Annotated in this window: 166 protein-coding genes, 1 tRNA gene, 2 pseudogenes and 1 riboswitch; of the genes and pseudogenes, 73 read left to right on the top strand and 96 right to left on the bottom strand. The window is 62.4% G+C overall.

Annotated features, from left to right (window positions below):
* The 10 genes and pseudogenes from NKH83_RS23495 to NKH83_RS23455 form a co-directional block, all read left to right on the top strand.
* A partial coding sequence (locus tag NKH83_RS23495) for a TOBE domain-containing protein (protein ID WP_352807782.1) occupies positions 1 to 174 on the top strand: 174 nt, incomplete at its 5' end.
* A 352-nt stretch (positions 175 to 526) separates the two neighbouring features.
* Positions 527 to 863, top strand: a pseudogene (locus tag NKH83_RS31695) (cyclic nucleotide-binding domain-containing protein); the annotation flags it as partial.
* 155 nt (positions 864 to 1,018) lie between these two features.
* The gene (locus NKH83_RS23490) at positions 1,019 to 2,563 is read left to right on the top strand and encodes a Fic family protein (protein ID WP_352807761.1); all 1,545 of its coding nucleotides are present in this window, start codon (positions 1,019 to 1,021) and stop codon (positions 2,561 to 2,563) included.
* A 167-nt stretch (positions 2,564 to 2,730) separates the two neighbouring features.
* A riboswitch (TPP riboswitch) is annotated at positions 2,731 to 2,847 on the top strand.
* Positions 2,848 to 2,950: 103 nt separating this feature from the next.
* On the top strand, positions 2,951 to 4,786 hold the full coding sequence (thiC, locus tag NKH83_RS23485) for a phosphomethylpyrimidine synthase ThiC (RefSeq protein WP_352807759.1): 1,836 nt from the start codon (positions 2,951 to 2,953) through the stop codon (positions 4,784 to 4,786).
* Positions 4,783 to 5,784 (top strand): glycine oxidase ThiO, encoded by a 1,002-nt coding sequence (gene thiO / locus NKH83_RS23480; protein WP_352807758.1) that lies wholly within the window; start codon positions 4,783 to 4,785, stop codon positions 5,782 to 5,784. Before thiC ends, thiO begins: the two co-directional genes overlap by 4 nt.
* Positions 5,753 to 5,950, top strand: coding sequence for a sulfur carrier protein ThiS (gene thiS, locus NKH83_RS23475; RefSeq protein ID WP_254818579.1), 198 nt, complete (start codon positions 5,753 to 5,755; stop codon positions 5,948 to 5,950). The genes thiO and thiS overlap by 32 nt, the downstream gene beginning before the upstream one ends.
* Before the next feature lie 3 nt (positions 5,951 to 5,953).
* Positions 5,954 to 6,727, top strand: coding sequence for a thiazole synthase (locus NKH83_RS23470; protein ID WP_352807756.1), 774 nt, complete (start codon positions 5,954 to 5,956; stop codon positions 6,725 to 6,727).
* Entirely contained in the window at positions 6,724 to 7,329 is a 606-nt protein-coding gene (locus NKH83_RS23465) for a thiamine phosphate synthase (protein WP_352807753.1), read from the top strand. The genes NKH83_RS23470 and NKH83_RS23465 overlap by 4 nt, the downstream gene beginning before the upstream one ends.
* Entirely contained in the window at positions 7,320 to 8,081 is a 762-nt protein-coding gene (locus tag NKH83_RS23460; RefSeq protein WP_352807751.1) for a hydroxymethylpyrimidine/phosphomethylpyrimidine kinase, read from the top strand. Before NKH83_RS23465 ends, NKH83_RS23460 begins: the two co-directional genes overlap by 10 nt.
* Before the next feature lie 506 nt (positions 8,082 to 8,587).
* Positions 8,588 to 9,610: a LacI family DNA-binding transcriptional regulator gene (locus NKH83_RS23455; protein ID WP_352807749.1), complete on the top strand. Its 1,023-nt coding sequence runs from the start codon at positions 8,588 to 8,590 to the stop codon at positions 9,608 to 9,610.
* Here NKH83_RS23455 and NKH83_RS23450 read toward each other — a convergent pair.
* A complete protein-coding gene (locus NKH83_RS23450; RefSeq protein ID WP_352807747.1) occupies positions 9,598 to 10,593 on the bottom strand; it encodes an alpha/beta hydrolase in 996 nt (331 codons plus the stop codon). The two genes, NKH83_RS23455 and NKH83_RS23450, sit on opposite strands and share 13 nt — an antisense overlap.
* Before the next feature lie 14 nt (positions 10,594 to 10,607).
* Complete coding sequence (locus tag NKH83_RS23445; RefSeq protein ID WP_352807745.1) at positions 10,608 to 11,756, bottom strand: Gfo/Idh/MocA family protein; 1,149 nt, start codon at positions 11,754 to 11,756, stop codon at positions 10,608 to 10,610.
* A gap of 178 nt (positions 11,757 to 11,934) precedes the next feature.
* Here NKH83_RS23445 and NKH83_RS23440 point away from each other — a divergent pair, with 178 nt between their 5' ends.
* The 14 genes and pseudogenes from NKH83_RS23440 (at position 11,935) to NKH83_RS23375 (ending at position 24,395) form a co-directional block, all read left to right on the top strand.
* Positions 11,935 to 12,735, top strand: coding sequence for a beta/alpha barrel domain-containing protein (locus NKH83_RS23440; protein WP_352807781.1), 801 nt, complete (start codon positions 11,935 to 11,937; stop codon positions 12,733 to 12,735).
* A gap of 3 nt (positions 12,736 to 12,738) precedes the next feature.
* On the top strand, positions 12,739 to 13,689 hold the full coding sequence (locus tag NKH83_RS23435; protein ID WP_352807743.1) for a PfkB family carbohydrate kinase: 951 nt from the start codon (positions 12,739 to 12,741) through the stop codon (positions 13,687 to 13,689).
* Positions 13,690 to 13,778: 89 nt separating this feature from the next.
* The gene (locus NKH83_RS23430; RefSeq protein ID WP_352807741.1) at positions 13,779 to 14,924 is read left to right on the top strand and encodes an ABC transporter ATP-binding protein; all 1,146 of its coding nucleotides are present in this window, start codon (positions 13,779 to 13,781) and stop codon (positions 14,922 to 14,924) included.
* Positions 14,925 to 15,044: 120 nt separating this feature from the next.
* Entirely contained in the window at positions 15,045 to 16,292 is a 1,248-nt protein-coding gene (locus tag NKH83_RS23425) for an ABC transporter substrate-binding protein (protein ID WP_254818570.1), read from the top strand.
* A 137-nt stretch (positions 16,293 to 16,429) separates the two neighbouring features.
* A complete protein-coding gene (locus tag NKH83_RS23420) occupies positions 16,430 to 17,326 on the top strand; it encodes a carbohydrate ABC transporter permease (RefSeq protein ID WP_254818569.1) in 897 nt (298 codons plus the stop codon).
* Positions 17,327 to 17,331: 5 nt separating this feature from the next.
* Entirely contained in the window at positions 17,332 to 18,174 is an 843-nt protein-coding gene (locus NKH83_RS23415; protein WP_254818568.1) for a carbohydrate ABC transporter permease, read from the top strand.
* A 187-nt stretch (positions 18,175 to 18,361) separates the two neighbouring features.
* Positions 18,362 to 19,183 (top strand): sugar phosphate isomerase/epimerase family protein, encoded by an 822-nt coding sequence (locus tag NKH83_RS23410; protein WP_352807738.1) that lies wholly within the window; start codon positions 18,362 to 18,364, stop codon positions 19,181 to 19,183.
* Between the two features lie 4 nt (positions 19,184 to 19,187).
* The gene (locus NKH83_RS23405; protein WP_352807736.1) at positions 19,188 to 20,264 is read left to right on the top strand and encodes a Gfo/Idh/MocA family protein; all 1,077 of its coding nucleotides are present in this window, start codon (positions 19,188 to 19,190) and stop codon (positions 20,262 to 20,264) included.
* Positions 20,264 to 21,082, top strand: a complete 819-nt coding sequence (locus tag NKH83_RS23400) for a sugar phosphate isomerase/epimerase family protein (RefSeq protein ID WP_254818565.1) — start codon at positions 20,264 to 20,266, stop codon at positions 21,080 to 21,082. The genes NKH83_RS23405 and NKH83_RS23400 overlap by 1 nt, the downstream gene beginning before the upstream one ends.
* Entirely contained in the window at positions 21,082 to 21,909 is an 828-nt protein-coding gene (locus NKH83_RS23395; RefSeq protein WP_352807734.1) for an alpha/beta fold hydrolase, read from the top strand. The genes NKH83_RS23400 and NKH83_RS23395 overlap by 1 nt, the downstream gene beginning before the upstream one ends.
* A complete protein-coding gene (locus tag NKH83_RS23390; protein WP_254818563.1) occupies positions 21,906 to 22,628 on the top strand; it encodes a ribulose-phosphate 3-epimerase in 723 nt (240 codons plus the stop codon). The genes NKH83_RS23395 and NKH83_RS23390 overlap by 4 nt, the downstream gene beginning before the upstream one ends.
* Positions 22,628 to 23,647 carry an ROK family protein gene (locus NKH83_RS23385; protein WP_352807732.1) on the top strand — a complete coding sequence of 340 codons (1,020 nt, stop codon included), beginning with the start codon at positions 22,628 to 22,630 and terminating at the stop codon, positions 23,645 to 23,647. The genes NKH83_RS23390 and NKH83_RS23385 overlap by 1 nt, the downstream gene beginning before the upstream one ends.
* 7 nt (positions 23,648 to 23,654) lie before the next feature.
* Positions 23,655 to 23,790, top strand: a pseudogene (locus NKH83_RS23380) (ATP-binding cassette domain-containing protein); the annotation flags it as partial.
* Between the two features lie 437 nt (positions 23,791 to 24,227).
* Positions 24,228 to 24,395, top strand: a complete 168-nt coding sequence (locus NKH83_RS23375; RefSeq protein ID WP_352807730.1) for a hypothetical protein — start codon at positions 24,228 to 24,230, stop codon at positions 24,393 to 24,395.
* Positions 24,396 to 24,578: 183 nt separating this feature from the next.
* Here the strand turns inward: NKH83_RS23375 and NKH83_RS23370 are convergent.
* From NKH83_RS23370 to NKH83_RS23360, 3 genes are all read right to left on the bottom strand, one after another.
* Positions 24,579 to 24,675: transfer RNA gene (locus NKH83_RS23370), tRNA-Pro, on the bottom strand.
* An 82-nt stretch (positions 24,676 to 24,757) separates the two neighbouring features.
* The gene (locus NKH83_RS23365; RefSeq protein WP_352807728.1) at positions 24,758 to 25,726 is read right to left on the bottom strand and encodes a tyrosine-type recombinase/integrase; all 969 of its coding nucleotides are present in this window, start codon (positions 25,724 to 25,726) and stop codon (positions 24,758 to 24,760) included.
* Complete coding sequence (locus NKH83_RS23360) at positions 25,723 to 26,136, bottom strand: excisionase (protein WP_352480741.1); 414 nt, start codon at positions 26,134 to 26,136, stop codon at positions 25,723 to 25,725. The genes NKH83_RS23365 and NKH83_RS23360 overlap by 4 nt, the downstream gene beginning before the upstream one ends.
* A 514-nt stretch (positions 26,137 to 26,650) precedes the next feature.
* Between NKH83_RS23360 and NKH83_RS23355 the strand changes: the two genes are divergently transcribed.
* The 6 genes from NKH83_RS23355 (at position 26,651) to NKH83_RS23330 (ending at position 38,053) form a co-directional block, all read left to right on the top strand.
* Positions 26,651 to 27,592: an ArdC family protein gene (locus NKH83_RS23355; RefSeq protein ID WP_352807725.1), complete on the top strand. Its 942-nt coding sequence runs from the start codon at positions 26,651 to 26,653 to the stop codon at positions 27,590 to 27,592.
* 235 nt (positions 27,593 to 27,827) lie between these two features.
* Entirely contained in the window at positions 27,828 to 29,948 is a 2,121-nt protein-coding gene (locus NKH83_RS23350) for a ParB/RepB/Spo0J family partition protein (RefSeq protein WP_352807724.1), read from the top strand.
* A gap of 347 nt (positions 29,949 to 30,295) precedes the next feature.
* Entirely contained in the window at positions 30,296 to 34,654 is a 4,359-nt protein-coding gene (locus tag NKH83_RS23345; protein WP_352807723.1) for a strawberry notch-like NTP hydrolase domain-containing protein, read from the top strand.
* Positions 34,654 to 35,700, top strand: coding sequence for a DUF7146 domain-containing protein (locus NKH83_RS23340; protein ID WP_254818556.1), 1,047 nt, complete (start codon positions 34,654 to 34,656; stop codon positions 35,698 to 35,700). Before NKH83_RS23345 ends, NKH83_RS23340 begins: the two co-directional genes overlap by 1 nt.
* Before the next feature lie 312 nt (positions 35,701 to 36,012).
* Positions 36,013 to 36,948, top strand: a complete 936-nt coding sequence (locus NKH83_RS23335) for a DUF2493 domain-containing protein (RefSeq protein WP_352804560.1) — start codon at positions 36,013 to 36,015, stop codon at positions 36,946 to 36,948.
* A 775-nt stretch (positions 36,949 to 37,723) separates the two neighbouring features.
* Positions 37,724 to 38,053: a DUF736 domain-containing protein gene (locus NKH83_RS23330; protein WP_254818670.1), complete on the top strand. Its 330-nt coding sequence runs from the start codon at positions 37,724 to 37,726 to the stop codon at positions 38,051 to 38,053.
* A gap of 194 nt (positions 38,054 to 38,247) precedes the next feature.
* Here the strand turns inward: NKH83_RS23330 and NKH83_RS23325 are convergent, their stop codons facing one another.
* The gene (locus NKH83_RS23325; RefSeq protein WP_023674290.1) at positions 38,248 to 38,463 is read right to left on the bottom strand and encodes a helix-turn-helix domain-containing protein; all 216 of its coding nucleotides are present in this window, start codon (positions 38,461 to 38,463) and stop codon (positions 38,248 to 38,250) included.
* A 126-nt stretch (positions 38,464 to 38,589) separates the two neighbouring features.
* Between NKH83_RS23325 and NKH83_RS23320 the strand changes: the two genes are divergently transcribed.
* The 10 genes from NKH83_RS23320 to NKH83_RS23275 all read left to right on the top strand — a co-directional run bounded on the left by NKH83_RS23320 (position 38,590) and on the right by NKH83_RS23275 (position 44,609).
* Positions 38,590 to 38,868 carry a DNA -binding domain-containing protein gene (locus NKH83_RS23320; protein ID WP_254818554.1) on the top strand — a complete coding sequence of 93 codons (279 nt, stop codon included), beginning with the start codon at positions 38,590 to 38,592 and terminating at the stop codon, positions 38,866 to 38,868.
* 167 nt (positions 38,869 to 39,035) lie between these two features.
* The gene (locus NKH83_RS23315) at positions 39,036 to 39,221 is read left to right on the top strand and encodes a transcriptional regulator domain-containing protein (RefSeq protein WP_352476789.1); all 186 of its coding nucleotides are present in this window, start codon (positions 39,036 to 39,038) and stop codon (positions 39,219 to 39,221) included.
* A gap of 46 nt (positions 39,222 to 39,267) precedes the next feature.
* Positions 39,268 to 39,792, top strand: a complete 525-nt coding sequence (locus NKH83_RS23310; protein WP_352476762.1) for a DUF2285 domain-containing protein — start codon at positions 39,268 to 39,270, stop codon at positions 39,790 to 39,792.
* Positions 39,793 to 39,906: 114 nt separating this feature from the next.
* The gene (locus NKH83_RS23305) at positions 39,907 to 40,197 is read left to right on the top strand and encodes a helix-turn-helix transcriptional regulator (protein WP_254818552.1); all 291 of its coding nucleotides are present in this window, start codon (positions 39,907 to 39,909) and stop codon (positions 40,195 to 40,197) included.
* 16 nt (positions 40,198 to 40,213) lie between these two features.
* Positions 40,214 to 40,645: a replication initiator protein A gene (locus NKH83_RS23300; protein WP_352476761.1), complete on the top strand. Its 432-nt coding sequence runs from the start codon at positions 40,214 to 40,216 to the stop codon at positions 40,643 to 40,645.
* Positions 40,642 to 41,202, top strand: coding sequence for a S26 family signal peptidase (locus NKH83_RS23295; protein ID WP_352476760.1), 561 nt, complete (start codon positions 40,642 to 40,644; stop codon positions 41,200 to 41,202). Before NKH83_RS23300 ends, NKH83_RS23295 begins: the two co-directional genes overlap by 4 nt.
* A 45-nt stretch (positions 41,203 to 41,247) precedes the next feature.
* Positions 41,248 to 41,574: a DUF736 domain-containing protein gene (locus tag NKH83_RS23290; RefSeq protein WP_352476759.1), complete on the top strand. Its 327-nt coding sequence runs from the start codon at positions 41,248 to 41,250 to the stop codon at positions 41,572 to 41,574.
* A gap of 4 nt (positions 41,575 to 41,578) precedes the next feature.
* On the top strand, positions 41,579 to 42,622 hold the full coding sequence (locus tag NKH83_RS23285; protein WP_352807718.1) for a lytic transglycosylase domain-containing protein: 1,044 nt from the start codon (positions 41,579 to 41,581) through the stop codon (positions 42,620 to 42,622).
* Positions 42,619 to 42,870 carry a hypothetical protein gene (locus NKH83_RS23280; RefSeq protein WP_254818547.1) on the top strand — a complete coding sequence of 84 codons (252 nt, stop codon included), beginning with the start codon at positions 42,619 to 42,621 and terminating at the stop codon, positions 42,868 to 42,870. The genes NKH83_RS23285 and NKH83_RS23280 overlap by 4 nt, the downstream gene beginning before the upstream one ends.
* Positions 42,867 to 44,609, top strand: coding sequence for a relaxase/mobilization nuclease domain-containing protein (locus NKH83_RS23275; protein WP_352807716.1), 1,743 nt, complete (start codon positions 42,867 to 42,869; stop codon positions 44,607 to 44,609). Before NKH83_RS23280 ends, NKH83_RS23275 begins: the two co-directional genes overlap by 4 nt.
* Before the next feature lie 127 nt (positions 44,610 to 44,736).
* Here the strand turns inward: NKH83_RS23275 and NKH83_RS23270 are convergent, their stop codons facing one another.
* From NKH83_RS23270 to NKH83_RS23225, 10 genes are all read right to left on the bottom strand, one after another.
* Positions 44,737 to 45,774: an L-idonate 5-dehydrogenase gene (locus NKH83_RS23270; protein WP_502895607.1), complete on the bottom strand. Its 1,038-nt coding sequence runs from the start codon at positions 45,772 to 45,774 to the stop codon at positions 44,737 to 44,739.
* A gap of 8 nt (positions 45,775 to 45,782) precedes the next feature.
* Positions 45,783 to 47,189: a TRAP transporter large permease gene (locus NKH83_RS23265; protein ID WP_254818544.1), complete on the bottom strand. Its 1,407-nt coding sequence runs from the start codon at positions 47,187 to 47,189 to the stop codon at positions 45,783 to 45,785.
* A 3-nt stretch (positions 47,190 to 47,192) separates the two neighbouring features.
* The gene (locus NKH83_RS23260; protein WP_254818543.1) at positions 47,193 to 47,765 is read right to left on the bottom strand and encodes a TRAP transporter small permease; all 573 of its coding nucleotides are present in this window, start codon (positions 47,763 to 47,765) and stop codon (positions 47,193 to 47,195) included.
* 142 nt (positions 47,766 to 47,907) lie between these two features.
* The gene (locus NKH83_RS23255) at positions 47,908 to 48,882 is read right to left on the bottom strand and encodes a sialic acid TRAP transporter substrate-binding protein SiaP (protein ID WP_502894239.1); all 975 of its coding nucleotides are present in this window, start codon (positions 48,880 to 48,882) and stop codon (positions 47,908 to 47,910) included.
* 51 nt (positions 48,883 to 48,933) lie between these two features.
* Positions 48,934 to 49,653: a FadR/GntR family transcriptional regulator gene (locus tag NKH83_RS23250; RefSeq protein WP_254818542.1), complete on the bottom strand. Its 720-nt coding sequence runs from the start codon at positions 49,651 to 49,653 to the stop codon at positions 48,934 to 48,936.
* Between the two features lie 194 nt (positions 49,654 to 49,847).
* On the bottom strand, positions 49,848 to 50,753 hold the full coding sequence (locus NKH83_RS23245; protein ID WP_352807713.1) for a DMT family transporter: 906 nt from the start codon (positions 50,751 to 50,753) through the stop codon (positions 49,848 to 49,850).
* Between the two features lie 87 nt (positions 50,754 to 50,840).
* Positions 50,841 to 53,441 carry a TRAP transporter permease gene (locus NKH83_RS23240; RefSeq protein ID WP_352807711.1) on the bottom strand — a complete coding sequence of 867 codons (2,601 nt, stop codon included), beginning with the start codon at positions 53,439 to 53,441 and terminating at the stop codon, positions 50,841 to 50,843.
* 56 nt (positions 53,442 to 53,497) lie between these two features.
* Positions 53,498 to 54,451, bottom strand: a complete 954-nt coding sequence (locus NKH83_RS23235; protein ID WP_352807778.1) for a TAXI family TRAP transporter solute-binding subunit — start codon at positions 54,449 to 54,451, stop codon at positions 53,498 to 53,500.
* A gap of 94 nt (positions 54,452 to 54,545) precedes the next feature.
* Positions 54,546 to 55,877: an aspartate aminotransferase family protein gene (locus tag NKH83_RS23230; RefSeq protein WP_352807709.1), complete on the bottom strand. Its 1,332-nt coding sequence runs from the start codon at positions 55,875 to 55,877 to the stop codon at positions 54,546 to 54,548.
* Positions 55,874 to 56,779: a MurR/RpiR family transcriptional regulator gene (locus NKH83_RS23225; protein WP_352508688.1), complete on the bottom strand. Its 906-nt coding sequence runs from the start codon at positions 56,777 to 56,779 to the stop codon at positions 55,874 to 55,876. The genes NKH83_RS23230 and NKH83_RS23225 overlap by 4 nt, the downstream gene beginning before the upstream one ends.
* A 95-nt stretch (positions 56,780 to 56,874) precedes the next feature.
* Between NKH83_RS23225 and NKH83_RS23220 the strand changes: the two genes are divergently transcribed.
* Both NKH83_RS23220 and NKH83_RS23215 read left to right on the top strand, forming a co-directional pair.
* Positions 56,875 to 57,723 (top strand): beta-keto acid cleavage family enzyme, encoded by an 849-nt coding sequence (locus NKH83_RS23220; protein ID WP_352807707.1) that lies wholly within the window; start codon positions 56,875 to 56,877, stop codon positions 57,721 to 57,723.
* A gap of 167 nt (positions 57,724 to 57,890) precedes the next feature.
* Complete coding sequence (locus NKH83_RS23215) at positions 57,891 to 58,283, top strand: GFA family protein (RefSeq protein ID WP_352508686.1); 393 nt, start codon at positions 57,891 to 57,893, stop codon at positions 58,281 to 58,283.
* A 31-nt stretch (positions 58,284 to 58,314) separates the two neighbouring features.
* Here NKH83_RS23215 and NKH83_RS23210 read toward each other — a convergent pair whose 3' ends face one another.
* A complete protein-coding gene (locus NKH83_RS23210; protein ID WP_352807776.1) occupies positions 58,315 to 59,823 on the bottom strand; it encodes a winged helix-turn-helix domain-containing tetratricopeptide repeat protein in 1,509 nt (502 codons plus the stop codon).
* A 155-nt stretch (positions 59,824 to 59,978) separates the two neighbouring features.
* On the opposite strand from NKH83_RS23210, the gene NKH83_RS23205 reads away from it, so the two are divergent.
* Positions 59,979 to 60,221, top strand: coding sequence for a DUF1127 domain-containing protein (locus tag NKH83_RS23205; protein WP_254818534.1), 243 nt, complete (start codon positions 59,979 to 59,981; stop codon positions 60,219 to 60,221).
* Positions 60,222 to 60,303: 82 nt separating this feature from the next.
* Here NKH83_RS23205 and NKH83_RS23200 read toward each other — a convergent pair whose 3' ends face one another.
* Both NKH83_RS23200 and NKH83_RS23195 read right to left on the bottom strand, forming a co-directional pair.
* The gene (locus NKH83_RS23200; protein WP_352807704.1) at positions 60,304 to 60,513 is read right to left on the bottom strand and encodes a hypothetical protein; all 210 of its coding nucleotides are present in this window, start codon (positions 60,511 to 60,513) and stop codon (positions 60,304 to 60,306) included.
* A 146-nt stretch (positions 60,514 to 60,659) separates the two neighbouring features.
* On the bottom strand, positions 60,660 to 61,022 hold the full coding sequence (locus NKH83_RS23195) for a VOC family protein (protein ID WP_352807702.1): 363 nt from the start codon (positions 61,020 to 61,022) through the stop codon (positions 60,660 to 60,662).
* Positions 61,023 to 61,283: 261 nt separating this feature from the next.
* On the opposite strand from NKH83_RS23195, the gene NKH83_RS23190 reads away from it, so the two are divergent.
* Positions 61,284 to 62,054, top strand: a complete 771-nt coding sequence (locus NKH83_RS23190; RefSeq protein WP_352807700.1) for a helix-turn-helix domain-containing protein — start codon at positions 61,284 to 61,286, stop codon at positions 62,052 to 62,054.
* 107 nt (positions 62,055 to 62,161) lie between these two features.
* Here the strand turns inward: NKH83_RS23190 and NKH83_RS23185 are convergent, their stop codons facing one another.
* Genes NKH83_RS23185 through ehuB form a run of 5 tightly spaced genes read right to left on the bottom strand, consistent with a single transcriptional unit; the run spans position 62,162 to position 65,971 of the window.
* Positions 62,162 to 62,890, bottom strand: coding sequence for a GntR family transcriptional regulator (locus tag NKH83_RS23185; RefSeq protein ID WP_254818531.1), 729 nt, complete (start codon positions 62,888 to 62,890; stop codon positions 62,162 to 62,164).
* On the bottom strand, positions 62,887 to 63,666 hold the full coding sequence (gene ehuA / locus NKH83_RS23180; protein ID WP_302895675.1) for an ectoine/hydroxyectoine ABC transporter ATP-binding protein EhuA: 780 nt from the start codon (positions 63,664 to 63,666) through the stop codon (positions 62,887 to 62,889). The genes NKH83_RS23185 and ehuA overlap by 4 nt, the downstream gene beginning before the upstream one ends.
* Positions 63,663 to 64,322, bottom strand: a complete 660-nt coding sequence (ehuD, locus tag NKH83_RS23175) for an ectoine/hydroxyectoine ABC transporter permease subunit EhuD (RefSeq protein WP_352688823.1) — start codon at positions 64,320 to 64,322, stop codon at positions 63,663 to 63,665. The genes ehuA and ehuD overlap by 4 nt, the downstream gene beginning before the upstream one ends.
* Entirely contained in the window at positions 64,319 to 65,047 is a 729-nt protein-coding gene (ehuC, locus tag NKH83_RS23170; RefSeq protein WP_352476742.1) for an ectoine/hydroxyectoine ABC transporter permease subunit EhuC, read from the bottom strand. Before ehuC ends, ehuD begins: the two co-directional genes overlap by 4 nt.
* A 54-nt stretch (positions 65,048 to 65,101) precedes the next feature.
* Positions 65,102 to 65,971 (bottom strand): ectoine/hydroxyectoine ABC transporter substrate-binding protein EhuB, encoded by an 870-nt coding sequence (gene ehuB / locus NKH83_RS23165; protein ID WP_352807697.1) that lies wholly within the window; start codon positions 65,969 to 65,971, stop codon positions 65,102 to 65,104.
* A gap of 235 nt (positions 65,972 to 66,206) precedes the next feature.
* On the opposite strand from ehuB, the gene NKH83_RS23160 reads away from it, so the two are divergent.
* The 6 genes from NKH83_RS23160 to NKH83_RS23135 all read left to right on the top strand — a co-directional run bounded on the left by NKH83_RS23160 (position 66,207) and on the right by NKH83_RS23135 (position 73,649).
* The gene (locus NKH83_RS23160; RefSeq protein ID WP_502895610.1) at positions 66,207 to 67,403 is read left to right on the top strand and encodes a M24 family metallopeptidase; all 1,197 of its coding nucleotides are present in this window, start codon (positions 66,207 to 66,209) and stop codon (positions 67,401 to 67,403) included.
* 74 nt (positions 67,404 to 67,477) lie between these two features.
* Positions 67,478 to 68,626 carry a M24 family metallopeptidase gene (locus NKH83_RS23155; protein ID WP_352807693.1) on the top strand — a complete coding sequence of 383 codons (1,149 nt, stop codon included), beginning with the start codon at positions 67,478 to 67,480 and terminating at the stop codon, positions 68,624 to 68,626.
* Between the two features lie 9 nt (positions 68,627 to 68,635).
* Positions 68,636 to 69,892, top strand: coding sequence for a sarcosine oxidase subunit beta family protein (locus tag NKH83_RS23150; RefSeq protein WP_352807691.1), 1,257 nt, complete (start codon positions 68,636 to 68,638; stop codon positions 69,890 to 69,892).
* Positions 69,893 to 69,905: 13 nt separating this feature from the next.
* The gene (locus NKH83_RS23145) at positions 69,906 to 70,202 is read left to right on the top strand and encodes a sarcosine oxidase subunit delta (RefSeq protein WP_502895606.1); all 297 of its coding nucleotides are present in this window, start codon (positions 69,906 to 69,908) and stop codon (positions 70,200 to 70,202) included.
* Entirely contained in the window at positions 70,199 to 73,153 is a 2,955-nt protein-coding gene (locus tag NKH83_RS23140) for a sarcosine oxidase subunit alpha family protein (RefSeq protein ID WP_352807690.1), read from the top strand. The genes NKH83_RS23145 and NKH83_RS23140 overlap by 4 nt, the downstream gene beginning before the upstream one ends.
* Positions 73,146 to 73,649, top strand: coding sequence for a sarcosine oxidase subunit gamma family protein (locus tag NKH83_RS23135; RefSeq protein ID WP_352807688.1), 504 nt, complete (start codon positions 73,146 to 73,148; stop codon positions 73,647 to 73,649). Before NKH83_RS23140 ends, NKH83_RS23135 begins: the two co-directional genes overlap by 8 nt.
* A gap of 44 nt (positions 73,650 to 73,693) precedes the next feature.
* Here the strand turns inward: NKH83_RS23135 and NKH83_RS23130 are convergent, their stop codons facing one another.
* From NKH83_RS23130 to NKH83_RS23095, 8 genes are all read right to left on the bottom strand, one after another.
* Positions 73,694 to 74,569 carry an aldose 1-epimerase gene (locus NKH83_RS23130; RefSeq protein WP_352807686.1) on the bottom strand — a complete coding sequence of 292 codons (876 nt, stop codon included), beginning with the start codon at positions 74,567 to 74,569 and terminating at the stop codon, positions 73,694 to 73,696.
* A gap of 5 nt (positions 74,570 to 74,574) precedes the next feature.
* Positions 74,575 to 75,375: a FadR/GntR family transcriptional regulator gene (locus tag NKH83_RS23125; RefSeq protein WP_352807684.1), complete on the bottom strand. Its 801-nt coding sequence runs from the start codon at positions 75,373 to 75,375 to the stop codon at positions 74,575 to 74,577.
* Positions 75,376 to 75,377: 2 nt separating this feature from the next.
* A complete protein-coding gene (locus NKH83_RS23120) occupies positions 75,378 to 76,379 on the bottom strand; it encodes an ABC transporter permease (protein WP_254818520.1) in 1,002 nt (333 codons plus the stop codon).
* Positions 76,376 to 77,896: a sugar ABC transporter ATP-binding protein gene (locus tag NKH83_RS23115; RefSeq protein ID WP_352807681.1), complete on the bottom strand. Its 1,521-nt coding sequence runs from the start codon at positions 77,894 to 77,896 to the stop codon at positions 76,376 to 76,378. Before NKH83_RS23115 ends, NKH83_RS23120 begins: the two co-directional genes overlap by 4 nt.
* Positions 77,897 to 77,990: 94 nt before the next feature.
* On the bottom strand, positions 77,991 to 78,974 hold the full coding sequence (locus tag NKH83_RS23110) for a substrate-binding domain-containing protein (protein WP_352508672.1): 984 nt from the start codon (positions 78,972 to 78,974) through the stop codon (positions 77,991 to 77,993).
* Between the two features lie 32 nt (positions 78,975 to 79,006).
* A complete protein-coding gene (locus NKH83_RS23105) occupies positions 79,007 to 79,783 on the bottom strand; it encodes an SDR family oxidoreductase (RefSeq protein ID WP_352807679.1) in 777 nt (258 codons plus the stop codon).
* Positions 79,784 to 79,788: 5 nt separating this feature from the next.
* The gene (gene dgoD, locus NKH83_RS23100) at positions 79,789 to 80,961 is read right to left on the bottom strand and encodes a galactonate dehydratase (protein ID WP_352505161.1); all 1,173 of its coding nucleotides are present in this window, start codon (positions 80,959 to 80,961) and stop codon (positions 79,789 to 79,791) included.
* Positions 80,962 to 81,557: 596 nt separating this feature from the next.
* Positions 81,558 to 82,142 (bottom strand): glutathione binding-like protein, encoded by a 585-nt coding sequence (locus NKH83_RS23095; protein ID WP_352807677.1) that lies wholly within the window; start codon positions 82,140 to 82,142, stop codon positions 81,558 to 81,560.
* A gap of 437 nt (positions 82,143 to 82,579) precedes the next feature.
* On the opposite strand from NKH83_RS23095, the gene petA reads away from it, so the two are divergent.
* Genes petA through NKH83_RS23080 form a run of 3 tightly spaced genes read left to right on the top strand, consistent with a single transcriptional unit; the run spans position 82,580 to position 85,908 of the window.
* The gene (gene petA, locus NKH83_RS23090; protein WP_352807676.1) at positions 82,580 to 83,056 is read left to right on the top strand and encodes a ubiquinol-cytochrome c reductase iron-sulfur subunit; all 477 of its coding nucleotides are present in this window, start codon (positions 82,580 to 82,582) and stop codon (positions 83,054 to 83,056) included.
* Between the two features lie 15 nt (positions 83,057 to 83,071).
* On the top strand, positions 83,072 to 84,367 hold the full coding sequence (locus NKH83_RS23085; RefSeq protein WP_352807675.1) for a cytochrome b: 1,296 nt from the start codon (positions 83,072 to 83,074) through the stop codon (positions 84,365 to 84,367).
* A 23-nt stretch (positions 84,368 to 84,390) separates the two neighbouring features.
* Positions 84,391 to 85,908 (top strand): mechanosensitive ion channel family protein, encoded by a 1,518-nt coding sequence (locus NKH83_RS23080; RefSeq protein ID WP_352807673.1) that lies wholly within the window; start codon positions 84,391 to 84,393, stop codon positions 85,906 to 85,908.
* A gap of 276 nt (positions 85,909 to 86,184) precedes the next feature.
* On the opposite strand, the gene NKH83_RS23075 is transcribed toward NKH83_RS23080, so the two are convergent.
* The 24 genes from NKH83_RS23075 to bglB all read right to left on the bottom strand — a co-directional run bounded on the left by NKH83_RS23075 (position 86,185) and on the right by bglB (position 112,460).
* Positions 86,185 to 86,616 (bottom strand): DUF1810 domain-containing protein, encoded by a 432-nt coding sequence (locus NKH83_RS23075; protein ID WP_352807671.1) that lies wholly within the window; start codon positions 86,614 to 86,616, stop codon positions 86,185 to 86,187.
* A gap of 42 nt (positions 86,617 to 86,658) precedes the next feature.
* A complete protein-coding gene (locus tag NKH83_RS23070) occupies positions 86,659 to 86,940 on the bottom strand; it encodes a GNAT family N-acetyltransferase (RefSeq protein ID WP_352449832.1) in 282 nt (93 codons plus the stop codon).
* 54 nt (positions 86,941 to 86,994) lie between these two features.
* Positions 86,995 to 87,729 carry a sensor histidine kinase gene (locus NKH83_RS23065; RefSeq protein ID WP_352807670.1) on the bottom strand — a complete coding sequence of 245 codons (735 nt, stop codon included), beginning with the start codon at positions 87,727 to 87,729 and terminating at the stop codon, positions 86,995 to 86,997.
* 127 nt (positions 87,730 to 87,856) lie between these two features.
* Positions 87,857 to 88,294, bottom strand: coding sequence for a CBS domain-containing protein (locus tag NKH83_RS23060; RefSeq protein ID WP_352455793.1), 438 nt, complete (start codon positions 88,292 to 88,294; stop codon positions 87,857 to 87,859).
* Positions 88,295 to 88,431: 137 nt separating this feature from the next.
* A complete protein-coding gene (locus NKH83_RS23055) occupies positions 88,432 to 88,953 on the bottom strand; it encodes a carboxymuconolactone decarboxylase family protein (RefSeq protein WP_352807668.1) in 522 nt (173 codons plus the stop codon).
* 290 nt (positions 88,954 to 89,243) lie between these two features.
* Positions 89,244 to 89,867: an HD domain-containing protein gene (locus NKH83_RS23050; protein WP_352807667.1), complete on the bottom strand. Its 624-nt coding sequence runs from the start codon at positions 89,865 to 89,867 to the stop codon at positions 89,244 to 89,246.
* 51 nt (positions 89,868 to 89,918) lie between these two features.
* Positions 89,919 to 90,320, bottom strand: coding sequence for a cupin domain-containing protein (locus tag NKH83_RS23045; protein WP_352646006.1), 402 nt, complete (start codon positions 90,318 to 90,320; stop codon positions 89,919 to 89,921).
* Between the two features lie 42 nt (positions 90,321 to 90,362).
* Positions 90,363 to 91,121, bottom strand: a complete 759-nt coding sequence (locus NKH83_RS23040; protein WP_254818504.1) for an SDR family oxidoreductase — start codon at positions 91,119 to 91,121, stop codon at positions 90,363 to 90,365.
* A gap of 65 nt (positions 91,122 to 91,186) precedes the next feature.
* Positions 91,187 to 91,978 (bottom strand): alpha/beta fold hydrolase, encoded by a 792-nt coding sequence (locus NKH83_RS23035; protein ID WP_352807666.1) that lies wholly within the window; start codon positions 91,976 to 91,978, stop codon positions 91,187 to 91,189.
* 462 nt (positions 91,979 to 92,440) lie between these two features.
* On the bottom strand, positions 92,441 to 93,190 hold the full coding sequence (locus tag NKH83_RS23030; protein WP_352807665.1) for a glucose 1-dehydrogenase: 750 nt from the start codon (positions 93,188 to 93,190) through the stop codon (positions 92,441 to 92,443).
* 174 nt (positions 93,191 to 93,364) lie between these two features.
* The gene (locus NKH83_RS23025) at positions 93,365 to 93,655 is read right to left on the bottom strand and encodes a hypothetical protein (protein ID WP_352807663.1); all 291 of its coding nucleotides are present in this window, start codon (positions 93,653 to 93,655) and stop codon (positions 93,365 to 93,367) included.
* 50 nt (positions 93,656 to 93,705) lie between these two features.
* Positions 93,706 to 94,527 (bottom strand): alpha/beta fold hydrolase, encoded by an 822-nt coding sequence (locus tag NKH83_RS23020; RefSeq protein WP_352807661.1) that lies wholly within the window; start codon positions 94,525 to 94,527, stop codon positions 93,706 to 93,708.
* A gap of 727 nt (positions 94,528 to 95,254) precedes the next feature.
* The gene (locus NKH83_RS23015; protein WP_352807772.1) at positions 95,255 to 95,938 is read right to left on the bottom strand and encodes a response regulator transcription factor; all 684 of its coding nucleotides are present in this window, start codon (positions 95,936 to 95,938) and stop codon (positions 95,255 to 95,257) included.
* Positions 95,928 to 96,317, bottom strand: a complete 390-nt coding sequence (locus NKH83_RS23010; protein WP_352807659.1) for a response regulator — start codon at positions 96,315 to 96,317, stop codon at positions 95,928 to 95,930. The genes NKH83_RS23015 and NKH83_RS23010 overlap by 11 nt, the downstream gene beginning before the upstream one ends.
* Positions 96,318 to 96,319: 2 nt before the next feature.
* A complete protein-coding gene (locus NKH83_RS23005; RefSeq protein ID WP_352476711.1) occupies positions 96,320 to 96,961 on the bottom strand; it encodes a response regulator transcription factor in 642 nt (213 codons plus the stop codon).
* On the bottom strand, positions 96,958 to 99,822 hold the full coding sequence (locus NKH83_RS23000; protein WP_502895609.1) for a sensor histidine kinase: 2,865 nt from the start codon (positions 99,820 to 99,822) through the stop codon (positions 96,958 to 96,960). The genes NKH83_RS23005 and NKH83_RS23000 overlap by 4 nt, the downstream gene beginning before the upstream one ends.
* A gap of 365 nt (positions 99,823 to 100,187) precedes the next feature.
* Positions 100,188 to 103,316: a PAS domain-containing protein gene (locus tag NKH83_RS22995; RefSeq protein ID WP_352807656.1), complete on the bottom strand. Its 3,129-nt coding sequence runs from the start codon at positions 103,314 to 103,316 to the stop codon at positions 100,188 to 100,190.
* A gap of 177 nt (positions 103,317 to 103,493) precedes the next feature.
* Entirely contained in the window at positions 103,494 to 104,582 is a 1,089-nt protein-coding gene (locus NKH83_RS22990; RefSeq protein WP_352807655.1) for an ABC transporter ATP-binding protein, read from the bottom strand.
* 7 nt (positions 104,583 to 104,589) lie between these two features.
* Positions 104,590 to 105,642: a carbohydrate ABC transporter permease gene (locus NKH83_RS22985; RefSeq protein WP_352807653.1), complete on the bottom strand. Its 1,053-nt coding sequence runs from the start codon at positions 105,640 to 105,642 to the stop codon at positions 104,590 to 104,592.
* On the bottom strand, positions 105,639 to 106,661 hold the full coding sequence (locus tag NKH83_RS22980; protein WP_502895605.1) for a carbohydrate ABC transporter permease: 1,023 nt from the start codon (positions 106,659 to 106,661) through the stop codon (positions 105,639 to 105,641). The genes NKH83_RS22985 and NKH83_RS22980 overlap by 4 nt, the downstream gene beginning before the upstream one ends.
* Positions 106,658 to 107,926: an ABC transporter substrate-binding protein gene (locus NKH83_RS22975; RefSeq protein WP_352807651.1), complete on the bottom strand. Its 1,269-nt coding sequence runs from the start codon at positions 107,924 to 107,926 to the stop codon at positions 106,658 to 106,660. The genes NKH83_RS22980 and NKH83_RS22975 overlap by 4 nt, the downstream gene beginning before the upstream one ends.
* An 87-nt stretch (positions 107,927 to 108,013) precedes the next feature.
* Positions 108,014 to 110,533 (bottom strand): hypothetical protein, encoded by a 2,520-nt coding sequence (locus NKH83_RS22970; RefSeq protein WP_352807649.1) that lies wholly within the window; start codon positions 110,531 to 110,533, stop codon positions 108,014 to 108,016.
* Positions 110,530 to 111,363, bottom strand: a complete 834-nt coding sequence (kduI, locus tag NKH83_RS22965) for a 5-dehydro-4-deoxy-D-glucuronate isomerase (protein ID WP_352807647.1) — start codon at positions 111,361 to 111,363, stop codon at positions 110,530 to 110,532. Before kduI ends, NKH83_RS22970 begins: the two co-directional genes overlap by 4 nt.
* Positions 111,360 to 112,460: a beta-galactosidase BglB gene (gene bglB / locus NKH83_RS22960; RefSeq protein WP_352807645.1), complete on the bottom strand. Its 1,101-nt coding sequence runs from the start codon at positions 112,458 to 112,460 to the stop codon at positions 111,360 to 111,362. The genes kduI and bglB overlap by 4 nt, the downstream gene beginning before the upstream one ends.
* Positions 112,461 to 112,571: 111 nt before the next feature.
* Here bglB and NKH83_RS22955 point away from each other — a divergent pair, with 111 nt between their 5' ends.
* On the top strand, positions 112,572 to 113,639 hold the full coding sequence (locus NKH83_RS22955) for a LacI family DNA-binding transcriptional regulator (RefSeq protein WP_352807644.1): 1,068 nt from the start codon (positions 112,572 to 112,574) through the stop codon (positions 113,637 to 113,639).
* Here NKH83_RS22955 and NKH83_RS22950 read toward each other — a convergent pair.
* Together NKH83_RS22950 and NKH83_RS22945 are read right to left on the bottom strand one after the other, a co-directional pair.
* The gene (locus NKH83_RS22950; RefSeq protein WP_352645985.1) at positions 113,624 to 114,106 is read right to left on the bottom strand and encodes a flavin reductase family protein; all 483 of its coding nucleotides are present in this window, start codon (positions 114,104 to 114,106) and stop codon (positions 113,624 to 113,626) included. The two genes, NKH83_RS22955 and NKH83_RS22950, sit on opposite strands and share 16 nt — an antisense overlap.
* Positions 114,106 to 115,263 (bottom strand): LLM class flavin-dependent oxidoreductase, encoded by a 1,158-nt coding sequence (locus NKH83_RS22945; protein WP_352804427.1) that lies wholly within the window; start codon positions 115,261 to 115,263, stop codon positions 114,106 to 114,108. The genes NKH83_RS22950 and NKH83_RS22945 overlap by 1 nt, the downstream gene beginning before the upstream one ends.
* Before the next feature lie 227 nt (positions 115,264 to 115,490).
* On the opposite strand from NKH83_RS22945, the gene NKH83_RS22940 reads away from it, so the two are divergent.
* Both NKH83_RS22940 and NKH83_RS22935 read left to right on the top strand, forming a co-directional pair.
* Positions 115,491 to 116,147 carry a GntR family transcriptional regulator gene (locus NKH83_RS22940; protein ID WP_352807642.1) on the top strand — a complete coding sequence of 219 codons (657 nt, stop codon included), beginning with the start codon at positions 115,491 to 115,493 and terminating at the stop codon, positions 116,145 to 116,147.
* Positions 116,148 to 116,207: 60 nt separating this feature from the next.
* Positions 116,208 to 117,281, top strand: a complete 1,074-nt coding sequence (locus NKH83_RS22935) for a Gfo/Idh/MocA family protein (protein WP_502895608.1) — start codon at positions 116,208 to 116,210, stop codon at positions 117,279 to 117,281.
* A gap of 30 nt (positions 117,282 to 117,311) precedes the next feature.
* On the opposite strand, the gene NKH83_RS22930 is transcribed toward NKH83_RS22935, so the two are convergent.
* The 13 genes from NKH83_RS22930 to NKH83_RS22870 all read right to left on the bottom strand — a co-directional run bounded on the left by NKH83_RS22930 (position 117,312) and on the right by NKH83_RS22870 (position 131,286).
* Positions 117,312 to 118,370, bottom strand: a complete 1,059-nt coding sequence (locus NKH83_RS22930) for an ABC transporter ATP-binding protein (protein WP_352807638.1) — start codon at positions 118,368 to 118,370, stop codon at positions 117,312 to 117,314.
* 39 nt (positions 118,371 to 118,409) lie between these two features.
* Entirely contained in the window at positions 118,410 to 119,231 is an 822-nt protein-coding gene (locus NKH83_RS22925) for a carbohydrate ABC transporter permease (protein WP_352807636.1), read from the bottom strand.
* Positions 119,232 to 120,134: a carbohydrate ABC transporter permease gene (locus NKH83_RS22920; protein WP_352807766.1), complete on the bottom strand. Its 903-nt coding sequence runs from the start codon at positions 120,132 to 120,134 to the stop codon at positions 119,232 to 119,234.
* 35 nt (positions 120,135 to 120,169) lie between these two features.
* Positions 120,170 to 121,507 carry an extracellular solute-binding protein gene (locus NKH83_RS22915; protein WP_352807634.1) on the bottom strand — a complete coding sequence of 446 codons (1,338 nt, stop codon included), beginning with the start codon at positions 121,505 to 121,507 and terminating at the stop codon, positions 120,170 to 120,172.
* 63 nt (positions 121,508 to 121,570) lie between these two features.
* Positions 121,571 to 122,230 (bottom strand): GntR family transcriptional regulator, encoded by a 660-nt coding sequence (locus NKH83_RS22910; RefSeq protein WP_352505190.1) that lies wholly within the window; start codon positions 122,228 to 122,230, stop codon positions 121,571 to 121,573.
* A gap of 39 nt (positions 122,231 to 122,269) precedes the next feature.
* On the bottom strand, positions 122,270 to 123,154 hold the full coding sequence (locus tag NKH83_RS22905) for a dihydrodipicolinate synthase family protein (protein ID WP_352807632.1): 885 nt from the start codon (positions 123,152 to 123,154) through the stop codon (positions 122,270 to 122,272).
* Between the two features lie 202 nt (positions 123,155 to 123,356).
* Positions 123,357 to 125,153, bottom strand: a complete 1,797-nt coding sequence (locus NKH83_RS22900; RefSeq protein WP_352807630.1) for an ABC transporter ATP-binding protein — start codon at positions 125,151 to 125,153, stop codon at positions 123,357 to 123,359.
* On the bottom strand, positions 125,150 to 126,094 hold the full coding sequence (locus tag NKH83_RS22895) for an acetamidase/formamidase family protein (protein ID WP_352476695.1): 945 nt from the start codon (positions 126,092 to 126,094) through the stop codon (positions 125,150 to 125,152). The genes NKH83_RS22900 and NKH83_RS22895 overlap by 4 nt, the downstream gene beginning before the upstream one ends.
* Complete coding sequence (locus tag NKH83_RS22890; protein ID WP_352807628.1) at positions 126,084 to 127,727, bottom strand: ABC transporter substrate-binding protein; 1,644 nt, start codon at positions 127,725 to 127,727, stop codon at positions 126,084 to 126,086. Before NKH83_RS22890 ends, NKH83_RS22895 begins: the two co-directional genes overlap by 11 nt.
* Positions 127,728 to 127,756: 29 nt before the next feature.
* Positions 127,757 to 128,677: an ABC transporter permease gene (locus tag NKH83_RS22885; RefSeq protein WP_352476693.1), complete on the bottom strand. Its 921-nt coding sequence runs from the start codon at positions 128,675 to 128,677 to the stop codon at positions 127,757 to 127,759.
* The gene (locus tag NKH83_RS22880; protein WP_352807764.1) at positions 128,674 to 129,540 is read right to left on the bottom strand and encodes an ABC transporter permease; all 867 of its coding nucleotides are present in this window, start codon (positions 129,538 to 129,540) and stop codon (positions 128,674 to 128,676) included. Before NKH83_RS22880 ends, NKH83_RS22885 begins: the two co-directional genes overlap by 4 nt.
* Before the next feature lie 19 nt (positions 129,541 to 129,559).
* Positions 129,560 to 130,162, bottom strand: a complete 603-nt coding sequence (locus tag NKH83_RS22875; protein WP_352476692.1) for an ANTAR domain-containing response regulator — start codon at positions 130,160 to 130,162, stop codon at positions 129,560 to 129,562.
* Positions 130,159 to 131,286, bottom strand: coding sequence for a transporter substrate-binding protein (locus NKH83_RS22870; protein ID WP_352807626.1), 1,128 nt, complete (start codon positions 131,284 to 131,286; stop codon positions 130,159 to 130,161). Before NKH83_RS22870 ends, NKH83_RS22875 begins: the two co-directional genes overlap by 4 nt.
* 511 nt (positions 131,287 to 131,797) lie before the next feature.
* Here NKH83_RS22870 and NKH83_RS22865 point away from each other — a divergent pair.
* Positions 131,798 to 132,913, top strand: coding sequence for a hypothetical protein (locus NKH83_RS22865; RefSeq protein WP_352807624.1), 1,116 nt, complete (start codon positions 131,798 to 131,800; stop codon positions 132,911 to 132,913).
* 47 nt (positions 132,914 to 132,960) lie between these two features.
* Here NKH83_RS22865 and nadE read toward each other — a convergent pair whose 3' ends face one another.
* The 8 genes from nadE to NKH83_RS22825 form a co-directional block, all read right to left on the bottom strand.
* Positions 132,961 to 133,968: an NAD(+) synthase gene (nadE, locus tag NKH83_RS22860; RefSeq protein WP_352807622.1), complete on the bottom strand. Its 1,008-nt coding sequence runs from the start codon at positions 133,966 to 133,968 to the stop codon at positions 132,961 to 132,963.
* The gene (locus NKH83_RS22855) at positions 133,965 to 135,512 is read right to left on the bottom strand and encodes a class I adenylate-forming enzyme family protein (protein WP_352807620.1); all 1,548 of its coding nucleotides are present in this window, start codon (positions 135,510 to 135,512) and stop codon (positions 133,965 to 133,967) included. The genes nadE and NKH83_RS22855 overlap by 4 nt, the downstream gene beginning before the upstream one ends.
* 22 nt (positions 135,513 to 135,534) lie before the next feature.
* Positions 135,535 to 135,798, bottom strand: coding sequence for an acyl carrier protein (locus NKH83_RS22850; protein ID WP_254818658.1), 264 nt, complete (start codon positions 135,796 to 135,798; stop codon positions 135,535 to 135,537).
* A gap of 19 nt (positions 135,799 to 135,817) precedes the next feature.
* On the bottom strand, positions 135,818 to 137,755 hold the full coding sequence (gene asnB / locus NKH83_RS22845; protein ID WP_352807619.1) for an asparagine synthase (glutamine-hydrolyzing): 1,938 nt from the start codon (positions 137,753 to 137,755) through the stop codon (positions 135,818 to 135,820).
* A 184-nt stretch (positions 137,756 to 137,939) separates the two neighbouring features.
* The gene (locus NKH83_RS22840) at positions 137,940 to 138,911 is read right to left on the bottom strand and encodes an NAD-dependent epimerase/dehydratase family protein (RefSeq protein WP_352807617.1); all 972 of its coding nucleotides are present in this window, start codon (positions 138,909 to 138,911) and stop codon (positions 137,940 to 137,942) included.
* A 109-nt stretch (positions 138,912 to 139,020) separates the two neighbouring features.
* Complete coding sequence (gene smc / locus NKH83_RS22835; protein WP_352807615.1) at positions 139,021 to 142,479, bottom strand: chromosome segregation protein SMC; 3,459 nt, start codon at positions 142,477 to 142,479, stop codon at positions 139,021 to 139,023.
* Between the two features lie 117 nt (positions 142,480 to 142,596).
* Positions 142,597 to 143,325, bottom strand: coding sequence for a DsbA family protein (locus NKH83_RS22830; protein WP_352688951.1), 729 nt, complete (start codon positions 143,323 to 143,325; stop codon positions 142,597 to 142,599).
* Positions 143,326 to 143,454: 129 nt separating this feature from the next.
* On the bottom strand, positions 143,455 to 143,955 hold the full coding sequence (locus NKH83_RS22825) for a DUF721 domain-containing protein (protein ID WP_352807613.1): 501 nt from the start codon (positions 143,953 to 143,955) through the stop codon (positions 143,455 to 143,457).
* 49 nt (positions 143,956 to 144,004) lie between these two features.
* Here NKH83_RS22825 and mutY point away from each other — a divergent pair, with 49 nt between their 5' ends.
* Entirely contained in the window at positions 144,005 to 145,117 is a 1,113-nt protein-coding gene (gene mutY / locus NKH83_RS22820; protein ID WP_352807611.1) for an A/G-specific adenine glycosylase, read from the top strand.
* Positions 145,118 to 145,128: 11 nt separating this feature from the next.
* Entirely contained in the window at positions 145,129 to 145,740 is a 612-nt protein-coding gene (locus tag NKH83_RS22815; RefSeq protein ID WP_352645940.1) for an HAD family hydrolase, read from the top strand.
* Between the two features lie 62 nt (positions 145,741 to 145,802).
* Here the strand turns inward: NKH83_RS22815 and NKH83_RS22810 are convergent, their stop codons facing one another.
* The gene (locus tag NKH83_RS22810) at positions 145,803 to 146,936 is read right to left on the bottom strand and encodes a site-specific DNA-methyltransferase (RefSeq protein WP_352807609.1); all 1,134 of its coding nucleotides are present in this window, start codon (positions 146,934 to 146,936) and stop codon (positions 145,803 to 145,805) included.
* A gap of 181 nt (positions 146,937 to 147,117) precedes the next feature.
* Here NKH83_RS22810 and NKH83_RS22805 point away from each other — a divergent pair, with 181 nt between their 5' ends.
* Positions 147,118 to 147,807, top strand: coding sequence for an HAD family hydrolase (locus tag NKH83_RS22805; RefSeq protein ID WP_254818468.1), 690 nt, complete (start codon positions 147,118 to 147,120; stop codon positions 147,805 to 147,807).
* A gap of 37 nt (positions 147,808 to 147,844) precedes the next feature.
* Here the strand turns inward: NKH83_RS22805 and NKH83_RS22800 are convergent, their stop codons facing one another.
* The gene (locus NKH83_RS22800) at positions 147,845 to 148,543 is read right to left on the bottom strand and encodes a hypothetical protein (protein WP_352701597.1); all 699 of its coding nucleotides are present in this window, start codon (positions 148,541 to 148,543) and stop codon (positions 147,845 to 147,847) included.
* Positions 148,544 to 148,671: 128 nt separating this feature from the next.
* Between NKH83_RS22800 and thrC the strand changes: the two genes are divergently transcribed.
* From thrC to NKH83_RS22780, 4 genes are read left to right on the top strand one after another with little or no spacing between them, the layout of a single operon-like run.
* Entirely contained in the window at positions 148,672 to 150,069 is a 1,398-nt protein-coding gene (gene thrC / locus NKH83_RS22795; protein ID WP_352807607.1) for a threonine synthase, read from the top strand.
* A gap of 14 nt (positions 150,070 to 150,083) precedes the next feature.
* On the top strand, positions 150,084 to 151,376 hold the full coding sequence (locus NKH83_RS22790) for a M16 family metallopeptidase (RefSeq protein WP_352807605.1): 1,293 nt from the start codon (positions 150,084 to 150,086) through the stop codon (positions 151,374 to 151,376).
* 15 nt (positions 151,377 to 151,391) lie between these two features.
* The gene (locus tag NKH83_RS22785) at positions 151,392 to 151,988 is read left to right on the top strand and encodes a GNAT family N-acetyltransferase (RefSeq protein ID WP_352807603.1); all 597 of its coding nucleotides are present in this window, start codon (positions 151,392 to 151,394) and stop codon (positions 151,986 to 151,988) included.
* Between the two features lie 3 nt (positions 151,989 to 151,991).
* Positions 151,992 to 154,880, top strand: a complete 2,889-nt coding sequence (locus NKH83_RS22780) for an EAL domain-containing protein (protein WP_352807601.1) — start codon at positions 151,992 to 151,994, stop codon at positions 154,878 to 154,880.
* 25 nt (positions 154,881 to 154,905) lie between these two features.
* Here NKH83_RS22780 and NKH83_RS22775 read toward each other — a convergent pair whose 3' ends face one another.
* Entirely contained in the window at positions 154,906 to 155,514 is a 609-nt protein-coding gene (locus NKH83_RS22775) for a YqgE/AlgH family protein (protein ID WP_254818656.1), read from the bottom strand.
* A 147-nt stretch (positions 155,515 to 155,661) separates the two neighbouring features.
* Between NKH83_RS22775 and NKH83_RS22770 the strand changes: the two genes are divergently transcribed.
* From NKH83_RS22770 to NKH83_RS22760, 3 genes are all read left to right on the top strand, one after another.
* The gene (locus NKH83_RS22770) at positions 155,662 to 156,468 is read left to right on the top strand and encodes a protein-disulfide reductase DsbD domain-containing protein (RefSeq protein WP_352807599.1); all 807 of its coding nucleotides are present in this window, start codon (positions 155,662 to 155,664) and stop codon (positions 156,466 to 156,468) included.
* An 82-nt stretch (positions 156,469 to 156,550) separates the two neighbouring features.
* Positions 156,551 to 157,051 (top strand): peroxiredoxin, encoded by a 501-nt coding sequence (locus tag NKH83_RS22765; RefSeq protein WP_352688974.1) that lies wholly within the window; start codon positions 156,551 to 156,553, stop codon positions 157,049 to 157,051.
* A gap of 147 nt (positions 157,052 to 157,198) precedes the next feature.
* The gene (locus tag NKH83_RS22760) at positions 157,199 to 157,678 is read left to right on the top strand and encodes a DUF2938 domain-containing protein (protein WP_352807598.1); all 480 of its coding nucleotides are present in this window, start codon (positions 157,199 to 157,201) and stop codon (positions 157,676 to 157,678) included.
* 18 nt (positions 157,679 to 157,696) lie between these two features.
* Here NKH83_RS22760 and rnhA read toward each other — a convergent pair whose 3' ends face one another.
* From rnhA to coxB, 11 genes are all read right to left on the bottom strand, one after another.
* Positions 157,697 to 158,236, bottom strand: coding sequence for a ribonuclease HI (rnhA, locus tag NKH83_RS22755; protein WP_352476676.1), 540 nt, complete (start codon positions 158,234 to 158,236; stop codon positions 157,697 to 157,699).
* A complete protein-coding gene (locus NKH83_RS22750; RefSeq protein WP_352807596.1) occupies positions 158,233 to 159,195 on the bottom strand; it encodes a homoserine kinase in 963 nt (320 codons plus the stop codon). The genes rnhA and NKH83_RS22750 overlap by 4 nt, the downstream gene beginning before the upstream one ends.
* Positions 159,196 to 159,200: 5 nt before the next feature.
* Positions 159,201 to 160,205: a 4-hydroxy-3-methylbut-2-enyl diphosphate reductase gene (ispH, locus tag NKH83_RS22745; RefSeq protein WP_352807594.1), complete on the bottom strand. Its 1,005-nt coding sequence runs from the start codon at positions 160,203 to 160,205 to the stop codon at positions 159,201 to 159,203.
* A gap of 107 nt (positions 160,206 to 160,312) precedes the next feature.
* Positions 160,313 to 161,068: an SURF1 family protein gene (locus tag NKH83_RS22740; RefSeq protein WP_352807592.1), complete on the bottom strand. Its 756-nt coding sequence runs from the start codon at positions 161,066 to 161,068 to the stop codon at positions 160,313 to 160,315.
* Positions 161,065 to 161,451: a DUF983 domain-containing protein gene (locus NKH83_RS22735; protein ID WP_254818456.1), complete on the bottom strand. Its 387-nt coding sequence runs from the start codon at positions 161,449 to 161,451 to the stop codon at positions 161,065 to 161,067. The genes NKH83_RS22740 and NKH83_RS22735 overlap by 4 nt, the downstream gene beginning before the upstream one ends.
* An 82-nt stretch (positions 161,452 to 161,533) precedes the next feature.
* Complete coding sequence (locus NKH83_RS22730) at positions 161,534 to 162,415, bottom strand: cytochrome c oxidase subunit 3 (RefSeq protein WP_254818455.1); 882 nt, start codon at positions 162,413 to 162,415, stop codon at positions 161,534 to 161,536.
* A gap of 1 nt (position 162,416) precedes the next feature.
* Positions 162,417 to 163,049: a cytochrome c oxidase assembly protein gene (locus NKH83_RS22725; protein ID WP_352476673.1), complete on the bottom strand. Its 633-nt coding sequence runs from the start codon at positions 163,047 to 163,049 to the stop codon at positions 162,417 to 162,419.
* Between the two features lie 7 nt (positions 163,050 to 163,056).
* On the bottom strand, positions 163,057 to 163,224 hold the full coding sequence (locus NKH83_RS22720; protein WP_502895604.1) for a cytochrome c oxidase system small membrane protein: 168 nt from the start codon (positions 163,222 to 163,224) through the stop codon (positions 163,057 to 163,059).
* A complete protein-coding gene (locus NKH83_RS22715; protein ID WP_352807589.1) occupies positions 163,221 to 164,165 on the bottom strand; it encodes a heme o synthase in 945 nt (314 codons plus the stop codon). Before NKH83_RS22715 ends, NKH83_RS22720 begins: the two co-directional genes overlap by 4 nt.
* Positions 164,166 to 164,241: 76 nt before the next feature.
* Entirely contained in the window at positions 164,242 to 165,894 is a 1,653-nt protein-coding gene (gene ctaD / locus NKH83_RS22710) for a cytochrome c oxidase subunit I (RefSeq protein WP_352476671.1), read from the bottom strand.
* A gap of 38 nt (positions 165,895 to 165,932) precedes the next feature.
* Positions 165,933 to 166,811, bottom strand: coding sequence for a cytochrome c oxidase subunit II (gene coxB / locus NKH83_RS22705; RefSeq protein WP_254818655.1), 879 nt, complete (start codon positions 166,809 to 166,811; stop codon positions 165,933 to 165,935).
* A 371-nt stretch (positions 166,812 to 167,182) separates the two neighbouring features.
* Between coxB and NKH83_RS22700 the strand changes: the two genes are divergently transcribed.
* The 5 genes from NKH83_RS22700 to NKH83_RS22680 all read left to right on the top strand — a co-directional run bounded on the left by NKH83_RS22700 (position 167,183) and on the right by NKH83_RS22680 (position 170,437).
* A complete protein-coding gene (locus NKH83_RS22700; RefSeq protein WP_254818452.1) occupies positions 167,183 to 167,707 on the top strand; it encodes an invasion associated locus B family protein in 525 nt (174 codons plus the stop codon).
* Positions 167,708 to 167,717: 10 nt separating this feature from the next.
* Positions 167,718 to 168,209 (top strand): GNAT family N-acetyltransferase, encoded by a 492-nt coding sequence (locus NKH83_RS22695; protein WP_352807587.1) that lies wholly within the window; start codon positions 167,718 to 167,720, stop codon positions 168,207 to 168,209.
* A gap of 82 nt (positions 168,210 to 168,291) precedes the next feature.
* Positions 168,292 to 169,704 (top strand): metalloprotease TldD, encoded by a 1,413-nt coding sequence (tldD, locus tag NKH83_RS22690; protein ID WP_352807585.1) that lies wholly within the window; start codon positions 168,292 to 168,294, stop codon positions 169,702 to 169,704.
* Positions 169,705 to 169,785: 81 nt separating this feature from the next.
* Positions 169,786 to 170,061, top strand: a complete 276-nt coding sequence (locus NKH83_RS22685) for an AbrB/MazE/SpoVT family DNA-binding domain-containing protein (RefSeq protein ID WP_352807584.1) — start codon at positions 169,786 to 169,788, stop codon at positions 170,059 to 170,061.
* Positions 170,048 to 170,437, top strand: coding sequence for a type II toxin-antitoxin system VapC family toxin (locus NKH83_RS22680; protein WP_254818448.1), 390 nt, complete (start codon positions 170,048 to 170,050; stop codon positions 170,435 to 170,437). Before NKH83_RS22685 ends, NKH83_RS22680 begins: the two co-directional genes overlap by 14 nt.
* 39 nt (positions 170,438 to 170,476) lie before the next feature.
* On the opposite strand, the gene NKH83_RS22675 is transcribed toward NKH83_RS22680, so the two are convergent.
* The 3 genes from NKH83_RS22675 to NKH83_RS22665 form a co-directional block, all read right to left on the bottom strand.
* Positions 170,477 to 170,824: a DUF2384 domain-containing protein gene (locus tag NKH83_RS22675; protein WP_352807763.1), complete on the bottom strand. Its 348-nt coding sequence runs from the start codon at positions 170,822 to 170,824 to the stop codon at positions 170,477 to 170,479.
* Between the two features lie 65 nt (positions 170,825 to 170,889).
* Positions 170,890 to 172,131, bottom strand: coding sequence for a class I SAM-dependent RNA methyltransferase (locus NKH83_RS22670; protein WP_352807582.1), 1,242 nt, complete (start codon positions 172,129 to 172,131; stop codon positions 170,890 to 170,892).
* Positions 172,128 to 172,907, bottom strand: a complete 780-nt coding sequence (locus tag NKH83_RS22665) for a TlyA family RNA methyltransferase (RefSeq protein WP_352807580.1) — start codon at positions 172,905 to 172,907, stop codon at positions 172,128 to 172,130. Before NKH83_RS22665 ends, NKH83_RS22670 begins: the two co-directional genes overlap by 4 nt.
* Positions 172,908 to 173,081: 174 nt before the next feature.
* Between NKH83_RS22665 and NKH83_RS22660 the strand changes: the two genes are divergently transcribed.
* A complete protein-coding gene (locus NKH83_RS22660; protein ID WP_352807762.1) occupies positions 173,082 to 173,483 on the top strand; it encodes a GFA family protein in 402 nt (133 codons plus the stop codon).
* Positions 173,484 to 173,564 lie beyond the last annotated feature (81 nt).

Genomic DNA, 173,564 nt, shown 5'->3' with positions numbered 1-173,564 from the left:
GGGGAAGTGTCGAAACGCATCTTTGCCGGCAATAGCAGCACCTACTTCGTCGAACGTGGCGGACAGATGCTGAAAGTCATCGTGCTGAACACCGGTGCCGTCAGGCTGCCGGAAGGTCAGGATGTCGTGCTGCGTTGGTCGCCGGAAAGCACGGTCTCGATCGTGTCGGGGTAGCAGGCCAAAGATGCACCACTGACCGACTCAGATGGGGAGTGTGGATGGCATGGCGTTTGTGATGGCAAAGATTGCAGCATTCCTGGTTGAGGTCGGCGCCTCAATTTCCCTGAGCGACAGGATCGGTCGGTGTATTTGGATGGTGTCAATCCGGCGCCCTCTTCTCTCCCGGATCGTGCATGGTACCCCGAAAACCGTTCTGCATTGCTCCCAACGGCCTGACGATCCTGTGCAGCACTGGGCCAGACCGCTAGCGCCTCTGCGCTAGGTAATTTCCCGTAGGGACATAACCGAATTTCGCGGCCTGCGGATTCGCGCGATTGCTGTGTCAGGACCAACCGGGAAAACAGCCATGCACGCCCAATCGACCTCCAGAATCTCGCTGCCGTCACACTCTTTGCAGTCGAGCCTGCCTGCAGCATTCGATCCGACACCGCTACAGCCGGTCAGCTTCTTTCCCTCCGGTTCGGAATCTATGCCCAAGGTGAAAAAGCCGGAGCCTTCCTCTCAGGTCGAGTATGGCGGCGTCCGTATTTACCGCCTGCTTGCAGACGGTCGCAGGCAGATAAGCGCCTCCATCTGGCGGGAGAGACATTCGGCTTCGAAGCCGACACCACCATCATTTCTTCGCCGAAGCCATCAATGCCACGGGTGTGCGCGTCTTCCGCTTTGCCACTGGTGCAAATATCGGCCGGTGGCGGAATTGTTACTTTGTCGACTTCAGCAATGTGTTAGAATCGTTTTTCGGAAAAAGTGGCCTTGTGGCATCAATTTTCATGGAATAGGATCATTTTTCATAGTTTTGGCGGAACTGACCAAAATTCGATAGAAGGATTCGCTTTTCATGCCTCCGGCGCAACAGCACCAATTTTCAGGTCCTGTTACTGTTTTTCAGGAAATCCGCCTTCCTGAAAGGGCCACCCCGGCCGGCTACAGCGCCCTCATAGGAGCCTACAGGCTCGCCGTGCCCTTGCCCCGCACGTTGTTCGCTACTGGCGAGCATCATCGCATTACCGAACGGGATGGCTGGCGGATCATGACTCCCCGCCATGCCCCAAATCCTACCCTCGAAGGTCACCTGACCTTCGCGCTCAAGTACGAGGGACTGGACCTTGCCGTCCTCAAGCGGCTGTTCCAAGTGACCGGTCCCGCGCCGATCGAGGCGCTGGTCCGTGAAAGTCGGACCGGCAGTTATGCCCGCCGCATCTGGTTTTTATATGAATGGCTAAGGGGCGCGCGCATCGATCTGCCGGACGCGGATGCCGGAAGATACGTTCCGGTTGTCGATCCTGAGCTGCAGTGGCCCGGACGCGAGAAGACCGCTTCGCGCTACCGTGTAAGGGACAATCTCCCCGGCACGCGTGAGTTCTGCCCTCTGGTGTTCCGCACCAAGATTCTCGAAAAATTCATCGGCCTTGAACTATCGAGGCGCGCTGAGGCAATCGTAGCGGACGTGCCGCGCGACGTCCTTGCTCGGACCGCCGCATTTCTTTTGCTCAAAGACTCGCGATCAAGTTACGCGATCGAGGGCGAGCGGCCGCCGCAAGATCGCATCCAACGCTGGGGCCGCGCGATCGGCGAAGCCGGCCGCCGGCCGATAGATCGCGATGAGCTGCTGCGTCTGCAAAGAATTGTACTCGGCGACGCCCGTTTCGTCAGACTGGGCTTCCGAAAAGAAGGAGGATTCGTCGGTGAGCATGACCGAGACAACCGCATGCCCCTGCCCGATCACATCAGCGCTCGGCCCGAGGACCTGCCGCAGCTAATTGATGGAATGGTGGCCTTCGATCAAGGCGCGGCGCAAAACCTTGATGCAGTTATAGCCGCCGCAATTCTCGCCTTCGGCTTTGTCTACATCCACCCGTTCGAGGACGGAAACGGCCGCATTCACCGCTACCTAATCCACCACGTCCTTGCCATGCACGGTTTCAATCCACCGGGAGTGGTCTTTCCCGTCTCAGCGGCGATCCAGGACAAGATCAACGAGTACAGGGGCGTGCTCGAGAGCTATTCGCAACGCCTTCTGCCGTTGGTTGAATGGGAACCGACGCCCGAATTCAACGTCCGGGTTCTGAATGACACCGGTGATTTCTACCGTTTCTTCGATGCAACCCCACACGCCGAATTCCTCTATGCCTGCGTTCAGCGGACGATCGAACGGGACCTTCCGGAGGAAACCGCTTTTTTGCAGCGCTATGACCAATTTCGGCGGCAGGTGGACGCCTCTATCGACATGCCCGAGCGGCTGACGGACCTGCTCTTCCGTTTCCTTCACCAGAATGGTGGCCGTCTGTCCAATCGCGCACGCGAAAAGGAATTCGCCGCGCTGACCAATGAGGAGGCAGGGAGAATCGAGGCCATCTACGCGCAAACCTTTGGTGGCAAGTGAAGGCGTAACCTTCACAAGGATCTTCAGGCCAACGGTTGCGATCCTTATCCCGGCCTTCGTCAGCAACTCTTGGTTTGTGGAGTTTTTTCCGCACCGTCTGACCGACCGCCGATCACGGCCTCGGCCCAAATGCGCTTGACAAATCGACGCCGGCCCGTTCAACCTGAGGCATTCACCAGGGGGGTCCCGGCAAGGGGCTGAGATACTGCTGGCTTTCGCGGCGCAGTGACCCGTTGAACCTGATCCAGTTCATACTGGCGTAGGGACGGTGCAAGCGCTTTGCGGGAGTTTACGCCCCAGGTCCTGTTTCGGCAGGTCAACCAAAGCGTCTTTTCATCCTTCCGGCACAGAACTGGGTCTCCAATGCATGAGCAAAGGAGCCTCAAGATGAATGCCCTCACCCCAGCCGTCTCAACGGGACCGCTGCCTGCCTCACGGAAAATCCACAAGCGCGGCACCATCCACCCACAGATCAGGGTGCCGATGCGCGAAATCTCCGTCCATCCGACGGCCGGCGAGCCGCCCGTCACCGTCTACGATCCGTCCGGCCCTTATACCGACCCGGCTGTCGAAACCAGCATCGAAAAAGGCCTAGCCCGACTTCGCCACGAATGGATTTTGGCGCGCGGTGATGTCGAGGCCTGTGACGGGCGCCATGTCCGGCCGGAGGACAACGGGTTCGCTACGGGCGAACGCCTGACGCCAGAATTTCCCATTCGCAACCGGCCACTCAGGGCCAGGGCCGGCAAGGCGGTGACACAGCTTGCCTATGCGCGCGCCGGCATCATCACGCCCGAAATGGAGTTCGTCGCCATCCGCGAGAACCTTGGTCGTGAGATCCTGCATGGCAAGCTTGAGCGTGACGGCGAGGCTTTCGGCGCGACGCTGCCCGATTTCGTGACGCCGGAATTCGTCCGAGAGGAGGTGGCGCGCGGACGCGCAATCATTCCCGCCAACATCAACCATCCCGAGAGCGAGCCGATGATCATCGGTCGCAATTTCCTGGTCAAGATCAACGCCAATATCGGTAACTCCGCCGTCACCTCGTCCATGGCCGAAGAGGTCGAAAAGATGGTGTGGGCGATCCGCTGGGGCGCCGATACGGTGATGGACCTGTCGACCGGCCGCAACATCCACAACATCCGCGACTGGATCGTGCGCAACTCGCCGGTGCCGATCGGCACGGTGCCGCTCTACCAGGCGCTCGAGAAGGTTGGCGGCATTGCCGAGGATCTGACCTGGGAGGTCTACCGCGACACGCTGATCGAGCAGGCCGAACAGGGCGTCGACTATTTCACCATCCATGCGGGCGTGCGGCTGCACTACATCCCGCTGACCGTTGACCGGGTCACTGGCATCGTCTCGCGCGGTGGCTCGATCATGGCCAAATGGTGCCTGCACCATCACCGGGAAAGCTTCCTCTACGAACATTTCGCCGAGATCTGCGACATTTGCCGCGGCTATGACGTGTCCTTTTCGCTGGGCGACGGCCTTCGTCCCGGCTCGATCGCCGACGCCAATGACGCAGCACAATTCGCCGAACTGGAAACGCTCGGCGAGTTGACAAAGATCGCCTGGGCCAAGGATTGCCAGGTCATGATCGAGGGGCCGGGCCATGTTCCCATGCACAAGATCAAGGAGAACATGGACAAGCAGCTCGAAGTCTGCGGCGAGGCGCCCTTCTATACGCTTGGGCCGCTGACGACCGACATCGCACCGGGCTACGACCACATCACCTCAGGCATCGGCGCGGCGATGATCGGTTGGTTCGGCACCGCCATGCTCTGCTACGTCACGCCCAAGGAGCATCTCGGCCTTCCCGATCGCAACGACGTCAAGATCGGCGTGATCACCTACAAGATAGCCGCCCATGCCGCCGACCTGGCAAAAGGTCATCCGGCGGCGAAAGTCAGGGATGATGCCCTTTCCCGCGCGCGCTTCGAATTCCGCTGGGAGGACCAGTTCAACCTGTCGCTCGATCCCGAAACCGCGCGGTCCTTCCACGATCAGACCTTGCCCAAAGAGGCGCACAAGCTGGCGCATTTCTGCTCGATGTGCGGGCCGAAATTCTGCTCGATGCGTATCTCCCACGACATCCGCGCCGAGGCGCAGAAGGAGGGCATGGCGGCGATGGCGGCGAAATACCGCGAGGGCGGCGATCTCTACATACCGGCTGACGAGACCCGCGCACCGGCCATGCCACAGGCGCGTGCGCCATCATGAGGGTGCTGGTCAAAGGGGCCGGCGTTGCCGGCCTCACCGCCGCCTTCGAGCTCGCCGCACGCGGCGCGGCGACCACCGTTGCCGAGACAAGGCCTGCCATCGAGGGCAATGCGTCGTGGTTCGCCGGTGGTATGCTCGCGCCATGGTGCGAGGGTGAAAGCGCCGAGCAGCCGGTGCTGGATCTCGGACGCGATGCTGCCGACTGGTGGGATGCGGTGCTACCGGGTCAGGTGATACGTGCCGGAACGTTGGTCGTGGCCGCGCTGCGTGATACTGGCGAGCTCGACCGGTTCGCCAGCCGCACGTCGGGATATCGGCGGGTCGCCGAAGACGAAATTTCACTCCTGGAACCCGACCTCGCCGGCCGCTTCTGGCGCGGATTGCTCTTCCCCGATGAGGCTCATCTCGACCCGCGCCAGGCGATGGTAGCACTTCACGACAAGCTCGCGGCCATGGGCGTCGAATTCCGCTTCGGCGCCGACGCCCAGCCTGTTTCCGGTTTCGATCGTCAGATCGACTGCACTGGAATCGCAGCGGCCGATGACAGGCTGCGCGGCGTTCGCGGCGAAATGCTGATCCTGCGCACGCCTGATATCTCGCTGTCGCGCCCGGTCAGGCTGCTGCATCCGCGCTTTCCGCTGTATGCGGTGCCGCGTGCCGACACGCAGTTCATGATCGGCGCGACTATGGTTGAAAGCCAGTCCTCCGGACCGGTGACGGCGCGTTCGATGATGGAACTGCTCAGTGCCGCCTATGCCCTCCACCCGGCTTTTGGCGAGGCCGGGATCGTTGAAACAGGTGTCGGCATCCGTCCAGCCTTTCCCGACAATCTGCCGCGCGTGGAGGCACTTGGAACTGCCGTCGCGATCAATGGACTCTATCGCCATGGTTTTCTTCTCGCCCCTGCCACGGCGCGCCAGGCTGCCGACCTCGTTTTTCAATCAAAACGGACCAAGGAACTTGCTCATGAAACTGATGGTCAACGGCGAAGCGCATGAGGTTGCCGCCGCCACGCTGGCCGAACTGCTTGCCGCGCTCGACTATGAGGGCGATTGGCTGGCAACGGCGGTCAACAGCGACCTCGTGCACAAAGCCAAGCGGGCGGAATTCCAGTTGAGCGACGGCGACCGGATCGAAATCCTCTCGCCCATGCAAGGCGGTTAGACCATGTTAGAGCTTTATGGAACCGAGCTTCCGTCGCGCCTGCTTCTCGGTACCGCTCAATATCCTTCGCCGGCCATCCTTGCCGAGGCCGTCAAGGCGTCGGGAACCTCGGTGGTGACCGTCTCGCTGCGCCGCGAGATGGCAGGCGGCAGGGCTGGCGAAAAATTCTGGTCACTGATCCGCTCGCTCGGCGTCAGAATCCTGCCCAACACTGCTGGCTGTCACTCCGTCAAGGAAGCGGTCACGACCGCGAAAATGGCGCGCGAGGTCTTCGGCACCAGCTGGATCAAGCTCGAAGTGATCGGCAATCACGACACGCTGCAGCCGGACGTGTTCGGCCTAGTCAAAGCCGCGCGCATCCTGTGCGAGGACGGTTTTGATGTATTCCCTTATACCACCGATGACCTTGTCGTCGCCGAGCGGCTGCTGGAGGCGGGCTGCAAGGTCTTGATGCCATGGTGCGCGCCGATCGGTTCGGCGCTGGGGCCGGTCAACATCACAGCGCTGCGCTCGATGCGCGGACATTTCCCTGGCGTCCCACTGATTGTGGATGCGGGGCTGGGACGACCTTCGCACGCGGCCACCGTCATGGAACTCGGCTTTGACGCCGTCCTCCTGAACACAGCGGTCGCCAGGGCGGCCGATCCGGTCGGCATGGCGCGTGGGTTCGGCAAGGCGGTCGACGCCGGCCGTGAGGCTTTCAGTTCGGGAATGCTCGAACCGCGCGACGTCGCCGTGCCATCGACACCGACGATCGGCAGAGCAGTTTTTTCATGAAGCTCGATCCCTTCTACCTGATCGTCGACAGCGCTGCCTGGATCGAACGGCTAGTGCCACTCGGCGTCAGGCTGGTGCAGCTGCGCATCAAGGATAGGGACGAGGTCACGCTGCGCTCGGAAATCCGCCGCGCGAACGACGTCTGCGCGGTCCATGGTTGCCAACTGATTGTCAACGACTATTGGCGACTCGCCATTGAGGAAGGCTGCGACTTCGTACATCTCGGCCAAGAGGATTTGGCTGCGGCTGACCTGCTGGCGATTAAGTACGCCGGATTGAAGCTCGGGTTTTCGACCCACGATCATACCGAACTGGAAACGGCGCTAGCGGCCGAGCCGGACTATGTGGCCCTGGGGCCTATTTATCCCACTAGCCTCAAGAAGATGAAATGGGCGCCGCAAGGGCTCGAGCGGATCAGCAAATGGAAGCATCGGGTAGCGCCGATCCCATTGGTCGCCATCGGCGGCCTCAACCCCGACCGGCTCGACAGTGTCTTTGAGGCTGGTGCGGACAGCGCGGCCGTGGTGACCGACATCACGCTCAACGCCAATCCCGAAACGCGCACGCGAGAATGGATCGAAAGGACAGAGAAATGGCGCTGAGGCGAGAACCGCATGTGCTCGTCGTTAGTGGTTCGGACTCCAGCGGGGGCGCCGGAATAGGACGCGATATCGAGACGATCTCCTCCCTTGGTGTGCGCACCTGCCTGGCTGTCACCGCGCTGACGGTGCAAACGCACGAAACCGTCATGGCAGTCCATCCTTCTCAGCCCGATCTCGTGGCCGATCAGATGCGCGCTGCGCTGCAGGCCAACAATGTGACGGCCATCAAGATCGGCATGCTCGCAACCGCTGAGATCGTGGCTGGCGTTGCCGCCGTGCTGCGCGAAAATCCGCAGGTGCCGGCAGTGCTCGACCCGGTTCTGGTCTCCACTTCAGGTCGAGCGCTACTCGAAACGGACGCCATCGCCGCCATGAAACGTGATCTGATGCCGTTTTGCCGTCTGGTCACACCCAATCTTTTCGAGCTGGCGCTCCTTGTTGGCGCTGAACCGGCGGCGAACGAGAGCGATGCGGTGAGACAGGGACGGAAATTGCTGGCCGCCGGCGCGCAGGCCCTGCTGATCAAGGGCGGCCACGCGGCGGGACTCCGATCGACCGATATTCTGTTGCACTTTGATCAAGAACCAATCCGCTTTGACACACCGCGACTTGCCGTATCGATGCGCGGGACGGGCTGCATGCTGGCCAGCGCGATTGCGGCGCATGTGGCGAACGCGAGCCCACTCGAAAACAGCGTGCGCAAAGGCAAGCTGTTTGTGTTCGAGCAGCTTCAGAAGAAGGCAGCCGAATGACCGCGGCATCTCCCGGCCCAGTCAAGCTTAAGTCCGCGTCGCTCGCCGCGAGATTCTCGACGATACGGCTGCCGCTCACGTCCTTCGATCATGCGCACGCGCGGTTCGCTGTCGAGAGTGACGCCAGACTCCTCCGGGGCGAGTAAGTTCGTTCGCTGGCGCAGATCAATAGTGCCAATATAGAAAACAATCGTCGCACATGACGGTCGCACCTCGATACGGCTTGATCTGAGCGACGGTCGAGGGCGCTCAAAGCCCCGAGGCCTCGTTTCCGGCCTAAACTCCAATCCACCGCGCCGCTCGCGCGTGCAACGTCCCCGATGTAAATACGGCTCGGTATTTTTCACGTCAATTAATAAATTTACGCATGCAATAATTTTTGTCCACGCGTTGATAATTTACAAAGCGTCCTGTAAAATTTCGACTTGCAGTCGCGCGCCGGCTCACCGTAGGAATCATCGGGGACAACGCATGGACCAGGCCGAAATCCATGCTGCGAGGTTTGAATGGCGATGACGCACAAGACGATGGAGGATTTCGCCCGTTCGTGCGGCGTGTCCCGGCCCACGCTCTCCAAGTATTTCGACGATCCGACCAGCGTCAAGCCGGCGACGCGCAAGCGCATCGAGGAAGCGCTGCGCTCGTCCGATTACCAGCCTAATCTGTTTGCGCGGAACCTCAACCGCAAGCGCACGCGCAGCATTGGCATTGTCGTGCCGACTGTGACCGATCCGTTCTATTCGGAGATGGTCAGCCGCATCGAGCTTCGGCTGCGCGACGAAGGCTACTGGCCGATCGTGATCTCCTCGCACGGCTCGACCGAACTCGAAGTCGAGGCGACGCGGACCATCCTGTCGCTCAAGGTCTCGGGCGCGCTCGTCGCGCCGCTCGGGCGGCGCTCCGACCATCGGACGCTCGAGAAGCTGACGCAGGCGATCCCGATCGTCTATTTCGACACTTACCTCGAGGGCAACACGCCCTTCGTCGGCAACAACAACACGCAGAGCGTCGCGACCATCGTCGACTATCTCTGCCGATCGGGCGACGCGCCGGTTTATTTCGACATCCCGCACGTCAACCACAATTCACCCGAACGGCTGAGCAGCTATGTCGCCTCGATGAAGCGGCTCGGGCATGAGCCCATCGTGATCGGCAACACCAAGGACTACACTTGGGATTTCGAGCGCATCGGCTACGAGCAGACCGAAAGAATGCTTAGCAATGGCGACCTGCCGGGCAAGACCATCCTGTGCAACAATGACCGTCTGGCCTTCGGCCTGATGGCCGCAGCCTTTGCCCGGGGACTCAAGATCGGCCGCAAGCCCGACTGCGACATGCGCGTCGCCGCGCATGACGACCATCCGCTTAGCCGCTACGCATGCCCCGGCCTCACCACCATGGCACAGGACTTCGCGTCGATGGCCGGCCGCAGCGTCGAGACGCTGCTTGCCCTGCTCAATGAAGCCGAGACGGCGGTCGCGCCCAAGGTCAAACTCGACGCGAGGCTAGTGATGCGTCAGTCGGCTTGATCTTTCGTGAAAGCGCGAACGAAGCCTTGCCATGCGGCAACCGCCGCCTCGACCGCCTGCCGTGATGCCGGCCCGTGACGGCCCATCGAGACGAAGCCGTGGATCTGGCCCGGCCAGCGCCTGAGCACGACCGGCACACCGGCGTCCTGTAGGCGCCCGGCATAGGCTTCGCCTTCGTCGGCGAGGATGTCATGACCGGCGATGGCGATGAAGGCGGGCGCCACTCCCACAAGGCTTTCGGCTTTGAGCGGCGAGACGCGCCAATCGCCGACATCGGCGGCGTCGCGGACATAGTGGTCGCGGAACCAGGCCATGGTCGTGGCGGTCAGGCCAAAACCTTCGGCAAAACGACGATAGCTGTCCGCCGTCTGCCCGGCATCGGTGTTGGGGTAGAGCAGCAGTTGCGCCGTCAGCGGATGTTTGTCCCCACGCGCAATGAGGCTGAGCACAGTGGCCAAATTGCCGCCGGCGCTGTCGCCTGCGACGGCGATGCGTTTCGGGTTGATGCCCAGATCGGCGGCATGATCCTGCATGAAGGACAGCACGGCGCGGCAGTCTTCCACCGCAGCCGGAAATTTGTGCTCCGGCGCCAGCCGGTAATCGGGCGACACGACGACGCAAGCCGCGATGCTGGCGAACCAGCGGCAGATCTCGTCGTGCGATTCGAGACTGCCTATTACCCAGCCGCCGCCATGCAGATAGAGCAGCGCCGGAGCATCCGCATCAGGCGCGCCCTGCCCGCGATAGATCCTCAGCGTCAGCGGCCCACCGGGTCCGGCGATTGTGCGCTCGGTGACTGAACCCACCGGCTCGCGGCCGCCTTGTAGATCGGGAAGACCGTCTACATAGGCACGGCGCGCCTGTTCCGGCGTGCCAGCCTCGAAGGGCGGCGTGTTAGCCCGGCGGCCGAGATCGAGAACATGTCGCGCCTGCCGGTCGAGCGCGGACGGGAACGGCGTTGCCATCAGTGGCGATGTCGTCATCGGCGGACCTCCCGTCAGGCCAGCAGGCTCGCCGCTTCGTCCTCGCCGAGTAGCGGCGGCTGGTCGACCGTGCCGTTGACGGCAACCGAGCCGCGGCTTTCGCCCGAGGCCAGGATGGCTTCCATGATCTCAAGTACATGCAGCGCCAATTCACCGGACGCGCGGGGCTTGCGTCCCTCGACCAACGCTCGCGCCAGATCGGCGACGCCGAGCATGCGGTAGTTGGCACGGTCGGGCGCCGCATAGGGCCAGTTGCGCGCGCCGTAGAGTTGGCTCTCACTCTCGTGATCTTTCCAGTCGGCGCCGCGCGCCGAGAGCGAAACGGTGCCGCCGAAGGTGTCGGGATCGGGCAGCCGCAGCGAGCCCTCGGTGCCGTGCAGTTCGATCGGATGGTTGGAGTGTTTGAAGACGTCCCAGGAGGCGCCGAAGGTGACCGTGGCGCCGGAGCGGAATTCGAGCAACGACACGATGTTGGTCGGTGTGCCGACCTTGAAGGTGGTGTTCTTGTAAGGCCCGTCGGCGGTGATCAGACGCTCCTCCTGGCCGCGCGTCGCCATCGCCATGACGCGGGCGACCGGGCCCAGCAGGTTGACCAGCATGGTCAGATAGTAAGGACCCATGTCGAAGACCGGGCCACCGCCAGGCTGGTAGTAGAATTGCGGGTTGGGATGCCAGTGCTCCATGCCGCGCCCCATCATGAAAGCGGTGCCGGTCACGGCGCGGCCGATCGCGCCCTCATCTATCAGCCGGCGCGCCCGCCGTCCGGCGGCGCCGAGGAAGGTGTCGGGGGCCGACCCGAGCAGCAGCCCGCGCTTTGCCGCCTCGGCCACCAGCCGGCGGCCATCGGCGACGGACGTCGCCAGCGGCTTTTCGGTGAAGACGTGCTTGCCCGCTGAAAGCGCCGAAAGCGAAATGTCCAAATGCGCCGCCGGTATCGTCAAATTGAGGACAAGGTCGATGTCCGGATCGGCCAGCAGCGCGTCGACCCCGAGCGCGCGGATGCCATATTCCTTGGCACGGAGCGCCGCCATGTCGGCTGAAATGTCGGCACAGGCGCGCAACTCGACCCCGCCGAACAGGCCCGCATTGCGCAGATAGGTCATCGAGATGTTGCCGCATCCGATGATGCCGATGCCGAGCTTTGTCTTTGATGTCCCGTGCATTTCAGATCTACCTCCCCAAGCGGTCATGGCTGGCTGCACCCTTGCGCCAGCAATGGATCACAGTCGAAAGCCGCTATACAACATTTTAATTCTTGACGCGCGTAAAATTTTTATAGAGCATACGAAAACGCTGGCGCAGCAGGATTTTGAAAACAACCGATTGGGGAATTTTGAACTCATGAGCCTAGGAACCAAGGTGCGTCTTGCGCGCCTCTTCTCGCATCCATCGGGGAACCTTTTTGGCGGCGCGGTCGACCACTTCGTCGGCTACGGCGACGTGCGCAAAGGCGGCCTTGCCGACCTGCCGGGTGCGCTTGCCCGCGTCATGGCGGGCAAACCCGACTACGTCAGCATCCAGCCTGGTACCGCGCGCCATCTGTGGCCGCAATATGCGGGCAAGGCTTCCCTGGTGATTCAGGCGGGCTGCTTCACTCCGGACGATCGCATCAGCGAGTTGATAGCAACGCCCGAGGATGCGGTGCGCGCGGGGGCCGATGCGTTGGCCGTGGCCATGCCGGTGCGCGGCGCGACCGAGGGCAAATACATACGCTGGCTGACCGATTCGGTGAATGCAGCGGCCCGCTACGGCATGCCTGTGGTGGCGCATATCTACCCTCGCGATTTCACCGACGGGGCAACGATAGTCTTCACCCCCGACGAGATCGCCTACGCGGCGCGCATCGGCTACGAGTCCGGCGTCGACGTGATCAAGATCGGCTACACGGGCGATTTCGAGTCGTTCCGAGAGACCGTCCGGACCTGCCCGGTGCCGGTTGTGATCGCGGGTGGTCCGAAAACCGATACGCTGCTCGGCGCGCTTAAGCAGACGGCGGACGCCATCCGTGCCGGCGCACGCGGTGCCGTGGTAGGCCGCAATCTCTGGGGACATGGCGATCCGGAGAAGGCTGCGCTTGCCTTTCGGAGCGTCATCCATGACGGCCTTTCGGCGCAAGACGCCCTGGCGAAGGCGGGTGCCTGAACGATGCCCACCGTCCCTTCAATCCTCGGCTTCGGCGCTATTGCGATCGACGACATCGTCTATGTCGATCAGCCGTTGTCGGCGGGCAAGGGGAAGGTTCTGCATAGTACCCGGTCTTTCGGGGGAAATGTCGCGACGGCGCTAGCCGCCGTCGCGCGGCTCGGCGGAAGCGCCGGGTTCGTCGGATGGCTGGGCAGCGCCGCTGACGACGCCGTGCTGCGCGATCTCGTTGCGAGCGGTGTTGAAACCGAATTCGCGCCGCGCCACCCGGACGCGCGCCCGGTGCGCTCGCGCATTACCGTCGGCTCGGACGGGGAACGGTTCATCGCGTATGACGACGACGCGATGCTGGGCACCGCGTCGGACTTCCCGGACGAGGTCCTCAGCCGCGCGACTGTCCTGATCGTCGATAGCTACGCGACCCGGTCGCTGGATGTCGTGGCTCGGGCTGGCGATCTCGGCCTTGCGATCCTCGGCGATATCGAATGGAGCTGCGGCCCAGCCACGGAGCGGCTGATCGCGCTCTGCGACCATCTCATTCTTCCCCTCGGCTTTGGGCGGACTGCCACAGGGCGCCGATCGCCCGCCGAGATGCTCGATGCATTGTGGTCGCCGTCGCGGTCCGCCGTGGTTCTGACCGATGGCGGCAGGGGCGTGTACTATCGCGGGCGTGAAGAGACAGGTCTCTGGCATCTGCCTCCGCACCGGGTTGTGGTCGTCGACTCGACCGGCGCGGGTGACTGCTTTCATGGCGCCTACGCCCATGCGTTGATGCGCGGAGCCGACACCGCAGGCCGGGTGGCATTCGCGGCCGCGGCGGCGGCCCTCTCGATAGCGGGACGTGGCGGGCGCCAGGCGCTTCCGACCGACGACCAGGTCACGGAACTCCTGGCATCGACGAACGCGCCGTCAGCAGTCGAACTAAAAAATGCGTATGTCGATACTGGAACGTAGCCTGAAACTATCCGAGGAAACATTTCGCCGGTGAACATAGGCCGAAGAAATTATAAGAATCACTGGCTTATGCTTGTGGAGGGAGGAAGATGGCAGAAGTCATTCTTGAGAATATCTGCAAAACCTACGGAAACAATTTTCGCGCAATCGACCAATTGAACCTATCGGTCGAGGACGGCGAGTTCTTGATTCTCGTCGGGCCGTCCGGCTGCGGCAAATCCACCGCGTTGCGAATGATCGCGGGATTGGAGGACATCACCAGCGGCAGCCTTCGGATCGGCGGAGTCGATGTCGTCGACATGCCGCCCAAGGACCGCGACATCGCGATGGTCTTCCAGAGCTACGCGCTCTACCCGCACATGACGGTGTTCGAAAACATCGCCTTTTCGATGCGGCTGGCAGGCAAGCCGAAGGCCGAGCGCAAGAAGCGCGTCGACGAGATCGCCAAAACCCTTCAGTTGACGTCTTTGCTGGACAGCAAACCCGCGAACCTGTCAGGCGGACAGCGTCAACGGGTTGCCATGGGCCGCGCCATGGTGCGCGAGCCGGCCGCCTTTCTCATGGACGAACCGCTTTCCAACCTGGATGCAAAACTGCGCGTGCAAATGCGTGCCGAAATCACCAGCCTGCAAAAGCAACTCGGCGTCACGACCATATACGTGACCCACGACCAAATCGAAGCGATGACGATGGGCGACAGGGTCGCGGTGTTGAAAGGTGGCGTGCTGCAGCAGGTCGACACACCCAAGAGACTCTATGAATCGCCGGTGAACGCCTTCGTTGCCGGCTTCATCGGCTCTCCTTCGATGAACCTTTTCGAAGCGACCCTGAAGGGCAGCGAGCTCGTTTTTCGCGACTTCGCCATCCGGCTGCAGGATGCAGCCTTCGTACGCAGGCCGGGCTTGCGGTCCTATGCGGGGCGCAAGATCGTGTTCGGGATACGACCGGAGGATCTTTATGACAGCAGCCTCGAATCCGGCCGCAAGTATCAGACTATACCCGCAAAGGTGACTTCGATCGAAGAGCTCGGCTCTGAACATATCGTCCACCTGAACATCGACGCGGTCCGGGTGGACTCCGGCGATCCGGACGCGGTGGACGATTTTGGCGTGGCATCGAACGCGGTGGCGAGATTCGAGCCGGCCAGCGTCCTCCACTCCGGCTCGGAGATCCGGTTGGCCCTGGATGATTCCAAGTTCCATTTCTTCGATCCCGAGACGCATCTGGTGATCTGAAGATCTGCGGCAGACCGCAGGCGGGAGCGAGGCGCCTGCGAAAGATACTCGCAAGAAGTTTTCTGAATAAACCAGATGATCGACCGCATTGTGCGGTCGATCTTGAAGAAGGAGGAGAAAATGATGTTTCGGATACAACCCGCGATGCTGAAGGTAGCCGCGGCCGCATGGTTGCTTGGCGCAACCAGCGCCATGGCGGACACGACGCTAGAATTCACCCAGTGGTGGGAGCCCGAATTGCCGGCCGGCTCGCTCAGGGCAATCATGAATGACTTCGAGGCTGCAAACCCCGGAATCAAGGTGACGCTGGTCAGCGGCCCCTATGCGACCACGCGAGACCAGATCTCGGTTGGTGCTGCAACTGGAACGCTTAGCGACGTCGTCGGTCTCGACGGCGCCTGGGTGAACAATCTGAACGCGCAGAATGCGCTGGCCGACATGAACCCGATGATGGATGCGAGCGGGTTCGACAAGACCCAGGTCGCGGATATCATCAAGGTGGACGGTAAGGCGGTGATGTTTCCCGTGGCTTCGTTCGTCTATCCGGTTTTCGTGAATTTGGACCTCGCCGCCCAGGCAGGCGTGACCAAGCTGCCGTCGACCCGCGCGGAGTTTCTCGAAGCCGCCAAGAAGATGACCCATGCCGACAATAACCAGTATGGCTGGGTGCTACCCCTGTCGCTGCAAACGCCGTCCGGTGTCCAGAACGACATGATGTCGTGGGTCTGGGCATCGGGTCAATCGATGATGGCGGACGGCAAGCCGGCTCTCGAGGGCAAGCCGGTGGTGGATATGCTCACCTTCGTCAAATCGCTGAACGACGCCGGCGTCATCTCGCCCGGCATCGCCACCAAGACCGAACAGGAAAAGGTCGAGGAATTCGTCAACGATCGGGTCGGGATGATGATCGACTCGCTTGCGCACGTGAACCTCATTCGCAAACGCAATCCCAAACTGAACTTCGATCTCATCCCGGTCCCGGTCGTGGAGAACTACAACGGCAAGCGCGGCCTTCCCTACGCCTCCTGGGGCATAGGCATCTCTGCCGCCTCGAAACATCAGGAGGAAGCCTGGAAGCTCGTCCAATATCTGATGGGTGAAAAGGTGAACGCCAAGCTCGTGTCGCTGGCAAACGCCTTCCCCGGCAACGTCAACGCCAAGCCCGATTTCGTGACCTCCGACAAGGCTTTCGGCAAGGCTTTCGAAATCTTCAAGACCGGTTATCTTGCCAATGAGTTCACAGGCCTGCCGGTGGCGGAAGACCTGATGACCCAGTTCGACGTGGAGGCCCAGAAGATGCTCACCGGCGAGCAGTCTCCGGAACAAGCCGCGGCCAACGCTCAAAAGGGCTGGATGGCGAAATTCTGATCGGCCTGTTTCCTCGTTTTCGATCCTCGACCGGAGGCCTGACTTCGGGCAGGCCTCCCGGCAACAACGGATCGGCAATGTGAGACGGACCTGTTTCCGAAGCCCCTTCTCTTGAAGGCGTATCCCAAGGTTGTCATATGACCCGGCAGAAGCGCTCTCGCCATAGACTGAAACGAGCGGTCGCACCCTATCTCTACCTGTCGCCCTCGCTCCTCATAATCGGCCTGCTGATGCTGCTGCCGATGGTGACGGTGATTGGCTATTCGTTCCAGAACAGCGCAGTGCTGCGTCGCGACCCGTCCTTTGCCGGACTGAAACACTACCAGGCGATCTTTAACGATCCCGTGTTCTGGGCTTCGCTGTGGCATACGCTCTACTTCACATGCATGAGTGTGGTTTTCCACATGACCATCGGCATGATCTTCGCGCTCATGCTGAACAGCGACCGCATCAATCCCACGCTGCGCAATATCCTGCGCGTGCTCTACATTCTGCCCTGGCTGTTCACCGCGGTGATTATCGCCGTGATCTGGCGCCTGCTGCTCGAGCCGAATGGTGTCGTTAACAGCGTTCTCATGCAGATGGGCATCATCGGTTCCAAAGTCGAGTGGTTTTCCTCGCCTGAGACCGCGCTGCACGCCGTCACCTTCGCCAATATCTGGGCGGGCTATCCGCTCTTCATGGTCAGCCTGCTCGCGGGTTTGCAGGGCATTCCCAAGGATTTCTACGAGGCCGCCGATATCGACGGGGCGAAGGCCTACCAGAAGCTGATCTTCATCACCATCCCGCAGCTGATGCCGATCATCATCAGCATCTCGCTGCTGGATTTCATCTGGACGATGCAGGTCTTTCCATTGATCTGGATAACGACGGGCGGCGGTCCGATCTACTCGACCGAGGTCCTCAGCACCTACACGTACAAGCTGGCGTTTTCGAGCTACAACCTGTCGCAGGCGTCCGCAAGCGCCGTGGTCATCCTGCTGATCTCTCTCGGCCTGACGCTGTTCTACATCCGCTATCAAAAGGCTCGGTAGTCACCATGAGGAAAAGGCACTCGCCGAAAGACAGGCTGATCACCGTCGCGCTCCATGTCGCGCTTGCCGCAGGGCTCTTTTTCGCGGCCTTCCCGATCTACTGGATGCTGAGCAGCTCGTTCAAGTCGAATACCGAAATCTTTGCCCTGCCACCAACCGTCCTGCCGAAGGCCTTCACGCTGGAAGCGTATGCGGCCATCCTTGGCGACCCGGTAAAGCTGCGCTTCTTCTTCAACAGCTACTTCGTGGCCGGAGCGGTGACAGTGTTGACGGTGCTGATCGCCTTGCTGGCGGCCTATGGGTTCAGCCGTTTCAATTTCCGCGGCAAGGGCAGCCTCAACACGCTCATCATCAGCACGCAGACGATCCCGCCGATCACGCTTTTGATCCCCTTCTTCGGGCTTGTCGTCTCGTATGGCATCTTCGACACCTACGTCGCACTGATCCTGACTTACCTGGTGTTTACGCTGCCCTACGCGATCCTGCTGATGACGGGATATCTGAACACCTTGCCCCGCGATCTCGATGAAGCGGTGGCTGTCGACGGCGGCAGCAGCTGGACGGCACTCTGGCGGGTGATCGTCCCGATTTCACTGCCTGGTATCGTGGCGACGTCGGTCTACACCTTCCTGTTGTGCTGGAACGAATTTCTGTTTGCGCTGACGCTGACGAAGTCAGCGTCCATGCGCACCGTCCCGATCGGCATCCAGCTGTTGATGGGGCAGCACGCCTTCGAATGGAACCAGATGATGGCGATGAGCGTGCTCGGCTCGCTACCGCTCTTGCTCATCTACCTCGTTGCCCAGAGATTCTTCCTCGCCGGCATGACCGCGGGCTCGGTCAAGTAGCATGTCCCTCCCACGGAGAACTGATGGAGTAGGCCGCGCATCGAAATCGATGGATTGGACCTTCTCTGCTGACAGCCGATAATGCCGCGGCCTCGGGCGTCGTCACAGCGCCGCTGATCGTGCCGATGCTGTTCTTACAGCGCCACATCATCGAAGGCCTACGCAGGTAGAATCAAGGAATGAAAGGATGAACGTGAAAGACCTCAAAGTCGGCTGCCAGACCTTCACCTGGGAAATGCTCGGAGACCGCTTTGCCGGCGGCCCCGACGACCTGCTCAAAGCGATCGCCGATGGCGGCTATGCCGGTATCGAGATCACCGACACGATGATCGGCCGCTATGCCGGCAAGCCGGCGGAGTTCGCTGCGGCGCTGAAGAGATCCGGCCTGACGCTGGTCTCCTTCGCCTTCGGTTCGGACAGCGGCTTCACACTCAAGGAGAAGATCGGCGCCGACCTCGAGACCGCCAAGCGCTGGATCGATTTCGCCGCCGCCTTTCCGGGCGCGATGGTGTCCATGGGCTCGGCCACCGTCGTGTCGGACGGTCCGCGCGACGACAAGTTCGCCATTGCGGCCGAGGTCTACAACAAGGCTGGTGAACTCGGCCGCGAGGCCGGCGTCCAGGTCGCGGTGCATCCGAGCTCGCACCACAACACGCTGCTCTACGATCGCGTCGATTACGACCGCATCTTCGGGCTGCTCGATGCCTCGCTGGTCGGCTGGGTGCCGGACACCGGCCACATCCTGCGCGGCCACAGGGACATGGCCGACACGCTCACCACCTATCGCAATCGCATCTGCTACGTGCACCTTAAGGATGTCGATGCGAGCGGCACCTGGGCGATGCTCGGCAAGGGCGTCTGCGACACGGCGAAGGTGATCGAGATCGCCAGTGCGGCACCCAACTTCAATGGCTGGCTGGTGCTGGAGGAAGAGTCCGAGACCGCCGCCGCCGATCCGGCCGGCGCGGTCAAGACCAACCGCCAGACCATGCGCGGCTACGGAGCCTGAGACGATGATCCACAAGAAAGACCGTCGCCTTCGTGTCGGTGTGCTCGGCTGCGGGCCGATCGCGCAGTTCGCGCATCTGGCGTCCTGCGTGAAGGCGAGCAATGCCGATCTCTACGCGATCTGCGACGCAGCACCCGATCTGCTCGCGCGTATGGGCGCGACCTACGAGGCGCAGAAGATGTATGGCGACTATGACGCGATGCTCGCCGACCCTGCGCTGGAAGCGGTGATCGTCGCCACCTCCGACGCCTATCACGTGCCGATGTCGATCAAGGCTCTGGAAGCCGGCAAGCACGTGCTGTGTGAAAAGCCGATCGGCGTCTCGGTCGAGGAAGGTGAAAAGCTGGCCGATGCGGTCAGGCGTTCCGGCAAGGTGCTGCAGGTCGGGCATATGAAGCGCTTCGATCCGGCGCTCGAGGCAGCGCGCGATTTCGTACGCGACGAGATGGGCGAGATCCTCGCGCTGAAGGCCTGGTACTGTGACTCAACCCATCGCTATACCAACACCGACGCGGTGCAGCCGCTGCCCGTCACCAGCAAGCTGGCGCGCAAGCCGGCCGGCAACCCGAAGGCGGATCCCAGACAGTATTTCATGCTGGCGCATGGCTCGCACCTCGTCGATACGGCGCGCTTCCTGTGCGGCGAGATCACCGCCGTGCGCGCCCGCCTCAACGAGAAATTCGGCGCTTATTGCTGGTTCGTCGAAACGGAGTTCGCCAATGGCGCGCTCGGCCATCTCGACCTCACCGTCGCCGTGCGCATGGACTGGCACGAGGGTTTTCAGCTCTATGGCGAGAACGGCTCGGTGGTCGCGAAGACCTTCAATCCTTGGTACTTCCGGGCGAGTGAAGTCGACATTTTCCACGAGAAGGACGCCACCTCGCGAAAGCCGCTCGGCGCTGACGGCCATTTCTTTCGCCGCCAGCTCGAAGGCCTCGCTGAGACGGTGCTCGACGGCAAGCCGATGCGCGGCGCCAATGTCGACGACGGGCTCGCATCAATCCGCGCCATGGTGGCGATCGCGCGCTCGGTCGAAAGCGGCGAACGCGTCGAGGTCGCCAGCGTGACTGGAGCGGTTTGATGCAGATCGGGGTGTTCGCCAAGACCTTCCCGGGCAGCGAGCCTGCCGGCGTGCTGGCGTCTGTCCGTGACGCAGGTTTTGCGGTCACCCAATTCAATCTCGCCTGCGCCGGCCTGCCGTCGATGCCGGATGATGTTCCCGCAGCGGCGATCCGGGCAATCGATGCCGCAGTCGACAGCTCCGGCGTCGGTCTCGTGGCGCTGTCCGGCACCTACAACATGGCGCATCCGGACAAGCAGGTACGCGACGATGGCTTGCGCCGGCTGGCGGTGGTTATCGAAGCCGCCGCAAGGCTTTACACGCCACTCGTCACGCTCTGCACCGGAACGCGCAATCGTGACGACCAATGGGCGCACCATCCGGACAATGCCGATCCCTCGGCATGGACCGACATGGCGGTCGAGATGGAAAAGGCGCTCGAACTCGCCGAGCGTTACGGTGTCGATCTTGGCATCGAGCCTGAACAGGCCAACATCGTCACCTCCGCCCGTGACGCGATGCGGCTCATCGCCGAGATGGGTTCGAAGCGGCTGCGCATCGTGCTCGATCCGGCAAACCTGTTCGAACAGGCGGATGCCGCGCAGGCGCGCGCCATGGTTGCGGCTGCAGTCGAGCGCACGGCGAGCCATGTCGCCATGGCCCATGCCAAGGACCGTTTCGCCGACGGCCGCTTCGCCACCGCCGGGCAAGGCGTCGTCGACTTCGCCGACTTCATCGCCCGGCTGAAGGCAACAGGTTTCGATGGGCCGTTGGTGACGCATGGGCTTTCGGCCGGGGAAGCGCCCGGCGTCGCCCGTTTCCTCAAGGGGCTGCTGTGATGGCGCGCCCGACGATCCTGCTCCGCGATGGCGCCGCGCTTCGGGTTTCCGATACGGGCGACGGGCTGGCGGTCGTCTTCCAGCACGGGCTGGGTGGCGGCGAGGCGCAGGTTGCGCAGACCTTCCCCGCCGGCTTTCGTCGCATCACGCTGGAATGCCGCGGCCATGGCGGCTCCGGCATTGGCGAGCGACGGCCATTTTCGTTCGAGATGTTCGCCGACGATGTGCTCGCGGCCGCCGACCAGGCCGGCCTCGACCGCTTCGTTGCCGGCGGCGTCTCGATGGGTGCCGCGATCGCGCTCCGCCTCGCCTGCCGCCATCCCGACCGCGTCGCCGCGCTGGTGCTGGTGCGGCCGGCGTGGACGTTCACGGCAGCACCGGTGAACATGCAGCCTATAACCGAGGTCGCCGAACTCATCCTCGACCGTGGCGCCGACAGGGCGCGGAGTATCTTCGCGCAATCCGAGACGGCGACGCGGCTTTGCCGCGAGGCGCCCGAGAACCTGTCCTCGCTGTTCGGCTATTTCGACCGATCGGACGCCCACACCTTTGCGCAGGTGCTCGCCAACATCGCCGCCGACGGGCCCGGGGTTTCCGAGCGCGACGCCGCCGCCCTGCGCATCCCGACGCTGGCCATTGGCAACGCCAGCGACGCGGTCCACCCGCTGTCGGCCGCCTATACGCTCGCCGCAGTCATCCCCAATGGGATCTTCGCCGAGATCACCCCCAAGGCGCTCGACAGCGCCAGGCATTTCACCGAATTAGACGCCGAGATCTCGGCCTTCCTTCACGCCCACTCGAACGTCCGGAGCCTCGTTCCGTCATGATCAGCAAATCTCTCTCAGGCCCCGCCGCGATAGCCGCTCTGCCGCGCAACCGGCTGCTCGGCGAATTCTCGCTGTGGTCGGCCGACCTCGCCAATATGGAGCGCGACCTGAAGCGCATCGAGGCCCATGCCGATCTACATCACATCGACGTCGCCGACGCCCGCTTCACCCCCGGCTTCCTGTTCTTCCCGGATCTGGTGGCGCGCATCGCCAAGCTGACGGCGAAGCCGATCCATGTGCATCTGATGGTCGAGGCCGAAATCGTCGAGGCGCAGACGCGGCAGTTCATCGAGGCCGGCGCCGACCTCATCACCATCCATGCCGAGAATGGCGAGGCGGGCTTGCGCGCCGTCAAGCTGGCGCATGAGCTCGGCGCCGAGGCCGGCGTCGTGCTCAGGCTGGAGACGCCGGTCGCGGCAATCGTGCCTTTCCTGCCCGAGGTCACCTTCGTCACGCTTCTCGGCACCTCGATCGGCGTCAAGGGCCAGAGCCTGTCCGAGCAGGCCTGCCCCCGTCTCATCGAGGCGCGCGCACTGATCAGGAAAGCCGGCCGCGAGGCCGACATCGTGCTCGCCGCCGATGGCGGCATCCGCCATGAGACGGTGCCGCTGCTGCGCGCCGCCGGCGCCGATACCGTGGTGCTGGGCTCGCTCGCCTTCGGTGACCCTGACCTTGCGCAACGCATCGCCTGGCTGCACGGGCTGAAAGCAGCCGCCTGATGAGCACGCTTGCGCTTGCCTTCGATCTCGGCGGCACGGAGCTGCGCGGCGCGCTGGTCGAGCGCGGTGGCGACGTCGTCGCCCGCGTCTCGGCGCCGACGCTTGCCGGCGCAGGATCGAAGGCGGTGATCGGCCAAATCATCACGCTAGCGGACACGTTGCTCAAGGAGCACCCACAAGCGAAAGTCACCGGTATCGGCATGTGTGCGCCCGGTCCGCTCGACCCCAAGGCGGGCATCGTCATCGGGCCGCCGACACTGGCCGGCTGGCACAATGTGCCACTGATCGACATCCTCAGCCGGCAGTTCGGCCTACCGGTGCGGCTGGAGAACGACGCCAATGCGGCGGCGCTTGGCGAATGGCGCTTCGGCGCGGGCCGCGGCACCGGATCGCTGGTATTCGTGACCGTGTCGACCGGCATTGGCGGCGGCGTCATCGCCGACGGCCACGTCTATCACGGCAGACGCGGGCTGGCGGCCGAGATCGGCCACATGACCATCACCGGCGAAGGCGACCGCTGCTTCTGCGGCGCCGTCGGCTGCTTCGAGGCGGTCGCCTCCGGTACGGCGCTCGGACGCCGGGCGACACGGCTGACCGTGCCGGGCGACGGCTCGCTGCTCCGGCGGCTTTCCGCCAATGGCGACGTTTCGGCGCGACACGTCGTCGAGGCCGCGCGGGCGGGTGATGTGGCGGCTCGCGGACTGATCGAGGCCGAGGCGCAGTGGCTGGGCATCGGCTTCACCAACCTCCTGCATCTCTACTCGCCCGACCTGATCGTCATGGGCGGCGGCCTTTCCAATGGCTTCGACCTCTTGGCACCGACCATCAGGGCGACCATCGAGCAGCGCGCCATGCAAGCCTATCGCGACGTGCCGATCGTTCCGGCCGAACTTGGCGATCGGGCGGGCCTGGTCGGCGCGGCGAGCCTGATCCTATGGGCGGGCGAGCCCGGCACGGCGTTGGCGATGGTGCAGAACGACGAGACGACGACCGGCGCCAGGGAGGCAAGCCAAGACTGAGCTCAAGCTGCGCGGCGCGCGCAAATCCTATGGAGCCGCCGAGATCATCAAGGGTATCGGACCTCGACCTCCAGGACCGCGAAGTCGTCGTCTTCGTCGGCCCGTCCGGCTGCGGCAAGTCCACGCTGCTGCGCATGATCGCCATCGGGACTAGGCAGCGTCGTGATGTTCGACCAGCGCTTTCGGATTATCGAACAGTACTTCCGTTGGAACCCCGCCGAAGCGAAGGAAGGCTCCTTCCATCCACCTTGGTCACGAGCTCCTGCTAAACGGCACCCCTTGACGAGAGCGGTCAATCCCGCGTCTCGGCCGCGGCGGCGCTATGCTGACGCTCCTTTAGGCCGCCCCATTGAACCGGACTCGGGATCACGAACTGCCTCCGTTAATGAATGAACGCTGTCCGTCTTACGGACATTTCATCGTCACCCCGGTCTGCTCAAGCGATACAGGCCATCGCCTGTCATTCAAGGGATTATCGGCTTCGAAAAACAGTGAAGCTTCATCCGTCCTTGCATCCGCTTCGCTCAGGCTCAGCACACGTCAGCAGGTTCTTCACAATCTACGCAAAGAGCGAGGGCGTGTGGCTCAAGCCGGCTTGGCTCGAGGGCCGGAAGTGATCGCGGTGTTCGAGACCGAGCTGACGCGAAGCCCAGTCGGCTATGTTGCCAATGACGCGGAGCTGGCGCTGGACGCCAGATCCCACGGCGACGGCGCTTATCGCGATGTTCTCTGCCTCATGCACCACTGAGCTGCGCTACCCGGCGTCCCTATCGACGCGACGGGCAGCAAAACATCATATGGAGCAGGCCCGCTACATAGCAGGGCAGTTGATCCCCTCGATCGCGCTGTGCCCACTCCCGGCGATCTCGTCGAGCGTGCCGGACGCGAGTGCTCGCAGGTCTTTACCCATCGTGCCGAAGAATGAGCGGGGTGCGAGTGGCAGGATTTAAACTTGCGACCCCATCGTCCCGAACGATGTGCGCTACCAGGCAAAGCCGCAGGTTTCTGGGCTCTTTCGTCACGCTCGCTCCGCAATGATTGCATTTCCTTTCGGGCTTTGTGTGGGGAACCTGTGGTGCCACCGCGCCGACTTCACGTTTTCATCGTCACCTATCCCGAGAGAGGTTTTCGTCGCCTTGGCGCAACGTGCTTCTTCGCGATCTTCTCGGCGGCGTCTGCCTGGAAGTCGGGATGATGGTGGCCATAAGTATCGATCAGAACATCCACGGTGATGCCGAGAAAGCCCGCCGCCTGCCACATGTCGGCGCCGGCCCGCATCAGCCAGGTCGCAGCGGTGTGGCGAAGCGTGTGCGAAGTGACGTCGGGACCGAGGCCGGCTGCGTCGCGAGCTCTCCTGAAGCTCTTCTTGACCGACCCCACCGGCTTTCCATTCCACTCCACCACAAAGTCTTGCGATATCTTACGACCAGTATTTGCGCTCTTGCCGCGCGCCTTGGTCCTGATATCGAGATCTGTGCACGCCCAGCGGCGGAGATGCGCCAAAAGCCTGTCGGGCAAGCGCACAGGCGGCTGGCGTTTTTTGGTCTTCTTTGCGCTAGCGGCGCGGCGGTAAAAGACGCCGCGGTCGAGGTCCACATAACCATGCCCTTTGGTTGGACGGATGGCGGCACCGCAGACTGCGGCAGAGCGCGTTCCTGTATAAAGCGCGACAAGCATGAAGCGGGCGAGGTGTCGTCCGGTACGCCGGTCGCTCTCCCGGCCCTTCCATTTCTGCTTCATACGCCACGCGGCCCAGATGAGGGCGGCCGCCTCGCTGCGCGTCAACCAGCGCTCGCGCGCACCGGCCTTGTCAGGCAGGACAATCGTCGGTGCGGCAGTCGTGTGGCCTTCCCTGCGGTAGTAGTTGATGGCCGCACGAAGATCCTCGAGTTGGCGGCGCGCAGCGGCTTCGGTGGGACAGAACGCGACGTAGTCGCGGCAAAGCTTGCCATTGATAGCGGCGAGCGTCTTTTCACCGAAGAAATCGAGGATCTTGTCCAGCCGAGCCGCCGTCTCTTCCGGCGCGGCATGCTTCGGTGCAACCTCTCTCAGGTAAACGCTGACGACATCGGCTATCAAGACATCTTCGGCACCGCGCGCTCGGTGGTACTTGCTGGCGATGTAGGTCGCGAGCGCCTTTTCAGCTTCAGGTCCTGGACGGCCTTTTTCGCTGCTGCCAGCGCTGATGAACGTTGTTCGATCGCGGATAAACCATCCAGCTTTGTTTCGGAGCGTTCCGTCTTTCTTCCGGCTTTCGTCCCGCCAGACGATGCGTGGCCCTTTCGACGTCCGCGGCATAGTTCCCTCATTTTGGCGATCGCCAGCAAGGTGACGTACTCCTTTCCGGCGATTAGCTCCGTTTCAAGTCGACCGGCGTTACGTTCCTTGCGCAGGCCCGCAGCGCCCAACGAGCCATCGGGAAAGGCAATTCGTGCTGCAATCTCGACGCGCAGAGGCGTGGTCTCGTCGAATTGGTCGGGAACTTTCAAACGGAGCCCTCAGCCAATCTCTATGATCCGATCGTTTGGCCTGAAAACAGACCGATCGCGGGTCTCATTGAGCGCACGTTTCTATCTCGCCATTTCAGATGCTCTGCCGCGCGATCTTTCTTTAAATATGCTGCTGCGAAAAGCTCCAACGGCAGCGGCTGCGGCAAAGATGCTCCTTTGACCTGCTAATCGGAACGATTGCCCTGACGCGCACTCCACGAGCCTTGTGGCTAGCTCCCCACTTCCGTGGCCGGTGAAACGGCTCTTCAGCTATCCGTGCTGCTTCGTTTCTATGGGCTAACTGCCGGGTCTCCTGGGCCTACTGCCGCGCGCCCCGGTTAGGGGGTTCTGCTGATCACCTCACGCTGCGGTTTCGGACGGTGCCTCCCACCTCGGAGTTGGTCGGCAACCGAAGTCTTCCTGCCAGTCCATCAGAGTTAGAGGACCGCGCTTGGCGCACTGACGGGTTGAAGGCTGGGAGAGAGGCTCCCAGCGCCCGGCGCGGAGACTCGCAATGACCAAGCATCGGCACCAAGCTGCCCCGACCCGGGCCAGCCTATATGACGACATCACCAACAAGATAATCGGTGAGCTGGAGGACGGTCGCCTGCCCTGGGTTCAGCCATGGGGAACGGCGGCTGCGAAGGCGCCGCTCGCCATGCCGAAGAACGCCGCCACCGAACGGCAATACTCTGGAATCAATATCCTGATCCTCTGGGGTTCGGTTATCGAGCAGGGCTTTTCCGGACAGAGCTGGCTGACCTTCCGCCAGGCGCTCGCGCTTGGGGGCAGCGTCCGCAAGGGTGAGCATGGAACGACGGTGGTCTACGCCGATCGGTTCGTGCCCGATGACGAAAAAAAACGTGCCCACGAAACCGGCGAGCAAGCCCGATCGATTCCATTCCTCAAACGCTTTACGGTGTTCAACGCCGCGCAATGCGACGGGCTGCCCCACGATGGTGCGATGGCCACGCAACCGCCCCTGCCCGGCCTGATCGAGCCAAAGGTCGAGACACTGATCAAGCAGACGGGGATCGATTTCCGGGTTGATGGCAGCCGCGCCTTCTACGCTCCGGCCCACGATTATGTGCGGGTCCCGCCACCCCAAGCCTACTTCGAGCCGATCAACTGGCACCGGACCGCCCTGCATGAACTCGGGCACGCCACTGGTCATGCCTCACGCCTCAACCGGGATTTGTCCGGTTCCTTCGGCACCAAGAAGTATGCCTTCGAAGAGCTGGTTGCCGAGATAAGTGCAGCTTTCTGCTGCGCCTCGCTGGGCATCACGCCGACCGTGCGTCACGCCGACTATATCGGCTCGTGGCTGGAGGTGCTGCGCGAGGATAACCGTGCGATCGTTCGCGCGTCCTCTCTGGCGAGCAGGGCTGCGGATTATCTCTTGGGGTTCTTGCCCGACAAAGTCGCCGCTGACGACGATCGGCGGGAGGCAGCGTAATAGCCGCCCGCTTTCAGTTCGGCGTCTTGCCGCGGATGCGTTCGTGATCGAAGTCTGCCTCGATGCCGGACCCGCTGCGGCGAAGTCGTTGCCGAGCGCCAGGGCCGACCTCCTGCTCCGCGACAAATGTCGCGTGGCTGCCGAGCACATCAGAGGGAGAGGAGTGACGGAATTCTCATGACGGGTTTGGAGGTCGAGAGGGAGGCTCTCGGCCGCCCGTCGCGGAGTACATCCGATGGCTACTGCCGTTCAGAAGATCACCCTGTCGTCCTCGCGCGACATTCCCTTCAACAAGCTGGTGCTCTCCCAGTCCAATGTCCGGCGCGTCAAGGTCGGCATCTCGATCGAGGATCTGGCGGCCTCGATCGCCCGACGCGGCTTGATCCAGAGCCTCAGCGTTTTACCCGTCGTCGACAGCGACGGTAACGAGACTGGCATGTTTGAGGTACCTGCCGGAGGCCGGCGCTTCCGCGCGCTTGAGCTGCTGGTGAAGCAAAAGCGCCTCGCCAAGACCGCCCTCGTGCCCTGTGTCGTGCGCGCTCGTCACAGTGCGATCGTTGCCGAGGAGGTGTCGCTCGCCGAGAACATTGAGCGAGCGCCGCTGCACCCGCTCGATCAGTTTCGCGCCTTCCAGGACATGCGCCAAAAAGGCATGAGCGAGGAGGAGATTGCCGCAGCCTTCTTCGTGCCGGTCAACGTCGTTAAGCAACGGCTTAGGCTGGCTTCTGTCTCGCCAGTGCTGCTCGATGTGTATGCCGATGACGGCATGACACTGGAGCAACTCATGGCTTTCACGGTCTCCGAAGACCGCGCCCGCCAGGAGCAGGTCTGGGAGGCGATCAGGGATGCCTGGTCGAAAGAGCCCTATCAAATCCGGCGCATGCTGACCGAAACGACGGTGCGTGCCTCCGACAAGCGCGCCGTCTTCGTGGGGACCGACGCCTATGAGGCCGCGGGTGGTATCGTGATGCACGACCTGTTCCAGTCGGATGACGGCGGCTGGCTGCAGGATGCAGCGCTGCTGGACCGCCTGGTTACCGAGAAGCTCAAGGCGGCTGCCCAGGAAGTTGCAGCCGAGGGTTGGAAGTGGGTCGAGGTCGCTGTCAGCTTCCCCTACGACGCAACGCGTGGGCTGTATCAGCTGCAGAGTAACCCGCTCGATCTCTCGTCCGAGGAGCAGGCTACCATCGATGCCCTCAACGCCGAGCATGCCAAGCTTGAAACCGAATATGAGGGTGCTGACGAGCTGCCCGATGACGTCGATCAGCGACTCGGTGAAATCGAGACCGCGCTCGCCAATTTCGACAAGCGCCCAAAGCAGTTCGATCCGGCCGACATCGCCATCGCCGGCGCGTTCGTCAGCATCGACGCCGATGGCTTGCTCTCGGTCGACCGCGGGTTTCTCCGGCCTGAGGACGTGCCGCCGATGTCATTTGACGGCGCGAACGAATCAAAAAGGGACGGCGGATCCGGGGCTGCCGACGGCTCGTCGGTGCACCGTGCCGTTGTCACCATTGGCGGGCAGGCAGTCGAGTCCGAGCAAGACGAGGACGATGCGGTCAAGCCCCTGCCGGACCGACTGGTGACAGAGTTGACCGCACACCGGACGCTGGCGTTGCGCGATGCCGTTGCCGGCAACCCTCACGTCGCCATGACAGCGCTCTTGCACAAGCTGGTCACTGACACGTTCCAGCACCGCACCACGACGGGGTGCCTTGAGGCCTCGATCCGCCACGTCTTCTTCCCTGTGCAGCCAGGTGACCTGAAGGACAGCCCCTCGGCGAAATCGGTGGCTGAACGCCATGAGGCCTGGAAATCGGACCTGCCGACCGAGGACAATGCACTTTGGGACTGGATCGCCTCACTTGATGAGACCAGCCGCGAGGCGTTGCTCGCCCATTGCGTCAGCTACGGCCTGAACGCGCTCCACGAGAAAGGCGACCGCTATGGCGGCGCTATCTCGGCACACGGCGTTCGGCAGCGGATCGCGCAAGCTGATCGACTGGCACGCGCGGTCGGTCTCGATATGGTTGACGCCGGCTGGACACCGACAGTCGAAAACTATCTCGGCCGCATCACCAAGTCTCGCATTCTCGAGGCAGTGCGAGAGGGGAAGGGCGAACAGGCCGCGCAGCTGATCGAGCACCTGAAAAAGGAAGATATGGCGAAGGAAGCCGAACGCTTGCTGACCGGTAGTGGCTGGCTGCCCGAGCCGCTGCGCCTGGTCGACCTCGACGGCAGTGCTGGCGCTGATAGCAGCGCCGGCGCCGACGGCTATGGGGACGAGCTTCCCGAATTCCTCTCAGACGACGATGTGCGGGTTGAAGACAGCGTACCGCACAAGGCCGCTGAATAGATCGCCTCGCGCGGAGGGGCTTCGGCCGCGCCGCGCCCTTTCCTACCCCTACCGGATCACACTGGCAAAGCCAATTGGCCGCTTCTGCCGCGTCCTTCTCGCTCGGCGGCTGCTGCCCGCAGTCCCCACAGCGTGCCAAGGTGTCGCCCCGGGGCTGCCAACCGCGTTGCCGCTGTCGTCGTTGGACTGACGGCGGGTAGCGGCGCAGCGCCTGGATCGAAGAAGGATCGTTATCGGCAGGACCGCAGTCCAGAGGGGAGAGGCCGCCAGGGCGGATTTGAGCCGGATTGGTCGAGAGAGAGGGCCGCCCGGTTCATTCCCGTTCCGCTCTCCTTGAGGTTTTCTCCATGCTTGATGCTTCTTCGAAGACTGCCGCTCCGGCAGTACCGCTTCCGCTTGTCTCATCCCCCGCGGTCGAACCAGCTGCCGCCATCCACCGCGCGGCGCAGTTCCTTCTACCCGATCTCCAACGCGGTCAGCGCCTCGACGCCCCGAACCTTCGCTTGGCCATGGAAGCTGCCTTCGGTGCCTCCGACGCATCCGGAGCATGGGACTGGAAATCAGCCTATGAGGCTTGCGAAGTCGCGACGGTGCTGTTCCTGCGCAAATTCGGAAAGTCGCTTTTCCGCAAAGCCGGTTCTCCGGCCGCCGCACTTCCGATGCTGGGCAAGATCGCCGGCCTGTTCCCAACTCACACGCGCCGCTCCGAAGAGACCGAAGCGCTTCAGCAGTTCAGCACCCCCATTCCGCTCGGTCTGGCGGCCGTGACTGCTGCGGCAATCACCCCTGCCGATCGCGTGCTGGAGCCCTCCGCCGGCACCGGGTTACTTGCTATTCTGGCCGAGATCAGCGGCGGCACACTGCTGCTCAACGAACTGGCCGAGGCCCGCGCCGGGCTTCTCTCGTTGCTCTTTCCGGCCATCCCCGTCACCCGCTTCAACGCAGCGCATATCGATAATCATCTCGATCCAGGCATAGTGCCGAACGTCGTGCTGATGAACCCGCCATTCTCGGTGCTTGCTAATGTCAGCGGCCGCATGCCCGACGCTGCCTACCGCCACGTCGCCTCTGCGCTGGCCCGGCTCGCCGAGGGTGGGCGGCTTGTCGCAATCACTGGGGCAAATTTTTCCCCAGAGCTGCCCATCTGGCGCGGGTCCTTCGTCAGGCTCCAGGAGCGCGGTCGCGTTGTGTTCACCGCCGCGATCGACGGCGCCATCTATGCCAGGCATGGCACCACCGTCGAGACCCGGCTGACCGTCATCGACAAACTGCCGGCCGACAATCCAGGCACCTTTCCAGCATCAGCCGGCACGGCGCCCGATGTCGCCACCCTGATCGCCTGGATTGGCGAACATGTTCCCGCGCGGCCGCCGGTCAGCGCTTCGGTCTTTGCGCCCGCCGTCAAGGCACTGGGGCCCACAGCGCGCATCGTGCGCGGTGATCTCGCCAGATCCGCAGGTTCCACTCCGGTGCGCAGCCTTGCCACGCCGGAAGGCAACGAGCTTGCTTACGAGACATTGGACTGGACGCCTGCCGAAAGTAGGCACATCACCGATGGCATCTATGAGGAGTACGGGTTGCAGGCGATCCGTATTCCGGGCGCCCATCCGCATCCGACCAAGCTGGTCCAATCGGCGGCAATGGCATCCGTTGCTCCGCCGAAGCCGAGCTACCGGCCGATTCTTCCTGCCAAGGTTGTCAGCGACGGCCTCTTGTCCGACGCGCAGCTAGAAACAGTCATCTATGCCGGCGAGGCCCATTCGGAGTTCCTCGCCGGTTCCTGGACGGTGGACGACACCTTCGACCTTGTCTCTGCCGCGCGCGACGATGCCGCGCACGCCGTGCGATTCCGCCGGGGCTTCATGCTCGGCGACGGGACGGGCGCCGGCAAGGGCCGCCAGTCCGCAGGCATCATCCTGGACAGTTGGATGCAGGGCCGCCGCAAGGCGGTGTGGATCTCCAAATCCGACAAGCTGATCGAAGACGCCCAGCGCGACTGGTCTGCTCTCAGCATGGAGCGCCTGCTGGTCACGCCGCTGTCGCGGTTCCCGCAGGGCAAGGCCATCCGCCTCGATCAAGGGGTCCTTTTCACCACCTACGCAACGCTGCGCTCCGACGAACGCGGTGAGAAGATGTCGCGCGTGCGGCAGATCGTCGAATGGTTGGGCACCGACTTCGACGGAGTGATCATTTTCGACGAGAGCCACGCTATGCAGAACGCGGCAGGCGGCAAGGGAGAGCGCGGCGACGTCGCCGCCTCACAGCAGGGACGCGCCGGGCTCCGCCTCCAAAACGCCCTGCCGAACGCCCGCGTCGTCTATGCCTCGGCGACGGGAGCAACCACCGTCCACAACCTCGCCTACGCGCAGCGTTTGGGCCTGTGGGGTGGCGACGATTTGCCCTTCGCGACCAGGGCCGAATTTGTCGAGACGATCGAGGCTGGCGGCGTTGCCGCCATGGAAGTGCTGGCCCGAGACCTTCGCGCACTCGGTCTCTATACGGCCCGATCGCTCTCTTACGACGGTGTCGAATACGAGCTGGTCGAGCACCAGCTTACCCCCGAGCAGACCCGCATTTACGACGCCTACGCCGGAGCGTTTAGTGTCATTCATAATAATCTCGACGCCGCGATGCGGGCCGCCAACATCACAGGCGAGACCGGCACACTAAACCGTCAGGCAAAGTCGGCTGCACGTTCGGCTTTCGAGAGCACGAAACAGCGCTTCTTCGGCCATTTGCTCACCGGCATGAAGACGCCGACCCTGATACGCTCGATCGAGCGCGATCTGCATCAAGGCCATGCCGCCGTCATCCAGATCGTCTCGACCGGCGAGGCACTGATGGAACGGCGCCTCGCTGAAATTCCAACCGAGGAATGGAACGACGTTCGCGTCGACATCACGCCGCGCGAATATGTCCTCTCGTATCTGCAGCATTCGTTCCCGGTGCAACTCTATGAGCCGTTCACCGACAGCGAAGGCAATTTGTCGTCACGTCCGGTCTATCGCGACGGCCAGCCCGTGGAGAGCCGCGAAGCGGTCGCCCGCCGCGATCGCCTCATCGAGCAACTCGCTTCACTGGCCCCCGTCCCGGGGGCTCTCGATCAGATCGTACAGCGCTTCGGTACCGACCTCGTAGCGGAAGTGACAGGCCGGTCGCGCCGCATCGTGCGCAAGACCAGCACTCGAGGCATCGATCGCCTTATCGTCGAAAACCGCGCCGGATCGGCCAATCTCGCCGAGGCACAGGCATTCATGGATGACTGCAAGCGCATATTGGTGTTTTCCGACGCTGGTGGCACTGGCCGCAGCTATCACGCTGATCTCACTGCGAAGAACCGCCGCCTTCGAGTTCACTATCTGCTCGAGCCGGGCTGGAGGGCCGATGCCGCCATCCAGGGTTTGGGGCGCACCAACCGCACGAACCAGGCGCAGCCGCCGCTGTTCCGGCCGGTTGCAACCGATGTGAAGGCTGAGAAGCGCTTTCTCTCGACGATAGCCCGGCGCCTCGACACATTGGGCGCCATTACTCGCGGCCAGCGCCAGACCGGCGGACAGGGCCTATTTCGCCCTGAGGACAATCTGGAGTCGCACTATGCCCGCGACGCGCTGCGGCAGCTTTACCTGCTGCTGGTTCGCGGCAAGGTGGACGGCTGCTCACTCCAGATGTTCGAGGAGGCGACCGGCCTCACGCTGACGGATTCCACCGGCATCAAGGACGAGCTGCCGCCGATCACGACCTTCCTCAATCGGCTGCTGGCGCTCACCATCGCGCTTCAAACCGTCCTGTTTACGGCCTTCGAGCAATTGCTAAATGCGAAAATCGAGGGCGCCATCGCCTCCGGCGCCTACGACATCGGCTTGGAAACACTGCGTACGGAGAGCTTCGTCGTCACCGAGCGACGCGTCATCCATGTCCATGCCGCCACCGGTGCGGAAACGCGACTGCTGACCATCGCCCAGCGCAAGCGCAATCGACCCGTTTCACTTGCCGATGCCCTTGCCCAGCTTCACGATCCCCGCGCGAAGCTCCTGGTCAACAACCGATCCGGCCGCGCCGCCGTACAGGTACCAGCGCCCGCGCTGATGCTGGACAACGGCGAGATCGAATGGCGCGTCCGGCTGATCCGGCCGATGGAGCACCATCAGGCCTCATTGAAGATGATGGCGGAGAGCCACTGGGTTGAGGCTGAGCAGGCTGCATTCGCTGACGCCTGGAGTGTCGAGACGGCTGACGTGCCCGAATTCACGGACAGCACTATCCATGTCGTTGCCGGCATGCTGCTGCCGATCTGGAAGCGTCTGCCCAGGGAATTCTCACGTGTGTACCGGCTCCAGACTGACGATGGCGAGCGCATCATCGGTCGTCAGGTCCCGCCAGCATGGATCGCGGGCGCACTGCCAACAAGCTCGCCTTCGATCACAGCCAGTGATGCTTTCGTTGCGCTTCTGGGCGGTCGAACGATCCTCGATCTCGCCGATGGTCTGCAGCTTCGGCGCAGCCGCCTCATGGGCGTCAGCCGAATCGAGCTGACGGGCTTCAATGACACAATGCGTGACCGTCTTTCGGCTTACGGCCTCTTCCGAGAGATCATCTCCTGGAAGCTGCGCATGTTCGTGCCCGCCGACTCATCTGGACCCGCAATTCTGGGCAAGTTGCTGAAGGCTTATCCAGTCCAGCGCATCGACACGCGGGAGGACGCGTGATGGCCCGCCACGGTGCGTCAGAACTGGCGCACCGCCTCGGCCAGCAGGCTGAGGCGGTTTGTCGCTATTATCTTTCGAACGGGCATCGTGAGGGCCGCTACTGGCTTGTCGGCGATGTGCAAAACACGCCGGGCCGCTCAATGTTCGTGCGTCTCGTCGGGTCAGCGAACGGAAAAGGAGCCGCCGGCAAGTGGGCCGATGCGGCGACTGGCGAGCATGGCGACCTTCTAGACGTCATCCGCGAAAGCCGCGGCTTCAGCAACTTCAAGGACGTCGCGAATGAAGCAATGACGTTTCTCGGCTTGCCGCATCCCGAACCAGAGCAGACGTCTCCCCCTTCGAAATCGGTAGACACGCCATCCGGATCATCGGGAGCAGCGCGTCGGCTGTTTGCGATGTCGCAGCCGATTGCGGGTACAGTCGTAGAGGCGTATCTGCGCAACCGCAGTATTACCGCTTTGCACGGGACCGAAAGCCTGCGTTTTCACCCGCACTGCTACTACCGGCCCGACGAACACGCGCCGACCGAGACCTGGCCGGCGATGATCGCTTCCGTCACCGATCTCGACGGCCATTTGACTGGCGCACATCGCACCTGGCTTGATCCTTCCGGCAGGGGCAAGGCACCGGTCGGTACGCCGAAGCGCGCGATGGGCGATCTTCTTGGTCACGCGGTTCGCTTTGGCCTGCCGGGCGACGTCATGGCGGGCGGCGAAGGCATCGAGACCGTCTTGTCGCTTCGGTGCATCCTGCCCGATATGGCTATGGCAGCGGCACTCTCGGCAGCCCATCTCGCTGCCATGCTGTTCCCCCTCACGCTGAGACGGCTCTACATCGTGCGCGATGCCGATCCAGCCGGCGACGGCGCACGTGACACCTTGATCAAAAGAGCGAATGCTGCCGGGATTGAGGCGATTGTGCTCTCGCCGACACTTGGAGACTTCAACGAAGATCTCTGTACGCTTGGCGTGGATGATCTTCGAGCACGCGCGCGTGTCCAGCTCGCGCCGCAGGACATCGCCCGTTTCATGGCAGTGGCGGGATAATTTGGAACGAACAACCTGTCCGCTGTCGCTTGCATCGCTCGGATGCCCCCGAAGTCGGAGAGAACCGCGCCTGCGGGCCTTCGAGAGGGCGATCGGCCAGCAAACGAGCCAGACCCGCAATGTCTTCGGCCGACTATTTTCCGGCGCGCTCCCAAGGGAGCGCTTTCCATCGCGAAGCAAAATAGCCGGCCTTCCCCCTCCTCCGCTGACACTCCGGCCCTTCGCTTCGCTGCGGGTGCAGGTCCGTCCCGTCCGCCGGCTTCCGTCGCCATGAAGGCCGCGAGGGTCGCGGTCCAACCGGCGGAGCATCCAATGAGCGAGCATAACGACTACGAACCACAGCACTCGTCTTCACCCATCGACCAAGTCCTCACCGAACTCCAGCTCTATGGCTACCGGCCCTTCGCAGATGAGCCTGATCCTCGACCGCTTCCAGAGGGCCACTGCGTCGCCGGCGCGATCGCCGACATCTTCGACGCCCTCATCGTGGCACTGCAAGACACTCGCCTCGAGCCCGATCTCGACGATCTTCTATGGTCGACCGTCAACATCTTTCACCGCGCCGCAGATCGGATCGAGCGCGAGCTCGACCACAACGAGCAGGCGCAACGCCGCAGCCAGTGTGAGCAGGACGGCAGCGAAGTGAAATCCGTCGAGCTGGAACGCCTGACGGCCGAAGGGCAGACGCTGATCGAACGCCAAAGCGCCTTCGAACTGATGCGTGATCAGGCCGCGGAGCACTATGAGCGCCACACCGGATCCAGTTGGCGACCGCGCAGCGGATCGATGGTCAACCACCGCAACCTGACCTCTGCGCTGATCGACAGCCGCGACTTTCTCAGCGCCAAGAAACGTGCCTCGCAGGAAGTCCTTCTGCCACCTGGCCCGAAAATCGCCTTCACCGCTGGGCTCGACTTCAATGACCACCAGCTTATCTGGGCCAAGCTCGACCAGGTCCACGCCCGGCATCCCGACATGGTCTTGATGCACGGGAAATCGCCGAAGGGTGGCGAAAAAATCGCCTCCTGTTGGGCAGATCATCGCAAGGTACCCCAAATCGGCTTTGCCCCTGATTGGACAAGGCATGCCAAAGCCGCTCCGTTCAAGCGCAATGACGCAATGCTGGAGTTGCTGCCGATAGGCGTCATCGTCTTTCCCGGGACCGGAATTCAGGACAATCTTGCTGACAAGGCAAAAAAGCTCGGCATCCCAGTCCTCGACTTCCGCCCCAAGGGAGGCGGCGCGTAAGCGCTGCCCGCCCTACCATTTGTCGATTGTACAATACGGTCGGGCGGCGCGGCGCCGCCCGTCTTATGCGATACTCAAGTCCGCGCCCTGGCAAAGGCGCGCGACGCCGTCACGCTTGCCGTCAACGTTTCAGCTGCGTCGCAGCTGGCATCACAGCTGCGAATAACGACGCCTGTTCAACCTAACAGGGGCCGGATCTGGCCGAACTCATCGAACACCGGCGTGGGCAGGATGCTTGTTCTTGAGCGGCCGTCGCATTGTTAGCGTTGTCGCTGACACGGCATCGCGCGACGCACAGTTCGAATCCACCACGGCGTGCCGTCTCGTTCCAGAGATAGCGGATATCCGGTGATGCACGTCAGCCGTGACTTGAACCCTGTCTTAAGCGCGGTGCTGACAACAGCTTGCGACTCGCAATGCCTGTACAGAGGAGCATCGACGCCGCTGATCGTCGTAGCCGGGATTTCGCCAGCGACGGTATCGCCAGGTTCTCCGTTGATGTCTCTATCTGGTGGCCGCTCCAAACGGCCTCTTTAATGGGCTGATCCGGCCGAAGGTCGGCTGCGCCTCGATCGCCTAAGCCGCAATGGCGCCGATCGACTTTCTTCCCCTGCCGGCTGCGCCGTCATTCCTCGCCAAACAACAAAGTCGCCTGGCTGCCATCCTCCGCTGGCGCTGCGGTCGCAAGCGATGCGGCGTCGATCGCCTCCGGCCCGCCGATCGCCATCGAGGCCGCAATGGTGCGGGCTCGAAACAGAGTTCAAGGAGAAAACTCATGGCGATAATCGGAACCTTCAAGAGGGCCGGCAACAACGAGTTCACCGGCGAAATCGTGACCCTCTCGCTCCAGACCAAGAACGTCCGGGTTGTGCCCGAGACCAACCGCTCTGGCGACAGCGCCCCCAGCCACCGTGTCTTCGTCGGGCAGGTCGAGATCGGCGCCGCATGGTCCAAGCGCTCCAATGACGGCCGCGACTATCTCGGCATGAAGCTGGACGATCCGAGCTTCACTGCTCCGATCTACGCCAACCTCTTCAACGATGAGGAAGGCGAAGGCTTCAGCCTCATCTGGTCCCGCCCCAACGGGCGCCGCGACGCCGAGTAAGGCCCCGACCAAGGCTCCGCCCGGACGAACAGGGCGGGGCCGCTCTCCTTTTACCCGACAAGTTGAGCGCAGTCGCTGCGCAACGAGCTCCGTCGGTCTGTGGGGCGACTACCGGTCGTGTTCGCGACTGGAGACTTCATTCCTGCATGTTGCCTCGCCGATCATCGAAAATTCGCGGTGCTTCCCGCGTCAACTCACGGTGCCGATTTTCTGATCAACTCGCATGGGTCCACATTCAGCGCAGTGGCGATCCTGCCAAGAACACTGATGCTGGCCGAGACCCGAGCGCGCTCGATCGATCCCACGTAACGCATGCTCAGTCCAGAGCGGGCGGCCAGTTCCTCCTGCGTCACGTTCTGGTCATGGCGCAGACGACGCATGTTGGCCGCCATGATCTCCTTGAGGTTCATGACGGATTAGGGATCAGAAAGGGAACTATCGTTCTAGGAATGATCGTTCCTATTCGCTATGATTGGTGCTCGATCTGCAGGACGGCTCCTTCGAGATCGCGATCGAAATATGAACGGTCAAATACCATGCCTAAACCGCTGCTCGATCCTGATGTCGCCGACATTGCGCCGGATGCACCGGTCCTGACCGGCTATGACGAGGAGCGTCTGCTCACCTATATTCGCCTGCTTGACGCGGCAGCCGAAGATGCCGATTGGCGAGAGGTGGCCAGGATCGTCTTGCATATAGACCCGGAGCAGGAGCCGGAACGAGCGTTCCGGTCCTGGGAGACCCATCTTGCCCGCGCGCGATGGATGACGACCAGCGGCTACCGATATCTTCTCGCCGGCGGCGCTCCGCACTGACGCGACCGGCGCTCCACTTGGCTGAATCGGCATAATGTTTTGCCGACTCTCCAACTATCCAACTTCCTTATCCCCCTGAATGTTGACGCCGACGCCTCACATCCGGGTACGCGGCGAGGACAGGAACAGTGCAAGGCGATTGGACCGATCCGGCGGCGTATGCACATATGTGCAGCTACCAGGCCACGGAGTTCGCTGCCGAGTATCTGATCCGGAATGACGAATTCGTGGCAGAGTGCAGCCAGCTTGCATCGCAACCCGCTGGTTCTGGAGAACCTGCCGGTCAGCCCGATCTCGCCGCCCGTTGGGGCGCGCGATTTCAAAACTGCCGCTGCCGGAGTTCCGAAAGCTGACAATATCATCTGGACGGAACAGGCCTCGCCGCGCGTGCTCCGGGTCATGCGGGTATCTGCATCCGATCAGACAGTTCGACCTTCCAGCCTTGGCGGAGCCAGCGTTTGGCCGCAGGACGAAGGCCTTCACATTATTTGGTCTACCTTAATTGGGAAAAGTCATCTCGTCGCTAACGACCGCGCCGGTGAATTCAACGCTATCCTTCTGCCGCTCGACGCTGCATTCGAGACGCGGCTCGATGCAGCGCGCCGGTTCTGGCGCGCACTGAACGGCCGGGCAGCCGGTCCATCCTACGGCGCACTGCCGCAACAGACCAAGACCAGGCATATCCTCAATTTACGCGCACATGATGGTCACCGCACGGGTGCAACCTATCGTCAGCTCGCGGAGGTGCTGTTCTCGCAAGAGTCGATTGTGCCGCGAGATTGGCGTGATCATCATCTCCGCCACAAGGTCCGAGCTATCTTACGCCGTGCAGCTTTTTTAGTCGCCGGCGGCTATCGCGATCTTCTCTTCTACCCCCACAACCGCAGCGAAAAGTCCGGCCGCCGAAGTCCTTCTTCGGGGTAGCAAAAACGCACCCCCCAATCTTTGCCCTCCCTCGCCTTTCCTCATTTCGATCATGGTCCACTTCGCGCGTCCCGGCAGGCCAGGACGACAGCAGAACCGAATGGAGATCGAGCGATGTCGAAGGGTCCCGCGGACGCGCCCCAAAAGTATTTGCGCACGAAGGAGGCAGCAAACATCGTCGGGCTCTGCGCCCGCACACTCGAAAAGCACCGGACCTACGGCACCGGCCCAAAATACCGAAAGGTCGGCGGGCGCGTTCTCTACGACATCAACGACCTGCACGCTTGGATAGATCTGGGCGCACGCACCTCCACCAGCGATGCCAACGCGACCTATGTTCCGCCGGCAAAACCCCATGCAGCCCGCGCGCCCGCCTATGTCGGCAGGCGCGACCGCAGCTCCTGATCTGTGGCGCACCGAAATGCAGTATCGCGAGACCGTTCAGCAGCAATTTGCGCTGCCTCATGTCCCCTCATCCGGCTTCCCTCCACCCGGCACGCAGGACGTTGTGGCGTGGCAACTCGTCTTGTTGGTGAAATCCCGCCACCTGAGACCGATCCATTCTCATGCGGGCGAAGAATCGACCTGCGTTGAGGCGGCAAGTGTGCACGGCATAGCAGCGATTTGGAACGCTGCCATCCTGGTCTGGGCTGCGTCGCAAACCATCCACGCGCAAGCCAGGAGATTGCAACTGCGGCGCGTGGTAGCGGCGAAACAGCAGCAAACCCTGACGTTCATGTCGCCGCGTAATCGGCGCCATGTCCACAGCCGGATAGCCCCACGCGAGCAGCCGAGCCGATACACGGCCCAGCGTCGTAAAACTTGCCTGCTGCGCCCCGGGATCGAGTCATGAGCAAGCGCACAAAGATCATCGCCACGATGATTGGCGGCGCAGTGCTCGCGGCGGCGCCGGCATGGATTAGCCCTCCGCCGCTGTCCATCTGGAACGCATCGGCGAGCATCCCCGTCGGGCTCTATCGCGTCCAGCCGGCCGACAAAATCGGTATTGCCGATATCGCCGTCATCATGCCGCCCGAGCCATTGGCGGCCTTCATGGCAAGACGCGGGTATCTGCCGAAAAATGTGCCGCTCCTGAAGCGTATTTTAGCACTGGGGGGCGCAACCGTCTGTCGCCAAGGCACAACGATCATCGTCAACGGCAAGACGTATGGACATGCGCGCGAGCGTGACAGTCGCGGTCGACCCCTGCCCATCTGGCAGGGCTGCCGCGACATTGCCGAGGCGGACGTCTTCCTTATGAACCCGGGTGCGGCCGACAGTTTTGACAGCCGCTATTTCGGCCCGCTCCCGCTCTCATCAATCGTTGGCCGCGCGGTTCCCGTCTGGACCACGGAGCCCACCACTCCGGTGCTGGAGGTCACCAACGATCCCCTTTCTAGCGAGCCGTGACGGCTCGGCTGAACGCGCACTAACACTCATGAAAGGAGCACTGCAATGACCCAGATCGGAACCTTCACGCGCAATGATGACGGCTTCTTCGGCAATCTCTCCACGCTAACAATCGAGGCGAAGATTGCCATTCTGCCTGCCGAGAAATCAAAAACCGAAAACGCGCCCGACTATCTGATCTATTGCGAAGGGATGGCGGTCGGTGCGGCTTGGGACCGCGCCGGAGACAAGGCGGGGGATTACCTCTCCGTCTCAATTGACGACCCGTCCTTTACGCAGCCGATCCGCGCCAAGCTGTTCCGGTCCGATGCAGAGAACAGCGTCTGGAGCCTGCACTGGAACCGATCCTCGAAGCGCGACGGGCGAGGCTGAACAGATGCTTCTGGAGCCCTTCGACGAATCTTTCTCGCCAACCCTTTTGATCCATTGCGTGCCGGTCAAACCCTTCGACCCGATCGCCCGCGACACAGCCCAGAGGGGGCCGGACACTTGCCTGTGGCTCCGGACACCGATCTCATCACAGTTTTGGCAAAGCCGGTTCGATCGGCGAGCCCCTGCCGTTAACGGAAGCGAACACCGTCGCAGGCTGGCGGTGCATCGGTTCTGCGGTCTGCGGGATGCAGTCCACAGAGGCATGACGACGTTTGCCGCATGTGTCATGCTCGGCTTCGTGGCGCCCGAAACTGGTGCAGCGGCTTCCTCTGGTGAACGGCCGGCGCACTCCGAGTCGACGATCTTGTCGGCTGGCCCGTGGTCGCGGCATATCCGGGAAGCGTCAAAACGCTTCGCGATTCCAGAGCGGTTGCTGCGCGGCGTCATGCATGTTGAGAGCGTCGGCGATGTTCGTGCGCTTTCAAGCAAGGGCGCAATGGGCTTGATGCAGATCATGCCGGCGACGTGGGAAGAACTGCGCATCAAATACCGTCTCGGTGACGATCCCTATCGACCGCGTGACAACATTCTTGCAGGTGCAGCATATCTTCGCGAAATGCTCGACAGCTTCGGGCGCAGCGGTTTTCTTGCCGCTTACAATGCCGGTCCTGGTCGGTACACGGAACATCTCTCGACCGGCCGTCCGCTCCCACGCGAGACGGTCGACTACGTTAGGAAACTCGCGCCGCTGCTCGATAGTGCAGTTCTCAGTCCGCGGCGCCCGCGGCAAAGAAGGGGCAGAGCCAGCTCACTCCGTGCAACGATCTTTGCGCATCCCCATGACATTCGGAACGCCGCTGTATCGGATGGCAATGGTTATGCCGAGACGATCTTTGCGGCGATTCATTCGTCAGCGATGCAGTCGCCAATGGGCCATCCTGTTGCGGACCTGACCGCGATCGAGCCACGGCGGAGTGAAACCGATTTCCAATCGAACCACGCTGTTTCCGGCCTATTCGCTCAGCCCTCTTTAGCCATATCGCGATGATCGCCACGTTCCTCCTCAATTCCATTCCGGCCTGTTCCGTCGCGGAAATTGCGGCGGAAGGGTTGGCCGCAGATGAGGACAGAGAGAGTGGCAGGATAAAGGGCCGCGAGGTGCGGCTCGGTTCGGCCGATTGTTTTCCTTACAATTTTCGACTCATTTCGCGATGTGCTGCCACAATCAGCGATGTGCGCTATCCCCATTTTTTCAGTCTTTCAATGGAAACCGCACCTCGTGGCCGCCTAGCATGAAGCGTGACGATACCTTTCGCGTCCGCCCCGGTCGTATCCGCTCCCGCGCCGGCCAGCGCGCACGACCCTTCATCTTCCAGGCTCTTGCGGCCACACAGCGCGCCGGCGGTCACCTTACGTGCGAGGGTCGGATCACCTCCCCGCGAGCTTCAACGTTTGGCCGCGGCAGGTCAGCGAGCATCCGCGCCAGTCGCCTCATCTCTGACCGCTCACGCGGCGCCGTCGTCAAGACCCGTGTGGTGCGGCAGTTCAGAGGGTCTGCGCCACTCGCCACCCATCTCAAATATCTTCGCCGCGAAGGTGTTACACGTGATGGTGAGAAGGCCAGGATGTTCGGCCCTGAGACCAAAGAGGCAGATCATGACGCCTTCTGCGATCGCTGCAAGGACGATCGGCATCACTTCCGTTTCATCGTTTCACCGGACGACGCAATGGAGCTCGGCGACCTCAAGAACTTCACTCGTGACCTGATGGTCGACATCGAGCGCGACCTCGGCACGAGGCTCGACTGGATAGCCGTCGATCACTGGAACACCAAACATCCGCACGTTCATATCCTCGTTCGCGGCGTTGCCGACGATGGCGAGAGTCTTGTCATCTCGCGCGACTACATCCGCCAAGGCATGCGCGATCGGGCGAGCGACATTCTCACCCAGACGCTTGGGCTCCGCACCGACCCCGACATCCGCCAGGCCATCGAGCACCAAGTCGACAATGAGCGCTGGACGCAGCTCGATCGCCAGCTTGTTCGTGACGCCGACCGTCATGGTATCATTGATCTCGCGCCACACCCTGATCGCCATCCCGACCAGTTCCTTGGGCTCAAAGTCGGCCGGCTGCGGCAACTGGAATGCCTGGGTCTCGCGAACGAGATCCGTCCCGGCCAATGGATGGTGGTCGAAGAGGCCGAGGCCACTTTGCGCGCCCTCGGTGAACGCGGCGACATCATCAAGCGCATGCACCGCAGTCTCACCGTGCATGGGCTAGAAAAGGGGACAGTCGACTACGTGCTGGCCGCCGAAAAAATTGATGCGCCCGTGATCGGCCGACTGCTCGAACGCGGCCTTGATGACGAACGGCGCGGCGCGGCCTATGCCATCGTCGATGGCATCGATGGACGCACGCACCACATTCGCTTCCATGATCCTGATGCGGCAGGAGATTCCGACCCGGGCTCGGTCGTGGAGTTGTGTCGCGATGCGAGTGCAAATGGCGGTGGCCGGGTCACGCTCGCCGTCCGCTCCGACCTCTCAATCGAACAGCAGGTCCATGCTTCCGGCGCGACTTGGCTCGATCGCCAACTCGTTGCACGCGAGCCCGCCGAATTCGGTGACGGCGGCTTTGGCAAGGACGTAAGACAGGCACTGCAAGATCGGGTAGATCACCTTGTCAGCCGCGATCTGGCCAGGCGCGAGGGACAGCGCGTCATTCTTGCCCGCAAACTGATCGATACACTACACGATCATGAGGTGGAATCGCTTGGTGCCCGCATCGCCGCCGAGACGGGCCTGTCATTCACGAAGGCTGCCAACGGCAATCATGTGGCTGGGATTTACCGGCTGCGTTTCTTGCTGGCTTCAGGCCGGCTCGCAATGATCGATAATGGACTCGAATTCAAGCTGGTGCCCTGGTCGCCGTCGCTCGAAAAGCGATTGGGCAATCAAGTTACCGGGGTCGTGTGTTCAGATACGGGGGGCGTGGATTGGAGCCTGGGAAAGAAGCGCGGCATCGGCTTATGATGGTTACACGCGTATGCTCTATCCTGATGCTGGGAAGCCGGCACGGTCCGTCGCACATCCTCTGTTTGTACCTGCACGGTGAAGCGCCAATGGGCTCGTAAAAAACAGGGACGTTGCGAATCCTCAATCAGTCCGCGGTCAGCACGACCTTGACACTTTGAGCGCGGTCGGCGCCAAGTCGGAAGGCATCGGGGGCGGAGGAAAGCGTGCGCTCCGCCGTCACCAGCTTCAGGACGTCCACCTCCCGCGACACAATGAGGTCGACTGCGCGAGCGAACTCGCTGCCGAAGCGGAAGGTGCCTTTGAGGTCGATCTCTTTGGCCATCACCGCATTGGCGGGCAGCGGGATCTGGCCACCGGGAAGATTGCCGACCTGGACCACCGTGCCGCCGCGCCGGACGCTGGCGATTGCCGCGGCAAGGCCTGCGGCAGTGCCTGAAATCTCGAACGCCACATCAAGCGAACCGCCGGCCGCGAGCGACTGGATCTCGGCGTCCCCGCTGGCAAGGTCGATCGTCCTGTCGGCGCCCAACCTGCGGGCGAAGGCGAGCGGCGCGGCGGCGATATCGACGACGGTCAGTTCAGCGCAGCCGGCAAGCCTGGCCGCGAGCATGGTCAAGAGGCCAATGGGACCGGCACCGAACAGGACGACGTTGCGGCCCCTGATGTCGCCGGCCCGCGCAACGGCGTGCAGGCTGACCGCCAGCGGTTCGGCAAGTGCGGCCGCCTGGTAGGCCACATCAGATGGAACCTTGAAACATTGCGCGGGCGTGACGTCGAACAGACTGGCGAAGCCGCCCTGCATATGCGGCGTCTTCGACGCCGAGCCCATGAAGTAGATGTTTTCGCAGAGATTGGCGCGGCCTTCCAGGCATCGCGCGCAATGCCCGCACCAGCGTGACGGATTGACCGCGACGTGGTCGCCGACGCCCAGGCCGGGTGCCGCGCCGTTGATCTCGACGATTTCGCCGGAGATTTCATGGCCGAGGACAAGCGGCGAGGTCACAACGAAGTCGCCGGTGCGGGCATGGCGGAAATAATGCAGGTCGGAGCCGCAGATGCCCCCGGCCCCGAAGCGCACACGCACCATGCCTGGTGCCAGCGGTTCGAGCGGATGCTCCACGACGCGCAGGTCCTGCGGGCCGAACAGCGTTGCGGCGATCACCTGGCCACTCACCGGATCAAGCCCATCTCGGTCGGCAGCCAAAGCGTGATGGCGGGTATGAAGGTGATCAGAAGCAGCGCCACGATAAGCGGCACCAGCCACGGCAGGATCGCCATGGTGGTGCGCTCGACCGAGAGCTTGGCGACGCGTGACAGCACGAACAGCACCATGCCGAGCGGCGGGTGCAAAAGCCCGATCATCAGATTGAGCGTCATAATCAGCCCGAAATGCACCGGGTTGATGCCGTAGACGGCAGCGACCGGCAGCAGGATCGGCACCAGAATCGTGATCGCGGCGATCGTATCGAGGAAGCAGCCGACCACCAGCATCAGGATGTTGACCAGGATCAGGAAGACCCACTTGTTTTCGGTGAGCGCGAAAATGAAGTTCGAAAACAGCTGTGCCGCCTGGCTGACGGTAAGCAGCCAGGCGAAGATCGATGCGGCGGTAACGATGAACAGTACGGAGGCGGTCGTCTCGATCGTGTCGAAGCTGGCCTTGGCAAGCAAACGCAGCGTCATCGTGCGGTAGCGCACCAGCCCGAGGAAAAGCGACCAGATCACAGCCGCCATTGCCGCCTCGGTCGGCGTGAACCAGCCCATCGTCATGCCGCCGATCAGGATGACCGGCGTCATCAGCGCCATGACCGCGGAGAAATCGAAATACCAGTCCGCGGCGATCAGCAGCAGCAGCGCGATGCCGACCGCGACGTTGATCGACAGGCCAAGCTGCACAAGCACGTAACAGCCAATCGGAAAGGCAGCCACCACCAGCACCTCGCCCGCTGCTTCGGCGAGCCGCCGAAGCTCGAAAGGCGTGTCGGAGCCCCAGCCGCGATTGTAGGCAAAGATGGCAACCGTAATCATCATCAGCATGGTCATGACCACGCCGGGCAGGATGCCGGCCATGAACAGCGCACCGATCGAGACATTGGCCATCATGCCGTAGATGACGAAGGGCAGCGAGGGCGGAAAGATCGGCCCGAGAGTGGCGGAAGCGGCGGTGACGCCAACCGCGGCGTCGATCGGATAGCCGTGGTCCTTCATCGCCTTGATCTCGATGGTGCCGATACCGGCGGCGTCGGCGAGCGCGGTACCCGACATGCCGGAAAAGATCACCGATCCGATGATGTTGACCTGCGCCAGGCCGCCTTTCATCCAGCCGACCAGGGCAAGGGCGAAGGAATAGATGCGCCCGGTGACGCCGGCGATGTTCATGAGGTTGCCGGCCAGGATGAAGAAGGGCACGGCGAGCAGCGGGAAGCTCTCGACCCCGGCGATCATGCGCTGGGCCGCGATGATGTCGGGCGCGACGCCGTAGATGACGAGGTAAAGGATCGAGGCGGCCGCCATCGAAACGGCGACCGGCACGCCGATGAGCATCAGGACAAGAAAGCCCCCGACCAGAAGCAGCATCGCTCAGACCCCCGCCGTCTCGAACGCACCAGGACGCTCGAGCACCGAATAGCCGCGCCGGTAATTGCCGATAAAGACCTGGATCGAGCGCAGAAGCATCAGCACGAAGCCGGCCAATACGGCGTAGAAGAACCAGCGCCGCGGCAGGTTGACGGTGACCATGCGCTCATGCGCCACGATCGTGACGTAGCGCCACATCAGCCAGGATCCGTAGGCGAAGAATGCGATGCGGATGATATCGACGGCAAGCGCCAGCCAGCGGCCGACACGCTCCGGCAGATAGTGGTAAAGCACGTCGACGTGGATATGGCGCGAAAGGCGCACGCACATGGCGGCGCCGAGAAAGACAACGACGACGAGCGCGTTGATGGCGATCTCCTCGGTCCACGCAAAGCTGTTGTTCAGCGCATAACGGGTGAAGAACTGCAGGAAGACACAGACGACCATGCCCCAGAACACGGCAAGCGTGACCCAGTCCTCGATGCCGTGGTCCGACAGGTCGACGCGCATCGGCACCTCCTCGAAGGCGTGCGCAATCTCTTCGACGGTGATCTCGGTGTGGTGTTCCTCGGCCATTGGCGCGCACTCCCGAAGCTGGTGGATCGTCAAGGATTGGAAGGCCGTCCGGCGCAATTTGAGCCCGGACGGATAGGCAGGTTAAAGCGGCGAATCCGATTGCCGCTTTAACCTCTTGATTGAGCATCCAGTTTCCGATGCTCTACTTGATAGCGCGGATCGCTTCCCAATCGGCCTTGTTGTACCCGAACTCCTCGAAGGTGACCTTCTCCAACACATTCTTCTCGAAGTCGGCACGGTCGACATCCGTTACGGTGATGCCGCGGTCCTTGAATACCTGCACCAGTTCCTTTTCGCGGGCGACGATCTTCGCAGTGGCGCGGGCGGCAGCCTCCTGCATCACCTCGGTAAAGATCTTCTTGTCCTCGTCGGACAGCGAGGCCCAGCGCGACGCCGATATGATGGTGTTGAGATGATCGACGATGTGGCCAGTTAGCACGATGTTCTTCTGCACCTCGTAGAATTTCTTCGCCTCGATGGTGGTCAGCGGGTTCTCCTGGGCCTCGACCGTGCCGTTCTGCAGAGCCAGATAGACCTCGGCGAAGGCAATCGGCGCCGTGTTGGCCCCGCAGGCACGCGGCATGGCCAGATAGGCCGGCACGTCGGGAACGCGCATCTTCAAGCCCTGCATGTCGGAGCACTTGGCGATCGGCCGGTTCGAGGTGGTCTGCCGCGTCCCGTAATAGGTGGTGGCGACGATGTGATTGCCGGTCTTGTCCTCATAGCCCTTGGTCAGGGCCTTGTAGACGTCGCTCTTGGTGTATTTCAGCAGATGGTCGGCATCGCGGAAAGTGTACGGGAAATAGGTGACGCCGATCGGTGGATATTCGCGCGCCGCGAAGCTCGATCCGGAAATGATGATATCGACGGTGCCGAGCATCAGGCCCTGGTTGATGTCGGCTTCCTTGCCAAGCTGCGAGGCCGGATAGACGTCGATGGCGTAGCGGCCCTGGGTGCGCTTCTTGATTTCGTCGGCAGCCCACACGGATTCGGTGTGGAAGGGCTCCGTCGTCTCGTAGACATGTGCCCATTTCAGGACCGTTTCCGCCGAGGCCGACGCCATGGGTATGGCAATTGCGGCGATCGCACCGAGCAGAACTGCGTATTTTCTCAGCATCTAATTCCTCCCTGGTTGAACTTGACGGCCGGATCTCCCCCAGGCCAACTGCTATTCCGCAACCTCCTTGGCTGCGGCTCTCTCATCGAAATTGCGTGAGAATCTGATTTGCGACTGGCGCAGATGCTGCTGCATGGCGGCCTTGGCCCGCTCGGGGTCGCGCGCGGCAATTGCATCGCGCACGGCACGATGTTCCCTTGCCGCGACCTGCCAGGAATCGCTGGTCTCGAAATAGATCGACAGGCGTTCGAAGTACGGGTTCATGCGCTGGTCGAAAAGCTCGCCGATGAAGCGCACCAGCACCGCGTTCTCGAGAATGCCGGCGACCGCGGTATGGAATTCCCGGTCGAGCGCAATGGTCATCTTGTTGGGGTGACGCATGGCCTCCATCCGGCGCAGCACGTCGTCGAGCCGTTCGATATCTGCAGGCCGGACATGGAGGGCCGCTTCGGCGGCGATCGCGCCTTCGACGAATTCGCGCGCACGCAACAGCTCGAACGGGCCTTCCTCGACTTCGGGTTCGGAGGCGGCGGCGCTCGGCGGATCGGTGACGTAGATACCCGAGCCGACGCGGATGCGTATGCGGCCTTCGACCTCCAACGCTATCAGCGCTTCACGGACCGTCGGGCGGGAAATTCCGAGTTGGTCGGCCAGATCCCGCTCGGTCGGCAGACGGTCGCCGACGGAAAACTCGCCGGCATCGATCAGCTGCCTGAGCTGATCGGCGACCTGTCGGTATAGCCGGCGAGGTTCAACAGCCTGGATCGGCATGCGCGTCTAATTCCCCTCCCCGGCCGCCCTGGTACATTGGTCTGACCCATTGACCGCAGCCTAAACTGACGACCAAGAGAGTCAAGCTGGATAAACAGACAGAAGAAGAAGGCGCCCTGCCCCATCTATCCGGTGCACCTATGTCGCGGGGGCCCGCGCAGCGGAAGGCGGCGCATTGCGAAGTATTGCATGCGTCAGCGTCGTCCTCCTCGAGTGACCAGGATGTTTCCGGCGGCGACGAGGACGAGCCCGATGATCGCGTACGCAGTCCAGGCATAGCCTTCCAGCGCCGTGGAGATCAAAAGCGCAAAGACGGGAAATATGACGGTCGCATAGCCGGCGCGGGCGCCGCCAATGCGTCCGAGCAGCGTCAGGTAGGCGGCGAAGGCCACGACCGTCGATATGACGGCGAGGAAGACCAGCGAGCCGATATAAGAGGCGGTCGTCGCGAACACGAACGGCTCACCTAGCAGGAAGGCCAGGAACGCCGACCAGCAAGTGCCATAAAGCATGCCCCAGGCGCTCGTTGAAACGAGCGGCAGTCCGCGGCGCTGGTTTGCGACGGAGACGAGATTGCCGGCGCAGAAGCTCAGGGTGCCGCAGAGGCACAGAAGAAGGCCCACCAACGTCCCGCCTGAAAGCCCCTTCGCGGCAATTTCGGGGAAGAACATCAGCGCTATGCCGGCGAAGCCGATGACGCCGCCGGCGAGAATGCGCGGCGCCGGGCGCTCGCCGATGACCAAGGCACCGAGCAGCATGTTGATGACCGAGGCGAGCGAGAAGACGACCGAGAGCAAGCCGCTGACGAGATAGCCGGCGCCATAATAGAAAAACAGGAAGTTTGACGAGAAGATGAGGATGCCAAGCACAGCAAAGCGCAGATGATCGGTGATCGGGAAGCGGAGCCGCCGACCGGAGAAACCCGCCCAGGCAAACATCAGCAGCGTGGCGATGGCGAAGCGCCAGACCAGATTGACCTCGTTCGACACGCCACTGCCGACCTGAAGTTCGATCGCGAACCACGATGCGCTCCAGGCAATGACCGTTAGTGCGTAAAGCCCGTAGTCGACGGGTTCGAAGGGGCGGTCGCGCGTCGTCATGCGCATTTCCGCATTAGCCGGTTCCGCGGCGCCGTTTGGTTCTCTTGTTACTGACATGCTGGCGAGCCTCTTCCGCTCACAAGACGCTTACGGGCCGACTGTCCGCCTTCGCCGCTTCTGAACCCAGAAGACGAGACCGAGCAACAGCAGGGCTGGAATCGCGAACCAATAGCGCGACGGCCGCTCCGCGGGCACTAGCACCTGGTTGATTTCGTCGCCGGGCTGCAGGCCGAATTTGGCCGCCTGGCTGCCCAGTCGCACGACGCCGACCGTCACGCTGTCGCCGAGCGCGCTGACGTCCAGCCCCACAGCCTTCAGGCGTTCGGCCGATGAATTTGCGGGCCCGAGTTGTAGCCGAACCAGCTTCGATATCTCATCGCCGTTGAGGTTCAGTGTCGTCAGGCGCAGGCGAACCGCTCCGCCTTCGGCTGTCTCGTCGACGATACGGCTGAGTTCGGAGGCAGGCACTGCCCGATAAGGTTCGCTCACCTGATCGAGCAACAATCCCGGTCTGAACAAGATGAAACAGGCCAGAAGCAACGCAATCGTCTCGTACCAGCGGTTGCGCACGAGCATCCAATTCTGCGTCGCTGCTACAAACGAGACCATGGCCAGCGTCGATGTCACGACCATCGCAACGAAGTCGAACGGCCCTTCGAGATCTATCATCAGCAGCCCGGTGTTGAAGATGAAGATGAACGGCAAGAGGCCGGTACGGATCTCGTACTTGAAACCCTGAATCCCGGTCTTCACCGGATCGGCGCCTGAAATTGCGGCAGCAGCATAAGCCGCCAGCCCCACCGGCGGCGTCACGTCCGCCATCAGCCCGAAATAGAAAACGAACATGTGGACGGCGACCAGCGGCACGGCAAGATCGTTCTGCGCCGCCAAATCGACGATGACCGGCGCCATCAAGGTGGCGACGACGACATAGCTCGCGGTGGTCGGCATGCCCATGCCGAGAATGATGCAGATCACCGCGGTGAACAAAAGCATGACGATGAAGCTGCCGCCCGAGATGAATTCGACGAGCTCGGTCATCACCAGCCCGATGCCGGTGAGCAGAACCGTGCCGACGATGATGCCCGCCGTCGCAGTGGCAATGCCGACCGTCGTCATGTTGCGCGCAGCGGCGGACAGGCCGCCGACCAGATCGTCGAAACCGTGAAGCCAATGCCGTGCCAGCGCTCGGTCCTTGCGGAAAAAGGCGGTGAGCGGCCGTTGCGTGACGATCAGCGCCATCAGGGCGACAACGCCCCAGAATGCCGAGAGGCCCGGCGACAGCTCCTCCACCATCAGGCACCAGATCAGCAGGATCACCGGAAGCAGAAAATGCAATCCGGTGCGCGCCGTCTCGCCGAAGTGCGGAATCCTGACGATCTCGCCCTCCAGATCCTCGAGCGGCAGGTCGGGATAGCGCGCCCGGTAGGCGACAAGGCCGATGTAAACCGCGATCAGTGCGGCAGTGATCATCCAGGTCGCGGCCGCGCCGAAAACGATCTTCGTCCAGCCAATGCCGTAATAGACAAGCCCTGCGAGGACGATGAAGCCGCATATGCCCATCAGCCCGCGCAGCGCACCCTGAAATGCGGAGTGCGTGCGGCGTGACGGCAGGCCCTTCATCCCTGTCTTCATCGCCTCGATATCGACGATGTAGAACAACGAGCCGTAGGTCAGCAGCGCCGGATAGAAGGCGTGCTTGACCACCTCGGCATAGGAGATGCCGACATATTCCGCGATCAGGAACGCGGCGGCGCCCATCACCGGAGGCATCAGCTGACCATTGACGCCGGCCGCGCATTCGATGGCACCCGCCTTCACCGCAGAATATCCGACCCGCCGCATCAGCGGGATGGTGAAGGTTCCGGTGGTCACGACATTGGCGATCGAAGAGCCGGAAATCATGCCGGTCAGGCCGGAAGCCACGACACCGGCCTTGGCCGGACCGCCGCGGTATTTGCCGAGCAGCGAGAAGGCAAGCTGGATGAAAAAGCCGCCGGCGCCGGCGCGCTCCAGCAATGTTCCGAACAAAACGAACATGAAGACGACATTGGTGGACACACCGAGGGCGACACCGAACACCCCCTCGGACGTCAGCCACATCTGCGAGGCTGCGCGCGATAACGTCGCGCCCTTGTGGCCGAGCAGGCCAGGAAGGTGAGGCCCGGCGAAAATATAGATCAGCATGATCGCCGCGATGACAGTGATGGCAGGCCCGACGGCGCGACGGGCGGCCTCGAGCAGGATGAGGACGCCGGCGATCGATACGACCAGGTCAGCTGTGGTGGGAAGACCCGGCCGGTGGGCGATATCGCTATAAAAGACCAGCAGATAGAGGGCGGACGCCGCCCCGGCGATGCCTAGCACCCAGTCGGGTAGCGGCACCCGGCTGCGCGATGAGGTCTTGAAGGCCGGAAACGTCAGCATCGCCAGAAACAAGGCGAAGGCCAGATGGATGGAGCGGGCGATGCCGTCGCTGACAACGCCGAAATTGAGCATGAACGGAAGGGGCGAGGCATACCAGAGCTGGAACAGCGACCATGCAAGCGATACGCCGAGGATCAGCTTCTCGGTGCGGCCGGTCGGCTTGCGCCCACCGGTGTCGGCTTCCGCGACGATCTCGCTGAGCTTGTCGATGTCGATAACGGGTTGGTCAGGCGCTGCCGCCCGCTGGCTTTGATCTGTCATCGTTCCCCACATTTATTTGCGATGCGAGGCGCCCTTGGCGCCTCGCATTGAAGGCCTCAGAGCCAGCCCTTCTCCTTGTAATAGCGCTCCGCGCCCGGATGCATTGGCGCCGACAGACCGGTCTTGATCATCTCCTTGGAATCGAGATTGGCGAAAGCCGGATGCAGTTTCTTGAAGTCGTCGAAATTTTCGAAGACCGACTTCACCAGTTCGTAGACCACCTCATCGGGCGTGCTGGCATTCGTCACCACGGTGGCGCGGACGCCGAATGTCTTCACGTCGTCCGGGTTGTTGGCGTACATGCCACCCTTGATGGTGGCGACTGAATAGTACGGATGAGCTGCCAACAGCGCGTCCACTGCCGGACCGGTCAGCGGGATGAGTTTGGCGCCGCAGGCCGTGGTCGGATCCTGGATCGCGGCGGAAGGATGACCAACGCCGTAGAAGAAACCGTCGATCTTGTTGTCGCACAGCGCGCTGCCCTGCTCATCCGCCTTCAGCTCCGCGGCAGGCGAGAAATCGCCGAGCGTCCAGCCCATCTGCTTCAGCAACTCCTCCATCGACGAGCGGGTGCCTGACCCGGGGTTGCCGACGTTGAAGCGTTTGCCTTTGAAGTCCTCGAATTTGGTGACGCCGGCGTCCGGCCGCGCCAGCACGGTAAACGGCTCGGGATGGACGGAGAACACGGCCCGCAGATCCTTGAACGGCTTGCCGTCGAAATTTCCGGTCCCCTCATAGGCCTGGTACTGGACGTCCGATTGGGTCAAGCCGAAATCGAGGTCGCCGGTCTGGATGGAGTTGACGTTGAAGACCGAACCGCCGGTCGACTCGGTTGAGCATCGGATGCCGGTTTTCTGCCGGTCCTTGTTCATCAGCCGGCAAATGGCGCCGCCGACGGCATAGTAGACGCCGGTGACCCCGCCGGTGCCGACCGTGACGAAGCGCTGCTCGGCTCTGACGGACGGCAGCGCCAGCAGCATGCAAGCCGCCGCGCCGATCAGGGTTTTCATCGAACTGTACATGGTTGCTACCTCTCTGGTGGGTGTCCCGGCCCATCGCCGATGACGCGTTGGAACTGGTTTGAGGCGGTCCGCGTCGTGCGGGTCAGGCCACTGAAGCGATCGCAGCGTCGATCGCCTCACCGAGCCGTTCGACGATCCGATCGATATCCTGTCTGGAAATGATGAAAGGCGGCGCCACAAGCACATGAACGCCCCGCACACCGTCAATCGTCCCGGCCATCGGATAAATCATCAGGCCGCGGGCCATTGCTTCGCGCTTGATGCGAGCGTTGAGTTCAAATCTCTGGTCGAACGGTTCCTTGCTGGCGCGATCGACCACCAGCTCGATTCCCCTGAACAGACCTCGTCCGCGAATGTTGCCGACGTGATCGTGATTATCAAAGCGCTGGTGCAGGCGTTCGTCGAGCTGCGCGCCCATTGCGCTGACGTTGTCGAGCAGGCGGTCGCGCCGGATGACCTCCTGCACGGCAAGGCCGGCCGCCGCCGCCATTGGATGCCCCATATAGGTATGTCCATGCTGGAAGAAGCCCGAGCCCTGGGCAAAGGCGTCGAAGATATGCCGGCCAAGCAGCACCGCGCCGATCGGCTGGTAGCCTCCGCCGAGCCCCTTGGCGATGGTCAGCAGGTCGGGAGCGATGCCGTCCTGCTCGCACGCATGCAGCGTGCCGGTACGGCCCATGCCGCACATCACTTCGTCGAGAATGAGCAGCACGCCGTAGCGGTCGCAGATCGCGCGAATGTGCTTGAAATAATCGGCGACCGACGGCACGGCGCCGAGCGTGGCACCCACCACCGGCTCGGCGACAAAGGCGATGACCTCGTCCGGGCCGAGTTCAAGGATCTTGTCTTCGAGCTGCCGAGCGGCGCGCGCCGCATAGGCTTCGTCGCTTTCGCCATGCTTTTGATAGCGATAGGCGTAACAGGGGTCGATATGGTGGGTCTCGATCAGCAACGGCCTGAACTGGGCGCGCCGCCATTCGTTGCCGCCGGTGGCGAGAGCGCCGAGCGTATTGCCGTGATAGCTCTGCCGGCGTGCGATGAGATGGCGCCGTTGCGGCTCCCCTTTCTCGACGAAATATTGCCTGGCCATCTTGAGCGCGGCCTCGACCGCCTCCGAGCCGCCGCTGACCAGATAGACGTGGTCCAACCCTTTCGGCGCGTCCTCGACCAGCCGATCCGCCAAGCGCTCCGCCACCTCGGTGGTGAAGAAGCTGGTGTGTGCGTAGGCGATGCGGTCAAGCTGGGCGTGCAGCGCGGCGATCACGTCGGGATGACCGTGGCCGAGGCAGGACACCGCGGCGCCGCCCGACGCGTCGATATAGGACTTGCCCTCGGCATCGAACAGTTCGATGCCTTGGCCGCGAGCGGCGACCGGCAGCGTCGAGTGGATGGTTCGATGAAGAATGTGTGTCATCGACGGTCCCTCATGGGCATTTTCTTCGGCGGACGCTGGTTCAGATGGGTCTTGAGGGCGGCGCCCTGCTCATCGAAACGTCGCAGCGACTCAACAGCGCCCTCGCCTGCCTGCCCTGCGACAAGAGCACCCAGGACCTCAGCAACGATGAAAGCTGGCGTCATGGTGTGGAAAAAGGACGGGCTGCCGGTCGGCACGACGACCAGGTGATCGGCAAGCAGCGCCAAGGGCGCTACCCCGCTGTCGGTGATCGCAATGACCGGTACGCCGCGGCCGGCAGCGTACTCGACAAGCTCGATGGTGAAGCGCGTGTAGGGCAGGACGCTGGCGGCGATCAGCACGTCGTCCCTGGTCGCATGGGCCAGAGCGTCGCCATCGGTTCCGCCGATGCCGTGCAGCAGCACCGATTTCTCGCCGATCAGCGACAGGATGTAATGCAGATGCCAGGCCACTGCGTGGCTCGAGCGCAGGCCGAGGCAATAGACGCGCCTTGCCGCACTGAGCGCCCTGGCCGTTTCGACCAGACGGTCGATCGACCTGCGTTCGGCGAGATGGGCAAGCTGGCTGGAAATCGAATCCAGAATATCGGCCGCCAGCGCGTGGTCGCCCTTGAGCTTTTGGCTGGCGACCTGAAGGCCCGCCTTGCCGGCGAAACCGATTTCGCCGTCCCGGATCGCGGCGGCGTAGATATCGCGTACCGCCTCGTAGCCATCAAGGCCGAGATGCTGGGCCAGCCGCGTCATCGTCGCCGGCTGCACTCCTGCGTGCCGGGCCTGCTCGCGCATGGACAACAGCGCGACATCATACGGCTTATCAAGGACATAGCGCGCGGCGGACCGAAGCTGCGCCGACATGCCGTCGAAGGCAGTGACGATCTGTCCAGCAAGCTCTTCCTGGTCCATGGATATTGCTAGCTCGCCAGACCAGCGATTGCAACGTCTGTTTCAGTGTGATCAAAGATGATTCATATGAATCTTGTCGCTTACAGAACGTTCCCATGAAGCCGGCCCATGGTGTCGACGGCATCGCCATAGCCGTCGCCCCGAACGGGGGACGTCGCAGCAAGGCCGACCATCCGGCGATTCCGCTGACACCAGCCGAACTTGCGAGGACGGCCGCGGAATGCGCCGATGCCGGTGCGGCTATGATCCACGTTCATGTCCGCGACCGAAGCGGCAATCATCTGCTCGACGCCGACGCCTACCGCCAGGCGATCGCCGCCATCCGCGGTGCTGCCGGCGACCGCTTGGTAATCCAGATCACCTCCGAAGCACTCGGTATCTATTCGCCGGCCCAACAGATGGCCGTCGTACAAGATGTGAAGCCGCAAGCTGTCTCCCTGGCGCTTCGCGAAATCGTTCCTGATGCCGGATCGGAACTCGCCTTCGTGCGCTTCATGGCCTGGCTGCACACCGAGGGGGTTGCGCCACAGATCATCCTCTATTCGCCCGAGGAGGCCGTCAGGCTTTCGGACATGCAGCAACGCGGACTGACCCCTTGGGCAAGCATACCGGTTCTCTACGTGCTGGGCCGCTACACGCCGGGACAGACGTCCGTTCCTGCCGATCTCTTGCCATTCCTCGCGGCGAACATGCCGCGCTTCGACCATTGGAGCGTCTGCGCCTTCGGCCGCAACGAAGCGGCGTGCGTGACCGCCGCCGCGTTGCTTGGCGGCCATGTCCGGGTCGGCTTCGAAAACAATCTTTTCCTTCCGAACGGCAGCATGGCCTCGTCCAACGCCGAGGCGGTAGCGACGGTCGCACGCATACTCGCCGACTGCGGCGTCAAGCTCGCCTCGGCCGCCGAGTTGGCGGCTCAATGGAACGCGCCGTTTCGTTCCATATGACAAACCAAAGCCTATTTTCGGCGGCAAGCTCGCGCAAGGCATAGAGAGGCGGCTGCAATGTCGTCGCCACCGAAGAACGACGTGTCCCCGCCCGCGGCGCGCCGATTGCAACAACAGTGCCGGTCGTTGTAACCATTGCGGCCGCTTGATTTTGGAGGAGACGCAGCATGGACCGATTCACCGGCGGTTGCCTGTGTGGCAACGTCCGAATTGTCGCGTCGGGGCGCCCATACCGGGTCGGTCTTTGTCACTGTCTCGACTGCCGCAAGCATCATGGAGCCCTTTTTCACGCTTCCGCGATATTTCCCGAAGATGCGGTGACGATCGACGGCGAAACACGCGACTATGCCGGGCGGTTTTTCTGTCCCCGCTGCGGCTCGACCGTTTTCGCCCGCACCGCCGACGAAGTCGAAGTGAACCTCGGATCCCTGGACGCGCCTGACCAACTGATGCCAACTTACGAAAGCTGGATCATCCGTCGCGAGTCCTGGTTGCCGCCGTTTCCGCTCACGAGACGATACGAGCGCGATCGTGACGCCACGGGTCGCTTTGAGGAATAGGTCGCACGAACCGTGCGACGGCGCCGGCGCGTCACTCCGGAAGGCCGGCCTTACGGAAGCCGTCAACGAAATGCTCAAGCGTCGCAGCGTCGCGGAATGGCTCCGTCGCCGCCCAGTGGCGGGTTGTGAAATGCGGGTTGCCGACGAGAAACAGTTCGACCTCTGCGCGCGCCTCGTCGAGCCGGCCGAGTTGGGCAAGGCTTGCCGCCAGGAAACGGCGTGAGCTTGTACGATAGGTCTCGTCCCTGCGCAGTGTCTCGACAGCGGCTTCGTATTCGCCGGCTGCATATTGCGCCTGGCCGAGCGCGAGATAATACCAACTTGCCGGGAACGGATTCAGCCGGAACGCCTTGCGAATGTGCTCAAGACCCTCCTCGACCCGTCCGGCCAGGACCACGATGTCGGACAATGCCGCCCAGGCATCGGCCTCGTTCGGGTCGAGCTCGATCGCCTTGGCGAATTCCGCATCCTCCTCGGCGAAGCTGCGCTCGTAGGCAAGCAGGTAAGCCAAAACCCAGCGGCAGCCGGCATCGTTGGGGTCGATCGCCACGGCTTTGCGCGCCAGTTCCAAAGCAGCGCTACGGGATGTTTCGGTTGGTCCGCCGGAATGCACCCATCCCATCCAGTGGTTCATGGCAAGCCAGCGATAGGCCTCGGCATATTCCGGATCGAGCGAAACCGCGCGGGTGAGCATCAGATGCGCTTCCTGCGCCGTCTGCGGCGAATCATCCATCAGCTTGCGCGCCCGCACGCAGAGATCGTAGGCCTCGAGATTTTGGGGCCGATTGCGCGGCGGCGGTGCGCGCAGCTGGCCGAGTAACGCCGCGACGATCTTGCCGGTGACCTCGTCCTGAACGGCAAAAATATCTTCCAGGCTGCGATCGAAGCGTTCCGCCCATAGATGATCGCCACTCACCGCGTCGACCAGATGTGCGTTGATGCGCACGTGCCCCGCGGAGCGCCTTGCGCTACCCTCCAGCAGGTAGCGCACACCAAGGTCCTGTGCGATCCCGCGCACGTCCATCGCCTTTCCTTTGTAAGCAAACGCCGAGTTGCGTGCGATGACGAACAGGCCGGAGACCCTCGACAAGTCGGTGATCAGGTCTTCGGTCAACCCGTCCGCGAAGGATTCCTGCTCGGGATCGTTGCTGACATTGACGAAGGGCAGCACGGCTATCGATGGTTTGTCGGGCAGCGGCAAAGGTTTTCGCTTCGCGACGCCGAGCTGTTTGACGGCGCTCGTGAAGCGGTAGCCGACGCGCGGAACCGTGGCGATCCATTCACCGCCGTCGGCGGCCGGGCCAAGCAGCTTCCGCAGCAGCGCGATCTGGACGGTTAGGTTGCCTTCCTCGACGGCTGTACCCGGCCACGCCGCGTCCATCAACTCAGTCTTTTCAAGGATTTCGCCGGACCGTCCGACGAGCGCCGCAAGCAGCTTTAGCCCGCGGTAGCTAACGGCAACGGGGACATCGTTCCGAATAAGCGTTCCCGCACCCGGATCAAGCACGAACGGACCAAAGGCAAAGCGCGATCCCTGCATACGGCGCATCTATAGCCCGTTTGGAAGTTTTGAGAACTATTTGGGAGAGCTTAATTACGGCGCGGTTCGTATCCTGCAGAATTCAGCCTCTTTCAGGTCGAGGGCCCCACACTCGCAAAATCGTATGGGCCCCCTCAAACCATATGGAGGTTGCCATGAACGATATTCCCACCTTTGCCTCGGCCCCGCTTGAGGCAACGCGGCCGGCGGAAGCATCGCCTCGGCGCTACAGCCTGGCGACGCTGCGAAGCATTATCGCGGCCTGGCGCGAGCCGACACGCTTTCGCTGGGATCTCAAGCGATTGGCGGAGACCAATCCCCATCTGATCGACGATATCGGTCTGACGAGACGACAGGCCGAGGAAGAGATCGCCAAGCTGCCCTTCTGGCAGCGATAGGCGAATGCTGTCAAGATGCCGGATCGCCAACGACCAGCGGCTGGCGGCAGACGAAGACGAAGCCGCCGCCCCGAAATGATGATCACAGGCTAGTGGTCGCGGCGACAATCAACCCGCCCAAGACGGCAACATTGGTGAAGCCGGTACGAAGCGCTTCGCGTTCATCGCCGCTGTAGGCCAGAAGTTGAGCGCCATGAAACGACGCCGCAATGGTGGATACGGCCAACGCCGCGGCGGGAAAGGGTCCACCCAAGGCCGTTGCGAGGCAAAGGCCGCCTGCAATCTCCAGCACCGGTCCGGCCGCGAGAAGAGGCTTGGGAGCAGGAAGCCCCGCGCGGCCAGGGACGCTGCAATCGCCCGGAATCTGAGGACATGCTCGGCGCCCGCCCATCTCAAGACGCCGCCGAGCAAAACCAACCCGAGGTGGGAGGAACGCGATCATTCATTGCTGCCATCTTCGGTGTAAACCGCTAGCTCGTAACCGTCCGGGTCCGCGAAATGAAAGCGCCGGCCGCCGGGGAAGCCATAAATCGGCCTGACGATCTTGCCCCCCGCTTCCTCGATACGCTTGACCGTTCCCGGCAGATCATCGGCATAGAGAATGACGAGCGGGCCTCCTCCGGACCTCGCTGGGCCAGCAGCAAAGCCACCTGACAAGCGCCCGTCGTTGAACTCGCAATATTGCGGGCCGTAGTCGGTGAAGGTCCAGCCAAACGCCTTTCCGTAGAAGTCGCGTGACCGCTGAATGTCTTTCACGTTGAATTCGACATAGTCGATCCGTTGGTCGTTTTTGTTGCTCATGACGCATACCTCTCATGTGATGTACGACGCCGAAAGATAAGCACGCATCTCGCTTGCCTTATTGAACAGAACGGCCATTGACGTATGAGCCGCACACTGGCGATGCACGTCGCATCGCCCCCCACCTGCACTCTTCGTTCCGGCCGGAAGAAAACAACCGATTCTTGCAACCGTTCTCAATTGGAAGACGTTGTCTCGAGCGACGGCCGGGCGCAGCCGCTGCGCCGTAGGTTCACCGCCGCTAATCCGAAGGGGAGCGAGATGAGCGATCCCGTCCCAGCGCAGGCAACGGGTTCATTTCAGCAACGTCCAGCGTCGGCGCGGCTTCGCGGGAGCTTTGCTTCGGTGTGGGTGCATCGAATGGACCCGGCGGGCTCACCGCTAATCGTCATCATGCCCGACACGACGATCGATTTGCAATGGATCGGAGGCAGCTTCCGAATTGCCGGCCCTGACAAGGAACCGCAGACCGAGGTTCTAGCGGCGGACGAGGTCGTGATCGGCTTGCGCTTCCATCCTGCCGCGGCGGCGGCATGGCTCGGCGTGCCGCAAATCGAGCTGGTCGGCAAGAGGCTGTCGCTCGACGATTTGTGGGGGGCGCGAGCCCGCCGCCTCGCCAGCCGCGTGCGCCCCAGCGACAGTCTCGAGGATCTGGCCTGCTCGCTCCAACAGGTCGTCGCCGAGGAGATGCCCGCGACCGCGACCGACGTTCCCATGCAGGCGGCATATCGTTTGATCGAGCGCGGGCCGCCACCCGACGCGCCGCTCGTCCCTTGGTTGATGCGCGCGCTCGAGATGAGCGAAAGGACGTTGCGCCGGCGCTTCGACACGAGCTTCGGCTATGGCCCCAAGACGCTTGACCGTATCCTCCGCTACCAGCGCTTTCTGCGGCTTTCGAGCCGCTCCAGCAGCTCCACCGCCATGCTGGCGGCCGAAGCGGGCTATTCCGACCAGGCGCATCTTGTCCGCGAGAGCCGCCGCCTGACGGGAAGCACCCCGCGACAGATTCATCATCTGCTGCACTGCCAGTGAATTCTCGGCGCGTTCTTCGACCAGAGGAGACTGCTATGAAACCGCACATTCGGTTTTGACTATCGCTGTCGCCGACCTTGGCGGCCAGCACAACCCCGAGGGGCTGACTATGTTGCTCCATCCAGATTGGCCTCGCCTGCATGACGCATCATGCGGCGAAAGCTCATTGAGATATGCGCCCGCCTTATGTGCCCTATGGACTCCCAGTCACCGATCTCGGCGGCGGCAAGGACCTCTTCCATTTCGCGGCGGAACGCGGTGAACTCCTCGACAAGGCCCAATTGCGGCATCATCTTCAGGACGACGCGCGCGACCTGAAAATACAGGCGCTCGCTGATCTCGCGCAGCGGCTGGTTGCCGGTCATCGCCGTGAGCTCGTAGAAAAAATCCATGTTGAGGCGCAGGAAAGCGCGCTGGTCGGGATTGAGTATATCGGCATCGCAACGCGCGATGAGCGCCCGTATCCGGTCGAGATCGTCCGCCGTGCGCGGGATCGGCGAAAGCTTGCCGACGAGGAGCGCCAGCTCCAGGCGCAAATGATAGACCTGCTGCAATTCCTCGATATCGACATCGGTGACGATCGTGCCGACGCCGTGGACGGATTGAACCAGACCCTCGGATTCGAGACGCGCCAGGACACGCCGGACCGGCGTGCGGCTGATCTCGAATTCCTGGGCAAGTTCTTCCTCGGACAGATGGCTTCCCGGCGCATAATCGAGCAGGCAGATGCGGTCGCGCAGTATCCGGTAAATGCGTTCAAATCGCTCCCGGGCCGAGAGCGGACGTGGCGGCGCGGCGGTCACGGCTGTGGGCGTGGCATCTGTCTCAAGCGTCATCCAGCCTCCAGGACAGCGTGCAGGAACTGCCGTGTCCGCTCGTTCTTGGGGGTGCCGAACAACTCGCCTGGCGGCCCTTGCTCGCAGATCTTGCCCGCGTGGAAAAAGCAGACACGGTCGGAGAATTCCTTGGCAAATCCCATCTGGTGGGTGACCATCAGCATGGTGAGGTCATGCTCCCTACCAAGTTTTCGGATGACTTCAAGCACTTCGCCGACGAGTTCGGGGTCCAGGGCCGAGGTCACCTCGTCGAACAGCATGATCTTGGGCCGCATGGCGCAAGCGCGTGCGATGGCGACACGCTGCTGCTGACCACCCGAGAGCTGCGAGGGATAGTGGTCCTTCTTATCCGATAAGCCGACCATGTCGAGCAGTTCGGCGGCACGCGCCTCCGCATCGGCCCGCTTCATGCCGAGCACGGTTATCGGTGCCTCGATGCAGTTCTGCATCGCCGTCATGTGCGGGAACAGGTTGAACGACTGGAACACCATGCCGATCTTGGCGCGGATCTTGCGGATGTGGGCGAGATCGGCGGGAACAAGTTTGCCGTTCCTCTCCATATGGGTCAGCGGCTCGCCTTCAACCCAGATGACACCGTCATTGATCGTCTCCAGCGTCATCAGCATGCGCAGCACCGTCGTCTTGCCGGAGCCGGACGGGCCGATGATGGAGACCTTTTCGCCGCGTGCTATTTCCAGATTAAGCCCGTCGAGAACGGTTAACGTGCCGTAGCGTTTCGATACATTGTCGAAGCGAACCATCGGTTGTTCCGTCATCGCATGGTCCTCCGGTTGAGCAGGCCTTCGAGGGAGCGAATGAGCGCAGCAGAAACCAGGCTCATGGCAAGGAAGAACAGACCGACCAGCGTCATCGGCTCGGTGTAGCGGAAGGTTTCGGAGCCAATGATCTTGGCCGTCTGCATCAGCTCCAGCACGGCGATTGCGGACAGCAATGGCGTCTCCTTGAACAAGGCAACCAGATAGTTGCCGAGCGCCGGAACGATCGGCGGAATCGCCTGCGGAATGATGATGTCGCGGAACGTTGTCCAGGCCGAAAGATTAAGTGCGATCGAGGCTTCCCACTGGCCGCGAGGGATGTTGTCGAAACCGGCGCGATAGACCTCGGAGCAATAGGCGGCATAGTGGATGCCGATGGCCAGCACCCCGGCGGTGAAGGCGTCGAGCACGACACCGAATTTCGGAAAGACGAAATAGAGAAAGAATATCTGGATAAGCAGCGGGGTCGAACGGATCAGTTCGACCAGCACCGAAATTGTCCAGCCGGTCCACGGCACGGCGATACGGACGACGGCCAGCACCAGGCCAAACGAGGCGGCAAGTGCAAAGCCGATCAGCGTCGCCTCGATGGAAACGATGGCCGCGCGGGCGAGCACCGGCAGGATTTCAAAAGCAAATGCCCAGTCCCAGATCATGCTGCCTTCCCTCGCGCCAGTCCGATCGATGCCCGCCTTTCGAGAAGCCGCATGCCGATGGTGAGAACCAGCGACATTGCCAGGTACATCAAAAGGACAAGTGTGAAGATCGGAATGGTCTTGAACGTATTCTGGTTCATTTGCTGCGCCTTGAAGGCGAGGTCGGAAAGCGTGATCAGCGACACCAGCGCTGTCGATTTCAGAAGCTCGATGAACAGGTTGCCCCAGGGCGGGATCATCGCCACAAAGGCCTGCGGCAGGATGATCCGGCGCAACATCTGTGGCCGGCTCATGTTCAATGCCGTACATGCCTCCCACTGGCCGCGAGCGACCGAAAGGATCGCACCACGCACGACCTCCGACCCGTAGGCACCGACGTTCAGGCCGAGTGCCAGGACTGCCACCACGAAAGCGTTGATCGTGACGCCGAATTGCGGCAGCACGAAAAACAGCCAGAACAATTGTACCAATGCCGACGTTCCGCGGAAGATCTCGACATAGACCGTGGCCAGCCATCTGAGCGGCGTCGGGCCATACATCCGTGCAAGTGCTGCAAGCACGCCCATGACGATTGCGAGCAGGCTGCCGAGGACGGCGATCTCGATTGTCAGGACCGCGCCTTGCAGCAGCCCCGGCATGAACACTCGATAGCTTTCCTGTGTTGCCAAGGCGCCGATCACGACGAGCGCGATGACCAGCATGGCAACGAGCGTACGGATACCCATGCGATTCCCCCGGAGAAAAAGGGCGGCGCTTTCGCGCCGCCAGCAGTTGGGAACCTACTTGCCCGCGCAAAGCTCCGCGGTGGTCTTGTTGGGGAGGTAGTCCTTGCCGAAGCCGAGCGGCTCGACCAGCGCAATATGCTCCGGCGAACCGATGAACTTCTTCAGCTCGGCGTTGAACGCCTGCTGCAGGTCGGTGTCCTCCTTGCGGAAGCCGAAGCCGCCATGACCTTTCACCGATTTGCCGGCAACCTCGCCGAAGGGCTTGGTCGATTCGACGCCGTCGGCTTTCTTGGCCATATCGGCGATCGAAAGAGCGGTCAGCGCAGCAGCGTCGGCGCGGCCCGACTGGACGGCCGCGACCAGGCTGGACTGGTCAGGCAAGGAGACAATCTGCCCACTGGCAACGCCCGCTTCCTTGGCGAAGCCGCCTTCGACGGCGCCGGCCATCACGGCAAGCTTGAGATCCGGATTGTCCTTGATGCTGGAAAAATCCTTGATGCCTTTCGGATTGCCTTTTGCCACCAGCATAGCCTCGCCGATGCCGTAGGACGGCTCGGAATAGTTGATCTCGGCGCAGCGCTTCGGAGTGATGAACATGCCGGCGGCGATGATGTCGAAGCGGCCGGCCTTGAGACCTGGAATGAGCGAGCCGAATTCGGTCAAAACACCGTCGACCTGCGGTATGCCCATCTTGGCGAGCACCGCCTTGGCGACTTCCGGCGCCTCGCCCGTCAGCTTGCCGTCAGGCGTGGCGTAACCGAACGGCGCCTCGTTGGCGAAACCGACGCGGATGTAGCCGTCCTTCTTGGCCCGTTCGAGGGTGGTTTCCGCGTGAGCGGATAGCGACGTCAATGACGTCGCGGCGAGCGCGATGCAGGCAGCCGCTTTCACGACCATGCGGCGCGATATCGATGATTTGAGCATGCTTTTCTCCCATTGGACAACTGTGGATGGTTCCCAGGGCGCGGCCTTCTTCGAGGTCGACGCCTGCTTGATAAGACGTATACAACTGCCCTGGACATTTCGCAAGCAGAGATATAGAAACCATGAAAATTCGGCGATAATTCGTAGTTAGCCAACAAATTGACGTCGAGTTGTGCACAATTTGGCCTGTTTGCCCATGTTGATCAAAGGGCAAGCGGCGTACCTGGAAGGCAGGATTTCGGTGGCGACTGCGAACGGGTTCGGGACATTCACGCAAGCGGAGTATGGGCAGCGCCTCGCCGGCGTGAAGACACGCATGCAAAAAGCCGGCTTCGATCTCATCGTCTGTCAGGATCCAGCCAACATGTGCTGGCTGACCGGCTATGACGGATGGTCGTTCTATGTTCCGCAGTGCGTCCTCGTCCATCTGGAGGAGGATCGGCCGATCTGGTTCGGCAGGGCGCAGGATGCCAAGAGCGCGCGCCTGACAACCGGCCTGCCGGAGACAAACATCGTGCCGTTCTCGGAGCGGCTGGTGCAGCAGCCCGTCGAACACCCCTATGACGAACTCGCCCAACTGATCCGGTCGCGCGGCTGGGGAAAGGCCCGTATCGGCGTCGAGATGGACGCGCATTATTACACTGCGCGCTGCCACGCCCACCTTGTCGAGGGACTGCCCGACGCGCACTTCGCCAACAACCACGATCTCGTCAACTGGGCGCGGCTGGTCAAATCCGAAGCCGAGCTGGTGCTGATCCGCGAGGCGGGTGCGATCTGCACGCATGCGATGAACCGCGCCATCGAGAAAATGCGGCCCGGCGTGCCGCAAAACCATGTCATTGCGGAAATCTATCACGCACAGATCATGGGCGTGCCCGAAGCGGGCGGCGACTATGCCGCGATCTGTCCGCTTATGCCCGTTGGCGAGGGCACCAGCACGCCGCATCTGACGTGGTCCGACGCGCCGCTGCCGGACAGCGGCCTCGCCATTCTGGAGATCGCCGGCGTGCGCCGCCGCTACCATGCGGCGCTGACCCGGACGGTACATTTCGGCAAGCCGCCGCAAGCCATCCTCGACATGGCCAAGGCGATCGTCGAGGGCGTCGACGCTGGCCTCGAGAAGGCGCGCCCCGGCAACACCGCCGAACAGGTGGAAGCCGCCTGGCAGGCAGTCCTGCGACGGAACGGGCTGAAGAAAGACAGCCGCGTCGGCTATCCGGTCGGGCTCGCATACCCGCCCGATTGGGGTGAACGCACCGCAAGCCTTCGTCCGGGCGATACTACCGAGATGCAGCCTGGGATGTGCTTCCATTTCATGGCCGGCGTCTGGCTCGACGATTTCGGAATCGCCATCTCGGAATCGTTCGTCGTCACGGAACGCGGCGGCGAACGCCTCTGCGATGTGGCGCGCGAACTCATCGTCATCGACTGACATGGGGGCCGGGAAACCGGCTGCCGAAAAGACTATGCCCGCCAGCAAGCCGGCAACAAGCATGAGGACGCCCGATGGATCGCAATCCTTTTTCCGAAGCCGAAATCGCAGGCCGCCTGGCAAAGGTCCGCGCTGCACTGATTGAGCGTGAGCTCGACGCGGCAGTGTTTGCCTCGCCGGAGAACGTCTTCTATCTCACCGGGCTTGATCACTGGGGGTATTTTGCCCCTCACCTGCTGATTGTCCCGCTCCGGGGAAAACCTGTCCTGGTCACCCGCTTGATGGAGAAGGTGACGATCGAGAAGCAGGTGAAGGCAGCGGAATTCCGTGGCCATTCCGACAGCGAAACGGCGGCCGACCTTGCCGCGCGGGTGCTGGCAGAGCTCGGCCTATCCGGCAAGCGGATCGGCCTCGAATACTGGACAGCCGGCCTTAGCCATGGACTTGCCGTGGCACTCCAGATGAAAGCCGATGCAAAGTGGAGCGATGCCTCCGGTCTGATCGACAAAATGCGGCGGGTGAAAAGCGCCGAAGAACAGGCGCTGATGCGGCGGGCCGCCAAGGTGACGGACGCCGCCGCCGGTGCCGCGATCGCGGCGATCTCCGATGGCGCTTCCGAACAGGAGGTCGCCGCCCAATGTGTTGCGGCAATGATCCGCGCCGGCGGTCATGCGCCGGGCTTCGGACCGTTCATCCGCCCGGCCGCGCGCCTGGGTGAAGAGCACACGACCTGGGGCGACGGCATCTACCGCAAGGGCGAGCCCGTCTTTGTCGAACTGTCCGGGTGCATCTCGCGCTACCACGCCCCGCTCGGCCGGCTCGTTCGCATAGGCCACATCAGCGATGAAGACGCCACAATGGCGGAGGTGACCGCCAAGGCGTTCAACGCGGTCGTCGAGGCGCTGCGGCCGGGCGCCAAGGCGCGCGATGTCTACGCCGCCTGGCAGGCCGTCGCCGACGAGGCCGGTCTTTCCCACTATCGCCGCCATCACTGCGGTTACCTTGTCGGCGCCGGCCAGCCGCCGTCATGGACCGGCGGCAATTCGGTGACCGGCTTGCGACACGATTCCGACCTCGAGATCGAAACCGGGATGAGCTTCCACATCCTGTCGTGGCTGATGGGCACTGGTCGCGGCAATGACTTCGTCTCCAACACGGTGCTGTTGACCGATGCGGGCGCCGAAGTGCTTACCCGCACGCCGGCCGGCCCGATCATTCGATAGGCTGCACACATGGCGCGCTACTCGGCATTTTCGGTTTTCCGCAACGCGCTGTCAGGCCAGAAGAACTGGCAGCGCGCCTGGCGGGCAGCGGAGCCAAAATCGTCCTATGACGTGATCGTTATTGGCGGCGGCGGACACGGCCTCGCCACCGCCTTCTACCTCGCCGAGAACCACGGCATCCGTGACGTTGCGGTGCTCGAAAAGGGTTATGTCGGCGGCGGCAATGTCGGCCGCAACACCACCGTCATCCGCTCCAACTACCTGCTCGACGGCAACACCCAGTTCTACGAATTCTCGATGAAGCTTTGGGAGGACATGTCTCAAGCGCTGAATTTCAACGTGATGTTCTCCCAGCGCGGTCAACTCGTCACGGCGCATTCGGCCGATCAGCTCGACGGTTTCAGCCACCGCGCCAACGTCATGCGGCTGAACGGCATCGACGCCGACATCCTCGACCGCGAAGACGTGCGCCGGCTGGTGCCCTATCTCGATTTTTCCGACACCGCCCGCTTCCCGATCCATGGCGCGATCTTTCAGGGCCGCGCGGGCACGGCACGCCACGACGCCGTCGCCTGGGGCTATGCGCGTGCCGCCGACAGCCATGGCGTGGACATCATCCAGAACTGCGAGGTGACAGGCTTTGTCCGTGACGGCGACAGGATCGTCGGCGTCGAAACGACGAAAGGCCGGATTGGCGCCGGCAAGGTCGGCCTCGCGGTCGCTGGCCACACGTCCGTGCTCGGCGCCAAGGCTGGGCTTGAACTGCCGATCGAAAGCCATGTGCTTCAAGCTTTCGTCACCGAGCCGCTGAAGCCGCTGGTAGATCACGTCGTGGCCTATGGCGCCGACCATTTCTACGTCAGCCAGTCCGACAAGGGCGGATTGGTCTTCGGCGGCAATCTCGACGGCTACAATTCATACGCCCAGCGCGGCAATCTCGGCGTCGTGCGCGAAGTGGCGGAGGCAGCGATTGCGCTGATGCCATGCATTTCGCGGGTCCGCCTGCTTCGACATTGGGGCGGCGTCATGGACATGACCCCCGATGCTAGCCCGATCATCTGCCCGACGCCGATCGAGGGTCTCTATCTCAACGGCGGCTGGTGCTATGGCGGCTTCAAGGCGACGCCGGCTTCCGGCTGGTGCTTCGCCCACACGATTGCCACCGGCAAGCCGCATCCCTTGGTCGCGGCCTACGGGCTCGATCGTTTCCGCACCGGCCAGACGCTCGACGAGGCCGGCGCCGGCCCTTCAGCCTGGCTGCAATAGGAGGCGGGACAAAATGCTGCGCATCGAATGCCCCTGCTGCGGCCCGCGTGACCATGACGAGTTCCGCTATGGCGGCGATGCCTCGGTCAAGCGTCCGGCCCATGACGATCCCGATCCGGAGGCCTGGTACCGTTATGTCTATGTCAGGACAAACCCGGCCGGCCCGCACCGTGAATTCTGGCAGCACGTGACCGGTTGCCGGCAATGGCTGGTGGTCGAACGCGACACCCGCAACCATGCCATCGCAGCCGTCGGCTTCGCCAGAAAATTGCGGGCCAGGAAATCAACTCTCAGGAAGTCACCGGAATGAGTTCAAACCGCAAACGGCTGTCGGTGGGTGCCCGCATCATTCGCGAGCAGCCGGTCGAGTTTACCTTCGACGGCCGCAAGCTGGCTGGATATCGCGGCGACACGCTTGCCTCCGCCCTGCTCGCCAATGGCGTCACGCTGGTCGGGCGCAGCTTCAAATATCATCGCCCGCGCGGCATTTTTTCCGCCGGCCCCGAAGAGCCGAATGCGCTGGTTACGCTCGGGACCGCCGGGAGGCGCGAGCCGAACCTGCCGGCGACCACACTGGAACTCGCCGACGGTATGGTCGTGGAGAGTCAGAACCGCTGGCCATCGCTTGCCTTCGACATGCAAAGCGTCAACGGACTGTTGGCACTGTTTCTGTCCGCCGGCTTCTACTACAAGACCTTCATGGGCCCGACGCGCCGCGCCTGGATGTTCTACGAGCACTTTATCCGCAAGGCTGCCGGTCTGGGCAGAGCCGGCACCGGCGCGGATCCCGACCACTACGAGGTTCGTCATGCCTTCGCCGATGTCGCCATCGTCGGCGGCGGCCCGGCGGGATTGTCGGCGGCGCGGGCGGCCGCCGCGGCCGGCGCGCGGGTCGCGCTGATCGAGCAGGATTTCCTGCTTGGCGGCCAGCTTCTGGCGCAACCGTCCGACAGCGCAGCGGCCGCATGGCTGCGGCAGGCCGAGGCCGAGTTGGAGGGCTTCGAAACCATCAGGGTGATGAAGCGGACGACCGCTTTCGGCAGCTATGATGGCAATGTCCTGGGACTGGTCGAACAGCGCGATCCAACCAATCCGCAGCCGAATGGCGAGACACGGCAGACGGTCACCATGCTGCGCGCCCGCTCGATCGTTTTCGCCACCGGCGCCATCGAGCGGCCGATGGTGTTCTCGAACAACGACCGGCCCGGCGTCATGCTTGCCTCGGCCGCCCGGACCTATCTCAACCGTTTCGCCGTCCTGCTGGGCAAGAAAATCGTCGTCGCCACCACCAATGACGGTGCCTGGCGCACCGCCTTCGACTATGCCGCAGCCGGCGCGGAGGTGACGGTTGCCGATCTGCGCCCCGTCCCGCCCGCAGCACTTGCCGCAGAAGCCGCACGGCTCGGCGTGGTGGTGCGGGCCGCAACGCGCATCGTCGACCTGCATGGCGGCCATGCGATCAGGCGCGTAACGCTCAATGGTCCGGAGGGACAATCTTCGGCCGCCTGCGACCTGGTCTGCATCTCCGGCGGCTGGTCGCCAACCGTGCATCTCACCTCACACCTCGGTGTCAAACCTGTGTATCGCGACGACATTGACGGCTTCGTGCCGGGCGTCCTTTCAGCCAGCCAGTTCGGCGCCGGCGCGATGATAGGAGCCTACGCGACCGCCGCTGCCGTCGAGGACGGCCATCGCGCCGGCATCGAAGCGGCAGCCTCCTGCGGCAAGTCGGCGCCAGTGTCCGCTCCATCGAAACTCGATCTCGGTGAGACCGGCTCGAGCGTCCTTCGCGAAGCCCTGCCCGCTGGACGTGGAAAAGCCTTCGTCGATTTCCAGATGGACGTGACGACCGGGGATATCGAGCTCGCCCATCGCGAGGGCTATGAATCGGTCGAGCACCTGAAACGCTACACCACGCTCGGCATGGGCACCGACCAGGGCAAGACCAGCAATTTTCCCGCACTTGCCGCGATGGCAGCGCTGCGCAACGCAACGATTCCTGAGACCGGCACCACGACCTTCCGCCCGCCCTATACGCCGGTTGCCATCGGGGCGCTTGCCGGGCGCGCCATCGGCCATCGTTTCAAGCCGATCCGCCGCACGCCGATGCACGATTGGCACATGGCGAACGGCGCCGAGATGCTCGAGGTCGGGCTCTGGATGAGGCCCTATTTCTACCGGCAGTCGGGACGTGACGTGAACGACGCCTATGTCGCCGAAATGCGGAATGTGCGCCAGGCCGCGGGGCTGATGGACATCTCCACGCTCGGCAAGATCGATGTCCAGGGCCCGGATGCGGCAATCTTCCTCGACCGCGTCTACGCCAACGGCTTTGCCAAACTGGCGGTAGGCCGCGCCCGCTACGGCATCATGCTGCGCGACGACGGTATCGTCTTCGACGACGGCACCACGACGCGGCTGGCGGAAAACCGGTTCTTCATGACGACCTCGACCGCCAGGGCCGCCGATGTGCTGTCGCGTCTCGAATTCCTGCTCGACACGGCCTGGCCGGATTTGCGTGTCGCCGTCACCTCGGTCAGCGATGAATGGGCGGCAATGTCGGTTGCCGGGCCTAACAGCCGTGCAATCCTCGGTGCCGCTTTTCCTGCCCTTGACGTTTCCGATGGGGCACTTCCGCACATGGGACTACTCGAAAGCGAGTGGGAGGGCCGTGGGCTCCGCATCTTGCGTCTCAGTTATTCCGGCGAGCGCGCTTACGAAATCTATGTCGGCGCCACTGCCGGTGAACAGCTCTGGAGCCGTCTGCTCGAAGCCGGCAGACTGCTCGAGCTGAAGCCCTACGGCGTCGAGGCGCTTGGCGCGCTGCGGGTCGAAAAGGGCCATGTCGCCGGACCGGAGATCGACGGGCGCACGACGCTCGACGATCTCGGCCTCGGCCGCATGGCGGGCAAGCGCAGCGGCTTCGTCGGCGACGTCCTGCGACGGCGCCCTGCCCTCCAGGCCCCCAACCGACAGCGCCTGGTCGGACTGGAATGCATTGAGGACGGAAAACGCCTGCGCGGCGGCGCCATCCTGTTCCTGCCGGATGAGAAACCCTATGGCCATGGGCGCGGTCGCGTCACCTCCGTCACTTTCAGCCCCGAACGCGGCCATTATGTCGGGCTGGCCCTGCTTGCCGGTGATGTCGCGGCAGAAGGAAGCGAGGTCGTAGCAGTTTATCCGATGAAGGCCGAAACGGTTCGCGCCCGCGTTGTCTCGCCGGTATTCGTCGATCCACAGGGAGAGCGGCTGCATGGCTAGCTTGACCTCTTCTCGGGATTTCAGCCTGTCCGTGGCAGATTGTCCGCTTATCCAGATCGAGGGCTGGGACGCCACATTGACGCAATTCGAAAAGAGCGTCTCGGCGCCGCTGGGCAAGAAACTTCCCGCTTCGGTCGGAGAGACGGTTCGCCACAAGGGGCTTCTAATCATCCGCGTTGCACCTCGCCGCCTCTGGCTGGCTCTCGACGAAGGCACGCAAGCGCCTGCGCTTGCCGTCGACCCCGATCTCGGCTGTTCCGTTCCCCTCGGGGAAGGTCGTGTTCGTTTGAAAATGGCCGGCCCTGGTATCGCAAGGCTTCTGTCCGGCTGCATTGCCGTCGACTGGCACGCGCCGGCCGCCGCTCCGGGCCGCGCCGTGCTGACATCCTTCCATCACGTGTCCGTGCTCTTCCTGCGCACCGGCGAGACCGCGTGTGAACTTATCGTGCCGCGAAGTTTTGCCCGCAGCCTCTCGGATTGGATCGCCGACGGCTAGCCCTGGCCGAGATCCGCCAATTCGAGGGCGCAGCTAAGGTCCGCCTAACTGACGGCAAAGCTGCAACAGGCTGCCAGGCCCTCGCCAGGCCCAAGCACCGACAGTCCATTCCATTTGTCGATCGAACCACGATTGTGAGCATCGACAGCATGACTGACCGGTTCAAAACAGAAGAAGTCGCTCTCGTCCGATGGCGAATAGACCAGGTAGAAATTCAAGGGCGATGAAGCTTCAATCCGCAGGCTGCAACTGTGCTCCGGCCACGATATGGTGGCGACGCCGCTCCAACCGGCAAACAGATTGTTTATCCATCCACTCGGCAATACGACTGGGGCGCCGAAATTCCAATCGGGATGGGTTTTGACATCCACAAATCGTTCGGGGAGATGGTTGGGCAGTTCGAGACAAACCTGCGAGGCCGGCGCATGAAGCGCGGTTCGTGCCGTTCTCGGGAACCATGGATGGATGCCAAGCCCGAACGGCAATCTGATCGATGCCTGATTGACGATGCGAAGCTTCAACTCGAGCCCCTGTCCGAACAGCGCGTAGCTCACCTCGGCGCGATATCGGTATGGGCCGGGCCCGTTGCTGATGAGGGACAGCTTCGCGTTGTCTTGCGCCACGCTGTCGACGTCCCACTCGCTGGAAAATCCATTTCCGTGGATGGGAAATGGCTCGCCTGCAACATTGGCAGGCACTTCGTGGAATTTGGAGTCGAATGTGAACCCGCCGCCTGAGATGCGATTCGACCATGGCAAAAGCAGGTTGCAGGCAAGGTCGAACGGGTTACTGCTCCTGCCGTTTGGCCAAGGCCTGAAGAGCGGCACGCGCCCATAGTCCAGTCTCGCAAGACCTGCCCCAAGCGATGGGACGATTTCAGCAGACAGGTCTCCGTTTCTGATCTTGATCGTCCCGACCATCCGCTTCAGAGGATATCGGCCTTGGCAGCTGCGATCGGCTGTTGACGGCGGCCTTTGCGAGCCACTGCAAGAAGGTCGTTCGACGCGATCCCGATGAGCGCCTTCATCTGATCGTGAGCGTCGTCCGTCCTGCGCATCCTAATTGCCTCCAGCACGTCGCCATGGGCGCTGAGCGTCTGCTGGTAATTGGCGGTGGCCGATGTGGTCAAGCGGAAGGAGAAGCTGAGAGCGGCCGCAAGCATATTGCCGAGATTGGCGAACACCGGGTTGCGGCTGGCACGAAGAATGGCGGTATGAAACCTGACGTCGGCATCGAGACACGCAGCGAGATCGTCCTGCGGAGCAATGCGCATGGCTTCATAGGCCGCTTCGATGACTGCGAGATCGCCTGACGTCGCCATCTTGGCCGCAAGTTGGGCGGCAGCGGGTTCAATGACCAGTCGCGCCTCGATCAATCCGCGGACGAAATCGAGATCGGGCTCGATATCGCGCATCCATTCCAGAACCTGTGCATCCAGCCTGTTCCATTCGCTCGACGCGCGCACACGCGTCCCGGCCCGCTTGCGTGCCTCGATCAATCCTTTCGCCGAAAGCGTCAGAAGAGCATCGCGAAGTGCAGTGCGGCTCGCGCCGTAGATGACGCAAAGTTCGGCTTCCGTTGGCAGCACGGAATGCTGCGCGTAGGAACCGGCGAGGATGCGCTGTCCTAGATCGCGTGCGATGCGATCCTTGAGCGATGACGTGGTGCCATCCGCGGCAGGAATGTCCTGCTTGCCCTGGCCAGTCGAAGCGATCGCCGCGTCCATCGTCATGTCCTGTTCAAGTGGTACTCGGCAATTACCACAGCAAGTATCAGCAGCGAGCCCTTGGCAAGCAACTGATAGAAGGTTGGCACGGACGTCAGTATCATCCCGTTGTTGAGGACGCCAATGATTGCGACGCCCAGCAGCGCGCCGATGATCGTACCCTTGCCGCCCTGCAAGGCGCAGCCACCCAGCACGGCCGCTGTGATGGCCTCGAGTTCCAGACCTTGGGAACCGGATACGGGCTGCCCCGAGCCGGTACGGGCAGCCAACAGAATCCCGGCCAATCCGGCCGCCACGCCACTCATGATGTAGATGCCGACGCGGTAGCGGTTGATGTTGATGCCGGAGAAGCGCGCTACAACGGGATTGCCGCCCAAGGCATAGATGTTACGGCCAACGATCGAGCGGGCAAGGAAGAGATGGAACACGATCGCGGTCAGCAAGAGAATCCAGATCAGCAGAGGCAGGCCGAGGATTCGTCCGATCCCGATGAAGCGGAACGTGTCGCTGAAGATCGCGATCGATTGCCCATCGGACATGATGAATGCGATGCCGCGGAAGATCGCCATCGTACCGAGAGTCGCGATGACTGCGTTGACCCGCCCATAGGTGATGATGATGCCGTTCACGAGACCGGCAAGACCGCCCAGGACCAGGCCGGCAACAATGCCCACCGCGGGCGAGCCCGTCGACTGGATGGCCATTGCCGTCGATACAGTGGTCAGACCGACAATTGCGCCGACGGCGATATCAAGTCCGCCCGCGACAATAACCACGGTCTGGCTCATCGCCAGAACGCCCAGGATGGTGATGCCGAGGCCAATGTTCAGCAGGTTTCGGCTTGAGAAGAACACATCGCCTCTGATCGTGCCGAAGATGAGCACGAGGATGGCGAGAGCAACCAGAAGGCTTATGTTGTGAATGCCGATGCGCTCCGCGATGCGTAAGGACGCGCGCCTTTTGTCGGTTTGTGCTGTTGCTGTCCTGAGCTCAAGGCTGTTCACTGAATTTGTCCTCCGAGCGATGGTACAGATTGCGGCATTGCGTGTTTCAGGATCGTGGCCTCGTCGATGTCGGGGCGGGAAAGTTCGGCGGTGATCCGGCCTCCAGCCATGACGAGCACCCTGTCGGCGAGCCCGATCAGTTCCGGCATTTCCGAGGAAATCAGGATTATGCCGATGCCGCTGGCGGCGAGTTCATCGATCAGGCGATAGATTTCTGCCTTGGCGCCGATGTCGATGCCGCGGGTCGGTTCGTCGAGGATGAGAAGCATCGGCTGCCGCGCAAGCCAGCGCGCGAGAACGACCTTCTGTTGATTGCCGCCCGACAGTTTCGAAACCTGTTCGTCGAGGTTAGGCGCCTTGATCGACATCTTTGCTGCGAGCGGTGAGACAATCTCCAGCGCCTTGCGCCGGTTGAAGAAGCCGAAGGTCGACGTCCTGTCGGGCACGCAAAGCGAAGCGTTGTCAAGAATGCTGCGGAACAGCAGCAGGGCTTCGTGCTTGCGGTCTTCCGGGGCGAAGCCGATGCCCGCCACGATGGCTGCATGCGGGCTATTAGGGCCAACGGGCACGCCATTCATCGTTATGGTTCCGCCGAGGCGCCGATCATAGCCGACGATCGCCTTCGCCAGTTCGGATCGGCCCGCCCCCATAAGGCCGGCGATGCCGAGCACCTCACCGCGGCGGACCTTGAGGCTCACATCGGTGACGCGGTCGGTGGTCAGGCCCGCCACGTGCAGCAACGGTTTTCCCGATTGCCACGTCTCGCGCGTAAACAGATCGGCGATGTCGCGGCCGACCATGACCTTGGCTATGGTCTGCTCGCTGGCACCTGCCGCGGGGGAATCGTCGACCAGCCGGCCATCCCGCAAAACGACAATGCGGTCTGCTAGGTCGATGATCTCGTTCAGCCGGTGAGAGATGTAGACGATCGAAGTGCCCTCTTCGCGCAGCCGGCGGATTACTGAAAACAGACGGCGCGCTTCGTCGTCGGTCAGTGACGAGGTCGGCTCGTCGAACGCGATCAACTGGCCGCCGGCACGTATTGCGCGCATGATTTCGATCATCTGACGCTGCGCCGGACCGAGCGTGCTGCAGAGTTGCCGCGGCCGCATATCCTGTTGCATGCCGAAGGTCGCAAGCACCCGGTCGGTCTGTTCCTCCAGCCTGTGCCAGTCGAGCAGGACGCCCGCCAGCCGCGGCAGTTCCCCAACGAAAATGTTCTCGGCCACGGTCAGGTTCGGAACGATCTCCGGCTCCTGATGGATGACGCGTATTCCGGCCCTATGGCTGTCGCGCGGTTCGCCGAAAACGATCGGCGTGGAACCGTGCCGCACAGTGCCGCTGTCGGGCTCGAACACGCCCTCGAGAATTCGCATCATCGTCGATTTGCCGGCCCCATTCTCGCCAACCAGGGCGAGCACCTCTCCCGGCCGAAAGGCAATCGAGACGTTGTCGAGCGCCTGCACGACGCCGAAGCGTTTCGATACCCTATCGAGCGAGAAGAAATCCGATTGCATCAAAGCTCACTCCCGAGGATCGATCCTGTGTGCGCTGACAACCTGCCGGCCCAAAAAGCGTCATGCGCCCTGCGGCGCATGACGCATAGCCGGTTCAGTGGCAGAGCTTGGCTTTGTAGTCCGACGCAAAATTGTCGGCGGTGATGTATTCCGGGTCGGTGAAGGATTGAACCGGCAGCTTCGTTCCATCCTTGATCGAGGCCAGCAGAATCTTCACCGCAAGCGCGCCGTGATTTTCCGAATTGAGCCACATCGTGCCACGGAATGCCGAGGGCTTTCCTGATCCGAAGGCGTCGCAGGCGCGGCTCCCGTCGATGCCTATCCCCATGCCCTGGTCTGCGGTGTAGCCGGCATTCTCCAGTGCTCGCGCACCACCCAGTACGCCATCATCGTTGCATGAGTAGAATATCCAGTTCGTGACGCTGGGATTGGCCGTCAATGTGGTGGTCATCACGTCGATGGCGTTGACCATCGTGTTGTCGTAGGGAACGCGCACGATATTCCCGGGCTTGAAATCGGGCACCGCCTTCAGGAACGCTTCCTCCGCGCCCTTGTTGCGCTGCATGCAGGTGTCGGCCTTGCGGTCCTCGATCGAGGCGATGCGCACCTCTTTGCCCGCCCAGCCGTCGGCCTTGTAGAGCTTGGCGAGTTCTTCGCCCACCCGCGCACCGATGTTGTAGGCATTCATGCCGACATAGGGGACCTGGGTGCCATCCTGGTAGTAGATATCGTCGTCGACCGCCACCAAGGGAATTTTTGCGGCCTTTGCTTTCTCCGCGATGACCGGTCCCAGCGCCTTGTCGGGGACGACGATGGCGATGCCTTTCACACCATCGCCGACCATCGTATCGAAGGTCGTGATCGTCAAATTGGCGTCGAACTGGACGTCCTGCGACACGAACGCGGCCCCGGCCGCCTCAGCCGCTTTCCTGGCGCCACCAACTTCGGCGACAAACCATGGATGGTCACCCATCTTGTTGATGTAGCCGATCTTGATTTCGTCTGCGCTTGCTGCGCCACCCATCAGTCCGGCAGCCAGTACCGCAAATGTCGCCAAAGCCTTTGTTGTGGTTTTCATGAAGATCCTCCCTGAGAGCTCTTTGGTGGTTGCTAGTCGTGGTAGAGAACCGAGCGCCCACCATCGATGGTGATCGTCTCGGCATTTATGAACGGCGCTTCGTCCGAAGCGAGGAAAACCGCCGTCATTGCAACCTCGTCCGGCCGGCCGATGCGCTTGGGCGGATGGAGGTCGTAGGCTCGCCGCTTCTCCTCGGCGGGGTTCGGGAACGTGTTCCAGTAGGCCTCCGCGATTGGCGTCTCGATATAGCCGGGCGCGATCGCGTTCACCCGGATACCGCGTGCGGCGTATTCGATGGCCAGCGAACGGGTCAGGCCCAAAAGTGCATGCTTGGCGACCGGGTACGGGAACGTGTGGGGAATGATCTGGAAGGCGTGACAGCTCGCTATGTTGATGATGGACCCCGAGCCCTTCGCCAACATCGTCGGCAAAACCGCCTTGGCGCAGAACCACGCGGCCTGGAGGTCGAGCTTGAGGCAGCGCTCCCATTCCTCATTCGGCATCATCAATGGTTCGTAGAAGACGTTGGCCCCGGCATTGTTGACCAGAATGTCGACGCCGCCATAGGCCGTGATCGTCCGCGCGACCATGTCCGCGACTGCGGATGCGTCGGTGACATCCGTCTCGATGAACAGGGCGTCCGCACCTTGTGCCAGCAGTTCGTCGGCGATTGCTTTCCCGCTTGCCGCATTCAGTTCGGCAATAACGGTCTTTGCGCCATGCATCGCAAAGGCGCGGGCGGTGGCCGCACCAATGCCCTGGCCCGCTCCCGTGACGATTGCGATCTTTCCTTGCAGCCGGTCTGCCATCGCATTCACCAGTCGACCACGGTGCCGTCCGGCATGACGGCATTACGGGCATGCAGCACTTCCTGCTTGAAGGGGTGGCGCGCGATCACGTCCTCATTGACGGTGACGCCAAGGCCCGGCAGTTCGGGCAGATCCCAGCGGCCTGGTTTACGCTGAATTGGCCAGGTGACGACGTCGTCGTACCAGGCGACGGCACCGGACATCTCCTCCTGAATGACAACGTTCGGCGTCGATATGCCGAAATGAAGAGCAGCCACACCGGCGATCGGACCAAGCGGGTTGTGCGGCGCAAGGCCGATGCCTGCGGTTTCCGCCATGGCCGCGATCTTCTTCGTCTCGAGCAGACCGCCAGTGTGGCAAATATCAGGCTGGGCAATGTTGAAGGCGCGGGCTGCGATCGAGTGCGTAAATTCGCGGCGCCCGATCAGCCGCTCGCCGGAAGCGATCGGCACGGCCGATCGCGCCGTGATATGCGCCAGTCCGGCAACATCTTCGGGTGGAACGGGTTCTTCCGCGAACATGATGCGGGCCGGCTCGATTGCCTTGAGGTAGTCCATCGCCGCGTTAACCGATGCAGGGCGTCCGTGGAAATCGACCATGATGTCGATATCCGGGCCTACCGCCTCGCGAAGTGAGCCAACCATATTGGCAACGGAATCGACTGCCTTGGCGGGCGATACGTAGTGGGTGTAGGGAACGCAGACGACCTTGACCGCATCGTAGCCTGCTTGCGTCACGATGCGTCCGCGTTCCACGATGGCATCCGCGGATCCGGTCTCATAGACCGCCTTCATGTCCCCGAGGCCGAGATGCGTGTAGGTGCGTAGATAGTCGCGGACCTGGCCGCCCAGAAGGCGCCAGACGGGGACGCCCAATGACTTGCCCAGGATGTCCCAGAGCGCGATCTCGATGCCGCTGACGGCAGACATTCCCTCGACGCCAAGACGCCAAAAGCCGTGGCGCGTAAGTATCTGGTAGCACTGCTCCACGTTGCGCGGATCTTGCCCGACGAGCAGGGCCTCAAGATCCTGAAGCGCCCCAACGACGGCTCGGGTCTTCCATTCCAGCGTCGCCTCACCCCAGCCAAACAGCCCGGGCTCGTCGGTTTCGACCCGAACGAAGACCCAGTTGCGCATTTCCGCATTGCAGACGCGCGCCTTGATGGCCGTGATTTTCATCGGTCCTCCCAGACCTGCCGTCTTTTTTGAAGGCAATATGTATGATTTATTACCAATAATATGGACGAGTCAAGCGCAACGTCGATGTGGGACAGGGCCGCACCTCGATGTTCAGCTCGCAAACATCATGTCCTCGCCGCCCATCCAGCGCAGGTATCGGCAGCTCACTCAGCTTGCCTGATCGTGGCGGCGAACGTCATTGCTGTCGCACCGACAATGCGCCGGCGATGATCGACCGTGTCGGGAGCCTTACTCGCATTCATGATGAAGCTCTATGACGACCAACAAGCGGGAACGACCAGACCCGCCCGCCTCATCGGCCGACAGGAAATATTGCGCTTATTTCGACGGTGACTGCAGCGAATCCAGTATTGCAACCACTCGGCCAGGGGGCGGCGAGCTCTGACGGAATGTCAGTAAGGTACAGCGTTTCCTCGATTTCCCTTCGGAGAAATTCGAGATGTAGGCCATCCCCCACGCTTGGAAGCGGCTGGATGTAGCATCCGCAGAAACGGCAGCATGAGAATGACTCCTGATCTTCTGTTGGGCGAGAGAATATGTTGCGTCTGATCTTATGCTCGCGGCCACCCTCGGCTTTAGACGAGGCCTTCACGATCCATTGCGACGCGCACAGCCGGTCGGGCAGCCATTCGGGCGCGGAGCGCTTGCAAAGGCGCGGGAACAGGGACGTGGAAGCGGGCCGCCCAAAGCAGCATCACGAAAAGATAAAAATCCGCGACGCTGGGTTTGTCGCCGAACAGATAGTCGGTCTTGAGCCCGTCTGCGAAGAACTCGAGTTGGCTCGTAATCGTCGCGCTCGCCTTGGCCTTTTCAGCATCGCTGCTTTGGTGCCACATCGGCTTGAAGCTTCGATGTATTTCAGTCGAGACATAGGTCAGCGCTTCGAGAACGCGCGTACGGCCCAAAGGCCCTTCCACTCCCAGTGCCGGGTATCGCGACGCGAGCCAATCGAGGACGGCGATGTTTTCCGTCAGCGTTTCGCCGCTATCCAGCACGAGGGCTGGAACATACCCCTTGCGCGTCACGGTGGTGAAATCATCCCCGGAGGCCGTCCGCTTGGTTTTGAGATTGACGGTTTCGCGCTCGAAGGATGCACCAGCCTCCTCCAGCGCGATGTGGTCGGCCAGGCTGCAGGCGAGAGGGCTGTAGTAGAGTTTCACCGCTTTTCCCTTTTCTGAACCCGATTGAATCGCGCTGGTCGTCGTCGGGCGGAAAACCTGCCACGCGAGACAACTGCTCCAAGAACTCGCACTTGGCGGGGACGGCGACTACGACACCGACAGCTAGACGTGCCTATGCCGAGGTATGGTCGGGCTGAAGTTTGGGATCGCCGTGCGCAATGCCGGGGCATATCGGTTATCTGGAGGAATCCAGAACCTTCCATGATGGCATCATCGCCAGCCCGGCCAGTCCTTCGCTCAGGAAATCTTAAACGAAAGTATTGGACGCGCGTGCCGTTGGCACGATGGCTCACACCCGGCCACGGCCGGCATATTCGGCGCGGCATGAGCAGACTGGAAAGGCGAAAGCCGTGGCCTGCTTTTGCTCGATTGCCACCAACGCGATGACGCAGCTTCCAACAACAGGAGTCGCCATCATGGCCGACCTTTCCGAAACCTCCACAGCCGAGCACACATTGCGCGTCGAAGCGCCCGCCGCGATCGAGGTCGACGTCTCGTCGTTGACGCGAGGAATGTCGCTCGTCGTGAAGTGGCGCGGCAAGCCGGTGGTCGTGCGCAACCGCACCGAAAAAGAGATGAAGGACGCCGAGGCGGTCAATCTCGCCGAACTCAAGGATCCAATCGCCCGCAATGCCAACCTGCCGGCCGATGCGCCGGCAACCGACGCCAACCGAACTGTGCCGGGCAAGGAAGCCTGGGTAGTGATGATCCAGGTCTGCACCCATCTCGGCTGCATCCCGCATGGTCAGGAAGGCGATTTCGGCGGCTGGTTCTGCTCCTGCCATGGTTCGCAATACGACACCGCCGGCCGCATCCGGAAGGGGCCGGCACCCGAGAACATGGCGGTACCGGTGTTCCAATTCGTTTCCGACACCAAGATCCGTATCGGCTGAGGCAGGGGCATTTCGATGAGCGGCGACAAATACTCGACCTATACGCCCAAAACCAGAATCGAACGTTGGTTCGACGCCCGCCTGCCGCTGCCGCGGCTGGTCTATGACAGCTTCATCGTCTATCCCGTCCCGCGCAACCTGAACTACGCCTATACGTTCGGCGGCATTCTCACGATCATGCTGGTTTCACAGATCCTGACCGGCATCGTGCTGGCGATGCATTACGCTCCTGATACGGGGCTGGCCTTCAATTCGGTCGAGAAGATCATGCGCGACGTGAATTCGGGCTGGCTGCTGCGCTATCTCCATTCCAACGGCGCGTCGTTCTTCTTCATTGCGGTCTACATCCATATCTGCCGCGGGCTCTACTACGGCTCCTACAAGGCGCCGCGTGAGCTGCTGTGGGTGCTCGGTTGCACCAACCTCCTGCTGATGATGGCGACGGCCTTTATGGGCTACGTGCTGCCTTGGGGACAGATGTCGTTCTGGGGCGCTACTGTCATCACCAACTTCTTCACGGGCGTCCCACTGATCGGCGACTGGCTCCAGCAGCTTTTGCTCGGCGGCTTCGCGGTCGATAATCCGACGCTGAACCGCTTCTTTGCGCTGCATTACCTGCTGCCATTTGTGCTTGCGGGCGTGGTGACCTTGCATATCTGGGCGCTTCACGTCGTCGGCCAGAACAATCCGACCGGCATCGAGGTCAAATCGAAAACCGATGTCGTAGACTTCACACCCTATGCCACCGTCAAAGATGCCTTCGGCATCCTCGTGTTCCTGCTCTTCTTCGCCTACTTCGTCTTCTACTTGCCGAACTATCTCGGCCATCCCGACAACAACAGCATCGCCAATCCGCTGAAGACGCCGGCCCACATCGTGCCGGAATGGTACTTCCTGCCGTTTTACGCGATCCTGCGGGCCATCACGTTCAATATCGGGCCGATCGATTCCAAGCTCGGCGGCGTGCTCGCGATGTTCGGCTCGATCGCGGTGCTGTTCCTGGTGCCGTGGCTCGACACCTCGAAGGTGCGCTCGGCGGTCTATCGCCCCTTGTACAGGGTGCTCTTCTGGCTGTTCGTTGCCAATGCCCTCTTTCTCGGCTGGCTCGGCTCCCGGCCGGCGGAAGGCGCATACGTCGTCATGTCGCAACTAGCGACGCTTTGCTATTTCGCGTTCTTCATCATCGCCATGCCGGTGCTCGGGCTGATCGAAAAGCCGCGACGGCTGCCGAATTCGATCACTGAAGCAGTACTCGAAAAAGACAAGGCCAGCGGCAGAGGCCCGATCGCCGGGCCGGAGACCAAACATTGAACTGGGCATCGCGGTGATCGTTCATGAACTGGTGGAACTCTCCTCTGGTCTACATCGTGTTGCTCGGCCTCGCCGGGATCGTCGTTTGGTCTCTCATCCCCAGACGCTTCGCCAATGCGAAGCTGGTCGTCCAACTCGCCTTTTTCGTCGCGATGTCGGCCATGGTTCTCCACCTGCGCGTCGTGCCGTACGAGGCCGCAGGGGACAACGAGACAACCGGAGGAGCGATCCTCATCGGCTCGGTCAAGCTGCTCTGGTGGGTTCACCTAGCCTGGGCGCTGATCGGATTTGTCCGCATCTATCTCGTCTTTGAGCGAAAGCCGCGCGAGGCACGTCTCCTGCAGGACGTCGTGGTCGGCATCGTCTATGCTGGAATGTTCCTGTCAATCCTGGCCTTCGTCTTTGCAGTGCCGGTCGGAACGCTCATTGCCACGTCGGGCGTGTTTGCCGTCATGCTGGGACTGGCGCTCCAGAATACGCTTGGTGACGTATTTTCGGGGATCGCGCTTAACCTCGGCCGCCCTTACGTGCTTGGAAACTGGATCATTCTGGGCGACGGAACCGAAGGCCGCGTTGTCGAGACCAACTGGCGGTCGACCCAACTCCTGACCCCGACCCACAATGTCGTCGCGCTGCCAAACAGCCTTCTCGCCAAGATCGGGGTAACAAATTTAAGCGGTCCGGACGAGAGCCATGGACTTGCCGTCACCGTCAAGATGGCGCCAACGAAGACGCCGGCGATCATCGTAGATCTCATGCGCACTGTCTTGCTGAGCTGCAATTCAATCCTCCAGGACCCTTCGCCTTCGGTTACCATCAGAAGCCTGGATGCTGCAGCTATCGAGATCGAGTTGTCGTTTCGCGTCGCAAGTATTGACCAGCGAAGTGCCGCTCGGAACGACATCTTCGATCTCATTTATCGCCATTCAAAGTCGACCGGCATGCTGCTGGCGCAGCCACTTTCGGGCTCGATTGCCATGACCAACCGGCCGAGCGACGAGACGGCAGCCTCGCAAGGCTTCACCCCGATCGAGCTTATCAATTCCATACCGGTATTCTCGGCACTGACGGGTACCGAGCAGGAGTCGCTCGCCAAAGCGGCCTCGGTTCACACCTACCATAAGGGCGAGATCATCGCACGACAGGGAGAGATGCTGCCGTCGCTCATGATCGTACGGACGGGCGTCATCGTCCGGCAAATTGGCGAGGACGACGACCAACTGCAGGAGATCGGCCGGCTTGCACCTGGCGATTTCTTCGGCGAGACCGGCCTGCTCGCCGGCATTGGCGAGATGTCGAGTTTGCGGGCAATGACCCCTGTCACGGTTTACGAGATAGACCAGGAAAGCTTTGCACCGCTGCTGCACGACCGGCCCGAAATGGCCGAAGATCTTGCCGCGATCCTGTCGATGAGGGTGTCGGCTTTTAATGAAAGCGGCATCGCCGGACAGCACCACGCGAGCTCCAAATTCGCGCTCCTCAAAGCCATTCAGACGGTCTTTCGCGCCGCTCCGTTCAAGCGCGTTCGAGCACCTGGCTGACAAGGCATGCAGAAGGACAGAGATCCATGACCATCCGCCAAAGCGATATCACAGGCATCGATCCAGCCGGCTATCTGTGATTTTGCGGACGGACTGAAGGTAGGGCGCGTATTGCCTCCTCGAATCGCCTCATGGTCGGGCCCTTCGTCCTGTTCGACCATTTCGGCCCCGCTATATTCGACGCAGGTCACGGCTTCGATATGGCACCGCATGATAAGGCAGCGGATGGTGACCTCTGCGCCGCGACAGCTTTACGCCGCTAGCACGAGCAGACCACTACGACATCAAGTAGAGAGCGTTCATCGTTTCCTCATCGAGCAAACCGTCGAACCAGACGTCGAAGATTGTCTCGAGCAGGAACTCCTCGTTGCTTGCTTCGGAAAACAGCGTGAGGGACGCGTGCAACTTCTTCGCATCAACCTCACCGAAGACAGCGCGAGCGCTCAGGCCGGAGAGCCGTTGCATGGTGCCAACGCATTCCCGATAACGGCCTCCGAGGATCGGAAATGAGAGATAGGCGCTGGCTTCGTCGAGCGATGTGATTGCATATGGCTCAGGCGCTGCACCACTTCGCCTTGTGGCCAACCTTGGGAAGATGAACTGCATGTAGGGAGTGCACATCATCCCTCGACGTAGAATGGCCAGCGCGTCGTCGTAGACCGGATCCTGTGCGCTGACGAACCTCTGCAAATCATACTCGTCAGGCATTTGGATAGATCCTTGGGAAACCCTCAACATTCGTGCCAATGACTAGCCGCCGACGACATCTGCATAGTCCGGGTGCTTGGCGAAAAAGCGGCTCATGAAGGGACATTTCAAGATCGCTTTACGGCCGGTTTTGCGGAGCAGTTCGAAGGTCCCTTGGGCCAATTGCGACGCGATCCCCTGTCCGGAAAATTCCGACGGGACTTCGGTGTGTATCAGCGCAACCTTCCCGCCTTCGAGCCGATAATAGGCCGCCGCAAACATATCGCCGGCGATCGGCAGCTCGAAACGGTGCTGTTGGACGTTTTCGACGACTTGTGCATCCATCTTTATCTCTCGATTGTATGTCACGTTTATCACCGGAGGCAGATTGGCGGGCCGCTATCGCATCGCAGGCAACCGCAGAGTGACGGTCGTGCCTGCCCCAAGTGTGCTCTGAATATCGATGCTTCCGCCTGATTGCTCGGCAAAGTGCTTCACCATCGGCAAACCGACGCCGCCGAGGCCTTCGCTTTTGGTGGTGAAGAACGGATCGAAGGCGCAGACCATCGTCTCGCTGGTCATCCCGATACCGTTGTCCGCGACACGGATATCTACCTGACTGGCGGCGGAGTTTGCAGATGCCAAGCCGGCATCGATCGAGATGAAACCGCCGTCCGGCATTGCATCGCGCGCGTTGAACAGAAGATTCAGAACCGCATTTTGCAATCCAAAGCGATCGCATCGCACCAAAGGCAGGTCGGACCCGACCCGAAGCTCAAGACCGATATTGGCATCCAAGGCGCTCCGTACGAGCGTCTCGATCTCAGCCAGGCAAGCACCTACGTTTGTGTATTCGATTTCAGCGTGGCTCTCTCGGGCGAGGCTGATGGTTTGCCGGACAAGGCCCCCGGCCCGTTCCAAAGCCGTTTTGGCGCCGGCTATTACAGGCCCGAGCGCCGGAGCCGCTTGGATGCTCGGATCGCGGGCCAGGTGGTTCAACGCCGACGAGGCGACCTGAATGAGATTGCCCAGGTCATGGACGATGCCGGTCGTCGACATTTGCACGGACATACCACTTCCAGGGCCATCGGGCGGGCCGTCGAAGACATCTTCTTTTATGTCCGGACGAAACATTTCATTCCCCGCTGGCTAAGTCGTCACCTATCTGCTTCAATACGCTATAATTTGCGACCTTTATTTTCTACTATATCTAAGAAGGCGCCGATTCATACTTCCGTATATTCAATCGCGAGACCATGCTCTATTGGTAGCCGATCCCGCTGATGTAGTTGGCAAGCAGCCGTTCCTGCAGTTCCTCTTGTTTAAAGAGCGCCTTCATCGCATCACGGATATCTAGGACGCCTAGCGGTTTCGAGTCAGCCCCGAGCACCGGCACATTCTGCAGGCCTTGCGCGGCCATGGTCTGCCAGACTGAATGAAGATCATCATCGGGACCACAGGACACGATGGACCGGCTCATCAATGCCGCAATCGGCGCTTCTGTTGGCCCTGAATTGGCCAGATGGCGGACAAGGTCGGACTTGCTCAGCACGCCTGCCGCCTCCCCACTGCCGTGGCACACCACGACCAGGCCTATTGCGGGCCTGGAAAGTGAGAGTGCCGCACTGCGGAGTGGAGCGTCGACATCGACCACCATGAGACGGGCCGATATTACTGGATGCAGACTGTCAATGCGCATGACGCCCTCCTGAGAGCGCCTCGCGGCCGCGGCCGGGAGGCTGAGATCGGTTCCAGTGTTGGTCGCCGAGCTCGGCGACTTTGCCCGGCCGCTCAGAATGGCTCACAAACAAGCGCCATTCTGACCCATTCCAAAGATTAGCTCAGTGCTGCTTTGCTCAGGCCAAACTTCGCATCGCCTGAGCCCGGGACGGGTTTGAAGCCGATGTTCAGACGGTTCCAAGAGTTGACCGCCATGACAACGAAGGTCAGATCGGAGATTTCCTTCTCGGAAAGCTGCGACCTGACCCGATCGTAGATCTCGTCCGGGACACCCTGCTCGGGCAACTTCGTCAAGACTTCCGTCCATGCCAAGGCTGCACGCTCGCGAGGAACGAACAAGGTCGAATCCCGCCAGGCTGCCAGGTGGTAAAGGCGCAGTTCGCGCTCGCCATGAATCTTTGCCTGTTTGACGTGCATATCGAGGCAGAAGGTGCACCCGTTCATCTGCGCGGCCCGGACGGCAACAAGGTCGCGGATTGGCTCTTCGATCGACCCCTCTCGCGTCGCTCCAAGAAGTTCGATAAATTTCTTCAGAAGTTCGGGCGACTGCTCGGCATAACTCGCGCGTTGGGCGGCGGCTTTTCCCTTCGGAGCGACCGGTGACGCTGCAATATTCATTACTCTATCTCCTTGAGGTGTTTGCAATCCATTGCCGCGTAAGGATGACCGGTGAGCCAAATTGTTGCTATCGTGCCCGATGATATGTACTGCCATTCATTAGGTCGGGGCGCCTAAACCGAAGTATAGGAGGTGGAAATTGGCACCTGACCGCTGCCCTCGGCAATTCGCTTTGGCGCAGGCATGCGACAGGCGCGCAGCGTTTGGGTCACTTGAAGGGCGATGCTGAACCGACCGGTGTCGATTGAACCTGGATCGAAACTGCGTTCACTCTTCGAAGGGAGCGTTCATCACAAGATCAACTGCCGAAGTCGCCTTGTAGCCTGAAACAAAGCGCTCGCCGAAGTCCGGGCAAAGTTGTCGTAGGTGGTTTCCGGCCTGACCTCGGCGATATGGCAAAAGCATCGCGTCATCCGCCGCTTCATCCCGAGGCGCGGAAATTCGCCAACGATCTTTGCAATCTCGGCTGACGAAACGAGGCTGTATTGCAAGCCGACGACATCGAGGCAGATGCCGGCTGTGCACAGCGCCACCTCAGCCTCCTTGTAGAGGCCGATCGACGGCGTCGAGTTGAGGGCGACGCTGTCCCAGATCAATTGGGCGCGCCGCTCGTCGAAGCCGCCTTCCCGAACGAAGGTGCGGGCAAGATCGGCGCCTTCCACTTCGAAACGGCGCGGCCCGGCGAAGTCCTCATTGAGCGTGACGTCATGCAACAGGGTTGCAACGGCAACAACCTCCGCGTCGTGCTGGATATTCTGAATCTGTCCGATCCGGGCCGCGAAAAGCCAGGATCGGACAACGTGGTTGAACAAGTAGGGCTCACATCGCTGGCGGGCATGTTCGATCGCTCGGCCAACAAGCGGTGTATCGGGGACCGAAATCCCCGCAAGTGTGCGGCTGGCGATCGAATTCATGTCACTGACCGTCCTTTCGCATACGCCCCGATGGTCCCGGGGGCTACGATTTCATTTCGCGTTCGTCGTCAGTTCCGTCTCGCTGGTGTCGACGACGAAAATAGCAAGCAGACGAGCGCCTTCCGTCTTGCTGGCGTTTTCGCTGACGGCATGACGGTCGCCCGGGAATTCGGAGAAACTCTCGCCGGCGCGATAAGTCTTCACCGGCCCATCGTTGACCTGGCTTCGGATCGCCCCCTCCAGAACCGTGGCATAGATGAACGCGGATTTGGGATGGGTATGGGCCGGCGACGTACCCCCCGGCGCGTACTCGACGAGCACGGCCTTCATGCTCTTGCCGGGCACGTTTGGAAGGGCCTGGTCGTAGACAAGCTTCACGCTGGCGGCGTCATTGGCCATTGCTGCGGTGACGGAAGCGGCGGTGAGCGCAGCGCAGAGAAGTGTTCTGATCATGTCTGGTCTCCTTGTTGTGAGAATGGCCTATCCGATGATTGCTTATTTCGGTGGCGTGTATCGGCTGAGCCAATCATCGAAACGCACGGCGCCGATGCGCGCATTCTCGCCGGGCACCAGCGTTCGATCGTCGATTGCCACTTGGCCGTAGTAGAGCGCACCGGGATCCGGGACGACTTTGCGCGGGTCGTTGGTGGCCTTCAGGAAGCGCTCGACAAGTTCGCTCATGCGAACCCGCTCCGGGCCGGCAATTTCGATCATGCCGTTCAACGGCGCGGCAAGCGCGACGTCGGCCATCGCATCGGCAACATTATCAGCCGCCATGGGTTGGAAGTAGGCCGGCGACATATGAATGGTATCCCCGACGGCGCCCGTGTTTGCGATGGCGGCGGTGAATTCGAAGAACTGGGTGGCGTGAACGATGGTGTAGGGAATTCCGGATTCCCTGATCAGCTTTTCCTGAAGCAACTTGCCGCGGAAATAGCCCATGCCCTGCAGCCGGTCGGTACCGACGACGGACAGCGCCACGTGATGACGGACGCCGGCGGCCGTTTCGGCGGCAAAAAGATTACGCCCGGATGCCCCGAAGAACTCCAGGGCAGCCTTTTCCTCGAACGACGGCGAGTTCGCCAGGTCGACGACGACCTGCGCACCGGCAAGTGCGGCCGCCAGACCCTCTCCCGTAACGGTGTTGACGCCCGAATTGGGCGACGCCGCAAGCACGTCGTGTCCTTTGTTTCGCAGCCTCTCCACGGTCTTTGAACCGATCAGCCCGGTTCCGCCGATGACGACGATCTTCATGTCTAGTCTCCTGGTGTTGCGTGTTTATTTTCGTTGCTCGATCGGATGCAGGCGCTTCCAGCCTGCTACTGACTGACCGATGCAGCAGCATCCTCGATGAGTGACGTGACCTCGTCGGGATGCGAAACCATGAGCGCGTGGGACGCACCCTCGATGACGACGGTCTTTACCGCGTGCGCACGCTTGGCCATGAAGCTCATGACGGCTGCCGGGATGTTGCGGTCATCCGAGCCGTAGATCATGTAGGACGGCAGCGTCTTCCATGAGGCGACGCCCGAGGTTTCAGCCAGAGCCGCCTGGGCAACGGGACGTTGAGTGGCAGCCATCAGCAAAGTCTGCTCTTGCGGAACGTCGGCGGCGAACTGGGCGCGGAACTTGGCCGGCTCGATGAAGAGGTCTTGCCCGCCGTCCGGCAACGCTACCGGAGCAAGCGCGCTCCCCAAGGTGCTGCCGGGAAACATGCTGGACAATGTAAGGCTGGATTCGCCGGTATCCGGCGCGAAACCCGCCACGTAGACCAACGCCTTTACATTGGGATTGCCATTGGCGGCCTCGGTGATGACAGGCCCGCCGTAGGAATGCCCCACCAGCACGACCGGCCCGGAAACCGACCGGACGATGGCTGAGACTGCTTTCGCATCGCTGGCAACGCCGCGGAGCGGATTAGCTGCGGCTATCGCTACATAACCGTCTTTGCTGAGCCTGGTGATGACTGCGTCCCAGCTCGACGATTCCGCGAAGGCGCCGTGCACCAGTACGATCGTCGGCTTGGGCTGAGAATTGGCGGCCTGCGCCATCCCGCCGCTCGACGCGGCCAGCGCTGTGGCGAGCGCCAGGGCTCGAGTTATGTTTCGCATTTGCTTTCTCCCGTGTGGCCTGTGGTGACCAATGCTCAGGAGAATGCGCCTACGCAGCCCGCCAACCTATTGTGCGGAAGGGTCTGTCATACAATGCCAAGGTGCAGGGTAGGTCACCGGGGAGATCAGGTGCCCTGCAGCATAATTGAGGTATCTATGCCGGGTGTGCATTGTCGGCGGACGCCGGAACAGACACTGAGGGCGCGCGGCCGGAGAGCTGTGTTTGCAAGACGCCGCTGCCGCCGTGGCGAGAACCTGGCGAGCCGACTTCTCTCTTGCGCGTCGATCCCTGCAATGCGACTTGCTATTTACGTGGCTCAATTTGCGCCACGTCGACAAAACGTGTCGCCTCCGACCTATTTGGCGCGACTCGTGCGGCAGCTTCCCAAAAAATTTTCGTGAGGAAGACCGATTGCTCAGCCGATAACCGGCAGTCTATTGGCGCGATCTCGCAGTCATGGCTCAGAGCACTGCCATCCCGCCATCCACCCGCAGATTGATGCCCGTGACGAAACTGCTCGCGTCCGAGGCAAGGAACAGGGCGGCTTTTGCCAGCTCGTCCGGCTGCCCCATCCGGCCCAGGGGTATTGCCTCCGCCATCGCCTTTTCAAACAGCTCGCGCTGCTCAAACGGTATGCCTAGCTTATCGAGAATAGCCGTATCCACCGGACCTGGGCTGAGCACGTTGACCCGGATGCCGCGAGACTTCAGTTCGATCGCCCAAGCGCGCGCAAAGGCATTTATGGCCGCCTTCGAGCCCGCGTAAACAGCATGACCGTCCAGAACCTTCTCGCTGGCGAGCGAGCCTGTGAGGATGATTGCGCCGCCGTTCCGCATGATCGGAATCAGCTTCTGGACGCCGAAGAAGACGCCTCGCGTGTTAACGGCAAATTGCGCATCATATTCTGCCTCGGAGACGTCGGCCGAGTGCGTGATGGTGTTTATGCCGGCGTTCGCCATATAGATGTCGAGCGCCCCGAACCTCTGGCGGATCTGCTGCGCTACCTCGTCATGGTGCGACACGTCGGCCACATTTCCCTGAATGCCCAGCGCGCCTGCCCCGATCTGTGCGACCGCTTCCTCGACCGCCTGCCGCCGGCGGCCGGTAATGACGACTTGCGCGCCCTCGGCCGCAAAGATTTTTGCAGCCGATAGTCCGATCCCGCTGTTTCCGCCGGTGACCACCGCGATCTTACCTGAGAGTGCGCCCATGTCGTTCCTGCCTTCGAAAAATTGTGCCGGTGCTGCTGCGATGGTCGCAACTGCTGGCCAAGAAAATTTCACGCCGAATTGAGACCGCCAAAATGAGCGGCAATCGCAAACGGCTACCGATTGATAAACTCCCGGCGATTAGCCAGTTTGACGTCCTCGAGAGCGCTTTGGCCTTCAAGGCGCGGCGGCGACCCCCGACAGCGCGACGTAGTGTCGAACGCCGGCGATCGCCTCCGCGCTGCACAGGCGCAGTTGCCCGAATGGCAGCCCTGTCGCAGCATATGTTTGCCGCCTTTGCCAGCGCTCCAACTCGATTGCGCAGTGGTTCGGTTCCACAATCCGGAACATGAGCCGACAGACCCGGCATTCAGGCCACCGCTCGGCTATGCGAGCGCACAAGGTTTGACCTGGCGCGCCACCTGAAATGCTGTTCAGGGCGCGCGAAATATCGCCAAAGGTGGTCATCGGCGGCTCCAAGGAAGTGCGGACAACATGCGGTCGTGTCTGAGGGCGTACTATCCTTTGATGAAGGCGAGCAGGTCAGCATTGACCTGATCCTGGTGCGTGGCCGTGATCCCGTGGGGCGCGCCGGGGTAATAGATATCCTTTGCGCCTTTGATCAGTCGGGCCGATTTGACTGCCGAGTCCTTGACGGGGACGATCTGGTCGTCCTCGCCATGCAGGACCAGGGTTGGTACGTCGAACTTTTTGAGGTCCTCGGTAAAATCGGTCTCGGAGAACGCCTTGACGCTTTCGTACGCGTTGACGAGACCCGCCTGCATGCTCCAGAGCCAGAACTGATCCAGAGTCCCCTGGGAAACCTTGGCGCCCGGCCTGTTCGCGCCATAAAACAACGGCGCGAGGTGCCGGTAGTACTGCGAACGATCCTTGACGAGGCCAGCCCTTATGCCGTCGAATACCTCGATCGGCAGGCCTTCCGGATTGGCCGGCGTCTTCACCATGATCGGCGGAACAGCGGCGATAAGAACAGCCTTGGCCACCCGCTTCGTCCCGTGCCGTCCGATATAGCGAGCAACCTCGCCTCCTCCGGTGGAATGCCCGACCAGCGTGGCGTCCCGGAGATCCAGTGCCTCGATCACGGCTGCAAGATCGTCCGCATAGCCGTTCATGTCGTTGCCGGACGTCGCCTGGCTCGATCGGCCATGTCCGCGCCGGTCATGCGCAACGACGCGAAAGCCGTTATGGGCAAGAAACAGCATCTGGCCGTCCCAGGCGTCGGAATTCAGCGGCCAGCCGTGCGAAAATGTGACGACAGGACCCTTGCCCCAATCCTTGTAGTAGATTTCGGTGCCGTCCTTGGTCGTGATGGTGCTCATCGTCTTGGTTCCTTTGATGGAGGGGGGAAGAGGGAAGGCTTCGCTTTCGGCTCGTTGCCGAAGCAGCGCGGGGCAGTCCGGCGGCTACCGCAGAGATCAGGCCTGCCAACAAGACATCGCGGCGAGATCCGCCGACGGAGAAGAGTCCGTCTTTGTTCATCATGTCCATCCATGTGCTTTGAACATCCTGCTCACCATCACGACCGTCGAGTCGGCCTGTGCGGTCGCGTTCGGGGGGAGCGAGCGAGGAGCGGTAGAAACGCGACGGTCGTGATGGCTTGCGAGGAACAGGATGCACCGATCCGGGCCGCGAACCTATTCTACCGAAGCATCTGTCATACGATGCCAAGGTGCAGGGCAGGCACGCCGAGGATAGGGGCGGGCTAAGGCAAGCTCTTATAGACACACGTCAATTTAGGCTTGGGTAGCGGCGCGGGGACCGATGCGGCATGGCCGGCGTCAGTTGTTTGCATGGAATGTTGCGAGTTTGTCGGTCAGGCTGGGCCGCCAAGGAGCGCCGCTCAATGGTAAACCGATGTTGGCGCGGGCCTTGCCGCGAAACACCCAACAGGACCACCGATGTACATCAGGATCACCCGCACCAGCACGAGCGTACCGACAGCAGGAAGGCCTGGGCGCGCAGAGGAAGCAATTTCCCGCAGCCTGAAGCAGCCGGGCGCGCCGGGCGATCCTATTGGATGGGGCACGGATCGGCTTGTGCCAAATTCTAGGCCTGGCGCATCGGCGCGGGCAGCGTTTCCCATGTCCTGATCAGCTCGCCGATGGAAGCGGCCTCCATCTTGCGCATGACATTGCCGCGATGCAGCTTGACCGTCACTTCACTGATGCCGAGGTCGAAGGCGATCTGCTTGTTGAGGCGTCCGCGCGCCACTTCTCGCAGAACCTCGCGCTCGCGCGGCGTCAGCGTCTCGACCCGCTCTACATTGCGCTTGACGATCACCGCATCCGCCCGCCGCTTGGCGTCCACCGCAATGCCCGTGATCACGGCGTCAAGCAGCGTCTGATCCCGCACCGGCTTGGTGAGAAAGTCCACGGCGCCAGCCTTCATCGCTTGGACAGTCATCGGGATGTCGCCATGCCCGGTCAGGAAGATGATGGGTTTGGGGTTGCCGTTTTTCGCAAGATGGTGCTGCAGATCGAGACCGCTCGTCCCCGGCATGCGCACGTCGAGGATCAAGCAGCCGGGACTTTCCAACACATCGGCGTCGAGCAATTCACGGGTCGAGGTAAAGCACACCGGCAGGAAACCCGCCGACAGGATCAATTCCGACAGCGCCTCCCGAACAGAGGCATCATCATCAACAATAATGACCAGCGGCTGCTCGGCTTCAGCCCTCCGCTGCTGTGATGACGGCGTCGATCTCCGTAATGGCAATTGGTCAACTGTCATGTTTAGGCTCCGTGTTTGGGTTGCGTAAAGCGTCGCCGATCGCCGCAAGCAGGGCCTGGCCATCGAAGGGCTTACAGAAAAGCCCGCCAATGCCCTTGGCGCGGTGCTGATCCACTATCTCGTGGCGACCGGTGATCAGGAACACAGGCAGGTCCGGACGCGCCTTCTTGACCAGGTCACGAAGTTCAAAGCCGTCCATGCCGGGCATCCCGATGTCGGTGATGAGCATGTCCAATCCAGACAGGCCGCTGACCAGCAATGCCCCCGGCGACGAGAAGCTGCGGGCCACATAGCCGGCGGACTCCAAGAGGTCCTCCAGCGACTCGAGCAGTCTTGGGTCATCGTCGACAATCGCAACGACAGGCCTCCGCTTGCTCACCCTCAGCTCCCCCCTGCCCGGCGCGAGTGCGTGATTGGTATTCCCAATCGCTCGGCGATGCGCACTAGGTCGGCGAGCGACGCCGCGATCATCTTCTGCATGACGTTCCTTCTATGAATTTCCAGCGTAACTTCGCTGATCCCCAGTTCAGCGGCGGCCTGCTTATTGAGCAGGCCGCTGACCACCAGCGGCAGCACCTCACGTTCGCGCGGCGTCAGCTCGAGATAACGTTGCTTCAACACACCCAGCTCGGCGCGCTCCGATCGCTGTATCCGATCCTGGGCAATCGCCGCATGGATTGCGGCCATGAGGTCTGCATCGCTGAAGGGCTTGGTCAGGAAATCCACGGCACCGTGCTTGATCGCACGCACGGAGGACGGGATATCGCCATGTCCTGTCAGGAAAACGATCGGCGGATGATCGCCCTCGGCAATCTGCCGCTGCAGATCGAGGCCGTTAATATCCGGCAACTCGATATCGAGAATGAGGCAGGCAGGGACGTCCGGCTTGTCAGCGCGGATATAATCGCCCGCCGATCCGAACGCTGCGGCGCGCAGGCCATGTGCGGCCAGCAGCTCACTGAGCGCCTCGCGGATGCGTTCATCGTCATCTACGATGAAGACAATTTGGCCGTCCGTCGTCATGACGCCGCTTCCATTTCAACCGGCAACGTGAAGATAAACGTCGCTCCACGTGGTTCGTTCTTCTCGACCCATAGACGCCCGCTGTGCGACTCGATGATCGAACGGCAGATCGCCAGTCCCATGCCCATCCCTTGCTCTTTCGTGGTAAAGAACGGTTCGAATATCCGGTCGGGAAACTCGACGCCCCGGCCGCGATCTCTGACTTCGGTCTGGACAACATCCCCGATATGGCGCACGCGGATGCTGATAACTCCGTCATCCGCACCAAAGTCCATCGCCTCCATGCCGTTGCGAATGAGATTGACCAGAACCTGCTGGATCTGGACGCGATCGAACGCGACTAGGGGAATGTCGCTTCCGACATCAACGCTGATGCGAACGCCCCGCCGCATTGCTTCCTCGGTCACGAGGTCGCGGGCCTCTGCGATGACACTGCTGAGCGCCGCATTGGTCCTCGTCTCGGTGGATTGCTTGAACAGCGCGCGGATGCGGCCGACGACGTCCGCCGCCGAATTGGCGTCCCGGATAATGCGCTCGGCCGTAATCTTCGCGCGTTCGACGTTCGGCGGGACGGCGCCCAGCCAACGGTGGCATGCATGGGAATTGGCGACGATCGCGGCCAGCGGCTGATTCACCTCGTGCGCGATCGAAGCGGAAAGCTCGGCGAGACTTGCAGCCTGAGTGGCGTGCGCTAGTTTGTCGGAGGCTTGTCGCAGCGCTTCCCGCGCGCGCATCTCTTCGTCGATGTCGAGGGAAACCCCGTACCATTGCACAACCGCCCCGTCTTCATCACGCCGCGGCTCGACCCTGCACTCCGCCCAGCGATAGCCATCTTTTTCGCGCCAGCGAAACCGCATCGCGGAACCACCGCCTGTTTCGAAACAAGTCAGCAACGTGCGCAGCACCCCGGGAGCATCTTCCGGATGAACCAGTTCTTGCAGCAATTCCTCGATGCGCGGCTCTCCTAGTGTTTCGAAATTGGCGATGACGGCGCGGAAATGGTCCTGGTATCGCTTGTTGAAGTAGACCGGCCCGCCGGTCGGCACCGCGCTCCAAATGCGGACCGGCACAGCGTCGATCATCTGCTGAAGCTGCAATTCGCTCCGCCGCAGCGCCTCTTCGGCTTGCATCTGATCGTCGATGTCGTGACAGAGGCCGTACCACTGCACTATCAGGCCAGCGTGATCGCGCATCGGCTCTGCCCGGCTCGACATCCAGTGATAGACGCCATCGGCGCGGCGCAGGCGATACCTCATGGAGAAGCGCTCGCCGGTAGCAAGGCAGTGACTGAGCGTGTCGCCGAATGCTGCTGCGTCGTCCGGATGGACGGTGGCCGCTATCATCGCCGCCAGCCGGCCGATGCCCTGTTTGTCCAAATCCGTTACGTCAAGGCCGAGAAAGTCGACCATTCGCTTGTTGAAAAAGGTCGGCTCGCCGTCCGGCTTCAGGCGCCAAACGTGGCTCGGAACCATGTCGACAAGCTGCGAGAGCTCCCGCTCCCGGTCGCGCAATGCCTCCTGCGCGCGCACCTCATCGTCGATGTCGATGCTGGCCGTGTACCATTGGACGATCGCTCCACTCTGGTTCCGCAGCGGCTCGGCGCGGCCCTCCCTCCAGCGGTAGACACCGTCAGCGCGACGCAGGCGATATCGTATGGGATAGGGTTCGCCGGTGGCGAGGGAGCGGCTGAGCCATTCTCTCATCCTGGGTCCATCGTCGGGATGGACAGCTGCCGCGACTACGGTCGCCAGGCGGCTCGTGCCCGGCTTGTCCCAGCCCGCGATGTCGTTGAGGCCGATATAGTCTGTCGTGCGCTTGCTGAAGAAGGTTGGTTCGCCGTTGGGCGCCATGCGGGCGATGTGAGCGGGGATCATTTCGACCAGCAACGAGAGTTCTCGCTCCCGCTCCCGCAAGGTCTCCACACTTTGGCGCAAAGTGAGCACCGCCGCCTGATGCTGCCTGGAAATGGCGGCCACGACGAGCGCCGAAAATGCAGAGATGCCCAGAAAAAGCTGCAGCATGATCTGGTTGTGCTTCTGGGACTCGGGATCGCCGGCAAATTGGCTGGCGCCGGATATCGTGAATACCGCCGTGATCAGAGCGAGAACGGTCAATGCTACGGCGGCGCCTCGGAACTCAAAGCGCACCGCGGCCCAAAGAAGAGGCGGCATGATGATGTAGGCGAACGGCAGATAGCCGCTCAAGGAAAGGGCGGCGATCCCAAGAAAGATCAGCCCTAGGACGCAAGCTTCCATCCACCGCGCTGCCGAGAGCTGCGCCTTGCCGCGCCAGTTCTGGAACACGACCAGCGCCAGTGGCGCTACGATCAGGACTCCCGTCGCGTCTCCGATCCACCACAGCGGCCAAGCCGTCGCAAAGCTTTGCGATTGTATGCCAAACCACGCAAGCGCCGCACTTCCGACCGTGGCGCTTGCAACCGGCGCAACTCCAGCGGCCAGTACGACGAATGCGAGGACGTCCCGCAACGTTTCCAGCCGAACTGGGCGCTTGCAGGTCTGGTTCACAAGCCATGCGCCGGTCACCGCTTCAAGAGCGTTGCCGGCAAAGATCAGGAAGGCCGCGGGCAGCGGAGTGTGGAACCACAAGAAGTTGCTGAACAGTTCTGCCACACAGGCCCCCAGCACCCACCACGGCCAGCTATACCTGGAGGCGAAGACAAGCGTAGCGATGAAAAGCCCGCTCGGAGGCCAAATGGAAATCCCTGTTCCAGGTATGATTGCGAGCGACTGGGCGAAGCCGCAGCCCAGGACATAGGCCGTAATAAAAAGCCCCAGATGCGAGAATTGAGGACGGTGCGACCAGACGCGCGACAACCTGCCTCTTTCAAGATCGCTGATCATGTTGCCGCGAATCAGGCCCGGTTCATTCGTCGCGAAAGGTCGGCCACTTCCCGGTCCAGATCGGTCCAACTCATGCGTTAACGCGAGCGTTGCGTTGGAATCGGTCTCGCCAAGTGAGTTGGGCGCTATCGTCATCGGGTGCCCCTGACGGACAAACAAAATCTGGAGATTGTCGGCGCTTCGTGTAGCACTTGTTCTTGATAGCTGGACTGGGCTGACGGACTCACGTCGCCACCCTAATCCCGCCACGCCCCAACCGCACCTCATGGAAATCCATGCATTGCACAGGGCGGCGGCGCCCCTTCACCGAGAGCCGAAAAACCAAGCCTTACTGAGCGCCGCCGGTGGCCGAGGTGTCGCCCGACTTATTGCGCAGCTTTCGCTTCAACCGGGAGGGTGAAGATGAATGTCGCCCCACGCGGCACGCTATTTTCCACCCAAAGGCGGCCGCCGTGAGACTCGATGATCGAACGGGAGATCGCGAGCCCCATGCCCATCCCGTTCCCTTTCGTTGTAAAGAACGGCTCGAATATCTTGTTAGGACGTTCGATACCCGGGCCTCGGTCGCTGACCTCGGTCTGGATCGTGTCCTCTATCCGGTGCACGCGCATCCCAAGAACCTTGTCGCCCGCGGTGGTGTCCATCGCCTCCATGCCGTTGCGAATGAGGTTGACCAGGACCTGCTGGATCTGGACGCGATCGAACGCAACCAGCGGAAGGTTGCTTTCGACGTCGATGTCCATGCGAACGCGACGCCGCATGGCTTCCTCGGCCATAAGGTCACGGGCTTCCGCAACGACGCTGGGGATCGGCGTACTGGTTCTCATTTCAAGCGAAGGTCTGAACAAGGCACGGATGCGGCTGACGACATCCGCCGCCGAGTTGGCGTCGCGGATGATGCGCTCGGCCGTGATCTTCGCGCGCTCGACGTTCGGGGGCTCGGCGGACAGCCAACGGTGGCATGCGTTCGAGTTGGCGACGATGGCGGCCAGCGGCTGGTTCACCTCATGAGCGATGGATGCGGAGAGTTCGGCAAGGCTCGCCGCCTGACTCGCACGCGCAAGTCTCTCTTGTGCCAGTCGAAGCTCCTCTTGTGTCCGCACCTCATTTTCGATGTCGAGGCAGATAACGTTCCATTGCACTATGGCGCCTTCAGCATTGCGCATCGGCGCGGCACGCGTCTCGACCCAGCGATATTCACCATCGAAGCGCCGCAGACGGTGCCGTCGCGCATACGGCTCGCCTGTGGACAGACAATGGGCATATCTTTCTTTGACACCTGTCAGGTCGTCGGGATGAACACCGGCGTCGAGTGTGCCAGCCAGCCGCGACTTTCCCGCTTCGTCCAATTCCTCAAGATTGTATCCGAGGAATTCGCGGAGCTGCTGGCTGCGATATATCGGTTCGCCATCCGGCGCGGCGCAATCGATCATTGCCGGCAGCGTTTCAACGAGCTGCCAGAGAGCGCGTTCTCTCTCGCGCAGCGCCGCTTCGACGCGCAGCTGATCGTCGATGTCGTGCGTAAGACCGTACCACTGGACAATGCGCCCGCCGTGATCCCGCAGCGGCTCCGCGCGGCCCTCCATCCAACGATAAACGCCATCGGCACGGCGCAGGCGATACCTCATGAAGAAACGCTCGCCGGTGGCAAAGCAGCTGTCGAGTGCTTCCTTCAGGCTGGCTGCATCGTCGGGATGGACGACGGTGGCAATGAAGGCCGCCAGCAGGCTCATGTCCGGCTTTTCCGCGTCCGCTATGTCCAGGCCGAGAAAATCTATCAGGCGCTTGTTGAAGAAGGTCGGCTCACCGTTGGGAGACAGCCGCCAGAGGTAGCTCGGAACCATGTTGACGAGTTGCGAGAGCTCTCGTTCCCGGTCGTGCAATGCCGCTTGCGTGGTCACCAGGTCATGGATGTCGACGCTCACACCGTACCATTGGAGAATGCTGCCATCTTCGTCGCGCAGCGGCTCGGCGCGAGTCTCGGTCCAGCGATAGCCGCCGTCGGCCCGCCGTTGGCGATATCTCTGAACGTAAGGCACGCCCGTTGCGAATGAATGGCGGATCGCCTGCCGTGCGGTATCGATATCGTCTGGATGGATGACGCTCAGCGACGGCGAGCCGTCCGGGGCCGTGATGTCATGGAGCGTGGCCCCGGTTACATCGGTGAACCGCTTGTTGACGTAGGATGGCGTCCCTTCCGGTGTCGTACTCCAGATCAAAGCGGGCACGGTGTCGATAAGCTGCTGAAGGCGCCGCTCACTTTTGCGCAACGCCGCCTGCGCGCGCACCTCATCGTCGATGTCGAGAGAAACCCCGTACCACTGCACGACCGTTCCGTCGTCATCGCGCCGCGGCTCGACCCTGCACTCAGCCCAGCGATAGGTGCCGTCTTTTTCGCGCCAGCGAAACCGCATCGCGGAGCCACCGCCAGTTTCGAAACACCTCAGCAACGTGCGCTGCACCTCGGGAGCATCTTCGGGATGAATCACCTCGTGCAGCAACGTTTCGATTCCCGGCTCGCCGAGCGCGTCAAAGTTCGCGATAACGGAGCGGAAATGGTCCTGGTATCGCTTGTTGAAGTAGACCGGCCCGCCGGTCGGCATCACGCTCCAGATACGGACCGGCACGGCGTCGATCATGTGCCGAAGTTGTTGCTCGCTCTGCCGCAACGCCGCTTCGGCGTGCATCTGATCGTCTATATCGTGACAGAGGCCGTACCACTGGACGATGCGGCCGGCGTCATCGCGCATCGGCTCCGCCCGGCTCGACATCCAGCGATAGACGCCATCGGCACGGCGCAGGCGATAGCGCATGGCGAAGCTCGCACCGGTAGCGAAGCAACCACGGAGTGCATCGCCGAATGCTGCCGCGTCGTCCGGATGAACGGCGGCCTGTATCATCGCCGCCAGCCGGCTCATGCCCGGTCGGTCCAGATCCGCTACGTCGAGGCCAAGAAAGTCAACCATGCGCCGATTGAAGAAGATCGGCTCGCCGTCGGGATCGAGCCGCCAGATGTGACTCGGGACCATATCCACGAGCTGCGAGAGTTCCCGCTCCCGGTCGCGCAATGCTGACTCGGCCCGCTTCTGGTCCTCAATGTCTATTGTCGTGCCGTACCATTGAATGATGCGCCCCTGGCTATCGCGAAAAGGTCGTCCTGAGCTTCGAAACCAGCGATAGACGCCATCGGCGCGCCGCAGGCGATGCTCGGTATCGTAGGGATCGCCGGTTTCGAGGCAATGCCGCCATCTGGCGGTTACAGGATCATAATCGTCGGGATGGACGGCTCGACGCCAGCTGAACTCATCGTTGTCTTCGGAGGTGTTGAGACCCTCATGCGTGTTGCCGATGAACGCCAGGGTGTTTGGGCTGACATAGGTGAACCTTCCGATGGCATCGGCTGCCCACGCGTTGCCGGGCATGCTCTCGATGATTTGCAGCGCGAGCGTTGCTTCGGGGTCGATTTCGCCAAGTGAGTTGGACGCGGCTGTCATTGGCTTCTCCTGTCGGACAAAAAAGCCTGGGGACGGTCAGCGCTTGATATAGCACTTGTTTTCAATATCTGGACAGGCGAACTCACCGCCTAAATCCTCGGCTGCATCTCATGGAAATCCATGTATTGCGCGGAGATATCGCCACTACGAGGCCCCTAACGATGGCCTCGCGTGAGGCTAACGCTGTGGAACGCGCAGCCCGGCGGCATCGAAGAGATGCATGCGCTCCGGCGGCAGAGCGAGGTTGATCGGCGGCCCCTGCGTTTCAACGCCCTGCTGCTTGAGAACGGCGATCAGGTTGCTGTCGCCGGCAATGGTGGCGTGGACAACGGTTTCCGGTCCCAACGCCTCGGCCAGCATTACACGCGCTTCCACCGATCCCTTGCTGCCATTCGAAAGTTGGATGTCGTGTGGCCGGATGCCAAGCGTCGCGTCGTCTCCCGGTTTCAGCGCGACCCCATCGGCCGCGATCGAGGCTGAGAGCCCGCCTGGACCTTCGACACGCACCTCGGCGCCGCTTGCCGAACGCACCTTCACCGGCAGCAGGTTCATCCGCGGCGCGCCGATGAAGCCGGCGACGAACAGGTTGGCCGGCGCGTTGTAGAGATCGAGCGGCCGGCCAACCTGTTCGATCCGCCCCGAGCGCATGACCACGATGCGGTCCGCCAGCGTCATCGCCTCGATCTGGTCATGGGTGACGTAGATCATCGTGGTTGCCAGCCGCCGGTGCAGGCCCGCCAGTTCAGCGCGCATGGTGATACGCAGTTCGGCATCGAGGTTGGACAGCGGTTCATCGAGTAGAAAGGCGGTCGGATTGCGCACCACCGCACGGCCGATTGCCACGCGCTGCTTCTGGCCGCCCGACAGTTGACCGGGCCGGCGGTCTAGATAGGGAGCAATTTCCAGCATGCGCGTCGCTTCCGTGATCCGCGCGTCGATCTCGGCTTTGGGCATACGGATGTTTTCGAGGCCAAAGGCGAGGTTCTGGCGCACGCTCATGTGCGGGTAGAGCGCGTAAGACTGGAACACCATTGCCAGACCGCGCTGCGCGGCCGAAACGTTGGTGACGTCGACCCCGTCGATCTCGATCTTGCCGTCGGTCGGTCGATCGAGCCCGGCAATCAGCCGCAGCAACGTGGACTTGCCGCAACCCGACGGGCCGACGAGGACCAGCATCTCGCCGTCACCGACGTCGAGGTTGATGCCGTGCAAGATCTTCATCTTGCCGTAAGCGCGATCGATGTTGGTCAGCGTTATCCGTCCCATGACATCCTCACTTCAGCCCGGTGCCGGCAATGCCGGAAGTGATGTAACGCTGCAGGAAGACGAAGACGAGGACGACGGGGATCATCGTCACCACGGTCATCGCCAGGATGTAGTGCCACTGCACGTTTAGCTGGCCGGCATAGGTATTGAGGCCGACCTGGAGTGTGTAGAGTTCCTTGCGCGACAGCACCACCAGCGGCCACAGAAAGTCGTTCCAGCGCCAGACGACCGAGAAGATCGCCAGCACGGCGAGCGCCGGTGCTGCAAGCGGCAATACGATGCGCCAGTAGATCTGCCATTCGGAAGCGTTGTCCATGCGCGCCGCATCGAGCAGCTCGTCGGGGATGGTCAGCATATATTGGCGCAGCAGGAAGACGCCGGTTGGCGTCGCCACGGTCGGCAAGATCACGCCCCACAGCGAATCGAGCAGCCCAACGGCACCCACCACCGAATAGAGCGGCACCAGGATGACCGACAGCGGCACCATCAGCGTACCGACGATAACAAGCATCGTCAGATCGCGACCGCGGAACTTGTATTTCGACAAGGCGAAGGCGGCCATCGAATTGGTGAGCAGCGTGATCAGCGTCGCCATTGCCGTCACAAAAACCGAATTGCGCAGATAGCGCAGGAAGTCGAAATGGACGAAGGGCTCGGTGTAGTTCTCCGTCGCGAAGCCGATTTCGCGCACCGCCTGCCGGTCGGCGATGTTGATCTTGACGACATCCTTCGGCGCCTGCGGGTCCACCATCTGCGCCATGATGCCGATGCGCCGCACCTCGGCCAGCACCTTGCTCGAACCATCCGGCAGCTTCACCCTGTAGAGGGCCAGCGGCTTGTCGTAGCCTTCGACCGTCGCCTGTTGGCTGACATAAGGCATTATGGTCGGGGGGAACTCGGCGAGCTGTGCCGGCGTCTTGAACGACGAACCCACCAGCCAGACGGCCGGGCCGAACATGATGACAACACCGCCGAGCAGCCACAGCCAGCTCACGATATCCGTCCAGTGCCAGCCGCGACCGCCGCGCCGGCGGGTCAGGAATGTCACGACCCGGCTCATTCGCGGGCTCCTTTCCGCACACCCCGGCGTCCGACCTGCAGCTGAACCAAGGTGAGCACGACCAGCACCAACCCCATCAGGATCGAAGCCGCCGAAGCCAGCCCCGGATTGCGCAACAGGGAGGCGAAGCCGATCTCATAGATGTACTGCGTGATATAGAGGGTCGAGGTTCCCGGCCCTCCACCCGTCAGCACATAGACTTCGTCGAAGATCTGCGCGGCGCGGATCAGCGTCAGTACGATGACGACAAGCAGATTCGGCATCAGCAGCGGCAGCGTGATGCGCCAGAACACCCGCGCCGGCTTCGTGCCGTCCATCTCGGCCGCTTCGTAAAGGTCGCGCGGGATCGCCTGCAATCCGGCAAGCAGGATGAGCGTGTAAAAGCCCATATGTGCCCAGACCGAAACGCTGACGGCGGCGGTGAAAGCCCAGAAACGGTCCGTCAGCCAGTTGTGCGGCTCGCCGCCCAGATCATGGACGATCAGGTTGAGCAGGCCTTGGCGCTGCAGGATCCAACGCCAGATCAGGCCGGTGACGACAGGCGACAACAGCACCGGAAAGAAGAACACCGCGCGCCAGAAGCTGCGCCCGACGATCTCGCGGTTGAGGATCAGCGCTGTCGCCATCGACACGGCCGTCATCAGCGCCACCTGCACGACGACGAACAGGCCCGTATTGTGCACGGCCTTCCAGAAGAGATCCTCGTGGCAAGTGGCAGTGTCCAGGTAGTTGCCGCAATCGAGCAGGCGGCGGTATTGCTCGAGCCCCACATAGGTTCGGTCCTGCAGGAAGTAGGCCGTTCCCGACGTGGCCGAATAGAAGAAGTTGATGATCATCGGCACCAGGACGAAAATGCCGAAGATCGCCATGTTTGGGGCGAGGAAGAACGCGGCCATGCCACCGGTGCCCGTCGCGCGCTGCCAGAACTTCAGCGGCACGTTGACGATCGATGCCAGCCAGACGACCGGCGCCGCGAGCGCGGCGCCAGTCCATGCCTTCAGTGTCGCGGCAGCGGTCACTTCGCCTCGGCAACCTTGTCGGCGATATCCTGGTCGATCCTGCCCCAGGCATCGTCGAGGCTGAGTTCGCCGGCCATCACTTGGCTGACGCGCGTCACCAGCGCGGCGAAGTAAGCGTTGGCCCACTTCCACGGCGGCAGCGCATCGGCCGCCGGCAGGGTTTCACCCGCCGCCTTGACGAACTTGTCGAGCGCCGGACCGACGTTCTTGTCGGCCGAGACCCATTTCAGCCCGCCCTTGTCTACGACGCCCTTGTGCGCGGGCAGAAACAGCGTGCGCTCGCTGAATTCTTTCACCACGTCTTCACGGGCCAGATAATCCATGACCTTGGCGACGTCCTTGGGATTCTTGGTGTATTTGATGGCGACCAGCGCCGCGCCGCCCTTCACGCCCGAACATCCTGCGGTACCGCAGGGCGAGCCGGTTGCCACCCAGTCGAAACTATCGCCGATCTTGGTCGACAGATTGGCGACCTGCCAGCTGCCCGAATAGTAGAATGGGATCTGGGCGTTGATGAAGTCGTCGGCGGCCGCGCGATAGGTCGAGCCTGCCGCCGACACCCAGGTATCCTTCAGCATCAGGCCCTTGGCGGTCCAGTCGACGAGCTTGCCGACGAACGCCTTGGTGCCGTCGTCCACTTTCGCCGGCATGCCATCGGGGCCGATATAGTTCGCTCCGAAGGAGACATTCGGACCCGAAATGCGGTGACCGGAACGGTCGATGGCGAAGGCAGCCGGAAGCTGCTGGCTCTTCGCCACCTCGGCGGCGGCGGCGATCCAGTCGTCCCAGGTCGCCTTGTCACCGGGCAGCGGCACGCCGGCCTGTTCGAACAACGTCTTGTTGGCGAAGCCGCCAGTGAGCGTGAGCTGGGTCATGAAACCCGGGATGGCGTTGGAGCCATCGGGGCGCATCCAGTCCAGCGTGTCAGCGAAATTGGCCTCCCAATATTTCGGATCGGCCACCAGGGGCCTGAGATCGAGCCAGTGCTGGGCAAGCTCCTTGACGTTCGTGACGCGGGCGATGTCCGGCCCCTGGCCGGCTTCGAGCTGGATGGGCAGCTGCTCCTGGATCACCTTGTAGGCGACGTTGTCGAGCGTGACGTGGATGTCGGGATTGTCCTTCATGAAGCGGTTCAGAATGTCCTGGATGACATCGCCCTCGACACCGTCCGAATACCACATGATGCGCACGTCGCCGGCAAACGCGCTGGTCGATGCGAGCAGGCTGACCGATAGCGCGGCCAGCAAAGTGTGGGTCTTATTCATGCTTCGTCTCCTCCTTTACCAGGGCGGCGCCCCGATGGTTCAAGCCGCCACGCCCTCTCCTCTTGAGCGTCGCAGCCGATTTCCTCCCTACTCTCTTTGCTTCATGCGCATCGCCTCGCCGCGCACGGTCCAATTGGCCGGATCGAGTGTACGTCCCGCAGCCACAATCCTTGCGTCGGCGAGGAAATGCACCGTGCCGTACTCCGGATCCTCGACGGTCAACTCGCCGTCGGGACCCGACCGCACCGACAGGCCGGCAAAGGCGCCCGCCCAGGCGTCGAGCGCCGGCAGATTGGCATTCCGGTCACCGAGGCGGACGATCCATGTCGTCCTGCGTCCCGCCGCCCGCAACTCGTTGCCGGCGGTCGGGCCGGCCACGACCTGCGTGAGCGGAACATCCGTCTTCAGCATAACGAATGCGTCGCTAGATTGCGCGAGCGCCCGATCGCCACCCACTCGCACGGCATCGAAGGCACTTGCGGGGAACCAGGCGTGTGTAAAGTCGGGCTGTTCATCCGAGCAGGAGAAGCTGACTATGGCGAGGTCGCGGTATTGGTGAAGCCGGGGCAAAGTGCCTGAGCCGCCCCAATATGATGGTCTGCCATATCCCGACTGCAGCACTTCGCCGGGGTGGTTGATCCAGATCTGCGCATCCGGATTCTTGCCCAGCCGGGCGTGAATGACGGTTTCCTGATAGCCCCATTGGTTCCAGCGGTAGCCAGCGGCGCTGCCCATCGCATGGTTGCGCGTCTTATAGTGGTAGAGCCGCGCGAAGCGGTCTTGTCCCTGCGCGAAAGTCCATTCCCACGCCGTATCGTCGGTGAGGGAAGCAATTGCAGCCAACCCATCCGGAACGCTCAAATCGTGATCCCGCAGACAGAGTGCCAGCTGCGGCAGCGCGTGAAAGCGCATGCCGTAATTGCCCTTGCCCCAAAGCATGCGGCAGATGCCGGACAATTCCAGGGAACGCGCGGCGCGCAGCGTGTGCTCATAGGAGCGGCCCTGCGCCCCGGTGAGGATGCCGCGGTGCGCCGAGCGCGCGACGATTTCAAGCAGGCGTATGATTGCCCTGCCGGCCCGTTCGGCGATGTCCTTGTCAGGGGCCAGCGCGTAGAGCGCGCACAGGCCCTTGAGGTCGATCGGGAAATAAGGCGCCGAGTTGAACTCGGCCATCTCCCATGCCTCGAAATGGTCGAGCCAGGCGCGTACACGCGCGGCTCCAGCCGCGGACTGTTCGCGGCCAAGGCGGCCCGACCGCACGAACCGCACATCAGGCAACAGGCCCCCAGCAATATAGGCGGCGGTGTGGAAGAGCAGCGCGTGGTTCTCGGAGAAGTACCACTGTACATCATTGCCGGGCTCGTCCATCCAGTAGCGATAGCCGAGGATGGCGTTGTCGACGCGCGCACGCAGGCTCGCTTCCAGCCGATCGCCATAGGCCGTGCGGCACCACAGCAGCGGCACCAGGATGAAGTCGGCGCAATCGTGACAATCCTCGATCGCCGGCAGCGTGCCGGCGATCATGGCGTCGGTCTCGGCGCCCTGCTGTCCGATCGCCAGGCGCGCCAGCGCGCGCACCGTATCGGCCTCCGCGTGACCGGCGACCTCGCGCAGGGCTTCATCGATACGCGCGGTAAGCGTTTCCGGCGCATCGCCCTGACGGCGCGCGTGGCATATCTCGACGCCGAAAACACGCGATACGGCATGGTCGGCGACCTTCAGCGTCACCTTGAAATGACGAAAGTCGGCCGGCAGCTGCTCGGTATCGGCGATCGGCAGCCGCGCCTTGCCCGCCGGCAGATCGAAGGCGAAGCGCACCGGCGCCTCGATCGACATGAAATCGCCCTCGATCTCGACCTCGACTTGCGCGTCGCGCGGCAGGGCCACGCCGGTGACCAGAGCCACCTCGCCGCCGTCATAGGCGGGACGCTCGAAATGCATGTCGTCGAGGGCTGCTTCCATCGCATCGGCAACGCCGCTCTCGACTTCGATCGGCAGTGCCACCGAAGCAGCCGGACCGGATAGATAGTCGAGCTGGAAATAGTAGCGGGCGTCGCGCTCGGCGAGATCGTCGAACCACACGCGAATGTCGTTACGGCCGGCCTTCAGCACTATCTTGAAATGCTCGGCACTTTCCAGATTGCGGCCGTAGGGCGCCATCCAGCCGGCTTCCCCACCGTTGGCAAAGAGTATGGCGCCGCCGCATGTGCGCAGCCGCACCAGCGCCTCGCCAGTCGAGGCCGCCTCGATGGTGGTCTCGGCCCAGGTGCCAAGCACCGTCGGCCGAAACCAGAAGCCCGACAGGTCGATGCGCGGTGAGGCGAAGGGCAGCCAGGCGCGCTCGGCGCCGAATTCGGCGCTGACCTGTGGTCGCTTGCCGCGTCGTTCCGCTGCGAACTGCGTGCGGCACGGATATTCATGCGGAATGAAATTCTTGTGCTTGGTCAGAAAGAAGAAGGGATCCATCTCGCCTTGCATGGGCTGGTCGGCCACGTCGTAGCGCTGCTCGGCGATGGACCCGAGCCGCCAATAGACGATAGGCTGCCCGGCCGTGAGCGGCCGGCGCAGCGTAAAGTCCGTCCGAACGCCTTGCGCGGCCTCGCTCATCGCAAATCCTTCACGGCAACTGGATCGACATCGGTATAGGCCTGGTTCTCGCCGGTCATGCCCCAGACGAAAGCATAGGGGCCGGTGCCGGCACCCATATGGATAGACCAGGCAGGCGACAGGACGACGTCGCCGTCAGCGACCATCAGGTGGCGCGTCTCGGCGGGCCGGCCCATCAGATGGACCACACGGTCGGCCTCGCCGAGGTCGAAATAGCAATAAGCTTCCATGCGCCGCTCATGCAGATGCGGCGGCATGGTGTTCCACACACTGCCCGGCGCGAGGTCGGTGATCCCCATCAGCAAGAGGCAGGACGGGGCCACTTCGGGATGGATGTACATACGCAGCGTGCGCCTGTTCGCACGAGCCTCGTCGCCGAGCACAAGCGGCTTGGCTTCGCTGCTGACGATAAGCCGATGCGCAATATCGGCGCCGGCCGGAACCGAGTTCATGTAGAAGCGTGCCGGCCTCTCAGGATCGTCGCTCTCCAGCGTCACCTCACGCGCTCCGCGTCCGACATAGACGATGTCGCGGTTAGCCACGTGAAAGCGCCGGCCGTCCACCGCGACCGCGCCATTGCCGCCGAGATTGGCGATACCCATCTCGCGCGCGTCAAAGAAGAGCGGGGTGCCGACTTCGGCCCCGTTGCCGAATGCCAGCGGGTTGGCCAGCGGCACCGCGCCACCGACGATCATGCGGTCGACGTGGGTGTAGACGAATTCGATCGCGCCGGGCCGGAACAACCCGTCGACGAGGAACTCGGCCCTCAGCCGGTCCGTGTCCATGCCGGCAATATCGGCCGGCGACACGCCATAGAGCGTCCGCATCATGCCGCCTCCACCTTCGACTGCAGATGCCGCGCCCCTTCGGTCAGGCACAGAATGGCCAGCGCCTGCCCGTAGCCCGTCGGATGGATGGGTATATCGCGATAGAACTGCAAGTCGGCGCCCATGCGTGTGCCATAGGACACGTTCGCAACCACACCTTTGTCATCAATGTTGGCCACCACGGCTTCCAAGGCGCGGAGCCCGGCGGCACGACACTCTGTCGAGCCGATTCCAAGCCGCGCGGCTTTCATCAAGCCGTAGCCGAAGCCGGCCGTGGCAGAAATCTCCTCGTAAGACGTCGGGTCGTCGAGCAGAGTATGCCAGGCGCCCGAACCCGCCTGCACCTCGAGCAGGGCGTTGATCTGCGTCTCCAGCACGCCGAGCAGATAGGCCCGAACCGAAGGCGCAATTTCGGCGAACTCCACCAGTTCCAGGATACCGACGGTAATCCAGGCATTGCCTCTCGCCCAAAGCGCGCGTGCGAAATTGTGCCGGCCCGCGAACGTCCAGCCGTGGAACCACAGCCCTGATGCCGGATCGGCAAGATAACGGGCGTGAACCAGGAATTGCCGTTCCGCTTCCTCGACGAAGCGGCGCTGGCCGGCAGCCTGGCCGTAGGATGCGAGGAACAGCGCCACCATGAACAGCGTGTCGTCCCACAATTCGTCGTCGTTGACCCGGTCCGAAACATCATGCTGGAAACCGCCTTCGGGCGTCCGCGGCAAGGCGATGACTACCTGCTCGGCCCATTCGCGCAGGACCGGCTCGAAGCGCGGCTGGCGCCGGCGTCGCCACAATTCGCTTAGCGCCAGCAGAGGCGCGGTGGTGTTGACGTTCATCGCCGGGAGACCGGCAGCGATGCGTCGATCGTACCAGGCCTCGATCGTCTGCAGCAGCCGATCGTCGCCGGTCTGCGCCCACAGCCGAACCAGCCCGTAGAGCCCCACGCCTTGCGGCCATTCCCAGCTGTCGAAGCTGACATAGTCGCCCGGCGTGCCGTCGAGATTCGGCTCATGGAACCGCCCGTCATGACGCAAGTCGGTCATGCCCGCCACGAGGCTGGCAAGCGCGGAATTCAGGCGTTCGGCCGATAGCGGCATCACTCCTCCCGTTTCCCCCGCTTCATCAGAACTGTTTCACAGCTATTTTTCTTGCGCAATCTGAAAATTTTTTGCATTAATCGGATAACTTTGCTGGAGATGACGGAGCGGATGAATATCCAGGGCAAGCGTGGCCGCCCCAGCCGCCGCATTCGACTTGAGGAGATCGCGGCGCGTTGCGGCGTGTCGGTCAGCACCGCCTCCCGTGCGCTGAGCGGTGTCGGCGGCGTGAGGGATGAGCTTCGCACCAGGATCATCGAAATAGCGAAGTCGATGAACTACGCCATTCCCGCCTCGGTTGCCGGGCGCAAGGTCATCCTGGCCGCAAGCAGCGTGGCAATGGTGGACAGTGCCCGCAATCAGTTCACCTACCATGTCCTTGATGGACTGAACGAGCGTGCCCGGTTGCTGGGCGTCGAACTGGTGACCCGGCCGGTTTCGGCGCCCGAGGACGAAATCGCGCTGCTGCGTGAATCCGAGCGCGACGACAGCGTCGCCGGTTGCCTGTTTCTGACGCTGGACGATGACGATGTGCTGACGCTGACAGCCGGCTTCGCTAAGCCGATCGTGCTCGTCAACGGCGACGATCCCTCGATGCGCCATTCGAGCGTGACGCCCTGCAATCGCTCTGGCGCCATGCTTGCCGCGCAGCATCTGATCGGCCTTGGCCACCGCCGCATCCTGTTCCTGATGCGGCGTGGCCGGCGCACAATCGAGCGGCGCTATGAAGGTTGGCGCGACGCGCTGATCACGGCCGGCATTGCCGGCTTCGACGACTTCGTGGTCGAGGTGCAGGACTGGCTGCCGGAACTTGCGAACAGAGCCGTGACCGAGCGCATCGCGGCCCGCGGCCTCGATTTCACCGCCGTGCTGACGGCCGGCGACAGCCTGGCGTTTGGTGCCATCGCCGGCCTCCAGGAGGCCGGATATTCGGTGCCTGGCGATGTATCCGTGGTCGGTATGGACGACTTGCCGCTCGCTGCCTTCTGCAACCCGCCGCTGACGGCGATGCACATTCCCATGCGCGAGATCGGATCGGCAGCACTTAGCCTGCTGCTCGACGACATGGCCCATTCGGGGTCGCCGCCGCGCCGCGTCGAGCTTGCCTGCAATCTCGTGGTGCGCCAGTCGACGGCACCAGCCCGGAGCGGCGCCGGCGGTCATCAACTGGCCTCTTGAGCGCGCGACTTGCCGCCAGCAAAGAGCAGCGGCAAACCCTCTTGCGTCTCCAGTTCAAGGACACGTCCAAGCAGGATCATATGGTCGCCAGCCGGGAAACGGTCGGCGACGCTGCATTCGAACCGCGCCAGCGCGCGCGGCAGCAATGGCACGCCGTGCTCGCTCCACGACAGGTCAAGATCGGCAAAGTCCGTGCCCGACTTCGAAAAACGCCAGCACAGATCGATTTGATCTTCCGCCAGCACGTGAATGGCGTAGTGCGCGGAATTAGCGAACGCTTCGAACCGGCGCGAGTGGCGGCCGATCGACCAGAGCACCAGCGGCGGGTCGAGCGACACGGATGAAAAGCTGTTGGCAGTGATTGCGACCGGACCGTCGGCCGTGCCGGTGGTGACGACCGTGACGCCGGTGGCGAAGCGCCCGAAGGCATTGCGCAAAAGGCGTGGATCGCACACGACATGCTCCATCAGCGGCGCTCCCCCGTTCCCAGTGGTGTCGCCGGGATCCGTTCCGGCACCCGGCCATAGGCGTGCGGGAGCGAGCATGTCTTGAGCTGGGGCAGCACCTTGGTGCCGAAATGGCGCGCCTCGTCGAGATGCGGGTAGCCGGAAAAGATGAAGGCGCGGATCCCCATCTTCATATACGCCTCGATTTCCGACAGAACCTGATCGGTCGAGCCCACCAACGCCGCGCCGCAGCCGGAGCGCGCTCGCCCGACGCCCGTCCACAGATGCGGCTCGACATAGCCTTCGGCATCGGCGATCTGGCGGTTCCTGGCCTGGTGCGATACGCCGAGCGATCGGGCGTCGAGCGCGCGCTCGCGGATCGCCCTGCCCTGCTCGTCGTCCAGCTTCGAAACCAGCTCCCGGGCATATTCCTTTGCCTCGGCCTCGGTGTCGCGCACGATCATGTGGACGCGCAGGCCGTAGTCGAGCGTCCGCCCATGGCGCTCGGCGCGTTCGTGGACGGCTTTCATGCGGCCGGCAAGTTCCACCCTGGTTTCAGGCCACATCAGGTAGACGTCGCACTGTTCGGCGCAAAGCTCGAGTGCGTCGGGCGAATAACCGCCGAAATAGAGCAGCGGACCGCCATTTTGCTGATAGGGCTTCGCCGGTGCCGTCGAGAGCCCCTTGAAACGATAGACCTCGCCCTCGAAATCGATGCTGTCCCTGGTCCAGGCCTGGCGCAGTATCTGCACCACCTCGCGGGAACGCTGATAGCGGTAGGCGCTGTCGGCCGTCTCGCCCGGAAAGTCCGACGAAATGATGTTTACCGTCAGCCGGCCTTCCAGCATGTGATCCAGCGTCGCAATCGTGCGCGCCAGCATGATTGGCTGCATCTCGCCGCAGCGCACAGCGGCGAGCAGATTGATCTTCGAGGTGATCGGCGCGCAACCGGCTACGAAGCTCAGCGTGTCCTGGCCGACCTGATAGGACGACGGACACAAGATGTTGCGGAAACCGAGTTCCTCGGACGTCTTCACGATCTCGGAGCAATGCGCCCAGCTCGAGCGCAGCGCGCCGTCCGACACACCGAGATAGCGATAGTCGTCCGAGCAGAGTGCGGCGAACCACGAGACTTCGGCTGCATCGAGATCCGGCGAGGTGATTGGGACGATGCTCATTGCCACTCTTCAGAATAGACGTCCGGGCCACTCTTCAATGACCTCCGGAGCTGCGAATAGGGCTTGCGTAGCATTCGTTTTGGTGTAGATCAATACTGTATCAATTTGGAGCCAAACCCGAAACCGGGATGCGATTGGAACACCGGATGCATTTGACAAGGGCGGACCCCGGCCACCGATCCAGCCAGATGCGCGGCCCCCTGCCTGTGCACTTGCAGACCAGCGAAATGCTGATCCGCGAAATCGCGGCCGGACGGCTAGCCGACGGGGCGCGGCTGCCGCCCGAGCGCGCGATGGCCGCGAGCCTCGGGATTGCCGTCGGCACGCTCAGGCGGGCGCTGGCAGATTTGACCGAAAAGGGCCTTCTCGACCGCATCCAGGGCTCGGGTAACTATGTGCGGGCGCGCGGCGACTTGCTCGGGATCTATGCTTTCTTTCGCCTGGAGCGTATCGGTGGCGGCGGCTTGCCGAGCGCCGACGTGCTATCCGTCGAGCGACTGCCCAAGCCAGCCGACCTGCCGCAATTCGGCAGCGCCGGCGAAGCCCATCGTATACGCCGGCTGCGGCGGCTCGACGGAGAGCCTGCCGCGGTCGAGGAGATCTGGCTGGACGTCAGCCGTGCCGAGAAGCTCAAGCGCGAGGACCTGTCTGAATCCCTCTATCTCCACTACCGGCTCGCGCTCGGCTTTTCGATCGTTCGCGCCGAAGACCATGTCGCCGTCGCGCCTGTGCCGGACTGGGCCCCGCTCGAGTTCAGGCCACCGCCGGGGACGGTCGTGGGTTTCATAGAACGTATCGCCTGGGCTGGCGACGGCGCCAGCGCGGAATATTCCCGCAGCTGGTTCGATCCGGGCGCGGCGCGGTACGTCACACGTTTCAGATAGGCCGGAGCAAGACGCAGCGTGACCAGATCATCGATCGGCTACGGCATCATCGGCTGCGGCATGATGGGCCGCGAGCATATCCGCAACATCGCTCTGTTGCCCGACGCGCATGTGGCCGCGATCTTCGAGCCGGACCCCGGCATGTTGGCGGCGTCGCTGACGACGGCGTCGGGCGCGCGATCGGCGGCATCGATCGCCGAGCTGCTGGCGATGGACGAGGTAAACTGCATCTTGATTGCCAGCCCCAACCACCATCACCTCAGTCAGATGGAGGAGATCGCCGCACTTCGACCACTGCCGGTGCTGGTGGAAAAGCCGCTCTTCACCGCGGCCGCCGACGAGGGGCGGATCGCGGCGTTGAAAGCTCGGCTTCCGCTCGTCTGGGTGGCCATGGAATACCGCTATATGCCGCCCGTCGCCGCATTCGTCGAGCAGGCGCGCCACGCCACCGGCGGCATCCGCATGCTGACGGTCCGCGAGCACCGCTTCCCGTTTCTGGCCAAAGTCGGCGACTGGAACCGCTTCAACCGCAACACCGGCGGCACGTTCGTCGAGAAATGCTGCCACTTCTTCGACCTGATGCGGCTGATCCTCGAATCCGACCCCGTCCGCGTGATGGCGAGCGCTGGACAGGCCGTAAACCATCTCGACGAACGCTATGGCGGTGAGAGGCCGGATATCCTTGACCATGGCTATGTGCTGGTTGATTTCGCGAGCGGCGCGCGCGCCATGCTGGAACTGTGCATGTTTGCCGAGGGCAGCCGCTACCAGGAGGAACTCTGCGCTGTCGGTGGCGACGGAAAGATCGAATGTCTGGTGCCCGGACCAGGCCGTTTCTGGCCGACCCACCTTGGCCCTGCGCCAGTGCCCCAGTTGATCGTCAGTCCGCGCATTCCGCCTGGACCACGACTGCTGGAGATTCCCGTTGACGCCCGGCTGCTCGAGGCAGGCGACCATAACGGTTCGACCTTTTTCGAGCACGCTCGCTTCACCGCTGCGGTGCGCGGACAAGGCAAAGTGGAAGTGACTTTGCGAGACGGCTGGTGGGCCGTCGTCATGGGCCTCGCCGCCGAGAGATCGGCCCGCGAAGGCCGCGCCATCGAACTCGCCGGTGAATTCGCATTGCCGACCTAAGGCTAACCACGCATTCACCGGACCACCGAGTCAGATGCGCCGACCGGTTGCTGCGTCGAACAGATGCGCACATGCACGGTCGATTTCGATCCGCACCCCTTCGCCTTGCTTGAGCGCAAGCCTTTCTCGGAAGAGGCAGGAGATTTCTTCACCGGAGCAGTCGACCCTGGCGAAGATTTCCGAGCCGGTCGCCTCGAGAAGCGTGATCGTGCCCGGCACGCCCTGCCCGGTCGCCCGGATATGTTCCGGTCGAATGCCGTAGACGAGTTCGCGTCCTGCGGCATCCGCCGGCTGGGCGCCTTCCGGCAACGGCAGGATCAACCCGCCGGCGCTGCGGAACACGCCCTCCTCGATGCGGCCGGCAATGAAGTTCATGGCGGGCGAGCCGATGAAACCGGCAACGAAGAGGTTGGCCGGATGGTCGTAGAGGTCCAGCGGCGCGCCGATCTGCTCGACCAGGCCGTCATGCAGCACGACGATCTTGTCGGCCATGGTCATGGCCTCGATCTGGTCGTGCGTGACATAGATCGTCGTAGTACCCAGCCGCTGGTGCAGGGCCTTGATCTCGCCGCGCATCTGGACGCGCAATTTGGCATCGAGGTTGGAGAGCGGCTCGTCGAACAGGAAGACCTGTGGGTCGCGTACGATCGCGCGGCCCATGGCAACGCGCTGACGCTGGCCGCCAGAAAGCTGGCGCGGATAGCGGTCAAGCAACTTTTCCAGGCCAAGAATGCCGGCTGCTTTCCGGACCCGGCCAGCGGTGTCGGTCGGATCGGCTTTCTTGATCTTGAGGGCAAAGCCCATATTGTCGGCAACAGTCATATGCGGATAGAGCGCATAATTCTGGAACACCATGGCGATGTTCCGGTCCCGCGCGCGCAGATTGTTGACCATACGTTCGCCGATGGCGATCTTTCCGCCGGAGATCGTTTCAAGGCCTGCGATCATGCGCAGCAGCGTCGATTTTCCGCATCCCGACGGACCGACCAGGATGACGAATTCGCCGTCGGCGATGTCGACGCTGACGTCGTGAATGATCTTGGTGGCCCCGAAGGCCTTCTGCACGTTGTTGATTGTTACCGATGCCATTGGATCTTTCCTGGAAAAGAGTGATGTCGGGACGCGCGCTCAGCCGCCCTTGACGGCGCCGGCGGTCAGCCCCGCGACGATCTGCCTTTGCGCGAACATGGTCAGGATCAGCACCGGCAGCGTCACCACCAGCGCCGCCGCGGCGAGCGGCCCCCAGCTGACCTGCTCGTAGGACAGCATGTTGTAGACGGCGACCGGGAGTGTGCGCGTCTCACGGCTGGCGAGCACCACGCCGAAAACGAAATTGTTCCACGAGAAGATAACGGACAGGATGAAGGCGACGACGATGCCCGGCTTGGCGATGGGCAGGGCAACCAGCCGGAAAACCTGCCAGGAGCTGGCGCCGTCCATGTTGGCCGCCTCCTCCAGTTCCATCGGCGTGGTCTCGAAATAGCCGATCATCACCCAGACCACGATCGGCACCGTCACCACCAGATGGATGATGATCTGCGGCCAGAGCGTGCCGAGGATCCCGATCCATTGGAACAGCAGAAACAGCGGGATGAGATAGGATAGTCCGGGCGTCATGCGGGCGATCATGATGACGACCGCCGATCGTTCAGCCTTGAGCCGTGCGATGCCATACCCGGCCGGTACGCCGATCAACAGCGCCAGCAAGGTCGCCGTGCCGGTGACCAGAACCGAATTCCAGAGATACAGCAGGAAATTGTTCTCCTCGAACACTTTCACATAGTTCGACCAGGCGAAACGTTCGGGGATCAGGATCGGCGGATAGGCACCGTTATCGATTTCGAATTTCAGCGACAATGAGATCATCCAGAGGAAGAACAGGATCGCCGGCGAGACGAAAACCAGGGCAGCGAAAAACAGACCGATCTGGTTGAGCAGCCGTGAACTCATCTATTTGCCCTCCGTATCGATCCACTGCGAGCGTTGGCGCAGCATAAGCAGGACGAAGGACAGGGCCACGATGACGACGAAGAACACCACGGCCATGGCCGAACCGTAGCCGATATCGTAGTAGGAGAAGGCGGTGTTGTAGAGATAGATGTTGATGGTTTCCGACGCCGTGCCCGGCCCGCCCTGGGTCATCGCGTAGATAATGTCGAAGCTCTTCAAAGCATCGATGGTGCGGATGATGACGGCAATCATCAGGAACGGCGCGATCATCGGCAGAGTGAGATAGCGGAATTGCTGCCAGGCATTGGCGCCGTCGATCTCGGCGCTTTCGAAGGGCTCGCGCGGCACCGAGGCCAGCCCGCCAAGCACGATCAGCATGACCAGCGGCGTCCACTGCCAGGTCTCGACCGCAACCAGCGACGGGATGACCGTGTTGGCGTTGAATATCCATTCCTGAGCCGGGATGCCGACCAGCGACAGCAGGTAGTTGAGCACGCCAAGCTGAGGATGGAACATCATGGTCCAAACCAGTGCCACGGCAACGGGTGTCGCCATCATCGGCATGACGAAGACGCCGCGCAGCAAGCCGCGCAGCGGAAACCTGGCGTCGAAAATCAGGGCGGCCAGAGTGCCCAGCAGCATCGGCGCTGCAACCGAGAGGAAGGTGTAGGTCAACGTATGAACAAGGGATTCCCAGAAACGTGGGTCGCTGGCCAGGCGGAGATAGTTTTCCATCCCGGCAAAGCTCCGCGACTGGCCGAGCGTCCAGCGGTTGACGCTCATCCACAGGGTGAAAGCCCAGGGGAAGACGATGACGGCGCCGACGACGACGAGTGCGGGGACAACGAAAGGCCAATAGTTGGGAGCCAGCCAGATGGTCTGGCTCCCGTCGATAACCGGCATCGTCACCCCGGTCTGTTCTGGGGTGGTGGCCGACATCAGCCCTGCTCGCTTCTGTCGAGAACCGGCTGGAACTGTTCGGTGGCCTTCTTCAGCTCCGCGGCGGGATCGGCGCCGGCAATCATGTTGGTCAGCGCCACGCCATAGATGTCGCGGAATTCGGTGACGGGGATGATGACCGGCAGCGCCAGCCGGCTGATATTGCCCGAGCCGACCACGGCATCGAGCCAGCTTGCCGGCATGGTGACGCCTTCGCGCACCTTGGGATCCTCCAGCACGGATTTGCGGAACGGAACGCCAGCGCCGGCCTGCAACAGCCGCGCGCCCATGGCTGGCGATACCGCCCACTGGCAGAACAGATAGGCAGCTTCCTTCTTCTCGCTGGCGGCGGTAACGCCAATCCCGTCGCCGAAGGTGCCCGAGGCATGCGCCTTGGGACCCTTGGGCATGACGCCATAACCGACTTTGCCGACCACCCGCGACTTTTCCGGGTTTTCCATCGGCGGGGCAAAACCCACACCGTCGAACCACATGCCGATCTTTCCCTGCAGGAAGGCAGACTGAGCTTCGGCCCAATTAAATCCCGTGACGCCCGGAGGGGCGGACTTGGTCATCAATCTTTGATAGAGCGCGGCAGCCTCGACCGCCTCGGGAGCCTCGGTGCGCAGCTTGCCCTTGTCATCGAGCGGCGTCATGTCGTAGCCGAGCATCAGCGACGTCCACACCGGCGTGTTTGCGTTCTTGAGCCCGCGGGCGACGAAGCCGTATGTATTGGTCGAGGGGTCGGTCAGCGCTTCGGCGGCGGCCACCAGTTGCTCGAAGGTCTCGGGGTATTTGAGGCCCTTGGCCTCGAACAGCTCCTTGTTCCAGTAGAGGATCCAGTAGTCCACCGAGAAGGGTAGCGAGCGCAGCACGCCCTGGCCGTCCTTGGCAAACAGCATGCCGGCTTCGGCGAAGTCGCTTTCGACCAGCGCCGGATCGGTGAGCGACGGGTCGGCGAGGTAGCCGGCGATGTCGGCCAGCCAGCCGCCCTTCTCGAACTGGCGCTTCTGCACGTGGTAGCTCAGATGCACGACGTCGAAGCTCGGCTTGCCTGAGCTCAACTCGATCACCGTCTTCTGGCGCTGCTGCTGCTCGGGCGTTGCCTCGGCATTGACCTTGATGCCGGTCAGTTCCTCGAACTCGGCAAGATATTTCAGGGTGGTGTCGCTGCGCGGGCTTTTCACCAGATTGACGTCAAGCGTCGTCCCGGCAAAGCGTTTCCAGTCGACGCCTGCGGCAAAGCCGGGGCGAAGCCCCACAAGGCCGGCAGCGGTTAGCGCTGCGGTTCCGGCAAGGAGTTGCCTCCTGGTTGGGTTGAACAGATTGGACGACATTTCTTCCTCCCGGTTGCTGTCGTTGTGGATGCGCCGCGAACCCGCGGCGCGGCTAATATTTCCTCAGATCTGGAGCGCCAGCCGGCGCGCATTGTCGATATGCAGACTGATCGCTTCAACCGCCTTTTGCGGATTGCGGCTCTCCATAGCTTCGATGACCGCCAAATGTTCGCGCATCACCGGCACCACACGTCCGTCGATGCGGAAACGCTCCTGGTGGATCAGCCGGATTTTCACCGAGTTGACCAGGTAGGCCTTGGCGATAATCTCGTTGCCGAGCGCATTGATGAAGGTGTCGTGCATGGCCCAGTCGATGTTCTGGGCCTTGGCTTCCATTTCCGGCGTCGGCGCCTGTCCCAGAGCTTGAGCCAGCATCTCCTCATGTTCGCGCCGCATGCGGGCAAGTTCGGCATCAGAAGCGCTGGCCGTGAATAGCGCCACTGCCTCGCGTTCCATGAACAACCGAAACTGAAACGCCTCGCGGATCAGATTGATGTCGATATGCGCGATCTGCATGCCGCGCTGCGGGATGGTGGTCAGCAGTCCCTCAGCCTCGAGACGCGGGACGATCTCGCGAATGGCACCCAGCGGCAGTCCGGTGAAAGCGACCAGTTCGCGCTGTGACACGAACTGCCCCGGCCGCAGATCACGGGCCAGCAAATGCCGCGTGAAGCTGGCATAGGCTTTCTCCCGGAGAGTAATCGGTTCGCTGCCGTCTTCCACTTCAGCTCGCTTCCTTGTCGGTCAGCCCGGCCTTGTCGGTCAGGCCGCCTCTGTCGCAAACAGCCTGTCGTATGCAGCAGCAAGCTGCCGCTGTCCTTGCGGGCCGATCGCCTCCAGGGGCGGGCGAACCGCCAGCCAGCGCTCGTCGCCGATCTTGCGCGCGACCATGACCTTCACCGCCGGCGTGACCGGGTATTTGAGCAATTCGAGCACGAAGTCCTCGACGCGTGAGTCGTCGCGGCCCTCTTCGACCATTGCGCGGATTTCGCCGGTAACAAAATTAGCCATGCCGGAAATCGCACCTTGTCCACCGCGGCGCACGCTTCTTGCCAGATGCCGTTCGTCGCCGATGAGGATCACCAGATTGCCGTGCGCTTCAAGCAGCGCCTCACTGTAGCTCCAGTCCCCGCCGGAATCCTTCACCCCCGCCACCGCGGCGGGAAAAGCGGTGCGCAACCGGCCGATCAGCCCAAGCGGGAGCGGCACCATGGTGACTGAGGGGATGTTATAGAGGAGCACGTCGCGCGCCAGCGGACCGAGTGCGGCGAAGACGGCGGAAAACCATCCGAACAGCCCGTCCTCGCCGACATTCTTGAAGTAGCTCGGCGGAGCCAGCAGAATATTGCGAACGCCGCGCTGCAAAGCGTGCCGGGCCTGATCGGCGGCATCTTCGGCTGCATCGACCAGCACGCCGGCAACGAGCTGATGTGCCGGAATACCGGCCGCCAGCATGGCCTCGATCACGATCCGCCGCTCGTCGGTGCCGACCGAGGCTCCTTCGCCGGTGGTGCCGAACAGCGTCACACTGCTGCAGCCGGCACCAAGGCAGGCTCGGGCATGCGCGATCATCGGCGCGAGCGCTATCTGCCCCGACGGGTCGAAGGGTGTGGTTAGGGCAACCGAAAGACCAAAGCGGGAGGGCAATGCGAACTCCGTTGAATCAATGTGCACCTAGTGTTAGCACACTAACATGTCAGATGTAAACTGGCGATCCTTGCCAACTCGGCGTCGCCGAATGGCGCTGCGGCGGCACCGCCATCGCCGATCATTTCCCGTGCCCGAGCATCACATGGGCTGCTGTCCCCGAGCCTCTGCGGATTGGCTGGACGAGGTAGCCTAAGCTCGCTCAAGTGGCGACGAGGTGGCCGTCGCCAACATCTTCAAGCTTGAGCTTCCGGGGCTCGTCACCGATGCGCCGCACAGCGCTTGGAATTTCGCTGTCCAAGCGGGCGAACCGGGCGCGCCGGCGGCCTGGATCGGGAACCGGAACGGCTTCGATCAGCCGCTTTGTGTAAGGATGGCACGGGTTGGAGAAGATCTGGTCGCGGGTGCCCATCTCGACGATCTGCCCCAGATACATTACCGCCACGCGATCCGAGATGTTTTCTACCACCGCCATGTCGTGCGAGATGAAGAGATATGCGACGCCAAATTCGCGCTGCAGTTCCTTCAGCAATCTTAACACGCGCGCTTGCACCGACACGTCGAGAGCAGAGACGCTCTCGTCGGCAATGATCAGCTTTGGTCGCAGCGCCAGCGCCCTTGCAATACAGATTCGCTGGCGCTGCCCGCCGGAGAATTCGTGGGGATAGCGCTCCATCTGGTCAGCGGAGAGGCCGACGCGTTCGAACAGGGCGGCGATTTGGGCACGCCGTTGCTCTCTGTCGCCAAGGCCGTGGATCAGCAGAGGCTCGGCGACGAGATCGCCTACTCGCATGCGCGGGTCGAGGGACGCGAAGGGATCCTGAAAGATCATCTGCACATTGCGGCGGACAGCCTTGCGCTCCTTTCGGCTGAGTGCCGACAAGTCCTGGCCGCCGACTGAAATGCTGCCGATGTAGGGCACCAGCCCGGCGATCGCCTTGGCCGTCGTCGACTTGCCGCAGCCCGACTCGCCGACCAGCGACAGGGTTTCGTGCGGCGCGATCGAGAAACTGACGCCTTCGACCGCGTGCACCCTGCGGTCGACGCGGCCGAAGAAGCCGCCACGCAGGTCGAAGCGGACGTGAAGATCGCCGACATGTACAAGCTCGGCCGGCATGTTGGCGGCATCTTGTCGGTCTTCGGCCATTCGTCCGCCGCCGATACGCGGCACGGCGGCCAGAAGCTCGCGCGTATAGTCGGCCTGCGGGCGATTGAAGATGTCAGCCGCCCTGCCCTGCTCGACCATCCGGCCGTCGCGCATGATGACGACGCGGTCCGCCATCTCGGCGACGACGCCCATGTCGTGCGTGATCAGGATAACACTGGTGCCGTGCTCGCGCTGCAGGTCGCGCAGCAGCTCCAGCACCTCGCCCTGAACCGTGACGTCGAGGGCGGTCGTCGGCTCATCGGCGATCAGCACATCCGGGTTCAGGGTCAGAGCCATGGCAATCATCACGCGCTGACGCATGCCGCCTGAGAGTTCGTGCGGATAGTGGTCGAGCCGCCGTTCGGCATCCGGAATTCGGACTGCCTTCAGCGCCTCGAGCGCCCTCAGCCGCGAGTCGGAGCGCGGCAGCGAGGTGTGTGCCTCGATCGCCTCCGTGAGCTGACGGCCGATGGACAGAACCGGATTGAGCGATGTCATCGGTTCCTGAAAGATCATTGCAATACGGTTGCCGCGGATGCGGCGCATTTCGCTCTCGCTGAGAGCCGCGAGATCCTGATCGCCGAGCCGGATGGAGCCTGATCTGATGCGTGCCGCCGGCTGCGGCAGCAAGCCCATGATGGCCAGCGCCGTCATCGACTTGCCGGAACCGGACTCGCCGGCAATGCAAAGCGTTTCGCCGCGCATCAGGCCGAATGTCAGGTCGGAAACGACGTCGCGCTCGCCCTCCTCGCCACGCACGGCGACGCTCAGACCTGAGACGCTGAGTACCGGCCTAATGGAGCCACTCTCCGCGGCGGCCTGCCCGGATCGTTTGATGTCCTCCACGTTCATTCAAAGACGCAGCGGGGGAAGTAGAACGAAACCACCCAGTTGGGCATGTCGACGATCTCGCTGATGCGCAGGTCACCGCAAACCGAGACGAGCATATAGGCGTCTACCGGATCCATGCCGTAGCGGCCGGAGAGCAGGTCGATCATCTGGGAGACGGCGCTCCTGGCGCCGTCCATCAGATCCGGCCCGATACCGGTTGTCACCTCATAGCCCTTGGCGTCGAGATGCCGCGACACCGGACCGGGCGTTGTGAAACGCGGCGTCCGCAGCCGGGCATCCTTGACCAGATCGAGCGTCAGCACGGCATTCATGGGGCTCTCGATTGCCGTGCCGCAGACCTCGCCGTCGCCTTGCGCGGCGTGCGTGTCGCCGACCGAGAACAACGCTCCCGCGACCTCTACTGGCAGGTAGAGCACCGTGCCGGCAGCGAGATCGCGTATGTCCAGATTGCCGCCCACGCGCCGCGGCGGGACCACCGAATGCAGACCCGGCTCAGCCGGGGCATTGCCGATGGTGCCGGCGAAGGGCTTGAGCGGCACCCGGCCGCTCCTGCCGAACAGCGCCGGTTCGAGCGAGGCGGCGTCGTACTTCCAGATATTCAGTGCCGGTTGAGTGAAGTCATCCGCCAACAGACCGAATCCCGGGATATTTGCCGTCCACCCGAAGCCGGACGGCTTGAACGCCTCGATAGTGATTTTCAGGGCGTCGCCCGGCTCCGCCCCGTCGACATAGATCGGCCCAGTGACCGGGTTCACCTTGGCAAAATCGAGCACAGCAACGTCGTCGACGGTGCTCTCCATCGTCAGCTGCCCGCCGGACGAGTCCAGGCATTGGAACTCGATCGTCGACCCTGGCGCCACTCGTTCGGCCGGGACAAAGGAATTGTCCCAGCCGAAATGATGGTGGCGCCCGTGGATGGTGTAGTCGCAGTTATTGCACATCGGTCACATACACATTGTCGTAGTTGATCGGGATGTGGACCGGGTCGACATAGAGGTTGTCGGCGCCACCCATGCGGGCTGATTTCATGGTGAAACGCTGCTCGTTGAACACCGGTGCCCAGGGCGCGTCTTCCATAATCTTGCCGTAGATCTCGCTCCACATCTTGGCGCGTTCGCCAGCCTTGGCCGGGTCGACGATGGAGTCGGCTTCGGCTGCCTTGGCGTCAAGCTCCTTGTTGCAATACCACGACCAGTTCCAGCCGCCCGGGACGGCACCAGCGCAGCCGAGGATCGGGCCGTAGAAGTTCGACGGATCGGGGAAGTCGGCGATCCAGGCCATGCCGCCGGACCAGATCATCGGCGCACCGGCCTTGTCGCCGCCGGCGGCGATGACGTTGGCCTGCGCGAGCGACTGGATACTGGCCTTGATGCCGACCGCCGCCAGATCCTGCTGAATGGCCTGCGCGATGCGCGGGTTGGGATCGGTGTTCATGGCAAACAACTGCGTGTCAAATCCGTCGGGATGCCCGGCCTCGGTGAGCAAAGCCTTGGCCTTGCTCACGTCATAGGGATAGCCCTTGAATTCCTTGTCGTAGCCAGGCATCGACGGCGGCAACGGCTGATTGGCCGGCACCGCACGGTTGTTGATCAGCTGGACGATGCGGTCCTTGTTGATCGCCATGTTGACCGCCTGCCGCACCTTCACATTGTCGAAGGGCGCCATGGTGGTATTCATGGTGATATAGCCGGTGTGCAACTGGCCGCCCTCGACGACACGGGCCTTCTGCTCGGGATCGGCCATCACCTCCTGGAATTTCGCCGGGGGAATGCCGTCGCCGGGAACGTCGATCTCGCCTTTCTGCAGCCGCAGCAGCGCCACGATCGGCTCCTGGCCGATCTCAAAGGTGATCGTGTCGAGATGCGGCAGACCTTTGTGCCAGTAATCCGGGTTGCGCTCGAAGACCACGCGCTGGCCGAGCGTCCATTCGGCGAGCCTGAAGGCGCCGGTTCCGACCGGATGCTTGCCGAAGTCCGCGCCGTATTTTTCGACCTCTTCCTTCGGCACGACGTGCGAGAAGTTGATCGCCATGACATGCAGGAAGGTGGCGTCGGGCCGGGTCAGCTCGAACTTGATCGTGTAGGGATCGACGACGGTTATGCCGGCCAGGCTTTCCGCCTTGCCGGCAGCGACATCGTCATAGCCTTTGATCGAGCCGAAGAAGCCGGCACCCGGGCTCTGTGTCTTTGGATTGGTGACCCGGTCGAGCGAATATTTCACGTCGTCGGCGGTCATCTCGCGGCCGTTGTGGAATTTCACTCCATGGCGCAGCTTGAAGGTGAATGTCTTGCCATCAGGCGCAATCTCGTAGCTCTCGGCAAGGTCAGGCCGCAGGTTGGTGGTGCCCGGCTCGTAGTCCATCAGCCCGTCGAACAGGCTCTTGATCATCGACCAATTCTGCCAGTCATAGCCGATGGCCGGATCGAGCGTGGCGACGTCGTCCTTGTAGGTGATGGTGATCGCGCCGCCCTGCTTGGCATTCGGATCGACGACGTCTTCGGCGCTTACGCTCGTCATGCCAAGCACCAGCGCAAGCGCCGATGCTGCCACGGTGGATATCAGATATTTTCTCATGTCATGTTCCCTTCTCTGATTTTTGGTTTTCATCTGAGCTTGATGCGCGGATCGATGAACGGTGCGACAGTGTCGGCCAGGAGATTGCCGAGCACGATGGCAAAGGCCGAAACCAGGGTGACCCCCATGATGATCGGAATGTCGATGCGCTGAATGGCCTGCCAGGCTAGCTGGCCGATGCCTGGCCAGCCGAACACGCTTTCGACAACCACGATGCCGCCCATGAAGATGCCGATATCGATGCCGATCATGGCGATGACCGGCAGGATGGCGTTGGGGAGCGCGTGCCGGAAGATAATGGCGCTGCGTGCAAGACCCTTGGCACGCGCGGTACGCACGTAATCCTGGCGCAGCACGTCGATCATCGACGAGCGCATCATGCGGGCGTACCACCCGGCGCCAAGAATTCCCATGGTCAGCGACGGCAGCACCAGATGACGCCAGGTGCCGTAACCGCCGATCGGGAACCAGCCGAGCCGCACCGCGAATACATAAAGCAGCAGCAGGCCGACGACGAATTGCGGCGCCGAGACGCCGACGAAGGAGGCGACCATCAGCGACTGGTCGGTGGCGGTGCCACGCTTGATGGCGGCGATGAGGCCCATCGTCAGCCCGATCACGACTTCGCAAGCAATGGCACCAACCATCAGCAGCAGGCTTGCCGGCAGCCGCGAGACGATAAGCTCGGTGACCTCCGAACGCTGAATGTAGGAGCGCCCCAGATCACCGCTGAGAAGGCTGGTCAGGTAGTGCCAGTACTGGACGACAAAGGGCTGGTCGAGACCAAGCTGCCGGCGGATGCTCTCAACCGTCTCGGGCGTTGCGCTGCGGCCGGCGATCTGGCGGACGGGATCGGCGGGCAGCAGATAGAGCAGCGCAAAGGTGATCAGGGAGACGCCGAGCAAGATGAGCACCGACTGGACAACGCGGCGGCCGAGATAGGCGATCATGCCCGTCCCCTTTGCGTCGGATCGAGGATGTCGCGCAGCGCATCGCCGACCAGGTTAAAGGCTAGCGCCAGCGCCAGGATCGCCGCACCCGGAAAGAAAACCAGCCAGGGCGCTGCCTGAAAATAGGTTTGATTTTCGAAGATGATGTTGCCCCAGGAAGCAGTCGGCGGTTGCACGCCGATGCCGAGATAGCTGAGCGTCGCTTCCAGAAGCACCGTCGTCGAGATGCCGAGCGTGCCCCAGACGATGATCGTCGGCAAAAGGTGGGGCAGGATATGGCGAAACAGGATACGTGGAGCGCTTGCGCCGATGGTGCGCTCGGCATCGATGAACTCGCGCTCGGAGAGTGAACTTGTCTCGGTGTAGATGACGCGGGCGGTCTGCACCCAGTTCACCAATGCGATCACCATGGCGACGATCCACAGGCTCGGCTGGAGCACCGCCGCCAGGCAGATGGCGAGCAGCAGCGCCGGGAAAGCCATCATCAAATCGGTAAAGCGCATAAGCGCGCTGCCGATCCAGCCGCGGAAATAGCCGGCGGTGATGCCGACCAGCGTTCCGATCAGAAGCGCCACGCCATTGGCGACGATGCCGATGATCAGCGACGTGCGCGCGCCGAATAGGAGACGGGTCAGCAGGTCGCGGCCAAGCAGGTCGGTGCCTAGCCAGAACTGGCCTCCCGGCGGCAATGGCGCGCCTTCAAGCGTGAGCCCGTCGAACATCTGCTCGTTCGGATCGTAGCCTGTCAGCCACGGTGCAAGAATGGCGCCCGCCAAGACAAGGGCAATAATCCCGAGGCCGAGCAAAGCGAGAGGCCGTTTTAGCAGACGTCGCCAGACGCCGGCGCGAGGCTTGGCTGGCATACGCCCGGCGGCTGAAAGCTCAGGCGCGATCGGATTGGTCATCGTCGCCTTCTTCTTGTGTCATCGCCACGATCCTGCGCGCGGCTTCCTCGACGCTGATTTGCCAGCTCATCGCCAGCGAGCGGAGCTGCGCATAGGCACGGCCGTCCTCGGCGCCCTTCGACAAGGCCTCCACCGCGCGTACGATGGTCTGGCGCTCCGCGACCCGCTGACGAAGCGAGGCGATCTCGCCGGCCAGAAGCTTGCGCGCCTCGAAACTCTGCCTTGCGATCAAAAGCGCGCTATAGACGCCGGCATTGCCGACCGGTTTCAGCAATTGGGCATCGGCCTTGTGCGACAGTGCCCATTCGACACGCCCCGGCGCCTCGGAGCCGATCAGCGCTATCAGCGGCATCGGGGCCTCGCCCGGCTTCCACGGAAATTGCTCGTCAAAGCCGAGGTCGACGTCGAAGAAGACGAAGTCCGCCGCCAAGGCTTCGGCCGGCAGTTCCGGCCAGAAGCCAATCGCCTCAAGGCCGATGGCCGACAGTTGTCTTGTGATCGCCTGCACGGTCGGATGTGGACGATGCAGGACAAAAGCCCTGGCGCCTCCAAGGTTCGGGATACGCGCCATCTTGCTCACGACACCACCCGCAGGCGTGGCCGCCCGAACGTCTCCGTCCGGTCATAGCGGGAAAGGTAGGGATCGGGTGCCACGCCCTTCGTCAGCGTGACCGTTTTGAACGATGTTCCATCGATACGTCCGATCTGCACCGGCAACGTAGCATGCTGGGTTTGCGGGTCGATGGCGATGTCGCCCAGCGGTGTTCGAAATGATGTTCCGGCAAAGACCTTGGGAAGGTCCATCCATTGTGCACCGGGGTTGCGGGTGAGTATCTCTGCGAGCGTACGCACCGAGGCATAAGCCGCGGCCTCGAAGGATGAGGCAGGCATAACGGAAGACACTGAAGCCGCTTCGCGATCCGCCCCCGAGATGTCGTGAAAATAGGGCCCAACGGAAAGATGGCCATTGCCTGCCCCGTCGAGCGCCGGCAATTCGCATTCCGTGAGATTGCAGGACAGGATCGGGCAACGCTCCGGCCTGAAATGCGGGTCCCGCCGGCCAAGCTCGGCATAGGCGGCGATAAAGGCATAGGACGAAGGGCCGATGAGATTATTCAGAATGAAATCAGGTCTCGTCGCCTGTACCTCCGCGATCAGCCGCGCAACGTCGACCTCGCCGAGCGGCAGATAGCGTTCGCCCAGCACCTTGCCGCCGGCGTCCGCAATCAGGTCGCGCGCCACACGGTTGGTCTCCCAACCCCAGATGTAGTTGGAACCGACCAGGAAGCCGTCGGCGCCGAAACGAGGCACGACATAGGCAAGCAGCGGTACGAGATGCTGATTGGGGCAGGCGTGCGTATAGACGACGTGCTCGTTGGCTTCGAAGCCTTCGTACGGGCAGGCGTACCACAGCGTGCCGCCTGCCCTTTCCAGGATTGGAATGACCTCCTTGCGGCTCCACGAGGTGACGCAGCCAATGATGTGACGCGCGCCACTGTTGGCGAGAATGTCCGCGCAGCCGCTTGCATACCGATCGATGTTGCCCTGCGGGTCGCGCTCGACCGGGACGAATTCGAAGGGGATAGCGGGATCGGCGTTGACGTCGGCGATGGCGTTCATCGCGCCCGCGCGGCAGGATTCGGACACCAGCCGGTAGTTGCCGGACCGCGAATAGAGAATGCCGATCTCGATATGCCGTTTCAAGCAAAGCCTCAAAATGACAATGCCCCGCAGCCACCGCCGCAAGGCGAGGCATACGAGGCATTCTTGCCGCCCGGCGGCCAGAGCCGGTATTTGTCCTCACCGTATTCCGCCCGCGCTCCCAGTCAAGAGCCGCCGCACGAAACTTTGGCTAGCCGAAACGGTTCGACGTGGAGCGCGCAACTCACGCTGGTCGTCCGCCAGGAACCAAAATTGCTGATGGCCAAGTATGAGGCCCGGACAACCAGGTTCGCTACCATTCAAAGCAACGACTTTAATATCGGTTTACCTGAATCTGCTAGCAGCAATGACGCCGGCTTTTCGTCGGTCAAGCAAAGGGTTCCACCTTGCCGCAGCAATTCAGCACTCCGTTCGGTCACCCGGGCGATCGCAACTGGCCGAGGTTCCACGGCTTCATGGGCGTCGAATTGGAACGCGCGCCCGATGTTCTCGTGCCTCGTGTCGCCTTGGCCCGGAACCTCGGTGGGCGGAACTTTGGTGGCGGGAGCCGGGCTTGAGCGTCATTCGCGCCTTGCAAGGCGCCGATCTCCCAGCAGTCGCGAACATGTTTCAACGCGTGCTGTTGAAGGAAAGGACCGAAGCGCCGGCCTCTCTCGTGGAATATATGAAACGGTTTTATCTGGATGCGCCCGGTTGCGGAGACAACCTCCGGTCGCTTGTCCACGTCAACGACGCCGGTCGTGTCTCCGGGTTTGTCGGCGTTCATGTGTTGCCGATGACGTTCAACGGCCGTCAAGTACGCGCCGCCATCTGTAGCTCGCTCATGGTCGAGGACCATGAGCACGATCCGCTGGCCGGCGCCCGCTTGTTGAAAGCTTACCTGGATGGTCCGCAGGACATCTCCTTCAGCGAGACGGCCAACGATATCTCCGTGAAATTGTGGACCCGGCTGCGCGGCGTGGTCCTGCCGCAATACAGCCTCGACTGGGTGCGTGTGATGCGGCCAGCGACCTTCATGCTCAGCCTTTCCGCCAATCGCGTGGAGCTTGCCCGAGTGCTCAATCCGTTGGCGCGTGCCGTCGACCGATTCTATTGTAGGAGGATGACGTCCAGCGAACGGCGCTGGTCGGGTGTGGCGGCGGACGGGGCTGGTCACGGGGGATTTCGGATGTCCGAAATCGACAGCCACACATTTGCCAAGCTAATCGAACCGCTTACCGCTCAATTCGCCCTGCGCCCAGATTGGACGAAAGGCCAACTCGACCACATCCTGACCGATGCCGCACAAAAGCCGGATCTGGGCGAGCTTGTCTACGTTTGTGTGACGTCGCCAGTCGGCACCAATGTCGGCGCTTTCGCCTATTACGCACGGAAGTATGAAATTGGCCGCGTGCTGCAGATCCTCGCCCTGCCCGGCCAGGCAGGCTCCGTGATAGACTGCCTGATCGATCATGCCGCCGCGCGCGGCGTCAGCGGCCTGCGTGGACGTGTTCAACCTGAACTTCTAGAGGCGATGCTTGGACGACGGATCGCTTTCCTGACCGTTGCTTCAACGGTGGTGCATTCACGTGATCCAGAGCTGTTGGACGCCATGAAGAACTCGCAAGTTTTCCTGAACGGGCTTGCGGGCGAGCAATGGAGCCGACTGATCGGGAGCCGTTTCAGCTAGAGCGGGATGCATGCAAATCGAACCGTGCACACCGCTCTACCTGTTTGTCAGGTGCCGATTTCCTCGACGACATCAACGAGTTGCGGACGCTGGTGCAGATAACGCGTCGCCCTGCGTTTGGCGATGATATCGGCCCAGACGCGTTCCACTTGTGTGGCGGCCAACCCGGCCGCCTCCCCAACTACCTCAGCCGCCACGCCGTTGTTGAGACCGTAGAGGCAAAGATCCATACGGTCATAAGGGAGCGAAAAGTAAAACTCCTCCTGGGTCTGCGCCAGCGAGTAGGTATCGGTGGTCGGAGGCCGGTTGAGGATTTCCTCCGGAACACCGAGATGGGCCGCGAGCGCATAGACCTGCGTCTTATAGAGATGAGCGATCGGCTTGACGTCCGCGGCGCCGTCACCGTTCTTCACGAAGAAACCCTGATCGTATTCCAGCCGGTTCGGTGTTCCAAGGACGGCGAAATTCAGGCGGTCGGCATGATAGTATTCAATCTGCTTGCGGGTGCGTTGTTTCATATTGGTAGCGGCGACGACGCCGAGATAGACAGGCAGCGGCATTCTCAGTTTCGTCTGCTTGCCGTCCGGATCCTGCACCACCAGGGATGAGATGTTGTAACCCCCGCCCTCGAGCGCGTTCGCGATGACGATCTTCGAGGCCCAGCCTTCGCCGTATTCCGGGACCACTTCGCGGATGAAGGCGTCGCGACGCTTGTAGCAGCCCATTGCGCGCAGGATCGGCCCGATATCCTCCGTCACAGCCTCGACACCGAAAGTTTCGGCGACGAGGCGCCCGAGCCGCAGGCTTTCAGGATCGGAATCGCTCTCCGGCATGAACAGGCAAAGCACATTCTTGGGCCCGACGGCTCGTGCCGCCAACGCGACCGACACGCTCGAATCGATCCCGCCCGAAAGACCGAGCACAAGGCCCCGCTTGCGAAGCCCGCGCAACTGCTGGCGCAAGGCCGTTACGATACGGTCCGTTTCGGTGATCAGGTCGATTGCCAGAGCCTGCGCCAGAAAGGTCCGCGCATCCTCGGTCGGGCGAACATTCATTGCGCGGCCTCCATGGTTTCTGCCGCAAGCCGACGGCTGACCTTGCCGGTATCGGTCTTCGGCAGTTCCCGGCGGAACTCGATGACCTTGGGGACCATGAAGTCCTCAAGGTGGCGTGCACAGTGACGGATGATATCCTTTTCGCTAAGCGCCGGGTCGGACCGTACGATAACTGCGCCGATCGCATGCCCGAGCACGGGATCCGGCACACCGACAACCACCGCTTCCGCGATGCCCGGATGAGCGTGAAGCACGGCTTCCACTTCCTTGGGCGCCACCTTCTCCCCCCGCGACTTTATGATGTCGTCCTTGCGGCCGACGAAATAAAGAAAGCCTTCCTCATCGGCCCTGAACAGATCGCCGGTGTAGAGAACCTTCTCCCAAGGGTTCGGACCCGGGCGCAGGGCTCGTGCCGTCGCAGCTTCGTTTCGCCAATAACCCTGCATGACGTGCGGCCCGCGAACGATCAGCTCGCCTGCTACGCCCGGCGGCACCCGTTGCCCGTGGTCGTCGACGACAAAGGCTTCGGTGTTCGGAATGGCTATTCCGACCGAGCCCGGCCGGCGGTCGACCTCCTCGGGCGGCAGATAGGTGCAGCGCTTGCATTCCGTCAGGCCATACATCGAATAGAGCCTGACACCGGGGAAAAGGAAGCGAAGGCGTTCTATGTGAGAGGGCGGCAAGGCAGCCGCCGTGTTGGAAATATAGCGAAGGCTGGGCAGGAAGCCCGGCGCCAGGTCACGCATCTGCAGGATCATCGCTGCCATCGTGGGCACGAGCGGAAGCCCGGTCACTCGTTCCTGGCGGATGCGTTCAAAGACCGCCTGGGGAAAAGCGAAGGACTTCTCGAGCACGAGCGTGGCGCCGAGCCTGACGGCCATCAGCAACTGATAGAGGCCGTAGTCGAAGGCGAGCGGCAGAACATTCAAGATGATGTCGTCGGGCGAGTTGCGCAGATAGGTGGTGATGGAGTCGGCCGCCGCGTCGCAATTGCGGTGCGTCATCATCACACCCTTGGGCCGGCCGGTCGAGCCCGAGGTGTAGATCAACATCGCAAGATCGACGTCAATGCCGCGATGGTCAATCTCCCCGGCTTGAAACGTCAAGCAATCCGCCAGGGATGTGGCTCCTGCCGGGCATTGGTTATCGGCAGCAGCGGTGGAAGCCACGAAGATACCGGTCTTGCCGGAGTATTCGGACGCCTCGGTGACCACGGGCATCAGTCTTGCTTGCGTGAGAATCCCGGCCGCATCGCAATCGGTGATGATGTAGGCCAGCTTTTCGGCCTTGGTGGATGCGTTGATCGGACTGAAAGTCGCGCCTGCTTTAAGAACCGCGAAAATCGAAACCGCAGCCTCCCAGCAATTGTCCATGAAGATCAGCACCCGGTCGTCGCGCCTGACGCCATTCATGAAAAGGGCGGCGGCCAGGCGGCTCGAGAGATCGTCCAGCTCTTCGTAGCACAGCCTTTTGTGCTCGGTGATCAATGCCGTTTTGGCTGGATGGGCAGCGGCTTTCGCCGTCAGAAAATGTTCGATTCGCACGGACGCTCCTCGCCGATGGCGCCTACGCTGCCAGCGCTTCTGCTTTTGCCTTGATGAAGGCTGAGATGCGGTCAATCGAATCCAGATTGGCCGGTACGATGTCGGCATCGACCATCGCTATGCCGAAATCATCCTCTATAAATGCCACGAGCTCCAACACGGCCGTCGAATCGATGATGCCGTTTTCGATCAGTGACGCGGAGTCCGCAAGCTCGTAGGACGTGTCGCCGAACAAGAAGTTGTCGACGATAAAGGTTTTGACCTTGTCCTTGATTGCTACCATGATTTTTCATTCCCTCGATTTCTCAGGCCGCTCGTGCTGCACCGACCTTTTCGCCGGTGAAAATCTTCTGCCACAGCTGCGTCGACAAAATGCCGACGAAAGCCGCATTGTCGCGGAATCCGGACGCGGGCTGCAAGCGGCATTTCTCGTGCAGGTTCGCCACCGCCTTGGCGTTGAATAGTCCTCCGGCGGCGATGCTCGCCTCGCTCACCGAGTCGCGTACGTAGTCCAGTTCTCCAGGTCCAACGAAGGAGCGGGCTTCCGGCGCCCGGTAAGGCTGTTTGGTGCGCTCGCTGATGGCCGTCGGAAGCAGGTGCTTGGCAACTTTGCGCAGTATGTGTTTTTCCACCAGTCCCTTGAGCTTCATCTCCGGCGGAAGTCTTGCCGCAAACTCCACCAAGCGATGGTCAAGGAAGGGGAAACGCCCTTCGATACCATGCGCCATGGCCATGCGATCGCCCTGGCTGGAGAGGATGTAGCCCGGCAGGAGAAAGCGGGTTTCGAGATATTGCGCTTGATGCAGCGGATGCCACCGGGAAAACGCCTCAGGCAACCGGCCGGCCAGTTCCTCGGCTGCGTCGTAGCCCTTCAATGTCGCACGCAGGTCACCGGAGAAAAACATCTTGGCCGCTGATGTGGTCTTGAAACGGGGCCGATGCGAGAACAGCGGATCGTCCAGGGCTGCGCTGCCGGTGCCGAAGAACGCGGCCAGGTACTCTACGGACTGCTGCTGCAGACCTGGCAGATAGGGATAAAGCTTCCGGAACAGCTGTGGTCTTATGCGCGATGCCGGCTGTCGTCCGCAGAAACGGCGAACCCGCGCTTCCTTGAAGACATCATAGCCGGCAAAGACTTCGTCGGCGCCTTCGCCTGTCAGCACCACTTTCAAACCGGCCTGGCGGACGAGGCCGGACAGTTGATAGAGGGGGGCCGGGGCGGTGCGGATGATCGGCCGCTCGGTAAAGCGGATGACTTCGGGAAACACACCGGCGATATCACCGGCACGACAGGCTATGGTTCGATGGCGCGTGCCAAGTGCTGACGCCATTTCGGTCTGGAAGGCGCTTTCGTCATGCTCGGCGCTGTCGAACGTTACGGAAAATGTCTGCAGCTTAAGAGGAGTCATACCGGCCGCGAGTGCCGAAACGAGGGATGAATCGAGCCCGCCCGAAAGGTAAGAACCGACCGGCACGTCGGCGCGCATGCGAAGCCTCACCGCGTCGGTCAACAGGGCCTGCAGTTCCTCGGCCGCGTCGTCCTCATTGGTGATCTTCGATGGCGCATCTCGATGAGGATAGTCCAGATACCAGTATGGTTTGACCGTCACTTGCCCCTCTGTCGCGATCATCACGCTTGCCGGCTCCAGCTCGTGGATATCGCGGAAAGCCGTGCGTGGAGCGATCGGCGCCCACAGCGTAAAGATCTGGTCGAGTGCAATCGGATCGATTTCGGCCGAGATGCCGGGTACCTTCAGCAGGGCTTTTATCTCGGACGCAAAGTAGAGCACCCCGTCCTTGCTGGTGTAGAACAGCGGCCTAACACCCATGCGGTCTCTTGCAAGCACCATCCGCCGCCGCCGGTTATCCCAAATCGCGAAGGCGAAATCACCGTTCAGGAGCGGCAGGCAGTCTTCGCCCATCTCCTCATACAGCTGCAGGAGAACCTCGGTGTCGCTCGACGTGCGGAAGCGTCGGCCTTTGGCCAACAGCCCTTCGCGCAATTCCACGTAATTGAAAATCTCGCCGTTGAACGCAATCGTCAAATTGCCGGTTTCGTCGGACATCGGCTGCTGGCCATCACCAATCCCGATCACCGACAGCCGCGCATGCCCAAGTCCAGCCTCGGGCGCTACGAATTTGCCTTGTTCATCCGGTCCGCGATGGGCGATCGCGGACGTCATGCGCGCAAGCAAAGCTTCCGCATCCCGGACTGAACCGAAATAGCCCCCGAATCCGCACATCCACACAGCTCATATTGAACAGCAAGCCACGAAACATAGCGGTCATAAGCGCCTCAAAGGTTAATCGGATACCTTTCAGCGAGCATGTGGTTAACAGGATGTTAGGACAAAATGATGCTTTTGCGGACCGACTTGTGCCCACTCCAGGTGTCCCGCTTGAAGGCGTCACGGCGAGTGGTGCAAATCACTGCTTCGAGTACGGCCGGTACCAGTCGACAAACTTCTTCAGCCCGTCCTCTATCGAAACGTTAGGCCTGAAGCCGAAATCCCGCTCCAGCGCGGTCATGTCGGCGTAAGTCTTCTCGACGTCGCTCGCCTGCATCGGCTCGTTGTGGCGGATTGCCTTGACCTCGAGCAGCCTTTCCAGAATGTCGATGAAGTCGCCCAGGCGCACCGGCCGGTTGTTGCCGACATTGTAAAGCCTGTTCGGCGGAACGTCAGCTGACGGCGGCTTGTCGAGCACGGCGACGACCGCCTTGACCACATCGTCTATGTAGGTGAAATCGCGCCACATTTCGCCATTGTTGAAAACCCGGATCGGCTTGCCCTCGAGCATCGCCCGGGTGAACATCCAATAGGCCATGTCGGGGCGGCCCCAGGGACCATAGACCGTGAAAAACCGCAGGCCGGTCTGCGGTATGCCGAACAGATGGGCGTAGGTGTGGCTCATCAACTCATCGGTTTTCTTGGTGGCGGCGTAGAGCGAAACGGGCTTGTCGACCTGATCGGCTTCGCTGAACGGCACGCTGCGGTTGCCGCCATACACCGAGCTCGACGAGGCATAGACCAGATGCTCGAATGCCGGTTCGGCGCGACAGAATTCGAGCACTTCGAGGTGGCCCATGACATTGGAGCGGACATAGAGCCGCGGATTGTCGAGTGAGTGGCGCACACCCGCCTGCGCGGCGAGATGCACGATCCTGACGATGCCTTGCCCGGCCAGAGCAGCCGCAAGCGTGCCCTGTTCGGCAATATCGAGCTGGTGGAACGAAAAATCCTTGCGGGGCAGAAGGCGGGCAAGCCGCCCCTTTTTGAGCGCCAGGTCGTAATAGTCGTTCATGTTGTCGACGCCGACGACCGCTTGTCCCCGGTCGAGCAGATAGTGGCAAACGTGACTGCCAATGAACCCCGCGGCTCCGGTGACAAGTATAGGCAACAAGCTTCTCCACGCGCATAGCCGGGCCGGTATCTGGAGCGGCAGATCCGGCCCATTTCGTCGTGCTATAGTCGAAAGCCGAGGTGGAGACCACCATTAAGCTGATGCGTCAGCTTGCCTCGCGCATGGCTTCGGCCGCCTGCAGGTCAACCGACACCAGTTGGCTGACGCCTTGCTCGGCCATGGTTACCCCGAACAGCCGGTCCATGCGCGCCATCGTGATCGGGTTGTGTGTGATGATGACGAAGCGCGTTTCGGTGGTTGCGGCCATTTCGTCCATCAGATTGCAGAAGCGTTCGACATTGTGGTCGTCGAGCGGCGCGTCGACTTCGTCGAGCACGCAGATCGGCGCCGGGTTGGTCAGGAACACGGCGAAGATCAGCGACATCGCCGTCAACGCCTGCTCGCCGCCGGACAGCAGCGTCATCGTCTGCGGCTTCTTGCCGGGCGGTCGCGCCAGGATCTCGAGCCCGGCTTCGAGCGGATCGTCGGACTCGATCAGTTGCAGCTCGGCGGTGCCGCCGCCGAACAGATGCGAAAACAGCCGTTGAAAATGGCCGTTGACCACCTCGAAGGCAGCGAGCAGCCGCTCGCGGCCTTCACGGTTCAGGCTGTGGATCGCCTGCCGCAGCTTACGGATCGCCTCGATGATGTCGTCGCGCTCGGAAACGATGGTCTCCAGCCGGTCCGACAGTTCCTTCTGCTCTTCCTCGGCGCGCAAATTGACGGCGCCCAACCGTTCGCGCTCGACCTTCAGCCGGTCGAGCTGACGCTCGATCTCGGCCATTTCGGGCATCGGGCTGTCGGGTTCGAGGCCGGTGTGGCGGATCACCAGATGCGGCGGCGTGTTCAGCGTTTCCTGGATGCGCGCTTCGACTTCCAGCCGACGCTCGTCGGCGGCGGTCAGCCGCTCTTCGGCGCGAACACGCGTTTCGCGTGCTTCGGCGAGCGATTGGATGGCAGCGGTCGCAGCCTTGTCCAGCTCGGACTGCCGGTTCTCCGCTTCCTGCAAGCGGTCGCCGGCAGCCTTGCGCAGGCTTTCGGCCTCGGCGAGCTGCGACAGCAAGGCGCGCCGCTTGGCGTCGATCTCGTCGGGGGCGTCGGCCAGCCGCTCGCGCTCGGCCTCGGCCTCGGCCTTGCGTTCGCCGAGCGCTGCGATCTGCGTCGACGCGTTTTCGGCGCGCTCCACCCAGTTGCGCCGTTCCGCGCCGATGGCGTCGAGCCGGCGCGCACGTGCCTCGGCTTCCCGCTTCAGGCCCTCGTGAACGGCGCGCGCATCGGCAAGGGCGGCGCGGTCGCGGGCGACGTTGGCGGCCGACTGGTCGAGTTGCGACTGCAGATCGCCGAGATCGGGCGCGTCCTGCAGCAGCATTTCCGCCTCGACGAATGCTGTCGCCGTTTCCTCATGGCTGTCGACAATGCGGGCGCGCGCCTCGTCAAGTGCTGCACGCCGGCTCGACAGTTCGCCGCCGGCCTTTTCGGCCTCGGCCAGCGCATTGCGAGCAGCGTCCAGCCCGTGCTGGGCGTCGCGCCCGGCCTGTCGAGCGGAGCGTTCGGCTTCGCTCGCCTGGGCAAGCGCCTGTTCGGCCCGGGCAAGAGCCTGTTCGGCGTCGCGCAGGATGCGGGTGGCATGGACTGCTTCGGCGTCGAGTTCGGCCAGCCGGTTTTTCTGCGCCAGCCGCTGCGCGGCAGCGGTCGGCGCATCGGCGCTGGCGGTAAAGCCGTCCCAGCGCCACAGCGCGCCTTCGCGGCTGACCAATCGCTGCCCAGGAGCAAGCAGCGTCTGCAGCCTTTTTCCGTCGGCGGCTTCGATAATGCCGATCTGGGCCAGCCGGCGGGCCAGCTGCGCCGGCGCGCGCACCACGCTGGCGAGGCTCTTTATGCCTTCGGGCAACGCGGCGTCGCCGGGCTGGATTTCGCTCTGGCCCCAATGCACCGGCGCGCTGCGGTCGAGCGGCACGTCGAGATCTTCGCCAAGTGCGGCACCCAGCGCCGTCTCGTAGCCGCGCTCGACGCTGATCTGCTCCAGCACCGAGGGAAACAAGTCGCCGCTCGCAGCGTTGAGGATCTTGGCAAGCGTGCGGGCCTCGGTTTCGATCCGCGCCAGCTCGGCTTTTGCGTCCTGAACCGGTGGGCGGGCAGCACCTTCGCCCGCACGCGCCTCGGCGACCGCCCGTTCGGCTGCAATCGCTGCTGCCTCGGCCCCTTCGAGCAGTGCCAGCGCCTGTTCGACCAGCAGCCGCTTCTCGGCGGGATCGGGCAGGCCGGCGACCCTGGAGACGATCTCCGACAATTCGCGGTCGACATCGGCAAGCTGGCGGGCAAAGCGGTCGCGGCGCTCAGCGGTGTCGCGCAGCGTCCGTTCGATCTGGTTGCGCGAGGCGGCGGCCTCCGCCCGTTCGGCGGTCAGCGCGGCGAGCCTGGCCTCGCTCGAGGCAAGCGTCGATGCCGCCTGCTCGAAAGCCGCGCGGGTGCTGGCCTCACGCTCGGCGGCGCCGGCGTTTTCGGCGTTGAGCGCGGCTTCTTCGGCGGCGAGACGTTCTAGGATATCGGCATTGTCGCGGACCATGCGCTGCTCGCGGGCAAGGTCGCCATCAAGCTGTTGCAGTCGGCGGTCGAGCTCTGCCTGGCGGGCGCGGATGCGGCCTGCCTCTTCCTCGATCTGCGCCTTGGCGATCGACAGACGCTGGAAGGCTGCGGCGGCTGCTGCTTCCGCATCGCGCAGGTCCGGCAGCCGGTGGGCGTTAATGCCTTGTTCCCTGGCGGCAGCCATCTGGGCGGCAGCACGGTCGCCGACCAGCGCGGTGGCAATCGCCAGCGCCGAACGCGCTTCGCCTTCCTGCGTCTTGGCCAGCGTCCAGCGAAGATGCAGCAGCGTCGCTTCGGCTTTGCGGATATCGGCCGACAGGTTCTTGAAGCGCGAGGCTTGGCGGGCTTGGCGTTTCAGGCTTTCGATCTGGCTTTCCAGTTCGCCGACGACGTCGTCCAGCCTTTCGAGGTTCTGTTCCGCCGCCTTCAGCCGCAGCTCGGCTTCGTGGCGCCGTGTGTGCAGGCCGGAAATTCCGGCTGCCTCTTCCAGCAGCGCGCGGCGCGCCTGCGGCTTTGCCTGGATCAGCTCGCCGATGCGGCCCTGCCCGACCATCGATGGCGAACGCGCGCCGGTCGACTGGTCGGCGAACAGCAGCTGCACATCCTTGGCGCGGGCTTCCTTGCCGTTGATGCGGTAGAGCGAACCCGCCTCGCGTTCGATGCGGCGCGAAACCTGCAACTCGTCTGAATCATTGAAGGCCGAGGGCGCGCTACGGTCGCTGTTGTCGAGAAAAAGCGTGACTTCAGCGGTGTTGCGGGCCGGTCGTGTTCCGGAACCGGAAAAGATGACGTCGTCCATGCCGGACGCACGCATGTTCTTGTAGGAGCTTTCGCCCATAACCCAGCGCAGCGCCTCGACCAGGTTCGACTTGCCGCAGCCATTCGGCCCGACGATGCCGGTCAGGCCGCGTTCGATGACGAACTCGCCGGGTTCTACGAAGGATTTGAAGCCGAGCAAGCGAAGGCGCGAGAACTTCATTCGCGCCGGCCCATAGCCAAGTTTCGCAACACTGTTCCGGGGTTTTGCAAGGAGAACCCGCGGCAAGACAAAGAAGTGCGCACGCCGAAGCGACGCCGCTTCGGCGCTGCCGAAAGGTCAGAGCAGAGGGTCGATGATGGCCGACATTTCCGCAATCGACATCGCCCCTTTGTAGGTCTTTCCGTTGATGAAAAAGGTCGGTGTGGAATCGACCTTGAATTCGTCGGCGCCGCGCTTCTGGACGGATCTCACATCGTCCAGAAGTTTCTGGTCCGTCAAGCAGGCCTCGAAGGACTCCTGTGTAAAACCGGCAAGCTTCGCGATTTGCAGCAGTGCGTCCTTGGTATTGTTCACACCGACCCAGTTGGCCTGCTGCCTGAACAGAACGTCGACCATCGGGAAATAGTTGTCCTTGGAGCAGCGCGCCAGCATGAAACCGGCCTCGGCGCTGGGATCGAACGGAAACTCGCGCAGGATGTAACGGGCTTTGCCGGTGTCGATATATTTCGTCTTCAGCTCCGGAAAAGTGGTCTCGGCGAAATGCGCGCAATGCGGGCAGGTCATCGATGCATATTCGACGATAGTGACCTTTGCATCGTCCTTGCCGAGCTGCATATCGGGCAGCGCGCCGGGCTTCAACAAGGCTGCCATATCCACCGTGCCCTGAGCTTCAGGCGCTTTGGCGGCGGCCGGAGCGGCCGGCTTCGCAGGTTCCGCCGGAGCCGCAGGTTTCACATCCTGCGCCTCGGCTTTCTCGCCCGAGTCGCTGCAGGCGGCAAGCAGGGCCGCCGCTGGTATTGCGGCCAGCGAAGTCAAAAGGTGTCTGCGGGACAAGGAACGAATCATACGAATCACCTGGCAATAGTTAGATTTTGCAATGCAAAGGCTACAAAAAGCGAGAGTTGGCGCGAATTAAGGCATTACCGCCCCTATTCCAATCGCCAAATCCGGGCATACCATCACGATAGCGCGAGATCACGGCTTCTTTTGACCAAGAATGGTGGCGCCAAGGCGCTCCAATGAGGCGCGCAGCCCGTCGTCCTCGATCAAACCGACAGTGCCCGACAGCTTCGCCTTCTCCGCCACGGTCAGCGGCCGCAAACTGGGTGTCGGCTTTTCCTTGCCCGCCATTACCGGCTTCTGCACGATCCTGATCCGGCCGATCGCATTGAAACCGAGAAACGCATTGACCCGGTTGATGATCTCGCCGGTCTCGTGCTGCAGATGCAGTGCCGCCACACCCTCGCAGGCAATTACCAGCACGGCCGGCTCGAACGGATCGTCCTCGTGCATGCGGCGCGGCCACTGGATCTTTTCCGGGCGCGAGCGGCCGGCAAGCCGCGGTCCGGCAATCTCTTCCCACGACTGGACCAGCCCGATCGACATGCCGGCCCGCTTGCGCAGCACCGGGTCGAGGATCTCGGTTGCGAGATCGCTCACCGGAACGGGATTGCCGAAGGGCCTTTTCCCTGCCATGTGCGTTCTCCAGCTTCAGCACCAGTGGATTAGGGCCGACCCTCGATCAATGGCACTGCACGACCAGACCCGCAAGGCCGTATCCGGAGACAATGGCGAGATCGCGTTCCGGCTGCTTGGCTGGTACGACGCGCATCACCGCGAGCTGCCGTGGCGCGTTCCGCCGCGTGCGCTGGCGGGCGGCGCCCAGCCCGATCCCTATTTCGTCTGGCTTTCCGAAGTGATGCTGCAGCAAACCACGGTCGAGGCGGTAAAATCCTATTTCCGGGCTTTCGTGCAGAAATGGCCAACTGTCGAGGCACTGGCGGCGGCACCGACCGAAGACGTCATGAAGGCCTGGGCCGGGCTCGGCTATTATTCCCGCGCCCGTAACCTCAAAGCCTGCGCCGATCTCGTCGCGCGGCAAGGCGGCCGCTTTCCGGACAGCGAGTCCGGCTTGAGGGAACTGCCCGGCATCGGCGCCTATACGGCGGCGGCGATCGCGGCGATCGCCTTCGACCGACCAGCCGCGGTCGTCGACGGCAATGTCGAACGGGTCGTCTCACGGCTGTATTCGATCGCCACGCCTCTGGGCGACGCCAAGGGCGAGATACGCGGCCAGGTCGAACGCATGGTTCCCCCGACAAGGCCCGGCGACTTCGCGCAGGCGATGATGGACCTGGGCGCGACGATCTGCACGCCGCGCCGGCCCCGCTGCATGCTCTGCCCCGTCAGGCAGGATTGCAGCGCCACAATCTCGGGCGGTCCCGAGCGCTTTCCGGTCCGCCTGCCCAAGGCCGAGAAACCCTTGCGCCGCGGCGCCGCCTTCGTCGCAGTCAGGGGCGACGGCGCCATCCTTTTGCGAAAGCGCGCGGATAAAGGCCTGCTGGGCGGCATGACCGAAGTGCCGACGACCGGCTGGACCGCGCGGATCGATGGCGCCACCACGGCGGCGGCAGCCCCGTTCCCCGGCGACTGGCGGCAGGCCGGGCGCATCGGCCATATCTTTACCCATTTTGCGCTTGAACTCGACGTGTTCAAGGCGGAGACCGACAGCGTCGGACCGGCCGGGCATTTCTGGTCGCTGGCCCATGAAATTTCCGGGGAGGCGCTGCCGAGCGTCATGAAAAAGGTAATCGAAGCGGCGATACCGGGCGCGACGAAGAAGCAGCGGCCGCATTGAAAGAGAGAAGAATGTCCGAAATCCGGCACATCGTTTTCGACATCGGCAAAGTGCTGATCCACTATGATCCGAACCTGCCGTTCAGCCGCTTGATCCCCGATCCCGACGAACGGAAATGGTTCTTCGACAATGTCTGCACGCACGACTGGAACATCGAGCAGGATCGCGGCCGCAGTTGGGAAGAGGCCGAAGCGCTGGCGATCGCTCAATATCCCGACCATGCCGAAAACATCCGCAATTTCCGCCGGCACTGGCACGAGATGGTGCCTCATGCCTATGAGGACAGCGTCGCCATCATGATCGGGCTGATCGAGAGCGGCCACGACGTGACGATGCTGACCAATTTCGCGGCCGATACGCTTGCCGAGGCCCGCGAGCGGTTCGATTTCCTCAATAGGCCGCGCGGCGTGACCGTGTCGGGCGACATCCGCCAGATCAAGCCGGATCGCGCCATCTACGATCACCACGTCGCCGCGTTCGGCCTCGATCCGGCAGCCACGCTGTTCATCGACGACAGCCAGAAGAATGTCGACGGTGCCAAGGCGGCCGGTTGGCAGGCTGTGCTGTTCACCGATGCAAAGACGCTCAGGGCGGACCTTGAGCGCCTTGGGATCAAAGTGTGATTTGAATCGCTTCCAAAGGTTGGGTGAGCCTTCGCATAACCGATCTGTCGCAGCTTGGAGCCTCAGGCCCCTGCCCGCTCCATGCCCAGGCGGGCAATGCGGCGAAGCTCGTCGATTGGGGTCAGGCCGCCGCTGCGCTCATAATGCCAGAAGGTCCATCCGTTGCAGGCGTCCAGCCCCTGCACGTGTGCGCCGATCTTGTGGATCGACCCGGCACTGTCGCCGATCGCCAGCGTGCCATCGGCACGCACTTTTGCCGCCCAGCGCTTCTTGGCGTCGTAGAGCGTGGCGCCGGGCGCCACCAAGCCATTGTCGAGAAGCGTGACGAATGCGACGCGCGGCTCAGCCCGCTTGCCGGTCAGCACCGTCAAATTGGCGCCTTCCAGCGGCCGGACCGCATCGATACGTTCCATGGCGGCATCGATATAGGCCTGCTCACGCTCGATGCCGACGAAGTGGCGGCCAAGCCGCTTGGCCACAGCCCCGGTGGTACCTGAACCGAAGAAGGGGTCGAGCACGATGTCGCCCGGCCTGGTCGATGCCGTCATGACGCGGGCAAGCAACGCTTCCGGCTTCTGCGTCGGATGCAATTTGTCACCATTGTCGTTCTTCAGACGCTCGCCGCCGGTGCAGATCGGAAATAGCCAGTCGGAACGCATCTGAATGTCGTCATTCGACGCCTTCAGCGCCTCGTAGTTGAATGTGTAACCCTTGCCCTTTTGGTCGCGCGATGCCCAGATCATCGTCTCATGCGCGTTCTGGAAACGGCGGCCACGGAAATTGGGCATTGGATTGGTCTTGCGCCAGACGACGTCGTTGAGGATCCAGAAGCCCAGGTCCTGCATCTTGGCGCCGACCCTGAAAATATTGTGGTAGGAGCCGATGACCCAGATCGTGCCGTTGGGCTTCAACACGCGGCGCGCCGCCAGCAGCCAGGCGCGGGTGAAGGCGTCGTAGGCCTCAAAACTGTCGAACTGGTCCCAATGGTCGTCGACGGCATCGACCTTGGATTGGTCGGGCCGGTGCAGATCGCCATCGAGCTGCAGATTGTAAGGCGGATCGGCAAAGATCACGTCGATCGACTTTTCCGGCAGCCGTTCGAGCGCGGCGACGCAGTCGCCTTTCAGGATCGTATCCAGCCACTCGGATTGCTGGGGAGTATCGGAAAGGTCGTCGAGAAGACGCACGGCAGACATTGTGACACCCAAGGCACGCGTTACTGTTTACTGTCCGTTATGGTTACCGATCAGCGTAAATATTCAGTGAAGCAGCACGCCGAATTTGCGAAGCCCGGCCTGTTGGTGTATGCCGCGCCGCCTGAGCCGTTTTGACCAAAGGCCCTCTCGGCATTCCCCTCATCCCGCTTCCCGGATCACCATGCCCCAGCCAGATCTTGTCATCTTCGATTGCGACGGCGTGCTCGTCGATTCCGAAATCATCGCCGCGCGTATCGATGCCGAGCTTTTGACCTCGGCCGGTTACGAGATATCGGCCGAGGAGATTTCCGAGGTCTATGCCGGGCTGACTTTCAAGGACATCATGATGCGGGTCGAGGAAAAGTCCCGGATCCCGTTCCAAGCCTCGCTGATCGACAAGGAGGAACAGCTTGTCGATCGTAGGCTGCGCAGCGACGTGCGTGCCATTGACGGAGCGCACGAAGCTGTCGCCGCGGTAGCAGTGCCGCGCTGCGTCTGTTCGAATTCGCGTTCTGAGCGGATCGAATTCATGCTGGAGAAGGTGCAGCTTTTGCCGTTCTTTGCCGGCCGGATCTTTTCCTCGCTGGAAACCCCGACCGGGAAAACCAAGCCGGCGCCGGACGTGTTTCGGTTCGCCGCGGAAAAGCTCAAGGCCGATCCGGCGAACACCTTTGTCATCGAGGATTCGGTGCATGGCGTCACCGGCGCCAAGACGGCGGGAATGCGCGTCATCGGCTTTACCGGCGCGGCGCACAGCTATCCCGGCCACGCCGATGCGCTGACCGAGGCCGGCGCGGAAACGGTCATCCGCCGCTGGGCGGAACTGAAAAGCGTGATCGCCGCGCTGTCGGAATGGTCGGCGGACGCGTGAGAGGCCGCCTCAGCCGCCGTGGCGCGAATGCAGCGGCTTAGTTGGTCGCGGCGGCTTTCTTCTTCCTCGGCTTGTCTGTCGCTACTTTCGGGGCGCCCTCGTCATACCCGGCATATGCCTGGTAGTCCTTCGCCGTCGGCTCCGGAACGACGACGTTGGAATCGGTGAAGACGAACTGCGTGGCACTCGAAGGATCGGTAACCTGGACCTGATAGGAGTGAAGCTGCGAATAGAGAACTTCGGTGCCGTGCATCACCGCGATGCGGATCGGCATGGTGATGGTCCCGGGGGTGAACATCGGGCCAGGCACGACCTTGCCGGCGACGGCTATCTTCATCGACAAGGAGCCGTTGGCGCGGCTGCAGTCGCGGGTCACATCGGTGATCGAAGCCTGATAGATGATCTTGGCGGAATCGTCCGGCTGATCGACGCCAGCCGCGTCCGTTGCCGGCTGGGCGGCTTCCTCGGCGGCAACATCGGTTTTTTTCTTCGGCTTCGGACCGCTCTTGGCGTAGGTATTGAAGAAAGCGGTGCCGTCACGCAACGTCACTTTCGGGCAATAGGCCTGCAGCTGGCTGGAAAGCACCTTGGGATCGGGTGGCGGTGGCGGCGTCGTGTCCTTCTTGCCGAAGCCGAGAATACCATTGTCGCTCGATTGGCAGCCTGCGGCGGCAAGCATAAAGCCGGCGAGCCCCAGACCCGCGACAAAACGACCGTTGAATGAATGAAACGCCATGAACTGCACTTCCCTCTCGCAAAGCCGGTGACGTATATCAACCGCGCGGCAAAAATGCGACTGAGCCCGCGCAGAAATCCACCACCTCGCGGCGGGCCAAAATTCCCGGCAGCAATGGAAACGTAACGATGCAATATGTGAGTACCCGCGGGGAAGCGCCCGCGCTTGGATTTTCCGACGCCGTGCTGGCCGGACTGGCGCGCGACGGAGGGCTCTACCTGCCGAGCGCCTGGCCGCATTTTTCCGCAGCCGAGATCCGCGCCATGCGCGGCCTTGCCTATCCCGATCTTGCCATCCGGGTGCTGTCGCCGTTCCTCGGCGGCGAGATCGCGGCGCCGGTGTTCGAACGGCTGGTGCGCGAAGCCTATGCGACCTTCCGCCATGAGGCCGTCTGCCCGCTGGTGCAGACCGGGCCGAACAGCTTCGTGCTCGAGCTCTTCCACGGCCCGACGCTCGCGTTCAAGGACGTGGCGATGCAGCTTCTTGCGCGGCTGATGGACCATGTGCTGGCCGAGCGCGACCAGCGCGCCACCATTGTCGGCGCCACCTCCGGCGACACCGGAGGGGCCGCGATCGATGCCTTTGCCGGGCGCAACCGCACCGACATCTTCGTGCTTTTCCCGCATGGCCGCGTCTCGCCGGTACAGCAGCGGCAGATGACGACCTCGACCGCCGCAAACGTCCATGCGTTGGCGATCGAAGGTAATTTCGACGACTGCCAGGGCCTGGTGAAGGACATGTTCAACGACCACGGTTTTCGCGACCGGGTATCGCTGTCGGGCGTCAATTCGATCAACTGGGCCCGCATCATGGCCCAGATCGTCTATTATTTCTCCTCCGCGCTGTCGCTCGGCGCGCCCGACAGACCGGTTTCCTTCACCGTGCCGACCGGCAATTTCGGCGACATCTTTGCCGGCTATGCCGCCAAGAAGATGGGGCTGCCGATCGAACGGCTGATCATCGCCGCCAACGACAACGATATTCTGGCGCGCACGCTGGCGACCGGCGAATACCGCATGAAGGGGGTCCTTTCGACCACGTCGCCCTCGATGGACATCCAGGTGTCTTCGAACTTCGAACGCTTGCTGTTCGAAGCGTCCGGCCGCGATGCCTCGACCGTGCGGCGCTACATGAACGGGCTCAAGCAGTCCGGCGCCTTCACCATCGAGGCTGGCGAAATCGCCAAGATCCGCTCCGAATTCGACGCCGGCCGCGCCACCATGGACGAGGTCGCCGCCACCATCCGCACCGCACTTGCGGCGAGCGGCTATCTGCTCGACCCGCATACGGCCGCGGCCATGCATGTGGCCGCCGGCAAGGCTGCTGGTGAGGTGCCGATGGTGGTGCTGGGCACTGCGCACCCGGCAAAGTTTCCCGCCGCCGTCGAAGCCGCCAGCGGCGTGTCGCCTGCCCTGCCTGCATGGCTAGGCGGGTTGATGAGCGCCGAGGAAAAATACACGGTACTTCCATCCGACCTGAAAATGGTGGAAGATTATCTCGGCCGCCACACGCGGGCGGCGCGTTAGGGAGTAATTGCCATATGGGTGTTGAGGTAAGCCGTCTGTCGAACGGCCTGACAGTCGCCACCGAAACCCTTCCAAGCCTCGAATCTGTTGCCCTTGGCGCCTGGGTCAAGTCGGGCGCACGCAACGAGCGTGACGAAGAGCACGGAATGGCGCACTTGCTCGAGCACATGGCTTTCAAGGGCACCAGGCGGCGAAGCGCCTTCGAGATTGCCTCGGAGATCGAGGACGTCGGCGGTGAGATCAATGCCGCCACCAGCGTCGAGACGACCTCCTATTATGCAAGGGTTCTGAGCGACGACGTGCCGCTGGCGGTCGATATTCTTTCCGACATCCTGCAGGAATCCGAATTCGATCCGCAGGAGTTGGAACGAGAGCAGCATGTGATTCTGCAGGAGATCGGCGCCGCGCACGATACGCCCGACGACGTCGTTTTCGATCACTTTACCGAGACCGCCTTTCGCCACCAGACTATCGGCCGCTCGATTCTCGGCACGCCGGAAACCGTCAAATCCTTCACTTCGAAGCAGTTGCACGACTTCATCGAACGACAGTACGGCGCCGAGAACATGGTGATGGTGGCGGCCGGCGATATCAAGCACGACGATTTCGTGCGGGAGGTGGAAAAGCGTCTCGGCAGCTTCCGCGGCAAGGCCGACGGCACCGTCCCGCAATATGCGCAGTATGTCGGCGGCGATTTTCGCGAGGACCGCGACCTGATGGATGCCCAGATCGTGCTGGGTTTCGAGGGCCGCGCCTATCACGTCCGCGATTTCTATGCCTCCCAGGTCCTGTCGATGATCCTCGGCGGCGGCATGTCGTCGCGACTTTTCCAGGAAGTCCGCGAAAAACGCGGCCTGTGCTATTCGGTCTATGCCTTCCATTGGGGTTTTTCCGACACCGGCGTCTTCGGGGTCCATGCCGCGACCGGACAAAGCGATATTGCCGAGCTGGTGCCTGTGATCATCGACGAGCTGCAAAAGGCCGGCGAAAACATCCTGCAGGAGGAGCTCGACCGGGCGCGGGCGCAATACCGCGCCGGGCTGATCATGTCGGCCGAGAGCCCGGCCAGCCGCGCCTCGCAGATCGCCAGGCAGTTGCTTCTGTTCGGCAGGCCGATCGCCAAGGAAGAGCTGATGGAGCGCCTGTCGGCGTTGACTGTCGAGCGGCTGACGGATCTGTCGTCCCGGCTTTTTTCGACCAAGCCGACGCTTACAGCTGTCGGGCCGGTGGGTACGCTCGCGCCCTATGAGGCGATCCTCGATTCGCTTTCGGGCACGCAGACCACTGCCCGTAAGCTTGCCGTCTAAGCCCATTCGAGCATCGTGTTCGCGCTCCCTTTCTTTCGCCGCGACCTGCCGGCACTGAAGGGCGAGCTGGTCACGCTGCGCGTGCCGCTGACCAACGACTATCGCGAGTGGTCGGTGCTGCGCAGTGAAAGCCGCGCCTTCCTCGAGCCGTGGGAGCCGCGATGGACGCCTGACGAGCTCGACCGCACGGCGTGGCGGCACCGTATCGGCCGCTACCGCGAGGACTACGCGCAGGGGACGGCGATCGCCTTCTTCATCGTCGAGAAAAGCAGCGGCAAGCTGGCCGGCGGTATCACCCTCGGCAATATCCGCCACGGGGTCGCCCAAAGCGGCCATATCGGCTACTGGATCGGCGAGCGCTTCAGCGGACGCGGGCTGATGACCGATGCCGTCAAGGTGGTGACGCGTTTCGCCTTCGAAACGCTGCGGTTGCACCGGATCGAAGCTGCCTGTATCCCCGATAATGCCCGGTCGATCCGCGTGCTTGAAAAAGCCGGATTCCGGCGCGAAGGACTGCTACGATCCTATCTCAGGATCAACGGCATCTGGCAGGACCATTACCTATACGCCCGAATCGCGGACGATCCGCCGGGCGTTGGAACAAAGGACTGATTTTTGACGAACTTTCTGCGCAACGGGTCGCTGCTTGCCTTTATGCTGGCGGCAATCGTCACGCTCTGCGCGGCATCGTCGGCGTTTGCGGTCGAACCGATCAAGATTGCCCGCGACGACGTGGCGCTCGACCTTTCGGGTGCCGTCGCAATCTACCGCAACCAAGGCGAGAATTTCCAGGTCTCGACGGCACCCGGCCCGGACGGCATCGTGCGGCGCATCGAGGTCGAGGCCAATGACGCGCGCTCGACCGGCGACTGGGCGGTGTTCGCGCTCGCTAACACCACCGACCAGCAGCTCGACAGGCTGATTGTCGCACCGCATTTCCGGCTGGTGAATTCCGGCCTGTTCTGGCCGGATCTCGGCTCGACCCGTATCGCCGCGATCACGCCCAGCGAAGGCTTTGCCCTCGACCGCCAGACCAGCCCCGACGCCGACGTGTTCCGGGTGACGTTGAACCCCGGAACGGTGATCACCTTCATCGCCGAGCTCGCCTCGCCCAAGCTGCCGCAGGTCTATCTGTGGGATCCTGAATCCTACAAGGACTCGGTCAATTCCTACACGCTGTTTCGTGGCATCGTCATCGGCATCGCCGGCCTGCTGGCGCTGTTCCTGACCATTCTTTTCGTCGTCAAGGGGACCTCGATGTTTCCGGCGACGGCGGCCCTTGCCTGGGCGGTGCTTGCGTATATCTGCGTCGATTTCGGCTTTCTTAACAAGATCATAGAAATATCCCCGGGCAACGAGCAGATGTGGCGCGCCGGAACGGAGGTGGCGCTTGCGGCGACCTTCGTGGTGTTCCTGTTTGCCTATCTCAACCTCAACCGGTGGCACGGCCATTTCAGCTACGGCGCGCTGGTCTGGATTCTCGGGCTGGTGCTGATCGCCGGCGTCGCCATCATCGATCCGGCGGTTGCCGCCGGCATTGCCAGGCTGTCCTTCGCCGCCACCGCACTGACCGGGCTCGGCCTGATCATCTTCCTCGGTATCCGCGGTTACGACCGCGCCATCATGCTCGTGCCCAGTTGGGTGATGGTTCTGCTGTGGCTATGCGGATCGTGGATGGCGATCACCGGCATGCTGGACAACGATATCGCCCAGCCGGCGCTGGGCGGCGGGCTGATCCTCATCATCCTGCTGATCGGCTTCACGGTGATGCAGCACGCTTTTGCTGGCGGCGCCCTGCATCAGGGCCTGTTCTCCGATCTCGAGCGGCAGGCGCTGGCGGTTGCCGGATCGGGCGATACTGTGTGGGACTGGGACGTGCTGCGCGACCGCGTCGTCACTCGTCCCGACGTCAGCATTCAGCTCGGCCTTGCCCCCAACAGTCTCGGCGGTCCCGCCCGCAACTGGCTGCCGGTGCTGCATGCCGACGACCGCGACACGTTTCGCACGACGCTCGACGTGGTGCTCGAGCACCGGCGCGGCCGGGTGTCGCAAAACTTCCGTCTGCGCGGCGCCGACGGGCACTATCACTGGTTTGCGCTGCGCGCCCGGCCGGTGATCGGCTCGGACGGCGAGGTCATCCGCTGCGTCGGCACCATGGTCGACGTGACGGAGCAGAAGAAGTCCGAGGAACGGCTGCTGCACGATGCCGTGCACGACAATCTGACCGGCTTGCCCAACCGCGAGCTGTTCATGAACCGGCTGGAGGCGATCATTTCGATCGCCCGCACCGAAGAGAAGGTGCGCCCGACCGTCTTCGTCATCGACATCGATCGCTTCAAGCAGGTCAATGACGGGCTCGGCATCTCGGCCGGCGATACCATCCTTTTGACCATAGCGCGGCGGCTGCACCGGCTGCTCAAGCCGAAGGATTCGCTGTCGCGCTTTGCCGGCGACCAGTTCGCGCTGATGCTTTTGTCGGAGCAGGATCCGGCTCGCATCGCGGCCATCGCCGATGCCATCAAGCACGCCATCAACAACCCGATCACCTTCGCCAAGCGCGAGATCGTGCTGACCGCCTCGATCGGGCTGATCACCTGGACGTCCACGCAGACCTCGGCCGAGGACATGGTCAAGGATGCCGAGCTTGCCATGCATCAGGCCAAGCGCTTCGGCGGCGACAGGATCGAGCCGTTCCGGCCCGCCTTCCGCACGGTCGGCACCGACCGGCTGCAGTTCGAGTCCGACCTGCGCCGCGCCATCGAGCGACGCGAATTCACGCTTGCCTATCAGCCGATCGTGCGGCTGGAGGACGGCAGCGTTGCCGGCTTCGAGGCGTTGCTGCGCTGGGACCATCCGCGGCGCGGCATGATCCCGCCGGCGGATTTCATTCCGGTTGCCGAAAACTGCGGCCTGATCGTGCAGCTTGGGCTGTTCGCCATGCAGCAGGCTGCCGAAGACCTGGCCGGATGGCAAAAGCAGATCGGCGATGCGCCGCTGTCGGTCTCGGTCAATCTGTCCAGCCGTCAGCTCATCCGCCGCGACCTGGTCAGCGACGTCCGCTCGGTGATCGCGCGAGCCAACCTGAAACCGCGCTGCTTCCGGCTCGAACTCACCGAATCGCTGGTGATGGACAATCCCGAGCAGACCGCCCATGTGCTGACCAAGCTGAAGCAGCTTGGGATCGGCCTGTCGCTGGACGATTTCGGCACCGGCTACTCATCGCTGGCCTATCTGACGCGCTTTCCGTTCGACACGATCAAGATCGACAAGAGCTTCGTGGACGACGCGACGCCGAAACGCGCGGTGCTGCTCAAATCGATGGTCAACATGGCGCATGAGCTCGGCCTGTCGGTCGTTGCCGAAGGCATTTCGGACGAAAGCGATGCGCTGGAGCTACGGCAGATGGGCTGCGAATACGTGCAGAGCTTCATGTTCGGCGCGCCGATGCCCGGCGACCAGATGCTGAAGACGCTGAAGGAACAGTATCCGCTCACTCAAGCGTGACAAGTTTCTGGGACGTGATGAGGGCTCAGGCGTGACCGGCAGCCAGGCTGAGATGCGCGAGATCGATGCCGATCGAGGCAAGGATCCGGTCGTATTTGCGGTCGATGTCGGCGTCGAACAGAAGCTCGGCACTTGCCGGGCAAGTCAGCCATCCATTCTCGGCGATCTCGTTTTCAAGCTGGCCCGCACCCCAGCCGGCATAGCCGAGAGCCATCAGCGCCCGCCGGGGTCCGCGGCCGGAGGAGATGGCGCGCAAAATGTCGACGGTCGCGGTCAGGCAGACGTCGTCGGACACGGCGAGCGAGGATTCCACCCGGTAGTCGCCCGAATGTAGAACGAAGCCGCGGCTGCGATCCACCGGTCCGCCATTGCGCACGACAAAGTCGCGCGCCGGCGCCGGCAGACGGATCGCCTCCATCTCATTCATGATGCCAAGTTGCACGAGCAGGTCCGGAAACAGCATCTGCTGCGTCTGGTTGATGATCAGCCCCATCGCACCTTCGTCGCTGTGCGCGCAAATGTAGATGACAGAGCGCGTGAAGCGGTCATCCTTCATGCCGGGCATGGCGATCAGGAACTGGTCGTCGAGAAAGCCGGGTCCTGTGGCCGTCCTTTTATGGCGCAACAAATCCATGGCCACAGCGTAACGCGTTTCCGAAGCGTCGAAAAGATGGGCGGCGCTCGATTTGATCAGGCTCGTAAATCGAAGGTCACGCAAATATGATGCCGGCTGCGTCATGAAATCATTGTGCGGCCATCAACGGACGATCAAATCACCGTCATGCAAAGCTTGAAAATCCTGCTGCTTGGTGTGGCCATTGGATCGGCGACCGGCCTCCCGGCCGCAGCCTCCTCGTCGGCCTGGTATAACAGCGAAGGCGGCAGGGTGAGGCTGGTGACGAGCGGCAAAGCCGACCAGGCCGGACGTCTCCAGGGCGTCCTCGACATTGCGCTGAAGCCCGGCTGGAAAACCTATTGGCGCGATCCGGGCGATGCGGGCGTGCCGCCACAGATCGACGTCTCGGCCAGCACCAACATTGCCGACGCGACGCTTTTGTTTCCGCCGCCGCAGCGCCATGACGACGGCTCTGGCAAATGGGCCGGCTACGACCACCCGGTTTCGTTGCCGGTGACGTTCACGCTTGCCGCGCCCGGCCAGCCGGCCGTCATCGATGCGGACATTTTCCTCGGCATCTGCGAAACCATCTGCATCCCTGTGCAGACAAGACTGACCGTCGATCCCGGCGCCGATCCGGACAACGCCGAGGACGCGGCACTGGTCAAGGCAGGCCTTGCCGCCCTGCCCGCCACGGCAACGCCCGATTTCGGCATAAACGTACTGCCGGGCGACCACGAAACCCTGATTGTCGAAGCGAGTTTTCCGGGCAGCGCCGAGGGCGCCGACTTCTTCGTTGCCGGCGAACGCGACTACATGTTCGGTGCCCCGGCACGCAGCGAAAAGGATGGCAAGCTGATCTTTACTGTGCCGATCCTCGACAGGCCGTCGACAACGCCAACCGATGGCGGCCTGCACTACACTCTGACAAGTGCCGCAGGCGCGGTCGAAGGCCTGTTGCCATTCCCGTGATGCCAACGTCTGGACGGTTGCCGGGCGCGCCTTAATTCGCTATCGCAAGGACACTCCCTTCCATTTCCAAACGAGGACCATCATGACGATCTCCGTTGGCGACAAACTGCCCGATGCGACCTTCAAGACAATGACCGCCGATGGTGCAAAGCCGATCACGACGGGCGAGATATTCTCAGGAAAGACGGTCGTGCTGTTTGGCGTTCCAGGGGCTTTCACGCCGACCTGCAGCAACAATCATCTGCCCGGCTACCTGGACAATTACGACGCCATCCTGGCGCGCGGCGTCGACACTATCGCCGTTGTCTCGGTCAACGATGTTCACGTCATGGGGGCTTGGGCCCGCTTCAGCGGTGGTGAAGGCAAAATCCTTTATCTCGCCGATGGCAATGGCGATTTCGCCAAATCGGTCGGCCTCGACGCCGACCTCTCCAGCGGCGGCATGGGGCTGCGCTCGAAGCGTTTTTCGATGATCGTCGAGGACGGCAAGGTCACCGCACTCAATGTCGAGACAAAGCCCGGCGTCGACGAATCCGGTGCGGCTCACATTCTCGGACAGCTTTCCGTCCTGGCGACAGCTTAGGCCTGGGACGGCGGCGGGCGCCTCCGAGCGCTCAACGTCCAAAGGACGCTGACTTTTGCATCGGCGCATGATCCTTCCGAAAGCCGACCCGGTTTTCGGGGCCATGTGTCGGCCCTTCGGGACTGCTTGCTTTTGAGGACCTCGATTATGTCTGACATCTTGTGGCGCAGCGTCGCGATCGGCATCGGCGCAACCGCGCTTATGGATGTCTGGGCGATTTTCCTGAACAAGGCCTTTGCCCAACCGCGCCCGAACTGGGGGCTGGTCGGCCGCTGGGTCTGGCATCTCCGGGAAGGCAAGGTCTTCCATGACGACATTGGCAAGGCCTCGCCCTACCCGCATGAATCAGTACTTGGCTGGGCCTTTCATTATGCTGTCGGCATCGTCTACGGCGTCATACTGGTCGTGCTGGCCGGGACGGCCTGGCTCACCGCGCCGACCTTCCTGCCGGCTTTTATCCTCGGCATCGTCACCGTCGGCGCCGGGTGGTTTCTGCTGGCGCCCGGCATGGGCGCCGGCTGGGCCGCTTCGAAGCGGCCCAATCCGATGCAGGTCCGCGCCCTCAATCTTGTGTCGCATACGGTGTTTGCCATCGGACTGTTCGGCGCCGCCCTTCTGATCCGCTGACACGCCAGTTCAACCGGATCAATAACTCTGGGTCGAGCGCCGAACCTTCTTGGCCGCCGATTGCCTGGACTGGGTGCCTTCCTTCGGCGGCACGGACGCGAGCACCGGTTTCGCCGACTTCGTCTTGAATGGCGCCATGCCGAGCCGCGCCAATTCGTCGGCGCGCTCGTTCTCAGGATGGCCGGCATGGCCCTTGACCCAATGCCAGGTGACCTGATGGCGGTTGCGCGCCGCGTCGAGCTGCTGCCACAGCTCGGCATTCTTCACCGGCTGCCGGGCGGCGGTCTTCCAGCCGTTGCGCTTCCAGCCATCGATCCAACCGAAAATGCCGTCCTTGACGTAGTTGCTGTCGGTATAAAGGTCGACGACGCAAGGCTCCTTGAGCGCGTTGAGCGCCGAGATCGCCGCCAACAACTCCATGCGGTTGTTGGTGGTCAGAGCCTCGCCACCATGGAGCTCCTTGATGGCGCCGTTGAAGCGCAGGATTGCGCCCCAGCCGCCAGGCCCGGGATTGCCCGAACAGGCACCATCGGTGAAGATTTCAACGCGCTTGGTCATGTCAGTCCATATTCGGAAGGAGAGTTGATCGCCCGGTGGAAGCGCATCCGGCGAATATACTCGGTCGGGTCGCGTTTCATCACCAGCCCGCCGTCCGGAACCGTCAGCCAGTCGTAGAGCCGGGTCAGCATGAAGCGCAGCGCCGAGCCGCGCGCCAGCATCGGCAGCGCAGCTTTCTCGTCACTGCTCAACGGCCGCACGCTTTGGTAGCCGGCAAGCAGCGCCGTGCCCTTGGTCAGATTGAAGGAAAAATCCTTCTCGAAGCACCAGGCGTTCAGGCACGTGGCAACGTCATAGGCGTAGAGGTCGTTGCAGGCGAAATAGAAGTCGATCAGCCCGGACAGTTTCTCGCCGAGGAAGAACACATTGTCCGGGAAAAGATCGGCATGGATGATGCCTTGCGGCAGACCGTCCGGCCAGTTCCGCTCGAAATCGGCGAAATCGGCATCGACCTCGGCCGCCAGTCCCGGCTCGACCTCGTCGGCGCGGGCGCGGGCGGCATTCCACAGCTTGCGCCAGCCATCGATGGCAAGCGCGTTGGGGCGGGTCATCGGAAAATCCGCGCCGGCGAGATGCAGTGCCGCCAGCGCCTTGCCGACCTCGCCGCAATGCGCAGCCGTCGGCCGCCGCAGCGACAGGCCTTCGAGAAAGGTGATGATGACCGCCGGCCGACCGGCAAGTGTTCCGATGACACCGCCATCATGTGCGGTGACCGGGAGCGGACACGAAATGCCCTTTCTGGCGAGGTGGGCCATAAGGCCGAGAAAGAACGGCAGGTCAGCCTTGTCGACGCGCTTCTCGTAAAGCGTCAGGATGTAGGAGCCGGTGCTGGTGTGCAGCAGAAAATTCGAGTTTTCGGTGCCTTCGGCGATGCCCTTGTAGGACAGGAGGTCGCCGACCGGATAGTTCCTGAGGAATGCGCCGAGCTCGCCCTCGTTGACGTCGGTGTAGACCGCCATCGTTGTTACGCGGCCCCGTTGACGAAGGCCATGTCGGCGGTCGTCAGTTCGACATCGCGCAACACCCGCATCACCGGAAAGTCCTCCGTCTCCGTCGCTGTTACGGCCAGCTCGATGGTCACGTCGAAGCGCTGCCTGAACGCATCGACGATCTCGTCGACGATGATCTCCGGCGCCGAGGCGCCCGCCGACAGGCCGAGCGTCGAAATGCCGGCAATCTCATTCCACGGAATTTCGGAGGCGCGCTGCACGAGAAGCGACATCGAGGCGCCGGCGCGCTCGGCCACTTCGACCAGGCGCCGCGAGTTGGAGGAGTTAGGTGCGCCGACAACCAGGAAGAGATCGGCGCCGGCCGCTGTTTCCTTGACCGCTTCCTGGCGATTGGTGGTGGCATAACAGATCGATTCCGCCGCCGGCGCGTGCAGCTCGGGAAAACGTTGCTGCAGGGCGCGAATGATACCAGCGGTGTCCTCGACCGACAGCGTCGTCTGGGTCACGAAGCCGAGCGCCTGCGGGTCTGCAGGCACGAAGCTTGCGGCGTCGGCTTCGGTCTCGATCAGAGTGACCGCGCCATCCGGCAACTGGCCCATTGTGCCGATCACCTCTGGATGCCCGGCATGGCCGATCAAAAGCACGTGGCGGCCAAGCCGCTGATGGCGCATTGCCTGCTTGTGGACTTTCGAGACCAGCGGGCAAGTCGCGTCGAGATAGAAGAGGTTGCGCGACTGGGCGTCGGCCGGCACCGATTTCGGCACGCCATGCGCCGAAAAGACGACCGGGCTCTGGCGATGCTCGGGCGGGATCTCGGAGAGCTCCTCGATGAACACCGCGCCGAGGCTTTGCAGCCCTTCGACGACGTAGCGGTTGTGCACGATCTCGTGGCGGACATAGACCGGCGCGCCATATTTCTTCAGCGCCAGCACGACGATCTGGATGGCACGGTCGACGCCGGCACAGAAACCGCGCGGCTGGCAAAGCCGGATGGTCAGCGGTGGCTTTGTGTGAAGCATGATTGCATCTTACGCTGATTGTAGGCCGGTTGATCGGACTGTGACTTCTGAGCTCTAGGCGCGAAATGAGGTGCGCGGCCCTGCCCTGTCAAGGGTAGTGGCGGCGATCATTGGTCTTTCGCCGGGCGGCGGAGCCAGGAGATAAGGACACCGGCAAGGGCGGCGGCAAGGCCGTACCAGGTTATCGCATATTGCAGATGGCTGTTCGGCAGGTCGATGACGGTGACGCCGCCGACTGGCAGCCCGCCGGGGTTGGGCGTGGCGTTCGCATCGATGAAGATCGGCACCAGCGCCGCACCTGCCGGCAGGCCGGCGCTCGAGGCCATCGCATCACGATCCTTCCAGTAGAAGATGTTCTTCTGCGGATCATTGTCGGGAAGCATCATCGAGGGCCTGGCCGGCAGCGGGTTGCGGGCGAGCCCCGTCACCGTCACTTCGCCCGTTACCTGCCCCTGCGGCCGCTTGGCTGAGTCCTTGAAATCGTAAGGCACGAAGCCGCGGTTGATCAGTACGAAACGGCCATTGTCGAGCTGCAGCGGCGTGAAGACATCGAAACCGGACTGGCCTTCCCAGGTGGCGAGGAAATGCCGCTCGCCTTGATGCAGGAAAGTGCCGGTCACCGTTACCGGCGTGTAGTCCACGTCGCCGGTGGCAGCAAACCGCTTTTCGACCTCGGCCAATGGCACGGGCGCCGAATGCGTGCGCTGGTCTATCGTCTCGAGAAGGCCCTCTTTCCAGTGCAGGCGCTGAACCTGCCAGGTGCCGAGCGCCAGCAGGATCAAAAACACGATGATACCCAGGCCGAGCGCCAATGCGCGCTTGGGCCGCGACCGGCCGGTCACCAAACCTGATGCCTCGCTCATTCGCCGCGGTCCAGTCGGCCCTCGGCCGCCTTGTTGCGGTATTGCAGCGTCAGCAGCACGCCCTTGATCAGCCGGAGCGCCGCCAGGCAAAGCACCAGCGTCAGCGGAATCCACAGCAGCAGATGCAGCCAGAGCGGCGGATTGAGCGTCACCTCCGTCCACAACGCCAGGCCGACGACGATGAAGCCGATGATCAGGATAACGAACACCGCCGGCCCGTCGCCGGCATCGGCGAAGGAATAATCGAGGCCGCAATTGGTGCAGCGATTGCCGACCGTGAGGAATCCAGAAAACAGCTTGCCCTCGCCGCAGCGCGGGCAGCGGCCATGCAGGCCGGCCGAGACCGGATCGATTGGTGGCCAGATCGCCTTGTCGTCGCTCATGCGATCATCCTAGGAGCATTTGCCGCAAAAGATAAGGCGGCCACGTCGCCGCAGCCGCCTTGTCGATTTCCTCAGGTCGATCTCAATGCGGTTCGATCATCGCGCCGTTCGATGCCCAGACGTAGATCGAGGCAAACAGGAACAGCCACACCACGTCGACGAAGTGCCAGTACCAGGCGGCGGCCTCGAAGCCGAAATGCTGCTTGGGCGTGAAGTCGCCCTTCATGGCGCGGATCAGGCAGACCAACAGGAAGATCGTGCCGATGATGACGTGGAAGCCGTGGAAGCCGGTCGCCATGAAGAAGGTGGCGCCGTAGATTGAATCCCTGAAGCCGAACGGCGCGTGCATGTACTCGTAGGCCTGCACCATGGTGAACAGCATGCCGAGGCCGACGGTCAGCACCAAGCCATTGATCAGGCCTTTGCGGTCGCCGTGGATGAGCGAGTGATGCGCCCATGTCACCGTGGTGCCCGACAGAAGCAGGATGACGGTGTTGTAGAGCGGCAGATGGAAGGGGTCGAGAACTTCGATGCCCTTGGGCGGCCAAACGCCGCCGGTGAAGGCGGTGCGGGCGTATTGATGGACCTCGCCCGGAAACAGGCTGGCGTCGAAGAAGGCCCAGAACCAGGCGACGAAGAACATCACCTCGGAGGCAATGAACATGATCATGCCGTAGCGCAGATGCAGCGACACGACGCGGGTGTGGCGACCCTCATGCGCCTCCTTGATGGTGTCAGACCACCAGGCGAACATCGTGTAGATGACGATCAATAGGCCAATGAAGAACAGCCACGGATTGGCAATGTTGAAACCGAAGATCGGGAAATCGCCGCCCTTGAGATACTGCATGTAACAGACGCCGCCGATCGCGGTCACCAGCGCCCCGACGGAGCCCAGAAAAGGCCACGGGCTCGGGTCGACGAGATGATAGTCATGCTGTGGTTTTGCGTGTGCGTCTGCCATATCAACCCCCGAGGCTTGCTTCGGTATCTGAAATCTTGTTGCGGCGGCCGTCGGCCGGCACCGATGATGCGACCGGCTTGGTCTTGTCGACCGGGAACATCGTGTAGGACAGGGTAATCGTCCTCAAATCCTTCAATTCCGGCGCGTTGACGATGTCGGGATCGACATAGAACACGACCGGCATATCCAGCGTCTCGCCCGGCTTCAGCGTCGTGTCGGTGAAGCAGAAACACTCGACCTTGTTGAAGTAAGGTCCGGCCAGTTCAGGCTGTACATTGAAGGTGGCGCGTCCGGTGATGGGCCGGCTGAATTTGTTCGTCGCGCTGAAGTGCGCCTCGGCGGTCTCGCCGATCTTGATGGTGATCGAGCGGTCGACCGGCTGGAATTGCCAGGGAACGCCGGCGGTGTTGGCATCGAAGCGGATGGTGATGTCGCGGTCGAGCACCCGATCGGCATATTGCTGGGTCGCCCGTTTGACCGTGCCGCCGTAGCCTGTCGCCTGGCAGAACATCGCATAGAGCGGCACCGCGGCGTAGGCCATGCCGATCATGCCGCCGAAAAACGCGATGCAGACGGCAGCGACGACGCGGTTCGTATTCTTCTTCGTAGGATCGGTGACTGTTTGCCTGGTCATCGTCAGCTCACATCGAGCCAGGGAAACTGTGGCCAAATTTCACGATGGTCGCGACGTAGAATATGACGACCAGCGCCGCCAGCGCGAAACCGATTGCGGCCGAGCGATTGCGGCGCGCCTTCTGCTGACGGTCGGTCAGCGTGACCAGTTCAAGCTTCTTTTCGGCCATGCTCATGCTCCGCCGATGGTCAGCGCGCGCGCGACGACGCAATCGCCAAGGTAGGTGGCGAAGATAGCGAAGAGATAAAGCAGCGAATAGCCGAACAAGGCCTTGGCCGGCTTCATCGCCCTGTCGTCATCGGCCATTTGCAGCACCTTCCACGCATACCAGACGAAGCCGGCGCCGAGCAGCAATGCAACGATGCCATAGGCCGGCGTGGTGAAGCCAAGAACCCATGGCAGCACGCCAACCGGCGCGAGGACCAGCGCATAGGCAAAGATCTGGCACCTGGTCGCGGGATGGCCGGCGACGTTCGGCATCATCGGAATGCCTGCCTTGGCGTAGTCCTCCGACTTGAACAGCGCGAGCGCCCAGAAATGCGGTGGCGTCCACAGGAAGATGATCAGGAACAGTACCAAGCTTTCGAGGCTGACCGATCCGGTTACCGCCGCCCAGCCGATGACCGGCGGAATGGCGCCGGCAGCACCGCCGATGACGATGTTCTGCGGCGTCCAGCGCTTCAGCCACATCGTATAGATGACAGCATAGAAAAAGATGGTGAAGGCTAGAAGCGATGCGGCCAACCAGTTGACCAGCACGCCGAGGGTCATCACCGACAGAACCGACAGCACCAGCCCGAAGCTCAATGCCTCGCCTGGCCGGATGCGGCCGGCCGGCACGGGACGGCCGGCGGTGCGCGTCATCACCGCATCGATGTCTGCGTCGTACCACATGTTGAGCGCACCGGACGCGCCAGCACCAATGGCAATAGCCAGGATCGCGATCACCGCCAGCAGCGGATTGATGGTCACCGGAGCGGCGACCATGCCGACAAACGCGGTGAACACCACCAGCGACATGACGCGCGGCTTCAGCAGAGCGAAGAAATCGCCCGCCGTCGCTTCCGAGATGCGGAAGCCTGGCTCGTCAATCAGTCTGTCTTCGGCAAGGGCCATGCGTACTTAGAGTCCATGATTCCGTTGGCCAAAACCGCCGGTCGGCCGGCGGTTCCGTATTAAAGGAGGCAACCGCCTACTTGATCTTCGGCAACTGTTCCCACTGGTGGAACGGCGGCGGCGAAGGCAGCTGCCATTCCAGCGTGGTCGCACCCTCGCCCCAAGGATTGGCGCCGGCGACACGCTTCTTCTGGAACGCCTCGAAGACGCCGAACAGGAAGATGACGACGCCGACAGCCGAGATGTACGAGCCGTAGGACGACACCATATTCCAGCCGGCGAAGGCATCCGGATAGTCGATATAGCGACGCGGCATACCGGAAAGGCCGAGGAAGTGCTGCGGGAAAAAGACCAGGTTGACGCCGACGAAAGTGACCCAGAAGTGGGTGTTGGCGATCACGGGCGAATACATGTAGCCGGTCATTTTCGGGAACCAGTAGTACCAGCCGGCGAAGATGGCGAAGACCGCGCCCAGCGACAGCACGTAGTGGAAGTGCGCGACCACGAAATAGGTGTCGTGCAGCGGGCGGTCGAGGCCGGCATTGGCCAACTGCACGCCGGTGACGCCGCCAACAGTGAACAGGAAGATGAAGCCGATCGCCCACAGCATCGGCGTCTTGAGCGAGATCGACCCGCCCCACATAGTGGCGATCCACGAGAATATCTTCACACCCGTCGGCACCGCGATGACCATGGTGGCAAAGACGAAATAGCGCTGTGTGTCGAGTGACAGGCCCGTCGTGTACATGTGGTGGGCCCAGACGATGAAGCCCACCGCGCCGATGGCAACCATCGCATAGGCCATGCCTAGATAACCGAACACCGGCTTCCTCGAAAAGGTCGAGATGATGTGGCTGATGATGCCGAAACCCGGGAGGATCAGAATGTAGACCTCCGGATGGCCGAAGAACCAGAACAGGTGCTGGAACAGGATCGGATCGCCGCCGCCGTCCGGGGCGAAGAAGGTGGTGCCGAAATTGCGGTCGGTCAACAGCATGGTGATGCCGCCGGCCAAAACTGGAAGCGACAGAAGCAGCAGGAAGGCGGTGATCAACACCGACCAGGCGAACAGCGGCATCTTGTGCATGGTCATGCCGGGCGCGCGCATGTTGAAGATGGTGGTGATGAAGTTGATGGCGCCAAGAATCGAGGAGGCGCCGGCGATGTGGATTGAAAGGATCGCCAGGTCCATGGCCGGTCCGGGCTGGCCCGATGTCGATAGCGGCGGATAAAGCGTCCAGCCGCCGCCGACGCCGTAGGCGCCGGGCGCACTCGGGACGAAGGCCGAGATAATCAGCAGGATGAAAGCCGGCGGCAGCAGCCAGAACGAGACGTTGTTCATGCGCGGGAAGGCCATGTCCGGCGCACCGATCATGATCGGCACCATCCAGTTGGCAAAACCGCCTATCAGCGCCGGCATAACCATGAAGAAGATCATGATCAGCGCATGCGCCGTGGTGAAAGCATTGTACATGCTCTTGCCGCCGTCGATGGCGGCGTCACCATTCATGCCGTAGACCATCTGCGCCAGGCCAGTGAATATCTGGATGCCCGGCTCCTGCAATTCCATGCGCATGACGACCGACAAGGCGCCACCGATGCAGCCCGCCATGATCGCGAAGATCAGATAAAGCGTGCCAATGTCCTTGTGGTTGGTCGAATACACCCACCGGACCCAGCCATGATACGGCTTGTGGTCGTGGTCGTCGTGAACTGCAGCGTCTGCCATGATCGGCTCCGTTCCCTGAATCTTTTCTGGTCGCGGCATCAGTTGCCGGCGGCCGCTACCTTGTTCGTGCCATCGACCTCGGCCATCAGCGCCTTGTTGGCGCCGGGAAGGTCGGTCTTGGCTGCCGCCAGCCAGGTCTTATATTGCGCATCTGAGACGACGCGAATAGCGATCGGCATGAAGGCGTGGTCCTTGCCGCAGAGTTCCGAACACTGGCCATAATAGAGGCCTTCCTTGTCGGCCTTGAACCACACTTCGTTGATGCGGCCCGGCACCGCATCGGTCTTGATGCCGAAGGACGGCATGGCAAAGGCGTGAATGACATCGGTCGCCGTCACCAGCACCCGGGTCATGGTGTTGACCGGCACCACCATCTCATTGTCGACGGCGAGCAGGCGCGGATACGCGGCGCGATCTTCCTTGCCGGCAGCAGCCCTGTCGGCATCCTGAAGGATCGCGGAATTGAAGGAAAGCGTATTGTCGACCTGGTATTCGTAGTCCCAGTTCCACTGATTTCCGGTCGCCTTGACGGTCAGCTTGGCTTCTTCCGGCGGCGTGTACTGCGCGGTCAGCAGCTGGAACGAGGGAATGGCGAGACAGAGCAGGATGACGACGGGACCGACAGTCCAGATGACCTCGATCAGGGTGTTGTGGCTGGTGCGCGACGGGGTCGGGTTGACGCTCGCCCGGAACCGCAAAATGCAGTAGGCGATCAGGAAAAGCACCAAGGCGGTGATCACTATGATGAACGCGAACGAGTAGTTCCCGAACCACTCGATCTGCCTCATAATGTCGGTCGCCGCAGGCTGAAAACTGGTTTCCCAAGGCTGGGGCTGGGCTGCACGAGCCGATGCAGCGGCAAACAACGTGGCGGCGGCACTAGCTACGATTTTGGCGGTTGCCAGGAATTTTCTCATCGCCCTCGTCATCTCCCAGTTCCTCGCGATCGGACCGCAAGAATGTCGAACAATGCCGAGACGGGAATCCCGGACAATTCAAGGCTGGTTCAAACCATACTCTATTTGCCTCCGCAAGAAAGGAGCGCCGGAACCCGTGCGGCATTTTTGCGCGCAAGCGCGGCGCTGGCTTCGTGCGGTGACGGCTCGCCGCGAATCACCAGAGCGGCATCCGAGTAGAATGAGCCGCGCGGCGCGCGGAATCGTCGCAATTAGGGCGAAATTGGCACGGAAAAGCGCATTGTCGCCTGTGTCGGGGCAGATCGCCGGGGTCTCGTCCTTTACTTGAGTTTAGTGCGGCTTAAAGTGCCGTGATTCGCAATGGAGCCGTCATGAACCCTTGGCTTTCGAGAACCTTGGCGAAGGTCATCCTTGTTGCCGCCGCAATAGCCTTGCCCGGCGCCGGCTTGGCCAATGCCGCGCAGCCAAGCGGCACCGTGAAGTCGACGCATGGGGCGTGGTCGATCATCTGCGATACGCCGGCCGGTGCTACGTCCGAACAATGCGTGATGATGCAGAACGTCGTCGCCGAGGACCGCCCGGAAATGGGTCTTTCCGTGGTCGTGCTGCGTACAGCCGACAATAAGGCCGAAATCCTTCGCGTGCTGGCGCCGCTCGGTGTGCTGTTGCCCAACGGGCTCGGCCTCAATGTCGACGGCAAGGATATCGGCCGCGCCTATTTCGTGCGCTGTTTCCAGGACGGCTGCTACGCCGAGGTCATCCTGGAAAAGCCGCTGCTCGACACGCTGAAGACCGGTACGTCCGCCACCTTCATCGTCTTCCAGACGCCGGAAGAGGGTATCGGCATTCCCGTCGACCTCAAGGGTTTCGCCGACGGCTTTGCCGCCCTGCCTTGAGGCTGCACGTTTGACGCTGAAACTGCTCGATGCGGACGACTTCGAGATATTCAAGCGAATTCGCCTGGAGGCTTTGCGCGCTGCGCCCGAAGCCTTCGCCAGCAGCGCAGCGGAATGGGAGCAACTTCCCGACGAGGAATGGCGGCGGCGCCTGACGAACAACCTGGTCGTCGTCAGCTTTCGGAGCGGGGAGCCTGTCGGCATAATGGGCCTGATGCGCCAGCCGGCCAGCAAGATGATGCACCGCGCGACGATCGTCATGGTCTATTTGCGCGGCAGCGAGCGTGGCGGCGGATACGCCGTCAAGATGCTCAATCTGCTGCTCGATCACGCCCGAGCATTGGGCATAAGGCAGGTCGAGCTGGCTGTAAGTGCTGAAAATCCAGCGGCCATACGATTCTATCAACGAGAAGGTTTTCACGAAATAGGCTGCATACCGGCCGCCTTTCTTCATGAAGGCAGGGAGATCGACGAAATCATGATGGCACGCCGCGTGACTTAGGTCGTGGTGTTCCACCGTGAAGTTGCCGAACGGCGCCCAGGCGCCTACATGCCGTAAAATCACTTATCAAGAGGCCAGCGCCATGAACAGCCTGATCGGCCAATTCGACATTTCCGACGATCGCATCAAGCAGATCGTCGCCCAGACTATAAACGGCGCCGACGACGGTGAACTGTTTCTCGAATACAGCGAAAGCGAAGCGCTAATGTTCGACAATGGCAAGCTGAAGACCGCCAATTTCAACACCGACCAGGGTTTTGGCCTGCGCGCAGTCGCCGGCGAGGCCAGCGGCTACGCCCATTCCAGTGATCTCTCCGAAGCCTCGCTGCTGCGCGCCGCCGATGCGGTTTCGACGGTGAAGAGCGGCTATTCCGGCACGCTTGCTGCGGCTCCCGCCCGCACCAACCGCCATCTCTACGGCGACGGAAACCCTATCCCCTCGCCTTCCTTCGAGACCAAGGCCAAGCTGCTTCAGGAAATCGATGCCTGGCTGAGGGCCGAGGATTCGCGCGTCCGACAGGTGACGGCATCGCTCGCCGCCTCCTGGCAGCATGTCGAGATCGTGCGCGCTGATGGCCAGATGGTCCGCGACATCCGCCCGCTGGTCAGGATCAACGTGTCGGTGGTGGTCGGCGACGGTGACCGCCAGGAGAGCGGCTCCTACGGCATGGGCGGGCGCAAGGATTTTGGCGAGTTCCTGATCGAGGACAGCTGGAAGCATGCGGCCAAGGAGGCGCTGCGGCAAGCACTGGTTAATCTCGAAGCGGTTCCCGCGCCTGCCGGCACTTTCGACATCGTGCTGTCGAGCGGCTGGCCGGGCGTCATGCTGCACGAGGCCGTCGGCCACGGGCTGGAAGGCGATTTCAACCGCAAGAAGACATCTGCCTTCGCCGGCCTGCTTGGCCAGCAGGTGGCGGCGAAAGGCGTCACCGTCGTCGACGACGGCACCATTCCCGAGCGGCGTGGTTCGCTGACCGTTGACGATGAGGGCACGCCTTCTGCCCACAACGTGCTGATCGATGATGGCAAGCTGGTCGGTTACATGCAGGATCGCCAGAACGCGCGTCTGATGGGCATGAAAGCCACCGGCAACGGGCGGCGCCAAGGTTACGCACACGAGCCGATGCCGCGCATGACCAATACCTACATGACCGCAGGCGACATGGAGCCGGAGGAAATCATTGCCTCGGTCAAGAATGGCATCTATGCCGTGTCGTTCGGCGGCGGCCAGGTCGACATCACTTCGGGCAAGTTCGTGTTCGGCTGCACCGAGGCCTACATGATCGAGAACGGCAAGGTAACGCAGCCGATCAAGGGCGCCATGCTGATCGGCAACGGGCCGGATGCCATGCATCGTGTGGCGATGATCGGCAACGACATGAAGCTCGACACCGGCATCGGCATGTGCGGAAAGGCCGGACAGGGCGTGCCGGTCGGCGTCGGCCAGCCGCATCTCAGGATGAACCAGATGACGGTCGGCGGCACCAGGGTTTGATGCGGCCGGCTTCGAACACCCTGTCCGTCCTGTCGATTTTCACTTATCTTACGTTCGTCTTACATCCAGAGGAGCGCCATCATGGCTGCCGCGGAAAAGCTCGTGACCACCGTCTCGACCAAGGGACAGGTCATCCTGCCCAGTTCGATCCAGAAACGGAGAGAATGGGACGCCGGCACACGGCTTCTGGTCGAAGATACCCCGGAGGGCGTGCTACTGAAGCCTGCGCCAGTCTTCGCCGAGACGCGGCCAGAGGACGTGTTTGGATCGCTGCGCTATAGCGGCAGGCCGAAGACGTTGGAAGAAATGGACGCGGGCGTGCTCGCCGAAGCGCGGCGGCGCCATGCTCGCGATTGATACCAACCTGATCGTCCGCTACCTGACGGACGATCACCCGACTCGGTCTTCCCGCGCCCGCGCGTTGATCGATAGCCAGCCAGTCTTTGTCGCCGTCACGGTAATGCTGGAGGTCGAGTGGGTGTTGCGCAGCGCCTACGGTTTGGCACCGCTCGAAATCGCCCGCACGCTACGGGCGTTTAGCGGGCTCCCTACGGTAGAGGTGGAAGACGGGACGGTCGTGTCGTCCGCGCTCGACCTCTCGGAAAGGGGATTGGATTTCGCTGATGCGCTGCATCTGGGCAAATCTGCTCACTGCGTTGGCTTCGCGACTTTTGATCGTAAGTTCGTCACGGCAGCGCAGGCGGCTGGATATGACGGCGTGCAAGAAGCATAGCAGTTTATGGCCACCCAGCCTGGCATGAAGGCGCGCCGTTCAGGCATAGATACCGGAACGAGCGGCCTTCAGGTAAGCGAGATTATCCGTCTTGCCTTCGCAAACCAGATCATAGGCGGTCTTTCCCACCCAGCCGGGATCGGCTGATGTTTTGAACCAGATCGCTGCACGCACTTGATCGCCGGTCATCTCGCCGGCCGTCGCCAGAATACGAATGATGGGGCTCAATGCGGCGTCGACCTTGCGCGCTCCGGTCTTAGCGGCAAACGTGTTGCGGGCGATGCCGCTCAGGCCCGCCAGTTCGGTCATAGTGACCCCGAGCAGTCCAGCCACCCGCTTCGACGAGAGAAACGGCGTCCGCTCCTCGCCGCAGCGCGATGCCGAAATTTGACCGGCGTACGCTCAAATGCGCTTTTCTAGTGCGCATTTCACGCCCGATAAATGCAGCTAGACTAGCGCCTTCTCTTGGGCTTCTCCAGCAATGCCACTGCCTCGACATGTGGCGACCACAGGAACTGGTCGATCGGGGTTACGCTCTTCAAGGCGTAACCGCCATCGAGGAGGATGCGAAGATCCCGCGCCAGCGTTGCCGGATTGCAGGACACCGCGGCGACGAGCGGCACGTCGGAGCGCGCGATCTGCTTCGACTGGTCCTCGGCGCCGGCGCGGGGCGGGTCGAAGACTACGCCGTCAAAGGCATTCAACTCCTTGAATGTGAGCGGCCTCCGGAACAGGTCGCGACGTTCGCCGGTCACCCGCTTCAGGCCGCTGGCGAAACGGAATGCCCGGTCGAGCGCCGCGAGTGCTGCCGCATCGCCTTCCACCGCGTGAACCTCCGATCTTGCGGCCAGGCGCAGCGCGAAGCTGCCGCAGCCGGCGAAGAGATCGGCGACCTTTTTGGCGCGCGCGAAATGCTGGCCGACAATGTTGGCCATCGCCCGTTCGGCAGCCTCGGTCGCCTGCAGGAAAGCGCCCGGAGGCAGTGCGACGGTGACGCCATCAAACAGGACGACCGGTTTCTTTGGTTCGATAATGATCTCGCCGTCGACCGACAGCCTGGCTAGCCCCTCGGCGATGACGAAGTTGGACGCGACGCGGCGCTGGTTCTCGCCGAGCTTGCCGGAATCGTGAACCGCGACATCAAGGCCGGAACCGGTCACCGTTACCGCCATGTGGAACGATTTGGTCGTGGTGCAGATCAGCCCGGCAAGCATCCTCAAACGGTCGAGCGCAGCGACGATCTGCGGCAGCGAGATCGGGCATTCCTCGATCGAGATGATCTCGGATGACAGCGCGCGAACAAAGCCGAACTGAATTCCCGCCTCGCTCCGCCGGGCGGTGAAGACGACGCGGCGGCGCGTGTGCGGCGCGCATGGCACCAGCGCGCCGACATCGCAGGCGATGCCCTTGCTCTTCAGCGCATGCACGACCTTTTCGCGCTTCCACCGGTGATAGGCTTCAGTCTCGAGATGCTGGACGGCGCAGCCGCCGCATGCGCCGAAATGCCGGCACGGCGGATCGACCCGCAACGGCGAAGCCTCAAGGACCGACATCAAGGTGGCGCGATCTTTCTCCCGCGCGGCGGTGACGACCTCTCCCGGCAGCGCGAACGGAATGAAAACCTCGCCGGTTTCCGTCTCGGCGATGCCGTCGCCCTGCGAGCCCAACCTTGCGATCGTGAAACGGGTGTTCATCGCTTCTGGGTCTCGACGTCCTTGATGCCGCCGAGCAGGAACTCGCGGTTGCCGTCGCCGCCTTCTATCGGCGACAGATGCAGCCCCAGCGAGCGCCAGCCGGGAATGGCATCGAGCCAGTCCTGCATCAGGCCGGCAATGCGCGCCGCATCATAGGGGTCCTTCAACAGGCCGCCCTTGCCGATCGCCTCGCGGCCGGCCTCGAACTGCGGCTTGACCAGAAACACAGCCTTTGCGCCGTTCCTGGCCAAGGCAAGCGCCGGCGGCAGCGCCTGTTTCAGCGAGATGAAGCTGACGTCCGAGACGATGAAATCCGGCACACGGCCGCCGAGATCGGCTGCCGACAGTTCGCGCGCATTCAGGCCTTCAATTACCGTCACGCGCGGATCGCCAGCAACGTCGGAGTGCATCTGGCCGTGCCCGACATCGATCGCCGTGACATGCGCCGCGCCGCGTTCGAGCAGCACCTGCGTGAAGCCGCCGGTCGAGGCGCCGACATCGAGGGCTTCGCTGCCGGTGGGGTCGAGGCCGAAATGGTCGAGACCAGCCTTCAGCTTCAGTGCGGCGCGCGACACGTAACCTTGCGCCGGATCGTCAACGACGATGTTGCACTCAGGCAGAACGGCCTGGCTTGGCTTGCGGGCGACGATGCCATCGACCGTCACGGTGCCGCGCGCCACGGCATCGCGGGCACGCGAGCGGCTGGCAAACAGGCCGCGCTGGACGAGCAATTCGTCGAGCCTCTGGCGTATGCTGGCTGGCGGAAGGGAAGTCATCGGCCTTCATGGCGAATGCCAACGATGATGGCAAGGATATTGGCGATGAGACAAGGCATGGCTGGAAAAGCGGTGAACGCATCAAGCCGCTCCGCTCCCAGTCGAACCTCGCGCCAGGCGCGACGCAATGCTAAGAACGAGATGCCGTTTTGTGGTCGAAACGCGGAGGAGGAAATGCTGACGGGAACCTGCCACTGCGGTGCCGCCCGCTGGACCCTGGAGGGCGATCCCGGTTCGGTCACTGCCTGCAACTGCACACTTTGCCGCCGCTACGGCACGCTCTGGGCTTACGACTATGTCGACGAACGCATCCGCCTTGCGGGGCCCGTAAGCGCCTATAGTCGCGTCGGAAAGGCTCATCCTTCACTTGAGATTCTCTTCTGTCCAACGTGCGCTTGCGTCCTGGCCTGGCGCGGTTTGCGTCCCGATGCGGCTGGGCGCTACCGCATCGCCGTCAATGTGAGGCTTGCGCCGCCCGAGGCCGTCGCCGATCTCCCGATCGACCATTTCGATGGTCTCGATACATTCGAGGATTTGCCGAGAGATGGTCGCTGCGTGCGGGATATGTGGTTCTAGAGCGGTTCCTGATTTGACGGAATCGAAGGGGATTCCCGATCAGTCGGTTCTGTGATTCAAGATGCTGGCTGGAGTGGAGGC

Origin of the sequence: Mesorhizobium sp. M0909 (assembly GCF_040319515.1) — a bacterium.
Lineage (GTDB): Bacteria > Pseudomonadota > Alphaproteobacteria > Rhizobiales > Rhizobiaceae > Mesorhizobium.
Note: the sequence above shows the minus strand (reverse complement) of the source record. Positions and strands in the feature narration are given on the sequence as shown.

Excerpts from the sequence above, each read along its gene's own strand:
- NKH83_RS23490 (WP_352807761.1), top strand. The coding sequence starts at position 1,019 with ATGCCTCCGGCGCAACAGCACCAATTTTCAGGTCCTGTTACTGTTTTT.
- thiC (WP_352807759.1), top strand. The coding sequence starts at position 2,951 with ATGAATGCCCTCACCCCAGCCGTCTCAACGGGACCGCTGCCTGCCTCA.
- thiO (WP_352807758.1), top strand. The coding sequence starts at position 4,783 with ATGAGGGTGCTGGTCAAAGGGGCCGGCGTTGCCGGCCTCACCGCCGCC.
- thiS (WP_254818579.1), top strand. The coding sequence starts at position 5,753 with ATGAAACTGATGGTCAACGGCGAAGCGCATGAGGTTGCCGCCGCCACG.
- NKH83_RS23470 (WP_352807756.1), top strand. The coding sequence starts at position 5,954 with ATGTTAGAGCTTTATGGAACCGAGCTTCCGTCGCGCCTGCTTCTCGGT.
- NKH83_RS23465 (WP_352807753.1), top strand. The coding sequence starts at position 6,724 with ATGAAGCTCGATCCCTTCTACCTGATCGTCGACAGCGCTGCCTGGATC.
- NKH83_RS23460 (WP_352807751.1), top strand. The coding sequence starts at position 7,320 with ATGGCGCTGAGGCGAGAACCGCATGTGCTCGTCGTTAGTGGTTCGGAC.
- NKH83_RS23455 (WP_352807749.1), top strand. The coding sequence starts at position 8,588 with ATGGCGATGACGCACAAGACGATGGAGGATTTCGCCCGTTCGTGCGGC.
- NKH83_RS23450 (WP_352807747.1), bottom strand. The coding sequence starts at position 10,593 with ATGACGACATCGCCACTGATGGCAACGCCGTTCCCGTCCGCGCTCGAC.
- NKH83_RS23445 (WP_352807745.1), bottom strand. The coding sequence starts at position 11,756 with ATGCACGGGACATCAAAGACAAAGCTCGGCATCGGCATCATCGGATGC.
- NKH83_RS23440 (WP_352807781.1), top strand. The coding sequence starts at position 11,935 with ATGAGCCTAGGAACCAAGGTGCGTCTTGCGCGCCTCTTCTCGCATCCA.
- NKH83_RS23435 (WP_352807743.1), top strand. The coding sequence starts at position 12,739 with ATGCCCACCGTCCCTTCAATCCTCGGCTTCGGCGCTATTGCGATCGAC.
- NKH83_RS23430 (WP_352807741.1), top strand. The coding sequence starts at position 13,779 with ATGGCAGAAGTCATTCTTGAGAATATCTGCAAAACCTACGGAAACAAT.
- NKH83_RS23425 (WP_254818570.1), top strand. The coding sequence starts at position 15,045 with ATGATGTTTCGGATACAACCCGCGATGCTGAAGGTAGCCGCGGCCGCA.
- NKH83_RS23420 (WP_254818569.1), top strand. The coding sequence starts at position 16,430 with ATGACCCGGCAGAAGCGCTCTCGCCATAGACTGAAACGAGCGGTCGCA.
- NKH83_RS23415 (WP_254818568.1), top strand. The coding sequence starts at position 17,332 with ATGAGGAAAAGGCACTCGCCGAAAGACAGGCTGATCACCGTCGCGCTC.
- NKH83_RS23410 (WP_352807738.1), top strand. The coding sequence starts at position 18,362 with ATGAACGTGAAAGACCTCAAAGTCGGCTGCCAGACCTTCACCTGGGAA.
- NKH83_RS23405 (WP_352807736.1), top strand. The coding sequence starts at position 19,188 with ATGATCCACAAGAAAGACCGTCGCCTTCGTGTCGGTGTGCTCGGCTGC.
- NKH83_RS23400 (WP_254818565.1), top strand. The coding sequence starts at position 20,264 with ATGCAGATCGGGGTGTTCGCCAAGACCTTCCCGGGCAGCGAGCCTGCC.
- NKH83_RS23395 (WP_352807734.1), top strand. The coding sequence starts at position 21,082 with ATGGCGCGCCCGACGATCCTGCTCCGCGATGGCGCCGCGCTTCGGGTT.
- NKH83_RS23390 (WP_254818563.1), top strand. The coding sequence starts at position 21,906 with ATGATCAGCAAATCTCTCTCAGGCCCCGCCGCGATAGCCGCTCTGCCG.
- NKH83_RS23385 (WP_352807732.1), top strand. The coding sequence starts at position 22,628 with ATGAGCACGCTTGCGCTTGCCTTCGATCTCGGCGGCACGGAGCTGCGC.
- NKH83_RS23355 (WP_352807725.1), top strand. The coding sequence starts at position 26,651 with ATGACCAAGCATCGGCACCAAGCTGCCCCGACCCGGGCCAGCCTATAT.
- NKH83_RS23350 (WP_352807724.1), top strand. The coding sequence starts at position 27,828 with ATGGCTACTGCCGTTCAGAAGATCACCCTGTCGTCCTCGCGCGACATT.
- NKH83_RS23345 (WP_352807723.1), top strand. The coding sequence starts at position 30,296 with ATGCTTGATGCTTCTTCGAAGACTGCCGCTCCGGCAGTACCGCTTCCG.
- NKH83_RS23340 (WP_254818556.1), top strand. The coding sequence starts at position 34,654 with ATGGCCCGCCACGGTGCGTCAGAACTGGCGCACCGCCTCGGCCAGCAG.
- NKH83_RS23335 (WP_352804560.1), top strand. The coding sequence starts at position 36,013 with ATGAGCGAGCATAACGACTACGAACCACAGCACTCGTCTTCACCCATC.
- NKH83_RS23330 (WP_254818670.1), top strand. The coding sequence starts at position 37,724 with ATGGCGATAATCGGAACCTTCAAGAGGGCCGGCAACAACGAGTTCACC.
- NKH83_RS23325 (WP_023674290.1), bottom strand. The coding sequence starts at position 38,463 with ATGAACCTCAAGGAGATCATGGCGGCCAACATGCGTCGTCTGCGCCAT.
- NKH83_RS23320 (WP_254818554.1), top strand. The coding sequence starts at position 38,590 with ATGCCTAAACCGCTGCTCGATCCTGATGTCGCCGACATTGCGCCGGAT.
- NKH83_RS23315 (WP_352476789.1), top strand. The coding sequence starts at position 39,036 with ATGTGCAGCTACCAGGCCACGGAGTTCGCTGCCGAGTATCTGATCCGG.
- NKH83_RS23310 (WP_352476762.1), top strand. The coding sequence starts at position 39,268 with ATGCGGGTATCTGCATCCGATCAGACAGTTCGACCTTCCAGCCTTGGC.
- NKH83_RS23305 (WP_254818552.1), top strand. The coding sequence starts at position 39,907 with ATGTCGAAGGGTCCCGCGGACGCGCCCCAAAAGTATTTGCGCACGAAG.
- NKH83_RS23300 (WP_352476761.1), top strand. The coding sequence starts at position 40,214 with ATGCAGTATCGCGAGACCGTTCAGCAGCAATTTGCGCTGCCTCATGTC.
- NKH83_RS23295 (WP_352476760.1), top strand. The coding sequence starts at position 40,642 with ATGAGCAAGCGCACAAAGATCATCGCCACGATGATTGGCGGCGCAGTG.
- NKH83_RS23290 (WP_352476759.1), top strand. The coding sequence starts at position 41,248 with ATGACCCAGATCGGAACCTTCACGCGCAATGATGACGGCTTCTTCGGC.
- NKH83_RS23285 (WP_352807718.1), top strand. The coding sequence starts at position 41,579 with ATGCTTCTGGAGCCCTTCGACGAATCTTTCTCGCCAACCCTTTTGATC.
- NKH83_RS23280 (WP_254818547.1), top strand. The coding sequence starts at position 42,619 with ATGATCGCCACGTTCCTCCTCAATTCCATTCCGGCCTGTTCCGTCGCG.
- NKH83_RS23275 (WP_352807716.1), top strand. The coding sequence starts at position 42,867 with ATGAAGCGTGACGATACCTTTCGCGTCCGCCCCGGTCGTATCCGCTCC.
- NKH83_RS23265 (WP_254818544.1), bottom strand. The coding sequence starts at position 47,189 with ATGCTGCTTCTGGTCGGGGGCTTTCTTGTCCTGATGCTCATCGGCGTG.
- NKH83_RS23260 (WP_254818543.1), bottom strand. The coding sequence starts at position 47,765 with ATGGCCGAGGAACACCACACCGAGATCACCGTCGAAGAGATTGCGCAC.
- NKH83_RS23255 (WP_502894239.1), bottom strand. The coding sequence starts at position 48,882 with ATGCTGAGAAAATACGCAGTTCTGCTCGGTGCGATCGCCGCAATTGCC.
- NKH83_RS23250 (WP_254818542.1), bottom strand. The coding sequence starts at position 49,653 with ATGCCGATCCAGGCTGTTGAACCTCGCCGGCTATACCGACAGGTCGCC.
- NKH83_RS23245 (WP_352807713.1), bottom strand. The coding sequence starts at position 50,753 with ATGACGACGCGCGACCGCCCCTTCGAACCCGTCGACTACGGGCTTTAC.
- NKH83_RS23240 (WP_352807711.1), bottom strand. The coding sequence starts at position 53,441 with ATGACAGATCAAAGCCAGCGGGCGGCAGCGCCTGACCAACCCGTTATC.
- NKH83_RS23235 (WP_352807778.1), bottom strand. The coding sequence starts at position 54,451 with ATGAAAACCCTGATCGGCGCGGCGGCTTGCATGCTGCTGGCGCTGCCG.
- NKH83_RS23230 (WP_352807709.1), bottom strand. The coding sequence starts at position 55,877 with ATGACACACATTCTTCATCGAACCATCCACTCGACGCTGCCGGTCGCC.
- NKH83_RS23225 (WP_352508688.1), bottom strand. The coding sequence starts at position 56,779 with ATGGACCAGGAAGAGCTTGCTGGACAGATCGTCACTGCCTTCGACGGC.
- NKH83_RS23220 (WP_352807707.1), top strand. The coding sequence starts at position 56,875 with ATGAAGCCGGCCCATGGTGTCGACGGCATCGCCATAGCCGTCGCCCCG.
- NKH83_RS23215 (WP_352508686.1), top strand. The coding sequence starts at position 57,891 with ATGGACCGATTCACCGGCGGTTGCCTGTGTGGCAACGTCCGAATTGTC.
- NKH83_RS23210 (WP_352807776.1), bottom strand. The coding sequence starts at position 59,823 with ATGCAGGGATCGCGCTTTGCCTTTGGTCCGTTCGTGCTTGATCCGGGT.
- NKH83_RS23205 (WP_254818534.1), top strand. The coding sequence starts at position 59,979 with ATGAACGATATTCCCACCTTTGCCTCGGCCCCGCTTGAGGCAACGCGG.
- NKH83_RS23195 (WP_352807702.1), bottom strand. The coding sequence starts at position 61,022 with ATGAGCAACAAAAACGACCAACGGATCGACTATGTCGAATTCAACGTG.
- NKH83_RS23190 (WP_352807700.1), top strand. The coding sequence starts at position 61,284 with ATGAGCGATCCCGTCCCAGCGCAGGCAACGGGTTCATTTCAGCAACGT.
- NKH83_RS23185 (WP_254818531.1), bottom strand. The coding sequence starts at position 62,890 with ATGACGCTTGAGACAGATGCCACGCCCACAGCCGTGACCGCCGCGCCG.
- ehuA (WP_302895675.1), bottom strand. The coding sequence starts at position 63,666 with ATGACGGAACAACCGATGGTTCGCTTCGACAATGTATCGAAACGCTAC.
- ehuD (WP_352688823.1), bottom strand. The coding sequence starts at position 64,322 with ATGATCTGGGACTGGGCATTTGCTTTTGAAATCCTGCCGGTGCTCGCC.
- ehuC (WP_352476742.1), bottom strand. The coding sequence starts at position 65,047 with ATGGGTATCCGTACGCTCGTTGCCATGCTGGTCATCGCGCTCGTCGTG.
- ehuB (WP_352807697.1), bottom strand. The coding sequence starts at position 65,971 with ATGCTCAAATCATCGATATCGCGCCGCATGGTCGTGAAAGCGGCTGCC.
- NKH83_RS23155 (WP_352807693.1), top strand. The coding sequence starts at position 67,478 with ATGGATCGCAATCCTTTTTCCGAAGCCGAAATCGCAGGCCGCCTGGCA.
- NKH83_RS23150 (WP_352807691.1), top strand. The coding sequence starts at position 68,636 with ATGGCGCGCTACTCGGCATTTTCGGTTTTCCGCAACGCGCTGTCAGGC.
- NKH83_RS23145 (WP_502895606.1), top strand. The coding sequence starts at position 69,906 with ATGCTGCGCATCGAATGCCCCTGCTGCGGCCCGCGTGACCATGACGAG.
- NKH83_RS23140 (WP_352807690.1), top strand. The coding sequence starts at position 70,199 with ATGAGTTCAAACCGCAAACGGCTGTCGGTGGGTGCCCGCATCATTCGC.
- NKH83_RS23135 (WP_352807688.1), top strand. The coding sequence starts at position 73,146 with ATGGCTAGCTTGACCTCTTCTCGGGATTTCAGCCTGTCCGTGGCAGAT.
- NKH83_RS23130 (WP_352807686.1), bottom strand. The coding sequence starts at position 74,569 with ATGGTCGGGACGATCAAGATCAGAAACGGAGACCTGTCTGCTGAAATC.
- NKH83_RS23125 (WP_352807684.1), bottom strand. The coding sequence starts at position 75,375 with ATGGACGCGGCGATCGCTTCGACTGGCCAGGGCAAGCAGGACATTCCT.
- NKH83_RS23115 (WP_352807681.1), bottom strand. The coding sequence starts at position 77,896 with ATGCAATCGGATTTCTTCTCGCTCGATAGGGTATCGAAACGCTTCGGC.
- NKH83_RS23110 (WP_352508672.1), bottom strand. The coding sequence starts at position 78,974 with ATGAAAACCACAACAAAGGCTTTGGCGACATTTGCGGTACTGGCTGCC.
- NKH83_RS23105 (WP_352807679.1), bottom strand. The coding sequence starts at position 79,783 with ATGGCAGACCGGCTGCAAGGAAAGATCGCAATCGTCACGGGAGCGGGC.
- dgoD (WP_352505161.1), bottom strand. The coding sequence starts at position 80,961 with ATGAAAATCACGGCCATCAAGGCGCGCGTCTGCAATGCGGAAATGCGC.
- petA (WP_352807676.1), top strand. The coding sequence starts at position 82,580 with ATGGCCGACCTTTCCGAAACCTCCACAGCCGAGCACACATTGCGCGTC.
- NKH83_RS23085 (WP_352807675.1), top strand. The coding sequence starts at position 83,072 with ATGAGCGGCGACAAATACTCGACCTATACGCCCAAAACCAGAATCGAA.
- NKH83_RS23080 (WP_352807673.1), top strand. The coding sequence starts at position 84,391 with ATGAACTGGTGGAACTCTCCTCTGGTCTACATCGTGTTGCTCGGCCTC.
- NKH83_RS23075 (WP_352807671.1), bottom strand. The coding sequence starts at position 86,616 with ATGCCTGACGAGTATGATTTGCAGAGGTTCGTCAGCGCACAGGATCCG.
- NKH83_RS23070 (WP_352449832.1), bottom strand. The coding sequence starts at position 86,940 with ATGGATGCACAAGTCGTCGAAAACGTCCAACAGCACCGTTTCGAGCTG.
- NKH83_RS23065 (WP_352807670.1), bottom strand. The coding sequence starts at position 87,729 with ATGTTTCGTCCGGACATAAAAGAAGATGTCTTCGACGGCCCGCCCGAT.
- NKH83_RS23060 (WP_352455793.1), bottom strand. The coding sequence starts at position 88,294 with ATGCGCATTGACAGTCTGCATCCAGTAATATCGGCCCGTCTCATGGTG.
- NKH83_RS23055 (WP_352807668.1), bottom strand. The coding sequence starts at position 88,953 with ATGAATATTGCAGCGTCACCGGTCGCTCCGAAGGGAAAAGCCGCCGCC.
- NKH83_RS23050 (WP_352807667.1), bottom strand. The coding sequence starts at position 89,867 with ATGAATTCGATCGCCAGCCGCACACTTGCGGGGATTTCGGTCCCCGAT.
- NKH83_RS23045 (WP_352646006.1), bottom strand. The coding sequence starts at position 90,320 with ATGATCAGAACACTTCTCTGCGCTGCGCTCACCGCCGCTTCCGTCACC.
- NKH83_RS23040 (WP_254818504.1), bottom strand. The coding sequence starts at position 91,121 with ATGAAGATCGTCGTCATCGGCGGAACCGGGCTGATCGGTTCAAAGACC.
- NKH83_RS23035 (WP_352807666.1), bottom strand. The coding sequence starts at position 91,978 with ATGCGAAACATAACTCGAGCCCTGGCGCTCGCCACAGCGCTGGCCGCG.
- NKH83_RS23030 (WP_352807665.1), bottom strand. The coding sequence starts at position 93,190 with ATGGGCGCACTCTCAGGTAAGATCGCGGTGGTCACCGGCGGAAACAGC.
- NKH83_RS23025 (WP_352807663.1), bottom strand. The coding sequence starts at position 93,655 with ATGACCACCTTTGGCGATATTTCGCGCGCCCTGAACAGCATTTCAGGT.
- NKH83_RS23020 (WP_352807661.1), bottom strand. The coding sequence starts at position 94,527 with ATGAGCACCATCACGACCAAGGACGGCACCGAAATCTACTACAAGGAT.
- NKH83_RS23015 (WP_352807772.1), bottom strand. The coding sequence starts at position 95,938 with ATGACAGTTGACCAATTGCCATTACGGAGATCGACGCCGTCATCACAG.
- NKH83_RS23005 (WP_352476711.1), bottom strand. The coding sequence starts at position 96,961 with ATGACGACGGACGGCCAAATTGTCTTCATCGTAGATGACGATGAACGC.
- NKH83_RS23000 (WP_502895609.1), bottom strand. The coding sequence starts at position 99,822 with ATGATCAGCGATCTTGAAAGAGGCAGGTTGTCGCGCGTCTGGTCGCAC.
- NKH83_RS22995 (WP_352807656.1), bottom strand. The coding sequence starts at position 103,316 with ATGACAGCCGCGTCCAACTCACTTGGCGAAATCGACCCCGAAGCAACG.
- NKH83_RS22990 (WP_352807655.1), bottom strand. The coding sequence starts at position 104,582 with ATGGGACGGATAACGCTGACCAACATCGATCGCGCTTACGGCAAGATG.
- NKH83_RS22985 (WP_352807653.1), bottom strand. The coding sequence starts at position 105,642 with ATGAGCCGGGTCGTGACATTCCTGACCCGCCGGCGCGGCGGTCGCGGC.
- NKH83_RS22975 (WP_352807651.1), bottom strand. The coding sequence starts at position 107,926 with ATGAATAAGACCCACACTTTGCTGGCCGCGCTATCGGTCAGCCTGCTC.
- NKH83_RS22970 (WP_352807649.1), bottom strand. The coding sequence starts at position 110,533 with ATGAGCGAGGCCGCGCAAGGCGTTCGGACGGACTTTACGCTGCGCCGG.
- kduI (WP_352807647.1), bottom strand. The coding sequence starts at position 111,363 with ATGATGCGGACGCTCTATGGCGTGTCGCCGGCCGATATTGCCGGCATG.
- bglB (WP_352807645.1), bottom strand. The coding sequence starts at position 112,460 with ATGCCGCTATCGGCCGAACGCCTGAATTCCGCGCTTGCCAGCCTCGTG.
- NKH83_RS22955 (WP_352807644.1), top strand. The coding sequence starts at position 112,572 with ATGAATATCCAGGGCAAGCGTGGCCGCCCCAGCCGCCGCATTCGACTT.
- NKH83_RS22950 (WP_352645985.1), bottom strand. The coding sequence starts at position 114,106 with ATGGAGCATGTCGTGTGCGATCCACGCCTTTTGCGCAATGCCTTCGGG.
- NKH83_RS22945 (WP_352804427.1), bottom strand. The coding sequence starts at position 115,263 with ATGAGCATCGTCCCAATCACCTCGCCGGATCTCGATGCAGCCGAAGTC.
- NKH83_RS22940 (WP_352807642.1), top strand. The coding sequence starts at position 115,491 with ATGCTGATCCGCGAAATCGCGGCCGGACGGCTAGCCGACGGGGCGCGG.
- NKH83_RS22935 (WP_502895608.1), top strand. The coding sequence starts at position 116,208 with ATGATGGGCCGCGAGCATATCCGCAACATCGCTCTGTTGCCCGACGCG.
- NKH83_RS22930 (WP_352807638.1), bottom strand. The coding sequence starts at position 118,370 with ATGGCATCGGTAACAATCAACAACGTGCAGAAGGCCTTCGGGGCCACC.
- NKH83_RS22925 (WP_352807636.1), bottom strand. The coding sequence starts at position 119,231 with ATGAGTTCACGGCTGCTCAACCAGATCGGTCTGTTTTTCGCTGCCCTG.
- NKH83_RS22920 (WP_352807766.1), bottom strand. The coding sequence starts at position 120,134 with ATGCCGGTTATCGACGGGAGCCAGACCATCTGGCTGGCTCCCAACTAT.
- NKH83_RS22915 (WP_352807634.1), bottom strand. The coding sequence starts at position 121,507 with ATGTCGTCCAATCTGTTCAACCCAACCAGGAGGCAACTCCTTGCCGGA.
- NKH83_RS22900 (WP_352807630.1), bottom strand. The coding sequence starts at position 125,153 with ATGAACGTGGAGGACATCAAACGATCCGGGCAGGCCGCCGCGGAGAGT.
- NKH83_RS22895 (WP_352476695.1), bottom strand. The coding sequence starts at position 126,094 with ATGTGCAATAACTGCGACTACACCATCCACGGGCGCCACCATCATTTC.
- NKH83_RS22890 (WP_352807628.1), bottom strand. The coding sequence starts at position 127,727 with ATGAGAAAATATCTGATATCCACCGTGGCAGCATCGGCGCTTGCGCTG.
- NKH83_RS22885 (WP_352476693.1), bottom strand. The coding sequence starts at position 128,677 with ATGATCGCCTATCTCGGCCGCCGCGTTGTCCAGTCGGTGCTCATCTTG.
- NKH83_RS22880 (WP_352807764.1), bottom strand. The coding sequence starts at position 129,540 with ATGCCAGCCAAGCCTCGCGCCGGCGTCTGGCGACGTCTGCTAAAACGG.
- nadE (WP_352807622.1), bottom strand. The coding sequence starts at position 133,968 with ATGAATGTTCGCCCGACCGAGGATGCGCGGACCTTTCTGGCGCAGGCT.
- asnB (WP_352807619.1), bottom strand. The coding sequence starts at position 137,755 with ATGTGCGGATTCGGGGGCTATTTCGGTTCAGTCCGGGATGCGGAAGCT.
- smc (WP_352807615.1), bottom strand. The coding sequence starts at position 142,479 with ATGAAGTTCTCGCGCCTTCGCTTGCTCGGCTTCAAATCCTTCGTAGAA.
- NKH83_RS22830 (WP_352688951.1), bottom strand. The coding sequence starts at position 143,325 with ATGATTCGTTCCTTGTCCCGCAGACACCTTTTGACTTCGCTGGCCGCA.
- NKH83_RS22825 (WP_352807613.1), bottom strand. The coding sequence starts at position 143,955 with ATGGCAGGGAAAAGGCCCTTCGGCAATCCCGTTCCGGTGAGCGATCTC.
- mutY (WP_352807611.1), top strand. The coding sequence starts at position 144,005 with ATGGCACTGCACGACCAGACCCGCAAGGCCGTATCCGGAGACAATGGC.
- NKH83_RS22815 (WP_352645940.1), top strand. The coding sequence starts at position 145,129 with ATGTCCGAAATCCGGCACATCGTTTTCGACATCGGCAAAGTGCTGATC.
- NKH83_RS22810 (WP_352807609.1), bottom strand. The coding sequence starts at position 146,936 with ATGTCTGCCGTGCGTCTTCTCGACGACCTTTCCGATACTCCCCAGCAA.
- NKH83_RS22805 (WP_254818468.1), top strand. The coding sequence starts at position 147,118 with ATGCCCCAGCCAGATCTTGTCATCTTCGATTGCGACGGCGTGCTCGTC.
- NKH83_RS22800 (WP_352701597.1), bottom strand. The coding sequence starts at position 148,543 with ATGGCGTTTCATTCATTCAACGGTCGTTTTGTCGCGGGTCTGGGGCTC.
- thrC (WP_352807607.1), top strand. The coding sequence starts at position 148,672 with ATGCAATATGTGAGTACCCGCGGGGAAGCGCCCGCGCTTGGATTTTCC.
- NKH83_RS22790 (WP_352807605.1), top strand. The coding sequence starts at position 150,084 with ATGGGTGTTGAGGTAAGCCGTCTGTCGAACGGCCTGACAGTCGCCACC.
- NKH83_RS22775 (WP_254818656.1), bottom strand. The coding sequence starts at position 155,514 with ATGGATTTGTTGCGCCATAAAAGGACGGCCACAGGACCCGGCTTTCTC.
- NKH83_RS22770 (WP_352807599.1), top strand. The coding sequence starts at position 155,662 with ATGCAAAGCTTGAAAATCCTGCTGCTTGGTGTGGCCATTGGATCGGCG.
- NKH83_RS22765 (WP_352688974.1), top strand. The coding sequence starts at position 156,551 with ATGACGATCTCCGTTGGCGACAAACTGCCCGATGCGACCTTCAAGACA.
- NKH83_RS22760 (WP_352807598.1), top strand. The coding sequence starts at position 157,199 with ATGTCTGACATCTTGTGGCGCAGCGTCGCGATCGGCATCGGCGCAACC.
- rnhA (WP_352476676.1), bottom strand. The coding sequence starts at position 158,236 with ATGACCAAGCGCGTTGAAATCTTCACCGATGGTGCCTGTTCGGGCAAT.
- NKH83_RS22750 (WP_352807596.1), bottom strand. The coding sequence starts at position 159,195 with ATGGCGGTCTACACCGACGTCAACGAGGGCGAGCTCGGCGCATTCCTC.
- ispH (WP_352807594.1), bottom strand. The coding sequence starts at position 160,205 with ATGCTTCACACAAAGCCACCGCTGACCATCCGGCTTTGCCAGCCGCGC.
- NKH83_RS22740 (WP_352807592.1), bottom strand. The coding sequence starts at position 161,068 with ATGAGCGAGGCATCAGGTTTGGTGACCGGCCGGTCGCGGCCCAAGCGC.
- NKH83_RS22735 (WP_254818456.1), bottom strand. The coding sequence starts at position 161,451 with ATGAGCGACGACAAGGCGATCTGGCCACCAATCGATCCGGTCTCGGCC.
- NKH83_RS22730 (WP_254818455.1), bottom strand. The coding sequence starts at position 162,415 with ATGGCAGACGCACACGCAAAACCACAGCATGACTATCATCTCGTCGAC.
- NKH83_RS22725 (WP_352476673.1), bottom strand. The coding sequence starts at position 163,049 with ATGACCAGGCAAACAGTCACCGATCCTACGAAGAAGAATACGAACCGC.
- NKH83_RS22720 (WP_502895604.1), bottom strand. The coding sequence starts at position 163,224 with ATGAGCATGGCCGAAAAGAAGCTTGAACTGGTCACGCTGACCGACCGT.
- NKH83_RS22715 (WP_352807589.1), bottom strand. The coding sequence starts at position 164,165 with ATGGCCCTTGCCGAAGACAGACTGATTGACGAGCCAGGCTTCCGCATC.
- ctaD (WP_352476671.1), bottom strand. The coding sequence starts at position 165,894 with ATGGCAGACGCTGCAGTTCACGACGACCACGACCACAAGCCGTATCAT.
- coxB (WP_254818655.1), bottom strand. The coding sequence starts at position 166,811 with ATGAGAAAATTCCTGGCAACCGCCAAAATCGTAGCTAGTGCCGCCGCC.
- NKH83_RS22700 (WP_254818452.1), top strand. The coding sequence starts at position 167,183 with ATGAACCCTTGGCTTTCGAGAACCTTGGCGAAGGTCATCCTTGTTGCC.
- tldD (WP_352807585.1), top strand. The coding sequence starts at position 168,292 with ATGAACAGCCTGATCGGCCAATTCGACATTTCCGACGATCGCATCAAG.
- NKH83_RS22685 (WP_352807584.1), top strand. The coding sequence starts at position 169,786 with ATGGCTGCCGCGGAAAAGCTCGTGACCACCGTCTCGACCAAGGGACAG.
- NKH83_RS22680 (WP_254818448.1), top strand. The coding sequence starts at position 170,048 with ATGCTCGCGATTGATACCAACCTGATCGTCCGCTACCTGACGGACGAT.
- NKH83_RS22670 (WP_352807582.1), bottom strand. The coding sequence starts at position 172,131 with ATGAACACCCGTTTCACGATCGCAAGGTTGGGCTCGCAGGGCGACGGC.
- NKH83_RS22665 (WP_352807580.1), bottom strand. The coding sequence starts at position 172,907 with ATGACTTCCCTTCCGCCAGCCAGCATACGCCAGAGGCTCGACGAATTG.
- NKH83_RS22660 (WP_352807762.1), top strand. The coding sequence starts at position 173,082 with ATGCTGACGGGAACCTGCCACTGCGGTGCCGCCCGCTGGACCCTGGAG.